The sequence below is a fragment of the Micromonospora sp. WMMD735 genome, from assembly GCF_049178995.1.
In the GTDB taxonomy this organism is placed as follows: Bacteria; Actinomycetota; Actinomycetes; order Mycobacteriales; family Micromonosporaceae; genus Micromonospora; species Micromonospora wenchangensis.
The window spans coordinates 4,569,605-4,800,290 of the sequence record NZ_JBMHMJ010000002.1 but is presented as its reverse complement, the minus strand read 5'-3'; the positions used below and the strand labels follow the sequence as shown (position 1 = coordinate 4,800,290).

Below are 230,686 nucleotides of genomic sequence, written 5' to 3'. Positions count from 1 at the left end.
AGGCCGCGTACCGGCGACGGTGCCGGGGGCGCCGGCGGGGCGGGACCGTCGGGCGCGGCCAGCAGCACCACCCCGGTGGTGCCGGCGCAGAACTGGGCGGGGGAGAGCCGTCGGCGGCCCACCGCCGGGTCCACCACGTCGACGCCACGGCGGCCGATCCGCTCCACCACCAGGTAGTGGTCGCCGTTCCAGTGGGCCAGCAGCGGCATCGGCAGCTCCCGCAGCCGGGTGGCGTCCCGGCCCAGCGCCGGCAGGGCGATCGCCCGGCAGCGCAGCCCGTACTCCTGCGCCTCGTCGCGCAGGTCGCGCAGGCTCAGGCCGTCCCGGCCGGCGTCGAGCCGGGCCCGCAGGTGCGACACCGGGACCGCCCGGCCGTGGGCGGCGAGCAGCATGGCGAGCGCGCTGGGCCCGCAGTCGGTGGCGGCGACCTGCAGCACCACCGGCACCCGCCGCCGGCCGGTCACCGGACCCGGGTCGTCCGGTCCCGGGACAGCCAGAACCACTCGACGTCGGTGCCGGCCCGCCGCTGCGCCAGCCACTCGTCGAACATGGCCCGCTCGACCAGCGCCCGGGTGTCGTCGTCGAGGACGGCCGGCTCGCGGTCGACCACCACGGCCGTCACCGCCGTACCGGCGATCGTGGTCGGCACCGGTCCGGCGGCGTCGCGCAGCTCCGGCGGGGCCGCGACCGCCACCGTCCGCAGGGTGCCGGCGGCCCGGCCGGCGCGGACGGCGGCGGCCACCGTCGCGAGCGCCGTCGCGCGGTCGGTGGGGAGCGTCCCCTCGGCGGCCCAGACGATCAGGAGCCGGTCGAACGTGGACCGGTGCGCGGCGAACCACTCCGGCAGCCGGTCACCCACCACCCGGGCGCGGAGCCGGGCGACCGCCACGGTGTGCGCGATCAGGTCGGCGAAATCCTCGGCGGAGAGCCCCCGCCCGGCGAGCCACCGCGCGGTCGACTCGGCGTCGAGCAGGCCCTTGGCCCGGCGGTACGCGTCGGCCGCCGCCTGGAGTTCGTCGTCGTCGACCTCGACCGGGTGCCGCTCCAACTCCTCGGCGACTAGGCCGGTGTCGACCAGCCTGGCGAGCACGTCGTGGTCGTACCAGAGGAAGTCGAGGGCGGTGAGCGCCTCGCCCACCCGCAGCGTCCGGGTGCCCACCCGGGCGAGGTGGTGGTCGGAGTGCCGGACCGCCCCGCGCAGCGGCCACGGCAGGGCCGGCGTCGGACTGTACGCCACGGAGACCGTGCCGGCCGGTTCGCGCAGCAGCACGTCGAAGGCGACGGACCCGTCGGCCACCTCCTCGTCCCGCACGACCGCCGGATCGGCCCCGGGCCAGCGTTCCCGCAGCGGGGTGAGGCGTCGACGGGCCTCGGGCAGGCCGGCGCGGTCGGCGGTCAGTTCCCGTACCAGGGTGACGGCGGCGTCGAGCAGCGCCGGGTCCAGAGTGGTCATGTGGTGGCTCCGGGGGTGGGGGCGGGCGTGGTGAGCAGGTCGACCACGGCAGCGGTGATGGGCAGCCCGGTCTCCTCCTCCACCCACAGGTACTGGCCGCTGGGGTTGATCTCGATGTAGACGTACCGGCCGTCGGGCGTGACGATCAGGTCGAGGGCGCTGTAGCGCAGGCCGAGCGCGCGGGTCAGCGCCACGCACCGGGCGGCGACGTCGGCGGGCAGGTCGTAGCGGCTCAGCGGGGTGTTGCGGTCGTCCTGGCGACGCCAGTCGTGCCGGGCGTGGTTGGACCGCTGGGAGTCGATGGCGGCGGTGAACACCCGGTCGCCGACGACGGTGACCCGCAGCTCGACCCGCTTGGGCACCCGTTCCTGCGCGATGAGGGGACAGTGGCGTACCCCGTCGACGTGGCCGACGTCGCGGTGGGTGACCGGTTCGGTGTACCGCATCAGCTCGTCACGCAGGCTGGTCAGCCCGACCTGCTTGGTGATCATCCGGCCGCCGGTGTGGTCGAACAGGTCGAGCACGTCGCGGGGGTCGTTGCCGACGGCGGTGGCCGGCACGTCGAACCCGAGGCGCAGGGCGAGCTGGAGTTGGCGGACCTTCTGCTGGGCCCGCAGCACCACCGGTCGGGGGGCGGGCAGCGCCGGCACGTCGAGGGTCTCCCAGACGTCGCCGACGAACTGCCGGCTCTCCTCGACGACGAAACCGGCGTGGGGTTCGTCCAGGTGGGACGGGGCGACCGGCACACCGGGCCGGCGGAACCAGACGGCGGTCACCGCGTCGAGGTCGACGGTCCCGTCCGGGTCCGCGTGCCGGACCAGGGTACGGGTCAGCCGGCCGTCCCGGACGGTCACCGACAGTGACGCACGGGACGGTACGTCGGCGGGGTCGAAGCGGACCCAGCTGACGCCGCGCCGGCCCAGCTCCACCTCTGCCGCGTCGGCGTGCACGTCGTCGGGGGCGGTCAGGATGAGGATCATGGGTACTCCGGACGGGGACCGCCGACGGCCCGGCCACCGGGGTGGGCCGGATCGCCGACGGTGACGGATCAGAAGTCGGTGTCGGTGTCCGGTCGACCCCCGCCGGGGATGTCGTCGATGGTCTTCGACGAGCCCGCCCCGTTGCGGGGCAGCCCACCGAGCATCCCGGCGAGCTGCTCGTCGGCCAACTCCACCCCGTCGGCGGGAATGGTGTCGATCTGTACGGTCCTGCGCTTCATGGTGCTACCTCTATCCGTTCGCGAACGCCCCACCGGCCGGCTGGACCGGCAGGTGCATGCAGTGTCGGTGCACCGGGGTGGCCCCGGCACCGGGGAAATCCCCAGGGTTGGCCCCGGGTTCTACGCTCAGCCGGTGTCCACCGAGATCACGGCCGAGCGCCTGCTGTCGGCGGCCGACCGTGCCGACCCGGACGAGGCCGCGCGCCTGCTGTTCCGGGCCTTCCTCACGCTGTCCCGGACCACCGACAGCGACCGGTTGCTCCCCCTGCTGACCCGGGTCCGGCAGGCCCACGAGGCGAGCGGCTCGGCGCGTACCGCACTGATCTACCGCACCCTGGCGGGGACGGCGGCCACCCGGGCCGGCCTCGCCGAGGGCCCGGAGCACCTCGACGCCGCCGTACGGATCTTCGACGAGCACGCCTTCGGCGACGACCCGGTGCTGGTGGAGTGCGCGTTGACCGCCGTGATGACGCTGATGCGTCCGCACGAGGCGCGCCGGTTCGCCCCGCTGCTCGCCGACCTGGACCTGCCGCCGGCCGACCGGGCCCGGCTGCTCGCCCTGGTCGGGGTCGGTGACTGCTGGGCGGGGAACCTGGTCCGGGGGCAGGCCGAGTTGCGGGAGGCGGCCCGGCTGGCCGCGCAGTGCGGCACCCCCGACGTGCAGGCCGAGGCGACCTCCTGGCTGGCCAAGTGCGACGCGCTGCGCGGTGACCTGGACGATGCCGCCGTCCACCTGGACCAGGCCCGCGAGTTGGCGGCCCAGGTCGGTTCGGCCTGGGTGGCCCGCCACCTGCCCGAGTGCACGGCCGCGCTGGCGTTCGCCCGGGGCGACCGGGAGACCTGGGCCGGGCTGCTGGAACTCGTGGTGGCCCGGGACGTCGGGGTGACCGCCGGCCTCCAGTACGAGCACCGCTGGGAGTTGGCCACCCACCACGCCCTCGCCGGCCGGTCCCGGCTGGCCGGCGACCTGCTCGCCGGGATCGACGACCCGCCCGCCTCCTGGCCGGGCGGACCGGTGCTGCCGGCGTGGCGGGACTGGATCCTCCAGCCGGGCCCGGCCACCACGGCGGCCCTCACGGCGGCGGTGGACCTGCTGACCCGCCCGGTCGAGCAGCTGCTCGCCGCCCGGGTGGCCTGGCTGCTGGGCGTGCACCACGGGCGGGCCGGCCGGCGGGGCGAGGCGGCCCGGCTGCTGGAGCAGGCGTGCGCGGGGTACGCCCGGACCGGTGCCGCCGGGATGCTCACGCTGGTGATGCGGGACCTGCGCTCCCTCGGCACGTCCGCGGCGGGTGCCGGTGTCCCGCTGGTCGCCGACCCGCCGTTCCCGGTGCCGGCAGGGGAGGCGACGCTGACCGAGGCCGAGGCCCGGGTCGCCACCGCGATCGCCAACGGGCTCAGCAACCGGGAGGCGGCGCAGCGGCTCTTCGTCTCGGTGAAGACGATCGAGTTCCATCTGGGCAACATCTTCCGCAAGCTCGGCGTCCGTAACCGTACGGAGTTGGCGGCCCGGCGGGCGCGTACCCGCTGAGCGTGCCACCGGTCCGTGGTCGGGCCGTCGCGCAGGGTCGACACCCGCCGGACCGGGTCGGACACCTGTCGCAGATCGAATCCATTCGATATAGCATCACGGCAGGGCAGCGTCACCCCGCACGGGCGTAGGACGCGGAGTGTTCGCCATCCACCGGGCGGACCGGGCAGCCGACCGGTGGTCACCGACGAGGGCGCGGCCGGGTCGACACCGGCTCGACGCCCCACTGTGACGTGCTGGTCCCGCCGCAGGCGCGGTGTCCCGGTCGTCGATCCCACGAGCGGTCGACCGGTCGCGTGCCCGTCCGGCGGTGACCGGACGGAACACCGAGGAGGAAACGCACAGATGAACGACGTACCCGCTCGACCGCAACGCCGTACCAGGAGGGCCAGCCGGCTGCTGCTGGGCGGCGCCTGCGCCCTGGCGATCACCGTGTCGTCGATGGCCGTGGCGACCCTGGCCCACGCCGACCTCAGCGGACCGCCCGGGACCACGCTGAAGGCCGCCGCCGAACGCAGCGGCCGGTACTTCGGGGCCGCGATGGGGGCGGACCGGCTCAGCGACTCCGGCTTCCTGAACATCGCCAGCCGCGAGTTCGACATGATGACGGCCGTCAACGAGATGAAGCCGGACGCGACCGAGCCCAACCCCGGGCAGTTCGACTTCAGCAGGGGTGACGCGATCTACAACTGGGCCACCCAGCGCGGCATGCGGTTCCGGGGCCACACCCTGGCCTGGCACGCCCAGCAGCCGAGGTTCTGGGGCAGCCTGAGCGGCAGCGCGCTGCGGCAGGCGATGATCAGCCACATCAACGGCGTGATGGCCCACTACAAGGGCAAGCTCTACGCCTGGGACGTGGTGAACGAGGCGTACGCCGAGAACGGCACCCGCCGCTCCTCCAACCTCCAGTCCACCGGCAACGACTGGATCGAGGTGGCGTTCCGCACCGCGCGGGCCGCCGACCCGTCGGTCCAGCTCTGCTACAACGACTACAACATCGAGAACTGGACGTACGCCAAGACGCAGGGCGTCTACAACATGATCAAGGACTTCAAGGCGCGCGGCGTGCCGATCGACTGCGTCGGTCTGCAGACCCACTTCACCGGGGGCAGTTCGCTGCCGGGCAACTTCCAGCAGACGCTGTCCAGCTTCGCCGCCCTCGGGGTGGACGTGGCGCTGACCGAGGCCGACGTCACCAACGCCTCGACCAGCCAGTACCAGGGCCTGACCCAGGCGTGCATGAACGTCCCGCGTTGCGTCGGCATCACCACCTGGGGCATCCGGGACAGCGACTCCTGGCGGGGCAACGAGAACCCGCTGCTGTTCGACCGCAACAGCAACCCGAAGCCGGCGTACACCGCCGTCCTCAACGCGCTCAACTCGGCCTCCACCACGGTCCCGGGCACCTCGACCCCACCGCCCACCACCCCGCCGACGACGCCACCGACCACCCCGCCCACCACGCCGCCGACCACCCCACCGACCAGCGCTCCGCCGACCACGCCGCCGCCGACCGGGCAGCCGGGCGGCTGCACCGCGACGTACCGCACGGTCAGCAGCTGGACCGGCGGCTTCCAGGGTGAGGTGGTCGTGGCCAACACCGGCTCCACCGCCATCACCGGCTGGACGGTGCAGCTGACGCTGGCCAGCGGGCAGACCATCGCCAACGTCTGGAACGGCAGCAACACCGGCACCAGCGGCACGGTCAGCATCCGCAACGCCTCCTACAACGGCACCATCAACCCGAACGCCTCGACCACCATCGGTTTCCTGGTCAACGGCAACAGCAGCACCGCACCCGGCAACCTCTCCTGCACCGGCTCCTGACAGCGGGCCGTCCGGACGCCGGCCGTGGCCCGGGGCATCCGCTCCGGGCCACGGCCGGCGTCACGCCGCCTGTCGATTCTTGCCGATGCTTCTGCCTGTTCCCGGAGCGGCGGAGTCACTTGACTCAGGGTCATGACGCAAACCTGGAACGCGACCCGCCGCTCGGTGGTCGCCGGCGTGCTGCTCGGCGCCACGGTGGTGGTCGGTCCGCTGACGGCACCCTCGAGTGCCGCCCCCAGCCAGCCGTTCGGCGCGCCGGCGACCGCGCCGACGGCCGAGAACGACCGCTCCATCCTCGACCTGATCCCGGCGCAGACCCGGGACCGGATGCTCGCCCAGGCCCCGCTGGTCGACGCGGCCAACGTCGTGCGCACCGCCGTCGAGGCCGGCACGCCGCGTGGCTACGCCGGTATCGGCCTGGTGGACGACCACGTCACCCTCTGGTGGAAGGGCACCCTGCCCGGTGACGTCGCGGCGGCGGTGGCGACCGCACGCCGTACCGCCCCGGTGGAGGTCGTCGGGGCCACCTACTCGCGTGCCGAGCTGAAGAAGGCGGCGGCGAAGCTGACCCCCGTCGTCGACGCCGACCCGAAGGACGCCGCGCACGCCGTCCGGCTGCGGACCGACGGCTCCGGGATCGAGGTCGCCGTCGACCCGAAGGCCGGCGCCAAGCAGCCGAAGCTGCCGTCGACCGGGGTCAGCACCCGCACCGTCGTGCGGGAGCGGATGGTCGAGCGGTCCCGGTACAACGACTCCGCGCCGTACGACGGCGGCATCGGCATCGGGCTGACCACGTACGCCTGCACCGCCGGCTTCGGCGTCCGCAACCACACCACCAACGTGGGCTACCTGCTCACCGCGGAACACTGCGGCCCCATCGGTCAGCCCTGGCACGTCGGGTGGAACACGAACACCAACAGCGGCACGCTGATCGGCTACTCGGTGGCCAGCAACGACGACCACGACACCATGCTGGTCTCCACCTCCTCGCCGGGCGGCCACATCTACGTCGGCGGGCAGAACGACGAGGTACGTGCCCAGGTGACCGGCTGGACCGAGGTCTTCCCCGGGCAGCTGCTCTGCCAGTCGGGGTACACCTCGGCCGGTGAGATCGGCGGGCCGGTCTGCAACCTGCGGGTCGACTTCCACTACGACGACATCGAGGACCTGGTCGAGGCCACCCAGCTCGACGGCGACGAGTCGGCCCGGGGCGGCGACAGCGGCGGGCCGGTCTACTCGGTCAACGCCAACGGCACCGTCCTCGCGGCGGGCACCACCACCCGGTCGGCCGGTCCCGGCTTCGGCTTCCAGGACTTCGCCACCGCCCGGGACGACTACGGCGACATCCGGCCGGCCACCACCCTGGCGAGCAGCTGCCGGGTGTCGTACGTGGTGACCAACTCCTGGAACACCGGCTTCAACGTCAGCGTCACCGTCTACAACGACGGCCCGGCCGTCAACGGCTGGTCGCTCGGTTGGACCTTCCCCGGCAGCCAGCTGGTCCAGGGCCACTGGAACGGGGTCTTCCAGCAGACCGGCGCGGCGGTCACGGTGGGCAACGAGAGCCACAACGCCAGCATCCCCACCAACGGGGCGGTCAGCTTCGGCTTCACCGCCAGCGGGTCCCCCACCGTCCCGGCACCGTTCACGCTCAACGGCACCACCTGCAACTGACCGGCCCGGCTGCGGTGCAACGCCGCAGCGGATGAGCACCCGAGGGCCCCGCCGGGCTGACCGGCGGGGCCCTCACCCGGGTCGCCGGTCAGCCCGGCCGGTCGCCTCGCCGGGGTGAGCTGTGCTGATGGTTGTCGATATTGCTAGGGCGGGACGGGCGTGCTGGAATGGCTCACAGCACCGCAGCACGGGGGCAACCGCGCTGGGGAACCGGTGTACGCGGGAGCAGCGCGGTGCCGGCCGCACGTTGCCTCGACCGGCGCGTGCCGTACGCCGGCCACCGCCACGACGACTGGCGGTCGACCCGCCGGCCGGCAGTTCCACCGGCCCGCCCATCCGGCAGCGATCACCCCCTTCCTGGAGGACGACCATGCGCAGTTCCCTCGCGGTACTCACCGCGGCCCTGATCCTCGGCGTCACCGCCGGCAGCGTCCCGGCCGGTGTCTCGGACGCCGCCCCGCGCACGTGCCACCGCGACCTGTTGTTCTGCGAGGACTTCGAGCGCCTGCCTCCCGGGGGGCCGGGCACGTTGAAGTGGGGCGTCGACACCCGCCACGGCACGCTCACGGTGGAGCGCGCCAAGCACGGCAACCAGGTGCTGCACGTCCGGACCGTCGACAACGGCCGGGCCTTCCTGCGCGTCGACGACTTCGCCGCGCCGGGCAACCGCTTCTACGGGCGGATGCGGCTGCGCGTCGACGCGTTCCCCACCGCCCCGGACTGGGCGCACTTCACGCTGGTGGAGGCGACCGGCAGCGGCAGTTCGGAGGTCGTCCGCCCGATCGGCGGCCAGTACGCGCCCACCGTCCCCGGCACCTTCTGGGGGGTGGGCGCGGACGGCGGCCCGACCGGCGACTGGACCAACTGGCGGGAGTCGGCCCCGGTCGTCGAGGACACCTGGCAGTGCTTCGAGTGGAAGCTCGACCCGACGGACAACCGGGTCGCGGTGTGGATCGACGGGGTGGCGAACCCGGAGCTGACCGCCTCCACCACCGACCACGGCGGCAACGACGTCCCGTTCGTCCTGCCGACGGTGGACACCGTGAAGATCGGCTGGCAGCTCTACCAGGGCGGCACGACGCCTGGCGAGTTCAACCTCTGGATCGACGACATCGCGCTGTCCACCAAGCGGCTCGGCTGCTGACACCCGGCTGCGGCGACCGCCGACGGGCGGTGCCGGCCGGGGGCCGAGCGGTCCCCGGCCGGCACCGTCCGGTCCGGAGGGTCGGGCACCCGGTCCTGCGCCGGACACGGGTTTCCCGACCGGGTCGGTGGGGGTAGAGACGGCACCGTCCGTCAGCCCACCGTCGAGGAGAGTGTCATGTCGGTACAGGCGTTCCTCTATGTCGTCGCGGTCATCCTGATCGTGCTCGCCGCGCTGCCCATCCCCAGCCGTGGCGTCTCGCTCGCCCTGCTCGGGGCGGCGTGCGCCCTGCTGGCCTACGCCTGGCCGGTGATCACCGGTTGACCGGCGGCGGGTGGTGGTGCGGGCCCAGGTGACTGCGCTCGCCCTCGTGGTCGAGGATGCAGAGGATCTCGGCCGGGCCGTCGTGCGCGCCGAACGCGTGCGGGACCAGGGTGGAGAACTCGGCGGCCTCGTTGGTGCCGACGAGGATCGTCCGCTCGCCGAGGCGCAGCTCGACGGTGCCGGACAGCACGGTGAACCAGTCCCGCCCCGGGTGCACCCGCAGGTCGGTCGGGACGTCCCGGGTGATCCGCAGCTTGGCGACCGTCTGGTTGCTGTCCCGGGACAGCAACCAGGTGGTGACGCCCCGGTTCTCGTCGCAGTGCGGGCGGATCACGACGTCGTCGTCGGCGTCGGACCCGACCAGCCGGTCGAGCGTGATGCCGAGCACCCGGGCGATGGTGGCGACCTGGTCCAGGGCGATCCGGCGGTGCCCGGTCTCGATCCGGCTGAGCGTGGAGGGGCTGATCAGGCAGCGTCGGGCCAGTTCCTCCAGCGACCAGCCGCGCGCCAGCCGCAGGCTGCGTACGCGCTGGCGGACCAGGTCCTCCAGATCCCTGTCTTGCTTCATGCGCAAGATGCTATGCCGCACGGGCATGGCCCGGCTACCGTCGCCCCATGGCACACGACCACCTGATCGAGCTGCTCGACCTGGACGCCGAGGTCCTGCACGACTACTTCCGCGACGTGATCGGCTGGGTCGGCCGGGAGGCCGTCGGGCAGCCCCACGTGGTCGACCTGGGGGCCGGCAGCGGCACGGCCTCCCTCGCCCTCGCCCGGGAGCTGCCCGGTGCCACCGTGACCGCGGTCGACCTCTCCCCGGAGATGCTGGCCCACCTGCGTTCCCGGGCCGACGCCGCCGGGCTGGGCGACCGGATCCGGACCGTGCAGGCCGACCTCGACCGGCCCTGGCCCGACCTCGGGCCGGCCGGGGTGATCTGGGCCGCCGCGTCCCTGCACCACCTGGCCGATCCGGCGACCGCGCTCGCCTCCGCGTTCGGCGCGCTGCGGCCGGACGGGCTGCTGGTGGTCGCCGAGGTGGACGCGTTCCCCCGCTTCCTCACCGGCACGCCGGGCGAGCAGGTGGAGCGGCGGGTGCACGACGAGGCGGCGAAGCGTCGGCGCGAGGCGGGCCTGCACATGCACGAGAACTGGGGGGAGCGGATGACGCAGGCCGGCTTCCGCTCGGTGACCGAGCGGCGCTTCGACATCGACCTGCGCCCCCCGTTGCCGGCCGCCGCCGTCCGCTACGCACAGGTCTCGCTGGGCCGGATGCGGCACGGGCTGGCGGACCGGCTCTCCCCGGCCGACCTCGCCGCCCTCGACGCGGCCGTGGCGGAGCTGCCGGGCCGCGACGACCTCAGCGTCCGGACCGAGCGGACGGTCTGGCTGGCCCGCCGCTGAGCACCGGGCCCGCGCCGGTCCGACGGTGGACCGGCGCGGGCCCGCAGCCGGATCGGTGCCCGCAGCGGCCGGGCGGGTCAGGCGCAGCCGCGGTACTGCAACGCGGCGTCCTTCATGTACGCCCAGAGCGGCAGGCCGTTCCAGTAGTCGTAGGTCAGCGTCCAGCCGTTGGCGGTGTTGCCGGTCGGGCCGGTGACGACCTGCCCGTAGCGGCGGGTGCCGTACAGCGTCGCCTCGTTGGGCGCGGTGTACATGCCCGCGTAGTCCCAGACGACGGTGAAGCTGCTCGTCGTGCAGGCCGCCTGCGCCGTCCCGGCCGGTGCCAGGGCCGTCAGGGTCGTCGCCGCCACGCCGGCCGCGAGCGTACGCAGCAGATGTCGCCGAATGGTCATCGTGTCCTCCGCCGGATCGTCGGGGGTGTATCTGTCTCTCGGAGGCTAGACCATCAGTCGGCGGTCGGGGGGTCGGTCACGGGTGCCCCCCCGTGCGGGCGGTCCGCCGCGACAGCGCCGCAGTTCCGATCAATTATTCCGATGGCGGTTGACCATTCAACATCTGCCCTGGCAGAAATTGCTGAAGCGTGCCTCATGCTCGCATTCGCCATTATCGAGAATGTCGGAGCCGAGAATCCCACGGGTCCTTGCCTGGCGACAACTTCACTTGACCGTCATCAATTCCAGCGTTAACGTGTGTTAAGGCTGGAGGTCGTACGACAGGGCTGACGTGATGGCGGTCCGGCAGTGCGACAGGCCCGGTGGTGAGCGTCGGCCACCCCGCCCGGGACGGCGCAGCAAGCCGGCCGACAGCCACCGAAAATTGCTCCGAACGCCTCCCCGTGTCCCCCCTCGCGGCACGGGCCGGCGCGCTGCGGCAGCGCACCGGCACATTGTCGGTGAACCACCGCGGAAAAGATCGGGCAGCGGTCTGCGAATTGCGGTGCCGCGTGCCCCGTGAGAGGACCGAACATTATCGACCGCGACGGAAGAAGCTGGGTGGAATACCGTGAAGCTCCTGATGGTCGCCATGCCCTGGCAGGGTCTCGACACCCCGTCCAGCGCGCTGGGAATCCTGGGGCAGTGTGTCCGGAGGCACGCCGCCGACTGGGAGATCGACGAACTGTACGCCAACCTCCGGTGGGCCGAGCACCTGCTCGTCGAGAGCGGCGGCACCCTCACCCCGACCGACTACGGCAACGTGGCGGACCAGGTGTTCCACGGCGTCGGCGACTGGGTCTTCACCCCGGCGCTGTACGACGTCGACAGCTACCGGGTCCCCGAGTTCGCCGAGTTCCTCAGGCAGCGTGGCGTGGACCCGGACGCCCCCGTCGCGATGCAGCGGTACGCCCGCGGGTTCGTCCGACGGCTCGCCGAACAGATCGCCGCCGACCCTCCTGACCTGGTCGGCTTCACCAGCACCTTCATGCAGAACGTGCCCTCCCTGGCGTTGGCGCGGGAGTTGAAGCGACTCGTGCCGGGCATCCGCACCGCGATGGGCGGCAGCAACTGCGACGGGCTCCAGGGCCCGGCGCTGCACCGCAACTTCCCCCAACTCGACTTCGTGCTCAGCGGCGAGGGCGAACGCTCGCTGCCCATGCTGCTCGACCGGATCGCCTCGGGCGCCGACCTCGCGGACGTGCCGGGGCTGAGCTGGCGGCATGAGGGTCGGACGGTGGTGAATCCGCCGGCACGTGGCGCGCTGCCGTTCGCGATGGTGCCCGCGCCCAACTACGACAGCTACTTCCGGGCCCTGGCGGAGACGTCGTTCGCGCCCCAGGTCCGGCCGATGGTGGTCCTGGAGACCTCGCGGGGTTGCTGGTGGGGTGAGGTCCACCAGTGCACGTTCTGCGGGCTGAACGGATCGAACATCGACTTCCGCAGCAAGGCCCCCGACCGCATCGCCGGTGAGGTGGTGGAACTGGCGCAGCGGTACCGCGTCCTGGACCTGATCATGGTGGACAACATTCTCGACATGAAGTACCTGAACACGGCCATTCCGGCGATGGCCGCCCTCGACTGCGACCTGCGGGTGCACTACGAGATCAAGTCCAACATGACCCGGGAGCAGTTGCGCGCCCTGAAACAGGCGAACGTCACCTACGTACAGCCCGGCATCGAGAGCCTGAGCAGCCACGTGCTGCGCCTCATGGACAAGGGCGTCAGCGCCGCGCACAACGTCCGGATGCTGCGCGACGGTCACGACCTCGGCCTCAACGTCACCTGGAACATCCTCTACGGCTTCCCCGGCGAGACCGAGGACGACTACCGGCGGCTGCTGGGCAAGTTCGCCACCCTGGAACACCTCCAACCGCCGACCGGAGCCTGGCGGATAGCGCTGGAACGCTTCAGTCCCTACTTCGAGGACCCGACCCAGGGGTTCATGTACCGCCGGCCGGCCGAGATATACGACTTCATCTACCAGGTCCCACGCGACGAGCTGTACGACCTGGTCTATCTCTTCGACACCCGCGACCAGGGCATCGTCGGCCCGATCGAGGACGAGCTGAAGCAGGGCGTCGAACGCTGGGCGCAGGCGTACCGGGGCGGCGACCTGTCCTACCGGGTCGACGACCGGGGCCGGGTGACCATCGAGGACCGCCGGGCGAGCTGGCCCACCGAGACGATCGAGCTGGACGACGTCCACAGCAACGTCTACCTCGGCATGTTCCAGGTCGCCGGCCGGGCGGGCATCGCCCGACGGCTCGCCGACAGCGGGCACCGGGTCACCGCCGACGGGCTCGACCGGATGCTCCGCTGGTTCGTCGACCGTGGCCTGGCCTTCGAGGACGAGGAACGGTACGTCGCCGTCGCGCTCGACGTCGACCCGTACCGGCGGAAGCTGATCGACGGCAGGGAGGTGGTGGCGTCCCGATGAGCACGTCACTGACGATCGACGACCTACGGGCCCCCGGCACACCTGTCCCGGCGGGCGGGCGGCCGGCCATGCTCACCCTCGACCCGGCGGAGCTGCCCACCAGCGGGGAGTTCGCGGAGCTGCTGACCCGGGTCCCCGTCGGCGGGGTACGGCTGGCGGAACCCGTCGACCTGTCCACACTGCCCGACCGGACCGCCGCGCGGATCGTCGCGTTGCTGCGCGAGTGCTCCTCGATCGGCGTACCGGTCACCTGGTCGCTGGTCCTGGACGCGCAGCGGCGGCACCTCGTGCGGCACCTCGACCACCTGCCCGCCCCCGTGCGGGCCACGGTGCGCGGCAGCGGGACCACGGCGGTCGACGGGTGGCGCTCCACCCGCACGTTCGGCCTGCTCCACTTCCGTCGGGGCCCGGGGTTCCTGGCCGTCGTCGACCAGCGTCACCGGCCCGTGCGCCGGCTCGTCCTGGACGACCCCACCCGGATCGACGTCTTCCTCCGGGCGCTGCCGGGCTGCCCGTGGGCCGAGCTGACCGCCGGGCCGGCCGAGGCCGCCGCCGCCCGCCGGCTGGTGGACGACGGGCTGCTGCTGCGCCTCGGCGACCACTGCGTGACCCTGCCGGTGCACATGCGGTCGTGGCCGCTGGGCGCGGCCCTGCTGGGCGGCACCCTGGCCTCGGCCGGGAAGAAGCGCGACGACGCGTCCGACCCGGCCGACGCGGACCCCGTCCCGGGCGGGCCGGGCGACCTGCCCCGGGTGGTCCGGTTCGCTCCCGCCGCCGCGCGCCGCTTCGTCGCCGATGCCGTACGGGAGTACCGGCGGTGTCTGGACAGCCGGGACGCCGACGGCGTGCCCCACCACCCGCCCCGCGCGTCGGCGCTGCTGTTCGGGCAGGTGGACGACGCCGCGATCACCGTCACCGACATCGAGTTCGTGCCGAACGTCCGGGGGCGGGACGAGAGCGTCATCGCCGAGTTCGAGGAGCGGATCGCCCCCCGCTTCGGCGAGGTCTACCGGGACACCGAACGCGGGTTCTGGTGCGCCGACGAGGGGGTGCTGCGGGCCATCAAACAGCACTCCGTGAACGGTCGGGAACTGCTCGGCTCGGTGCACTCCCACCCGAACTGGCACGAGATCGGCCCGCCGCACGAACGCCGGCAACGACTCAGCGAGCAGCCCACCGGGATGGACGAGTACCTGTTCCGCCAGTCCGGCTGGCCGGTGAACGTGATCTGGTACGTCCGGGCCGACGGTGACCGGCTGATCCACCGGGTGGCGGGGTGGCGGCCCGGACCGCAGGGGTGCGAGCCGCTCGACGTACGCCTGCCGGCGGAGCTGCGTACCGAGATCGAGATCGAGTTTCCACCCTGACCACCGTGCCGCGACCGCGCCGGTGACGTCAGGAGACCTGTCCAGGAGGGAACCCAGTCATGTCCGAATCTGCCCACGGCACCGGCACACCGTCGCCGGTGCCCGTCGTGACCGTCAAGGTCCCGGCGGCCTTCCACACGCTGACCGGCGGTCGGCGGCTGTTCTCCGTCGAGGGCGACAGCATCCGCGAGGTGCTCGTCCGGCTCGACCGCGCCGCCCCGGGGCTGCTCGACAAGATCGTGGACGGGGACCAGCGGGTCAAGCGCTACGTCAACGTCTACCTCAACGACGACGACATCAGGGGCCTCGACGGCCTGGAGACGAAGGTCGGCCGGGACGACCTGGTCTGGATCATCCCGGCGGTGGCCGGTGGCAGCGGCGAGCCGGGAGGCCGGGGGTCACGATGACGGAGGTGCTGCCCACGACGTACTTCACCGATCCGGGGGACTCGCCCCACGCGGCGACGACGGAGCTGCGCTCCCGGTGCCCGGTGCACCGGATGGACGTCCCGCCCGGCGCCGAGGCGTACGCCGTCCTCGCGAACCGGGTCGTCGAGGAGGCGTTCGGCGACCCACGCCTGTCCAAGCAGATCGAGAACCTGCCCGCCCGGTACCGGGACAAGGCGGCGACCAACAGCCTGCTGGTCGTCGGCAACCTGGGCTTCGCCGACCCGCCGAAGCACACCCGGCTCAAGAAGCCGATCAGCCGCGCGTTCCTGCCCGCCGTGGTCGCCCGGCTCCGGCCGCGCATCCAGGCCGTCGTCGACGACCTCATCGACGCGTTCCCCGACGGCGGCGAGATCGACCTGGTGACCGCGTTCGCACTGCCGTTGCCGCTCATCGTCATCTGTGAGTACCTGGGCATCCCGGTGCAGGACCGGCCGCTGTTCCAGCGGTGGAGCTACGTGCTCAGCCAGGACCCGTTGCAGCACGCGGAGAGCGAGCTGAAGGCGGCGAGCGACGAGTTCTCCGACTACTTCACCGCCCTGGTGGCGCAGCGGCGGGCGAACCTCGGCACCGACCTGCTGAGCGAACTCGTCCGGGCCCGGGACGACGACGCGCTCACCGACCGGGAGTTGCTGTCGACGATCCTGCTGCTGATCATCGCCGGGCACAAGACGGTCGCGAACATGGTCGGCAACGGCACCCTGCTGCTGCTGCGGCATCCCGACCAGCTCGCGATGCTGCGCGCCGACCCCGACCTGATCCCCGGGGCGATCGAGGAGATCCTGCGCTACGAGGGGTCGGCGGGCTGGGCCTCGCTGCGGGTCGCCACGCAGGACATGTGCCTCGGTGGGGTGGACATCGCCCAAGGCAGCTTCGTACACCTGTCGCTCTCCGCCGCCGGCCACGATCCCGAGGTGTACGACGACCCGGAACGGTTCGACGTCACCCGTTCGCCGAACCGGCACCTGTCCTTCGGCCACGGCACGCACTTCTGCATCGGGGCCCCGCTGGCCCGGCTCCAGGGCGAGATCGCCTTCGCCACCCTGCTGCGCCGCCTGCCGGACCTCGCCCTCGCGGTGCCCGCCGACAAGGTGGTCTGGGTGGCGGACAGCTCGCTGAGCCGGGGCCTGGAGGCGCTCCCCCTGCGGGTCGGCAGGCGGTTGCCCCGATGACGGCCCGGTCGCGGGTGGACGCCGGTGCGGGTCGTACCGACGCCGGGCCGGCGGGCGGGGACGGCCCGCCGGTGGGCGCGAGCATCGCCGTGGTCGGGGCCGGCGGCGTGGGCGGGCACCTCGGTGGCCGCCTCGCCGCCGCCGGGCACGACGTCCGGTTCCTCGCCCGGGGTACGACGCTCGCCGCGTTGCGCCGCACGGGGTTGCGGGTCACCGGCGACGCGGGGGACTGGGTGGCCCCGGCGCTGCGCGCGTCGGACGACCCGCACGACCTGGGTCCCGTCGACTATGCGCTGCTCTGCGTCAAGACCCCGCACCTGCCCCCGGTCCTGGACGCGCTGGCCCCCCTGGTCGGCCCGGACACCGGGGTGGTCACCGTGCAGAACGGGGTCGAGGCGCCGGAGCAGGTGGCGGCCCGGCTCGGCCGTGCCCGGGTGCTGCCCGGCCTGGCCCGGGTGGTCGCCACCCCCGCCGCGCCGGGCGAGGTGCGCTACCACGGTCCGCCGGGGGCGCTGGGCTTCGCGGAGTGGGACGGTGGCACGTCCGACCGGGTGCTCCGCCTGCGCGGGCTGCTGCGCGGGGCGGGGGTGGACGTGCTGGAACCGGGCGACATCTGGGCCGCGCTGTGGGCGAAGTTCCTGCTGGTGGTGCCCGTCGGCAGCCTCGGCGCGGCCACCGGCGGGGCGACGGTCGGCGAACTCCGTTCCCGTCCCGGCACCCGCCGGATGCTGGTCACGGGCATGCGCGAGATATACGAGACCGGAATTGCGCTCGGAATCGCGCTGCCGCCGGACGCGGTGGATACGGCGGTGGCGCTTATGGACCGGCAACCGGCGGACAGCACCACCTCGCTGCAAAGGGACATCCTCACCGGGAGACTGTCGGAGTTCGATGCCTGGACGGGTGCCGTCGTCCGACTGGCCGGGCGGGCCGGACGGCCGGCACCGCTGCACGGGATGCTGCACGAACTGCTCGCCACGCGCATATCCCGGACCGTCGGGCAGAAGTGAGGGTGGGCCGTCCGTCGGGTCCGGGCCAACGGCCGAGGTCAGTTCGGTGGTCCGTGCCCGGGAGGCCGTGACGCCGTTTCGGACCGGGGTCCCTTTGCCGTTCCCCGATGCGCGCGCCGTGCAATCATGGCGTCGAGACCGACCCTTCAGGAGATCCTGTGAATACCGCCGTACCCCAGACCGAAGACGCCGGTGCCGCTGCCTGCGCCGGGCCGACCGACACGCTCGGGACGTCCGCCGCGCAGGCCCGCAGCGCCGTGCTGGAGGAGCTGATCCGCAAGGACCCGGGGCGGTTCCGGGTGCTCACCGGGGACCGCCCCACGGGCCGCCTGCACCTCGGTCACTTCTTCGGCACGCTGCACAACCGGGTCCGGCTCCAGGAACTCGGGGTGGAGTTGTTCGTGGTCATCGCGGACTACCAGGTCCTCACCGACCGCGACGTGGCGGACAATCTGCTCCAGCACGTCGAGGAACTGGTCCTGGACTACCTGGCCATCGGGGTGGACCCGGCCCGCAGCACGATCTTCACGCACGGGGCGGTGCCGGCACTCAACCAGTTGATGCTGCCGTTTCTCAGCCTGGTCTCGGTGTCGGAACTCAACCGCAATCCCACCGTCAAGGACGAGATCGCACACTCGCGGCAGTCCGCCGTCAGCGGGTTGATGTTCACCTATCCCGTCCACCAGGCCGCCGACATCCTGTTCTGCAAGGCGAATCTGGTTCCGGTCGGCCAGGACCAACTTCCGCACCTCGAACTCACCCGGACGATCGCCCGTCGTTTCAACGACCGGTACGGCGCCGGTTCGGTGGTGTTCCCCCAGCCCGACGCGTTGTTGTCGAGCGCCCCGCTGCTGCTCGGCACGGACGGCACCAAGATGAGCAAGAGCCGGAACAACGCCATCACGCTCGCCGCCACCGTCGACGAGACCGCCCGGCTGGTCAAGGGGGCGAAGACGGACTCGGAGCGGCACATCAGCTACGACCCGGCCACCCGCCCGGAGGTGTCGTCGCTGCTGCTGCTGGCGGCCCTGTGTCAGGGGCGCAGCCCGGAGCAGGTGGCCGCCGACATCGGGTCGGCGGGGGCGGCGGCGCTCAAGAAGGTCGTCACCGAGTCGGTCAACGAGTACCTGGCCCCGATCCGGGCCCGCCGGGCCGAGTACGGGCAGGACCGGGCCCACCTGCGGGCCGTCCTGAGCGAGGGCAACGAGCGGGCGCGGGCGGTGGCCGACGCCACCCTCGCCGAGGTGCGGGCGGCGATGAACACCTGCTACTGACGCCGACCGTGGCCGGTGGCGTGCCCGAGGGGGTGCCGCCGGCCGGGCCGGCCCCCGGGGTGGGGGCCGGTCGCGTCGCCGACGACAGCACCCGTGCTCAGACCTTGCGGGCCACCCCACCGACGATCGTGTGGTAGGTGGCGGTCTGCCTGGTGTCCTCCTCGCCGTCCGGATGCCATTCGGCCAGCGGGACCAGCCCGGGCGGGACCAGCTCCAGGCCGCCGAAGAAGCTCAGGATCTCGTCGCGGGTGCGCCACCGTCCGGTGCCCAGCGTCTCGTTGAAGACCTTCTCCACCGCCCGCGCCTTCGCCGAGACCTCCGGCTGGGCCGCACCCGGGTCGTAGAAGTGCGAGATGGCCAGGTAGCTGCCGGAGGGGAGGGCGTCGATCAGCCGGCGGGCCACCCCGGCGGGGTCGTCGTCGTCGTGCAGGTGGTGCAGGATCGCCAGGAGCAGCAGCCCGACCGGCTGGTCGAAGTCGATCAGCTTGCGGTCGCGCATCTCCGCCAGCAGCTCGTCCGGCTGCCGCACGTCGGCCCCGACCACGGTGGTGGTCCGGGCGTCGGCGAGCAGGGCGCGCCCGTGGGCGAGGGCCATCGGGTCGTTGTCCACGTAGACCACCCGGGCGTCCGGGTCGACCTGGTGGGCGATCTCGTGCACGTTGCCCCGGGTGGGCAGGCCGGAGCCGAGGTCGAGGAACTGGCGGATGCCGGCTTCGGCGGCCAGGTAGCGGACCGACCGGCGCAGGAAGGCCCGGCAGGCCCGCCCGGCCTCCGGACCGTCCGGGGTGACCTGCATCGCCATCTGGGCGGCGTGCCGGTCGACCGCGAAGTTGTCCTTGCCGCCGAGGTAGTAGTCGTACACCCGGGCGATGCTGGGTCGGGTGGTGTCGACGCCCGGCGGCGCCGCCTTGTCGCTCGTCAACGCTTCGATCCCTCCGAACAGGGCCATGGTCGGTGAATACTGGCGGGGAGACCACGACACCCATGGCTGCCGAACCGGTGCCGGCCCACGACGTGGGTCGGATCTGCCCTGAGGGTAGATGAGCGCGCTCCCAACGTCGATTCCGCCTCTGTCGGTAACGCGGCAGGTGGGCACGAATCGGAACCGTCGGTGCGTCCCGTGGCCCCGTTCGGGGTCCACAGTCGATCGGTCCACGATGGTCGGCGGCGGAACGTCGGACCGGCGGCGGCGACAGGGCGTCCCGGAACGACCGGACGGCCCCCGGGGACTCCATCGACCGGGCCCGATCAGCATGTGGACTCCGCCGACGGTCGCTGTCCGGCGACGGCGGGCAATCGGGCCACATTGACCAGCATCTTAGTGAGAAATCCGGATCCCGGCCGGGATCGGCGGATCGTCACCCATGCGGTGGGGTGGTTCCTAATTTATGCTCCCCATGATGCATCGATACCGGTAGATCAGTTCCGGTGCCACCACCCCGCGACCGCCGACGACGGCGGGTCCGTTCGCCGATCGGAGTTCCCGATGGTCCTGCAACCGGCCGCCACCGCGCTGGCCAGCCTGCTGCTCGCCCTGCCCGCCGCCGTCCCGGCGGGCCCCGACACCGCGCCCGCCCTGTCGACCGGGCAGTCCGCCGTCCTGGCCGGTCCGCCCGGCGCACCGCCCGGTGTCTGCCCGGCCGGCACCGGCTACGGCCCGCCGCTGCCGTCGACCTCGGTCACGGCCACGAAGATCCGGGGCGGCTTCGCGTTCCTGGAGGGGCCCGTCTGGATCGCCGACCGGGGCTACCTGCTCTTCTCCGACATGGCCGCGCCGACCGGGTCGGAGTGGGTCCAGCCGTCGACGATCCGGCGGTTCACCCCGCCGGCCACCTTCGACACGTTCCTCGGCAACGCCGGTAGCAACGGGCTCGCGCTCACCCCCGACGGGCAGCAGCTCGTCGCCGCCACGCACGACCAGCGCAGCGTCTCGACGTACCGGCTCGACAACCTGGCCCGGGGGGTCGTCGCCGGCAACTACCAGGGCCGGGCGTTCAACTCGCCCAACGACGTGGCGGTCCGCTCGGACGGTGTCGTCTACTTCACCGACCCCAACTTCCAGCGGGGCAACCGCCCCGACCAGATGAGCGGGCGGACCAGCGTCTTCCGCGTCTCGGGCGGCCAGGTGTCGCTGGTCGACGACGCGCTGCGCCAGCCCAACGGCATCGCGCTCTCCCCGGACGGCAGCACCCTCTACGTCGGCGCCTACGGCGAGAACAAGATCTACAAGTACGCCGTCCAGCCCGACGGCAGCACCGGCCCCCGCAGCGTGTTCGTCAACTACGTCGGCGGCCCGGACGGCGGCACGATCGACTGCGCCGGCAACGTCTACTGGACCTCCGGCGGCGACGGGCTGGTGCACGTCTACTCGCCCACGGGCAGCCAGCTCGGCACGATCCGCTCCGGCGTGAGCGGCACCACCAACGTGGCGTTCGGCGGGTCCGACCGGCGCACCCTCTTCGTCACCTCGGGCCGGACGAACGACTCCGGGCTGTACAGCGTGCGGCTCAACGTGCCCGGCTACCCGTACTGACCACTACCGGGCTTCCAGGAAGGGACCTATCGCGTGCGATCCAGTCTTCGCCATCCCCGTCGCCTCGTCGGCCTCGCGCTGCTGACCAGCGCCTGCACCGTCCTGGCCGGCGCACCCGTCACCGCCGGCCCACCGGCCACGCCGGGCGGGACGACCCTCGTCCGGGCCGCCGCCGACACCCGGCCGCCCACCGCGCCGGGCTACCTGCGCAGCACCCGGCTGACCTGTCAGTCGGTCACGCTCGCCTGGTCGGCGTCCCGGGACGACGTCGGGGTCGCCTACTACGACATCTACCACGACGGCCAACTGGTCACCTCGGTCGCCGGCAACACGCTCACCGCCACCCTCTCCGTCGCGCAGGGCGTCACCTGGGGGTGGTACGTCAACGCCCGGGACGCCGCCGGCAACGTGTCGCAGGCCAGTGCCACGCTCTCCGTGACGCCGCCGTTCTGCCAGTCGGACACCCAGCGGCCCACCACCCCGACCAACCTCGCCGCCACCGCCAACGGCACCGACGTGACCCTGACCTGGACGGCGTCCACCGACAACGTGGCGGTCACCCGGTACGACATCCTGCGCGGCGGGGTGACGGTCGGCTCGGTCACCGGCACGGCCGGCAACCCGCCGGCGACCTCGTTCACCGACACCGGGCTGGCCGCCGACACCGAGTACCGCTACACGGTCGTCGCCCGGGACGCGCAGGGCAACACCTCCACGGCGAGCAGCGCGGTGACCGTGCGTACCGGGTCGGCCTGCACCAGTGCGGTCTGCGGCACCACGGTGGTCACCACCGAGCGGGACCTGCCGTGGGGGCTGGTGCAACTGCCCGACGGCACGGTGCTCTACGGCCGGCGTGACCTGTTCGACGTCGTCGCGATGAACCCGGACGGCAGCAACAAGCGCAGCATCGGCACGGTGCCCAACGTGGCCGGCACCAACGGCGAGGGCGGGGTGCTCGGGCTGGCCGTGTCGTCGAGCTTCGCCACCGACCGGTGGTTGTACATCTACCACACCACCACGACCGACAACCGGATCGTCCGCATCCGCTACGACGGGACGTTGCAGACCGGCACGGTGCAGGTGCTGCTGACCGGCATCCCGCGCAACAAGTACCACAACGGCGGGCGGCTGCGGTTCGGCCCGGACGGGATGCTCTACGCCGCCACCGGCGACGGGCAGAGCCCGGACCGTGCCCAGGACGTCAACGACCTGGGCGGCAAGGTGCTCCGGATCCGCCCCGACGGCACCGTGCCGTCGGACAACCCGTTCGGCAACGCGGTCTGGAGCTACGGGCACCGCAACCCGCAGGGGCTGGCGTTCGACTCCCGGGGCCGGCTCTTCGAGCAGGAGTTCGGCAACAACGTCATGGATGAGACCAACATCATCGTCCGGGGCGGCAACTACGGGTGGCCGGCCTGCGAGGGCACCACGGGCAGCTGCGCCAACCCGAACTTCATCGCCCCGATCCGCACCTACCCGGTGGCCGAGGCGTCGTGCAGCGGCCTGGCCATCGTCCGGGACGTGCTCTACCTCGGCTGCCTGCGGGGCAACCGGATGTACCGGGCGGTGATCAGCGGGAACACCCTCACCGACGTGCAGCAGTACTTCGTCGGCACGTACAGCCGGCTGCGGACCGTCGAGCCGACCCTCGACGGGAACCTGTGGCTGACCACGAGCACCGGCGGTGACAAGGACAGCATCCCCAACAACAGCAACGAGCGGATCCTCAAGGTGACCCTGGGCAGGTAGCCGGGGTGACCCTGGGCAGGTGGCCGGGCGCGCTCTGCGTACCGGCCGCGACGGCACACCGGCCGGCCCACCACCTGCGGTGCGGTCGCCGACCACCCCGGTCGGCGACCGCACCGCCCCGGTACGGAACCGGCGGTCAGCCGTGTCCACAATGGTGGCACGGCTCGGCGTAGCCTGAATCGGACGTGATTTCCGTCCACCGTGACGAGATCGTCGCGTGCCGTCAATCTGTGGTGAAAGAGGCGAACCCGGCTGTGTCGACCCAGCAGACCTCGCAGGACAATCCGCTCGCGGATTTCGGTCCCAACGAGTGGATCGTCGACGAGATGTACCAGCGTTATCTGGCCGATCCGGCGAGCGTCGACCATGCCTGGCACGACTTCTTCGCCGACTACCGACCGGGGGCGGGCGCGACCGTCCCGCCGCCGGGCCCGACCACCCCGCCCTCGGGCCCTGCCGTCCCGCCCTCGGGCCCGACCACCCCGCCTCGGGAGGCGGTCGCTGCGGATACGACGCCGGCCGCGGACGCCCGTGCCGGGGCGGCGACCGGAGCGGGCGCACCGACTCCGCCGACCGCCCGGTCCGGGAAGGCTCCCGCGTCGGGTGAGCGGTCCGGGTCGTCCACTGAGCGGTCCGGGTCGGCCACTGAGCGGTCCGGGTTGGCCGGCGAGCGGTCCGGCGGAACCCGGGCGGCCGGTGGGGAGACGTCAGGCGGTGGCGCGGCGGGTGACCCGGCCACCGCCGCGAGCACGGTCCCGCTGCGCGGGGTCGCGGCCCGCATCGTGCAGAACATGAACAGCTCGCTGCACGTGCCGACCGCCACCAGTGTCCGCGCCGTGCCGGCCAAGCTGCTGGTGGACAACCGCATCGTGATCAACAATCATCTCGCCCGGGGCCGGGGCGGCAAGGTCAGCTTCACCCACCTGATCGGCTGGGCGCTGGTGCGCGCGGTCGTCGCGCATCCCGAGATGAACAACTCCTACGCCGAGGTGGACGGCAAGCCGGCGCTGGTGCGGCCGGAGCACGTCAACCTGGGTATCGCCATCGACCTGGCCCGGCCGGACGGCACCCGCACCCTGGTCGTACCGTCGATCAAGAAGTGCGAAAGCATGGACTTCCGGCAGTTCTGGCAGGCGTACGAGGACGTGGTCCGGCGGGCCCGGCGCGGCGAGCTGACCATGGAGGACCACTCGGGCACGACGATCTCGCTGACCAACCCGGGCGGCATCGGCACCGTGCACTCGGTGCCCCGGCTGATGCCCGGCCAGAGCGCGATCATCGGCGTCGGCGCGATGGAGTACCCGGCGCCGTACTCGGGGATGTCCGACGAGACCCTGGCCGACCACGGCATCAGCAAGGTCACCACGTTGACCAGCACGTACGACCACCGGGTGATCCAGGGCGCGCAGTCCGGCGAGTTCCTCAAGACGGTGCACGAACTGCTGCTCGGCGGGCACGGCCTGTACGACGACATCTTCACCTCGCTGCGTATCCCGTACGAGCCGGTGCGCTGGATGCGGGACGTGGCCCGGACCTCCGAGGGGCAGATCGACAAGGCCGCCCGGGTGATCGAGCTGATCCACGCCTACCGGGTGCGCGGGCACCTGATGGCCGACACCGACCCGCTCGAGTTCACCATCCGCCGGCATCCCGACCTGGACGTCCTGCAACACGGCCTGACCCTGTGGGACCTCGACCGGACCTTCCCGGTCGGTGGCTTCGCCGGCCGGCAGAAGATGCGGCTGCGCGACGTGCTCGGCGTCCTGCGGGACACCTACTGCCGCCGGGTCGGCATCGAGTACATGCACATCCAGGAGCCGGAGGAGCGGCGCTGGATCCAGGAACGCATCGAGATCAGGTACACCAAGCCGGACCCGGACGAACAGCAGCACCTGCTCAACCGGCTCAACGCCGCCGAGGCGTTCGAGACCTTCCTGCAGACCAAGTACGTCGGCCAGCGCCGCTTCTCGCTGGAGGGCGGCGAGTCGCTGATCCCGCTGCTCGACGAGGTGCTCCAGGCCTGCGCCGAGGGCGGCTTCCACGAGCTGGTCATCGGCATGGCCCACCGGGGCCGGCTCAACGTGCTCGCCAACATCGTCGGCAAGCCGTACGAGAAGATCTTCAACGAGTTCGAGGGCCAGATGGACCCGGACTCGGCGCACGGCTCCGGCGACGTGAAGTACCACCTCGGGCAGACCGGCAGGTACACCACGCCCGACGGCCAGCACTGCACCACCGTCAGCGTGGTGGCCAACCCGTCGCACCTGGAGGCCGTCGATCCGGTGCTGGAGGGCATCGTCCGGGCCAAGCAGGACCGGCTCGACCTGGGCCTGGAGGGCTACACCGTGCTGCCGGTGCTGGTCCACGGTGACGCCGCGTTCGCCGGCCAGGGGGTCGTCGCCGAGACGCTCAACCTGTCCCAGCTGCGTGGCTACCGCACCGGCGGCACCGTGCACGTGGTGGTCAACAACCAGGTCGGCTTCACCACCGCCCCCGAGTACAGCCGTTCGTCGCTCTACTGCACCGACGTGGCCCGGATGATCCAGGCACCGATCTTCCACGTCAACGGCGACGACCCGGAGGCGGTGGTCCGGGTCGCCCGGTTGGCCTTCGAGTACCGCCAGGCGTTCAACAAGGACGTCGTCATCGACCTGGTCTGCTACCGCCGCCGTGGGCACAACGAGGGCGACGACCCGTCGATGACCAACCCCCGGATGTACGAGATCATCGATGCCAAGCGCAGCGTCCGGAAGATCTACACCGAGGAGTTGATCGGCCGGGGCGACATCACGGTCGAGACCGCGCAGCAGCAGCTCGGCGAGTATCAGGCCGAGCTGGAGCGGGTCTTCAAGGCCAGCCGGGACGCGGCCGGCGCGCCGTCGCGGGCCCGCCCGTCCTGGTCCGCGGAGCCCGAGCCGCAGGTCGACACCGCCGTCGACCCGTCGGTCGTCCGTGCGGTCGGCGAGGCCCACCTGCACCTGCCGGAGGGGTTCACCGCGCACAAGCGGGTCCAGCAGGTGTTGCAGCGGCGGGCACGCATGGCGGTCGAGGGCGGTATCGACTGGGGCTTCGGCGAGCTGGTCGCCTTCGGCTCGCTGCTGGGCCAGGGCGTCACCGTCCGGCTGGCCGGCCAGGATTCGCGACGCGGCACGTTCACCTCGCGGCACGCCGCGGTCGTCGACGCGGCCACCGGTGAGTCGTACCTGCCGCTGTCCCGCCTGGCCAGCGGCGACGCCCGGTTCTTCGTGCACGACTCGCTGCTGAGCGAGTACGCCGCCATGGGCTTCGAGTACGGCTACTCGGTGGAGAACCCCGAGGCGCTGGTGCTCTGGGAGGCGCAGTTCGGTGACTTCGCCAACGGCGCGCAGTCCATCATCGACGAGTTCCTCTCCTCCGGTGAGCTGAAGTGGGGTCAGCGGTCGTCGCTGGTGCTGCTGCTGCCGCACGGGCAGGAGGGGCAGGGGCCGGACCACTCGTCCGGGCGGCCGGAACGCTTCCTGCAACTGTGCGGGCAGGACAACATGCGGGTCGCCATCCCCAGCACCCCGGCCAACTACTTCCACCTGCTGCGCCGGCAGGCCCTGTCGGCCAAGCGCAAGCCGCTGGTGGTCTTCTCGCCGAAGTCGTTGCTGCGGCACCGGCTCTGCGTCTCGGAGGTTGCGGACTTCACCGGCGGCGGCTTCCGACCGGTGCTGGACGACGGCGGGCCGGGTGTCGAGTCGCCGGCCGCCGAGACGGTCAGGCGGGTGCTGCTCTGCTCCGGAAAGGTCTACTACGACCTGGTGCAGGCCCGTGCCGACCGCGGCATTGGCGACACCGCCATCGTCCGGTTGGAGCAGCTCTACCCGCTACCGGTCGAGGAACTCAAGGCGGTGCTCGACCGGTACCCCCGTGCGGAGGACGTCGCCTGGGTGCAGGAGGAGCCGGCGAACCAGGGCGCCTGGTCGTTCGTGGCGCTCAACCTGGTGGAGCACCTGGACGGGGTGCGGCTGCGCCGCATCTCCCGCCCGGCCGCCGCCGCCCCGGCGGTCGGCTCCGCCAAGCAGCACGAGGTCGAGCAGGCCGCGATCATCGACGCGGCGCTGCCGCAGCCCTGAGGCACGGGTGACGAAGGGACGGGGCGGCCCGCTGGTGTGGCGGGCCGCCCCACCCCCGGTGCGGGTCGCCGGTGCGGGTACCGGTGGGACGCGGGCGACCGCCCCGGTCCCCGGGGACGCCGACTGACGGCACGGTCGCGGCACCGCCGACGCGGCGGCACCCGGAGCGGACGGGTATGAACGCGCCGGCCCGTCCGGGTGCCCGGTCGCCTTCCGCCGGGAGGCCGGCGGTGAGGCCGAACTGGACCAGGTCAGCGACAAGTATTTACAATGGTCGTTGTTAACGCTCACACCCGTCCCGGTGCCGAGGCCGCCCCGTCCTGTCGGGGCGGCGATCGGCGTGTGCCCGGCGGGACCCGGCGGTCGCTGGCCGTCCGGTCCGGCCGATCCGCGTCACCGGCGTGCCGCCCCTCACCACGGCGGCCGTCCGACCGGCCCACGCCCTCGGCCAGCTCCACCGATCCAGGGGAGAAGTCCATGCGAACGAGGGCACGATGGCTCGCGGCGCTCGCCGTACTCGGCGTCATGACCGCCGGGGTGGTGACACCGACCGGCCCCGCCCACGCCGAATCCAACGGCGGGGTACGGGTCATGCCGCTCGGCGACTCCATCACCGAGGGCACCCAGGTGCCCGGCGGCTACCGGATCGGGCTCTGGCAGCGCCTGGCCGCCGGCCGTTACACGATCGACTTCGTCGGATCGCAGTTCAACGGGCCGGCCAGCCTGGGTGACCACGACCACCAGGGGCACCCCGGCTGGCGCATCGACCAGATCGACGCGAACATCGTCGGCTGGCTGAACACCCAGCGTCCGCAGACCGTGCTGCTGCACATCGGCACCAACGACATCCTCCAGAACTACAACGTGGGCACCGCGCCGAACCGGCTCTCCACCCTGATCGACAAGATCACCACCACCGCACCCACCGCCGAGGTGTTCGTCGCTCAGATCATCACGCTCTCCAACGGCAACCAGGCGGCGGCCGCGCGCACCTTCAACGCGGCGATCCCGGGCATCGTGCAGAGCAAGGTGAACGCCGGCAAGCGGGTGCACCTGGTCGACATGCAGAGCGCCCTGACCACCGCCGACCTGATCGACGGCATCCACCCCACCTCCGGCGGCTACGACAAGATGGCCGCCCGCTGGTACAGCGCCCTGCAGTCGGTGCCCGGCAGCATCGGCAACCCGGGCAACAGCGGCGGACAGACCACCACGATCGTGGGCACCCCGTCGGGCCGGTGCGTCGACGTGCCCGGCTCCGCCACCACCAACGGGCTCCAGTTGCAGCTCTGGGACTGCCACGGCGGCACCAACCAGCAGTGGACGTACACCTCCGGTCGGGCGTTGACAGTGCTCGGCACCAAGTGTCTGGACGCCGCCGGCTACGGCACCACCCCGGGCACCCTCGTCACCACGTACGACTGCCACGGCGGCACCAACCAGCAGTGGAACGTCAACGCCAACGGCACCATCACCGGCGTGCAGTCCGGCCTCTGCCTCGACGCCAACGGCGGGGCCACCGCCAACGGCACGAAGCTCGTCCTGTGGACCTGCAACGGCCAGGCCAACCAGCAGTGGAGCCGGCGGTAGCCCGCAGCCCCGTCCAACGAAGGAGATGCCTGAAGTGACGCTACCGACAGATCGACCCCCGACCCCGCCTCCGGCCGGCCGCCGGACCTCCGTGGCCCGGTCCGTGAGCTGGCTCTCGGCCGGCCTCGCGGTGCTCCTCGGCCTCGTGGTGACCGCGACCGCGCCGCACGCCGCGGTGGCGGCGGCGGACAACCCCTACCAGCGTGGCCCGGACCCGACCCCGGCCAGTGTGGCCGCCACCCGGGGGCCGTTCGCCACCACGCAGGCGACCGTGCCGGCGGGCAACGGCTTCAACGGCGGGTTCGTCTACTACCCGACCGACACCAGCCTGGGCACCTGGGGCGCGGTGGCGATCGTGCCCGGGTACTCCGCCCTGTTCGCCAACGAGGAGGCCTGGATGGGCCCCTGGCTGGCGTCCTTCGGGTTCGTGGTGCTCGGGATCGAGACCAACAGCCGGACCGACGGCGCCGACGCCCGGGCCACCCAGCTGCTCGCGGGGCTGGACTACCTCACCCGGACCAGCCCGGTGCGCAGCCGGGTGGACCCCAACCGGCTCAGCGTGATGGGCCACTCCGCGGGTGGAGCCGGCACCCTGCTGGCCGCGCTGCGGCGGCCGTCGCTGCGGACCGCGGTCGGCCTCGCCCCCGGTACGCCCGGCAACAACCTGAACATGTCCACCACCCAGGTCCCCACCCTGCTCCTGTCGGGGCAGAACGACGGCACGGTCACCCCGTCCTACGTGCAGGGCATCTACAACACGCTGCCCGCCGGGGTGGAGCACGCCTGGGCGGAGCTGGCCGGCAACGACCACCTGTCGTTCACCAGGTCGAACCCGACCGAGATGCGGCTGCTGATCCCCTGGCTCAAGATCTTCCTGGACTACGACACCCGCTACACGCAGTTCCTCTGCCCGCTGGCGAACAGCACCGGCGTCTCCCGGTACAGCTCCACCTGCCCGCTGGTGCCGCCGGGCGGGCCGACGATCCCGGCCACCCCGCCGGCGACGACGACCCCACCCCCCACCACGCCGCCGCCGACCACGCCACCCCCCACCACGCCACCGCCGACCACGCCGCCGCCCACGACCCCGCCGCCCGGCACCGCCTGCACCGCGACGTACCGCACGATCGGCTCGTGGTCGGGTGGCTTCCAGGGCGAGGTCACGGTGACCGCCGGCAGCGCCGCCGTCGACGGCTGGACCACCCGTTGGCAGTTGGCCGGCGGACAGGCCATCAGCCAGGTCTGGAACGGCACGCTGAGCACCAGCGGCACCACCGTGACCGTGCGCAACGCGACCTACAACGGCACCCTCGCCCCCGGCACCTCGACGACCTTCGGCTTCCTCGGCACCGGCACGCCGACCAGCCCGTCGCCGACCTGCACCAGCCCCTGAGCGCCACGGCCGCCCACCCGACCTCGCGTCGGGTGGGCGGTCCCGGGCGACCGTCCGGTCGTCGGTCGCAGGGCGTTCACAGCTGATCCACAGCCGACTGCGAGGCCGTTCCCCACCATGTCCCGTACGAACAGTGCGTGAATACCCCGATGTCCAGGGTGCTCGTCGTGGACGACGATCCGAACCTGCGGATGCTGCTCTCGGCGACGTTGGGCAGACACGAGTTCGAGGTCCGGGTGGCCGCCGACGGCCGGGAGGCGCTGGTCGTGGCAGCGGACTTCGACCCGCACCTGGTGGTGCTCGACGTGATGCTCCCGGACGTGGACGGTTTCCAGGTCGCCCGCAGCCTGTGGGCCGGGCCGGGCCCCGGGGTGCCGGTGCTGTTCCTCACCGCCCGCGACGAGCTGGCCGACCGCATCGCCGGGCTGGCCGCCGGGGCCGACGACTACGTCACCAAGCCGTTCAGCCTGGAGGAGCTGGTGCTCCGGGTGCGGGCGGTCCTACGGCGGTGCGGGGCTGACCGACAGGCGCGGGACGACGGCCTGCTGTGCTTCGCCGACCTGGAACTGGACGAGGAGGCCCACGAGGTGCGCCGGGGCGGGCACCCGGTGCCGTTGTCGCCCACCGAGTTCAACCTGCTGCGGTTCCTGCTCGCCAACTCGGGCCGGGTGGTCAGCAAGGCGCAGATCCTCGACGGGGTGTGGCACTACCGCTTCGGCGGCGACGGCCGGATCGTCGAGTCGTACGTCCACTGCCTGCGCAGGAAGATCGACCGTTGGGACCCGCCCCTGATTCACACCGTCCGGGGTGTCGGTTACGCGTTGCGGCTGCCGCCGGGACCCACGGCGACCTCTCCTCCGGGGTGAGGCGTCCCCTGCCAGGCGGGCACGGGATGGAAGTGCCGGCGCAGGGTGCGTCGCCAGCGCCCGGCGGGCAGTTCGGGGTCGAGCGCGGCCAGACCGGTCGCGTACTTGGAGATGGCCACCGGGCGGTGCCCCTGCCGCCAGAGCAGCCGGTCGACGTGGGAGGCGGTGGAGCCGGTCTTGGTCTCGATGATGGCCAGCTCGGGCAGCGCCAGCCGACGGCCGCGCCGGTCCTCCCAGCGCAGCGCGACGTCGATGGTCGCCCGGCTGGCGGTCGCCGGCAGGTAGAGCGTGCTGCGCAGGTAGCTGGTGGTGAGGGTCGGCGAGAAGGCCAGGTCGGGCCCGGTGCTCAGCGCCGCGAGCACCCCGTCGACGAACGACCGGCCGGGGGCGAGGGTGCCGCTGTCGTCGGGGCGGTAGGGCAGGCGCTCCTTGACCGTGCCGCCCCGGGTGCCCTCCGTCTTCACCTCCAGCCAGCACAGGCCGGAGTCCAGGTAGGTCCGCGTCCTGATCTTGAAGCGGCGTCGGCGTCGGCGGGCGGTGAGCCGGAAGCTGACCAGGTCGGCGGTGTCGAAGTAGATCGACTCGTAGCGGAACGCGCGCCTGCCGTCGATCTCCAGCACCTGGTCGGTGTGGTCGAGCCCGGCGAGCAGGCGCGGCAGTTCGGCCAGCGGCAGGAGGTACTTGCGGTCGAACCGGGTCTGTAGCGCGGCGCGCTCGGTCAGTTCCGCGAGCCCGATCGGCGTGAGCTGGGCCAGCGCCGTGACGGACGGGTCGACGGCGGTCACCGGGCCGCGCCCGCGTCGACCGGTCGCCGCCCGCCGGTGGCGGTGACCCTGGGCCGCGAGTAGCGGACGTCCACGACCGTGGTGTCGTTGACCAGGTCGACCCGCTCGACGTTGACGTTGTGCACCCGGGCGCCCAGCAGTTGCTCCAGGTGCGCGGTGAGGGCGACCGAGTCGGTGACCGCGCTGTCCAGCACGATGACGTGCCGCCGGTACCGGCGCAGCAGCCGGGGATGGTCCCCGACGAACATCACGGCGAGGATCAGCGCCGTCAACGCGCCGACCGTCCAGACCGAGGTGCCGGCGAGCGGGCCGAGGATGCCGAGCGCGAGCGCCGAGAAGTAGTACGCCACCTCGTGCTGGTCGAGTTCCGTGGAGCGGAGCCGGATGATCGACAGCACGCCGAAGAGGCCCAGCCCGAGCCCGGCACCGACGGTGCTGCTGCTCAGTGAGCTGGCCACCGCGAAGACGCCGACGTTGACGCCGAGGTAGGCCACCACCAGGTCCCGCCGTCGGTGGCGCGGGAAGTACAGCGCGAAGACGAGCAGGACCACGGCGACCAGGTCCATTCCGGCCAGGACCAAGCGGGACATGTTTGCTCCTTGGGGTGTCCGCCGGCCGTTTCCCACGTACGGCGTCCGGCGGTGGGGCATCGGATCTGGCAGTGGTGCACCGGCGGGGCCGACGGCGGACACCGTCGGCCCCGCCGGGTTGCGGTTCGGACCCGACCGGGCCCGAACCGCGACGCCCGGGGGCTCAGTACCGCCCGTACTTGCCGGCGGTGACACCGGTCAGCACCCGGGTGGCCCCGGTGATGCTGCCGCCGGTGTAGAGACCGCCGACGTTGGTGCCGGTCACGCTGCCGCCGGTGTAGATGTCGTACCGCTGGCCGTTGGTGATCCGGTTGGACGAGAAGACGACCTCCCGCACGGTGGCCGAGGTCCGGTAGGAGCCCAGCACTGTGCTGCCGGACACGACGTGCACGATGGTGTTGGCGGCCAGGTTGGCGTTGAACCGGGGGGCCACCCAGCCCTGGCCGGTGTTCGGCACCGCCCGGAACACGGCCAGTGAGGTCAGCGCCGCGCCCACCACCGTGCCGCCGGTGAAGGAGATCGGGCCGTCGGCGTCGATCGCGCCCTCGCCGCCGCCCCGGGTGCTGGAGCCCCGGGCCACCACGGTGCCGCCGGCGAAGGTGAGCGACCCGTTGGAGTCGAAGCCGTCCGTGCCGCCGGTGGCCACCACCGTGCCGCCGGTGACCTTGATGAACGCGATCGCGGACGGTTCCATGTGGCCGAGGCCCTCCTCGGCGGCGTTGACCGCGTCGTCGCTGGCCACGACCGTGATGTTGCCGCCGCTGATGGTGGTCTGGAGCCCTTCCAGCGCCTCGTACGACCGGGTGACGTTGATGGTGCCGCCGGAGATGTTCAGGACGTTCTCACCCTTGATGGCGTCGTCGGCGACCGAGGCCGTGATGGTGCCGTTGGTGATGGTGAGCACGCCCTTGCCGGCCTCGGTGTCGTTGGACTTGAGCCCGTCGCCGCCGGACGAGGTCACGGCGATCGTGCCGCCGTTGACGGTGAGCGAGTCCTTGCCCCGGATCGCGTCGTCCACCGCGTTGACGGTGATGGTGCCGGACTGGACGACCAGGTCGTCCTTGCTGACGATGCCGTCGGCGTGGTTGGCGCGCACGGTCAGCGCGCCGGTGCCGCCGATGGTCAGGTCGGCGGCGCTGAACAGGGCGGCGTCCGGCTCGCCGGTGTTGGTGTACGTCGCCGCGTCGGTGAGGTTGTTGCTGGTGCCGGCCGCCAGCGTGAGGGTGACCGCGCTGGCGTTCGTCACGTACAGCGGCGAGGAGGTGGAGTTGGTGATCGAGGCCCCGGCGAGGACGATTTCCACGGTGCCGGTGACGGCGGTGTCGACCTTGACGTAGCCGTTGTTCAGCGTGCCCCTGATCTCGTAGGAGCCGGGCGCGGTGATGGTGACGGCGCTGCCGGCGACGGTGACGTTGCTGCCGGTGACGCTCGCGCTGGAGCCGTTGAGGGTGATCGTTGCGGTCGCGGCGGCGACGGCGGCGACGGCGAGCGGGCCGGCCAGCAGGGTGGCGGTGAGGCCGGCCAGGACGGCGGTACGGCGTGCGGTGGCTGTCATGGGGGTCCTGTTCCTCGGTGCGGGCGGAGGGGATGCGCGGGGCCCGGGCGCGGTGCGACGCCTCGACGGCCGGCCGTCGGCAAGGTGAACGGCGGATGAACGAGGCGTGGCATCGACGATGGTAAATGAGATTCACCGCTCGCCGACAGTGCTGGAGCGGGAAATCGAAGCGCTTTCACCATTGCCAGCTGATTGACAGGTGATCCTGACGAAACTCTGAGCCGGGCGCACTTGACCGGCGAATCGGGAACCCGGCCGGATCGGTCGCGGCGTCGACGCTCAGATGGTGACGACCGTCTTCGCCCGGGCGTGCCCGCCTTCGAGACGGGCGATGGCGCGGGGCACCTCGGACAACACGCAGGTCCGGTCGATGACCGGGGTGAGGCGGCCGGCCTCGGCGTACGCGCGGAGCACGTCGAGGTGCTCCCGCCCGGGGGTCGCGGTCAGGACGACGATGCGCTGCCGGACGAAGGGGGCCAGCAGCCGCCCCCGGGCGAGGAGCCGGACCGGTCCGAGCAGGCTGCCGCCCCGGTACACCCCGCCGCCGGAGAGCACCAGCGTCCCGGTCGGGGTCAGGGCCCGTCGCAGCGCGCTGAGCGAACGGTTGCCGACCAGGTCGAACACCACGTCGTGCCGGCCGCCCCGGGTGAAGTCCGCACGGGTGTGGTCGACGACGTGGTCGCAGCCGAGGGAGCGGACCAGCTCGACGTTGCGGGTGCTGCACACCCCGGTCACCGTCGCGCCGAGCGCCCGGGCGAGCTGGACGGCCAGGGTGCCGACGCCGCCGGAGGCGCCGTTGACCAGCACCCGCTGGCCGGGCGCGACCCGGGCCGCGTCGCGCAGCCCCTGCAGCGCGGTGACCCCGGCCAGCGGCAGGGCCGCCGCCTGCGGCGCGGTCAGGTTCGCCGGCCTCGACGCGACCAGGGTGGCGGGCACGCTCACGTACTCGGCGAACGCGCCGTCGGTGTCCCCGGCGTCACCGAACACGCTGTCGCCCGGGCCCAGGCCCCGCACGTCGACGCCGACGGCCTCGACCCGGCCGGCGAAGTCACGCCCCCGGATCCGGGCCCGGGGCCGCGTCGGGCCCAGGGCCAGCCGCGCCATCCGGGGATCGCCCCGCATCACGTGCCAGTCGTACGCGTTGAGCGCGGCGGCCTCGACCCGGACGAGCACCTCGTCGGCGGCGGGCACCGGCACGTCGACCTCGGCGAGGGTCAACGTCTCCGGCGGGCCGTACCGGTCCTGCACGATCGCCTTCACGGTTCCTCCTCAGGAGTGTACGGCGTACACCGCCGTGTCCCCACGGTAGGTGTACGCCGTACACCTGTCAATGCGGTTATGGTTTCCCTCGCCGACCGAGGACGGGAACCGAGATGGCCGAGCAGGCTGAGACGCTGCGCCGGACGCCGCTGAGCAGGGACCGCATCCTGCGCGCCGCCGTCACGCTCGCCGACGGGGCCGGCATCGAGTCGCTCAGCATGCGCAACCTCGCCCAGGAGTTGGGCGTCGTGCCGATGGCCCTCTACAAGCACGTGGCCAACAAGGACGAACTGCTCGACGGCATGATCGACGTGGTGGTCGGCGAGATCGAGCCGCTCACACCGGGCGTCGGCTGGCAACCCGCGATCCGTCGCCGGGTCCTCTCGGCCCGGCAGGTGCTACGCCGGCACCCCTGGGCGTCGCTGGCTATCGAGTCGCGGAGCACCGCGACGCCGGCCGTCCTCGGCTACCTCGACTCGATGATCGGGGCACTGCGGGCCGGCGGGCTCTCCGCCGACCTCACCCACCACGTCATGCACGCCCTGGGCAGCCGCATCCTGGGCTTCAGCCAGGAGTTGTTCGACGCGTCCCGGCAGGCAGGCCGGACCGGACCGACCGCCCCGACACCCCCGGCGCCCCTGCCGCCGGAGGTCGCGGCCCGGTTCCCGCACGTCGCGGAGATCGCCACCGCCGCCGCGCACGACACCGGCTCCGTCGTCGGGGCGGGCTGCGACGACCAGTTCGAGTTCGAGTTCGCGCTGGACCTGCTGCTGGACGGCATCGAACGGCTGCGCGCGCAGGGTTGGACGTCGACGCATTGATCCGCTGAGGTCGGCGCACCGGTCACCGGCGTGTCGAGCCGCAGCGCGCCCCGGTCCCGATATCGACAGGCGACCAGGTGAAAACGTTTTCGCCGGGCGCGTTCACCATTCTCTCGCGCCCACCATTTCCTGCTCTCCCAACATATAGCGCACGGGGGGACTTGCCGCAAGACCCGGGTCACCCCGCAGAATCGTCAGCCGTGGTCGCCACCTGCGGAAATGCATCACCACGATGCGCCGGCGACCCCATCACCAGCGGAAGGCGAAATGATGTCCACGTACCCGACGACATATTCGGGACCGCTGAACCACCCTGCCGCCGTCCTGCAGCCGGGGCCCACCGTCCCGGGGTCCTTACGATGAGCGGGCGGTACGTACGGGGGCTGCGTGAGGTCGACCCGACGCAGCGGGAACTGGTCGGCGGCAAGGGTGCCCACCTCGGCGGGCTGACCCGGCTCGACGGGGTCCGGGTGCCGGCGGGCTTCTGCGTGACGACGGACGCCTTCCGGCGGGTCACCGCGCTGGCACCGGGACTCGACGGGCAACTCGACCGGCTGGCCCGGCTGGCACCCACCGACCGGGCGGCGATCGGCGTCCTCAGCGCGCAGCTCCGCCGGACCATCGAGGGCGTCACCGTGCCCGACGACGTCGCGACGGAGGTCACCCGTGCCCTCGCAGCGCTCGGCGGGCACGGCGGGTACGCCGTGCGGTCCAGCGCGACGGCGGAGGACCTGCCGACCGCCTCCTTCGCGGGCCAGCAGGACAGCTACCTCAACGTGGTCGGCCCGGCCGCGGTCCTGCGGCAGATCAGCCGGTGCTGGGGCTCGCTGTTCACCGCACGGGCCGTCACCTACCGCCAGCGCAACGGCATCGACCACCGCCGGGTCGCGATGGCGGTGGTCGTCCAGCGGATGGTCCCCGCCGGGGCGGCGGGCGTCCTGTTCACCGCCGATCCCGTCACCGGCAACCGGCGGGTCTCCTTCGTGGAGGCCGGGTTCGGCCTCGGCGAGGCCCTGATCTCCGGACTGGTCGACGCGGACGTGTTCCGGGTCCGCGACGACCGCGTCGTCGCCCGGACGATCGCCGCCAAACGCCATGCCCTGCGCACCACGACGACCGGCGGGACGCGGGTGGTGGCGATCGACCCGCAGCGGCAGGACCAGCCGGCGCTGACCGACCCGCAGGTCGTCCGGCTGGCGCGGCTGGGCCGGCGGATCGAGGCGCACTTCGGCCAGCCGCAGGACGTGGAGTGGTGCCTGGTCGACGACGACTTCCAGATCGTCCAGACCCGGCCGGTCACCACGCTGTTCCCCGTCCCGGTGGCCGACGACACCGACAACCACGTCTACGTCTCCGTGGGCCACCAGCAGATGATGACCGACCCGATGAAACCCCTCGGGTACTCGATGTACCAGCTGATCGCCGCCCGGCCCATGTACGAGGCCGCCGGCCGGTTGTTCGCCGACGTGACGCCCGAGCTGGCGTCGCCGACCCGCCGGGCCGGCCTGCTGGCGGCCCTGGGCAGATCCGACCCGCTGATCGGGGACGCGTTGCGGACCGTCGTGGAGCGCGGTGACTTCGTCCGGGAGGTGCCGGACGAGAAGCCCGCCGGCCCGCCACCCGGTCCGGCGGCACCGCCCGTCGAGACCGATCCCGCGCTGGTCACCGAGCTGATCACCCGGATCGACGAGGCCAACGCCGCCCTGCGCCGCGAGATCCGGACGAAGTCCGGGCCGGCGCTGCTCGATGTCATCCGGACCGACTTCCCCCGGCTGACCCGCATGATGATCGACCCGAGGAGCATCCCGGTCATCATGGCCGGGATGGAGGCGGTCTGGTGGCTCAACGAGCACCTGCAGGAGTGGCTCGGTGAGCGCAACGCCGCCGACCCGCTCACCCAGTCCGTCCCGCACAACGTCACCTCGGAGATGGGGCTGGCCCTGCTGGACGTCGCGGACGCGATCCGGCCGTACCCGGAGGTCGTGGCCTTCCTGGGCCGGGTGGCGGACGACGGCGGGCCCGACCGGGAGCACGACGGCCCCGGCGGGCCGGACGACCTGCTGGCCGGGCTGGACCAGCTCGCCGGTGGCCGGGAGGCCCGGGTGGCCATCGCGTCCTGGCTCGACCGGTACGGCATGCGGGGGGTCGGCGAGATCGACATCACCCGGCCCCGCTGGCGGGAACGTCCCGCCATGCTGGTGCCGCTGATCCTGGGCAACATCAGGAACTTCGCGCCGGGGGCCGGCGGGCGGCACTTCGAGCAGGGCCTGCGGACGGCGCGGGACAAGGAGCGGGAGGTGCTGGAGCGGCTGCGGGCCCTGCCCGACGGCGGCGCGGACAAGGCCGACCGGACCAAACGGATGATCGACCGGGCCCGGACGTTCGTCGGCTACCGGGAGTACCCGAAGTACGGCATGGTCACCCGCACCTTCGCCTACAAGCAGGCGCTGCTGGCCGAGGCCGACCGCCTGGTGGCCGACGGTGTGCTGCGGGACCGGGAGGACATCTGGTACCTCACGTTCCCCGAACTCGACGAGGTCGTCCGCACCCGCCGGGTCGACGACGGGCTCATCCGCCGACGGATGGCGGAGCACCTGTCGTACCGGGCGCTCACCCCACCTCGGGTGCTCACCTCGGAGGGCGAGATCGTCGCCGGGACGTACCGGCGGGACGACGTGCCGGCCGGAGCGCTGGTCGGCCTGGCGGTCTCGGCCGGGACCGTCGAGGGTCGGGCGCGCGTCGTACGGGACATGGCACAGGCCGATATCGAACCGGGGGACATCCTCGTCACGCCGTACACCGATCCCAGCTGGACGCCGCTGTTCGTCACCGTGGCCGGGCTGGTGACCGAGGTCGGTGGCCTGATGACCCACGGCGCGGTGGTCGCCCGGGAGTACGGCCTGCCGGCCGTCGTCGGGGTGGTGGAGGCCACCCGGCTGATCCAGGACGGGCAGCGGATCTGCGTGCACGGCACCGACGGGTACGTCGAAATCCTCCCGTGAGCGGCCGCCGGTCGGGTGCCCGGGTCACGGGGCCGGGCACCCGACCAGCGCGGCGCTGATGGAGGTGGCGCACGCCCACCCCGTACCGTCAGCCGATCCGGATCGCCCCTGCCGGGCAGAGGTCGACGGCCCGCTGGACGCGGTCGCGCAACGCGGCCCGCGGTGCGGGGTCGCGTAGCAGCACCAGGCCGTCGGTGTCGTCCTGGTCGAAGACCTCCGGGGCGGTCAGGACGCAGTTGCCCGCCCCGCAGCACCGCTCCCGGTCGACGGCCACCCGCGGCGTCGTCTCCGCCGATGGCTGTCGTGGGGCGGGCGTCACCAGGTCACCGGGAGGGTGTCGAGGCCGAACACGATGGAGTCGTTGCGGGTGGTCAGCTCCTGCGGGTCCGCGGTGACCCGCAGGCCGGGGAAGCGGCGGGCCAGCTCCACCAGCGTGATGCGCAGTTCGGCACGGGCGAGGGGTTGCCCGATGCACTGGTGCACCCCGAACCCGAAGGCGACGTGCTGGTGGGCCTCCCGGTACGGGTCGAACTCGTCGGGGTCGTCGAAGACCTCGGTGTCCCGGTTCGCCAGGGCGATCAGGGCGATCACCCCGTCGCCGGCCCGGATCGTCCGGCCGCCGATCTCGACGTCCTCGGTGGCGACCCGGAACAGTCCGGTCCGCACGATGCTGAGGTAGCGCAGCAGCTCGTCCACCATCCCCGGCGCGAGTTCCGGCCGGTCGCGCAGGAGCGCCCACCGCCCGGGGTCGCGGGTCAGTAGCAGGACGCTCAGGCCGAGCATGTTGGCGGTGGTCTCGTGCCCGGCGACGAGCAGCAGCAGGGCCATCCCGACCAGCTCGTCGACCTCGAGTTCACCCGGCTCGACCCGGTCCCGGACCAACCGGCCCAGCAGGTCCTCCCCGCCGTCGGGACGGGCCCGCTTGGCGTCGACAAGCGAACGGAGGAACGCCCGTAGCTCCTGGGCGGCGTGCTGGAGCTGCTCCGCCGGCACCCGGCGGTCGAGCAGCAGACGGCTGCGCGACTGGAAGAAGTCGTGGTCGGCGTAGGGGACGCCGAGCAGGTGGCAGATCACCTTGGACGGCAGGGGCAGGGCGACGGTCGACACGAGGTCGGCCGGCGGGCCGGCGGCGGCCAGGTCGGTCAGGGCCTCGCCGGCGGTCCGGTGGATCAGCGGTTCGATCCGCCGGACATTCTTGATCATGAACTCGGCGGTGAGCATCCGCCGCAGGCGGGTGTGCGCCGCGCCGTCCATCTGGAGGAACGCGCCCCGGGAGTTCCGCACCGTCTCGGGGGGCAGCGGGCGCAGCAGCGGGAATCCGGGACGGTTCAGGTCGGAACTGAACGCCGGGTGGCGCAGCAGTTGGCGTACCTCGGCGTGCCGGCTGACCAGCCAGGCGGTGGCGCCGGTGGGCAGCAGCACCCGGGTCACCGGGCCGGGGTACCGCTGTCGTTCGGTGTCGTCGAGGAGGGTGAACGGGCTGTGCGGGGAGGTGGTCGGCGGCCAGGGGGGCAGTTCGGTCTCCGTGGACTGGGTCATGTGGAACATCTCCTGCCATGACGCTGAGTAGTCACATCGATTCGTGACGTTACTCACCGGCCGGGGTCGACACAACCCTCGGCCCTCCGACGGCCGGGGTGCCGCCACCGACACCACCGGCCCCGCGGTCCCGCGCCGACGGGCGGCACGGGTCGCGGAGCCGGTGGCCGGGCGGGCGACGGTCGACGGCTCAGGTCGCGCAGACGGCGTACGCGCGCACCTTCCAGTTGCCGCTGAAACCGTTCTCGTCCTCGGCGGCGCGGACGGTCGCCGTGGTCGACGAGGTGGGCCGCATCTCGGTCAGTCGCACCTGACCCTCGCCACCGACGATCTCACCGCCGACCCCGTGCAGGCGCTTGCCGGCCGGGCAGGTGGCGGTGATCGCACGGCTGGCCGTGGAGTTGTCGGCACTGTCCACGATCACCCGCTGCTCGCCGGGGAGCGGGTCGACACAGATCACCGAGGCGTCCACCGACCAGCTGCCCGCGAAGGCGTTGCCGGCCTCGACCCCCGCCACCGTCACGCTGTTCTGACCGATCCGCAGGTCCTCCAGGAGCACGTCACTCGCCCCCGAGCCGACGGCCGCGCCACCGCCGCCGATCGCCCGCTTGCCCACCGGGCAGAACAACTCCAGGAACTTCGGGTTGACCGAGTTGACCGCCGAGTGGCCGGTCACCACCTCCAGGCCCGACGGTGCCGGGGCGCAGATCGCACTCGCGGTGAGCGACCAGTTCCCGGCGACACCGTTCGGGTCCTCCCGGCCGGTCACCGAGTAGAGCCCGGCGTTGGCCAGCGGCTGCACGATGTCCATGCCCACCTGGCCGAGACCCGACCCGCTGACCGCGCCGCCACCGCCGATGACCGTGGTGCCGGTCGGGCAGACCGCGTTCTGCGACTTGGCGACGCTGTTGCTCGGCCCGACCGTCGTGCGGAACAGCAGTCCGGGCACCGCCGCCACCGGCCCGCTGAGCGCGACCTGCCCGAGCACGACCGTGCTCAGCAGGGCACCCCCCAGGGCGACCGCCCGCCGCGTCCACGTTTGTCCACGCATGATGTGCTCTCCTTGAGTGTGTACGGTCCGGGAACCGGCCGGTCCCCGGTCAGGGTCGGATCGGGGCGGGAGCCGGGTGGTGCCCGGCCCCCGCCGGAACGGGTCGGTCAGCCGACGAGGTGCCGGATGCGGACCGGCACGGAATCCGTGCCGACCAGCCCCGTCGCGTCGAAGACCTCCAACCACACCGACCAGGTGGTGGTGTCGGTCCCGCTGGTCAACTGGGCCAGCGCCGCGGTGAACGAGGCACAGTTCTTCGGCGTGCCCTTGTCATCGACCGGCTCGCCGGTGGGCACCCCGCCGCCCTGGCACAGCACCTGCTTGACGCCACCGTCGCCGTACGCGGTCCACCGGAAGCGGGTCCCCGCGACCGTGCCGTCCTCGGCGTCGGTGCCGGTCCCGGCGAGCGCGACCGACTTCGGGCCGGCCTCCACCGTGGTCAGGTCCAACGCCGTGGCCGGCTTGGTGATCGTGGCGGTCGGCCGGGACTGCCCGGCCGGGGCCGAGGTGACCGAGAAGGCGCGCTGCACGCTGGACCCGGCCGTCGCGAAGGTCACCGTGTACGCCCCCGGCGTGACCGCGTTCGCCGGCAGCACCGCCTGGTGGCCGGTCTTCTCCAGGACCACCGTGTCGCCCCGGCGCACCGTCCAGGTCACCTGTGCGTCGGGGACCGGCCCGAACTCGTCCGGGTCGTTCGAGGTGCCGAGCAGCCCGACCGACTGCCCCGCGACGAGGGTCAGCCCCGCCGGCGGCGAGATGATGGCGACCTTCGTCGGGCTGTCCACCACCGTGACGGTCACCGACGCCGAGCCGGTACGCCCCAGGCTGTCGGTGGCGCTGGCGGTGACGACGTGAGTGCCGGCCGACAGCGACGGCACGAACGTCTGCGACCCGGTCGCCAGCTCACCGTCGATGCTGCTGGTCCAGGTGAGCGGGATCTCCTTGCCCAGGAAGTCGGTCGCGGTGCCCCACAGGTCGACCGACTGGCCCACCGCGAACTTCTGCTTGGTCTTCGGGGTGCTGATGCTCACCGCCGGCTTGCCGACGGTCACGCCCAGCGCCTCGGCGACGGCGGCCAGCGCGTTGATCCGCCGCTGGCTGCCGGTCACCTTGCCGCCCAGCCCGCCGACGTGTGCGGTGTCGTTGAGGATCTCGCGGACCTGCTCGGAGGTGAGCGTCGGGTCGGCGGCCATCACCAGGGCGGCCACCCCGCCCACGAACGGCGAGGCGACACTGGTGCCGCAGGTGGTCTTCGTGGTGTTGACGGCAGGCGTCCCCGGGTCGGTCAACCCCGGCACACACATCGGACCGTAGATCTCCACCGACGTGGTGAGGTCCTTGGTGCCCCAGTTCGACCCGCCGGACACGGTCGCGTTCGGGTTCATCCCGCCCACGCACATCACGTGGGTGCTCTCGCAGGGCACCCAGAGGGTGTCGCCGTCGACGTTGGTGCCGTTGTTCCCGGCGGCGGCGACGATCAGCGCGCCGGTGTCCCGGACGTGCTTCATCCTCCGGTCGGTCCAGGTGCGGGCATGGCTGACGCCGAGGTTCACGTCCCGGGTGAAGCTGAGGTTGACCACGTCCGGGTGGGTCGACTCGGCGGCCTTCTCCAGCCGCCGCAGGACCGTCCAGTAGTCGATGCCGTTACGGACGCCGACCAGTTCCTGCACCACCGGCCCGGCCGGTCCGGCGGTGCCGTAGTCGTTGTCGACCCGGCCCATCGCGGCGAGCACCACGTCGGTGGCGTGCCACGGGCAGGGCGTACCGCCGGTGCAGTCGTTGGTGTTGGTCTCGCCCCACTGCGCCGTGTGCAGGGAGACCTTGCTCGGGAAGTCGGAGTTGAACTGGAACCCGCCGTCCTGCACCAGGTACTTCACCTGCTTGGTCAGCCTGCCCTTGCTCTCCAGCAGCTGCCAGGCCGGCGCGACCCCGACGTCCAGCGCGCCGCCGGCCCGCATGAACGACCAGTCGAAGACGTTCTTGCCGATGTCCGGGGCCTCGAAGACCTGGCCGTCGGCGATACCGGACGGCTCCACCAGCCAGTCGAGGACCACCTCGGTGCCCGTCCGCCACTCGGCGGCGGCCAGCGCGAGCAGGCGCAACGCCCGCTCGTCGCCGACCCGGAATCCGCCGGACTGGCGCGGTTCGGCGGCGAGCAGGTCGGCGACCAGCCCGGCCGGGTCGGCCTTGGCGACGTCCACCCGGACCAGGTGGTCCTGCCCCTCGGCGTCGGGTGCGAAGGAGTCGAGCACCTGGCCGCCCCAGCGGGTCAGGAAGGCGTCCAACTCGGCCTGGCCGGCGGTCCGCACCATCACCTCGTCGAGGACCAGGCCGGCGGGCTTCCCGTCCGGCCCGGCCACCACGCCGATCTCCCGGTCGGTGCCGGTCCGACCGACCGGGTCGAGCCGCAGCCGGGGCGCGGCCAGGCCCGGGTCGACCCGGAAGGCCAGCGGCTCGGCGCCGGTGGCGTCGGCCCGTCCGGTCGGGCCACCCGGTGTGGGTGCGGCGCCGGCATCCGTGGTCGCGACGAGTCCGGCGGCGAGCGTCGCCACCACTACGGTGGTCAGGTACCGGCGGACGCGGGTCCGGTGGGTCGCGGAACGTGTCGTTGTCATGGGTGTCTCCCGGTGTTCGGCGGTGCGATGACACCGGTAGGAGCGCGCCGGGGTCGGCATGCCAACAGAAACTTCCCGGGGAATTTTTTCTTCGCTGTACTGGAACCGGTCGACGAGCGGTGGGGGCACGGATGAACGTGATGGCGCAGGACGACCGGGCGCTCGTCGAGGCACTGCGGCGGGGTGACCGGATCGGCCTGGAGGGCATCTACCGGCGCTACGCCGACCGGCTCTACACGTACGCCCGGACGATGCTGCACGAGCCGGAGGCCGCCGCGGACGCCGTCCACGACGCGTTCCTCACCGCCGGCCAGCGCATCGACCAGCTCCGCGACCCGGACCGGCTGCGCTCCTGGCTGTACGCGATCGTGCGTAGCGAATGCCTGCGGCAGTTGCGGGAACGGGCCCGGTCCGCGCCGCTCTCGGAGGCGGCCGAGCCGGTGGCCGACACCGGTGACCCGGCTGCCGGGGTCAACGCCGACCAGGTACGCGCCCTCGTTCACCTGGCGGTCGACGCACTCAACCCCGGCGACCGTGAGGTGGTGCACCTGGCGATCCGCCACGACCTCTCCTCCGCCGACATCGGTACGGCGCTGGGGGTGCCCACGAACCACGCGCACGCCCGGCTGTCCCGGGCCCGCTCGCAGCTCGAACGGGCGCTCGGCACGCTGCTCGTCGCCCGCAGCGGGGCGCGGGACTGCCCGGCCCTGGCCGAGCTGCTCGGCGACTGGCAGGGCCAGCTCACCCCGGTCCTGCGCAAGCGGCTCGCCCGGCACATCGACGACTGCGCGCGGTGCGGGCTGCTGCGGCGCGAACAGTGCAACCCGGCGGCGCTGTTGACCGCGTACACCGCGCCGGGGTTCCTGGCGGTGGCCGAGACGGTGTGGTCGCGTCTCGCCGAGGCGGGCTCCACCGCCGTGCAGGCCACCGCCGAGCTGCCGGCCGGCAGCGGTCCCGCCGCCGGTCCGTCCGGGCCCCCTGTCGGGAGCGACGCCACCGCAGCCCACGGCCCCGCCGGGCCGCCCCCGCCGGCCGGTCCCGATCCCGTCGATCCGTCGTCACCGGCCGATCCGTCGTCGTCCGCTGATCCGTCGTCGTCCGCTGATCCGTCGTCGCCCGCCGGTCCGTCGTCGCCCGATGATCCGACGCCCCCGGCCGATCCGATGTCGACGTCCGATCCGATGTCGACGGTCGGGTCCTCCGGTGTCGCCGGTCGGTCGGAAGCCGCCGGGCGGAGCGGGTCGGACCCGGCCGGCGTCGCGGCGGCCCCGGCCGGCGCGGCGGCCTCCACCGCGACCCGGCCGTCGGGCGTCGCGACCCGGGACCGCGACCGGCGGCGTCGGCGGCGGATGGCCGTGACCGCCGGGTTGTTGCTGCTCCTGGTGGTGGTCGGCACCTGGGCGGTGTCGGTGGCCGGGCGGGACGCCGAGCAGGTGTCGGTGACGTCGGGCGTCCCCACCGGTGCGGCGGCGGTGACGCCGTCCGTCGTCGCCACCGCGGCTCCCTCGGCCCGGACGACCCCGGGGCCCGACGCGAGCGGTGCCGGTGACCCGTCCGCGTCCGCCGGTGCACCGACAGGTGCCACGACAGGTGCCGTCCCGGGCCCGACGCCGGTACCCTCCCGGCCGCCGGCCGCTCCCCGTCCGACGACGGGTGCGCAGCTCGCCGCGCCCTTCACGGTGTCGGCCGACGCGCACGTCCGCTGCGGCACGGACGCCTACGCCCTGGTCGTCCGGGCCACCGGCAGCGGTGCGCTGGTCAGCGCGCAGGTGCGGTACACCCCCGCCGGGGGCGTCCCGACGAGCCGGGCGATGACGGTGGACGGCTCCTCCGCCCGGGTGACAGTGGGTCAGCTCCGGGCGTCCGCCGTGACCTGGACCGTGCGGGTGACCGCCGTCGACGGCCGGACCGCGCAGAGCCCGTCGTCCACGGTGGCCGACCCCTGCGTCCGGCCGGGCTAGGCGGGCGGGGGTACCCCCTGGTCGGGTGCGCGGATGCCGGCGAGCAGCACGGCCAGGTACAGCTCGACCCGGTCGTCGGGCGCGTCGGCGATCCGGGCGGCGAACGCGGTGCCGCACACCAGGTGCTGCAGGTCGTCCAGGGTGAGTCCGGGGCGTAGCTGACCGGCCCGCGTCGCCCGCTCCAGCACGGTCGCGGCCAGAGCGGCCAACTCCGCCCGGCGGGTCGTGGTCGGTGCGGTGGCGTCCTCGTCCGGGCTGGTCGCGAGCACTTCGGCGAGGGTCGGCTCGGTGAGCTGGCCGAGCAGGATGCTGCGCAGCAGCCGTTGCAGTCCCGCCCACGGATCGTCGTCGCGGTTCGCCGCCTGCGCCTGGTCGAGCAGGGCGGCGAAGGCGTCGGCGGCGAGCGCCTCCAGCAGTGCGCGCCGGGTCGGGAAGTGCCGGTAGACGGTGCCGACCCCGACCCCGGCCCGCCGGGCGATGTCGTTGAGCTGCAACGACAGGTCACGCTCCGCCACCAGCGCACGGGCGGTGGTCAGCACCCGGTCGCGGTTGCGTGCGGCGTCCGCGCGCAGTGTCGTCGTCACCGCGCCAGCCTAACCCAGCGGATTGCCCATCCGATCGGATTGACAATCCGTTTAATCCGGGCTTGAATCGGATAGGTAATCCACTCTTCCGTCGGAAGGCACCTGCCATGCACCGCGCACCCGGTTGGACCACCGCCGATCTCACCGACCAGTCCGGCCGGACCTTCGTGGTCACCGGCGCCAGCAGCGGCCTCGGCACGGCGATCACCCGCCACCTGGCCGCCCGGGGTGGTCGGGTGGTGATGGCCGTCCGGGACACCGCCAAGGGTGCCCGGGTCCGGGCCGAGCTCCGCCACGCCCACCCCCGGGCCGATCTCGTCGTCCGCCGGTTGAACCTGCTCGACCCGGATTCCGTCCACGCCTTCGTCGACGGTCTCGACCGCGACGTCGACACGGTGGACGCCCTGGTCAACAACGCCGGCATCGGCACCGTCCCCCGACGGTTGAGCCCGCAGGGGGTGGAGAGCCAGTTCGCCACCAACCACCTCGGGCACTTCGCCCTCACCCTCCGGCTGCTGCCCATCCTGACCGTCGGCCGCAACCCGGTCGTGGTCACCGTCTCCTCCGGTCTCTACCGGCTCGGCCGACTCGACCTGACCGACCTGGCCGCCGAACGCCGCTACTCCGCCGCCGGCGCCTACGCCACGTCCAAGCTGGCCAACGTGCTGTTCGGGCTGGAACTCGACCGCCGGCTGCGGGCCGCCGGCTCACCGGTACGCAGCCTGCTCACCCACCCCGGGATGACCAGGACCGAGCTCTCCCGGGACCTGCCGCCACTCGCCCGCCGGATCGAGACCGTGCTCGCGGCTCCGCTGCGCCGCCCACTCGACGAGGCCGCCGCCCCGATGCTCTTCGCCGCGACCGTCCCGACCGCGCCCACCGGCCGGCACATCGGTCCCGGCCGGCGCTTCCGCCGCGCCGAGCCCACCCTCGCGCCGTTGCGCGGCCGCGCCACCGACCGGCAACTCGCCGCCGATCTGTGGGCCCGCTCCGAGGAGATCACCGGGGTGCGCCTGACGCCCACCCCGTTGCGCTGAGCCGTGGGGGCCGACCGGCAAAAGCGTAACCTGTAGGTTACGCTTCACCGGTGGACGAGGTGGCGGCGGCGATATCCGATCCGGTGCGTCGCCACATCCTCGAGCTGCTACGCGACGGCGACCTTCCCGCCGGGCAGATCGCCGACCGGTTCCCGATCAGCAGGCCGGCGGTCAGCCGCCACCTGCGGGTGCTGCGGGACAGCGGCCTGGTCCGCAGCGAGCTGGTGGGCCGGCAACGGCGCTACCGGCTCGACGCCGACCGGTTCACCGAGCTCGCCGACTGGCTCGCCCGGTTCCGCCGCCCATGCGGCTGGGCGCAGCACCTCGACGCGCTCGAGACCGAGGTCCACCGCACCCGCCGGGAGCGCCGCGCGCGCGACGACCAGGCGGACCGACCCAGAGGAGAAACCGCGTGACAGGCACCCCCACCGGACGGCTGTTCCGCACCGCCACCGGCACCGACCTGGTGCTGGTACGCACCTTCCGCGCCCCCGTCACGGACGTCTGGGCGAGCGTCACCGAACCCGAGCGCACCGCCCGCTGGTTCGGCCCCTGGGAGGGTGACGCCGGCCCCGGCCGGACGATCCGGTTGCAGATGGTGTTCGAGGACGACGCCCCGTGGACCGAGCTGCGGATCGAGACCTGCGAGCCGCCCCGGCACCTGGCCGTGTCGGCGGCCGACGGGTCGGGCGGCTGGCGGATCGAGCTGCTGCTCACCGAGACGGCCGGCCGCACCGAGCTGCGGTTCACCCACCACCTCGACGGCGAGGAGCACGTCGGCGAGATCGGCCCCGGCTGGGAGTACTACCTCGACCTGCTGGTGGCCGCCGGGACGGACGCCCCGAAGGCCGGTTTCGACGACTACTACCCGGCGATGAAGCCGTACTACGAAGGGCTGCGCGGTCCGGCCGCCTGAGCCGCCGGGGCCGCGTCCGGTCGACCCGGCGCGGCCCCGGCGTCGCGCTCACATCCGGACGCTCACATCCGGTCGAGCGTCCGGATGCCGAGCAGGTCCAGCCCCTGCCGCAGGGTCCGTCCCGTCAGGTCGGTCAGCAGCAGCCGGCTCGCCCGCAGCTCCCCGTCCGCCCGCAGCACCGGACACCGCTCGTAGAACGTGCTGAACCTGGTGGCCAGCCGGTGCAGGTAGCCGGCGAGGTGGTGGAACTGCGCCGTCCGGGCCACCTCGTGGACGACACCGGCGAACCCGAGCAGCTCGACGGCCAACGCCCGCTCCGCCGGGGTACCGAGCAGCACCACGCGCCCCGCCCCCGGCACCGCACCGGCGCGCCGCAGCACCGACCGGGTCCGGGTGTACGCGTACTGGAGGTAGGGGGCGGTGTTGCCGTCGAGGGCGAGCATCCGCTCCCAGTCGAGCACGTAGTCACGGGTCCGGTCGGTGGACAGGTCGGCGTACTTGACCGCGCCGATGCCGACGGCCCGACCGATCTCGGCCGCCGCCTGGTCCAGGTCCGGGTTGCGGGTGCGGGCCAGCGCGGTCGCCCGGGTGACCGCCTCCGTCAGCAGGTCGACCAGCTTCACCGAGCCGCCGGCCCGGCTGCGCAGCATCCGCCCGTCCGGACCCAGGACGGAGCCGAAGCCCAGGTGCTCGGCCCGGACCGGTGGACGCAGCCAACCCGCCTGCCCCGCCACCGCGAACAGCATCGCGAAGTGCTGCCGCTGCGGCAGGCCCACCACGTAGAGCAGCCGGGTCGCGCCCAGCTCGTCGACGCGCTGCCGTAGCGCCGCCAGGTCCGTCGCCGGATACCCGTATCCACCGTCGCCCTTGCGCACGATCAACGGCAGCCCGACGCCGTCGCGTCCGACGAACCCGGGCGGGAAGACGCAGGTCGCCCCGGCGCTGTCGGTCAGCAACCCGAGCCGGTCGAGGTCGGTCACCACCGCGCCGAGCCGGTCGTTGTACGCGCTCTCGCCCCGGAAATCCTCCCCGCTCAGGGTGACATCGAGCAGCTCGTACACGGTCAGGAAGTACCGCTGGGACTGCCCGACCAGCAACCGCCACAGCCGGCGGGTCTCCGGGTCGCCGCCCTGCAACGCGACCACCCGCTGCCGGGCGCGTTCCCGGAACGCCGGGTCGGCGTCGAACTTCGACCGGGCCGCCCGGTAGAACCCGTCCAGGTCGCCGATGGACAGCTCCTGCGCCGCCTCCGCCTCACCGAGGTCCACCAGGTGCGCGATCAGCATCCCGAACGGGGTGCCCCAGTCGCCCAGGTGGTTGACCCGCACGACGCGGTGCCCGAGCCAGCCCAGCACCCGGACGGCCGCGTCGCCGATGACGGTCGAGCGCAGGTGCCCGACGTGCATCTCCTTCGCCACGTTCGGCCCCGAGTAGTCGACCACCACGGTCTCGGGCTCGCCGGTCACCGGCACCCCGAGCCGCTCGTCGCCGGCGAGCGCGGCGACCATCCCGGCCAGCGCCCCGTCGGCCAGGGTCAGGTTGACGAAGCCGGGGCCGGAGACCTCCGCCACCGCGCAGACGTCGTCGAGAACGGCGCGGTCCAGCACCGCCTGGGCGATCTCGCGCGGGGGCCGGCCGAGCCGCCGGGCCAGTGCCAGCGCCGCGTCGGACTGGAAGTCCGCCCGCGGCGAGCGCCGCACGGTGGGCGCGACCGGTTCGCCGGCCACGGCGGCGAACGCGGGCGTCAGCCGGTCGGTGAGCAACCTTTCAAGATCCATTGGTACGCCGATCTGCTCGGATCCGTCAGCCAGGCGGATCCCCGGACGGGGGAGCCTGCGGACGGACCGAGGACAGCGGCGGTGACCGGCGGCTCGATCCGCCGGTCGCAGGGAATGGGTCAGCGCGGGCGGGCGACGGATCGCCGGCGTCGCTCCGCACCGACCACGACGTCGTACGACGTCCGGGCGTGCTGAGCGGTCGCGCTGGTCATGCCGGCAGCCTACCGGACCGCCGATGTGACTGGCCGGCCCTGCTGACCGCGTCCGGTCCCGGCGTGGCCGGTCGGTTCTCCTGGCCAGTCCGGTCCCCGCGTCGTCGGTCGGCCCTGCTGGCCACGTTCCGTACCCTCCCGTCCTGGTCGGTGGCCCTGCCGATGCGTCCCGTCCCGGCGTGGCCGGTCGGCTCTGCTGGGCGCGTCCGGTCCCGTCCCGGTCGGTCCACCGCGGGTGCCCGTCGGGCGGACCCGGCCGGCGACGTGACCGGTCTCGTGTTGCCGGGCCCGCCGGCGCCGGAACGACCACGGTGCCCGTCGACGGGTCTCGATCCCACCCGGATGCCGCCGGGGTTCCCGCCGGTCAGCCCCGGCGGTAGCTCTGCGCGTAGTAGTCGCCGACCTGGTCGCGGTAGTCCGGCCGGGCACCGTCCCCGGGACCGAAGGCCGGGGAGTCCTTCACCTGTTCCCGGCTCCGGTCGACGTGCACCACCCGGTCCCCGTGGTCCACCCGGGCCACCGTGCCGACCGGCAGCAGGACCTTCCGCCCGAAGATCCACGGCCCGGTGTCCACCACCAGCCAGCGGGCACCCGCGTCCTCGCTCGCCTCGTCGATCGCGCCGATCCGCCCGTCGGTCGCCTCCACCCGGTATCCGGTCAGGTCGAGCGGCGTGCCCGGGCCGGGCGCGTCCGGTCCGTCGTGCGACTCCCGGTCGGGCCGCTCACCCGGCTCGGTCTGGTCGTATCCACCGGCCAGTGCCGCCGGGTCACGCCACGCCCACGGGTTGAACGGCTGCATCCGGGCCACCTCCACCTCGTCGTCGATCCCTACCAGGTGCCCCGACCCCCACCAGCGGAAACCCGGCCGCCAGATCCGGCCGGCCGGCCCGACCCGGCCCCACCGCCGCCTGACCACCACCCGGCCGCCGCTTGACCGTGTTGATCAAAAGGTTAGCGTCACAGATGTCCCCGAGGGTGACGCGAACTTCTTGATCAACACGGTGTGGTCCGGGAACCGCCGTCGTGGGCGGGAGTGGGGTGGGCCGGCAGGCGGCGGGGCGCTGGGATACTCGTCGACCATGGTGTTGTCGCGGGGTTGGTCGTTGTTCCTGGTCGGCGTCGGGGTGTGGACCTGGGTGATCTGGCCGAGGTTCGGGCTCGCCATCTGGAACGACACGCGGGCCTGGTCGGGGGACGCGGTCGGCGTGGGTGCTCCGACCGGATTCCTCTGGATCCACGCGGTGCTCATCGTCGCCTCGTTGGCCATCGGCTCGACGGCCGGTGTGCTCGGTGTCCGGGGGTGGCGGGCGGCCCGTCGCCTGTCCCGCAGGCGTCAACCGGGCGGTGCGGAAGCCGACGACCAGCGGATTTGACGATCAAACCTGAGGCCGCGTAACTTTCTCTCTGCCAGCGCGGAACGGGCAAACGGGATGAAAAACCCCGGGGCCGGATCCGATGTGTGGCACCGGGTCGTCGGGGGCACTATCTCCAGGACGACGCGGTCCGGGCGGGGCCAGCCGAACGCCGTAGGGCGGATTTGGCCGGGCGGAGCCGACCGGGTAAGGTTGTCGACCGGCAGAGCACCGGGCGAGCATGCGGGAGACCGCAGCGGCCGGTTCTGCCAAATCCGATGATCAATCGCAGCGCTGGCCGCTGCGTGCGCTCAGCGGAGCAAGGCCGTACGAAGCGTGACACACCGGGACACACCGGTTGACACGGGGAAGACGGTGAGGTAACGTAGTAAAAGTGCCAGGCGCGAGAGCGCAGGGCGCGATGAACGAAATACCCCGGTCGGGTTGCCGTTGGTGCGGTGGTTTGGCTGGTGTGTGGTTGTTCTTTGAGAACTCAACAGGGTGCTTGTAAAGCCAGTGCCAATTGTTTTATACCCCGGACTGGCCGAATCCGAGTCTTCGGGTTTGGTTGGTTGGGATTCCTTTGGCAACATTTGTTTGTTGTCGGGATTGCTGTTCAACAGGTTTTTGTTGGAGAGTTTGATCCTGGCTCAGGACGAACGCTGGCGGCGTGCTTAACACATGCAAGTCGAGCGGAAAGGCCCTTCGGGGTACTCGAGCGGCGAACGGGTGAGTAACACGTGAGTAACCTGCCCTAGGCTTTGGGATAACCCTCGGAAACGGGGGCTAATACCGGATATGACCTTTCCCCGCATGGGGTTTGGTGGAAAGTTTTTCGGCCTGGGATGGGCTCGCGGCCTATCAGCTTGTTGGTGGGGTGATGGCCTACCAAGGCGACGACGGGTAGCCGGCCTGAGAGGGCGACCGGCCACACTGGGACTGAGACACGGCCCAGACTCCTACGGGAGGCAGCAGTGGGGAATATTGCACAATGGGCGGAAGCCTGATGCAGCGACGCCGCGTGAGGGATGACGGCCTTCGGGTTGTAAACCTCTTTCAGCAGGGACGAAGCGTAAGTGACGGTACCTGCAGAAGAAGCACCGGCCAACTACGTGCCAGCAGCCGCGGTAAGACGTAGGGTGCGAGCGTTGTCCGGATTTATTGGGCGTAAAGAGCTCGTAGGCGGCTTGTCGCGTCGACCGTGAAAACTTGGGGCTCAACCCCAAGCCTGCGGTCGATACGGGCAGGCTAGAGTTCGGTAGGGGAGACTGGAATTCCTGGTGTAGCGGTGAAATGCGCAGATATCAGGAGGAACACCGGTGGCGAAGGCGGGTCTCTGGGCCGATACTGACGCTGAGGAGCGAAAGCGTGGGGAGCGAACAGGATTAGATACCCTGGTAGTCCACGCTGTAAACGTTGGGCGCTAGGTGTGGGGGGCCTCTCCGGTTCCCTGTGCCGCAGCTAACGCATTAAGCGCCCCGCCTGGGGAGTACGGCCGCAAGGCTAAAACTCAAAGGAATTGACGGGGGCCCGCACAAGCGGCGGAGCATGCGGATTAATTCGATGCAACGCGAAGAACCTTACCTGGGTTTGACATGGCCGCAAAACTTCCAGAGATGGGAGGTCCTTCGGGGGCGGTCACAGGTGGTGCATGGCTGTCGTCAGCTCGTGTCGTGAGATGTTGGGTTAAGTCCCGCAACGAGCGCAACCCTCGTTCGATGTTGCCAGCGCGTTATGGCGGGGACTCATCGAAGACTGCCGGGGTCAACTCGGAGGAAGGTGGGGATGACGTCAAGTCATCATGCCCCTTATGTCCAGGGCTTCACGCATGCTACAATGGCCGGTACAATGGGTTGCGATACCGTGAGGTGGAGCGAATCCCAAAAAGCCGGTCTCAGTTCGGATCGGGGTCTGCAACTCGACCCCGTGAAGTCGGAGTCGCTAGTAATCGCAGATCAGCAACGCTGCGGTGAATACGTTCCCGGGCCTTGTACACACCGCCCGTCACGTCACGAAAGTCGGCAACACCCGAAGCCGGTGGCCCAACCCTTGTGGAGGGAGCCGTCGAAGGTGGGGCTGGCGATTGGGACGAAGTCGTAACAAGGTAGCCGTACCGGAAGGTGCGGCTGGATCACCTCCTTTCTAAGGAGCACCATCCACCGAAAGGTGGCATGGAGCCCGCACTGCCCGAATGTGGTGGTGGGGTGCTCAGATGGCGGAGACACTGGCAAGTTTTTCCCTGGCAACGGTCGGGATTCCTAGTACAGCTGCTTCGGTGGTGGGAACGGGGTTCTGGTGCGGCTGGTGGAGAGATGTGAGCACCCTGTTGGGTCCTGAAGGAACAACCTCAGGTTGTTGTTTCAGTGCCTTGTGGTGGGCGGGAGCCTGCTGGAGGTTGCCAGGCATGGCCTGGTCTCGCATACCGGATTCTGTCTCTGCTTGTGGGCGGGGTGGGGTTGCTGGTGTGGGGCTTTGGGGTTGTGGGTTGGTTGTTTGTTGAGAATTGCACAGTGGACGCGAGCATCTTTGTGGTCAAGTTGTCAAGGGCGAACGGTGGATGCCTTGGCACCAGGAGCCGATGAAGGACGTGGGAGGCCGCGATAGGCCTGGGGGAGCTGTCAACCAAGCTGTGATCCCAGGGTGTCCGAATGGGGAAACCTGGCACCAGTCATGTGGTGTCACCCGCACCTGAACACATAGGGTGTGTGGGGGGAACGCGGGGAAGTGAAACATCTCAGTACCCGTAGGAAGAGAAAACAATTTAGTGATTCCGTGAGTAGTGGCGAGCGAAAGCGGATTGAGGCTAAACCGGTTGCGTGTGATACCTGTCAGGGGTTGCGTGGTCGGGGTTGTGGGACCCTGCTGAACAAGCTGACACTTGTTCGAGGAGTTATAAAGTCAGTGGCTAGCCGAATGGTGTGGAAAAGCCAACCGTAGTCGGTGAGAGTCCGGTAGGTGAAAGTTGCTGATCTTCTGTGGGTGTTCCCGAGTAGCGGCGGACTCCTGAAATCTGCCGTGAATCTGCCAGGACCACCTGGTAAGCCTAAATACTTCCTGGTGACCGATAGCGGACGAGTACCGTGAGGGAATGGTGAAAAGTACCCCGGGAGGGGAGTGAAATAGTACCTGAAACCGTTCGCCTACAATCCGTCGGAGCCTTGCGGGGTGACGGCGTGCCTTTTGAAGAATGAGCCTGCGAGTTAGTGGCATGTGGCGAGGTTAACCCGTGTGGGGGAGCCGTAGCGAAAGCGAGTCTGAAGAGGGCGTTTGAGTCGCATGTTCTAGACCCGAAGCGGAGTGATCTAGCCATGGGCAGGCTGAAGCGCGGGTAAGACCGCGTGGAGGGCCGAACCCACCAACGTTGAAAAGTTGGGGGATGACCTGTGGTTAGGGGTGAAAGGCCAATCAAACTCCGTGATAGCTGGTTCTCCCCGAAATGCATTTAGGTGCAGCGTCGTGTGTTTCTTGCCGGAGGTAGAGCACTGGATGGTCTAGGGGGCCTACAAGCTTACCGAAATCAGCCAAACTCCGAATGCCGGTAAGTGAGAGCGCGGCAGTGAGACTGCGGGGGATAAGCTTCGTAGTCGAGAGGGAAACAGCCCAGATCACCAGCTAAGGCCCCTAAGCGTGTGCTAAGTGGAAAAGGATGTGGGGTCGCATAGACAACCAGGAGGTTGGCTTAGAAGCAGCCACCCTTTAAAGAGTGCGTAATAGCTCACTGGTCAAGTGGTTCCGCGCCGACAATGTAGCGGGGCTCAAGCACACCGCCGAAGCTGTGGCATTCACATTTTAACCACGCGTACCCTTGATGGTGCGTGCAGGTGTGTGGATGGGTAGGGGAGCGTCGTGCCGGGGGTGAAGCAGCGGGGTGACCCAGTTGTGGACGCGGCACGAGTGAGAATGCAGGCATGAGTAGCGAAAGAAGGGTGAGAAACCCTTCCGCCGGATGACCAAGGGTTCCAGGGCCAGGCTAATCCGCCCTGGGTGAGTCGGGACCTAAGGCGAGGCCGAGAGGCGTAGTCGATGGACAACGGGTTGATATTCCCGTACCCGCGAAGGAGCGTCCCTGATGAACCTCGTTGTGCTAACCACCCGAACCAGCCGAGACCTTCGGGTTGAGGTTGGGGAGCGTGGGAACCTGGCGGGTAGTAGTCAAGCGATGGGGTGACGCAGGAAGGTAGCTGAGCCCGGCCGGTGGTTGTGCCGGGGTAAGCGTGTAGGCCGTGGTGTAGGTAAATCCGCACCGCATGGAGGCTGAGACGTGATGCCGAGCCGATTCAGGTGAAGTCAGTGATCCTATGCTGCCGAGAAAAGCCTCTAGCGAGTTTCGAGCGGCCCGTACCCCAAACCGACACAGGTGGTCAGGTAGAGAATACCGAGGCGATCGGGCGAACTGTGGTTAAGGAACTCGGCAAATTGCCCCCGTAACTTAGGGAGAAGGGGGGCCGGAGACGTGAAGCCCCGTGCGGGTGGAGCGTTGTATGGCCGCAGAGAGCAGGGGGAAGCGACTGTTTACTAAAAACACAGGTCCATGCGAAGAAGTAATTCGATGTATATGGACTGACGCCTGCCCGGTGCTGGAACGTTAAGGGGACCTGTTAGCTCTTTCGGGGGCGAAGCGGAGAACTTAAGCGCCAGTAAACGGCGGTGGTAACTATAACCATCCTAAGGTAGCGAAATTCCTTGTCGGGTAAGTTCCGACCTGCACGAATGGCGTAACGACTTCCCCACTGTCTCAACCACAGGCCCGGCGAAATTGCAGTACGAGTAAAGATGCTCGTTACGCGCGGCAGGACGGAAAGACCCCGGGACCTTTACTATAGCTTGACATTGGTATCTGAATGGACTTGTGTAGGATAGGTGGGAGCCGGTGAAACCTGTACGCCAGTATGGGTGGAGGCAATCTTGAAATACCACTCTGGTTGATTTGGGTATCTAACTTCGGACCGTTATCCGGTTCAGGGACAGTGTCTGGTGGGTAGTTTAACTGGGGCGGTTGCCTCCTAAAGGGTAACGGAGGCGCCCAAAGGTTCCCTCAGCCTGGTTGGCAATCAGGTGTTGAGTGCAAGTGCACAAGGGAGCTTGACTGTGAGACTGACAGGTCGAGCAGGGACGAAAGTCGGGACTAGTGATCCGGCACTTGCGTGTGGAAGCGGTGTCGCTCAACGGATAAAAGGTACCCCGGGGATAACAGGCTGATCTTCCCCAAGAGTCCATATCGACGGGATGGTTTGGCACCTCGATGTCGGCTCGTCGCATCCTGGGGCTGTAGCAGGTCCCAAGGGTTGGGCTGTTCGCCCATTAAAGCGGTACGCGAGCTGGGTTTAGAACGTCGTGAGACAGTTCGGTCCCTATCCGCCGTGCGCGTAGGATACTTGAGAAGGGCTGTCCCTAGTACGAGAGGACCGGGACGGACGAACCTCTGGTGTGCCAGTTGTCCCGCCAGGGGCACGGCTGGTTAGCTACGTTCGGAAGGGATAACCGCTGAAAGCATCTAAGCGGGAAGCCTGCTTCAAGATGAGGTATCCCACCCCACTTTGTGGGGGTAAGGCCCCCAGCTAGACGACTGGGTTGATAGGCCGGAAATGTAAGCTCGGTAACGGGTTGAGTTGACCGGTACTAATAGGCCGAGGACTTGATAACAAGGCTGCTACGCGTCCACTGTGCAACTCTGAACAAACACCGAACAACCCCCCACAGGGTGGTAGTGGTTTTTTGTGGGTGTGTGTGTTGTTTGATATGTTCATAGTGTTACGGCGGTCATGGCGGAGGGGAAACGCCCGGTCACATTCCGAACCCGGAAGCTAAGCCCTCCAGCGCCGATGGTACTGCACTCGGGAGGGTGTGGGAGAGTAGGACACCGCCGGACAATCTTTCAGTTGAGGCCAACCCCACCCGGGGTTGGCCTCAACTGCATTCCACACCACTTCCCCCCCCCCGGAACTGGCCCGCGCCACCGGTAGGAAAGGCCCACCACCGGAAGCGGAAAGGTCATACCCTCCGGGACGTCTCGCCCCAGAACTCCTCGTCCCACGCCAAGGGCCCAAGGATTAGGGGCCCGAGGGTCAAGGGCCCGAGGGTTAACGGCTGGTGGGCGGAAGAAGCGGCTATCCCGACACGGGATACCCCTACACCCCCGATGTCGGCGATAGGCAGCCCGACACGGAAAGCCCCGCCCTGGGCCCTCGCCCCTCCGAGACTCCTCGCGCCAGGCCGAGGACCCCGGGGTCAGGGCTGATGGGGCGAAGAAGCGGCCATCCCGACACGGAATACCCCTACATCCCCGATGTCGGCGATAGGCAGCCGGACGGAGATCGGCCCCGGTCCCTTCGCGCCGACGCCCCGGCGACGTCAAGGTGCCCCCGGGCCGCCCCGCCCCGCGCCGGAGACAGGCGGGCAACGTTCGGTGAATCCGGCCCGGACGACGTCCGTGACCTCGTACCGTCGATGCGGGACCTGACTCCCGGGGCCCCGCGCCCGGGTCCGTGACGACGTGACGTGCTGCACGCCCCGTCCACGATCGGAGCGGACCTGTCGGGGTACCTGCTGACCGTACGACCGGAACTGACCGTCGGGACCGGCGGAGGCAGGAGTGGCCATGAAGATCGGAATCATTGGTTCGGGGCACATCGGGGGCACCCTCACGCGGCGGCTGAGCGCCCTCGGGCACGACGTGACAGTCGCCAACTCGCGAGGGCCGGAGAGCCTCACCGAGCTGGCGCAGGAGAGCGGCGCGACCGCCGGCACCGTGGAGCAGGCCGTCCAGGACGCCGAGCTGGTCGTGGTGGCGATCCCGCTGTTCGCCGTGCCCGCCCTGCCGGTGCAGCCGTTCGACGGCAAGATCGTGGTCGACGCCAACAACTACTACCCGCAGCGCGACGGCGACATCGCCGAGCTGCTCGACCGTAGCCTCAGCTCCAGCCGGTGGACCGCCGACCACCTCAAGGGCGCCCGGGTGGTGAAGACGTTCAACAACATCCAGGCGGCGCACCTGATGGACCACGGCAAGCCGGCCGGCTCCGGTGACCGGATCGCGCTGCCGGTGGCCGGGGACGACGCCGACGCCAAGCAGCTCGTGATGCAGCTCGTCGACGCGCTCGGCTTCGACCCGGTCGACGCGGGCACCCTCGACGAGAGCTGGCGGCAGCAGCCCGACACCCCCGTGTACGGCACCGACCGGGACGCCGACGGCGTCCGGCAGGGCCTCGCCGAAGCCCGCCCCTGACCTCGTGCCACGTCGGCGGGTCGCGGCCGGGTGGCACCACCGCCACCCGCCACCCACCACCGCAGCGACTCCACGAGCCGGGAGCACCACGTGCCGAGCCGGCCCGGATGTCCGGCAGCACCGGGTACCGGGAGACAGCGAGCCCCGCCGGCTGATCAGCCGGCGGGGCTCGGTCGTGTCCGGGGTCGGTGTCCTCGACCCGCTCGGGTAGGAGCCTGGGTCAGGGCTTAGGACCGCAGACGAAGTTGGGCTCGGGGTCGTACGTCCAGCTGAACTTCTCCCGCTTGACGACCTTGCCGTCCTTCTTGATCACGCGGAAGGCGTCCTGGGTGAAGCCGGTGCTGCCGGCGGCGGCGATGCAACTCGGGCCGGGCTCCAGGTAGACCGTCCTCGGCGAGGTGATGTTGCGGCGCGGGCCGTACTCCGTCTTCACGCTGTCGTAGATCTTGGTGCTCCACATCGACACGGTGATCGTGTTCGAGGTGTACGCGGTGTCGATCAGGACCCCGTACGGCGTGTTGTTGCGGAACTTGAAGTCCAGGTCCGGCCAGAAGATCGTCGACTCGATCACCGCCGGGTAGCGGCTGAAGTAGAACGAGTGCGGCTTGTGCTCGACGTCCTGGAGGCCGGCGTAGTAACTGGCGTTGAAGAGCGTGGTGGTGAACTGGGAGACGCCGCCACCCACCCCGGGCACCAGTTTGCCGCCGAGGATCACCGGAGCGTCCTTGTAGCCCTGGGCGTAGCCGCGCTCGCCGGTGTGCCCGTTGAGCGAGAACGTCTCCCCGGGCTTGACGATGGTGCCGTCCACGTCCTTCGCCGCCTGGATGATGTTCTGGCTACGCGGCGAGGAGAGCCCACCGGGGAACTTCGTGGAGAAGGTGGAGACCCGCTCCTTGATGCCCAACTCGGCGAGCTTCGCCTCGGTCAGCTCCGGCTCGGCCTCCGTGAGCTGCCCGGTGACCGTCCGGCCGTCCGGCTTCGGCAGCACCGCCAGCAGGTCCCGGCTCAGCGCCGCCGAGTCGAGCTGCTGGCCGGCCCGGCCCGGCACCACCTTCGGCTTACCGCCCGAGATGGTCAGCCCGGCGTCCCTGGGCGTCGACTCGATCGCGGCCAGCTTGCTGCCCAGCGCCGACCGGAGCCGCTTCACGTCGACCTTCGGCGTCAGCTTCCCCTCGTCGTCGGCCGAGAAGCGCAACGCGCGGGCGATCGCGGTGGGCGGGACGCTCACCGAGCCCTTGCTGGAGGTGATCGTCACCGGTGCGGCGACGGCCGGCTTCGCCAGTTCGGCGATCATCCGGTCCACCTCCTCCCGGGTGGTCACCGGGTTCTTCTCCACCACCGGCACCGTCACCGGCTGGCCGGCCAGCCAGCCCGCGCGGACCACCCGGGCGGACTGCTCCGGGTCCAGGGTCAGGCTCGGCTTCGGGTAGACCGGCTTCGGCGTGGTGCCGGTGAAGATGATCGCCGGCATGGTCATGTCCCGCCCCTGCGTGCCGAGGATCTGCCGCAGCGCCGCGTCCAGCTTGGCGGCGTCGACAGTCACCACCGGGTCGACCGACCGGGAACCGAACAGCCGGTCCACCGGGTGCGCCTGCGCGTCGGTGGCGGCGGCGACGGTGGCGTCCACGTCCACCGCCAGACCGACGTCGGCGGGCTTGATCTCCGCCCGGTTCTCGCCCACCACCACGGTCAGCGGCGCGTCGAGCGTCGCGGCCCGCTTCTCCAACTCGGCCCGCAGCTCCCTGGCCGCGTCGGACCGGCTGCGGCCACCCAGCTCGGTGCCGAGCACGTTGGTGCCGCGCGGCACGTCCCCGGCGTACGCCCAGGCGCCCGCGCCGACCACCCCGGCCAGCACCGCGGCGGTCACCCCGCCGGTGAGCAGCACCCGGCCGCGCCGCCACCACGGCCCCGGCCCGGCGCCGGGACCTGCGGCCCCACCGGCCGGTGGGGGTTCGTCCTCGGACGGCCAGCTCACCGCGGTTACCTGCACCGTGGGGCGGTCGTCGGAGACCGGTTTGTCGCCGTACAGGGTCACAGCCACCTCGATCGGACGTACCACGTGGGGGGTTGCGGGCCCCCAGGGACACCTACGGTAGCCAACCGGGCGGCCAGCCGACAGCGTGCGTCCGGCCATCCTCACCGCCGCGTGTCGCGGCCGGTCACACGGTGTATGGGCGTTCGTGGCACGGTGTCCGGATGGACGTCCGGCGGCTGTGGTCGGCGGCACAGGGACCGTGGTCGACCGCCGGTGGTCAGCGGATGCGGACGCCGACCGCCGGGGTCGGTGGGCCGTCGTCGCGTCCGTCGGTCACGGCGACCCGGAACTGGTAGTCGTGCCCACGGGTCAGCAGCACCGCCGTGTGCCGGGTGTCCCGCACCGGGTACGGGTCGGCGCGCCACCGCTCCCCGGCGGTGGCGTCGCGCCACTGCACCCGGTAGGCGAACCCCGGCCCGGCCGGTCGCCAGGTCAGTCGGGCCTCACCGGTGCCGACGGCGGTCACGACGAGCCCGGTGGGGGTGGGCAACTGCGGGGTGGCCCGTACCGGCGTGCTGCGCGGTCCCGCACCGGCCTGGTTCACCGCGGCCACCGTGAACTCGTACTCGTGTCCGTTGCGTAGTCCCGGCACGACGGCCCGGGTGCCCCGGGTGGGGATCTCCTCGGCGGTGAAGTCGCGTTCCCCGGCGGTGACGTTGCGCCGGTGGACCCGGTGCCAGCCGTCCGGCACCGACGAGACCCAGGTCAGCTCGACGCTGCCGACACCGGCCTCGGCGCGTAGCGCCCGTGGGGCGTCGCCGGGTGCGGTGAACCGGGCGCGGGCCCGCACCGGCGTGGACCGGGCCCCCTCGCCGCCGCCGTTCACCGCGCTGACCGTGAACTCGTACTCGTGGCCGTGTTCCAGGTGCCGGGCGAGGTGCCCGGCGGTGGCCTCCACGGCGGGTGGGCCGTACTCCCGGGTGCCGGTGGTCAGGTCGCGCCGGTACACCCGGTAGGAGACGCCCGGACCGAGGGTGTGCCAGGCCAGCCGGACGGTGCCGTCGGGCTGCCCGGCGGCGACCAGACCCGACGGCGGCGCGGGCGGGGTGACCAGCGCGGTGACCCGGACCGGGGCCGACGGCGGGCTGTCCCCGCCGCCGCCTACCGCGACCACGGTGAACTCGTAACGGTGCGCGTGCCGTAGGAACGCGACGGTGGCGGTGGTGCCGGTGAAGGTGCCGACCGTGCCGCGTTCCCCGGTGTCCAGGTCGTGCCGGTACACCCGGTAGAGCTGGACGAAGGGCACCGGTTGCCAGCTCAACGCGACGTCACCGACCCGGCCCGGCACCGCCCGCAGGCCGCCCGGCGGCGGTGGGGGCGGCACCGTGGCGGTGACCCTGCCGGCCGGTGAGGGCGGGCCCTCGCCGCGCCGGCCCACGGCGCTCACCCGGAACTCGTAGTCGTGCCCGTTGACCAGGAAGTCGGCAGTGAAGCGGGGCGCGTCGACCGGCTCGCCGATCCGCACGAAGTGGGTCTGGCCGGCGGTGACGTCCCGCCGGTGTACCTGGTAGCGCAGCTCGTCGTCGGCGCGTACCGGCGGCCAGTCCAGCTCGGCGGTGCCGGCGCCGCCCGGACGGGCGGTCACCGCCGCCGGTGGCGGGGGCAGCTCGGCCGGGTCGGGGCGGCGGCGGGGCCACGGCACCTCGACGAAACGCGGCCGGTAGAGGCCCGCGTCGGCGTAGGTGACCGCGTCGTCGACGTCGTTGACGTTGTAGGAGAACAGCAGCCGGCCGGGACGGGCCAGCTCCGGGTGCAGGTCGACGTCGTAGACCAGGTGGCCGGCGGCCGTCTCCGGGGCCCGGTGCAGGTAGTCGGGGCCGGTGAACGGGCCGGTCGGGGCATCGGCCGAATAGGCCACCAGGTCGCCGCTGAACACCAGGTTGTTCTCCTGGGTGACCAGCACGTACCGGCCGTCGACCCGCTGCACGCCGTAGGCGGTGCCGACGCCGCTGAGCAGCCGGGCCGAGGTGCGGTCGTCGGGGGACCAGCCGTCGCCGGTCCAGAACTCCCACCTGCCGGTCAGATCGTCGCCGGCCACCCGGGCCAGGTGGGCGAACTTCGCCTCACCGGCGGCCTCGGTGCCGTACACGTAGGTGTGGTCGCCGTCGCGGAGCAGCTCGGAGCCCCAGGAGACCCGGGGGTCCAGGGGCAGCGGACGGACCCCGGTGGGGGTGAGCGCGGGCAGCGCGAAGGTGGCCAGGGCGGTGCCGAGCAGGGCGTGGTCCAGCGGGCTGGCACCGGTACGCCGGTAGCGGTGGACCAGCACCTGGAGGGTGTCGCCGGCGACGGTGGCGTCGCCGATCCAGGAGAACTCGCCGGGCGTCGTCGCGGGGATCAGGTCGCGTGGGTCGTCGGCGGTGCCGCCGTGCAGCGTCGCGGTGAGCTGGTCGCCCTGCTGCACCACTGCCGAGTTGTGCACGAACGGCGCGCTGCGGGGGCGGGAGCCGTCGGGGTGCACCGGGCCGAGGAAGGTGTCGGAGAACAGCCAGAGCAGCCGGCCGTCGGGCAGCCGTACCGAGGCCGTCCGGTCGGCGCCGTTCCACCGGCCGGAGGTGTCGCCGTAGTCGTCGAAGGCGGCGGTCAGCCGGGCGGCGGTCGTCCCGCCGTCGGGTAGGGGCGGCTGCGGCGTCGCGGTGGGTACGGCGGCGAGCAGCCCGACCAGCCAGACGACGAGCAGCCAGCGGGCCGGCCGGCGGACGCCGACCGGCTCCCGGCCCGGGTCGACCTCCGCCACCAGAACCCCCGTCTACTGGTCACCGACCCGTAGGGTGTCACGATCAACGGCGGGGGCGGTAGCCGTCGACCGGGTGGGCGTGGCCGGTGCGTCCGGCCCGCGACGGACCGTCAGCGCGCCGGTGACGAGGGCGGTGACCGCCGCCGTGGCCAGGGCGGCACCGGCGATACCGGCGACGGTGTGCGGCACCACCGTGGCGGTCGCGGCCAGGAAACCCGCCGTGGAGATCCACAGTGGTGCCGAGGGCCACCGGGCCGCCGCCGCGACCCGCGCGTTGATCAGCACGAAGACCAGCGCGTACAGCGCCCCGGTGGCGGCGAACAGCGGGGCGAGACCGCCGTGGCGGGTGTACTCCGGGCCGCCGGCCAACCCGAAGGCCAGGCCACCGGCCAGGGTCGCGGCGAGCACCAGCGCCGCGCCGGCCGCCCCGACCAGCAACAGCGCGGCCCGCAGGGTGCCCCGGTCGCCCCGGGCCAGCCGGGGCAGCGCGATGACCGTCACCACCTGGGGGGCCCACAACGCGCCCTTGGTGAGCACCGTGCCGACCGCGTACGTGCCGGAGGCGTCCGGGGGCAGGAACCGGCGGGCCAGCAGCAGGTCGGCGTACGACACGACGAGCATCGCCAGGGTCGCCCCGCTGGCGGTGAGCACCGTCCGGGTGGCCAGGGTCGGGGCGACCGGGTCGAGGCCGGCCCCCCGGTTGAGCCGGACCAGCAGCGCCAGCACCAGCACGGAGGTGACCGCCCCGGCCAGCAGCGCGCCGGTCAACCCGCCACCGAGCGCCAGCCCGGCGATCATGCCGCCGTACCGGCCGGCGGCGAGCAACGCCATCCCGCCGGCCAGCCGCAGGAAACGCTGGTCGCCCTGGAGTTCACCGAGCCACCGGCCGGCGGCCACCACCGCCACGGTCAGCACCCCGAGCAGCAGCACCGCCGGGCCGGTCAACCGCAGCCCGACGGCGGCTACCGGCAACGTCACGGCCAGCAGCGCGGCGGTCACCGCCACGGTCAGCAGGGTGGGGCGGGCGGTGCCGGCCCGACCGTGCCGGGCCCGGTGTACGGCCACCGCGATCTGCAGGCCGGTGCCGGCCACGCCGCCGATCGCGCCGAGCGCCAGCAGGGTGGCCAGCGCGCTCAGCTCGGCCGGCGCGAGGTGCCGGGCACCGAGGACCGGCACCACGTACGCGAGCCCGTTGACGAAGACCCCGGCCAGGGTGACGGCCACCCCGGCGACGCCGATGCCCGTCGCCCGACCCGGCCCGCCGCCCGGACCCCCACTCGGCCCGTTCCCCGAACCCCGGCCCGGGACGTCGCCGGATCGCCGGCGGTGCCCGTCGGGAGCCTCGGGTCCTTCGTCGACGACCCCGGGTCGCCGGCCGTGCGCGCCGTCCGATGCTGTGCCCATCACCGCTCCGTGTCGCCGGCCCCGCCGGTGCTCCGCTGCCCCGCCCGCGATCGTCCCGGGTCGTCGGCTCCGCCCGTCGCCAGCAGCGCAAGTACAGTGTCGCCACGCCGGCGCTGATCGCCGGGTCAGCCTAGTGAGGAGGTCAAGCCCTGCGGGAGAGGCCGATCCTCGTCGCCACCGGGCTGGCCGTCACCGCGCTGGTGCTGGCCCCGCTGGCCGCGCCCGGCTACGTGCTCAGTTACGACATGGTCTTCGTGCCCCGGCAGCCGTGGCGGGCCGAACTGGTCGCCCCGGTCGACTCGCTGCCCCGGGCGGTGCCGCTGGACGCGCTGGTGTCGCTGGCCAGCCAGGCGGTGCCGGGGTGGCTGCTGCAACGGCTGGTGCTGGCCGGGGTGCTGCTGCTCGCCGCGATCGGGGCCGGTCGGCTGGTGCCCGCCGGTCGGCCGGTGGTCCGGGTGGTCGCCGCGGTCGGGTACGCCTGGACGCCGTACCTGGCGGAGCGGCTGCTGATCGGGCACTGGGGGCTGCTGCTGGCGTACGGGGCGCTGCCCTGGCTGGTCGACGCCGCGATCCGGGTGCACCGGCCGGGTGGGCTGCGCCGGTTGGTGCTGGTCGCACTGCCGGCCGTGGTCACCCCGACGGGTGGCCTGGTCGCCCTGGTCACGGTCGCCGTGCTGGTCGCCCGACGGGGTGCCGCCCGGACGACCGCGCTGGCCGTCGGCGCGTTGCTGCTGCTGAACCTGCCGTGGCTGGTGGTCGCCGGGTTCAGCGCGGCCGACGCCCGGACCGACCCGGCCGGGGTGGCAGCGTTCGCGGCGCGGGCGGAGAACTGGAGCGGGGTGGTCGGCGCGTTGGCCGGCACCGGTGGGATCTGGAACGGGCAGACCGTGCCGGCGAGCCGTGCGTCGCCGTTGACGCCGGTGGCGACGGTGGCCCTGCTGGTGCTGGCGGGGTACGGCCTGCGGGAGTTGCGTGGCCGGTGGCCGGCCGGGGCGGCGGACCGGCTCGTCGGGTTGGCCGGGGCCGGTTTCCTGGCCGCCCTGGCCGGGGCGCTGCCGGGCGGGTCGGCCGCGCTGGGCTGGTTGGTGGCGACGGTGCCCGGGGCCGGGGTGCTGCGCGACGGGCAGAAGTTCCTGGTCCCGTACGCGCTGCTGCTGGCGCTGGCCGCCGCGCTGGGGGCGGAGCGGCTGGCCGACCGGGTCGCCGCCCGGGGTGCGCCGGGTGGGGCCGGTGCGGTGCTCGCCGCCGTGCTGCTGCTGCCCGTGGTGGTGTTGCCCGACCTGGCGTTCGGTGCGGCGGGCCGGCTGCGTCCGGTGGCGTACCCGGCGGACTGGGACGCGGTGGCCCGGCGGTTGGACGGCCGGTCGGGGGAGGTGCTGTCGCTGCCGTTCGGGGCCTACCGGGCGTACCCGTGGAACGACGGTCGGACGGTGCTGGACCCGCTGCCCCGCTACGTCGACGCCGACGTGCTGGTGGACGACACGCTGTGGGTGGGGACGACGGAGGTGCGGGGGGAGAACCCGCGGGCCGCCGAGGTGGGCCGGGTGCTCGCCGCGGGTGGCCCGGTCGCCGCGACCGGGGTGCGGTGGGTGGTGGTGCAGCGGACCGTCGGCGGCCGGCGGGTGGACCCGGCGACGCTGGCCGGGTTGCGCGAGGTGTACGCCGGGACCGACCTGACCCTGTACGAGAATCCTGCCGGCCGGTGACCGGGCGGTCGCCGGCTGTTCCTGCTGCCTGCGGGGTCGGTGGTTGATCGTCTGCGCGGCCCTCCCGGCGTTGGCTACTTGGTGGTAACGTGCCGCGCACGCAGCTCACGAGGAGGAATACAGCACCATGCGCAGTGCTCTCTCGTTGGTTCTGGTCGCGGTGGCCGCGATCGCTCTGGGTGCCTTCGGCACGGTGGCGTTGGCCACCAGCCTGACCGGCACGTCGGCGGCCGAGGCGGCGAAGGCCGAGCAGGCCGCCCGCACCGAGTCCGGCGGCGGCAACGGTGGTGCCAACCAGCCGCTGGTCTACGGCACCAGGTAGGACCGTTCCACCTGCCCGGCCGGTGGCCCCGCCGGCACCGTCGACCCTGACCGTCCTGTCTGCTCCGACCGCTGCGCCGGTGTGTCCGCCGGCCCCGACCGCTCGACCGGCGTCCCCGCCGGACCGTTCGCGGCCCTCGTCACGAGGGCCGCGAATTTTTCGCCCGAGACCGGCCAGGTGAACCGGGCGGCGTGGGCGCGGGCCGCCGCGCCCATGGTGGCCCGGTGGTCGTGGTCGGTCAGCAGCCGCCGCACCTTGGCCACGAAGTCGTCGACGTCCTCGGCGAGCAGGCCGGTCTCGCCGTCGACCAGGGATTCCTCGACCCCGCCCGCGCCCCGGAAGGCGACCGTCGGGGTGCCGACCGCGCCGGCCTCGACGATGGTGAGCCCCCAGCCCTCCTTGAGCGACGGGGTGAGCGCCACCCAGGCCGAGGCGAGCAGGTGCCGCTTGTCGGCGTCGGAGACGAAGCCGGTGAACCGGACCCGGTCGGTGAGGCCCAGTTCGGCGGTGGTGTGCCGCAGTTGCGCCTCCCACCAGCCCTGTCCGGCCACGGTCAGGGTGAGGCCGGGAAGTTCGTCGGCGAGCGCGGCGAGGGTGGCCAGCGCCACCTCGACCTGCTTGTGCGGCACCAGCCGGCCGAGGACCACCAGCGACGGTTCCGCCGAGCGGGGCACCGGGCCGACGGTCATGTCCGGGGTGCCGTTGTGCACGATGTCGACCCGGGCCGGGTCGATGCCGAGGGTGGCCAGCTCGTCGCGGGTGGCGGCGGAGACGGTGACGTACCGGCAGCGGCGGTAGACCCGGGGGGCGAGCCAGGACTCCACCCACCAGCCGAACCGGGCCAGGCCCGGGCCGAGCACCACCGGCCACTGCTCCCGGTGCACGTGGTGCACCAGCGCGATGACCGGCCGGCGGGCGTAGAGGGCGGAGAGGAAGGGCAGCCCGTTGCCGACGTCGACGATCAGGTCGGGTCGACCGCCCCGGCGGCGGCTCAGCGGGCCGAAGCCGAGTGCTCCGGCCAGGTACGCCAGCGCCGCCCGGAGGTAGACGGTGTGCCGACCGCCGCGCCGCAGCACGCGTACGCCGTCGGGGGTGGTCTCCTCGGCGGTGCCGGCGGGATGGGTGGCGCAGAACAGGGTGGCCCGGTGGCCGCGGCGGACCAGTTCGCCGGCGATCCGCTCGACGTAGACCTCCGAGCCACCGCCTTCCGGATTGCGGGTGTCCCGCCAGTTGAGGAACAGAACGTGCCTGGTGGTGGCGGCAGCGGGTGCGTCCAACACTCAACTCCTACTGCCGAGTAGTCTTCGCGTTCGCGTCACACTATGGGCTGCGTCACGCACGTCGCAATGCCCGATCGGAGGCGAGATGCAGCAGTCGCCGGGCCGTCCGGGGGCGGCCGAGGGGCCGGACGACACATCGAGCACGGTGTGGCGTGCGCGCTTGGTGGCGGTGTGTCTGGCTTTGTCGGCACTGGCGTTCCTCCAGGACCCCGGGCTGATCGCCATCGACACCAAGGTCGACCTGGCGATCGATCCGGCCGGATGGCTGACCCGGGCCCTGCACGTCTGGGACCCGGACGGCACCTTCGGGCAGTTGCAGAATCAGGCGTACGGCTACCTCTGGCCGATGGGGCCGTTCTTCCTGCTCGGCAAGCTGCTCGCCGTACCGGCTTGGGTGGTGCAGCGGCTGTGGTGGGCGCTGCTGCTGACCGTGGCCTGCGTCGGCGTGGTCCGGCTCGCCGAGCGGCTGCACGTCGGCACCCCGTGGGCGCGGCTGCTCGCCGGGGCCGCCTTCGCGCTCTCCCCCCGGCTGCTCACCGAACTCGGCCCGATCTCGGTGGAGGCGTGGCCCAGCGCGCTCGCCCCGTGGGTGCTCGTCCCGCTGGTCGGGCTGGCCGACGGTGCGCCGGTGCGCCGGGCGGTCACCCGGTCGGCCCTCGTGGTGGCCTGCGCCGGTGGGGTCAACGCGACAGCCGTGCTGGCCGTGGTGCCGCTGGCCGCGCTCTGGCTGCTCGGCCTGCACCCGTTCCGGCTCCGGGTGAAGGCGCTGGTCGCCTGGGGGCTGGCGGTGGGCGCGGCGACCGCCTGGTGGCTGGTGCCGCTGCTGCTGCTCGGCCGGTACAGCCCGCCCTTCCTCGACTACATCGAGACCGCGCCGGTGACCACCACCCCCACCGACACCACCACCGTGCTGCGCGGCGCCTCGCACTGGCACGCCTACCTCACCGGCGCGTACGGGCCGCCGTGGACGGCGGGCTGGCGGCTCGCCACCGAACGTCCCCTGGTGGTCGCCACCCTGGTGGTGGCCGGGCTGGGTATCGCCGGGCTGGCCCGCCGGGGCATGCCGCACCGGCGGTTCCTGGTCACCGGCCTGCTGGTCGGGCTGGCCCTGGTCGGGCTGGGCCACCTCGGTCAGCTCGACGGCTTCGGCGCGCAGACCCAGCGGACCTTCCTCGACGCGGCCGGTGCGCCGCTGCGCAACGTGCACAAGTTCGACGTGGTGCTCCGGCTGCCGCTCATCCTCGGCCTGGCCCACCTGGTCGGGCTGGTGCTGCGGGCCGCCCGCACCGGCGACCGGCCGGAGCTGGCCGCCGTGCTGCCCCGGGCGCTGCAACCGGTCCGGCTGCGCGCCGGCCTGGTCACCGGCACCGCTCTGGTCGCGGTCGCCGCGGTGGCCACGCCCGCGCTGGGCGGTGGGCTCGCCGCCCAGGGCAGCTTGACCGGGGTGCCCGGCTACTGGCGGGAGGCGTCGGACTGGCTGGACCGGGCCGTCGGCGACGACCGGGTGCTGGTGGTGCCCGCCGCCCGGTTCCCCCGCTACCTGTGGGGCAGCCCCAGCGACGAGATCACCCAGCCGTTGTCCGACCGGCCGTGGGCGGTGCGCAGCTCGGTGCCGCTCACCCCGCCCGGCACCATCCGGATGCTGGACACCGTCGAGTCGGCGCTGGCCGACGGGCAGGGTTCCGCCGGCCTCGCCGACCTGCTCGCCCGCTCCGGGGTGAAGTACCTGCTGCTGCGCTCCGACCTCGACTACGGCCACAGCGGGGCCGTCCGGCCGGTGGTGGTCCGGCAGGCGCTGCTGCGTTCCCCAGGCATCGAGCCGGTGCGCGGGTTCGGCCCCGAGGTCGGCGGGGGTCGGCTGCCCGGCAACGTCGTCGACCGGGGACTGGACGTCGGGGTCCGGGCCCTGGAGGTGTACGAGGTCCGCCGCGACGTGGACCGGGTCGTCGCGTACGACGCCGCCGACCTGACCACTGTCGTCGGCGGCCCCGAGTCGCTGCTGCCGCTGGCCGCCGCCGGCCGGCTCTCCGCCGCGCCGACCGTGCTCGCCGGGGACCGCCCGGCCGGACTGGACGCGTCGTCGGTGACGCTCACCGACGGGTTGCGCCGCCGGGAGGTGGCCTTCGGGCAGCAGCACGACAACGCCTCGGCCACCATGACCGCCCGGGACCGCCCCCAGCTCGACGCCCCGGCCCGGGACTACCTGCCGGACTGGGCCGACGGGCAGTCCACGGTGGTGCGTTACCTCGGCATCGGCGGGGTGACCGCGTCCAGTTCCTGGTCGCAGGCGCAGCCGCTGGGCGGTGGACGTCCCGAACACCAGCCGTACGCGGCGGTCGACGGCGACCTGAGCACGTCCTGGCGGTCCGCCCCGGGGACCCGCGCGCCGGGGCAGTGGTTCGAGGTGGAGCTGGACCGGCCGCAGGTCGTCCGGCAACTGCGGATCACCTTCGACACCGGGGCCGACTCGCTGCCGACCAGGATCACCGTGACCGCCGGCCGGCAGCAGACCACCGTGCAGACCGCCGGGCAGACCGTCGAGGTGACCCTGCCCGACGGCTACCCCACCCGGTTCGTCCGGGTCACCGTCGAGGAGGTCTTCGACGTCCGGGCCGGCTTCGGCGGGGTGGGCATCGCCGAACTCGTCATCCCCGGGGTCGAGGCCGCCCGGACCCTGGTGGTGCCGGACCCACCGGCCACCGACCGGCCGGCCGCGATGGTGTTCGCCGCCGCCCCGGCCACCCCGGCGTGCGTCTTCGACGAGAGCCGGCCGCTCTGCGCCGGGGCGATGGCCCGCGCCTCCGAGGACAGCGACCGGATCGACCGCACCGTGCGGTTGCCGGCCGGCGCGGACCACCGGGTCGCGCTGTGGGCCCGACCCCGACCCGGTGGGGCGCTCAACGCGCTGCTCGACCCCGGTGGGGCGGCGGCGGTCACCACCGGGGTCACCCCGACCGTGGCCGCCTCGACCGTCGGCGTGTCCCACCCGAGCGCCCGTCCCGGCGCGGTGGTCGACGGGAACCCCGCGACCGTCTGGTACGCCGCCGACGCCGACCGGCAACCGTGGCTGCGGTTGACCTGGCCGAAGGCGCGCACCGTCACCGGGCTGCGGATCACCCTGCCGCCCGGTGCGGCGGCGGCCCGCCCCTGGCGGGTCACCGTGCTCGGCGACGAGGGGATGCGCGGCGGGGTGCTCGACGAGGGCGGCACGCTGCTGTTCGACAGGCCGATGCGCAGCGACGACCTGACCGTGCTGATCGCCGACGTGGTGCCGGTGGCGTCATACGACCCGTACCGGCGGGTGACGCAGGACCTGCCGGTGGGGGTGGGCGAGCTGACCGTGCTGCCGGACGGCCCGGCCACCCCGGTGGACGCAGCGGAGCGGGTCACCCTGCCCTGCGGCACCGGCCCCACCGTGACCGTGGCCGGTGGTGGGCAGCGCCGGACCGCGCTGGTCGCCAGCCGGCGGGACCTGGTGGAACTGCGCGAGGTGCCGGCGGTGCTCTGCGGTCCGGCCGCGAGGACGCCGCTGCGGCTGGCCGCCGGGGAGAACCGGGTGGTGGCGGCGGGGACCCGGCTGACCGTACCGACCCGGCTCGCGCTCACCCCGACCGGCGGGGCGTTGGCACCGGCGGCCCCGGCCGGCGGCACCGGTACGAGCGGCACGGCCGGCACCGGAGCCGGGGACGTGACCGCCGGACCCCGGCAACCCGGGGCGACCCGGACGGTGCTGCGCGTCGACGAGTGGTCGGCCACCCTCCGGGTGCTGCGCCTGGAGAGCTATCCCGGCCAGCGGGTGCTGGCGTTGCGGGAGAACGCCAACGCCGGCTGGGTCGCCACCGCCGGCGGCCGGACCCTCACCCCGTTCGTGGTGGACGGCTGGCAGCAGGGCTGGCTCGTCCCGGCCGACGTCGCCGGTGCGGTGACGCTCCGGTTCGCCCCCGACCGGGGGTACGTGCTGGCGCTCGGGGCCGGGGCGATGCTGCTGGCCGGGGTGGCCCTGCTGGCGGTGCTGCCGTCGCGGCGTACCCCGGGGGCGGTGGTGCCGCGGCGGCGGCGCGGGCGGGTGCTCGCCGCGCTCGTCGGCGGTGCGGCGTTGCTGCTGTTCGGCGGGCCGGCGGCGGTCGGGGTGGCGCTGGCGGTGGTGGCCGTGGTGCTGGCCGGGCGGGCGTTGGAACCGCACCTGCACCCGCCGGACCGGCGGGGCATGCACCGGCTGCGCCGGGCGACCGTGCGCTGGCTGCCGGTGGCGTGTTTCGCGGTGGCCGGCTGGTGGGCGGCGACCCGGGGCGGGCACACCGCCTGGCCGCCTCAGTTGGCCGCGGTCGCCACCGCCACCCTGCTCTGGCTCTCGCTGGTGCTGCGCCGACGCGGCCACCGCCCACCCCAACGTTGGAAGGGGCGCTCCACCGCGTAGTAGCTGACCGCCGCGAGGACCAGCCCACCGGCGACGGTGAGGAGGAACGTGCCGAGCGGGTCACCGGTGAACTCCGGCCGGCCGTCGAGCAGGTAGATCCCCTCCAGTACGAACGGGTGCCAGAGGAACAGCCCGTACGACACCCGGCCCAGCCACCGGCCGACGATGCTGTCGAAGGCGCCCTTGGTGCGGGTCTGCGGCCCGAACGCCACCGGCACGATCAGCAGCACCGCGACGACCAGGTAGAGCACCAGCTTGGTGGCGAACTGGCCGGCGGTCGGCTCGGCCAGGTCCCGGGGGCCGGTGACCGGGGTGGTGGCGACGGCCAGCGCGCCCAGGGCGATCGTCCAGCAGGCCAGCGGGGCCCGGCCCAGGTCGTCCAGGAAGCGCCAGCGCCCGCCCCGGCCGGTGCGCAGCGCGACCTGCGCGCCGGCCAGGGCCATCCCGGCCCCGAACCAGCCGGCGTACGAGGGCAGCCACATGGTGTGCAGGCCGAGGCTGAGCACGCCTGCCCCCATCAACGCCACCCAGCCCCCGGTCACCGCCGTCGCGGCCAGCGCGATCCGCAGCACCCCGTCCGGGTGGACCGACGTCGGTGGGCCCGGTGTCCGTCGCCGGCCGAGCAGGAGGACCGCCAGCACCGGCAGCAGCAGGTAGAACGTGACCTCGGTGGCCAGGCTCCAGGTCTGGCTGAGCCCGTGCCGGAGCTGCCCGTGCTGGTAGATCTGGGTCAGCGTGAGGTGCCGCAGCCAGTCGCCCGTCGAGGCCGGCCGGTTCTGCGGCAGCACCAGCAGGCAGACCACCACCGCCACCCAGTAGGCGGGCAGGATGCGGGTGGCCCGCCGCCACAGGTAGCGGCCGGTGCCCGGGGGCCGCTGGCCCGTCGCCTGCGCGTGCGCGTACGGCCGGAACAGCAGGAACCCGGAGAGGACGAAGAAGACCGCGACGCCCACGTCCAGTCGGGACAGCCAGGCCCCGACGGCGGCGTCGCCGGTGTTACGCCCGGTGGCGAAGCCGACATGGTGTCCCACCACGGCAAGTGCCCCGATCACCCGGACGGCGTCGAGGGCGGGCAGCCGCCGCAGGACCTGATCGGGAATCGGGGCAGACATCAACCGTCCAGAGGGTCGCGGGGCTATGTGACTCGGGAGTAACGTGCGGCCAAGTTTTACATCCTCGATCTTCCGCCGGTAACCGGCTGACCGTCTTTGTTAGGGGAGGACCAGTGAAGACTCGCCTGGGTGCCGCGTTGTTCGGCATCGGCGTGCTGTCGCTCGCGGTCGCCGCGGGAACGGCGTACTACGTGGCGCCGTCGGTGACGAAGCTGCCGTACGACCTGACGTTCTGCAACGCGGACGGCAAGCCGGACGGGTGCCTGCGGGCGAGCGTCGCGATCGCCGACAACGCCACCTTCATGCAGGTGCTCGACGGGAAACCGACGATCCAGACCGGTCAGCTCAAGGCCACCACCGAGGTGGTGCCGCAGGCGTCGACGACCGAGAAGGAGATGACCGGTGACCTCAGGGGCGACGCGGTCGTCTGGGACGTCTACGGCACCGTCGTGCGGACCGACAACGGCTCCGACGTCAGCAAGTACGCGGCCGAGTTCGCCCTGGACCGGGTCACCGCCGCCGCCCGGGACTGGGACAAGCAGTACCTGGACACCGACGGCCCCGGCGGCGCCGACGACTCGGTGACCTTCGCCGGGCAGACCTACAAGTTCCCGTTCCGTGCCGAGCGGCGGGACCACACCTTCTTCGACCGGGACCTGCGCCGGGCGCTGCCGATCGCGTTCGACGGCACCGAGCAGATCAACGGCACCGAGGCGTACCGGTACGTGCAGCAGATCCCGGAGACCGACCTGGTCACCCCGGAAGGTTCGCTGACCGCGTTGGCCGGTGCGCTGGCACCGGGGGCGACCACCGGCAAGGTCACCTACAGCAACACCCGGACGATCTGGATCGAGCCGGTCAGCGGCAACTTCGTCAAGGTGCGTGAGCAGCAGCGGAAGAACTTCGTGCCGAACCAGGGCAGCCCGGTGACCCTGCTGGACGCGGATTTCGTCTACGACGAGGCGACCATCGCCAACAGCGTGAAGTCGGCCGGGGTGACCCGGGACAAGCTCCAGTTGATCGGCCGTACCCTGCCGATCGGGCTGGCCGTCCTCGGTGGCCTGCTGTTGCTGGTGGGCCTCTGGCTGGTCGTCGCCGGGCGGCGGCGCGCGACGCCGGCCGCCGGGCCGGAGGGGGCCGGTGTCGCCCCGGCGGCCGACACCCCGACCCGCGACGGAAAGGCCGAGCCGGCCACCGTGGGGCGGTCGGGCGGCCCGCTCACCGACGAGATCCCACCCGCGTCGACGAACTGGCGGGGTGAGTCCGGCTCGCGCTGACCACGCACGTCGGCACACCGGGGCGGGTCGGGGTTTCCCGGCCCGCCCTCCGCGTCTCCGTGGTGACCGTACGCGTCCGTTACGAAATCGTAACGTGTCGATGGTTTGTCACCTCATGGTGATGGGTGCCGTCGGATTTGGCGGCATCTATCCGGTCGATGCCGGGGATCGGCTGCACTCAGCGTGAGTGCGGCGACCGGCTCGGATGATCGACGGTTACCGGTCGGTAGGTGGGGTCTTGTGAGCCACGCCTCAGCGGGTGCACCATCAGGCACGCATTCGTTACCCGTCGGTAACAGATCTTGCGGCCCGGTTGCGGCCCGACCGGCTCCCACGACCGGCACCAGCCTGAGGAGGAATCCGTGCAGAATCGGACCGACGAGCCGGGGCGTACCCGGTGGCGGCGTTTCGCCGCGATGATGGTGCCCGCGACGGCCGCCGTGGGCGCCATCCTGTTCGGCATGCAGAGCGGGGCCATCGCCTCCGACATCACCGTCTCCGGGCAGACCTTCAAGATCGGGGCCGAACGCCTGGAGGGCGACGGCTTCACCCAGTACGGCGGCATCGTCAAGGAGAAGAACGGCAAGGTCCACCCGGTCGCCCTCTCCGAGATCAGCAGCGCCCAGCTCTACAAGCTCTGCCAGTCCGTCCGCGCCGACCTGCCCGGCCTGCCGGTGGTGCTGACCATCAACGCCGGTGACGACAAGCCGGCCACCGCCAAGAACATGATGATCGCGATGGACAGCCTGGGCGGCAACGCCACCTTCACCAACATCCGCATCGGCCGGGACGCCACCGACCTCAACGCGTCGGCGCAGGCCGGCTCGTTCGGCCAGGACGCCCAGCACGTCACCATCACCGACCTGCGGCAGGTGTCCCGCTACACCACCGCGGCCACCTTCAACCTGACCGGCCTGCGACTCAAGGTGAACGTCGGGGAGGCCGCGAAGGGCAAGGAGTGCTTCGCGGACGACTGAGCCGCACCGGGCCGGACCCCTCCCGTCACCCCCCGCCGGACGGCAGGGGCCCGGCCCGCCCGACCCCGTACCCATCCGCCCAGGAGGAGCAGGTGACAAGCGCGCAACCGCCGTACGCCCCGACCGGTCCCGGTCCCGGTCGCGGGTGGCGGAGCTTCCGCCGGTGGCGACGCAGCCGGCCGTTCTGGGGCGGCCTGCTCACCGTGCTCGCCGGGGTGGAGATGTTCGCCTCCACCAGGATGACCCTCAACGGGCTGAGCTTCTCCTCCGGCGCGACCGGGCTCTACTCGCTGCTCATCCCGATCATCCTGGTGACCTGTGGGCTGCTGCTCTGGTTCAGCCCTGGTCAGCGGCTGTTCTACTCGATCGTCGCGGCGGTCACCACGGTCTACTCGCTGATGGGCCTCAACCTCGGCGGCTTCTTCCTCGGCCTGCTGCTCGGCCTGGTCGGCAGCGCCCTCGGCTTCGCCTGGACCCCGATCCGCTCCGCCCCACCATCCGCCGCCGACACCGCCACGTCGCCCACCGCCGGCACCTCCGCACCGTCCGCCGCCGGACCGTCCGCCGCCGGAGCCCACCCGGACGCCGACCCCGACGCCGACGACGGGTTCGACGCCGACGGCCGGCTCGGCTTCTTCGGCGGCCCCGGGGCGGACGCCGCCGCGCGGCGAGACCCGGCGCAGGACCCTGCCGGCGGGCGGGACCCACGCCACCTCGGGGTCGCGCTGCTGGTCCTCGGCCTCGCCGCCGGTGCACTGGTGGCCGCCGCGCCGAAGCCGGTACGGGCCGCCGCGCCGGGACCGGTCCGGGCCGCCGCGCCGAAGCCGGCACCGACCGCGTGCCCGCGACCGGCACCCACCGGGACCGCCGCCCCGCGCCCCACGGCGGGCCGGACCGCGACCCCGTCGGCCACCCCCGGCACGGCCAGCCCGTCGCCATCACCCTCGCCGGACGGCAACCTGCTCAGCGACCTGCTGCACGACCTCGGTGACCTGTTCACCGGCGGTGGGAAGACCGATCCGGCCGCCACCCCGTCGCCGGACCGCACCCCGTCGCCGGGCGGCGGGGCGACCCCGGAGGCCGCCCTCACCCCCCGGCCGAAGCCCACCTTCACCGGAACCCACTGCACCCCAGGCAGACCCGCCCGCCCCGGCACCGTACGGCCGGGACGGCCGCTGCCGCGGATCGCCCCCGAGCCGGGGCAGCCGAGGGTGGCCCGGCAGCCGTCCAAGCTGACCGGCACCCGGGTCACCATGACCGGGCTGCGGTTCGAGGGCATCGTCGACCTGCCCACCGCCGACGGCACGCTGAAGGTGTTGAAGTTCAGCATGAGCCGGGCGGTCACCGCCGATTTCAGCCTGGTCGCGGACGGTCCGGCGGGCCGCCACCAGCGGTACGTCACCGACGAGCTGACGGTGCGGGGCGACGTCGCGTTCTACGCCACCCGGTTCGTCGGCAAGCTGCTCGGCATCACCATCACGCTGACCCCCGACCTGCCGTTCCCCGACGGTATCCCGGTCACCTCGCCGATCCCGATCACCTTCACCGACCCGGCCATCGACCTGGCGTTCGTCGACTCCGACACGCTGACCGCCCGACCGGCACTGGCGTTGAGCCTCTCCTGACCCTGCTCCCACCCCCACGGTGTGTCGGGGGCGGGCATCCGCCCGCCCCCGACCACCCGTCACGACCGCCGACCGACGGTGCGGATCAGAGCCGGGCCAGGGCCCGGCGCAGCGGGTCGAGCCCGAGCGCACCCAGGTCGAGCGCCTGCCGGTGGAACTCCTTCAGGTCGAAGTCGGCGCCCTTGCGGGCCATCGCCTCCTCCCGGGCCTGCAACCAGATCCGCTCGCCCACCTTGTACGACGGTGCCTGCCCCGGCCAGCCCAGGTAGCGGTTCAGTTCGAAGCGCAGGTTCTCGTCCGGCACCCGGCAGTGCGCCCGCATGAACTCCCAGCCCAGCTCCGGCGTCCACCGCTCACCCGGGTGGAAGCCGAACGGGTTGTCCCGGGGGATCTCCAGCTCCAGGTGCATGCCGATGTCGACGATCACCCGGGCCGCCCGGAACGCCTGCCCGTCGAGCATGCCGAGCTTGTCGCCCGGGTCCTCCAGGTAGCCCAGCTCGTCCATCAGCCGCTCGGAGTAGAGGGCCCAGCCCTCGCCGTGGCCGGAGACCCAGCACAGCAGCCGCTGCCAGCGGTTGAGCAGCTCCGCCCGGACGGCGGTCTGCGCGACCTGGAGGTGGTGGCCGGGGACGCCCTCGTGGTAGACGGTGGTCACCTCGCGCCAGGTGGAGAAGTCGGTGACGCCCTGGGGCACCGCCCACCACATCCGCCCCGGGCGGGAGAAGTCCTCGCTCGGCCCGGTGTAGTAGATCGCCCCGTCGCTGGTCGGGGCGAGGCAGCACTCGATCCGCCGGACCTGCTCGGGGATGTCGAAGTGGGTGCCGTGCAGCTCGCTGATCGCCTTGTCGGCAAGCGCCTGCATCCAGTCCCGGAACGCCTCCTTGCCCTGGATGGTGCGCGCCGGGTCGGCGTCCAGCACGGTCACCGCCTCGTCGATGGTGGCACCCGGGCCGGCGATCCGGCCCGACACCATCCGCATCTCGGCCTCCAGGCGGGCCAGCTCCGCGAACCCCCAGGCGTACGTCTCGTCGAGGTCGACCTTCGCGCCGAGGAAGTACTGCGAGGCCAGCTCGTACCGTTCCCGGCCGGCGGCCTGCTTGTCCCGCCCCAGCGGAACCAGCTCGGTACGCAGGAACTGGCCGAACTCGGCGGTCGCCGCGGTCGCCGCCGCCGCGCCCCGGCGCAGCTCGGCACCGAGCGTGCCGTCGGCGTCCAGCCGCTGCACCAGCCCGTGGAAGAAGTTGTCGCCGTGCGGGTCCGTCCAGGTGTCGCACTGCTTGGCCACCTCGGTCAGCTGCACCTTGGAGCTGACCCGGCCGGCGGCGGCGGCCTCACGCAGTGTGGTCTTGTAGCCCTCCAGGGTGGCGGCGAACCGGTTGAGCCGGGCGGCGACGGCGGCCCGGCCCTGCTCACCCTCGGTGGGCATCAGGTCGAAGACCATCCGGATCTCGTGCAGGCCGCTGGCGATGACGTTCACCTCGCTGGTGATCTCGCCCGCGTCGTGCCGGGCCAGCTCCAGCCCCAGGCGTTCCTGCATCGCCTCCTTGGCGGTCCGCTCCGCCTCGGACTCCGGCTCGGTCACGTCCAGGTCGGTGAGGGTGCGCCGGGTCAGTTCGGCCCGTGCCTCGTAACCGGCGGGCGAGAGGTCGTCGAGCTGGTCGTCGTAGCCGGCGATGCCGACGTAGGTGGCGCCGGTCGGGCTCAGCTGCGCCCAGTCGGCCACGTACCGGTTCGCGAGGTCATCGATTCGTCCCACGCTGCGACCCTACGTGACCGTCGGGGCCGGTTGTCGAGTGTGTTTGCCGAGCCCGGGGTGATCGGCACGCTGGAGCCGTCGTTGCGGTATCCGTGCCCCGGGGATACCGCAACATCGCCCCAGAAAAGTGGATCATCCCGAGGCGCGGGCGCGGGTCCAGTCGAGCAGGCGGTCCGCCGGCCAGGTGTTGACCACCCGGTCGGCGGGGACACCGCACAACGCGGCCCGCACGCAGCCGAACCGCTGCCAGTCGAGCTGCCCGGGGGCGTGCGCGTCGGTGTCGATGGCGAACCGGCAGCCGGCCTCCAGGGCCCGGCGGATCAGCCGCTTCGGCGGGTCCTGCCGCTCCGGCCGGGAGTTGATCTCCACGGCCACGTCGTGTTCGGCGCAGGCGGCGAAGACCGCGTCCGCGTCGAAGTCGCTCTCGGCGCGCGTCCGCGCCCGGTGCCCCTTGTCACCCGGGCCGGTCACCCCGGCGGGTCGGGACGACACCATCCGCCCGGTGCAGTGGCCGAGGATGTCCAGGTGCGGGTTGGCGATCGCGGTGAGCATCCGGCGGGTCATCCGGGCCCGCTCGTCGCGCAGCCCGCTGTGCACCGAACCGACCACCACGTCGAGCCGGGCCAGCAGCTCCTCGTCCTGGTCGAGGGTGCCGTCGGCGAGGATGTCCACCTCGATCCCGGTGAGGATGCGGAACCCCTCGGGCAGCGCCGCGTTCACCGCCGCCACGTGGTCGAGCTGCCGGCGCAGCCGGTCGGCGGTGAGGCCCCGGGCCACGGTCAGCCGGGGCGAGTGGTCGGTCAGCACCACGTACTCGTGGCCGAGTTCGACCGCCGCGAGCGCCATCTCCTCGATCGGTGACCCGCCGTCGGACCAGTCCGAGTGGGTGTGGCAGTCGCCGCGCAGCGCGGCCCGCAGCGCGGCGGCCGCCTCGTCGAGGTCGACGCCCTCGGTGGCGACCAGCCGGCGCAGGTAGACCGGTTCCTCGCCGGCCAGCGACTCGGTGACGCAGCGGGCGGTCACGTCGCCGAACCCGGGCAGGTCGGTGAGGGTGCCGGCCCGGGTCCGCTCGGCCAGCTCCGCCGCCGGCAGCGCGGCCAGGGCGGTCGCCGCCGAGCGGAACGCGCGTACCCGGTAGGTGGCCTCGTTGGCCCGCTCCAGCAGGAAAGCGATCCGGCGCAGGTCGGCGACGGGGTCTCTGGCGCTCATGGATGGCAACCTACGCGCCCGCGCCGCCGGTCGGGGGACGACCGGCGGCGCGGAGGTGTACGCGGGGGAGGCGGATCAGGAGTACGGCAGCTTCACCACCGACTGGTTGCCGGTGCCGAGAGTGGACGGGTTGACGCCGATCGCCGACCAGACCTCCACCCTGACCGTGCCGCCGGAGAGGTTGCCCAGCGTGCCGGTGGCCGAGTGCAGGCCGGCGTTCTGCGTGTAGTGCTCGTAGCCGGGCACCGGGTCGGTGGCGAAGTACCGGTAGGTCTCCACCCGGTCGAAGGTGCCGTCCCCGGTCAGGTCGTAGGAGACCCGGGCCTGCACCCCGTTGCCGACCGACTGGCCGGCGTCGAGGAACAGGTCGAACCCGGTCTGTCCCCCGGTGTAGGCGAGGTTGAGCCGGGTCGCGGTGAACACCACCGGGTTGCTGGGGGTGCCGTCGTGGTTCGCGCCCCCGGAGCCGGGGACGGTGGTCGTCGCCGCGCTGCCGGCGGAACCGAGCCCGCCACCGGGCAGCAGGAACCGGGTCGGCGAACCGGCCGGCGGGGTGGTCGGCGGCGGGGTCGGGCTGGTCGGGGTCGGCGACGGCCCGGTCGGCGTCGGGGTGGGGGTGGGCGACGTCGTCGGGGAGGTGGTCGGCGTCGGGCTCGGGTTGGTGCCGCCGGCCGCGTTGCCGCCGCTCCAGGTGTACGCCCCGGTCGTGGCGGTCTTCCCGGCGGCCACGGTGAGACTGGTCCCGTCGGAGAACCGTACGGTCAGCGGCGCGGCGGTGATGTTGCTGGCCACGTAGGTGCGCGCGCCGTTGCGGCTGAACACGGCGGCCAGCGGGTGGCTGGCGGTGACCGTGGTGTCGACCTGGCCGAGCGCGGCGAGGTTGCGGACCCAGTGGAAGGTGTGCGCCCGGCTCTCGCCCTCCTCCGGGGTGTATCCGGGGTTGGCGCGCAGCTTGGCCAGCGCCGCCTCCGGGTCACCGAGGGCGAGGAACTGCCAGTGGATGTCCTGCCACACGGTGGGTTCGCCGCCGTTGTTGCGGACGAGTTCGGCGTAGTTGGCCCGGTTGTAGGCCGGCCGGTAGCCGAGGTAGAGGTGGCCGCCGGTGACGGGGAGCATGTTGATGCCCTGGATCATCTCCGGCTCGGCGCTGAACCAGGTCGCGTACGCCCCGCCGTCGCCCCAGACCATGCCGACGGTGGAGTGCCCGAACGCCTGCGGGTAGTTCTCGTCGTCGACGTCGAACCAGTACTCACCGATGGCGGCGGCCTGGGTGGTGTAGATGAACACGCCCGCGTCCCGGACGGCGGTGTTGCCGGTGGCCTGACCCCACTGGATCAGGGCGTTGGCGAAGTTCATCCCCTCCGACGAGGACTCCTGGTTGTTGCCGGCGTTGAACGAGCCGTGCCCGGAGGCCCAGTCGTGCCCGGCGTAGATGTCGAAGTCCCGCAGGTAGGGGAAGCGGGTGTCGGAGCGCTGGTAGTTGTTGGCGTCCCGGATGAGCAGGTCGACCATGCCGCCGTACTGGCCCTGCGCGGCCCACGCCGGGTCGAACTTGGCGAGCGTCGCCGCCGCCGCGATGAAGTACCCGTAGTGGAAGTGGTGGTCGTTGAGTTCCTGGTCGGAGCCGTACGACGCCGGGTAGCCGATCAGGGTGCCCCAGTTGCGGTCGTAGTAGAAGACCTTCGCGGCCTTGCCGGGGGTGGCGGTGAACCAGTCGGTCAGGGTGCCGCGGATGGCGGCCAGCGCCGCGTTGCGGGTCTCGGTGTCACCGACCTGGTCGGCGATCTCGGCGATCCGGGCGGCCCGGCCGAGGCCCTTGCCGGTCCAGTAGGTGTCCCCGCCGCGCTGGTCCATCGGGTTGCCCCGGACGGCGGCGAGCTGCTCCTTGAGCTGGGCCAGGTCGGTGCCGGGGCCGGTGGCCACGGCGGGGACCTCGGGCAGCACCCCGTGGAACTTCATCGCGGTGCGGAAGGAGGCCACCCCGGTCAGCACCTTCATCCGGCCGCGCGCCGACGGGTAGGTCTGGGTGAGCGGGGTGCTGCCGGCGAGCGACTTCCACTGGTGCGGGTAGAGGCTCACCACGGTCTGCGTGGCGGTGCCCTCCCGGGCGGTGGTGGTGAACGAGTACGTGGTGGTCACCGTGCTGGTCGCCGGGTCGTAGGTGTAGCCGACCCGGGTGCCGGTGACGTGTGCGTGGGCGTACCGGCCGTAGCTCGTGGCGAGCGAGGCGCGGGCGGTGGCGTCGGTGGTGGGCGGCAGCAGGGCGATCGAGAAGTAGCCCTTGCCGGCCAGGCCGGAGGTGATCCGTCCGTTGGCGACGGTCCAGGTCGCGCCGGTCGGGGCGTACCCGACGTAGTCGTGGCCCCGGACGGTGAAGCCGATGGTGCCGCCGCTGTTGGACCAGACGGTGGCCGCGCCGCCGGTCGGGTTGATCTGGGCGTCGCCGCCGCTGGCCTGGAAGTAGGCGAACGGCAGCCCGTGGCCGATGGTGGCGCGCAGGGTCCGCGCCCCGTCACTCCAGTACGGGCTGACCGTCCAGTCCGTCCAGTCGTCGACCTTCACCACCGGTGCGCCGAGCGCGGCCACGCCGACCCGGATGTCCTCGGTGTAGGTGTACTTGAACTCGCCCACCCCGGTCGCGGTGCCGCTGACGGTGGCGGTCGACGGTGCCGAGAAGCCGAGCCCGTCGCCGAACGGCTGGTAGGACAGCGGGTGGGCGTGCAGCGGCTCGCTGTAGGAGCAGTTCGTCTTCTTCCACAGCAGCGACGACCACCAGTCGTTGGTGGGCACCGGCCCGGCGGGGGCGTTCGCGGTGGCGTACTGGCGGGGGTTGGTGGACAGCGCGCCGCAGCCGGCGGGCAGCGGGCCGACCGGGTCGGTGGTGTAGCTGCCGGCGCCGACGGTGGCCGCCTCGGCGGGGGCGTCGGCGGTGGTGAGGGTGAGGCCGCCGACGAGGACGGTCAGGGCGGTGGTGGCGGCGAGCACCCAGGGGGCGCGGCGGCGGGGGACGGGAGGTGTCATCGTGCCTCCTCCGCGCGGGGCGGGTGGGCCAACTGCGCGCGGTTCGTCGGAATTCGAGGGTTTGATGGTATGAGAGAGCGCTCTCTCTGCACCGGACGTTAACCGACGAGTAATACCTACGTCAATGCGTACGGCCGCTGACGACGCCGCCGACCCCCGGTCAGCCTGCGCCGGAGGAGCCGCGCGGCGCGCGCGGGCAGCCGTGCTCCCGCTCCCAGGCGGTCACCGCCGCCACCGGCGACCGGTTGCCCTTCTTGCGCCACGAGTCCAGGTACTTCGCCGGCCACACCACGCCCCGCCGGATCCACCAGTCGTCGTGCCCGGTGCACTTCGGCGACAACCCGAAGTGCAGGTGACAGACGTTGTTCGCGTTCCCCGTGCGGCCCACCTCACCGAGCCGCTGCCCGGAGCGCACCCGGACCCCGGCCTCGATCCCCGGGGCGACCACGCTCAGGTGCGAGCCGTAGTACCGCACCCCGTCGTCGCCCAGCAACGACACCGACAGGCCGCCGTTGTACGGCCCCAACGGCCCCTTCTTGTCGAACCGGTCCACCCGGCTCACCTCCAGGACCGTCCCGTCGGTGACCGCCACCACCGGCTCACCACAATCGGCGAAGATGTCGGTGCCCGGGTACCCCGAGTGCGTCGGGTGGTAGTCGACGTTGTCCGCCCGTACCGGGAAGACCCGGCGCAGGGCCGCCGCGTCCGGCGTGGCCGACGGCGTCACGGTCGGAGCCGGACTGCCCGACGGGCTGCCGGCCGGGGCCGTCGGGGTCGCCGGCTGGTCGCCCGTCGCCACCGTCGACGGGCCGTCCCAGACCGGGCCCGCGACCGGCTCGTCCGTGCCGCACCCCGCCAGCACCGCCGCCACGAGCAGCAGCACGGGGTACGCCGCACGGGTGCGCCGTGGGTCGGGACGCAGCAGGGACATTCGGACATCCTGACAGACCGCTACCGTGGAGGTCGCACCGCCAGCGGCATCCGGCCGACGACGGCCCCCGGAACGGCCCGCCGACCGGTCCCGGCCGACGACGGTGCGACGGGTTCCGGCCGGCCGGAGGGGGAGCAGTGACCATGACCGACCACCAGCCCGGACGCGTCCCGTACGCCGCCTCGGGGCTCTTCCCCGCCGGTCCGCCCCGCCGGCCGACGTGGCGGGAACCACACCCCGTCACCGGCGCGGCGGTGGCCGCAGGCGGTGCCCTCGCCGCCGCCTGGCTGGTGCTCTTCGGGTTGCTCGGTCACGACGTCGGCAGCTACGCCTGGTGGACGGTGATCGCCGGCGCGCTCGCCTGGCTCGTCGCGTTCGCCCTGGTTCGCTACGGCGACCGGGGGGCCGGCACGGGTGTGGCCATCGTCACCGCCGGTGGCTGGAGCATCGCGTTCGCGGTGGTCGTGGTGCGGTGGGCGGTCAGCGCGGACTGGCCGATGTGGTGACGCTGCGTCGTCGCGCGGCTTCGTTTGCCGCACCATCTTGACGTACCCGCTGTGACTGAGGACGCTCTTCGGTATGGCCTGGAACACCCCGCGGCTCGACTCCGAGCGGAGCCGTCGCCGCCTCCAGATTCTCGCCGAGTTGGCGGGCGCCCGCTCGGTACGCCAGCGGGAACGGCCGCAGCGGGAACGCACCGAGCGGCTGCGTCAGCTCATCGCGACCCGTCGCCGCGTCGCCGGCTGACGAACTTTCCCCGGATTGCCGGCCCTTCGGGGCGTTGAGCGGTCGGCTGCCGACCCGACCGGTTAACGTGCACGCGTAACGAGTCGGCTGTGCCGAGGTCTTTTTTGGGGGAACCATGTCGTACTTCGCTGCGGCCGTGGTGCGCGACGAGGGCGGCTGGAACGCCGCCGAGGTGAACCTACGCGGGGCCACCGACATCGACGAGGTCGCCGACCGGCTGCGTGACGTCGAACCCGATGCCGACGTGTCGCTGCTCTTCGTCGAGGCCGACGACGCGTACCTGGTGGTGCTGCGCCTCGACGAGGGGGAGGACCTGCGGGTCTTCGGCTCCGACTCGGCGTACGCCGAGGAGTCCCGGCTGGGCGCGCTGCTCGTCGGCGACCTCAAGACGTCGGTCACCGGCCTCGACGACGTCGACGAGCCGCCGTCGGCCACCACCGGTGGGGGCGACGAGGACAGCGAGCAGCCGGCCGTCGACCCGGAGGCCGACCCGGTCGGCGACGCCGACCTCCTCGCCGACCTGGGCATCTCGGCCCAGCGCCTGCTCAAGCTCTGCGCCCACGAGGGCATGCTCCCCGCCGACGTGACCGCCGAGGTGTGCCAGGTGCTCGGCTGCGCCGACGAGGTCGAAGAGCTGCGTGAGGTCTGACCCTCCGCACGTCGGCGACGCCACGGCGGGGTCGCCCGGTGCTGGCGGTGGCCCGGCGTTGCCTGGTGCTGGCGGTGGCCCGGCGTTGCCTGGTGCCGCCGGGCCGGTCGACGCCACCGATCCCGCCCTGGGCACCGTACGGCCGGGGCAGCCGACGCCCGGCGCGGCCGGCCGGGCCGGTCCGGGGGCGACCGAGGGACTGGCCGCGCCGGATCCCGCCGGTCGCCGGCAGCGGCACGAACGGTGGATGCGCCGCGCCCTGGAGATCGCCGTGACCGGCCCGGACCTGCCCGCCGGTCGCGACGATGCCGGGGCGACGGTCGACGACGTGCCGGTGGGGGCGGTGGTCTACGGCCCGGACGGCACCGAACTGGCCGTCGGCCGCAACGAACGGGAACTGACCGGGGACCCGACCGCCCACGCCGAGGTGCTGGCGTTACGCCGGGCCGCCGCACGGTCGGGCCGGTGGCGGCTGGACGACTGCACCCTGGTGGTCACCCTGGAGCCGTGCACGATGTGCGCGGGCGCGCTGGTGCTGGCCCGGATCTCGACTGTCGTCTTCGGCGCGTGGGAGCCCAAGACCGGTGCCGCCGGCTCGCTCTGGGACGTCCTGCGCGACCGCCGGCTCAACCACCGCCCCGAGGTGTACGCCGGGGTCCTGGAGACGGAGAACGCCGCCGTCCTGCGCGCCTTCTTCCGCTGACCCCGGGCCGGGCCGACGGGGCCGGCGGGTCGGGTTGGGGTTGGGGCGACGGAGCCGATGTTGCGGTATCGCCGGGGCGGGACACCGCAACATCGGCCCCGTCGAGCCGTCGAGCCGTCGAGCCGTCGGGGCGGCGGGGCGGCGGTCAGGAGGCGGCGACGGTGTCCAGGGCGATCTCGACCATCTGGCCGAAGGTCTGCTCACGCTCCTGCGCGGTGGTCTTCGCGCCGGTCTTGATGTGGTCGCTGACCGTCAGCAGGGTCAGGGCGCGGGCCTTGAACCGGGCGGCGATCGTGTAGAGCGCGGCCGACTCCATCTCCACCGCCAGCACCCCGTAGTCGGCGAGGGTGTCGTACAGGTCGGGCCGGTCGGTGTAGAAGGCGTCGGCGGCGAGGATCGGGCCGACGTGCATGGTGATGCCCCGCCGCTCGGCCACCTCGACCGAGGTACGCAGCAACCCGAAGTCGGCCACCGGGGCGTAGTCGATCAGCCCGTCGAAGCGCATCCGGTTCATGTTCGAGTCGGTCGACGACCCGATCGCCGCGATCACGTCCCGCAGTTGCAGGTCCTCGGTGAGCGCGCCGCAGGAGCCGACCCGGACCAGCGTCTTCACGCCGTACTCGTTGATCAGCTCGTGCGCGTAGATGGACGCGGACGGCATGCCCATGCCGGAGCCCTGGACGGAGACGTCCACGCCGTTCCACCGCCCGGTGAAGCCCAGCATGCCCCGCACCGTCGAGTAGCAGGTGGCGTCCTCGAGGTAGGTCTCCGCGATCCACTTGGCCCGCAGCGGGTCGCCCGGCATCAGGACCCGCTCGGCGATCTCGCCCGGCTTCGCGCCGATGTGCGTACTCATGGCAAAGATCCTGCCAGGCCGGCCCGGGGGATACCGGTGCGGCATCCGAACCGGTGTTCCTGTACCCTCGTCGGCGGTGGCGTGTCCGAGTGGCCTAAGGAGCACGCCTCGAAAGCGTGTGAGGGTTTACGCCCTCCGCGGGTTCAAATCCCGCCGCCACCGCTCGTGAACAGCGAGAACGCCCGGTCGATCCGTGAGGATCGACCGGGCGTTCCGCTTGTGGTCCCAGTTCCGGTCTCGGTTGCCGAGGGCTCCCCGGCCGATGCCTGGGACCGGTGCGCCGGGCGGTGGTGGGCCGGCCGGAGCACGCCGGCCCACCAGGCACGTCATCCCGCAGGGGTGTGGCTGACCCGGTAGGTGGCGGTGAGGGCGTCCGACTCCAGCAGCACGGTGACCGGGCCGTCCGGCAGCGCGCAGGTGATCGTCCGCCCCACCGAGTAGCCGCTCGGGCCGCAGTACCGGATGCCCCGGCTGTCGAAGACCGACAGGCGTGCGTCACCGGCACCGGCGGTCCGGGTCCAGGTGAAACTCTCCCGGGCGGTGTGCCGGCCGGCCGGCACCGAGAGGCAGACCGCGAACCGGTCCGCACCGGTGGTCACCGTGGACCCCGCCGCGTCGTCGGCCAGCACCGGGCAGGCCGGCGGGCCGTCCACCCGGGCGATCCCGAGGGTGTACGAGGTGGTCGGGTAGCCGTCGTCGGCGTTCAGCAGCACCGAGTGCGGTCCCGGACCGGTCAGTTCGCAGGCGTACTGGCGCAGTGAGTAGGAGTCGCACACCTCGTCGCCGGCCGCGTCGACCACCGTCATCTCCGGCGTGGTCGCCTCCGTCGCGTCCCCCGGCAGCAGCCCGACGACCCGGGCCCCGGCGGGGCTGGGCAGACGCAGGCAGTGGTACTCCGCGGGGGCCCGGAAGGTGCCCCGGTGCGGCGCGTCCCGCCAACCCGTGTCGGAAGCGGTCGGGCAGCCGGTGACCTGCCAGGGCAGCAGCGCGAAGGCGTGCTCGACGTCGTTGTCGAGCACCGTGCGGGTCATGCTGCCGTCCAGGACCAGGGTGTACCTCCCCGCCGCCGGCACCTCGCAGGAGATGCCGGTGCAGAGCTTGTGCCCGGTGCTGTCGTAGACGTTGCCGTACCGCCGGTAGTTGTCGGAGGTCATCGCCTTGACCCGGTAGGTGCCGGCGGCGGGCAGGTCGAGGATGCGGCAGCGGATGCCGCCCAGCGCCCCGGCGGGCGCGGCCTGGTAGCTGCCGGGCGTGATCGTCGGGCAGCCGGCCGGATCGGAGAGCCGGCGCACCTGCAACCGGTACGTCAGGTCGGTGCTGTCGGCCTCCCACCAGGTCAGATGCGTGATCACCCGGTACGTGCCGGTGGCCGGCAGCACGCAGCCGTCCTCGTCGGACGGCTCCGTGCAGATCGCCGTGCCGGTGGCGTCGACGAGCCAGGAGCGGGCGTCGTTGTACCGGTCCGGCGCGACGTAGGTGACCACGCGTTGGCCGGCCGTACCGGTGAACGGCTGGCAGTTGGTCTGCACCTGCGAGGTCTGGTGCAGCCGGAGGGCGGACTGGTCCCAGGAGGTGCCGGTGACCGGGTCACAGCCGTCGGTGCTGTCGAGGCGGGTCACCGCCACCTGATAGGTGATCTCGGTGCCGAAGTCGTTCCGGTTGAGCATCAGCAGCGTGTACGACCCGGCGGCCGGGACCACGCAGCCCCGGCCGGGGTCGTACTCGGAGCAGACCTGGTCGCCGGCCGCGTCGTACAACGTCCAGGAGAGGTACTGGTCGTGGTACTGGTTGAGCCGGACCAGCAGCCGGCCGGCGGCAGGGGCGGTCACCGCGTGGCAGGCCACCTCCTCCTGCTCGTTCACCGTTCCGCTGCCCACGGCCGTACCGGGATCACCGAACGGGGCCAGCGGCACGGCCGGGCAGCCGACCGGGTGCGACAGCCGGGGCATCCGCAGGGTGTACGCGCTCGCGGTCCCGTACTGCTCCCGCAGGAAGATCCGGTAGGGGCCGGGCCGGTCCAGGCTGCACCGGTCGACGTACCGCACCTCGCACAACGGCTGGTAGTCGGCGTCGAGGACCTGTCCCAGCACGTCGGCCGCCCCGGCCGGGTCGTACGTGCGCAGCACCGAGTGCACCGGCTGGTCGAAGCGGAAGCAGTGGGCCGCCGTGCCGGCGGCCAGCGTGCCGGTGATCCCGGGGGAGGTGAAGGAGAAGAACGACTCGGGCAGTTCCCGGCAGGTCGACGGCGTCCGGGTGGACTCGACGGCGAGGGTGTAGTTGCCGCTGCCAGTAGGGTGCGGCAGCTTCACGGTGATCGTGTAGGTGCCGGCCGGGCCGAGCTGGCACCTGTCCGAGTCGATGCCGAACCAGCACACGTGCGCGCCGCCGGCATCGGTGACCCAGCCCTGGGTGTGGTCGCCGCTGCCCCGGGTGAGCTGGGTGACCAGGATGTCCTGGTCGGCGGAGGCGGTGACCGTCCAGCGGTGCTGCTGTGCGTCGACGATCGACGCGCACGTCACGACCGTGCCCAGCGGCAGGACCCCGCCGCAGGTACCACGCCCGGGGCGGGGCACCCTCGGTGGCGCGGTGCGGGAGTAGGTGCGTACCGGCGGCTCGGTCGCCTTCGTCGCCAGCTTTCCGGCCGCTGCCGGGGTCCCCACCGTCGGCGCGGTCGGTGCCGCCCCGGGCCGCTGCGGTGCCGCCTGCGGTCCGGACGACGCGGCCTGCGGCGCGACCCGGACCGACGCGGCGGGCCCGGATGCCGACGCGGCGGGCGCGGGGGCCGGCGTCGGTGCCGCCGACCGTGAACCGGTCGCGACGTCGCCGCCCGCCGGGCCGGCCGCCAGGGACGCCGCCGGTCCGATCAGGACGGTCGCGGCGATGGTGGCGGTGATCGCCACCCACCGCGCGCGGGTGCCCCGTCGGCGGTACGGGCGTGTGGACAGGAACGTTCTCACCATGACTCCCCCGTGAGTGGCCCGCCGCTGCGCGGGCGAGCCGATGATTCCACGGTGGTCGATCATGGGCCATCGGATGGTCGGTTGGTCCGCCACGCCGGCTCAGCAGGGGCCGTGCCCCTCCTCGAACAGGCGGCGGGCCCAGTCGGCGTACCCGGCGATGATCTGGCGGACGGCGGTGCCGTCGTGCAGGAAGAGGTAACCCCGGTCGCCGTCGCGGGTGAGCAGCCCGTCGAACCGGTACGTCCGCTGTGGAGCGTGCAGCCGGACCGCCGACGGGTAGCGGGTCAGCACCTCCCGGACGGGGGTGCCGACGGTGATCCCCTCCGGGGTGCTCATCGGGTCGTCGAGCCAGAGCAGCACCAGCCGGCCGTCGACGAAGATCGGGCTGGCCGTGCCGTGCCCGACCAGCGTCGTACCGCAGGTGTCGGCGTCGGTGTGCAGCACCCCGCGCCGGGTCAGCTCGGCCTCGGTGTCGCCGAACGCGGCCCCGGCCACGCCGTGCAACCCGACCACCTGGCTGACCCCGATCGGTCGTGCCGGAACCCCTGGCCCGGACGGATGGCTGCCGCTGCCCGCAGCCGTGGCAGCCAGGATCAACGCCGCAAGAACGGCAAATTGTCGTAATTTCATGGAATCCCCCAGTCCCCAACGGGACCGGGGCGCGCAGGTTGCTGGTCGGCCGCGAATTCCTGCTCTTCCCACTCCTCGGCCAGCTCGTCCCAGTAATCGGCGGTCAGGCCGCGCCGGCCGTGGGTCAGCCAGCCGTCCGTGTTCCGTTCCAGGTGCAGGCCCAGCTCGGCGAACGGGTCCAGCCACCGGCCGGGCTCCACGCCGAGCCGGGCCAGCGCCGCGTTGATCGGCCACTCCCCACGCGGCAGCGTGAAGGCCGAGTCGAAGCGGGGGCCCCAGCTCAACCGGCCGCCGAGCCAGACCGCCGACGCCTGGTGGCCGATCCCGCCGGCGAACTCCGCCTCCAGGTACGCCACCGGACCCCGCCGCGACCAGCGGTCCAGCAACCCGCCCAGGGCCGGTGAGAAGACCAGCTCGAACGGCTGCTCGGCGGTCGGCTCCTCGGGATGGTAGTCAGGCAGTGCGCCGGTCAGCTCCTCGACCAGTTGCGGGGTCACCGGCAGCAGCGCGAAATCCTGCCGCAGCGCGGCCAGCACCGCGTGATCAAGGTCGGCGGTCTGCTCACGGAGCAGCTCGACATCCGCGACCACCGCGCTGAGCTGGTAACTCATCCGATCCCCCCGGCCGTCCACACCCTGTGGATAGCACATGTGTACGACGGGCTCGGGGCCGCCGCGAGTGCCCGCACCGTACCGGGGTTCGCGGTGGGAGGCATGCCGGTGTTGGTGCTGCCCTGCCCGACGGGCCGGGCGGCTACTCGTCGTCTTCCGCAGGTGGCCGGGGCGGGCGGTGGTGGCGTGCCCACTCGTCCACCTCGTCCGCGTCCCAGACCGTGGTGCCGATCAGGCGGGCGAGTGGTTCGGGGAAGCCGGGCCGGCGGGTGATCTGTAGGACCCGTTGCCGCGACACGTTGAACAGGGCGGCCAGTTCGCCCGGTCCGTACAAGCGCGGTCGCTTCACCGTTCGACCGTAAGCACGGCATTGGCTTGACTATCGCTCCTTGCTGATTGACAAGTGCATGTCAGGTGCGGTGAGGTAGAGATGGCCTCCGGCCCGGTGGAGGAGCTTCCCGGCGGGTCGGGGTGCCGTGAAGTTCGGAACCACCTCGGAGGTGACATGCAGAGACACGCGCCGCTCAGACCTCTCTGGATCTGCACCGCCGATGCGCTGCCCTGGCCCTGCGGGAGGGCTCGGCTCGACCTGGTCGCCGAGTACGCGGGGGAGCGGGTCAACCTCGCGGTCGACCTTGCCGAGTTGTTCCGCGAGGCAATGGCCGACCTCACCCGGATCTGCCCCGAGCCGCCCGACCCGATCGGCACGTACCAGCGTTTCCTGGGCTGGGTGAAGACGACCCCCAGGGCCTGACCCCTCCTGGCCGCCCTGTCCTGGCACAGCTTCGGGAGGCGACGAAAGGTCGGCTCGGGATCAGGGCCGGCCCTCGCGTTGGTGCTGCTCAGACGAGCGGAGGATGAACGGTATGCGTCCCGCGCATACGTAGTCAGTCGTGTTCGGCGGCGATCTCTTGCAGCAGCCCGGCGAGCAGCTCCGGATGGGAGAGCATCGGATGGTGCCCGGTCGGCATCTCTACCGTCCGCCCCGCCCTGGCCGCCTGGGCGCGCTGCACCTCCGGCGGGGTGGCCCGGTCCCCGGTGCAGACCACCGCCGTCGACGGGGTCGACCGCCAGCCCGCGTACCGGGCAGGGGTGGTGAGCACGGCGGCGTCCTGCCGGACCAGCCGGGTCATGGCGCCCTCAACCGCCGCCGGGTCACAGTCGTGCAGGAACAGCGACGGGACCAGTTCGGGCCGGGCCGCGAACGTGCCGTCGGGAAAGAACTCCAGGTGGGGCGCGGGTCCGGCGGGCCCGAGATCGGCCAGCGATTCACCCACGTCGGGCAGGAACGAGCTGACGTAGACGAGGTGCCGGACGTCCCCGGCGTCTGCCGCCGCAGTGGCTACCATCCCGCCGTAGGAATGGGCGACGAGGATCGTCGGCCCGCCGTCGCGCAGGACCCGACGGGTCTCCTCGACGTCGTCGTCCACCCCCGCCGGCCGGCGCGCGTCCGGCAGTTCGCCGCAGCTCGGTAGCCGTACCGCGACGCTCGCCGTTCCGCCGGCCGCGAGCAGCGCGTCGACCCGGGACCACCACCACGCCCCGTCGCGTACGCACGCCCCGTGCACGAAGACGATCCGCATCGCTGCCTCCCCACCCGACGGCACCCCACCACCCCACCTGCGCCGACCCTGGAGACCGGGGCGGGGTGCGGTACGCCCCTTCTGCCACGGGCATAGCGCAGCGGGACCGGGCGCTACCGGCGGACGCGGACGCTCGGCCGTGCATCGCAGGAAACGACGAAGGGTCGGCTCCCGATCGGGGCCGACCCTCGCGTTGGTACTGCTCAGGCGAGCGGAGGATACGAGATTCGAACTCGTGAGGGTTTTATCCCAACACGCTTTCCAAGTCTGTCGTTTCGCGTCCGTTCAAGGTCTTTGTGGTCTGTAGCCAGGGCGGTCAGTATCGGACGACCGCTCCGGACCTGCGCCGAACTCATGCGAACGAGACGGGAACTGAGACGAGAACTGGGATGAGGGCTCGGGCGCTAGTACCAGGCGATGCTTCCACTGTAGGTATTTTTGATGTGCTTGCAAATTCCCTGATCGGTGACCTTGACAAGGTGGGTGAATAGGGCAATGGCCATGCTGACGGCAGGCGCGGTTAGGTTCGGTATTCCTTTCGCGTCGCAGTTCCAGGAGTATCTTCGCATAGGGTACCCATGGGCAAAACTATGCCTAACCTGTAAAATCTCATCTAAGCGATCCCGGGTGGCTGGACCGCCCAGTTTGCGGGCTGGCCAGTTCCAGTCGTTGATCGGGTCAAATCCAGTCCAGTTGTATAGCAATTCGCGCGAGTTCTTTGCGTTGGGGGTATTAAACCGCTTTAAGTCAACTTCAGCGCGACTGGCTGTAATTTGGTGAAGTGCAATAAACCTGGGTTGAAGGGGGTCTGAGATCTCGTCAAAAAAACCGCGAACCACTGACTCGATGTACGCCTCCCACGCGGCAACGGATGCCGCAAGGGAGGCGTGGTACTGAACCTGCCTCTGTTTGCGCGAGAACAGGGTGGCCCGACCTTTTAAGCAGAGCAGCTCTGCTGATGAGATGGCGTCAATGAACTTCGTGCGCGCAGGCGAGGGCATGTTTTGGCCTACAGTGCGTCGACGAATTTCTCCAGCGCTGCCCTGTATCGATCCAGGGGTTCCTGATTTACTTGGACATAGTTGACGCCTGCCAATTTCCTTGGACCTGCAACAAGCTTGTGTAGTGGCGTCCCTGTCATTGCTGAGACAATGCAAGCGCTGTGATAATCGGGGACGGTAATGAATGACTTGTCGGGCTTCACGCCCGAATTAGCAAAGATGGAACGGTGCTTGGAATGGATGTTTTCCAACGTCTTTTCGATGGTCTTGGCGACTGCCTGGAAAGCGCGAGACGGCTGCCCGTCGTATAAGGTTACTCGATTGCTTACGAACGTGTGCAACAGGGGAACCTCAACCTGCTCAGCCTTCGCCCGTTTCGAGAAGTTGATTCGGGAATATGCGGATACATGCTCGTCGCCGATGCCGTACGTCAAGGCAACTACGTTTTCGATTGCCCGCCGCGAACTGTCGTCGGCTGTGAAGGGTACGACAATGTTTCGAGTGGCCGCAAGGCCGAGTTGGGTATAGATCGCAAAGCTTGGGTTGCAATCCACCATGAAAACGGAGTCGCGGTTTCCGCTTCGGAGGCTTAGTGCAAAAGTGAGATCCTTTACCCATTCGATAACCTGCTTCCAGGCGTCGACTGGAATTGCGAGTTGTGAAGTCTGCCGGATTGCTTCAGACAGGATCTCTAGCAGGTTATCTCCGCAAACTAAGTACAAATTCTCTGGCACATTTTTGTTGTACTTGATTGGGTGGGTGATGTACGGACTGACGTCGTCTAGTTGGCGGAAAGGTGAACTCAGTCGCGACTCCAGGTAGCCGGCAATGGTTCTGCGCGGCTTGCTGGTAATCAGCTTCTTTAGCGTTTGAGGACTGGATTCGTATCCTCCGAGGAGGGTTTCACTCACGTTCCCTTGTGGGCACAAGTCGATGACGTAGACGTCAGTATCAGGGTAGCGGCGAGCGTATTCGCACGATGCAATAAAGCAGAGGTAGCTCTTGCCAACCCCGCCCTTATTGTTCCAGAAAGCATACGAGTTCAACTTTACCCATCCTGGGTTGATGTGTTGGTTATTCTAGCATTCGTTGCGGCTTGAGTTGGTGGAGCGGCTCGGAACCGAGGGTGTTGGGGTCAACTCCACCTTAAGTTGAGCTGCCAATGAGTATGTGCGGGATTTCTGCTCGCGTTATTATCTGCTTGGGTCCGATGAAACGCCGCGCGACCAGTAGTCCGGCTTCATGAGCCTCAGTGCCCGCGTGGCTCGCCGACGCGTCCGCGATTAGCCATGGAGTGAAGTCGTGTTCGAATGCGTCTACGGCACCCTTCAAAACGCAGCTTTCGGTAGCGATACCGCAGAAGTAAAACTCTTTCCATCCATGCTTCTTGAATAGCGCCACCCCCTCCGGGGTGAACGGGCTGTAGATCCTTTTGTCAAGTGTTTCGCCCTGATCTACGTAGGGGCGCAACTCGGGCACCAAATCAATGTCGGGTGAAGATTGGAGCCGTTGCCAGCCAAAGAAGCGCTCGAAGGGACTGCCGGGATAGTTGAGGTACCGAGTGAAGAGTGTGTCGCTGCCGGCTGCCTGCCAGCGGTGTACCAGATCGACAACAACAGGAACGATGTGCGCCGACTGCTCTCGCACGAAGCCGTTTTGCATGTCGGTTACGACCAGTACGGGGCGACCCTCTGTCATTGGTTTAACCTCTATCCGTATCGCGGAGGGTTTCGATGGCTTGGTCTAGGGCCGGCATCAGGTCACACGTTCGCAGGATTGCTCTGCGCATTGCCTGATGCTGTCCCGCCTCTCGAAGGCGGGAGACAGTAAGCCGGGAGCGCACTCCCCGAAGGTAGCGCCATCCATGTTCCGGCGGCACCTGCGGATCTCGCCCTTGTTCGACTTGTCGGGCGATCGCGTCGCTGTATGCCCACATGGACTGCACTGCAAGTTCGCAGGCGATCAACTCGGCCTCTGTCAAGGATCGCTCGGCTGAGATCGGGTGGTACACGACTCCGGACCAGGACGCGTAGCCCGCTGAGATTCCGCGTACGCCGAATGATTCGATGCCTCCATGGTCATACGCTTCGGACAACAGCGATTGTTCGACCAGTTCGGCATGTGCCAGGTGTTCGTCATCCATGGCACGGTTCCGATGCAGCAGCACCTTTGGCGTCGACATGATTTTTAGCGCGGTATCCAACAACTCAGCCGACCACGCTGGCTCAACAACCCAATGTGCGCCTAAGACGTACACCGCAGATTCGTCCTCGACTGGCGCGACGGCTGCAAGGTAGTCGACGGCCCATTTGATGTTGTCGCCATACGACACCATTCGCCATGCGGCGAGTGCCGCGATCGTAGACAACTGGACATGCTCGACTAGGTGAAAGATTGCCGACCCGCACGGCCAGACGTACAGGGTGCAGTCGCCTTCCGGGTGTTCGACGGGAGCCGAGTAGCAGGTGTGCCACTGTCCCACGGCCAGGGCGCAGCCGGCGCTCTCCTTCAACCGGGCCGCCCCGTCAGCGCCGACGAACGCCGTCACGAACTTGTGGGATCGCGCCGAGAAGTGCGGCCGATCCTCAGCGCCACTGGTCAGTTCGCCGAACAGGTCGTGAGGCTTTGCGTCGTACGCCAGGCAGTAGAGCTGGCGGTAGACGGGGTCGGTGACCGCCACGCGTCCGGTCTCGTGGCGGTATATCGCTTTTTCGATGGCCTCGACGGTGGGCGTCTCCCGGATGCCGCTCTGCTGGCCGACGCGGTGCAGCTCGCGCGCGGCGCGCTTGCGCGACTCCCAGCCGGCCGCCTTGCGGCGATTGACCAGCACGAGATTGGGCTTGAACTGCCGTGGGACCTCAGTGGACATGGGCCGTGTCCTTCGTGTCCGTGCGTAGGACCTGCCCGGATCGCCACTCAGCGGGCAGTCTCATTGGCAGGCGAGCAAGGTGCCGCCGCAGACGGGAGCCGAAGACAGGAGGCACCAGATGATCCGATCTAGCCGGTGCCTCTGCGTGGCCTCTCGGCCTGCCACTTTCGGATGGTCTCGGGCTGCCATGCCGGAGACCGGCCGAAGATCCGGTCAGGCGCGGGAGCCTGACCGCGTGAGACGTAAGAAGCCCAGGTTGCGCGACTGATTGGGGCACCTACCGAAGCGAGGTAGGTGCGTACATGGTCCGTCGTCCACCAGTCGGCGGGTAGGTCAGCGTCAGTCATCAGTACAAGCCTACGCGGTACGGGTGCTTGCGCGAATACAACGTGGCGTTGTAGCGTCACGAATACAACGCCACGTTGTACCGGCCGGATGGCTCGGGGAACGACGGCACACCGTTGCCGCACGCCCATGAGTCGCCGGATCAGGTCGTTCATTGACAACTCCACAGCAGAAGTGCCGCGTTTTGATCCGTCTGCGGTATGCCCGCCTTGATCCACATGGTGGCCGACCTCGGTAGATCCCGAGCGAGCGGGCCGAGTGGGCTGATCTTGGCGCGCGGCTGCTTCTGCCTCGAACTCCGTTCGCACTAAATGTGCGGACGAGTGCACCTCGCCCCCCGTTTCATGTGTTCCTTCACCTACTCCCCGGAGGGTTCCCGTGTGGAAGCACCTTGCCCCTGTCACCGCCGAGCCGACCGCTGCCGACCTGGCCGCGATCGAGGCGGAATGGCCGCTGATCGCGGCTGAGTTGGACGTTCTCGACGCCGAGATCGCGATGCTCTACGCCGTCGACCACGGCGGGCCGACCGCCCTGGACTGGCGTCGGTTGCGTCGGGCCGAGGCTCGTGTCACCCGCGCCGCCGCCGACCTGACCACCCGTACCGACCCGCACCGCGCGGCCTGATGTCCCGCATCCGGGCCACCTTCCACGACCCGGACGGAAACCGGTACGGCATCCCCACCTACTGGTGGCGGGGTGCCCCGGCCGGCTACGCCACCCGCCGTCAACTGCGTGCCGCCGGGCTGTGCCCCGGTGGTCAGGACATCGCCGCTCAGATCCTCTGGCGCGGTGTCGGCGGCACCCGGACCGCCTACCTGTACCGGGTCGACCTGGCCCGGCCGAAGCGCACCGCCACCCCCGCCCAGCTCCGCGCCGTCCGCGCCGCGCTGACCGCCCGCCGTACCTGCCGCGTCTGCGGCCAGGTGCGCCCCTACTACATCCCGCGCTCGCTGGGCGAATGCCTCGCGTGCGCCTACCCGGACCTGGAGGAAGCCGCATGACCGCCCCCACGATCAACGGCACCAAGTACCCGCAGCCCGTCGAGTCCCTGTTGCCCGCCGCCCGTGCCCTGGACCTGCCCGACGGTGCGGTGTTCCCGTCGCGGAACCGGCTCATGCGGGAGTTCCACATTGGTTCCCCGAAGGCCGCCGAACTGCTCGCCCTGCTCAAGGCCGAGCCCACCGCGCCCCCGGTCGACACCCCCGATCCGACCACCCCGGACCCGGACCCGGCACCCGTCGTGTCCGAGCCCGCACCGCCGGCCCTGCCGGAGCCGACGCCCGCGCCGGAGATCACCCCCGCCGACCTGGTTGCCGAGGTCACGCCGCCCGGTCGCCCGGACACGCCCACCCCGCCCGCCGAGCCCACGCCGGTCCGGTCGGCGGTGGTGTGGCCGGTGGTGCTGCTCGCCCTGCCCGCGTTCGTCGCCATCTGGTCCGGCTGGGTCGGACTCGGCGGACTCACCGGATTCGGGGTGGTGCACCCACTGCCCGGCATCGCCGACAGCTTTTCCATCAATTCCGCGATCACGCTGCCGATCGGGGTGGAAACCTACGGCGCTTACGCCCTCTACGTGTGGCTGTCCGGGCGGGTGCCCGCCCCCGCGCTGCGGTTCGCCAAGTGGTCGGCGCTCGGGTCGCTGGTGGTCGGCGCGCTCGGCCAGGTCGCCTACCACCTCCTAGAGGCGGCCGGAGTGACGTCGGCCCCGTGGTGGATCACCACCGCCGTTGCCTGCCTCCCCGTCGCCGTCCTCGGTATGGGTGCCGCCCTGGCCCACCTCGTGCGGGAGGGGCGCTGATGTTCGGCAACAAGCTGACCGTCCCAACCACGATCACCGACAAGCAGGTCGATGACCTGAACCGCCGGGCGCAGAAAGCCAACCCGCGCATGTTCACCCCCGAGGCCATCGCAGCGCGTGAGGCGACGACCGCGCAGCAGCGCAAGGCCGACCAGTCCTAACCCTGCCCGGCGGCGCGGCCCATCGGCCTAGGAACCGCGCCGCGCCGCCGGCCCTCACCCCTCAGCCAACGACCTCAGGAGAGAACCCCCATGTTCGCAGACCCCACCGGTACCCGCGCGGCCGTGTTCGCGGCCGTGTTCGTCGCCCTCTACGTCGCCCATCAGGTCGCCGACCACTGGGTGCAGACCCAACGGCAGGCCGACTGCAAGGGCCAGCCCGGTTGGCCGGGCCGTATCGCGTGCGCCGCGCACGTCACCACCTATACCCTCACCGCCTGCCTGGCCCTGGTGTTCCTCATCGCCGGTACCGGGCTGCGGCTGGACCCGTGGGGCGTCGCGGTCGGGCTGACCATCTCGGCCGTGTCGCACTACGTCGCCGACCGGCGGGTGCCGCTGCGCCGATGCGCCGACGCGCTCGGGAAGAACCCGGCATGGCTGGAACACGGTGGCGGCCTTTACGCCCTGGATCAGTCCTGGCACATCGGGTTCCTGTTCATCGCCGCCCTGTTCTGCGCGGTCTGACCACCCCCGTCCCCACCGACCCCGGCCCGCTGGTGGCCGGTGGGGAGCGGAGGTTGCCGGACCCGCTGGCGACCCGACCAGGGAGGCACCACCTGTGGCGATCTCGTCTTGCACCCAGTGCGGCAAGGGCTTCAAGAGTGTGTCGGTCGACAACAGCGGCACCCTCGCCATCTGCACCCAGGGCCACTACAACTTCGACCCCGCGACCAGCGACACCGGCGGCACGGTCACGACTGGCCGCATCAAGGTCACCGGCCAGTCCGCGATCGGCAACGGCGCTACCGCCATCGGCAGCACCGACGGCAAGAACCTCAAGAAGCGCCGCTGACCCACTGACCACCGTTCCCGATGACCCGGCGGCGCGGCCCATGGCCTGGAAACCGTGCCGCGCCGCCGGCCCCTCACCGATCTCCCGACCGTTGGAGGAACCCCCATCATGACGTCCCCCCAAGACGACCCCCGTTTCGACTGGCAGGCCGCCGAAGCCGACCTGACCGACCCCACCACCGGCCAGGCCGCCGAGGTCGTCGACCTGGACGCCGCCCGGTCCCGCCGGCAGGCGTCCACCACCGACCCCGACGACGGAACCGACCTGGCCGACAACCCCGACGACGACATCGACGCCGAGAGCGTCGACGACGGCCCCGGCCGGGACGGCGGCCCGGTCGACATGGCCGACCCGATCCCCGCCGACGTGTTGGCCCGGCAGCGGGAGCGGCGGCCGATCCTGGCCGAGTGGGCGCGTTCCGGCCGTGCCCTGCGGGCTGCGGTGAAGCATCAGAGCAAGGACGCCGGGTACGTGGCCGCGTACCACGGTGTCAGGTTGCCGAAGTACGCGGTGAAGGCCCTGGCGTGGGCACCGATCGGTGCGGTGCGGGGGATCGGGCAGGCGTTGCGGTGGGCCAGCGCGGAGGAAGGGAACTGGCACCTGCGGCAGGCCGCCGCGACCCGGGGAGACGCCGACACCTGGTTGAAGCTCGACGCCCGCCGGCAGCGACAGAGCGTGTGGCGGTGGTGGGTGCTCGCCGCCGGGACGGCCGGCACCGGTGCCGGGTTGATCGTGTTGTCGGTGGGGCCGGAGTGGTGGCGGTGGGCGGCGGCGGCCGTGGTGGTGCCGTGGTTGGCGACCCGGGGTCGTCCGGCGGACCGGCCGTTGACCGACCGGGTGTCGGAAGGCACCCGCTACCGCAAGCTGACCGCCGACCTGGTCCGCCGGGCACTGACCTCCCTGCAACTGGCCGCGATCAACAGCGCGGTTGCCAAGGACCCGAAGGCGATCAGCTTCCCGGTGGACATCCACCGGGACGGCCCCGGCCACCTGGCCGTGGTCGACCTTCCCTACGGGGTGGAGGCTGCCGAGGTGGTCGCCCGCCGGGGCAAGCTCGCCTCGGCGATGCGCCTGCCCCTGGATCAGGTGTGGCCCGAGCCCGCGCCGGGACACACGGGACGGCTGGCCCTGTGGGTCGGGTACGAACCGGCGTCGCAGATGAAGCAACCCCCGTGGCCCCTGCTGGCCGGGACGGCGCGGGTGGACGTGTTCAGGCCGTTCGCGTTCGCCACCACGCCCCGCCTGGACACGGTGGCGGTGGATCTGATGTTCCGCAACTTCCTGTTCGGCGGCCAGCCCGGATCAGGGAAGACGTTCGCGTTGCGGGATCTGATCCTCGCCGCCGCCCTGGACCCCCGCGCCGAGATCCGGGGATACGAGTTGAAGGGGGTCGGGGACTTCGCCGTCCTGGAACCGGTCATGGCCGAGTACGGCAACGGCTTCGATGACGACACCCTCGCCCGCTGCTTCGCCTTCATCGAGTGGCTGTACGAGGAATGCCGCCGCCGCTCCAAGCGCATCGAGCACTACGCCCGCCTCGGCAAGGCACCAGAGAACAAGGTGACGCCCGAGTTGGCCAGCCTGAAGGGGTCGGGGCTGCATCCCCTGGTGGCGTGGTTCGATGAGCTGCAAGAGCTGATGACCAGCAAGTACGGCAAGGACGCCGGGGAACTCCTGGAGAAGGTCATCAAGCTCGGCCGGGCGTTGGGCGTGATCATCATGATCGGTACCCAGATTCCCGACAAGGACAGCCTCCCGACCGGGATCACCCGCAACGTCAACTCCCGGTTCTGCCTGTCCGTGGCCGACCAGACCGCCAACGACATGATCCTCGGGACGTCGGCGTACAAGAACGGCCACCGGGCCACGGTGTTCCAGCCGGTCATTGAGGCCGGGTGGGGCATCCTGCGCGGGTTCGGGCCGAAGGCGGCGGCGGTGCGGTCGTTCTACGTCGACACCACCGCCGCCGCCCGCATCGTCGCCCGCGCCGTCGCCCTGCGGCAGGCGGCCGGGACGCTGCCCGCGCCTGATGAGCAGACCCGTGCCGTGGCCCCGGTCGCCGACGTGCTCGGCGACCTGGCGCGGGTGTGGCCGGGCGACGAGAAGGCCGTATGGAACGAGACGCTGTGCGGTCTGCTGGCCGAGTTGCGGCCCGAGGTCTACGGCGGGTGGGAGGCCGCGCAGCTCTCCACCGCCCTCAAGCCCCACCCCCTGATCAAGGTCGGCGATGTGGGGCGGCGCATCGACGGCAAGCCGACCACCCGGCGCGGCATCAAGCACACCGATCTCCTCAAGGCCATTGCGGAGCGTGACCGGAAGCGGTCCGCCGGCTGACCCATCACGGGGTGCTAGCGCTAGCGGCCCGACCTGCTAGCGCTAGCACCACCGCTAGCACCCCACCCGAATCATGAGCTGCCCTCTAGCGGATAGCAGCTCACGGCCCTTCACACCCGAAAACCGGCCCGGGAGACACTGTGAACCCCCTACTCACCCTCGCTAGCGCCGTCATCCTTCCCGCCCTGCTGATCACGCTCGGTTACGCCGGACTGTGCTGGATCAGCCCCTTCAAGACCTGCCGACGGTGCGGCGGCACCGGCCACACCACCACCCGATTCCTCCACCGCCCGCGCGCCTGCCGACGCTGCGACCGGGGCATGAGGCTGCGCACCGGACGACGCGTCTTCAACGTCTTCCACCGAATCCGCTCCGAGGCGACCCGATGAACCACCGGGCCAGCCGCGCCGGTCACACCGCATGGTGCGGCCGGGACCACCGCTGCAACCTCGGGGAGCACCGCTCCGAAGAGATCGTGGTCGACGTCGCCGGCCGCGCCCGTGCCGTGCTGGTGCGGGTCCGGACCGCCGCCGGCCGGGAGCACGCCGAGGTGCGCGTCAGGGTCGCCCTCGCCCCAGGGGAGGTGGCCGCCCGGCGTCAGTTGGTCGGGCTGCTCGGCGACCTGCGGCACACCGTGACCCGCGCCGCCATCGCCGCCCGGCCCCGACCGGGCCGGGCGCGGTGACCGGGGGGCGGTGCGGCCATTGGATCGGCACCGCCGGCCGCTACTGCCACCACCCCGACCGCGTCCGCCCCTACCTGCAAGGGCCGCGCTGCCCCGCCCACACGCCCTCCGCGCTGGCCGGGCGGCGCGAGCCCTCATCGACGCCACTGCACGAACCGACCCCGCCGAAGGGGGATCACCTCATGCCTACCGCCGACCTGCTCGCCGCCGCCCTCGCCCACGCGGCCCGGGGCTGGCACGTCTTCCCGCTACGCCCCGACGACAAGCGACCCGCCTTCCCCGACCACCCCGCCGACGGCTGCACCGGCCGCGACCCGCGCTGCCGCAACGCCGGACACCACCTCGGATGGGAACCCCGCGCCACCACCGACCCCGACCGCATCCGCCGCGCCTGGACCACCCGCCCCTACGGCATCGGCCTGGCGTGCGGACCATCCGGGCTGGTCGTGGTCGACCTCGACGTGGCCAAGCCGGGACAGACCCCGCCGCCCGGGTGGGACCGCTACGGGGCCACCACCGGGGCCGAGATCCTAGCCCACCTCACCACCGGCCACGGGCAGCGCCTCACCCCGACCTACACCGTGACCACCGGCCGGGGCGGCACCCACCTCTATTACCGCCACCCCACCAACGGGCCGACCCTGCGCAACACCGCCGGCACGGTCGGATGGCTGATCGACACCCGCGCGCACGGCGGATACGTCGTCGCCCCCGGCTCCACCGTCGCCGGCCGGCCCTACACCGTCGACCTCGACACCGACCCGGCCCCACTGCCCGACTGGATCGCCGCACTTCTGGAACCCGCTCCGCTGCCGCCGCAGCGGCCGGTGGTGGTCGACCTGCCCGGCGGCCGGGAACGCGCCTACGTCCGTACCGCCCTGGAACGGGAATGCGCGCGGGTCACCGACGCTCCCGACCACCACAACGACGCCCTGTACCGGGCCGCCGTCGCAGTCGGGCAACTCGTCGCCGGTGGCGCACTGTCCGCCGATGAGGCGACAACCGCACTGGAACACGCGGGGATATCCGCCGGGCTACGGCACCGGGCGACACTCGCCACCATCGCGTCAGGGTTCAAAGCCGGCGCACGCCGACCCCGGCAGGTAGCCGCATGAACGGCGACCCCCTCAACGTGTTGGAGCTGTTCGCCGGCATCGGTGGCCTGTCCCTCGGCCTGCAACGTGCCGGTATGCGGATCGTGGGGCACGTCGAGATCAACCCGTTCTGTCGTGCCGTTCTGCACAAGCACTGGCCGGAGGTTCCCTGCCATGACGACGTTCGCACTGCCGCCGCCTGGTGGCGTTCCACCGACCGGCCCCGGGTCGATGTCGTCGCCGGCGGCTACCCGTGCCAACCCGAGTCGACCGCCGGCAAGCGCCGGGGCACCGATGACGACCGGTGGCTGTGGCCGGACATGGCCCGGGTCATCCACGCGATCCGACCGAGGTACGTCGTCGGGGAGAACGTCATGGGACACCGCACCCGGGGACTTCGTTTCGTCCTCCGAGACCTCGAACGGCTCGGATACGCCGCCAGTGCCGGCGTTGTCTCAGCTAGCGAGGTGGGGGCACCTTACCGGCGTCAACGCATCTTCGTCCTCGCCGCACTGGCCGACCCCCAAAGCCGCGGACTCGACATCGGGGGCGAGCTACGGCCGGACGGCAGCCGGCGGCGGCGGCCCGAACCTGCTCGCCGCCGTCCGGCTCTGGCCGACACCCACCGCCAGGGACGCGGGCCGGGGAGCGGGGTGGGACCGGCCGGGACGGCCACTGAGCGAGCGCGCTGGTGGGCCACTGAACCCGACGTGGGTCGAGTGGCTCATGGGGTTCCCCACCGGGTGGACCGACTGCGCGCACTCGGCAACGCCGTCGTCCCCCACGTCGCCGAACACATCGGCCGCATCATCGTCGACCATCACGAAAGCAGGTGAACCCGTGACGCCAGCCCGCCTACACCTGGTTTCCGGCGACCCGCAGGCCACCGACGCGCCACCCGGCGGCGGGCCGCTGTGGGATGTTCCAGTGCCCTTGACCGGGCCGACGGCCGCGCCGCCGCCGTTCCCGGTCGACGTGTTCCCCCGGTGGCTCGGCGACATGGTGACCGGCGTCGCCCGCTTTACCCAGACCGATCCGGCCATGGCCGGAACCCTCGCCGTCGCCGTGCTGTCGGCGTGCGCGGGTGGCCGGTTGGAGGTGGAGCCGGTGGGCGGGTGGCGCGAGCCGGTCAACGTGTTCGCCGCCGTCATCGCCGGCCCCGGCGAACGCAAGAGCCCCGTACATCGGGCGATGACGGCACCGCTGTTCGCGGCACAGTCCACGCTCGCCGACGCGATGCGGCCCCGCATCGCCGAGGCCGCCGCGCTGCGGGACATCGCCGACCGGCAGGCTGAGCAAGCCAAGACGGCCGCCGCGAAGGCCACCGACCCCGGCAAGCAGGACGCCGCGTCCGCCGATGCGGTGGCCGCCGCGATCGCCGCCGAAGCCATCACCGTTCCGACGCTGCCGAAGCTGATCGTGGACGACGCCACGCCCGAAATCCTCATCAACCTGATGGCAGCCAACGGCGGACGCATGGCGATCATCAGCGATGAGGGCGGGATCTTCGACACCCTCGCCGGCCGGTACTCCGGGGCGCCCAACCTCGACCCCTACCTGAAAGGCCATGCGGGGCAGCCGATGAGCAATGAGCGGATCACCCGCGAGGGTGCCGCCGTCGACAAGCCCGCGCTGACCGTGTGCGTGATGGCGCAACCGACCGTGCTGCGCAAGTTCGGCGGAAACGCCGACCTCGCCGGCCGTGGCCTACCCGCCCGGTTCCTGTTCGCCCTGCCCCGATCCCTGGCCGGATACCGGGCGGTGGACACGCCCCCGGTGCCCGACCAGGTCGTCACCGGCTACGCCCACCGCGTGCACGACCTGGCCGCCACCCTCGCCGAATGGACCGACCCCGCCGTCGTCGTCCTCACCGAGGAAGCCGGCACGGTCCGGCGGGCCGCCGCCGAGCAGGTCGAGGTCGAGCTACGGCCCGGCGGAAGCCTCTACGACATGCGGGAATGGGGCAACAAGCTCTCCGGCGCGACGCTGCGCCTGGCCGGGCTGCTGCACGTCGCCCACCACCCCGCCGACGCCTGGCGACGCCCCATCGACGCCGACCGCATGGCAGACGCCGTACGCCTCGCCGAATTCTTCGCCGCCCACTACCGCGCCGCGCTCACCACCATCGGCACCGACACCGCGATCGAGAACGCCCGCTACGTGCTGGGTGTGCTCACCACCAAGGGCATGGCCACGTTCACCCGCCGGGAGCTGCACCGCAAGGTGTCCCGCCGGCTACCGAAGTCCGACGAGGTGTCGGCGGTGCTCGGCGAGTTGGCCGCCCTCGGATGGGTCCGCTCCGGCACGGACGGCCGCTACGAGCTGCACCCCCGCGCCGTCGCGGAGGACCCCGGAAGCGTTGACACGCTGACACCCACCCCAACCGGCGACGTTTCCGCAGCTCACAGCATGTCCGAAGCTGTCAACGCCCCCCGTTGACAGCCGTTGACAGGCGTTGACACCCCGACCCGCTGTCAACGGGTGTCAACGCCTGTCAACGCCCCCCGTTGACACCCACCCACCGGCCCTCACCTGCGGAAACGCTCGCATGATCGCCGATTGTCAGCGTGTCAACGCTTCCCGACCCCCTCCCGGCAGAACACCCACCCCCAAAACGGCAGCAGAAACGGCCCGCTGAGAGCCACAGAGACAGCCCGACCTATAGCCGTACACCGATGCGGCCGTGATCTCGCGTCTCCGGCGCTCTCAGCGGGTCGCCCTACGCCGTTCTGCCGCACCGCCCAACCCGCCCTCCACCACCCGACCCGCACCGACCGAAAGGCGCTCACCGTGCGAATCAGGCTGCACGGCACACCCGCTGAAACAACCGCAGCACTCGACGCCATCGCCCGAGTGCTGCACATCCGCTACGTCTCCCGGCCCTACCCCGACCGCCGATCCCCGATGTTCCAGCGCATCTACCTCGACGCCACCCCGAAGGAGAACACCCGCTGATGACCTCCCCCGACAACCGCGTGGTTTTGACCATCGAGCAAGCGGCCGAACGGCTCGGCATCGGCCGCACCACCATGTACGCCCTGATCAAGGCGGGCCAGATCCGCACCGTCACCATCGGCCGCCTACGCCGAGTTCCCACCTTCTGCCTCGACGAGTATGTGCGGAACCTGCTCGCCGAACCGACCCACCTCGACAACGCCGCCTGACGAAAGGAGACCGACGAGTGGGACGAAAGCCGAACGGCGCATCCAGCATCTACAAGGGCGGTGACGGCTTCTGGCACGGCCGCGTCACGGTCGGTGTGCAGGACAACGGCAAGCCGGACCGCCGCCACGTTCAGGCCAAGACCGAAGCCGAGGTGATCCGCAAGGTTCGTGCCCTGGAACGGGAGCGCGACAACGGCACGGTTCGGAAGCCGGGTAGCCGCTGGACGGTAGAAAAGTGGCTGACGCATTGGGTCGAGAACATCGCCGGCCCGGTGGTCCGTACGAACACGCTCGACGGCTACCGGGTCGCCGTTCGGCGGCACCTGATTCCCGGCGTCGGTGCCCACCGCCTTGACCGCCTGGAGCCGGAGCACCTGGAGCGGCTATACGTGCGGATGATGGCCAACGGCAGCGCGGCCGGCACCGCCCACCAGGCGCACCGGACCATCCGCACGGCACTCGGCGAGGCGGTGCGCCGGGGACACCTCGCCCGGAATCCCGCCGCGCTGGCCAAGCCGCCCCGCCTGCCGGATTCCGAGGTGCAGCCGTACTCCGTTCCGGAGGTGCAGGCGATCCTGCGTGCGGCAGCGTCCCGGCGGAACAGCGCCCGATGGGCGGTGGCTCTGGCGCTCGGTCTGCGCCAGGGGGAAGCGCTCGGCCTGAAATGGCCGGACGTGGATCTGGACAACGGATCGTTGACCGTCCGTCGGGCACTGCTTCGACCGAAGTGGCGGCACGGTTGTGGGGGAGAGTGCGAACAGAAGTTGCCCGGCCAGTGCCCCGACCGGGTGAATGAACGGCCGGTGGCAGCGGACACGAAATCCCGTGCTGGTCGTCGCTCGATCGGCCTGCCGGACGCCCTGGTCGACCTGCTACGGCAGCACCGGAAAGAGCAGGACGCCGAGCGCGAAACCGCCGCCCAGCTCTGGCGCGATGAGGGATGGGTGTTCGCCTCGCCAACCGGCCAGGCGATCCACCAGGCGACGGACTACGACGAGTGGAAACGGCTGCTCAAGCTCGCCGGAGTGCGGGACGGCCGGCTACACGACGCCCGGCACACCGCCGCCACCGCGCTCTTGGTGCTCGGCGTCTCCGGCCGCGCCGTGATGGGCATCATGGGCTGGTCGAACTCGGCCATGGCCGTCCGCTACCAGCACATGACCGACCAGGTACGCCGGGACATCGCGCAGCAGCTCGGCGGACTGCTCTGGGGCGACCCGCCGGCCGGGCCGGGGGAGAGGGTCACCAAGCCGCCGCCCGACCAGCCGGAACAGGGCAACCGAGACGACAACTGAGACGAGAGCGACGGTAGAGACGATTCAGGGCCGGTCCCCCTGGGGGCCGGCCCTGTCGTTTTTCCTGCTCAGGCGAGCGGAGGATACGAGATTCGAACTCGTGAGGGTTTTATCCCAACACGCTTTCCAAGCGTGCGCCCTAGGCCTCTAGGCGAATCCTCCGCGAGCCAGGATACAGGTCCCCGGCGGCCGGGCCACCCCACCACCCCCCGAAGATCCACCCGGGGTCGGGTAGGGTGGGCGGTACCTCCCGTGCGGCGGTATCTCGTGAACCTCCCCAGGGCCGGAAGGCAGCAAGGATAAGCGAGCTCTGCCGGGTGCACGGGAGGCCTTTTTGTCTCCGCCCACCGGTACCGTACCTGCGGGTCGGGTCCCGGGGTGGTGGGTGGTCACCCGCGCCCGACCGGCGCAGAATGGCTCGGTCGAGAGGAGGCGGGACGAGTGACGCTGGCGCTCTACCGCAAGTACCGGCCGCGTACCTTCGCCGAGGTCATCGGCCAGGAGCACGTCACCGAGCCGTTGTCGCAGGCGCTGCGCAGCGGTCGGCTCAACCACGCCTACCTGTTCTCCGGCCCCCGGGGCTGCGGCAAGACCTCCAGCGCCCGCATCCTGGCCCGTTCGCTCAACTGTGAGCAGGGCCCCACCCCGGAGCCGTGCGGGCAGTGCGACTCCTGCCGGTCGCTGGCCGTCGACGGCTCCGGCTCGATCGACGTCATCGAGATCGACGCGGCCAGCCACGGTGGCGTCGACGACGCCCGTGAACTGCGGGAGAAGGCGTTCTTCGCGCCGGCCCAGAGCCGCTTCAAGATCTACGTCATCGACGAGGCGCACATGGTCTCGTCGGCCGGCTTCAACGCCCTGCTCAAGCTGGTCGAGGAGCCCCCGGAGTACGTCAAGTTCATCTTCGCCACCACCGAGCCGGAGAAGGTCCTCGGCACGATCAGGTCGCGGACCCACCACTACCCGTTCCGGCTGATCCCGCCGAAGGTGCTCCGGCCGTACCTGGAGCAGCTCACCCAGGCCGAGGGGGTGACCGTCGACCCGGCGGTCTTCCCGCTGGTGGTGCGCGCCGGTGGCGGTAGCGCCCGGGACAGCCTCTCCGTGCTCGACCAGCTCATCGCGGGCGCCGGCCCGGAGGGGGTCAGCTATCCCCGGGCCGCCGCGCTGCTCGGTGTCACCGACTCCGCGCTGATCGACGAGATGTGCGACGCGCTGGCCGCCGGGGACGGCGCGGCGGCGTACGCGACTGTCGACCGGGTGGCCGAGGCCGGTCACGATCCGCGCCGGTTCGCCTCCGACCTGTTGGAACGGCTGCGCGACCTGATCGTGCTCCAGCAGGTGCCGGACGCCGCCGGCAAGGGCCTGATCGACGGCCCGGCCGACCAGATCGAGCGGATGGCCGCCCAGGCGCAGCGGCTCGGCCCGGCGACCCTGTCCCGCTGCGCCGACATCGTGCACAACGGCCTGGTCGACATGCGCGGCACCACCGCTCCCCGGCTGCTGCTGGAGCTGATCTGCGCCCGGATGCTGCTGCCCGGCGTCGACGACTCCACCGGTGGCCTGCTCCAGCGTCTGGAACGGATGGAGCGCCGGCTCACCCTGGGTGCCGTCGACCTGCCGCCGGCCGCCGCCGGCTCCGCGTCTCCGCCCGCCCCCACCGAGGTACGCCCCCAGCCCGCCCAGGCCGTCGCCGACACCCCGCCGGAGTCCGGAGCCCCCACCGGGGTGGCCGCCGCGCGGGCTGCCGCTGCCGGTGCCCGCCCCGGATCGCCTTCAGCGGCCCCTGCCGCGCCGCCGTCGGGTGGCGCACCGGTCGCCGACGCCGCTCCCGTACGCCGTCCGGTGCCGCCGTCGGCGGTGCTGCCCGATCCGGCGACGCCCGAGCCGCCCCGACCGGGCAGCGACCCGGTGGGTGCGCTCGACGCGGTGGCGGTCCGGCGGGCGTGGCCAGAGGTGGTCGGCAAGGTCAACCGGACGAACAAGCGGATCGCCGCCCTGATGCGGGACGCCGTGGTCCGGGACCTCGACGGGGACACGCTGGTGGTGACCGTGAAGTCGGTGGTGCTGGCCAAGATGATGGCCGACCACGCCCGGGTGCTCACCGACGCGCTCTACGAGGAGTTGGGCGGTCGCTGGCAGATCCGCTGCGAGGTGGCCGGTGAGCGGGGCGGGGTGACCCCCGGTGGTCCGTCCCGGCCGGCCCGCCCGTCCGCGCCTCCCGCCGACTCCCCGCCCGGCCCGTCCGACGGTAGTGTCACCCCCCAGCCGGCCCGTCCGTCCGCCGGCCCGGACGCCGGTCCCGGTCCATCCGGCGCGGCCGGCGGCCCGGCGGCCCGGCCCGACGCTTCCCCGCCCACCGGCGGGACCAGCGCACACGGCGGGACCAGCGCACACGGCGGGACCAACGTGGCCGGGGTGCCGGATGCTGCCGGTACCGGCCGCGCGAACGGCGCCGGTGCGGTGGACAGTTCCGGTGCGCGCGGTGCGACCGCCGTGGCGGTGCGGGACGGCGACCCGCAGGCGCCGGGCGGCGGGACCAGCCCGGCCGACGACGACTGGCCCGAGCCGGCCCGTCCCGGTGGCGAGGACGGCTGGCCGGAGGCTGCCCGCCCCGGCGGGGCCGGTAGCGCGGGCGATGCCGGCGACTGGCCCGAGGCGGCCCGTCCGGGCGGCGCGGTGGCCACGGCGACGATGGCCGGCGGTTCGGCGCAGGCAACGGGCGCGCAGGCCGGGCCCGGCACGGCGGGGGCATCCGGAGCGCGGGCGGTGGCACCGGCGGCTGCGCGTGCCGGCGGGACGGCGACTGCCGTACCCAGGCCGGCGGGGCAGACGACGGCCCCGGCGCAGACCGGTGCGACCGCCCCCGGCGCGGCCCCGGTGAGCAGCGCGATCGCGGCGGCGCGGGCGGCTGCGGCGGCGGCAGCGGCCGGCACTGCCAAGGGGCCACGGTCCGCCCAGCCGGCGCGCCGGACGGCGGACGCCGACTGGGCCGGTGAGCCGCCGTACGACCCGGACTACGACGGGCCGGGGCGTGCCGGTGGACGCTCGCAGCCGGCGGCGGCCCCGGCCTACGAGGGCTTCGACCCGGGTGACGAACCGCTGGACGAGGTGATCGACGAGCGGACCGCCCGGCAGTCCAGCGAGGAGCAGGCGGTGCAGTTGCTCCGGGAGGCGTTCGGGGCCGAGAAGATCGACGAGGTGGACGCGCGCTGACCCGCCGTCGCCCGGACCGGAGACCACCGGCCGTGCCCGACTAGGCTGGGCGCGGCCGAGCAGACGAGTGCGAGAAGGAGCCATCCGTGCGCCCAGGTGGACAGCCGAACATGCAGCAGATGCTGAAGCAGGCGCAGAAGATGCAGCAGCAGATCGCCAAGGCGCAGGCCGAGCTGGCCGAGGCCGAGCTGACCGGCACCGCCGGCGGAGGTCTGGTCACCGCGACCGTGTCCGGCTCCGGCGAGATCAAGAGCATCAGGATCGACCCGAAGGCGGTCGACCCGGAGGACGTCGAGACCCTGGAGGACCTGGTCGTCGCGGCCCTGCACAACGCCGCCGAGGCGGCCAAGGAGCTGACCGACCAGAAGATGGGCCCGGTCGCCGGCGGCATGGGCGGCCTCGGCCTGCCCGGATTCTGACCCGCAGATGTACGAGGGTGCCATCCAGGACCTGATCGACGAGTTGGGACGGCTGCCGGGCGTCGGCCCGAAGAGCGCCCAGCGGATCGCCTTCCACGTCCTGTCGGCGGACCCGGCCGACGTCACCCGGCTCGCCGGTGCGCTGCGCAAGGTCAAGGACCTGGTCCGGTTCTGCACCACCTGCTTCAACGTCGCCGAGTCGGAGCAGTGCCGGATCTGCCGCGACCCGCGCCGCACCGACGAGGTGATCTGCGTGGTCGAGGAACCCAAGGATGTGGTGGCGATCGAGCGGACCGGTGAGTTCCGGGGCCGCTACCACGTGCTCGGCGGGGCGATCAATCCGCTGGAGGGGATCGGCCCGGACAACCTGCGCATCCGCGAGCTGATGAGCCGGCTCAGCGCGGGGACGATCCGTGAGCTGATCCTCGCCACCGACCCGAACACCGAGGGCGAGGCGACCGCGACGTACCTGGCGTTGATGGTCAAGCCGATGGGCATCGCGGTCACCCGCCTGGCCAGCGGCCTGCCGGTCGGCGGCGACCTGGAGTACGCCGACGAGATCACCCTGGGTCGGGCCTTCGAGGGCCGCCGCGCGGTCTGACCCTCGCCGATCACCGGCCCCGCCGGTGGAGACACGCCGATGGCCGGCACCCCGGGTGGGGTGCCGGCCGTCGTGTCGTAGGGGGGTCAGCTGTTCCAGTGCTGGGCGACGAGGTCGGCGGCCTGCTGTTCCCACTGGGCGTAGTGGTCGGGGTAGGCGGAGACCTGGACGGTCTGGGCGGCCTTGGTCAGGGGCATGTCCTGCCAGCCGTCGACCTGCTTGAGGCCCTTGAGGAACGCCAGGGTGGCGTACTCGGGGTCGGTGATCTGCTCGACGGTGCCCCAGCCGCTGGAGGGGCGCTGCTGGAACAGGCCCTGCGAGTCGTGGTCGTTGCGGTCACCGAGGTGGCCGAGGTTCTCCAGCTTCGACTCCTGCAGGCTGGTCGCGATGGACACGACGGCGGCGCGCTCGTCCATGCCGGCCTTCTTGGTGGCGGCGATGATCGCCTTGGCGTTGCCGGTCTGCTCGTCGTTGAGGTCGATGCGGGACTGCTCGCCCTGCACGCCGTGCGGGATCAGCTTGGTGGTGTCCACGGTGGGCTTGTCGGCCTGGACGGTGGCGACGGGGCGGGTGTCGATGGTGGGGGTGTCGTGGTTGAGCGGGCCGGCGGCGATGCCTCCGGCGACGGCGAGACCGGCGATGCCGAGGACGCTCTTACGCAGGATGGTGGTGTTCATGATGGTGGTCTTCATGGGGTTGCTCCTTCGGGGGTAGACGCCCCGACCCGGCCGGTGGAGGGCTGGGTGTGCCCGTGGGGGACGGGCAGCGGAAGGGGGCGTGGGCACCACGTCGGGGGCGCTCATACGGGGGGAAAGTCTGAGGGGGTTCCGGTGGGGCCTGCCGGCCGGGGTGGTGGCCGCTCGTGCCGGGGTCAGGTGTAACGACCGGGGGTCCGGGGCCATTCCCGTCCGGGGGTGCGGGGTCGGCCGGGGTACTGCCTGCTGCGGTCGTACCGGGGGTGTAACGAGCGTCGGTGCCGGGTCATTCCGCCGGCGGCCGGGACGCCGGGTGGTCCGGGTGCTGCTGCGGTCGTACGCAGGGTGTAACGCCGGGGGCGGGGTGGGGATTCCGGCCCGGGGGTGCCGCCGGTCACGGGACGTTGGCCCCGGGACACGCACGGAGCGCCGGACCGGCGCGGAGCGTACCCCCGCAACCGGACGCGGGTGCGGACGGCGACCGTCGGGAGCCGCCTCGCGGGAGCCGGCGGGACGGGGCGTGACGGTGGGTGACCGGTGGTGGTGGCGCATTCGGATACCCGGGCGATTTCCGGACAAATCTGCGACCTGCCGCTGTGACAGTCCCGTTTGTCGGGAGATCCGGCGGTGTCAGACGGAGTGCTTGGTGTCGGCTTGGTAGCGATTGCCTAACGGCCGTTCCGCTTCGGTGTGTCGTGTCATAGCCTCCCGCTCACGGACCGAGCCATGGACCGGCGTTGTTCAGGCGGATGACAGAGGTGAGAGATGCAGGCGAGAAGGCTAAGGACGGCCGTGAGCCTCGTGGCCGTTGCAGCCCTGGCGGTCGGCGCGGCCGGCTGTGCGGAGAGTGACCGCGGCGATGACAACAGTGGCGAGGCCAAGACGGGCGGCACCTTCATCTTCGCCGGTGCCGGTGACCCGAAGAACTTCGACCCGATCTTCAACGACGACGGTGAGTCGTTCCGGCCGGTCCGGCAGATGTACGACACGCTGGTCCAGCACAAGCCGGGCACTGCCGACCTGGTGGGTGGCCTCGCCGAGAGCTGGGAGCACGACCCCGAGGGCAAGGTCTGGACCTTCAAGCTGCGCCAGGGCGTGAAGTTCCACGACGGCACCCCCTTCAACGCCGCCGCGGTCTGCTTCAACTTCGACCGCTGGTACAACATGAAGGGCGCCGCCGCCCAGTCGCAGATGATCTACTACCAGGACGTCTTCGGCGGGTTCGCCAAGAACGAGGCCGAGGGTGCCGGCGAGGCGCTCTACAACAAGTGTGAGGCCAAGGACGACGGCACCGCCGTGGTCACCCTCAACAAGTACAAGGGTGCGTTCCCGGGCGCGTTCGCGCTGACCGCGCTCTCGATCGCCAGCCCGGAGGCCCTCAAGAAGGGTGACGCCGACACGGTCAAGCAGAACGGCGACTCCTTCGAGTACAGCTCGTTCGCGACCACCACCCCGGTCGGCACCGGTCCGTTCACCTTCGGTGGCTGGGACAAGGCCAAGAACGAGATCACCCTGAACCGCAACCCCGACTACTGGGGCGAGAAGGCCAAGGTCGACAAGGTCATCATCAAGGTGATCAAGGACGAGAACACCCGTAAGCAGGAGCTGCGGGCCGGCACTGTCCAGGGCATCGACTTCCCGGCTCCGGCCGACCGCAAGGCGCTGTCCGGCGAGGGCTTCCAGGTCCTCGACCGCCCGGCGTTCAACATCCTCTACCTGGGCATCAACCAGAAGAACCCGAAGCTGAAGGACCTGCGGGTACGCCAGGCGATCGCCTACGCCCTCAACCGTCAGCAGCTCGTCCAGACCAAGGGCCCGGGTGGCACCAAGGTCGCCGACGAGTTCATGCCGGACACCGTGCTCGGTTACGCCCCGGACGTGCAGAAGTACGAGTACAACCCGGACAAGGCCAAGCAGCTGCTCAAGGAGGCCGGCGCCGAGGGGCTGACCCTCAACTTCTACTACCCGCCGGACGTCTCCCGGCCGTACATGCCGAACCCGCAGGAGATCTTCACCGTCCTGGCCAACGACCTGCAGGCCGTCGGCATCAAGGTCAACGGCGTGCCGCGTCCGTGGAACGGTGGCTTCAAGGACGACGTGCAGCAGTTCGGCAAGCAGGACCTGCACATCCTCGGCTGGACCGGTGACTACAACGACCCGGGCAACTTCGTCGGCACCTTCTTCGGCCGGGGCAAGGTCGAGTTCGGTGACCAGGCCATGACCGAGATGTTCGACGCGATCGCCAAGGCCGACGCCACCGTCGACGAGGCGGGCAAGAAGGCGGCCTGGGAGCAGGTCAACCGCGACATCGCCGCCAAGTGGCTGCCGGCCGTGCCGGTCTGGCACGCCCCGCCGGCCATCGTCGTCACCAAGGACGTGCAGGGGCTGGTCGCCAGCCCGCTGACCGACGAGCGCTTCAACACGGTCAGCGTCAGCAGCAAGTGACGTCCGTCGGCTGACGCCGTAGGCGTGCATCGGCCCGGGTCGGGAGCAAGTGCCGGCCCGGGCCGATGCCGCGAACATCGAGAGTCTGGTGTGTGAGAGATGTTGCGAGTCATAGTCCGCCGCCTGCTCCAACTGGTGGTGACGCTGATAGCGCTGTCCGCGCTGATCTTCGTCTGGTTGCGGAACCTGCCCGGCGGCCCGGTCGAGGCGCTGCTCGGCGAGCGGGCCACCCCGGAACGACGGGCGCTGCTGATCAAGGCGCTCGGCTACGACCAGCCGATCCTCGTGCAGTACGGCAAGTTCATGCAGCGGGTCCTCACGGGGGACCTGGGCAACTCGATCCGTTCCGGTGACCCGGTCACCGACGTCATCGCCCGCGCCTTCCCGGCCACGATCGAACTGGCCATCGCCGCCATGATCATCGCGGTGGGGCTGGGGGTGCCGCTGGGCTATCTCGCCGCCCGCTACCGGGGCCGACTCCTCGACAACCTGACGATCGCCGGCACCCTGCTCGGCATCTCGATCCCCATCTTCTTCCTGGGCTACCTGCTCAAGGACGTGCTCACCCAGGACATCCACTGGTTCCCGCCGTCCGGGCGGATCAGCACCGGGATGGACAACACCTCGGTGACCGGGTTCTACGTCCTGGACGGCCTGCTCACCCGGGAGTTCGACGCCAGCGCCGACGCGCTCTGGCACCTGATCCTGCCGGCGGTCACGCTGGCCACGATCCCGCTGGCGGTGATCGTCCGGATCACCCGGGCCAGCGTGCTCGACGTGCTCAACGAGGACTACGTACGGACCGCCGAGGCGAAGGGCCTGCGGCACCGCACCATCCGGGGCCGGCACATCCTGCGCAACGCCCTGCTGCCGGTGGTGACCACCATCGGCCTGCAGACGGGCGCGCTGCTCTCCGGCGCGGTGCTCACCGAGAAGGTCTACAACTGGGGCGGGCTCGGCACCCTGATCACCGACTCGATCAGCGGCGGCCGGGACTACCCGGTGCTCCAGGCGATCATCCTGCTCGCCGCGCTGGTCTTCGTGCTGGTCAACCTGCTGGTCGACCTCTCCTACGCCTTCATCGACCCGAGGGTGCGTGTGCGATGACCGACCCGACCACCCGCCCCGGCGTGGGCAAGCCCCGCACCGGCGACACCCCCACCGGCCAGCCCGCCGAGGGTCCGGCCGCCGCCGGGCAGGCCGGCCAGTCCGGCGACACCCCCACCGGCCAGTCCGGCGACAGCCCGGCGCAGCGGCGGGAGCGCAGCCTCGGCCGGCTCGGCGACCGCAAGCGGGCCCGGCTCGACGAGTTGGCGCGGGCCACCGCCGACCCGGGCGGGGTCAGCCTCTACCGGGACGCGCTGCGCCGGCTGCGTCGTAACCCGGTGGCCATCGTCGGCGCCGTCATCGTCGGGTTGTTCGTACTGGTGGCGCTCTTCGCCCCGTTGATCGCCCCGCACGACCCGGTGCAGCGCTTCGACGAGCTGACCCGGGACCTGACCGTGGACAGCATCCCCGGGGCCACCGCCGGGCACCCGTTCGGCTCGGACCCGCTCGGCCGGGACTTCCTCTCCCGGATGATCCACGGCAGCCGGCAGACCCTCTTCGTCGGCGTGCTCGCCACCCTGATCGGGCTCACCCTGGGCGTGCTGCTCGGCGCGATCGCCGGGGCCTTCGGCGGCTGGGTCGACGTGGTGCTGATGCGCCTCACCGACGTGATGCTGGCGCTGCCCAGCCTGCTGCTGGCGATCACCCTGGTCGCGATGGCCAGCCGGTCGAGCCAGTGGACGGTGATCTTCGCGGTGGCGATCGTCAGCGTGCCGATCTTCGCCCGGCTGCTGCGCGGCTCGATGCTCGCCCAGCGGGAGAGCGACCACGTCCTCGCCGCGCGGGCGCTGGGCGTGAAGGAACGCAACATCGTCCTGCGGCACATGCTGCCCAACTCGCTGACCGCGGTGATCGTGCAGGCCACGCTGACCTTCGCAGTGTCGATCCTCGACGCGGCGGCGCTGTCCTTCCTCGGCCTCGGCGACCCGGACATCAACCGGGCCGAGTGGGGGCTGATGCTCGGCGTCGACGGCCAGCGCTACTTCGAGGTCCGCCCCGAGCTGGCCTACTATCCGGCGCTCGCGATCATCGTGGTCGCGCTCGGCTTCACCCTGCTCGGTGAGGCGATGCGCGAGGCGATCGACCCGAAGAACCGGCGGTGACGGCGGTGCGGCGGGCCGGTGCGACCGGCCCCGGGCCGGGCGGGAGCCGGGTGGACCGGCGACCGCAGCCGGGAGCGAACGACCAGCACAGTGAGGATGTGACCCGATGAGCCTGCTCGACGTACGCGATCTGAGCGTGGTGTTCCAGCGCCGGGGCGAGCGGCCGTTCACGGCGGTCGACCAGGTCAGCTTCACGGTGGAGCCGGGGCAGACGGTCGGCCTGGTCGGCGAGTCCGGCTGCGGCAAGAGCGTGACCAGCCTGGCCGTCATGGGCCTGCTGCCGAAGCGGGGCAACCGGGTCACCGGCGAGGTGCTGTTCGAAGGCACCGACCTGCTCAAGCTGCGCCCGGACGACCTGCGGGACCGCCGCGGCCGGGACATCGGCATGATCTTCCAGGACCCGCTGTCGTCGCTGAACCCGGTCATCCCGATCGGGGTGCAGGTCGCCGAGGTGCTGGAGCGGCACCGGGGGATGGACCGCCGCAAGGCCCTGCGGGAGGCCCGCGAGCTGCTGGACGCGGTCGGCATCCCCGACCCGGACCGCCGGCTGACGGAGTTCCCGCACCAGATCTCCGGCGGCATGCGCCAGCGTGCCCTGATCGCCATCGCGCTGGCCTGCAAGCCCCGGTTGCTGATCGCGGACGAGCCGACCACCGCGCTGGACGTCACCATCCAGGCGCAGATCCTCACCCTGCTCAAGCAACTGGTCGACGAGACCGGTACCGCGCTCATCATGATCACTCACGATCTCGGGGTGGTGGCGGGGCTCTGCGACACGGTCAACGTGCTCTACGGCGGCAAGGTGGTGGAGCGGGCCGCCCGGCACGAGCTGTTCGCCAGGCCCCGGCACCCGTACACGCACGGGTTGCTCAACTCGGTGCCCCGGCTCGACTCGGTGCGGGGCGAGCGGCTGCACGCGATCCGTGGCTCGGTGGCCGACAACATCCCCTGGGTCGAGGGCTGCGCCTTCGCGCCCCGGTGCGACAACGTGGTGGACGCCTGCCTGGACGGCCCGCCACCGTTGGAGCCCACCGCCTCCGGCGGCGACCTGCGGTGCAACAACCCCGTTTCGGAGGAGGTGGCGGTGCCGTGACCGAACGGACCGGAACCACGGATGGTGCCGCGACCGGACAGGCCGGGGCGGGGGACACGGCGGAGCAGGGACGTCCCCTGATCGAGCTGCGCGACGTCAAGGTGCACTTCCCGATCAAGAGCGGGCTGCTGTTCGACCGTACCGTCGGCTACGTCTACGCGGTCGACGGCGTCTCCCTGTCGATCAACGCGGGTGAGACGTACGGGCTGGTGGGCGAGTCGGGGTGCGGCAAGTCGACGCTCGGCCGGGGCCTGCTGCGGCTGGTCGAGCCGACCGACGGTGAGATCGTCTTCGACGGCACCGACGTGCGCGCGCTCAAGGGCGAGTCGATGCGCAAGGCCCGTCGTCGGATGCAGATGATCTTCCAGGACCCGCTCTCCAGCCTGGACCCCCGGCAGTCGGTCGAGTCGCTGCTGGTGGAGGGGCTCAAGGCGCACGGCCTGGCCGACGACAAGGAGGCGACGAGCCGGCGGCTGCGGGACACCCTGCAGGCGGTGGGTCTGCCCGCCTCGGCGTTGAGCAGGTATCCGCACGAGTTCTCCGGCGGGCAGCGCCAGCGGATCGGCATCGCCCGCGCGCTGGTGCTCGACCCGGACCTGATCGTCGCCGACGAGCCGGTCTCCGCCCTGGACGTGTCGATCCAGGCCCAGGTGCTCAACCTGCTGGAGGACCTCCAGAACGAGCGCGGGCTGACGTACCTGATCATCGCGCACGACCTGGCGGTGGTCCGGCACATCGCCGACACCGTCGGGGTGATGTACCTGGGCGGGCTGGTGGAGGAGGCGTCCAGCGACGACCTCTACCGGGAGCCGATGCACCCGTACACGAAGGCGTTGATGTCGGCGGTGCCGGTGCCGGACCCGCTGGTCGAGGACCGGCGGGAGCGGATCCTGCTCGCCGGTGACCTGCCGTCGCCCACCAACCCGCCGGCCGGCTGCCGGTTCCACACCCGGTGCCCGTGGGCGCAGCCGACCCGCTGCGCCGACGAGCGGCCGGCGCTGCGCGAGGTCGTCGGCGGCCACCGGGTCGCCTGCCACTTCGCCGAGGAGATCGCCGCCGGGCGGCTGCGCCCGCACGAGGTCGAACCCGAGCTGGTCCGGCCGGACGAGGGCGGGGCGCCGGGCGACCCCGGTGAGCTGATCCCCACCCCGTGAGCAGGTGACAGGGCCCCCTTCCCGGCGACGGGAAGGGGGCCCTGTCCGGGTGTGCGGCGGCGGGTCAGCCCTCGGGGCGGTGCAGCAGGGCGAGCGCGACGGTGTGCACGGCGTCGAGGTCGGCCGGGTCGGCGAGCCGGGCCGTCCCGCCGGTCACCGCGTACCACTCGTCGGCGTCCTTGTACTGCACGGTGAGCGTGGCCTGGCCGTCGGCGTACCGGGACTTCAGGGTCAGCTCGCCGGTCACCACGCCCACCTCGTCGGTCATCACCCCGCCGGGGCCGGCGACCAGGTCGGCGGTCAGCTCGCGGGGCCCGCCGGAGCCGCCCGCGTCGGCGGTCATCCCCGCGCCCGGCACCGCGGCCGGGGCGGCGGGTCGCCCGTCGGCGGTCATCCCGGCGGTGGCCGCCGCCGTTCCCGGCTGTGCGCCGTCCGCTGCCGTCGCCGGTGTGGCGGCCGGGTCGGTCCCGGTGTCGGCACCGGCCGGTGTCAGCGCTTGCTCGCCCATGTGCAGCCCCCCAACATGTCGGTGATGGCGGCCTTCTCGGCGCTGGTCACCGTCAACTTCCAGTGGTGCTTGACCTCTACCCAGTGTTCCGCGTACGTGCACCAGTAGGCGCGGTTCGGCGGTTTCCACTGCGACGGGTCCTGGTCACCCTTGGACCGGTTGGAGCTGGCGGAGACCGCGAAGAGCTGCGGTCGGGTCAGGTCGTTGGCGAAGTCGCCGCGCTTGGCGTCGTCCCACTCGTCGGCCCCGGAACGCCACGCGTTGGCCAGCGGCACCATGTGGTCGATGTCCACGTCGGAGGGGTCGGTGAAGGTCCGCCCGTCGTAGACGCTCTCCCACCGCCCGCCGACCACGTTGCAGCCGGAGAGCCGGATGTCCTTGCCGTCGCGCTGGAGCACGCTGTCCCGCACGTCGCAGTTCTTGCCGGTGTCCCGCCAGTGCGGGAACCGGTTGCGGCTGTAACCCTTCATCGAACCGGCCTCGGCGACGGTCAGCTCCGAGAGCTGCTCACCCACGTTGCCGGAGCTGCCGGGTGGCGCCTCCGGCTCCTCCACCGAGACGTCACACCCACCCGCGCCGAGGGCGAGCAGCGCGGCAAGGGCCGCCGCCACCGCCGCGCGGCCTCCTGATCTGGTACGCACAGACGACACCTTTCCAGCTTGCGGGCTTCCGGCGATCCCGCACAGTACCCAAGGCACGGTTTCCGCGTTTCGTGGCGTCTCCGGTCGAGGGCGTGCAGATTGGTACCCATGACCGCACCCGCTCACGCGCTCCGCATCCGTACCACCGCCGGGCGGGGGACGCTGCTCGCCGCGATCCTCGCCTCGGGCATGGTGTTCCTGGACAGCACCGTGGTCAACGTGGCGCTTCCCCGACTGGGTGCCGACCTCGACGCGACCGTCGCCGGTCTGCAGTGGACGGTCAACGGGTACGCGCTGATGCTGGCCGCGTTCGTCCTGCTCGGTGGGTCGCTGGGGGACCGGTTCGGCAGGCGGCGGATCTTCCTGATCGGGGTGGTCTGGTTCGCGGTCGCCTCCGTCCTGTGCGGGCTCGCCCAGGACACCAACCAGCTGATCGCCGCCCGGTTCCTCCAGGGCGCGGGCGGGGCGCTGCTCACCCCCGGGTCGCTGTCGGTGCTCCAGGCGAGCTTCCACCCGGACGACCGGGGCCGGGCGATCGGTACCTGGTCGGGGCTGTCCGGGGTGTCCACCGCGCTCGGCCCGTTCGTCGGGGGATGGCTGATCGACGCGCTCTCCTGGCGGTGGATCTTCTTCATCAACCTGCCGCTCGCGGCCGGGGTGCTCCTGGCGGCGGTGCGCTGGGTGCCCGAGAGCCGGGACGAGAACACCTCCCGCACCGCCGGCCGGCGCTTCGACATCGCCGGGGCGCTGCTCGGCGCGTTGGCCCTGGGTGGGCTCACCTACGCCCTGATCGACGCTCCGGTACGCGGCCCGGGCTCCTGGCCGGTGCTGCTCGCCGCCGTGGTGGGCATTCTCGCCGCGGTGTGCTTCGTGCTGCTGGAACGGCACCGGGGCGAGGGGGCGATGCTGCCCACCACGCTGTTCGGCAGCCGGCTCTTCTCGGTGCTGAACGTGTTCACCGTGCTGGTCTACGCCGCGTTGAGCGGGTTCACCTTCTTCCTCTCCGTCTACCTCCAGAACGTCGTCGGCTGGTCGGCGCTGCGGACCGGGCTGGCCACCGTGCCGATGACCGTGCTGTTGCTGCTCGGTTCGGCGCGGGCCGGGGCGCTGTCGGCGCGGATCGGCCCCCGGCCGCTGCTGACCGTCGGCCCGGTCGTCGCCGCCGTCGGCCTGCTGCTGTTGCGCCGGGTCGGGCCGGGTGCGTCGTACTGGTGGGACGTGCTGCCCGGGGTGCTGCTGTTCGGGATCGGGCTGACCCTGGTGGTGGCCCCGCTGACCGCGTCGGTGCTGGCTGCCGTGGCGGACCGGTTCGCCGGGGTGGCCAGCGGCTTCAACAACGCCGCGTCGCGCACCGGCGGCCTGCTCGCGGTGGCCGCGCTGCCGCTGCTGGTGGGCCTCTCCGGCACCGGCTACGAGCAGGCCGGCGCGCTCACCGACGCGTTCCGGGGTGCGATGACCTGGTGCGCGGGCCTGTTGCTCGGCGGCGCGCTGCTGGCCGGCCTGCTGGTGCACCGCCCGGCGTCCGCCGACGGTGCGCCGGACCGGGCCGCGCGCCCGGCCACGAGCAGGTAGCGGCTCTGCCGAACGGCGAGGAGGGGCCCTGACGGAACACGTCAGGGCCCCTCCTCGCCGGGGATCAGTGCCGGGTGCGGTTGGTGGCGCTGGTGACGGCCTTGATGGAGGCGGTGACGATGTTGGGGTCGGTGCCGACGCCCCACACGGTCTGGCCGTTGATGTCGCACTCCACGTAGGCGGCGGCCTGGGCGTCGCCACCGGAGGAGAGGGCGTGCTCGTGGTAGTCCAGCACGCGTACGGCCACGCCCACCGACTGGAGCGCGTTGACGTACGCGTCGATGGGGCCGTTGCCGACGGCGGTGAGGGTGCGTGCCGCGCCGTCGACGACCACCTGGGCCTCGATCTCGACCTTGCCGTCGACGGTGCCGATCGTGTAGCCGGTCAGGTTGACGGCCGGGTCGACCTGGTGGTCGAGCAGGTAGTTGCGGGCGAAGATCTGCCACATGGTGCCCGGCTCGACCTCGCCACCGTCGTGGTCGGTGACCTGCTGCACGACGCCCGAGAACTCGATCTGGAGCCGGCGCGGCAGGTCCAGCTGATGCTCGGTCTTCATGATGTACGCGACGCCGCCCTTGCCGGACTGCGAGTTGACCCGGATGACCGCCTCGTAGGTGCGGCCCAGGTCCTTCGGGTCGATCGGCAGGTAGGGCACCGCCCAGGTGAAGTCGTCGATCGGCACCCCGGCCGCCTCGGCGTCGCGGGTCAGCGCGTCGAAGCCCTTCTTGATGGCGTCCTGGTGGGAGCCGGAGAAGGCGGTGTAGACCAGGTCGCCGGCGTACGGGTGGCGCTCGTGCACGGGGAGCTGGTTGCAGTATTCGACGGCCCGCTTGACCTCGTCGATGTTCGAGAAGTCGATCATCGGGTCGATGCCCTGGGAGAACAGGTTCAGCCCCAGCGTCACCAGATCGACGTTGCCGGTGCGCTCGCCGTTGCCGAACAGGCAGCCCTCGATCCGGTCCGCGCCGGCCAGCAGGCCCAGCTCGGCGGCGGCGACCCCGGTGCCCCGGTCGTTGTGCGGGTGCAGGCTGAGTACCAGGCTGTCCCGGCGGGGCAGGTGCCGGTGCATCCACTCGATCGAGTCGGCGTACACGTTGGGGGTGGCCATCTCGACGGTGGCCGGCAGGTTGATGATCAGCTTGCGGTCCGGGGTGGGGTCGATCACCTCGATGACCTTGCCGCACACCTCCACCGCGTACTCCAGCTCCGTGCCGGTGTACGACTCGGGCGAGTACTCGTAGTAGATGTCGGTGTCCGGGGTGTGGATCTCGGCGTACTTGCGGCAGAGCCGCGCGCCCTGGGTGGCGATGTCGGTGATGCCGTCGCGGTCCAGGCCGAAGACCACCCGACGCTGGAGCGTGGAGGTGGAGTTGTAGAAGTGCACGATGGCCCGGTGCGCGCCGCGCAGCGACTCGAAGGTCCGCTCGATCAGGTGCTCCCGGCACTGGGTGAGCACCTGGATGGTGACGTCTTCGGGGATCAGGTCCTGCTCGATGAGCTGCCTGACGAAGTCGAAGTCGGTCTGGCTGGCCGAGGGGAAGCCGACCTCGATCTCCTTGTAGCCCATCTGCACCAGCAGTTGGAACATCCGTCGCTTGCGTTCCGGCGACATCGGGTCGATCAGGGCCTGGTTGCCGTCGCGCAGGTCGACCGCGCACCAGCGGGGGGCGGCCTCGACGTGCCGGGTCGGCCAGGTGCGGTCCGGCAGGTCGATCCGGAACTGCTGGTGGTACGGCTGGTAGCGCTGGTACGGCATCCGGCTGGGACGTTGCCGGGCGATCTGATCGGCGTCGGCGTCGGTGGTGACAGGTTGAGCCATGACGGAGTGCTCCCGTGGGTCAGGTGGCGTCAGCATTGCGAAGGTGTCGGCGGGTGTCGGGCGGCGATGCCCGGACGGTTGCCGAGATGGAGTTCGGATCTGCTGGACGGCGCGGTTCGACTCCGCGACGGGGTGCCGGCCGGTCAGGCCCCGTCGCGGCGACCAAGGAGAAGGTACGCCCGCCACATGACAGAGTGACCCTACGTGATGAGCCGGGGGGTGCAAAGGTGGGTCCGGACTCTGAGATCCGAATCGCACCCGTCCCGGGCCGCCGGCCGAGGTGCCGCCACCACCGTTTCGGGCGGGGCGTCAGCCGAGCAGCAGGGCGTGGACCGGGTGCCGGCGGCGCAGCGCGGTCTCCCGGCGCAGCAGGTCCCCGGGCAGGGCCGACGGGTCGCCGAGCGGGCCCACGGCGGTCACCACCAGCGGGCGTACCCCGGTGGGCAGGTCCAGGTCGGCGGCGAGCGCGGCCCGGTCGAAGTCGCGGATCTGGCGCACGTGCAGACCGAGGGCGGTGGCCTGGACGCTGAGGTGGGCGATCGACTGGCCCAGGTCGTACGCGCACCGCTCCGGGTCGCCCGCGACGTGCGCGCCCAGCAGCAGCGCGGCGGCGTGCCGGGCCCAGCGCTGGTCGGCCCCGGTGAGGCTGACCAGGATGCGTTTCCAGGTCTCGTCGTCGCGGCGGCCGAGGGCGAACCGCCACGGCTGCGTGTTGCCGGCCGACGGGGCCCAGCGGGCCGCCTCCAGCAGGGACGCCGCCTCGTCGCCGGTCAGTTCGGCGGTCGGGTGGAACGCCCGGGGGCTCCAGCGGAAGGCGAGCAGCGGGGTGAGGTGAGCCATGCGAAGAGAATCCCGTATGGGGTATTTGGCGGATTAGCCCACTATGGCAAATGTGGTCAAGGCCACCCGTAACCCCCCGAACAGGGTCAGGACGTTTCCGGGCTCGGCTCCGCCCACGAACCCGACTCCCGGCCGAGCGGCTCACCGGGCACCACCGGCCCGGCCAGCGGCACCGTGTCGGGTGCCGGGCCGGGCGGTCCGGCCAGGGTCAACGTGCCCAGCGCCGCCCGGACGAAGGTGGGAGTCCCGTCCGGCTGGTAGCAGTAGATGCCCACGTCCAGCGGCGGGTGCAGCGAGGCGGCGGTGCTCTCCACCGCGTAGCAGGTCCCCGGCACCCCGGGTGGCGTGGTCGCGGTGGAGACCGACAGCGCGGTACGCCGGTCGGTGAGCACCTCCAGCCAGTCGGTGAACGGGTGCTGCACCCGGGGGTCCAGCCGGTGCGGCACCGCGTCGTCCCGGTCGCCCAGCCGTACGCAGCTCGCCGGCTCGGGGCGGCCGGCCGACGGTAGGCCGCACTGGAACAGTCCGTCCCGGGTGGCGGTGAGCGCGACGTCGGCCGTCCCGCCGAGGGCGCCCCCCGGCACGTCCACCCGCCAGCTGCCGTCGTTCGCGCTGGTCACGGTGATCTCGCGGGTCGGGCCGCCGGTGCCGGCCAGGGTGTACCGGGCGGTCAGGTGGCGGTCCCGGGCGGCGGCGGCCAACGCCGCCAGCTCGTCGCGGGCGCTGTCGACCTCGACGGGCGCCGGAGCGGACGGCGACCCGGTCGGCGGGGTGTCCGGCCCGGCGGAGGCGCAACCGGTCGGCAGCACCAGCACCGGCAACACCGCCAGCACCGACCGGAGCGGCCACCCCCGGCGGCCTGGCGGTTGCGGGGGCGGTGGGATCGGGTGGGGATGGGCGTGCACCGGGTCATTCTGCGCCCGGCGACCGCCCCGGACGACCCCGCCCGGGCCGGGCGGGTCAGGTCGTGTCGCCGGCCCGGACCCCGCTGCGCGGCGGTGGCCTGCGCCGGATGGTGGGATCACCCGACCCGCACTCGCGTACCGCCCGATACCCTGGGGTGGTCTGACACGCGCCGCCGGACTTCAGCCGGCGGCGTCGGCACGCTCAGGGTCGTCGCTGGGAGGGAGTGCGCCGTCGTGGCACTCGTGGTGCAGAAGTACGGCGGGTCCTCCGTCGCCAACGCCGAGCGGATCAAGCGGGTGGCCGAGCGCATCGTCGCCGCCCGCAAGGCCGGCGACGACGTGGTGGTGGTGGTCTCCGCGATGGGGGACACCACCGACGAGCTGCTCGACCTGGCCAACCAGGTCAGCCCCCTGCCGCCGGGCCGTGAGCTGGACATGCTGCTCACCGCCGGGGAGCGGATCTCCATGGCGCTGCTGGCCATGGCCATCCACAACCTGGGGTACGAGGCACGCTCGTTCACCGGCTCGCAGGCCGGCGTGATCACCACCTCGGCACACGGCCGGGCGCGGATCATCGACGTCACCCCCGGGCGGCTCAAGGGCGCGCTCGACGAGGGCGCGGTGGTGATCGTGGCCGGCTTCCAGGGCGTCTCGCAGGACACCAAGGACGTCACCACGCTGGGCCGGGGCGGCTCGGACACCACCGCCGTGGCGCTCGCCGCCGCGTTGCACGCCGACGTCTGCGAGATCTACACCGACGTCGACGGCATCTTCACCGCCGACCCCCGGATCGTGCCCAACGCCCGGCACATCCAGCACATCACCTACGAGGAGATGCTGGAGTTGGCCGCCTGCGGCGCCAAGGTGCTGCACCTGCGCAGCGTGGAGTACGCGCGCCGGGCGGGCTTGCCGATCCACGTCCGTTCGTCATACTCGACCAACACCGGCACCATGGTCACCGGATCGATGGAGGACCTTCCCGTGGAACAGGCACTGATCACCGGGGTTGCCCACGACCGCAGCGAGGCGAAGATCACGATCGTGGGGGTGCCCGACGAGCCGGGTGCCGCCGCCAGCATCTTCGACACCGTGGCCGGTGCCGAGATCAACATCGACATGATCGTGCAGAACGTCTCCACCGAGGGCACCGGGCGCACCGACATCTCGTTCACCCTGCCCAAGGCCGACGGGCCGACCGCGATGGCCGCGCTCAGCAAGATCCAGGAGCCGGTCAAGTTCAAGGGCCTGCTCTACGACGACCATGTGGGCAAGGTGTCGCTGATCGGTGCCGGCATGCGGTCGCACCCCGGCGTCGCGGCCGGTTTCTTCGCCGCCCTCGGCGCGGCCGGCGTCAACATCGAGATGATCTCCACCTCCGAGATCCGGGTCTCCGTGGTCTGCCGGGACACCGACCTCGACCGGGCGGTACGCGCCATCCACGACCAGTTCGAGTTGGGCGGCGACTCCGAAGCCGTGGTGTACGCGGGAACCGGGCGGTAGCCCCGATGGGACCGCAGCCCACCCTGGCCGTGGTCGGGGCGACGGGGGCTGTCGGCACCACGCTGTGCGACCTGCTCTCCTCCCGACGCAACGTCTGGGGTGAGATCAGGCTGATCGCCTCGGCCCGCTCGGTCGGGCGGCAGGTGCGCTGCCGGGGCGAGGAGTTGACCGTCGGCGCGCTCACCCCCGAGGCGTTCGACGGGGTCGACGTGGCGGTCTTCGACGTGCCCGACGAGGTGTCGGCGCACTGGGCGCCCGTCGCCGTCGAGCGGGGCGCGGTGGTCGTCGACAACTCGTCCGCGTTCCGGGCGGACCGCGACGTCCCGCTGGTGGTGCCCGAGATCAACCCCGAGCAGGTGCACCACCGGCCCCGGGGGATCATCGCCAACGCCAGCTGCACCACCCTGACCATGATCGTGGCGATCGCCCCGCTACACCACGAGTACGGCCTGCGGGAGCTGGTGCTCGCGTCGTACCAGGCGGTGTCGGGGGCGGGGCAGGCCGGAGTGGACGCCCTGCACCTGCAACTCGGCAAGATCGCCGGGGACCGGGTGCTCGGCTCCCGACCCGGCGACGTCCGGCAGGCGGTCGGCGACGAGCTGGGTCCGTTCCCCGCGCCGCTGGCGTTGAACGTGGTGCCGTGGGCGGGGTCGCCGGCCGAGCAGGGCTGGTCGTCGGAGGAGATGACGGTCCGCAACGAGTCCCGCAAGATCCTCGGCCTGCCCGACCTGAAGGTCTCCGCCACCTGCGTACGGGTGCCGGTGGTGACCGGCCACTCGGTCGCGGTGCACGCCGTTTTCGCCACCGAGGTCGACGCCGAGGGGGCCCGGGAGGCGCTGCGCAACGCCCCCGGCGTGATCCTGGTCGACGACCCGGAGGCCGGGGAGTTTCCGATGCCCATCGACGCGGTCGGCACCGACCCGGCCTGGGTCGGCCGGATCCGTCGGGCCGTCGACGACCCGCGCGCCCTCGACCTCTTCGTCACCGGCGACAACCTGCGCAAGGGCGCCGCCCTCAACACCGCCCAGATCGCGGAACTCGTAGTCAACCCCCGCCCCCGCCCCTAACCCCCACCCCACACCCACCCACCCCCCACTCACCCGCGCCCACCCCCACCCCGTGTCGATCAAGGAGTTGTGGGGCCCGCCAAAGGCGTGAGTCGGGGCAAAAAGCCCACCACGAGTCCATGATCGACGGGGTGGGGGCGGGCGGGGGCGGGTGGGGTCAGGGGGTGGAGAGGTGGACGCGGTTTCGGCCTTGGTGTTTGGCCGCGTAGAGGGCCTGGTCGGCGCGGTGCAGGGTGCGGTCGGCCGGTTCGCCGGGGAGCGGTAGCGCCACACCGACGCTGATCGTGCGGCCGGTGCGGCGGGCGGCCTCGGTGAGCCGCTCGGCGATGCGGACCGCCTCGTCGGCGTGGGCCACCTCGATCACCGCGACGAACTCGTCGCCGCCGGTGCGGTACAGCTCGTCACCGTGCCGCAGCGCCGCCTCCAGGGCGCGGGCCAGCCCCACCAGCAGCCGGTCCCCGGCCTGGTGGCCGTACGTGTCGTTGACGCTCTTGAAGCCGTCCACGTCGATGGCGAGCAGCGCGGTACGCCCGGGGGTGGCCGCCGCGATCCGCCGCCCGAACGTGCCGGTGTGCCGCAGCCCGGTGAGCGGGTCGAGGCTGGCCTGCTCCCGCAGTTGCGCCAGGGTACGCAGCCGCTCCAGGGCGGCCCACGCCTGCCCGGCGAGCAGTTCCATCAGGTTGACCGTGGTCGGGTCGGGGTGCAGCAGCCGTTCGTCGGCGACCAGCAGCACCCCGCCGTCGTCGGGTGGGCCGACCGGCACCGACACCAGGGTGCGTACCCCGGCACGGGCCAGCGCCTGGTGTTCCTCGGTGGGCGGGCAGCCCGCCTCCCCCAGGGTGTACGCCGCGCCGTACCGGTGGGCCCGCGCGACGAGCCGGTCGAGCTGCGTGGTCGGGACGTCGGCCAGGGCGGACCGGACCCGCGCCTCCCACTCGGTGGGGACGGTGGTGGGCGCGGCGACGCGGGGACCGTGCCGGCCGGCGAGCACCAGCACGGCGGTGGAGAGGGTGGAGACCTCCCGGGCGGCGGTGAGCGCGGCGGTCAGCAGGTCCCAGTCGGTGGGGGCGGCGGTCATCGCGGTGGCGTGCCGGAGCAGTTTCTCGCTGCGGCTCTCGGCGGGCGGCCCGCCCAGCGCCGCGATCCGGGCACCGAGCCGCTCGGCGAGCCGGTCGGCGGTCTCCCGCCACGGTGTGAGGTCCACCGGCCCGCTCCACTGGAGGTCGAGCACGCCGATCGGCCGGCCCTGCGGGTCCGGCACCGGTACGCAGATCTCGGCCGTGACGTCGGGGCGCAGCGGCAGGTAGTCGGGGTCGGCGGTGACGTCACCGACGGTGGCCCCGACGCCGGAGGCGTACACCCGGCCGACGATGCCCGACTTCGGCGGTACGGCGGAGAAGACCTGCCAGGCCCCGGTGGCGGCGATGCAGCGCAGCCGGTCGTGCACCTGGAGCAGGACGGAGATCGTGGCGGGGGCGTGCCGGGCGAGCGCGGTCACCGTCCACCGGCAGGCCTCGGCGGCGGTCGACGCCATCGACAGGCGGACCGTGACGTCCCGGACGACTCGCTCGTGATCCACGTTCTTCCAGGTGAGGAGGGCCCGGCGGGTGCCGGGGGCTGCAATCAAGCGTACTCAGCGGTGAGTGGTCGGTCGGATCAAGATCAGTTTGTTCGTACACATGTTTCATCCACAGGGTGTGGACAGGGCCTGTGGGCGATAGCGTGGGGAGCCCGGCGCGCGGGAGGGGGCGGCGTGGAACTGCTCTGGTACGTCGCCTACGGGTCGAACCTGCACGCCGCCCGGCTCGGCTGGTACCTCTCCGGTGGTCGGCCGCCCGGCGGGCTGCGGACGTACCCCGGCTGCCGGGACTGCCGACCGCCGCGCCGGACGCTGCCGGTGCTGATCCCCGGTGGCATCTACTTCGCCGGCGAGTCCCGGGCCTGGACGGGCGGGATGGCCTTCTACGACCCGACGCTGCCCGGCGTCGCGGCGGCCCGCGGCTACCTGCTCACCCGGGCGCAGTTCGCCGACCTGGCCGCCCAGGAGATGTACCGGCCGCCCGGCGACGACCTGCCCGCGCTCGACGTGGCGGTGGCCGACAGCCGGGCCATCCTCGGCCCGGGGCGCTACGAGACGCTGCTGCGGGTCGGCACCCGCGACGGGCTGCCGATGCTCACCTTCACCGCACCGTGGCGGGCCGCCGACGTGGCGTGGACCCCGCCCGCCCCGGTCTACCTGCGGATGATCGCCGAGGGGCTGCGGGAGGCGCACGGTTGGACGCCGGCCGAGACGGTCGACTACCTGGCCGACCGGCCCGGGGTGGCCGGGCACTGGAGCCGGCACCGACTGGTCGGCCTGATCCGCCCGCCGGACGAGTGCGGATCGGTGGAAGGGACGCCGTCGCCTGACGATCGCGCCATCCATGATCACCATTAGGGTCCCGCTGCCGGGACTGGCGGACCGGATTGGCGACGCGGCGCATTTCCGGTCCACGGTCGCCGGCCCGCGTCGATAACCTCGGCTCACTTTCCGTGACCGCATTCCGTGGATGCCGGTCCGTGAACCTGTGGGGGTACGCGTGAAGCACACCAGGCTCGTCGGATTCGCCGTGGCGCTCGCCGTCGCCGTCGGCGGCCCGCTCACCGTCGCGGGGCCGGCCCAGGCCGCCACCCCGGCCGTCGAGATCACGAAGGTCTACTACAACTCCCCGGGCAGCGACACCCGCTCCAACACCAGCCTCAACGCCGAGTACGTCAAGCTGACCAACCGGCGCAGCTCGACGATCAACCTGAAGTCCTGGACGCTGCGCGACAAGTCCAAGCACGTCTACACCTTCTCCGGCGACGTCCGCCTCGCCAAGGGCGCCAGCGTCTACATCCACACCGGCAAGGGCAAGAACACCTCCACCCACCGGTACTGGGGTTCCGGGAACTACATCTGGAACAACACCGGGGACACCGCCTACCTGCGCAACTCCGCCGGCACCGGGATCGACTCCTGCTCGTGGGGAAGCAAGGGCAGCTACACGTACTGCTGAGCACCGCTCGGACCCGCGGTGACCGGAGCGTTGAGGGGCGTTCTCCGGCCATCGTTCGACCGTCCCGGGAAGGGCGGCCGGCGACTTCTCGCACCGGGAGTCGCGGCCGGTCCCGGGGCGGTCGACCCGTTTGCGCCCGCGCCGGTCCGACCCCGGTATCCGGCCGGGTCGGTGTCGGTCGGCTCTGCCATGCTGGGCCGGTGACGGTGACCTGGCGACACCTGCCCGCCCCGGCCCGCGAGATCGCGGTGGCCGCCACCGCGGCGGTCGAGGCCGCCCAGGCGCACGACGACGTGGCGTACGACGACGCGGTGCCCCGGCTCGCCGGTGCCGACCGCGCCGGGCTGGTCCTCGGCGGGGTGGTCCGGCTCCTGCTGGAGCAGGCGCACCCCGACGGGCTCGACAGCGACGACGTGCGGCAGGTGCTGGAACGCTGCGTCCGCTCCGCCGCCACCTGGCGACCCGACGTCGACCCGCACGTGGTGCTGGTGCTGCTGGCCGGGGCGCTCGGCGTCTACGACCCGGGCGACGACGACACCCCGCCCGACCCGGCCGCCGTCGCCGCCCACGCGCCACTGCTGGTGGCCGACCTGCTCGCGGTGACCGGGGTGCCGTTCGCCGGGTGCCTGGAGGCGGCGTTCGCCGAGGTCGCCCGCACCGAACGCCACGACGACTGACGACGCCCCGCCGGTGCGGCGGGTCAGGGGCTGGCGGCGAGGAAGACGAACGCGGCGAGCAGCACCAGGTGCACCCCGCCCTGCAGGACGGTGGCCCGGCCCGGCACCACGGTCAGCACCCCGGTGACGACGGTCAACGCCAGCAGGGTCAACTGGGTGCCGCCGAGGCCGAGCAGCAGCGGCCCGTCCAGCCAGATCGAGGCCAGCGCGATCGCCGGGATGGTCAGGCCGATGCTCGCCATCGCCGAGCCGAGCGCCAGGTTGAGACTGATCTGCACCCGGTCCCGGCGGGCCGCGCGGGCGGCGGCCAGGGTCTCCGGCAGCAGCACGAGCAGCGCGATGACCACCCCGACGAAGGACTGCGGCAGGTTCGCCGCCGCGACCCCGGCCTCGATGGTCGGCGAGACGGTCTTCGCGTCACCGACCACGGCGACCAGGGCGACGAGGAGCAGCACCAGGCTCGTCACCGCGGTCCGCGTCGACGGCGGGTCGGCGTGCCCGTCGCCGTCGGCGTCGGCCACGCCGCCGTCGCTGGTCACCGACAGGAAGTAGTCCCGGTGCCGGCCCGTCTGCACCATCACGAACAGCCCGTACAGGGCCAGTGAGGCCACGGCCGCGAAGGCGAGCTGGGCGGGGGAGAACTCGGGGCCGGTCTTGCTGGTGGTGAACGTCGGCACCACCAGGCTCAGGGTGGCGAGGGTCGCCACGGTGGCCAGCGCCCCACCGGTGCCCTCCGGATTGAACACGGCCACCCGTCGCCGGAGCGCGCCGAGCAGCAGCGAGAGCCCGAGGATGCCGTTACAGGTGATCATCACGGCGGCGAAGACGGTGTCCCGGGCCAACGCCTGGGTCTTGTCCCCACCACTGATCATCAGGGTGACGATCAGGGCGACCTCGATGACGGTAACCGCCACCGCGAGCACCAGCGAACCGTACGGCTCACCGACCTTGTGGGCGACCACCTCGGCGTGGTGCACTGCCGCCAGCACCGCGCCGGCCAGCAGGAGGGCCACCACCGCCACCAGCAGGCCCGGCAGTTTCCGGTTCCAGGTGACGAGCAGCAGCAGCACCGCGAGGACGGGTACCACGATCGTCCAGTCGGACATCCGGGGGCGGGGCAGCGCGGGCATGCCGTACACCCTGCCAGGAAAACCGGGTCGTCGCGCCGCGCCGGGCGGCGGACGCCACCGGGCGGGTGGTGGTCACCGCGCCGACTCGACCACCGCAGCCTCGCCCGGGATGCCCCGGTCGACCTCGACCGGCGGGTCGCCCGCCCGCCGCCACGACCGGTAGTGCCGGAAGGCCATCGGCAAACCCCGGGCGGCGTACGGGTCGGCGGCGTCCATCACCTGCAGGTGCAGGTGCGGCTGGGTGGAGTTCCCCGAGTTGCCGCAGTCGCCCAGCTCCTGCCCGACGCCGACCTCGTCGCCCACCGCCACCCGGAGCGACCCGGCGCGCAGGTGGGCGAGCAGGACGTACCCCCGACGCCCGGCCAGCTCGACGATCACGTGGTTGCCGGCGACGGCGCCCGCGCCCCGGCGGACCCGGGCCGCCTGGGTCAGCGCGTAGGACAGCAGCGTCGTCGGCGACCGGCGGGCCTCGTGGTCGGCCTCCCCGTCGTGCACCGCCACCACCCGGCCGGCGGCGGGGGCGAGGACCGGCCTTCCGAAGGCGAGGAACCGTTGCGGCGGCTCGGTCGCCAGCAGCGTCCGCCAGTCCCGGACGGTCGCCGTCCGTCGCCCCCGCACCGCCACGAAATCCATCGCGTACGTGGTGGCGAAGAGGTCGGTGCCGTGGCTGGGCACCCGCCGGGCGGGGCTGTTGCGGACCAGCCAGGTGCCCCGGAACGGCAGGGCGAGCACGACCGGATCGGGGATCGACATCGGGCTCCTCTACGGTCTCCCGGCCACCGACTCTACGACCACCGTGCTCCCCTGCGGCCCCGGCTCCTTCTCCCCGCCCACGCTGGCGCATGGTGGTCGACCGGCAGGGACGGTCTTCGGGCGAAGGCTCCATGCCCCTCAGGCATATTTATGCCTGACAGTCATATTCACTCGTGGATGATCGGTGCTGCCCCTGCTGGTGCGCTTACCTGACCCGGCCTTGCCCGGCCCTCGGACGCTTCCGGCACCTCCCGGCGTCGGCGGTCGGGGCTCGACCTCTCGTAAGACTGGGATACCGGTTGGCCGCAGTCGACGGCCAACCAGCATGCCGTCAGAGGGTCTTGTAGTAATGGACCAGGGGCAGGGCGGTCATGCCGAGACTGTCGTAAAGCGCCCTGGCGGCGCCGTGGAACTGGTCGCCTCCCGTGCCGATCGATACGACCTCGATCCCGGCCTGCTTCATCGCTTCGAAGGCATGTACGCACAGTGCCGTTCCGACGTGGTGCCGTCGTTGATCCGCCGCCACGGCGATGATGTCGATCGCACCACTGCGCTTGTCGGGGTTCGTCTGCCAGGCGGCAAATCCGAGGAGTGTGTTGCCATCCTCGGCGACGACAACGTGCTTGTTGCTCTGCGGGTCGTGCAGCCCGAGCCACATTTCGCGGTAGTCCTCACGCCAGGTGCCATGCTGGTTGACCATGATGGCGTCGCCCACGATCGACCGGAACGAGTCCTCGTAGAACGGGCCGAAGGTGGCGATGGTCAGTTCGAGCAGTGGCTCCATATCGGATGACCGAAACGGACGTAGATCCATGACTTTCAGTGCCTTTCGTCTGAGGGTATGTCGAACAGCCCGACCTGATCGACACGTCGGGCAACTCGTGGCTCAGATCGAGCCGTCCCTCAGAAGCGGGTGCGCCCAGCGGCGAAACACTGCATGATCCGGACAGTATCCGACCCCGCGCAACGCCGCCGCCCTGGTCAATCTTCCACCGGTTCGTCGCCGCCGGGGTCGGGCGTGGACCAGTGACGAGGCGCGTCGGTCGCGAAGTCCGCGCGAACCGACCGCATTCCGTTGCCGCGTACGTACTGATCCTGATGTTCGGGCTGCGCACGGGTGAGGTGCCCGGCCTCACCGGAGACGCCGTGGACCTGGCGGCGGGGGAGTTGTCGATCGGCTGGCAGTTGCAGCGGGTCGGCGGTCAACCGCTGCACCGGGAAATCAAGACGCAGACCCCGGATGCCACCCGCGACGCCCACAAGCGCTTGGGCGAGAGTCTGCGGTGACCGCTGCTGTGTACCTTACTGCTGCACGGAAGCACCAGAGGGCACATCCATGGATCGGATGTGCCCTCTGACCTCTGTCGGGGTGGCCGGATTCGAACCGACGACCTCTTCGTCCCGAACTGGCGGCACGCTGGTCGGGTCGGGTGTCATCCGAGGTCATCCGGCCTGCTGGGGTTGCGCTGGGTCGGGCTCGGCGGGCTGGGTTGCTGTACTTCGCTGCTGTACTGCTTGTCGACGAGGAACTGTCGGAAGTGGGTGCGCATCTCCAGCCAGTGGCGGTGTTCGTCGCAGGGGTGGAGTCGGCCGCACCGGCACAGACTGAGGGTCGACTCGGCGTGCTTGGTCAGCAGGATGTCCGCGTAGGCCACCTGCGCTCGGGCGTACTCGCGGAAGGCTGCCGAGGTGTAGAGGGCTCCCACCGGTCACCGCCCCGACCTGTGGGTGTGGCGGCGGTGCCAGAGAGCTTCGGCGACGGCGTCCATGGGGTCGATCTCGCCGGTGGTCAGGCGCTCGCGGGTGACGGCGATCCAGGGCGGCGAGGCGCTGACGGCTTCTCCGCACGCCGTGCGCATCCCCTCCTGGGCGAGGCGGGCCAGCCGGCAGGGATCACGTTGGTTCGTGTGCCAGCAGCCGGTGGCCACGCAGAAGCCTGTGCTGTCGGGTCGGTGGGCTTCCCAGAGGGCGCGGGCCAGCCGCCACAACAGGCGGTGCTGACAGTCAGTCGGTGGATCTTCGGGCGGGTTGTCGACATCGAAGGACATGCGCCGACCATCCCGGCCGGCGATGGGCCGTTCCATGGCCAGCGGTCATGTCACGGTGACATGGGGTGGCTCGACCAGCGTGAATGGTCGCCCTAGGCTGTCGCTCTGCATACCTTGAGTAGTCGGAACGCGACGCTGGGAGCTGCCGTGCTGCTCGATCCGCTGCGAATACCGGAGGATGCGTGGTCGCACGGGGAGGTATTGGCCGTCCTGGCCGCCCGCGACATCGGCGGGTTGTTCCGGTGGATCACGAGTATCACCGGGGCGAGTCAGAGCCGGATCGGGGCCGCTGTCGGGCTGGAACAGGGCTACGTCAGCCGGATCATGGCCGGACGCAAGGTCACCTCGATCGACGTGCTGGAACGGATCGCCGACGGCTGCCGGATGCCCGACCAGGCGTGTACCACGATGGGCCTGGCACCCCGCCAGGCCGCACCACCGGCCGCCGCCCCCAGTCGGCGCGTTCCCGACGCGCCGCCTATGCAGCGGACCTGGCGCGACGACGTAAGCAGTGCCGCAGAGCTTTGGCGAGGTGACGTGAACCGTCGAGACGTACTCCGGCAGGTGGCCTTCAGCTCCGCCGGCTACACCCTGCCGGCGCTGCGCTGGTTCACCGCCCCCGACCCGGCCCCGGTCACCCAACCCGGACGCAGCGCGGTCGGTCAACCCGAGATTGACACCATCCGGGCGATGACGGCGACCTACCGCCGGTTGGACAACCAGTACGGCGGCGGGCACGCCCGCGACACCGTCGCCCGCTACCTCCACCAGGAGGTGACCCCGCTGCTCACCGACGGCCGCTACGACCACGCGACCGGTCAACGGCTGCTCAGTGCCGCCGCCGAGCTGGCTCAACTCGCCGGCTGGCAGGCGTACGACACGGCGGAGCACGGCATCGCCCAGCGGTACCTGACCCTTGCCCTGGACTTTGCCCATGCCGCCGGAGACGACGGCCTCGGCGCGGAGATCCTCGCGGCGATGAGCCACCAGGCCACCTACCTCGGCCACACCGCCACCGGCCTCGACCTCGCCCGCGCCGCCGGCCGGACCGCGCGCCGCGCCGGGGTTCCCGTGCTGACCGCCGAAGCCCACGTCATGGAAGCTCACGCCCTGGCCAAGGCCAACGACGAACGGGCCTGCGCTGCCGCCCTGCACCAGGCGGAACAGGCCCTCGACCGGGCCGACCGCAGCGGTGATCCGCAATGGCTCAGCTACTTCGACGAGGCGTACCTGTCGGCCAAGTTCGGCCACTGTTTCCACGCCCTCGGCCGCAACACCCACGCCGAACGCTTCGCCGCCCGATCCCTACGCATGGACAACCGGTACGTACGCGGCAGAGCCTTCAACCTCGCCCTGCTCGCCAGCGTCCATGCTCAGCAGGGCGAACCCGACCGGGCCTGCGCCATCGGCGCGGAAGCCCTGACTTTGACTAACCAGCTCCGCTCGGCCAGGGCCGTTCGCTATGTCCGCGACCTGCAAGCGCAACTCGCCCCACACCGGCGGCTACCGGCCGTCCGGCACTTCACCGGCCGTGTTGACGCCACCCTCGGCCGGCGGCGCTGACCGTCACAGCTCTCCCCGGGCTTTGCGCGCCACCAGCTCCAGCACCGCGATCACCGTGCCGGCACCGACGATCTCACCTCGGGACACCAGCGCGTACGCCTCTTCGAGCGGAATCCAGGCGACCTGCTCCGCCTCGTTCACGTCCGTGGGTGTGCCGATGTGTTCGGCGTGCCGGGCCAGGAAGAGAAGGTTCTCGGCGTCGGCAGTGCCGACCCAGGGTTGGAAGGACAGCAGCGGCTCTACCGCCTGGGGTCGCCAGCCGGTCTCTTCCTCGACCTCCCGCACGGCGCACTGCGCCGGCTGCTCCTGGTCGTCGACGTAGCCACCGGGCAACTCCCACACCCACCGGTCGAACACGAACCGGTGCCGCCGCATCAACAACAGGCGCTCCCGATCGTCCAGCACGGCGACCATGGCCGACCGGGGAGCCCGGATCACGTACTGCTCGAAGCGCACCCCGTCGGGTAGCTCCACCTCGGCGATGCTCAGCCGCGCCCGGCGGGTGTCGTCCACGACCCGCTCGCCATGGACGGTCCACCGGGTCAACTCCGTCGCCTGCTTCTCCACCACCCCGCCAGTATCCGCACCGTACCCCTAACCTGCGCGTCAGGCGGCACCTACTGCTACTGGACGCGCCACCCCGGTTCTACCAAGCCGCCCGTCGCTCTACCAGGACATATACCGGGCCGATCAACCCCGATGCGCTTGAAAGCCCTGGCGTATTAATCGGCAGATTCCCTCCACATCCTCTACCTCACGACAACGGATGGGCTACGCGGGAGGTTGCTAGCGCAGAGTGGGAAACGTATTGTTTGACCCGTGTCAGGCAACGAGACAGTCGCCATCATTTGCCCCAATTGCGCAAAGCCTAGCGCTGCGGTCGTGGTTGGCCGGCGGAAGCACGACGTGGCTGACGGTGTCGCGTCCTTCTTGTGGTGCGATGAATGCGACAACGGCCTCGTCGTCTGGCAGGAACTCGACCTCTACTTCGACGCACGCAAAGGCGACTATGATCTGAGACTAGGCACGCCGCATGTTTGGTGGCCAGAAGTCGATCGCCCGCTGAGTGCAGCCATACCACAGGATTTGCGCGATACGCATCTAGAAGCAAGAAAGTGCTTCCATGCTACCGCATATTCGGCGACAGCGGCGATGGTCCGGAAGACCATCGAAATGATGTGCGGAGATCAGGGCTTGTCACGTGGCCGACTGGTTGACAGACTGCAAAAGCTCTCAGAGAGAGGCATTGTGGATGCCCGCATGGTCGAGTGGATGCAGAGCCTACGCTCTCTGGGAAATAACGCTGTTCACGCTGGCGGATCCGTCGCAAAAGCGGACGCCCGCGACGCGCTCGATCTGGCTGAAGCAATTCTCGACTACGTCTACGTATTTGCGAAAAAGTTTAAGGATTTTGAGGCTAGACAGGCCGTGCAATCAGGGCATGGGCCGGGGGCGCCAATCGAGGTGTCCGAGTTAAGACCAAGTAGAGACGAAGCGGAAGCTACCCAGTAGGGACGTCCCGGACGCCAGCGGCGGGACTTCCGATTCAAGTTCCTTGGCTGCCGTCGCCAGAGGAACTAGAACTCTTCGTCTTGAAGTGTGCGGCACGCCCGTTGGGTCGGGTGTTGTCCGAGGTCATGGAGCCTGCTGGGGCTCGTCCGGGTCGGGAGCGGTGGGCTCGGTTGCTGTACTTCGCTGCTGTACTTCTTCCGCCGAGCGCAGGACGTTGCGGGCGGCGGTCGCCACCGGGCAGCCTGCGGTCCGGCAGATCGGACAGCGGCCGTCGGGTCCGGGCTGGTGATCGCGGAGGACGGCACGGGCGGTGAGGATCAGCCGGTTGCGGATCTGCGCCAGGGACAGGTGAGGACCGGTCACCGTTCAACCCGTTCCGAGCAGGTCGACGAGTTGGGTGATCGTTGCCGGTGCGTCGGGGTCGCGGGCGACCTGGGCGAGGGTTTCCCTGCCGGTTGGTCGATGATAGATCTCGGCCGGTGCGGTCCGGTGGGCCTCCATCAGGACCCGGCCGGCATTGACCGGGTCGTTGGCCTGGAGGTAGGCGCGGGCAACGTCGATCAGGTACGCGGCGCGGTGTTCGGCGGGCAGCCACCGCCAGCCATCCCGCATGGTCACCTTCTCGTGCCAGGCCACGGCCGCCTCCGCGTCGCCCAACTCCACCGCCACGGTGATCCGGGCCAGCTCCACCGCCGTTGGCCCGAACCCGGTCCGGTGATGGTCGTGACCGTCTCCCACCTGCGCTGCCATCTCCGCAGCCTCGTCGAACAGCTCGGCGGCGGTGCGGTCGTCCCCGGCGCAGGCGGCGGCCAGGGCGGCCTGTACCAGCAGGGTCCCGCACAGAGACAGCTCGGCTGGTGGGCCGCTCTCGATCATGGGCGGGGCGATCCGGTACGCGGCGGTCAGCATCACCGACTTCGCCACCCGCGCCCGTCCCGAGCCGCGTAGCACCTGACCGAGTTGCACCGCAGTGGCCGCCACCAACACCCGGTTACCGGTGGCGACGGTCATCGCCCGGTCGACCGCCAACCACGCCACATCGAAGGCACCGAGCTTCACCAGCAGCGACGCCGTCACCCGGTACGCCTCCACCAGCGGCACCCGCCCCGCACGGGGATCCTGGGCGTGGGTGCGCTGCGCATCGGCCACCAACTCCGGTACCAGGTCGACCACCTGCGGGTAGCGGGCAAGCTGAAAGGCCGTCCAAGCGTGCGCGGTTTCCCGCGTCAGCCTCTCGGCTGTCAGTACAGGTCGGCGGGTGTTCGGGCGCGCCAAGGCGATCTCGTACGTCGTCAGGGCCGTGCGGATCCGTTCCACACCCTCGGCACGCTCGGTCACTCCGGCCGGCTCTGCGTGCCGGCCGAGCAACACGCCCGGCTCGATCCGCAGGACGGCGGCGATGTCCTGAAGCGTCGACACCTTGTCCAGCGCCCGGACACCCCGCTCGACCTTGTCCACCCAACTCTTCGACTTACCCAGCCGATCGGCCAACACCTGCTGGGAGAGCTTCCGCCGTCCCCGCCAGTACGCCACCCGACGACCGACCGGCAGCAGGTCAACGCTGTCCACGACGCCACCGTCGGTCCGGCACCGCCCGATCCGTCTCCTCGGCCGGTATCCGGTCAGCCTCGGCCTGCGCGAGGATCCGCTGCCGAGCCGCTTCCCGTTCCGCCTGCTGGATCTGCTCGCCCCTGGACTGGTCCGGAACGTCGCCGCTCATTCCCGCCTCCACCGTTAGAGAGGGCGCGGCGACACTGCTCTCGGGGGGACCGACGCCGCCGCGCCCGGCTAGCGACGTGACCAAGCCCGGTCGTCGCACCGGCCGCGCTGACCACGTCTGGTGTCTACTCTTGTGATCCCACGACTACGCTCGGAAGTGGCTCGATGCTTTCAGGACCTTTCACGGGGGCTCCGATGGATGACCTCGGCGCACAACTGAGGCAGGCTCGTACTGAGGCAGGCGTGACGCTGGCCTCCATCGCGGCCCGCACCTGCTATTCGGCTTCGCACCTGAGCAACGTCGAGTCAGGACGCCGGACCGCGACGCCGGACATCGTGCTCGCCTACGCGCGAGCGTTGGGAGACCCGGACGTGAGACGCAGGCACCTTCTCCAAGCCGCCACCATCGGCCCGATCGCCGCCAACGAGCTGATCCGATCCGGCTTCACCGCAGCCCTCGCCGGCCGACGGGACAGCGAAGACCGCTGGCGCGACCAGGTCGAGCAGTACGGCCGCGACTACATGGAGATCGGCGCGGACAGCCTTCAGAACAGGCTTGCCAGTGACCTCGTCGTCCTGCAACAGCAGCTCGACTCCCCGACGATGTGGGCGACCGCCGCCCGCGCACTCACCACCTACGGCAAGACCACCAAGGACCCGACCGAGGCGATCGGCTGGTACGACACCGCCCGGATCGCCGCCGACCGCTCCGGCGACCTGGCTGTCCGGGTCTGGGTACGTGGCCGGGCCGCCATCGCCCTGGCCTACGAAGGCGCGGCTCTACCCGTCGCCAAGCGGTATGCCGACGAGGCCATCGCCCTGTCCGACCGTCCGTCGCTGGGACGCCTCCAGGCGCTGATGGCCCGCGCACACGTCGCCGCCGGACGAGGCGACATCGGCGGAGCCATCACGGCCGACGAGGATGCACGACGGGTCTTCGACCAGACCGCCTCACCAGACGGGGAGATCTCCGACGCCGCCGTACCCGCCTGGCGCATGGCCACCTTCCGGTCGATGCTCTACGCCCGACTCGGCGTGGTCGGTCCCGGCGAGCAGGCCCAGACCGACGCCGACCGGCTCAGACCGCAAGCGCTGACCCGGTTCGCCACCCACATCGAGCTGCACCGGGCCCTCATGATGGCCAAGTCCGGGGATCGGTCCGGGGGACTTGCGTATGCCCGACGAGCATGGGCGACGCTGCCAGCAGACCGCCGCTCACAAACCCTCGGACTGGTGCTGCAAGAAGTGGAGAGAGCAGCACGCAAGCCAGCCTGACTCCCGCTGGGGGGCCGGTCTGAACCTGTCGGCTGCTGCCAGGGAGTGGTAGCACATGTCGATGAGCAGGTGCCGGGCATCGTCCGCTCGCCTGTGAGGCCGGTCCTCACCAACGCTCGCGCTGCCTTCTTGCTGCCTCGTCGCTGCCTGGGTACACCTTGCGGTAGCAGCTCTGGCGTCCTCCGCCGATCTCACGGGCACTGGTAGCCTCGGACCACGTCTCGTCCTGTGTGGTCTGGTCCGGCGGCTAGTAGCCAGAGGCTAGGTGCTCGTAGTGCCGGTCTTGGGAACTTCACCGCTTGCCTGCTGAAGCACCCGGGCGCGGGCGAAGAGGAGTACGACCATGGTCGAAGCAGCATGCAGGAAACCATCGAACATCCTGGCGCTGTCTGTGGCATCGGCTGCGCAAAGACAGGAATCGACCTTTCTGGCATGGGCCAGACAAGATGATCACCGCGGTCAAGCTGCACAGGGGCAGATGCGGCAGGTTGTGCCTAATCCGCAGAAAATTCGCCCACACACCTTTCATTCCGTACACATGTTCGACAGAATCGGGTCATCCGGCAAGGGGGTGTGCTGATGGCAGATAAGAGTTCCATCGAGTGGACTGAGGCGACTTGGAACCCAACGACCGGCTGCGACCGCATCTCGCGTGGCTGTGACCACTGCTACGCCCTTAGGCTGGCGAAGCGATTGAAGGCCATGGGCTCCCCCAAGTACCAGACCGACGGCGACGCTCGGACGTCCGGGCCCGGCTTTGGGGTTGCCGTACACCCGGCGGAGCTGGCTCTCCCCCTGCGCTGGCGAGAGCCTCGGGTCGTGTTCGTCAACTCGATGAGCGACCTGTTCCACGCCAAGGTGCCCTTTGACTTCGTCGAGCAAGTCTTTGGAGTCATTGCCGCAACTCCCCAGCACACCTACCAGGTCCTCACGAAACGGGCTTCTCGGCTAGCCAAGCTTGCTCCTCGTCTAACCTGGCCGAACAACCTCTGGATGGGTGTCAGCGTTGAAGATACCTCTGAGGTTGATCGAATTGATCATCTCAGGGCTGTACCGGCGGCAGTACGGTTTATCTCGGCTGAGCCCCTTCTTGGCCCTCTTGCTCCCCTCGACCTCACGGGCATCCACTGGCTCATCGCAGGTGGCGAGTCAGGGATAGGAGCCCGCCCCGTCAACCCCGCATGGGTCCGCAACCTCCGCGACCAGTGCCAATCGGACGCTGTTGCCTTCTTTTTCAAGCAATGGGGCGGCAGGACGCCAAAGGCAGGCGGCCGAGAGCTTGATGGCGAGACCTGGGACGAGATGCCTCGGCTGTCAGCAGTCGCGCCTGCCACCGGATAGCGGGGTAGCCGAGAAAGCCCTCATGCCTTACGGTAGCGGGATAACTGCGCGCCGTAGACAGGGGGAGTGTTGCCGACGTCTGACGAAGTGCTATGGGACAGAGACCCACACACAGCCGCGAAGCACCTCGTGTACAGCAGTTACTTTGACGCTTGGTTCCCTATCCTGCTTCAGTCAGCTTATGGCTCGAAGGGCGTCACCTACGCCGAAGGTTTCTCTGGCCCTGGAGAATATAAGGATGGCTCGCTGGGATCTCCGATCCTCGCGCTAAGATCGGCCCTCGGATGCGCCGCGCCGCCGATTCCAGGCAGAGAAGGTCGTTTCTTGCTTCTGGAAGATAACCAGGCAAGGCTCGACCACCTGAGAAGCAGGCTTCTGCACGAACTTGGCACCCTCGACAAGGCTGAGCTTGCCGCTCGCGGCCTAGTGGTTGACCCACAAAAGGGTAATTGCAGGGACGATCTTATCCCTCTGCTTGACAAGCATCGGGTCTGGAACAAGCCATTGCTGCTGATCCTCGACACTTGGGGCTCTGCCGTCGACTTTGAAATCTTAAAGAAGACTGCGGACAGCAGGGCAGGGGAAGCCATTGTAACCATACAGCCCAGCCAGTTCTGGAGGTTTGCATCCAACCCTCGCCACTACGGCGACCGAGTATTCGGTCCGGTGGTCTGGCGTGACGTTCAAGAGCAACCCAAGAACCAGAAAGCTCAGTACATCAAGTCACAATACCGGCGAGTCTTAAACGAAGCCGGCTTTCAGTTCGTACTAGATTTTGAGCTAGCAGACGAACGCAAGAACCTTCTTTACCTTGTCTTCGGCACGAATTCTGACCGAGGATTCGAGAAGATGAAGGACGCCATTTGGCGCGTTGACCCCTACCAGGGCGTCGGATATCGAGACCCGCGAGACCCGAACCAGGAGACCCTACCCATTCGGCCAGAGCCACAACTCGGGCCGCTTCGGCGACTGATCTTGGGACACCTGACCACCCTTCCAGGGCAGAAGGCCTCGCTAGACGATCTACGTCGCTTCACGCTCCACAAGACCATGTTCCGCCCGGGACAAACGCTGAGCGCTGTACGCCTGCTGATTGACGAGGGAAGTGTCGCTGCCGAACCTCCCGGAAAGCGGCTAACTGGAAGCTCCCAAATTTCTCACACGGGATCCATGACGCTATTCTAGCCCCAGTAGGTTATCAACTAGGACCACCATGTGGACCACTCGCCCCCTTCAAGGAAGGCTCTATAGTCATCCTCATCCATCTCGGCAGCCCAACGAGCGGAGACCACTTCCGAGTCGCGCGGGTCGCCGGGTGCCCAACGGTCCATGGTTAGCGGCGTCTCAAGGGTAACCGCAAGCACGGCAGGGTTCCTCGCGCCAATTGCTCTCGTCACCGCCGAGCCACTGAATCCTGAGTATGAGTAGATGATGCCACGGTCGGCACCAATATCGAGCAGCTTCCCAATGAATCCGTCTATTGTTCCGACATCAATCACGCGTCCATGCTTCTTGCACTCAACACCAACAGATATATCCAGACCGGCGACTTTACCTTGAACCCATACGTCCAACTGACGCAATGCGCAGCTATAGCGACCTTGCACTCGCTGATTGTGCTTCACCGTCGATTGGGGATCGAGGCTGGCGACTAGATCGCGAACCGTTAGCTCGAACCGTTCCCAAAGTCTGTCTTGCCCTGAATTACCCTGAGGCCTACTCACCAAAGAATTCTAGATGCCAGGGGCTGCACCTGTTCCTTCATCCCAGCCATCCCGTTCGCCGTCGACCCGCCCTCCTGGGGAGCGGGCCCCCGCCCGACCCGCCACGTCAAGACGGCCTTGACGGCTCGTACGGACGCTGGCGGGTCGGGCGGTGGTCTGCTCGGCTCGCCCGGGTCGACGGTGGGCGGGATGGCTCCCACCGCCACCATCCACGGACCGCAAGCCGCCGACGGACCCCCGGCCATCCTGGAGCCGGAGCGCCCCCGCCGGAGGCGCAGTAACCGCAGCCCCGCCATCGACCCGGCAGCCGCCGACGGACCCGGCGTGCGCTCCCCTACGCCGCGCGGTGCTCGCCGCGCGGCCCGGCCAGCTGCCGGCCCACCACCCCCACCCAAACGGCCTGTCGTCATGCGGCGGCCCACCGGGCTACCCGCCTTCCGCGCCAGCCGCCGGGCGTGTTGCGTGGCCGGAGTCGGAGCGCCAGCGGAGCGACGGACGCGCGCCCAGGCGGCGGCGCGTGCGGCCCGTTCAGGGCCGCCTTGATAGACGTACAGAAAGTCCTCCCACACCGGTCGGCAGTCGGCTACCCAGCGGGTTCACGGCGGGTTGACGTGTCAGTACCCGGTGCTACTCTGGCCCTCGTCGAGCACGTCAGCGCGGCCTTCTCGCCAAATCGCTGAACTCGACTTCGGAGTTGCCGAGCGGTCTTCCTTCCGCTGATGCGGGTCACGTCCCGCCGGCTCTCGATCGCACCGGCCACTGCGCCGGCCCGGAATCCCACTGAGCGGCCCAGTACGGCCTTCCCGCCGTCCACGATGGCCCTCGGAATCGCGCACCTCGACGGGTGGGGATCGCCTGCGGCAACCACCGGAAGCCGACGACCAGGCACCCCACCCGTCCCGGCATCACCCAAGATCCAAGAACCCAGCTCAACGGCGGCACGCGGCCCGACGGCCAGCCCCGCCCTCCGGCGTGAGCCGCCCTCTCCGGCGGTGCCAGGAGACACCACGAACACCACCGACGGACACCGCTCCGGCGTCCGGTGGCAGTTCGTCGCCCGTCCCCTGCCACCCCTTTGAGGAGAGAACCGTGTCCACCCTCACCGCCGGCCGTGACGCCCAAGCCCTGCACCGCGCCGCCGCCCCGGACTACTTCGGCTGGCTGGAGCACACCCGCGCCGCCGGAGGCTGCACCCGCCCGATCCGCCTGACCGGCACCCTCACCGCCGTCGAGCCCGGCACCGGCCGGGTCCTGGCCGAGCAGCACACCGACGAGCTGCCCGACCGGACGCTCTACAAGGCGTGCGGCAACCGCCGTGCCGCCTAGTGCCCCGACTGCGCCTGGGTCTACGCCGGTGACGCCTTCCAGGTCGTCCGCTGCGGCCTGACCGGCGGCAAGACCATCCCCACCACCGTCAGCGCGCACCCGGTCGTCTTCGCCACCTTCACCGCGCCGTCCTTCGGCCCGGTGCACCACCGGCACATCCCCCGACACACCTGCGCCAGCCGGCGGCGCTGCGACTGCCGTCCCGCACCCTGCCGCGCCCGGAGCACCGCCGGCACCTGCCCGCACGGGCAGTCTGCGGCCTGCTTCACCCGCCACGACGCCGACGATCCGCAGCTCGGTCGACCGCTCTGCCTGGACTGCTACGACCACAACCACCAGGCCGTCTGGAACCACTTCTCGGGCGAGCTGTGGCGGCGCACGAAACAGGCCATCGAACGCCACCTCACCGCAGTGTGCCGCCAACGCGGCATCCCCCACGTCCAGGTCACCACCGAGTCCGGCCGAATCCGGCGGGTGCCTCCGGTGCGGGTGTCCCACGGCAAGGTCGCCGAGATGCAGCGCCGGGGCGCGGTGCACTTCCATGTCCTGCTGCGCCTCGACGGCGTCGACCCCCACGACCGGCACGCCCTGGTCCCGCCGCCGGCCAGCATCACCGTCGACGACCTCGACGCGGCCGTCCACGCCGCCACCCGACAGATCACCGTCACCACCCCGCCGCACCCCGACCGTCCGCAGGGCTGGCCGATCGCCTGGGGCGAGCAGATCGACGTACGCCGCATCGGCGTCAGCGACGGCGACGTGACCGATGCCAGGGTGGCCGCCTACCTCGCCAAGTACGCCACGAAGTCCACCGAGGTCACCGGTCACTGCTCCACCCGACTCACCCCGGACACGGTCGACGCCTACGCCGACCCGGAAGGCGACCACCTCGCCCGCCTCATCGACGCCTGCTGGCGACTCGGCCGCCCCATCCACCAGCACACCACCCGCACAGCCGGGAAGACGAAAGACCGTCAAGGCGACCTTGACCCCACACCGAACCCCTACGCCGGGCTGCGCCGCTGGGCGCACATGCTCGGCTACGGCGGCCACTTCCTCACCAAAGCCCGCCGCTACTCGGTCACCTTCGGCCTGCTCCGCGACACCCGCGCCGCCTACCGCCGCACCGAGCACACCGGCACCGCCGACAGCGACGACACCGCCGGCACGGTCACCCTCGGCACGCTGGCCTTCGTCGGCTCCGGCTGGCTGACCGACGGCGACGCCCTGCTCGCCAACACCGCCGCCGCCCAACGCCGGGAACGCCACCGCATCGGCCGCGAAGAACTCGCCCACCAGGCGTGGTCGGAGGTGGCGGCATGACCCGACCCCTCACCCCGCGCTGGTACTCGCCCGCCGAGGTCGCCGTGCTGCTCGGCTTCGGCCTGTCCAAGGTCAAGATGAAGATCGCCACCGGCGAGCTGCGCTCCATCAAGGACGGCAAGTACCGCCGCGTCCTGCCCGAGTGGGTCGACGAGTACGTCCGCGAGCAGGTCCAGCGGCAGGAGGCCGCCTGATGCCCGCCCGCACCCGCGCCAACGGCGAAGGCTCGATCTTCCCGTACCGCAACGGCTTTGCCGCGTACGTCTGGGTCACCAAGCCCGACGGCAAGCGGACCCGCAAGTACGTCTACGGCCCGACCCGGGAGGTCGTCCACGACAAGTGGATCAAGCTGCACCAGCAGGCCAAGGCCGGGCCGGTCGCCACCCGGGTTCCCACCCTCGGCGACTACCTGACCTACTGGCACCGGGAGGTCGTGCGCCCCAACCTCGCGCCGCTGACCTGCGCCACCTACGAGACGATCCTCCGGCTGTACGTGATCCCCGGCCTCGGCGGGAAGCGGCTCGACCGGCTCCAGGTGCGCGACGTGCAGACCTGGATCAACGAGGTGGCCCGCGCCTGCCAGTGCTGCGCCCAGGGCAAGGACGCCCGCCGCCCGGAACTCAGGCGGCGCTGCTGCGCGCTCGGTCGGTGCTGCGGTGACGTGCCGTCCGCCCGCACCGTCAAGGACGTCCGGGGCGTGCTGCGCTCCGCACTCAACCACGCGGCCACCGAGGAACTGGTCACCCGCAACGCCGCCGCCCTGGTCAAGCTCCCACCGGTCCGCCGCCGCCGGGGCCGGGCGTGGACCAGCGACGAGGCCCGTCGGTTCCTGGAGTCCGCGCGGGCCGACCGCGACCCGCTCTACGCCGCGTACGTGCTGATCCTGGTCCTCGGGCTGCGCAAGGGTGAGGTGCTCGGCCTCACCGGTGACGCCGTGAACCTGGCGGCGGGGGAGCTGTCGATCGGCTGGCAGTTGCAGCGGGTCGGCGGCCAACTGCTGCACCGGGAGACCAAGACGCAGACCTCGGACGCCACCCTCCCGCTGCCGGACATCTGCGCGGCGGCACTCGACCTCCGCCAGAGCGCGAGGAAGGCCGACCGCGACCAGGCGGGGATCGCCTGGCAGGGCTCGCCGCTGCTGTTCACCACCCGGTACGGGACCCCCATCGAGCCGCGCAACTTCAACCGCTCCTGGGACGCCCGCTGCACCCGGGCCGGAGTTCGGAAGATCACCGTGCACGACGCCCGGCGTACCTGTGCGACCCTGCTCGTCGACCTGGACGTGCACCCGCGCGTCATCATGCAGGTGCTCCGGCACGCCGAGGTGTCCGTGACGATGGAGATCTATTCGCAGGCGTCCTCGGACGCCACCCGCGACGCCCTCAAGCGCCTCGGCGAGAGTTTGCGCTGACCGCTGCTGTACTTCACTGCTGTACAGAAGCACTAGAGGGCACATCCATGGATCGGATGTGCCCTCTGACCTCTGTCGGGGTGGCCGGATTCGAACCGACGACCTCTTCGTCCCGAACGAAGCGCGCTACCAAGCTGCGCCACACCCCGAGGCGTGCGGTGAAATAGTAGCCCACCCGCTCCGCCGATCAAACTCGGTACCCCCCGCTCCGGCGACGGCCAGGCCGGTACCCGGCCCCGGCCTGCCCAACCCCATGATCAGATTGCCGAAACGATGACGACACGCCGTCACGACTGCGCGAAACGGCAATCCGATCATGGGGGTGGAGCGGTGGAGGCAGCAGAGCAGGGGGGGGCAGCAGAGCGGGGGTCAGCGGGGGGTGAGGGTGAGGATGCTGGCCTCGGGTGGGCAGGCGAAGCGGACCGGGGCGGTGGGGTGGGTGCCGAGGCCCGCCGAGACGTGCAGCCAGGAGTCGGAGCCGGGCCAGCGGTGCAGGCCCTTCGCCATCGCCCTGGGCAGTCCGCAGTTGGTCACCAGCGCGCCGTAGCCGGGTACGCAGACCTGACCGCCGTGGGTGTGCCCGGCCAGCAGCAGGCCGAAGCCGTCGGCGGCCATCTGGTCGAGCAGCGCCGGTTCCGGGGCGTGGGCGAGCGCGATGGACAGGTCGGCGGCGGGGGTGACCGGGCCGGCTACGGCCGGGTAGTCGTCCTGCTCGATGTGCGGGTCGTCCACGCCGACCAGCTCGACCAGGCGGCCACCGGCCTTGATCGAGGTGCGCGCGTTGTTGAGGTCCGCCCAGCCGGCCCCGGTGAGCACGTCCCGCAGTTCCTCGTACGGCAGGGCGGCGCCCTCGGTGTACTCCCGGCCGGGCAGGAAGTAGGTGAACGGGTTCTTCCAGACCGGCCCGGTGTAGTCGTTGGAGCCGAAGACGAACGCGCCGGGGTAGTCGAGCAGGGGTTGCAGGGCGCGCAGCACTCCGGGCACCGCGTCGGGGTGGGCCATGTTGTCCCCGGTGACCACCACCAGGTCCGGGTCGAGGGCGGCCAGCGACGCCACCCACTGCTGCTTGCGCCGCTGGTCGGGCATCATGTGCAGGTCCGACAGGTGCAGCACGCGCAGCGGCTCGGCGTCGGCCGGCAGCACCGGCACGTCGTACCGGCGCAGGGTGAACATGTTGCGTTCGACGAGGGACGCGTACGCCAGTGTGGCCGCCCCGGCGGCGACGGTCCCGGCGGCGAGGCCGAATAGTGTGCGCTTTCGCATGCCGACCAGGGTAGTTTGACCGTCCATGAGCACGCTGAAGGACCGCCTGACCGCAGACATGCGCGCCGCCCTCAAGGCGCGCGACGAGCTGACCACCTCCACGTTGCGGATGGCGCTGGCCGCCGTCGGCAACGCCGAGGTCGCCGGCAAGGCCAAGCGCGAGCTCTCCGACGACGAGGTGCTCGCGGTGCTGACCAAGGAGGCGAAGAAGCGCCGGGAGGCGGCTGCCGCGTTCGCCGACGCCGGTCGTGCCGAGCAGGCCGACAAGGAGACCGCCGAGGGTGCGGTGCTGGACCGCTACCTGCCGAAGCAGCTCGCCGAGCAGGAGCTGACGGAGCTGGTCGCGGGGGCGCTGGCCGCAGGCGGCTTCACCGAGAAGTCCCAGATGGGCCCGGCGATGAAGGCGGCCCAGGCCGCGGTGGCCGGCCGGGCCGAGGGTGGTCGCGTCGCCGCCGAGGTACGCCGACAGCTCGGCCTCTGACCCACCGTCACGCCGGTCGGTTCGCTCACCGGTACGTCGGACACGCGACGGGCGGGCACCCCGTGTGGGGTGCCCGCCCGTCGGCGTCGGTACGGGTCAGTTGCCGTTCGGTGGTCGGCCCCCTGGCCCGCCGGGCCCGCCCGGCGTGTTGCCGCCCTGGTTCGGGGTGCTGCCGCCGCCGCTGCTCACCTCGATGGTGACCACGCCGCCCTTGATGGTGCGGCCGTCGGGGCTGGTGCCGGCGACGGTGCCGGCCGGGCACTCCGAGGCGATCTTGTTGTCGGAGACGACGACGGAGAAGCCGGCCTCCTTGAGCTTGCCCCGGGCACCGTCCACCGACTGGCACTTCACGTTCGGGATGGAACGCTGGTCACCATTGATGATCTTGCCGTTGGGTGGGGTGAACTCGATGCCGGGCTTGCCCTTCATGGCGTCCCGCAGCGTCTCGTAGACCGCCGGGTTGATGCCGGTCGCCGTGTCGTGGCCCATCTGCTGGTTGGTCTGCGGCCAGTCCGGGTCGGCCATGATGCCGGCCACCGCGAACTGCTTGGTCATCGCCACCAGCGAGGAGGTCTTCTCGCCGTCGGTGGTGCCGGACTTGCCGGCCACCGGCTTGCCGACGATGCCCCGGACGTTGCGGGCGGTCGCACCGGAGCACTTGGAGACCGACGACCGGTCACCGACCGGGCAGCGGGCGGCGTCCACGGCGGCCCGGGCCACCTCGGTGGCGATCCGCTGCTCGCAGCGCGGGTTGGCGACGTCGAGCTTGTTGCCTTCCGGGTCCTTGATCTGCTGCACCGGGATCGGCTCGCAGTACTTCCCGTCGGCCGCCAGGGTGGCGTAGGCGTTCGCCAGCTCCAGCGGGGTGGTCGCGGAGACGCCCAGGGTGAACGAGCCCCACTGGTTGGCGCCGCCCTCCTTGGTGGCCCGGCGGGCGTCGTCGCTGCTGCGGAAGGTGATGCCGAGCTTCTGCGCCGCCTTGATCACGTTCTCCGCGCCGACCTGCTGCTCCAGCGGGACGAAGTAGGTGTTGACCGAGTTGCCGAAGGCGGTCCACATGTTGTGCACGCCGGCCATGCTCGCCGAGGCGTTCTTGGGGCAGTAGAAGTGCGTCCCCGGGCAGGCGGCCGGCGAGTTCTGCTCGACGATGTACTCCGACTTGAACACCGGTGGCGAGTTGATCGGGTAGGCGAGCGGGATGCCCTTCTCCAGCGCCGCCACCATGGTGAACATCTTGAACGTCGAGCCGGCCTGGTAGCCGGCGATGCCCTGGCCGCCGCTGAGCAGCGGGTTCACCGTGTTGGGGTAGTTGCCCCGGATCTTCTTCTTGGCCTTCTTGGGGTCGCTGGAGAGCTTGTTCGCCGGCTTCTTCGGGTCATCGATCTTGAAGTTCCGGTTGACCGACAGCGCGCGTACCCGACCGGTGCCCGGCTCGATCGCGGCGACCATCCGGGCGGCCTTGCTGTTCACCCCGAGGTTCTTGCGGACGGCCCGGTCGGCGCCGTTCTGCGCCCGCACGTCGAGCGTGGTGGTGATGGTGTAGCCACCGCTCTTGAGCCGCCGCTCCCGGTCGTACGTGGTGGAGCCGAAGGTCTCCTGCGAGAGCCACCAGCGGTAGAAGTAGTCGCAGAAGAAGCCCCAGTCCTTCTGGTTGGTGGCGACGCAGCCGTTCGGGGTGCGCTTGTCCTTCACCACCAGCTTGGTCGCCTTGGCGGCGTCCCCCTCCTGCTGGGTGATGGCCTTCGTCTTGATCATGTTGTCGATGACGTAGTTACGCCGGTCGAGCGCGAGCGGGTAGCCGCTGCGGGTGGTCGGATCGTTGGTGGTGGGCGCCTTGACCATGCCGGCCAGCAGCGCCGCCTCCTCGATCTTGAGATTCTTGGGTGACTTGCCGAAGTACACCTGGCTGGCGGCGAAGACGCCGTACGCGCCGTTGCCGAAGGAGGCGAGGTTCAGGTAGCGGGTGAGGATCTCGTCCTTCGAGAACTCCTTGTCGACCTGGAGGGCCAGCCGCATCTCGCGGATCTTGCGGGAGCTGGTGTCCTCGGTCGCGGCCACCACGTCGGCCGGGTGGGTGGCCGAGTAGGCGATGGCCAGCCGGACGTACTGCATGGTCAGGGTGGACGCACCCTGCTGCGAGTTGGTGCCGGACTGGTTGTTGACGAAGGCCCGCGCCACGCCGTTGATGTCCACGCCGTTGTGCTTGTAGAAGTCGTGGTCCTCGGCGGCGATGATCGCCTTCTGCATGTTCGGGGAGATGTCCGCGAGCTTCACGTCGCGCCGGTTCTCGTCGTACATGGTCGCCAGCGGGGTCTTGCCGTCGTTGGCGAGCAGGTAGGTGATCTGTGGCGCGCGGGCCACCGTCAGCTCCTTGGGCAGTGCTCCGAAGGTCTCCGCGCCGGCCTTGGCCGCCAGGCCGGACATCGCCACCGCGGGGAAGGCCGCCGCCGCCACCACCACACCGGCCAGCAGGCCGCAGATCAGTAGCGATGCGGCGTTGGTGAAGACATTGTGGTCACGTTTCCGCATCCAGGTCACCTCGACAGGGTACGCGAGTAGGGAACGAGGGGCGCCGGGGCGTTCTTTCCCCATTTCCTGCGCGCGCCGACCTCGTTGTGCTAAACGCACGACCCCCGCCGCGAGGTTGCGGGTGACCGCGTCGAGTCTCCACCGATCGGTGGAGCCCGCGCAGCGTTTTCACGTACTCCGACGGGGTAAGCGGCGGTCGAAGGCCCGGGAAGCCGGGACTGTCCGGAATGTTGGATTTCGCCGACAACGTTGCGTAATCATGCGACTACAGAGCATGATGGTGGCGGCGACACGAGCCACACGTCGTCCGTGCCTCCTTGGGGAAGGAACGGGCCGGACGACCGGGGGGAACGACGGCTGGTCGCACGAGTCGGTTGGTACTGCAAGGGGGGACGTGTACAGATGGGGATGATCACTGACTGGCCGTCGCTGGCGGCGTGTCAGAACGGGGACCCGGACGCGTTGTTCGTACAGGGCGCCGAGCAGAACGTCGCGAAGCGGATCTGCCGAAGCTGCCCGGTGCGGTACGAGTGCCTGGCCGACGCGCTCGACAACCGCATCGAGTTCGGCGTGTGGGGTGGCATGACCGAACGGGAACGCCGTGCCCTGCTGCGCCGGCACCCGCAGGTGGCGAGCTGGCGCAAGATGTTCGAGGCGGCGATGAAGAAGAACGCCAAGGACCGCAGCGGCAAGGACAAGATCCTGGTCACCGCCGCCGGTTGAGGCCCGACCGGACCACGGTCCGCCAGGCGCGGGCCCGGCCAGCTCGACCGGCCCGCAGATCAGGGGTGGCTGATCGCCGCGCCGATCGTCCGCAGCCCGTCGACGTCGTGCACGTCGGCGGGCTGCGCCGTCACCGACACCGTCGGCACCGCCGGGAACGCCTCGGTGAACCGTCGGGCCACCTGCTGCTCGCGGGCCGCCTGCTGCGCCAGCGCGGCGTGCGCCCGCAGCACGTCGACCGTGGCGTCGTGCCCACCCAGCTCGACCAGCCGGTCGGCCGCCGCCCGGCTCGTCGCCGGGTCCAGACCCGCCGCCGGCCGGTGCACCCGGTTGAGCACCAGCCCGGCCAGCGGCATCCGCTCCGCGCCCAACCGCCCGGCGAAGTAGGCCGCCTCCCGGACCGCGTCCGGCTCCGGCGTCGCCACCAGCAGGAACGCCGTCTCGCTGGCCTGGAGGATCCGGTAGGTCTGCTCGGCCCGCTGCCGGAACCCGCCGAACATCGAGTCGAGGGCCGCGACGAAGCCGGAAAGGTCGGTCAGCAGCTGCGCCCCGAGCACCTTCTGCACCACCTTGGAGAACATCCCGAAGCTGGCGGTGACGAAACTGAACATGCTCCGCCCCCCGCTGCGGGCCGGGGCGAGCAGCAGCCGCAGCATCCGGCCGTCGAGGAAGCGGGAGAGCCGGGCCGGGGCGTCGAGGAAGTCCAGCGCCGAACGGGACGGCGGGGTGTCCACCACGATCAGGTCCCACTCGCCCCGGGCGTGCAACTGGCCGAGCTTCTCCATCGCCATGTATTCCTGGGTGCCGGCGAAGGTGGAACTCATGGCCTGGTAGAACGGGTTGGCGAAGATCTCCGCCGCCTTCGCCGGGTCGGTGTGCTGGAGCACCACGTCGTCGAAGGTGCGCTTCATGTCCAGCATCATGGCGTGCAGCTCACCGCCGCCGGCCTCGACGTCGATCCCCTTGACCCGGCGGGGGGTGTTGTCCAGCTCGGTCAGGCCGAGCGACTGGGCCAGCCGGCGGGCCGGGTCGATGGTGAGCACCACCGTTCGCCGGCCGTGCCGCTCGGCCGCCCGCAGCGCCAGCGCCGCCGCGGTGGTCGTCTTGCCCACCCCGCCGGCGCCACAGCAGACCACGATGCGCACGCCGGGGTCGGCGAGGATCTGGTCGACGTCCAGCACGGGCGCCGCGTCTTCGGAAGGCACCAATCGAGCGTATCGGGCCGGTGGGGTCCGTGCGTCCGGGCCGACGTGAGGTGTGCGTCAATCCGCCCGACGGAGGATCTCGGCGAACGCCGCCAGCCCGGCCGAATCCACCCCGTCGGGCAGCAACGGCAGCTCGGTCACCGGCCGCCCCAGCTCCACCAGGTCGGTCCGTAGCGAATCCTCCAGCTCACGGCGTACCTGCTGGTCCCGCGCCTCGCCGGCCAGCCCGGCCACGGTCGCCTGGTCGGTCGGCAGGCCGGCGGCGGCCAGCCCGCGTCGCAGCTCCGCCCGGGTCACCTCCCGGCCGGTGGTCGACGGCGGGCGGGCCGCGTTGACGATCACCCGGCCCACCGGGAAGCCGAGCTGGGTCAGCTCGGCGATCGCGTCCACCGTCTCCTGGACCGGCATCTCCTCCAGCAGCGTCACCACGTGCACCGCGGTCATCGGGGAGCGCAGCAGCGCCGACACCCCGTCGCTCTGGGTCTTGATCGGGCCGACCTTCGCCAGCCGGGCGGTCTCGGCGGTGACGTTGAGGAAACGACCGATCCGGCCGGTCGGCGGGGCGTCCAGCACCACCGCGTCGTACACCCGGCGCTGGCCGGCGGTGCGGGTGGTGGCCTCCTTGACCTTACCGGTGAGCAGCACGTCCCGCAGGCCAGGGGCGATGGTGGTGGCGAAGTCGATCGCGCCGAGCTTGCGCAGCGCCCGACCGGCCGCGCCGAGCTTGTAGAACATGTCGAGGTACTCCAGCAACGCCTCCTCGGCGTCCACCGCGAGGGCGCGCACCTCGCCGCCGCCGGGGGCGTCGACGAGGTGCCGCTCGGCGTACGGGAAGGGTTCGACCCCGAAGAGCTGGGCGATGCCCTGCCGGCCCTCCACCTCGACCAGCAGGGTGCGGTGGCCGCCGGTGGCCAGGGCGAGTGCCAGCGCCACCGCCACGCTCGTCTTGCCCGTGCCGCCCTTGCCGGTCACCACGTGCAGGCGGGACGGCCATCCGGTACCGGCCGGGTCGGCCGGCCGCTCAGCTGCTCGCACCGGTCGAGCCTATCCACCCCGCGCGGTCAGCCGACCTCGCAGACCCACCAACCCGTCTTCCGTACGACGGTGAACCGCAGCGGCTGCTCGGCGATCTTCTCGTCGGCGGTGGTCATGGTGAGGGTGGTGGAGACGGTGGCCCGGTCACCGTTCTGGCTGTCGACGGTCGGGCTGGACCAGCGGAACCGCGGGTTGATGTAGGTGGTCGCGTACCGCTGCACCTCGGCCACCTTGGCGTTGATCTTCTGCGGGTCGCGCGATTCCGCGCAGACGAAGTTGGCCGCCCTGCCGGCGTCGCGTTCCTGGTAGACGGCGGTGAGGAAGCCGTCCACCGCCACCGTCGGCTCCTTGGCCCCCTCACCGCCCTCGGTGTCGCGCAGGGTCAGGAAGGCGAGCGTCCCACCGCCGCCGCAGAGCACCACCGCCGCCGCCAGGGCGAGCCAGGCGACCAGCGGGCCGCGCCGCCGGGCCGGGGTCGCCGCCCGGTACCCGGGATGACCCGCCGACGGCGGCGCGCCGACACCGGACGGGGGGAGGCCGGGAGCGGTCGTACCGCCCGGGTCTGGTGGGTCCTGCCGTGGCGGTGGCCCGCCTGGCGATCCGCTCGCGCCACCGAACGGTGGATGGGTCATGTGGTCCCCCGGGGGATGGGGCGCCGTCGCCGCCCCTGGCGACGACGCGGGTACGGGCGCGGCGGGCGACCCCTGATCGCCCGTCCGAGGCGCAAGGGTAACGGTCGATGGGCGGCGCGTGGCGGACCGCTCACGACCTGCGGTGGGTCGCGATCGCTTTCCGGACCAAGCGAGTGTCACATATGTGACTTTGAGTGATCGAACGTGCGCGTCCCGTTGTCCCTTCCCGGGGTGGGGTCCTACGTTCGTCCGGGTGTGGGGGAGCGGATCGGGTCGGCGCCCGGTCCGGACGGCGGTCATTCACGGTACGAGGCCGGAGGAAGGTACATGCGCGACGCGGAGAACATCGCCCGAGCCCACTTCTCAGCACCAGGAGACCGGGGGAGGCGGGGCGGTTCGGCCGGCGACGCGGACGCCCCGGGCGTGGGGCTGCCGATGAACGAGCGCTCCTACCGGCGCTGCGCCGAACCCACCGAGGTGCTGCGGATGCTCGGCCGCCCCGGTGACCGCGGCCGGGACGACGAGGAGCCCGGCTACGTCATCCACCTGCCGATCCGGGTGGCCGACCTGGCGGCGGCGACCGCGCTGGCCGGGACCGTGGCCACCTCCCTGGGCTTCCTCGTCGAACTCGACGCCGGCGAGACCACCGTCTCCACCGCCGACGACCAGAACAACAGGCACCGGGTCTTCTGCGACCTGCTGCTGCCCGACCGGTCCCGCTGCCCCCAGCCGTACGACCACACCGGGCAGTGCGGTGAGCTGCCCACCGCCCCCGAGCAGCGTCCCGCGCCCCGGCCGTCACCCGGACCGTAGGCTGTCGACGACACAGTCCACGCCAGGCAAGGGAGCCTTCCACCGATGCAGAAGTGGGAATACGCCACGGTCCCGCTGCTGGTCCACGCGACCAAGCAGATCCTCGACAACTGGGGCGAGGACGGTTGGGAACTCGTCGCCGTGATCCCCGGCCCGAACCCGGACCAGTTGGTCGCGTACCTCAAGCGTCCCAAGGGCTGAAGGGGTCCGACGATGAGCAACGGACCCCACGCCAAGCTGGCCGAACTCGGCCTGGCCCTGCCCGACGTGGTGCCGCCGGTGGCCAGCTACGTGCCGGCCGTGCAGTCCGGTCAGCACGTCTACGTCTCCGGTCAGCTGCCGGTGGCCGAGGGGAAGCTGCTCGCCACCGGCCAGGTCGGCGCGGGTGTCTCGCCCGAGCAGGCCAAGGACCTCGCCGAGCGGTGCGCGCTGAACGCCCTCGCCGCCGTCGACTCGCTGGTCGGCCTGGAGAACATCGTCAAGATCGTGAAGCTGACCGGCTTCGTGGCCTCGGCGCCGGGCTTCCACGGCCAGCCGGCCGTGATCAACGGGGCCTCGGACCTGCTCGGCGCGGTCTTCGGGGAGGCCGGCCGGCACGCCCGTTCCGCCGTCGGGGTGGCCGAGCTGCCGCTGGACGCCCCGGTCGAGATCGAGTTGATCGTCGAGGTGGCCTGACCGCGTCGCCACTCCCCGCGAGCTGACCCGAGCGGTCGGTCGAAAGCCGTGAAGGACCACAAACCAGTGGGCCGGTTCGGCAAGATCGCGGGGAGTGGCGCACAGGGTCGTACGATCGCAGCCATGACCGGGCATGTGACGGCACCGCCGGCCGCGCCGGCCGACCGGCTGCCGCAGTGGGTGACGTTGCTGCGCGCCCCCAACCCGGGGCCGATGACCCTGGAGGGCACCAACACCTGGCTGCTGCGCGCCCCCGACGCGGCCCGGGCGGTCGTCGTCGACCCCGGCCCGGCCGACGAGGGGCACCTCGCCGCCGTGGCCGCGTCCGGGCCGGTCGGGCTCGTGCTGATCACCCACGGACACCCCGACCACACCGAGGGCGCCCCCCGGCTGAGCGACCTGCTCGGCGGGGTCCCCGTGCTCGCCGTCGACCCGGCACACACCCTCGGCGGGGACCCGCTGACCGGGACGGCCGGGCAGCTCGACGGGTACGGGCTGGGCATCGACCTGATCGCCACCCCCGGGCACACCGCCGACTCCGTCTGCCTGCAGGTGTCGTACGGCACCGAACGGGTGGTGCTGACCGGGGACACCATCCTCGGCCGGGGCACCACCGTCGTCGCCCACCCCGACGGCCACCTCGGCGACTACCTGGCCAGCCTGGAGCGGCTGTCCGCGTACCAGGGGATCCCGGCGCTGCCCGGCCACGGCCCGGCGCTCGCCGACTGCGGCGCGGCGGCCGACTTCTACCTCGCCCACCGCCGGGCCCGGCTCGACCAGGTCCGGGCCGCCGTCGACGCGGGCGCGCGCACCGCACCCGAGGTGGTGGCGACCGTCTACGCGGACGTGGACCGGTCGCTGTGGTGGGCCGCCGAGTGGTCCGTCCGCGCCCAACTGGAGTACCTGGGAGTGGAGCAGCCGTGACCTGCCCGGTGTGCGGCACGCTCGCCGTCCCGGGCGCGCGGTTCTGCCACAACTGCGGGGCGGCGCTGCCGGCCGCCGCCGGCCTGCCGACCGCCGAACGCCGGGTCGTCACCGTGCTCTTCGGCGACCTGTCCGAGTTCACCTCCTGGTCGGAGGACCTCGACCCGGAACGCGTCGGCGCGGTCACCGACCGGGTGCTCGCCGCGCTCGCCGGTGCGGTGAAGACGTTCGGCGGGCACGTCGACAAGCTCACCGGCGACGGCATCATGGCGGTCTTCGGCGCGCCCGTGGCCCACGAGGACGACGCCGAGCGGGCCGTGCGGGCCGCCCTGTCGATGCAGCGGGCCGTGCGCCGGGTGCTCGACGACGAACGCGGCGGCGGCGCACCGCTCGGCCTGCGGGTCGGGCTGAACACCGGCGACGTGATCGCCGGCATCCAGGCCGCCATCGAGTACACGGTCATCGGGGACACGGTGAACACCGCCGCCCGGCTGGCCGACGCCGCCGCCGTCGGCGCGATCTACGCCGGTGCCCGTACCTCGTCGGCCACCCGGCACGTCGCCTCCTGGCGGGTGCTGCGCCCGCTGCGGCTCAAGGGCAAGCGCGAACCGGTCGAGGCGTACGAGCTGCTGGGCCTGCTCGACGCCCCGGGCACCCGGTCGGGGCTCGGCGACGAGGCGCCCTTCGTGGGGCGGGAGACCGAGATCGGCCGGGTCGCCGGCCGGCTCGCCGAGGTGATCGACCGGGGCGAACCCCGGGTGCTGCTGATGACCGCCGAGGCGGGGATCGGCAAGTCCCGGTTCGCCGCCGAGGTGGAACGCCTCGCCGCCGGCTACGACGTCGGCGCGGGCCGGTACGCCGCCCACAGCGGGGCCCGGGTGCTCTCGGTACGCTGCGCCGCCTTCGGCGAGCGGCGTCGGCTGGCCCCGCTGGCCGACCTGGTCCGGGCCGCCGTCGGCCTGCCCAGCGACACCTCCACCGCGCTGACCCGGCCGGCCGTGGAGGAACGGCTGCGCCGGCTCGCCCAGCGGCTCGGCCGGCTGCGCGCCGACGCGCCACCGCTCGCCGGTGACCAGCTCCTGGCCCTGCTCGGGTACGCCGAACTGCCCGCCGGCAGCCCCGGTGAACAGGGCGGCTGGGGGGCCACCCCGCCGGCCGCCGACGCCGAGGCGGTGCCGGTCGCGGTGGCCGGGCTGCTCAGCGCCCTGGCCGCCGAGGCACCGCTGGTGATCGTGGTCGACGACCTGCACGACGCCACCGGCGAGACGATCGCCGCTCTCGGCGCGACGCTGTCCCGGCTCACCGGCCCGGTGCTGGTGATGCTGCTGGGCCGCCCGGAGCTGGTCCGTACCGCCGGGGCGTTGACCTGGATCGCCGACGCCGAGGTGCAACCGTTGCCGCCGCTGCGCGGCGCGGACGCCTCCCGCCTGCTCACCAGCTATCTCAACGGCGGCAGGCTGCCCCAGGCCGACGCCGACCGGCTGCTCGCCACCGCCCAGGGCAACGCCTTCTACCTGGCCGAACTGGTCACCCTGCTGCGGGAACGGGGGGCGTTGACCGCCGGTCCCGACGGCGGCTGGCGGCTGGTGCCCGGGTCGCTGGGCAGCCGGCTGCTCTCCCGGGACCTCGCCGCCGTGCTCGCCGCCCGCATCGACGCGCTCCCGCCGGAGGCCCGGTCGGTGCTGCGGGACGCCGCCGTGGTCGGCGACGTGGTGCCCACCGGCGCGTTGGAGGCGCTGCGTGAGCAGCGGTCCGGGCCCGCCGGCCGGCCCGGCGCGGTGGCCGCCGTCGAGCTGGAACGGGCCGTGGAGGAGCTGCTGCAGCGCCGGATGCTGCACCGCACCCGCAGCGGTTTCGCGTTCGCCACCCCGCTGATGCGGGAGGCCGCCTACGCCGGGGTGAGCAAGGCCGAACTCGCCGAACGGCACGCCGCGCTGGCCCGCTGGGCGACCGGGGTCCCCGGCGGGTCGGTCGCCGCGCCGGGCGGGTTCACCGACGCGGCCCGCGACGACTTCGTGGCCGAGCAGGTCGAGCGGGCCGCCGTCCTCGCCGACGCGGTGAAGCTCCGCCCGGACTCGCCGGCCCGGACGGTCGCCGGCCTCGGGGTCGCCGCGCTGGGCCGGGCCGCCCGCCGGGCGTTGCAGGCCGGCGAGCCGGCACTGGCCGTCGAGTACGCCGAACGCGCCGCCGACCTGGCCCGCGACGGGCTGCCCCCGGCCGACCGGGTGGTGCACGCGCGGGCGTTGCTCCAGGTGGGCCGGGTCGGTGACGCGCTCGCCTTCGCCGAGAAGATCGCCGCCAACGCCGGTGACGACGCCGGCACCCGGGCCAGCGCCCTGCTGCTCGCCGGTCAGGCCCAGCAGACCCAGGGCGACCAGGCCCGCGCGGTGGCCTGCTGGCAGGAGGCGTTGCAGGTGGCCACCGCCGGGGAGGTGACCAACCTGCGGGCCTCGGCGATGCGCCGGCTCGGGATGGCCGACTTCGTCGCCGGCCGGCTCGGGCAGGCGAGCAGCCGCCTCGCCGCCTCCTACCAGATCAGCCTCGCCGCGAAGGACCTGCGCGGGCAGGCGTGGGCGTTGCAGAACCTCGCCTGGGTCACCACCACCCGGGGGGACTTCGCCGGCACCGACGCGGTGCTCGGCCGGGCCGCCCGGCTCTTCGCCGAGCTGAAGGACCCGTACGGACGGGCCTGGCTGCGTGGCACCACCGCCTTCGCCCGGCTGCTGGCCGGCCGGCTGGGGGAGGCCTGCCGGCTGGCCGGGATCTTCCTGCCGTTCGGGGAACGGGTCGGCGAGGCGTGGGCGGTGGGCACGCTGCGCGCGGTCGAGGCGTTCGCCGGGGCGGAAATGGGCGAGGTGGCCGAGGCGGACCGGTCGGCCCGCCGGGCGTACCGGGACTTCGCCGCCGTCTCCGACGACTGGGGGCGCGGGTTCGCCCTGGTCGTCCGGGGGGTGGTGGCGCGGGGGCTGGGCGAGCCGGAGCACGCCGCCGACCTGTTCACCGACGCCCTCGCGTACGCCGGGCGGACCTCGCACCCGCTGCTGACCGGGATGGCCGGCACGCTGCGTGGCTTCGTGGCGCTGGACATGGGCGACTGCGAGACCGCCGAGCGGGACGCCCGTGCCGTGCTGACCGCCGTCGAACCGCACAACCCGCAGGCCCCGGCGCAGGCCGCCCCCCGGGTGCTGCTCGCCACCGCCCGGCTCGCCGCCGGTGACCCGGCCACCGCGGTCGGGTTGCTCGCCCCGGTGGCGACGACCGCCGCGAAGACGCCGACCCTGCTGTTCTCCCGCCGGCAGACCCTCGCCCGGTACGCTTCCGCGCTGCTCGCCCACGGCCAGTCGGAGCAGGCGCTGGACTGGGCCCGGCGGGCGGTCGCCGCCCCGGCGGAGGACGTCCGCAGCCAGGTGATCGGTGCTGGGGTGCTGGCCGAGGCGTTGGCGGCGTGCGGTCGTCCGGCCGAGGCGTCGGCCAGCGCGCAGGAGGCGGTGCGGTTGGCGTACGCCACCGAGCAGCGCAGCGAACGGGCCAGCGCCGACGCCCTGGCGGCCCGGCTGGCCGACGGGGTCTGAGCGGGACGTCGGCGGGTGCCGGCGGTGGTCCGCCGGACTGCGGCCGTCGGCGGACGACAGGTCTGTCGGTTCCGGGGATGTGCGCCTGTCGGCCGGGACGGTTAGCGTGTCACTTCACGCGACCGCCCCTCGGTGCCGGTCGCGCCGTCGGGTGGGGGGCAGGATGAGGTTGCCGCGTTCGGGCGCCGGTTGGACGATCGCGGTCTTCGGGGTGCTGGCGGTGCTGCTCGGCGCGCTCGGACTGGTGTGGCCGGAGGCGCAGCTGCGGATGCTCGGCTTCGAGGTGCCGGCGACCCGGGCACCCGGCGACTACACCGGCACGTTCCTCACCGCGTCCTCGATGGCCTCGTTCAACATGGGCGTCTACTACCTGTTGGCGGTGGCGACCGAGTGGCGGGCGTTCTACCGGTTCACAGTGGTCTTCCGGCTGGTCACCTTCACCGTCTTCACGCTGACCGTGCTGGCCGACGTGGCACCGGACCGGTTCATCGGGGTGGCCCTGTGGGAGGGTGCGGGCGCGGTGGCGACGGCGCTCGGCCTACGCTGGGACGCCCGTCGATCCGCAGGTGGGGGCGGTAGCGCTCCCAATCCGACACCGTCCCAGGTCAGCGGCGTGTCCGGGGGCACGACGAGCCGGTCGGCTGCCGCCGGCCCGGCCGCCGCCGCCGGTACGGACCGCTGAGCGCCCCGGCGGAACGGGTATTTTCGAGCCGTGACCGAGACCCCGCCCGGCGCCCTCCGGCTGCCCAATGTGCCCGGTCTGACCGACTTGCAGGTCTTTGCCCGGGGTGGCTACGCCACCGTCTACCGGGCCACCCAGATCTCCGTCGGTCGGGAGGTCGCCGTCAAGGTGGAGAACCGCACCCTGGACAACGAACGCGACCAGGCCCGGTTCCTGCGGGAGGCGCGGGCGGCCGGACGGATGTCCTCGCACCCGCACGTGGTCGACCTCTTCGACGTCGGGGTGACGGTCGACCAGCACCCCTACCTGATCATGGAGTTGTGCGACGGGTCGTACGCCGAACGGATGCGGACCTCGCCGCTCGACGCGTCCGAGACCCGTGACCTCGGCATCAAGATCGCCGACGCGCTGGCCCACTCGCACGCGGCCGGGGTGCTGCACCGCGACGTCAAGCCGGCCAACATCCTGCACTCGCACTTCAACTCGGCGGTGCTCGCCGACTTCGGGCTGGCCGTGCTGGCCGAGGCGCGGGACGCCTCGGTCACCCTGGAGGTGCTCACCCCGGCCTACGCCCCGCCGGAGATGTTCAACCACAGCCCGCCGTCGCCGGCCGTCGACGTGTACGCCCTCTGCGCCACCCTCTACGCGGTGATGACCGGCCGCCCCCCGCGCTGGCAGTCCGAGCGCAACCCGAGCCTGGTCACCGTGCTGGAGCTGTTCCACCACCCGATCCCCGACCTGCCCGGGGTGCCCACCGAACTGGTCGACGTGCTGCGCGCCGGGATGTCCAACGACCCCGACGCCCGCCCCTCCGCCCTCGAACTGCGCGACCTGCTCACCGCGCTGCCCGTCGACCCGGCCCCCGCCCCGGTCAGCGGTGCCCCGGTCTCCGGCGGGCCGTCCGGGGGCACCGGCGGGCCGTACACCCTCGGGTGGACCACCAGCCAACCCGGACGGACCACCGGGCAGCCCGCCCCCCGCCCCCCGGCCCAGGACGACCACCCGACCGTGCCGCACGGCGCACGGCGGCGGCGGCGCTGGTTCTTCGGCGGCGCCGGGGTGCTCGCCCTGGCCGCCTCGGCGAGCGCCGGGGCGTGGGTCGCCGGTGGCGCGCCGCCGCTGGCCGGGCCGACCGCCGCCCCGTCGACCGTCGGCTCGTCCAGCCCGGCCGCCCGCTGGGGTGCCCTGCCCGGCTGCGCCGCCGACGGCACCGCCGCGGTCCTGCCGCCCGGCGCCCGGTGCGCCCCCGTGCTGGAGTGCTTCGGCCCCGTCCGGCTACGCGGCGACCGGGCCGAGGCCCCCCAGGTCTCCTGCGAGGGGCGGCACACCTGGGAGACGTACGTGGAGGGGCAGTTGCCGGCCGCGCTGGCCGCCGCCGGGCACGCCACGATCAGCGCCGACCCGACCGTCCGGTCGGTGTGCAACGCCCGGACGTTCCGGCTGACCAGCGGGATCGACTACGCCAACGGCTGGCGGCTCGAAGTGCTGCCACCCGGCGAGAAGGACTTCGACCGCACCTACCGCTGCCTCGCCGGGCGGGGCGTGAACGCCCTGGTCGCCCCCACCCTCACTGGTCGCTGACCTCGCGCATCCGCTGCAGCCGGTTCAACACCGCCGCGCTGTCCAGCGCGTCGAGGGTGTCGGCGTCGAGGAACGAGCCCGGCTCCAACTGCCGCGGCGGGGGCGTCACGGCCGGTGTCTCCCGGTCGTCGCGTTCGCGCAGCGCGGCCAGCGCGGTGCCGGTCACCGTGGCGAAGAGGACACCGAGCAGCGCCAACCCCACCGTCACGATGCCGGCGGGATGCCGGAAGACCAGCACCACCACCACCGCGGCGGTCGCCAACGCCGCGACCACCGCCACGGTCCGCGCGTCCGGCCTCAGGAATCGGCTCACCCGACAAGCATGGCCTTTTCGGGCGTGCTGTCAAACCATCCGGCCCAGTGTGGTTGACCGTTCTGCCTAGAGTGACGAACGTCGAGGTGTCGTCTCGACTCGTCCCGTATCCCACCGGAAGGCATCTACATGCCACAAACCACCCGGTCACTGGCTGCTGCGGTCGTCGCCGGCCTGCTCCTCACCACGATGGCGGTCGTGCCGGCAGCCGCCGCGCCCGGCAGCCCGCACACCCGCCCCGCCGTGCCCGATCGGACCAGCCGCACCGAGGCCCGGCGCGTCGACAGCGTGCCCACCCCGAAGCTCGACTGGTACGCCTGCTACGGCTACGCCGAGTGCGCCACCGTCGCGCTGCCGCTGGACTACGACAAGCCGAAGGGCGCCACCACCGAGGTCGCCCTGCTCCGGGTGAAGGCCCGCGACCAGCAGGCCCGGATCGGCAGCCTCTTCCTCAACCCGGGCGGCCCGGGTGGCTCGGGCACCGACATCGCGCTGGCCGCGCCGTCCTTCCTCGGCGACGACCTGCTCGACCGGTTCGACATCGTCGGTGTCGACCCGCGCGGCGTCGCCGCCAGCACCAACGTCCGGTGCTTCCCGTCGGTGAAGGAGCAGACCCGGGCGTACGCCGGTCTGAACGTCGCCTTCCCGTGGACGAAGGCCGAGGAGAAGGCGTACCTGAAGTCGGCGAAGGCGGTCGGCCAGGCGTGTTCGACCACCGGTCGGCCGTTGACCTCGGCGATGTCCACCGCCGAGGTGGCCCGGGACATGGACGTGCTACGCCGGGCGGTGGGCGACCAGAAGCTCAGTTACCTCGGTTTCAGCTACGGCACCGCGCTGGGCCAGTACTACGCGAACATGTTCCCGGACCGGGTCCGCGCGGTCGCCGTCGACGGGGTGCTCAACCCGGCCGCCTGGGTCGGCCAGGGTAAGGCGCGTGACCAGCTCCAGGAGTCCCGGCTGCGCAGCTCCGATGCCGCCTACCGGGCGTTGCGGGAGATCCTGGCCCGCTGCGCCGGGGCCGGCCCGCAGGCGTGCCCCCTCGCCGCCGCCGGTGACCCGGTCGCCTCCTACGACCTGGTGACCAAGCGGCTGCGGCAGAAGCCCGTGGTGATCGACGACCCAGAGGCCGGCCCGTTCACCGTCAGCTACGCCGACTTCGTGGCTGCCAGCCTCAGCGCGCTCTACAGCCCCAACGGCTGGGAGCCGATCGTGGACAGCACCGCACTTCTGCTCACCCTCACCGACCCGCAGTCGGCGTCGCCGGCCCGACTCGCCGGGGCGCGCGCGGCGCTCGGCCGGATCGCCGCACAGGCCCGTGAGCAGCGACGGTTCGACTTCCCGTACGACAACGGGCTGGAGACCATGGGCGTCGACTGCACCGACGCCTACCACCCCGGGAAGCTCGCCGACTGGCCCGCGCTCAGTGCCCAGGAGGACAAGCGGGCACCCTACTTCGGGCGGCCCTGGTCCTGGATCACCGCGCTGTGTGCCCGGGACGCCTGGACGGTCCGCGACGCCGACGCCTGGACCGGGCCGTTCGACCGCCGGACCGCCGCACCGGTGCTGGTGGTGGGCAACTACTGGGACCCGGCCACCAGCTACCAGGGGGCGGTGACCTCGGCGCAGCTGCTGCCGAACAGCAGGCTGCTCAGCAGCGACAGCTGGGGCCACACCGCATACGGGACGTCGGCCTGTGTGACCGGGGCGATCGACGCGTACCTGCTGCGCGGGGCGCTGCCGGCCGAGGGCACCGTCTGCGTCGGTGACGTGCAGCCGTTCGTCGGGGTGTCGGAGCCGGCCGGGCGGGCCGCCTCCGACAAGAACGCGCTGGCCGCCGCCGGGTTGCCGGCCCGGGGTGCGCCCAAGCGACTGCCGCCGGTGGTCGCGCCGCTGCCCCTGGCGGGTTCGCTGACCGTGCGGTGATCCGACTCCGGGGTACGACGGGCGCTCGGGTCGTCCGTCGTACCCCGGGCTTCTCTCTCCGTCTGGTCGGGTGGACGTCGCGGCGGTCGACCCGGCACCGCGATGCGGCGCGACGGAGATGGACGGGAGCCGCTACCCTCGGTGTCCCCCAGGCTGTCCGTCAGCGAGGTGCGCCGATGAACCACATCTCCGCCCGCCACCGGGTCCGATCGGTCACCACCACCCTGGCGGTGGCCCTGACCCTCACCCTGGCCGCCGCCGCCGGCTGCGAGAACCGCCGGGAACCGTCGCTGCCCTCGGTGCGCGACAAGCTGCGCGAGTCGCACATCGACGGTCAGCCGAAGATCAAGATCGGGGTGGCCACCACCGAGCCGCTGATGGGCGAGCTGCGCAACGGCGTGCACTCCGGCTTCGACGTGGAGATCGCCCGCTACGTCGCCTCCTACCTCGGCTACGAGGGTGACCAGCGCATCGAGTGGGTCTCGGTGACCACCGAGGACCGCATCCCCGCCCTCCAGGGTGGCGTGGTCGACCTGGTGGTCTCCAGCTTCTCCATCACCGAGGAGCGGGAGAAGCTGGTCAGCTTCGCCGGGCCGTACTTCGTCACCACCCAGGAGGTGATGGTGCCGACCCGGCTCAGGGACAAGATCCGCACCATCGAGGACCTCCGCGAACCGACCTACAAGGTGTGCACCAGCGGCGGCTCCACCACCGAGGCCGAGCTGGCCAAACACGACGTCAAGGCGCTGGTGGTCAAGGAGGTCGGCGACTGCGTCAAGGGCATCCGGGAGGGCCGCTACGACGCGGTCAGCTCCGACGAGACGATCCTCGCCGGGTTCCTCTCCCTCTACCCGACCGAGTTCGAGATCGTCGACATGCCCTTCGGCACCAGCGAACTGCTCGGCATCGGGGTGCCGATCGGCGACCCCGCCCTGCGCGACCTGGTCGCCTTCGCCCTGCAGAAGAGCTACCTGCAGGGCCGCAACGGGATCAGCAGCCCGTGGATCACCGCCTACACCAGGTCCCTCGCACCGTATCTGAAAGCCGAGAAGGCTCAGCCCCAGCCGCTGAACGTGCCGGAACTGGTCGACTTCGACGACAAGGCGCCGACCCGGTGACCGCCCCGGCCGTACCGCAGGATCTGGGCGCCACCACCGTCGCCGTACGCGACGGCTGGGACCCGGCGGTGGAGCGGCGGGCGCGGGCCAGCCAGTCGTTCTGGACGGCCGTGGTCGGCGTGCCCGCCATCTTCTCCGTGCTGCGCCTCGGCGTCGAGGCGGGCGGCGAACTCCAGACCACGCTGCTGCTGGTGGCGAACGTCGGGCCGGTGAACCTGCTCGCCGGCTTCCTCACCACCGCCGCCCGGCTGCTCTCCACCGGCCTGGTCGCGGTCTTCGCCCTCGGCGCGGTGCTGCGGGTCAGCGTCGAACGGATGCCGCCGGCCGTGCGTCGCCCGCTCTTCGTCCGCTGGGCGGACCTCACCCCGGCCTGGTTCGTGCTGGCCAGCTTCCTCACCGCCCTGGTCACCTGGCAACTGCTCTACCTGCCGTTGCTGCTGCCGGCGTTCGTCGCCGCCTTCCAGCTCACCCCGGCCCGCCTGCACGAGCACGTGGTGCCCCGGACGCTGCTCGTGGTGGCGCTGCTCGGCGGCTACGGGTGGCTGCTCGCCCCCACCCTGGTCGACGCGTGGCAGCAACGGGAACTGCTCGTCCTGGCGCTGCTCGTCGCCCCGCCGCTGCTCGCCCTCGCGGTGACCGGCCCGCTGCCCGGGGCGGTCATCCGGCCGCTCGCGTCGGTCACCGAGGCGGCCGTGCTGGCCATGCTGGTCTGGGCGGCGCTGCCGGTGATCACCACCCCGGTGCTGCCGCTCACCGTGACCACGGTGGAGTCGAGCCCCGGCGTCACCGAGGACGTCCGGGGGCACGTGGTCACCGTGGACGACGTCAACATGGTGCTGCTGCAGGAACGCGGCGGCGTCCGGTACGTGCCGGTGGACGACGTCCGCGCCCAGGTGCTCTGCCCCAGCGAGGAGGAGCTGCCCCGGCACCGGCTGCGCATCCGCGACTACCACGTCGAGGACTCGCTGCTGGAGGGGCTGGGCCGGCGGGTGCGCCCGGTGCACCGTACCGACGCGGCCTGCCGCGCCGTGCACTGACCGGGCGCTGCGGCGGGTGACCGTCCCGGGGGGTCAGTAGGACTTCTCCTGGCCCAGCACGTGCTGGGCGACGAAGTTGAGGATCATCTCCCGGCTGACCGGGGCGATCCGACCGGCCCGCACCGCGCCGAGCAGCGTCGCCACGCCGTACTCGGTGGTCATGCCGGCCCCGCCGAGGGCCTGCACGGCGGTGTCCACGGCCAGCGCGGCGGCCTCCCCGGCCGCGTACTTGGCCATGTTGCCGCAGACGCCGGCCTCCAGGTCGCGGCCCGCGTCGTACAGGGTGGCCGCCTTGTGGATCATCAGTCGGGCGAGTTCCACCTGCACCGCCGCGTGCGCCAACGGATGCGCCACACCCTGGTGCGCGCCGATGCTCCGCCCACCCCAGACCTTGCGGGTGGCGGTGTAGTCGGTGGCCCGCTCGATGGCGTACCGGCCGGTGCCGACGCCCATCGCGGCGACCGTGATCCGCTCCGGGTTCAGCCCGGCGAACAACGCCGGCAGGCCGGCGTCCAGCGACCCGCCGACCAGCGCGTCGGCGGGCAGCCGGACGTCGTCCAGGTAGAGCAGGAACTGGTTCTCCGGGGAGACGATCTCCATGTCCAGCCTGGACCGGGTCAACCCGGCCGCGTCGGTCGGCACCAGGAACAGCGCAGGCTTGAGCTTCCCGGTCGCCGCGTCCTCGGTACGGGCCACCACCAGCACGTACCGCGCCTCGTCCACGCCGGAGATGTAGCACTTGCGGCCGGAGAGCAGCCAGTCGTCGCCGTCGCGGCGGGCCACGGTGCCGAGCCGGTGGAAGTTCGACCCGGCCTCCGGCTCGGTGATCGCGAAGACCACCTTCAGCGAGCCGTCGGCGAACCCGGGCAGGAAACGCTTGCGCTGCTCCTCGGTGCCGTGCCGGTTGATCACCGTGGCGGCGATGGCCGGCGACACCACCAGCAGCAGCAGCGGGCAACCGGCGGCGGCCAGCTCCTCGCAGACGATGGCCAGCTCGGTGAGGCCGCCACCGCCACCGCCGTACTCGGTGGGGACGTTCACGCCCAGGTAGCCGAGCCGACCGGCCTCGTCCCACAGTTCGGTGGTGTGCCCACCGGATTTCGCCTTCTCGACGAAGTAGGAGTGGCCGTACCGGCGGCCCAACGCGCGGACGGCGTCGCGGAGCTGATCCTGCTCGGGGGTGAGGTCGAAGTTCATCGGGGGGCCTCCTCGGGGTTGACCACGGCCAGCACCGCACCCGTCTCGACCTGCCCACCGGCGGGCACCGGCAGGTCGGCGACCACGCCGTCGGTCGGGGCGAGCACGGGATGTTCCAGCTTCATCGCCTCCAGGGTCAGCAGCAGGTCACCGGCGGCGACCCGCTGACCGGCCCCGACGTGCACCCGGGTCACCGTGCCGGGCAGCGGCGCGAGCAGCGACCCGACCGCGAGCGCCGCGCGGGGCAGCGGGAACCGGGGCAGCTCGGTCAGCTCCGTCGCCCCGTCCGGGCCGTCCACGAAGACCGCCGACCCCGCCCGGTGTACGCGGAACACCCGCCGCACCCCGGCCACGTCGAGCAGTACCCGGTCGGGTGCCGCCGTCACCAGCTCCACCACCGGCGGGGCGTCCGGTGCGGCGGTGGCCGTCGGGTCGGCGACGGTCGGGTCGGTGGACCAGTCGGCGAGCGCGCCGGACCGGTCCAGCCGGTAGCGCACCTCGATCTCGTCCCCGGTCGTCGTGGCGTACCGGACGACCTGGGGGACGGCCGGCACGTTGCGCCAGCCCGAGGGGAGACCGGCGAGCACCGGGGCGGCGGCCCGACGTGCGGCGGCCCCGGCGAGCGCGGCGGCCAGCGCGGCCACCGGCAGCCGGTCGGCCGGCAGCAGCGGCGCGAAGACCCCGGGGTGCGCGTCCAGGAACCCGGTGTCCACCTGCGCCGCGCCGAACTCCGCGCTGCGCAGCACCCGGACCAGCAGGTCCCGGTTGGTGGCCACCCCGTGCAGCTCGGCGCGGGCCAACGCCCCGGCGAGCGACCGGGCCGCCTCGGCCCGGGTCGGCGCCCAGGCGACCAGCTTGGCGAGCATCGAGTCGTAGTGCACGCTCACCGTCGACCCGGTGTCCACCCCCGAGTCGAGCCGCAGGCCCCGGGTCGGGGTGAACTCGCCCGCCACCCCGGGCACCGCGAACCGGTGCAGCGTGCCGGTCGCCGGCCGGAACCCCTGCGTCGGGTCCTCCGCGCACAGCCGCACCTCGATCGCGTGGCCGTCGGCCGGTGGGGTCGCCGGCACCGGCAACGCGCCACCCTCGGCGACCAGCAGTTGCAGCCGGACCAGGTCCAGCCCGGTGACCGCCTCGGTGACCGGGTGCTCCACCTGGAGCCGGGTGTTCATCTCCAGGAAGAAGAACTCGCCGGTCGGGGCGAGCAGGAACTCCACGGTCCCCGCCCCGACGTAGTCGACCGCCCGCCCGGCGGCGACCGCCGCCGCGTGCAGCCGCTCCCGCACCCCGTCGGGCAGCACCGCCGGGGCCTCCTCGACGATCTTCTGGTGCCGCCGCTGGACCGAGCAGTCCCGCTCGCCGAGGGCCACGACCGTACCGTGGGTGTCGCCGAAGATCTGCACCTCGACGTGCCGGCCACGTTCGACGTACCGTTCGACGAAGACCGTGCCGTCGCCGAACGCGGCGGCGGCCTCGCGGCGCGCCGAGTCGACGGCCGCCGGCAGGTCGGCCGGGTCGCGGACGATCCGCATTCCCCGGCCGCCGCCCCCGGCGGACGCCTTGACCAGCACCGGGAAGTCGGTGACCGCGTCGCCGTCGGTCCAGGTGGGCAGCATCGGCACGCCTGCGCCGGCCAGCAGCTCCTTCGCGGCGATCTTGTCGCCCATCGCGGCGATCGCCCCGGCCGGCGGACCGACCCAGGTCAGGCCCGCGTCGGTCACCGCCGCCGCGAACCCGGCATGCTCGGCGAGGAAGCCGTAACCCGGGTGGACGGCGTCCGCGCCGGTGCGCCGGGCCGCGTCCAGGATCGACCCGATCCGCAGGTACGTCTCGACTGGCGAGTTCCCCGGCAGCCGGACCGCCTCGTCGGCCTCGGCCACGTACGGCGCGTCGGCGTCCGCGTCGGAGTGCACGGCGACCGTCGCGACGCCCAGCGCCCGGCAGGTGGCGAAGACCCGCCGGGCGATCTCCCCCCGGTTGGCCACCAAGAGCTTCTGAATCACGAGCGCCGATCCCACCTTTCGTTCGCGACTGCGGGACTCCGCTGCGCTGCGTTCCTCGCGCTCACGGTGCCTGCCTTTCGTTCGCGACTGCGGGACTCCGCTGCGCTGCGTTCCTCGCGCTCACGCGACCCCCTACATCCGGAAGACGCCGAAGCCGTCGGCGCCCTTCACCGGCGCGTTGTGGATCGCCGACAGGCAGAGCCCGAGGACGGTACGGGTGTCCCGGGGGTCGATCACCCCGTCGTCGTAGAGCCGGCCGGACAGGAACAGCGCCCCCGACTGCGACTCGATCTGCTGCTCGACCATCATCCGCATCGCCGCGTCGGAGTCCTCGTCGTAGTCCCGCCCCCGGGCGGCGGCGGCCTGCCGGGCGACGATCGACAGCACCCCGGCCAACTGCGCCGGCCCCATCACCGCCGACTTCGCGTTCGGCCAGGTGAACAGGAACCTCGGCTCGTACGCCCGGCCGCACATGCCGTAGTTGCCGGCCCCGTACGAGGCCCCCAGGTTGACCGTCAGGTGCGGCACCGTCGAGTTCGCCACCGCGTTGATCATCAGCGCGCCGTGCTTGATGATGCCGCGCTGCTCGTACTCGGTGCCGACCATGTAGCCGGTGGTGTTCTGGAGGAAGACCAGCGGGGTGTCGGCGGCGTTGGCGAGCTGGATGAACTGGGCCGCCTTCTGCGCCTCCGCGCTGAACAGCACCCCCCGCGCGTTCGCCAACACCCCCACCGGGTAGCCGTGCAGCTCGCCCCAGCCGGTGACCAGCGCGGTGCCGTACGCCGGCTTGAACTCGTCGAACTCGCTGCCGTCGAGCACCCGGGCCAGCACCTCACGCGGGTCGAACGGCACCTTCAGGTCGGCGCTGACGATGCCCAGCAGCTCCTCCGGGTCGTGCAGGGGTGGTCGCGGGGCCGGGTCGCGCGGCGGTGGACCCTGCTTGCGCCAGTTGAACCGGCGTACGCACCGCCGGGCCAGCCGGATGCCGTCCCGCTCGTCCTCGGCGAGCTGGTCGGCGAGGCCGGACGTGTCGGCGTGCATCGCCGCGCCGCCGAGCGACTCGTCGTCGGTGACCTCGCCGGTGGCCATCCTCACCAGCGGCGGCCCGGCCAGGTAGACCTGCGACCGGTCCCGGATCATGATCACGTGGTCGGACATCCCCGGCACGTACGCGCCACCGGCGGTGGCGTTGCCGAAGACGACGCTGACCGTGGGGATGCCGGCGGCGGAGAGCCGGGTCAGGTCACGGAACACCCGGCCGCCCGGAATGAAGATCTCCGCCTGGGTGGGCAGGTCCGCCCCGGCGCTCTCCACCAGGTTGACCATCGGCAGCCGGTTCGCCAGGGCGATCTCGCCGGCCCGCCGGGTCTTCGCCAGTGACCACGGGTTCACCGCGCCGCCGCGTACCGTCGGATCGTTGGCGACCACCAGGCACTCGACGCCCTCGACCACCCCGATGCCGGTGACCACGCTCGCCCCGACCGGGAAGTCGGTGCCGTACGCGGCGACCGGTGACAACTCCAGGAACGGGCTGTCCCGGTCCAGTAGCAGCTCGATCCGCTCCCGGGGCAGCAGCTTGCCGCGCCCGTGGTGTCGGGCCACGTACTTCTCGCCACCGCCGGCCCGCGCCAGGTCGAGCGCGGCGTCCAGCTCGGCCAGCCGCTCCCGCAGCGCCTCCCGGTTGGCCACGAAGGCCGGCGCGGCCGGGTCGACCGCACTCTCCAGCGTCGTCATAGGCCCAGGCCCTTCGCGATGATCTCGTTCATGATCTCGGTGGTGCCGCCGCCGATGCCGAGGATGCGGGCGTCCCGGTAGTGCCGCTCCACCTCGGCGTCGCGCAGGTAGCCGAAGCCGCCGTGCAGTTGCAGCGCGGCGTCGACCACCTGGTCGCAGGCGGCCACCGCGACGTTCTTCGCCATCGCCACCTCGGTCACCACCGGCTCGCCCGCCGCCACCCGGGCGGCCACCTGGTGCACGTACGCGCGGGCCGCCTCGGCGCGGGTGTGCATCTCGGCCAGCCGGTGCCGGACCAGTTGCCGGCTGGCCAGCGGACGGCCGAACGTGGACCGGTCCCGGCACCAGCGGGTCGACAGCTCCACGCAGCGCTGCGCGATCGCGTACGCCTGGGCGGCCAGGGAGAGCCGTTCGGCGGCGAAGCCCTGCATGATCGCCAGGAAGCCGGTGTCCTCCTCGCCGATCCGGTTGCCCACCGGCACCCGCACGTCCACGAAGGACAGCTCGGCGGTGTCCGAGCAGTGCCAGCCGAGCTTGTCCAGCTTCCGGCCGACGGTGAACCCGGGGGTGCCCTTGTCGATCACCAGCAGGTGCAGCGACCCGCTGCCGGGGAAGTCGCCGCAGACCGCCGTGGTGACGAAGTCGGCGCGTACCCCGCTGGTCACGTACGTCTTCGACCCGTTGACGAGGTAGTGGTCGCCGTCGCGGCGGGCGGTGGTGCGGATCGCGGCGACGTCGGAGCCGGCGTCCGGTTCGGTGATCGCCAGCGCGCCGATCAGCTCGCCTGCCAGCGTCGGCCGGACGTACCTGGTGACCAGCGGGTCGTCGGCGGCGGACGGGCGGGCGGCGAGCCGGCCACCGAGCGTGCCGCCGGTGCGCCCGCCGGCCGCCGCGACGATGTGCGGCAGCGCGATTCCGTGCGTGAACAGCGCCGCGACCAGCCCGGACGAGCCGCCGGAGCGGATGATCTCCTCGGTGACCACGATCGAGTCGAGGAGGTCGCCGCCGCTGCCGCCGACCGACTCGGGGAAGCCGACGCCGAGCAGGCCGAGCTTCGCGGCGGTGACGTGCAGCGCGCGGGGGACCTCGCCGGCCCGTTCCCAGTCGGCCAGGTGCGGCAGCACCTCCCGGGTCACGAAGGCCCGGGTCAACTCCCGCAACTGCCGCCGCTCCGGGGTGTCCACGATGGTCACCGGTCCGCCTCCCCGGCTGCGGGCGGTCCGGCGGGCAGGTCGACGATGCGGGAGCGGAGCAGTTCGCCGAGCGCCTTGGCCTGCGGGTCGAATCGGGTGGAGGCGGCCACCCCCGGCCCGAGCAGGCCCCGGATCACGAAGTTGATCGCCCGCAGGTTCGGCAGCTCGTACCGCTCGACGGTCGACGCGGCCGTCTCCGGCAGCAGCCCGGCCAGCCGGTCGACGGTCAGCCATCCGCGCAGCCACTCCCAGGTCGCGTCCGTGCGCGCCCAGACGCCGAGGTTGGCGTCGCCGCCCTTGTCGCCCGACCGCGCCCCGACCAGCTCACCCAGCGGCCCCCGCCGGGTCGGCCCGGCCAGCTCACCCAGCGGCCCCCGCCGGGTCGGCCCGGCCACCGGGGTCGGGCCCGCCGTGCCGGGCGTCGGCCCGGCCACGGCCGGTGCCACGGTCTCTGGCGGGGGGACCGGCAGCCGGGTGCCGTCCGGCAGGACGGCCACGTGCGGCACGTCGGCCTGCGGCACCGCGTCGGCGGTGAAGACCCCGTACGGGGTGGCGTCGCCAGGCAGGGTGGTCAGTGTGCACCCGGGATAGGAGGCGAGGGCCAGTTCCACCGCCACCGCCGAGAACGCCCGCCCGGCCCGCGCCCGGTCACCGTCACGCAGGTGTACGTGCAGCAGCGCGCTCGCCGTCTCGGTGTCGACCGCGTCGACGTGGTCGGTACGGGCCAGCGTGAACTCCAGCCCTTCCGTGCCGACCGCCGCCTCGATCTGCCCCCGGACCAGGGCGGCCTTGGCCGGGACGTCCAACCCGCAGAGTACGAACGTCATCGCGTTGCGGAAACCGCCCAGGTTGTTGACGCCCACCTTGAGGGTGGCCGGCGGTGGGGTGCCCCGGACCCCGTCCACCCGGACCCGGTCCGGCCCGTCGGCGCGCAGCCGTACCGTGTCCAGCCGGGTCACCACGTCCGGGCCGAGGTAGTCGGGGCCGCCCACCTCGTACACCAGTTGGGCGGTGACCGTCTCGACGGTGACCGCGCCGCCGGTGCCGGGGTGCTTGGTGATCACCGACGAGCCGTCCGGGTGGATCTCGGCGATCGGGAAGCCGGGCCGGTGCCCGCCGTCGGGCAGCTCGGTGAAAAAGCTGAAGTTGCCCCCGGTGACCTGTGCCCCGCACTCGATCAGGTGCCCGGCGACGGTCGCCCCGGCCAGCGCGTCCAGGTCGTCGCGCCCCCAGCCGAACCGGGCGACAGCCGGCCCGACCGCCAGCGAGGCGTCGGTGACCCGGCCGGTCACCACGATGTCCGCCCCGGCGTCGAGGCAGGCGGCGATGCCGAACGCGCCGAGGTAGGCGTTGGCGGTGAGCGCGTCCGGCCGGGCCAGGGCGTCACCCTCGACGTGGGCGACCCGGACGGCGAGGCCGAGCCGGTCGGCGAGCGCGCCGATCGCGGCGGCCAGCCCGGCCGGGTTCAGCCCGCCCGCGTTGGTGACGATCCGTACCCCCCGGTCGAGGGCGGTGCCGAGACACCCTTCGAGCTGGCGCAGGAACGTCTTCGCATAGCCGAGGTCGGGGTCGCGCAGCCGGTCCCGGCCGAGGATCAGCATGGTCAGCTCGGCCAGGTAGTCGCCGGTCAGCACGTCCAGCTCACCGCCGTCGAGCATCTCCCGCCAGGCGGTGGACCGGTCGCCGTAGAAGCCGGAGGCGTTGCCGACCCGCAGCACCCCGGTCACCGGGTGGCCGTCCCGGCCGTGTTCGCGCGGATCGTCCGGCCGGCGGCCGGACGCGCCCACGCCCCGGCGGGCGGCGCGTCGGGCTGGTCGGACCCGTCGGTCGGGTCGGCGGGCGGGGCGGTCGGGTCGACCATGGTGCCTCCGGGCGGGTGGGCCGGTGAGTACGGGTCAGGTCGGGTCGGCGTCGTGGGGCTGATCCGGTGCCGTCCCGGGGGCGAGCAGGGTGGCGAGCTGGTGCTTCCAGGTGCGCAGCAGCGCGGTGCGCCGGGCCGAGTCGTCGTTGAGCAGGTTGGCCACGCCGAGCCCGCGCAGCAGGTCGAGGGTGGCCTGCACGGCCTCGCGGACGCCGGGGCGGCGCTCGTCCACGTCGAGCAGCGCCACGGTGAGCCGGTGCATCTCCCGACCGACCCGCGCCTCCAGCGGCACCAGCGCGTCGCGCAGCTCCGGGTCGGTGCGGGCGGCCACCCACAGCTCCAGCGCGGCGACGAAGAGCGGCCCGGTGAAGGCGACGCCGAGCAGGTCGACCACCCGGTCGAGGCGTTGCGGCCCGACCGGCAGCGCCTCGGCCTCGACGCGTAGCTCCTCGGCGCGTCGCTCGGCGAGGTGGGCGACGGCGGCGGTGACCAGGGCCGCCTTGGTGGGGTAGTGGTGCAGTTGGGCGCCCCGGGAGACACCGGCGTGGGCGGCGACCACGGTCGTGGTGGTGCCCGACCAGCCGTACCGCACCAGGCAGTCGACAGTCGCCTCCAGCAGCCGGGCCTGGGTGGCGCGGCTGCGTTCCTGCTGCGGGACGCGGGTCGACGGGGTGGACACGGGAACAGCGTGCCGTTGCCGAAACAAACAGTCAAGCCTGACTTTTTTCGGCTGTGAGGTGACCCCGGCCGGTGCCGCTGGTCCGGTGCCGGCGGCCCCGGTCCGGTCCGGACACCGGTCAGCGGCCGTCGCGCGGGGCGAAGGCGGTGAGCGCGTCGAGGTCACTGTGCCGGGAGCGCAGGTACTCGTCCGCCCAGGCGGCGGCGTCCGGATAGGCCGATTCGGCGGCGACCCGCGCACAGGCCGCGTCGACGTCGAACCCCGTACGGTGCAGCTGCACCCCCGGACCGAGCAGCGCCCAGTACGCCCCCGGCCCGCCGTACGGCATGCCCACACTGCCCGGATTGACCACCAGCCGGCGGTCGACCAGCCGGGTGAACGGCATGTGGGTGTGCCCGCAGACCACGGTGCGCACCTGCGCGGGCAGCCCGGCGAACACCTCGGCCCAGCGGGCCGGCCGGGAGTCGACGAGCACCACCTCCTCGTCGTCGCGGGGCGTGGCGTGGCAGAAGAGCACCGGGCCGAGGCCGGCGACCGGAAGGGTGAGCGTCAGCGGCAGCGCGGCCAGCAGGGCCACCTGGTCGACCCGGAGCTGGTCGGCCGCCCAGTTCGAGACGTCGTGCTCCGACGGCCGGCCGGCGCGGGCCTGCACCAGCTCCCGGTCGGCGTTGCCGCGCACCCAACGGACCCGGTCACCCAGCCCGGTCAGCAGGTCCAGCACCTCGACCGGCTGCGGGCCGGCCGCCACGTCACCGGTGACCACGACCAGGTCGGCGGCGACCACCTCCGGCTCGGCCAGCACCGCCTCCAGCGGGGGCAACGCGCCGTGGACGTCGGAGACAACCGCTACCCGTTCCAGCACCGGTCCAGGGTCGCGCCCGGCGGAGCGGGTTGTCGAGCGATTCTGCGCCGGGCAGAGCGGGCCATCGCCGACCGGGGCAGGTGGAACCGGGCCGGAATGCCGACGAGCCAGGGCCGCCGGTGGAGGCGGCCCTGGCTCGGGGTGTGTACGCGGTGCCGGTCAGACCCGGGCGCGGCGGGCGAGACGCTCCGGGTCGAGGATGATGATGCTCTTGCCGTCCAGCCGCAGCCAGCCCCGCGAGGCGAAGTCGGCGAGCGCCTTGTTAACCGTCTCCCGGGAGGCGCCCACGAGCTGGGCGATCTCCTCCTGGGTCAGGTCGTGGGTCACCCGCAGCACGCCGCCGTCGCGGGTGCCGAACCGGCCGGCCATCTGGAGCAGGTTCTTGGCGACCCGGCCCGGCACGTCGGTGAAGATCAGGTCGGCCAGCGAGTCGTTCGTCCGGCGCAGCCTACGGGCGAGCACCCGCAGCAGCTGCTCGGCGATCTCGGGCCGGTTGTTCAGCCAGGGCCGCAGCGCCTGCTTGCGCAGCCGGACCAGCCGGGTGTCGGTGACCGCGGTGGCGGTGGCCGTACGCGGGCCGGGGTCGAAGAGCGACAGCTCACCGACCATGTCCGACGGGCCCATCACCGCGATCAGGTTCTGCCGGCCGTCGGCTGCCCGACGCCCGACCTTGATCTTGCCTGACAGGAGGATGTAGAGACTGTCGCCGGGCTCGCCCTCGTTGAACACGATCTCGCCCTTACGGACGTCGATCGTCTCCATCTCCTTGGCGAGCGCCTCGGCAGCCTCCGGGTCGACACCCTGGAAGATCCCGCTGCGGGCCAGTACCTCGTCCATCGCGCACCTCCGGTTGCGCGTTGCCGTCCCTCGGCCGGGTCCGCCGTCCGCTGATCCCTCGCGCGCCGCCAAGTCTAGGCGCATGTGAGGACGAATCAGAGCTGCACCCCTGGAATCTTGATCGTTGGGCGTAACCTCGCCGACGCGGTCGGGCACTATGATCGCCCGCCCGAACCACCTGGTCACCGGGGTCAGCCACCGCCGGTCGTAGGGTGTCCGGGTGCTGAGCGACCCGGTGCTGACCCACCGCCCCGAGGACGGGTGGGACATTCCGGTGCTCGTGTGGCGGGCCGGTGCCCCGCTGCGGGCGGTCAGCTCCGGCCCGCTCGGTGGCGGCGTCGGCCAGCGCAACTGGGTGGTCAACGCGACCGTGCCGATGTCGTACCACCGGGACGACCCGGCGGCCCACCTGGCCGCGCTCGCCCGCCGCTTCGACCTCGACGGGCCCGGGGTCGGCCTGCTCACCGGCGTCGACGTCGCCGAGGTGGTGACCCGGACCGACACCGGGGTCCGGGCCTGGGCCACCGTCGGCCTCGGCACCCCCCTGTGGGCCGCCGCACCCGACCCCGCCCACGCCCCGGCGCAACGGGTGGGCACGGTCAACATCGTGGTGTACGTGCCGACGGCGCTCGGCGACGCGGCACTGGTGAACGCCGTCGCCACCGCCACCGAGGCGAAGTGCCAGGCGATCGGGGAACTCGGCCTGCCGGGCACCGGCACACCCACCGACGCGGTCACCGTGCTCTGCCCGACGGGCGACCCGGCCGAGCCTTACGGCGGACCCCGGTCGACCTGGGGCGCGCCGCTCGCCCGCGCCGTCCACGCGGCCGTGCGGGACGGCGGCGCGGTGCCCTGCGTCCCGTGGTCGCAGCGGCGGACGGGCTGAACTTCCGTCCGATCGGCCCGTCGTCGGTCGATTGGTCACCCGGTAGCGTCGCGGGCGATGTACTCTGCCGCCTTCCTCCAGCCCCGTCCCCGCCGCCGTGTCGCGCTCGCCTGCGGCGCGCTGCTCACCGTGCTCCTCGCCGGCTGCGGCCAGTCGTCCGACAGCCCGGACCCGGTCTGGCGGCCGGGCGGCGGCGGTGGCACCACCGGTTCCCCGGTGCCGACCACCGGGGCCACCGGCAGGACCGAGGCGATCACCCTGTCGGCGACCGGGGACATCGTCATGGGGATGGCCCCGTCCCGGCTGCCCGCCAACGGCGGCAAGGGCTTCTTCGACGAGGTCAAGGGCGCGCTCAAGGCCGACCTGGTGATGGGCAACCTGGAGGAACCGCTCACCACCGACACCGGCACCGGCAAGTGCGGCGCGAACTCCAGCAACTGCTACCAGTTCCGGGTGCCGCCGGAGTACGCCGGCCACCTCGCCGACGCCGGGTTCCAACTGCTCAACCAGGCCAACAACCACGGCTACGACTTCGGCCCGCAGGGCTACGAGAACACCCAGCAGGCGCTGGAGAAGCACGGCCTCAAGCACACCGGCGCGCCCGACCAGATCACCGTGGTGGAGGTCGAGGGGGTGAAGGTCGCGGTGGCCGGCTTCTCGTCGTACCCGTGGTCCAACAGCCTGGTCGACATCGACGCCGCCAAGGGGGTCGTCGAGAAGGCCACCACGATGGCCGACCTGGTCGTGGTGCAGGTGCACATGGGCGGCGAGGGGTCGGACAAGACCCGGGTCCGCCCCGGCACCGAGATGTTCCTCGGCGAGAACCGGGGCGACCCGGTGAAGTTCTCCCACGCCATGATCGACGCAGGGGCCGACCTGATCGTCGGGCACGGCCCGCACGTGCTGCGCGGGATGGAGTTCTACCAGGGCCGGCTGATCGCGTACAGCCTGGGCAACTTCGCCGGGGGTGCCCGGTCGCTCAACCCGACCGGCCGGCTCGGCTGGGGCGGGGTGCTGAAGGTGTCGCTCAAGCCCGACGGCAGTTTCGCCGGTGGTTCGTTCACCTCCACCCGGATGAGTTCGGTGGGCAAGCCGGGGATGGACCCTGCCGGTCAGGGGCTCGGCCTGGTCAAGCAGCTCAGCACCAACGACTTCCCGCGTACCGCCGCCCGGTTCGACGGCAAGGGGAAGATCAGCCCGCCCGACGCCGGCTGACCGGGGGCGTGGTCCGGCGGCCCGTCGGGGCGGCGACGTAGGCTGGCCGGCGTGACCATCAGCTCTCCCGGCCGGGTCGAGACGGAACTCGGCCGTACCCGGCGCGCCCGGCGGATCGGCCGGGCGCTGACCGAGGCGCACCCGGACGCCCACTGCGAACTCGACCACACCACCGCGTTGGAGCTGGCCGTCGCCACGATCCTCTCCGCGCAGTGCACCGACAAGAAGGTCAACGAGGTCACCCCGAAGCTGTTCGCCCGCTACCCGACGGCGGCCGACTACGCCGGGGCCGACCGGGGCGAGCTGGAGGAGTTGATCCGGCCGACCGGGTTCTACCGCAACAAGACCGACTCGCTGATCAAGCTCGGGCAGGCCCTGACCGAGCGGTACGACGGCCGGGTCCCCGGCCGGCTGGCCGACCTGGTGACGCTGCCCGGGATCGGCCGCAAGACGGCCAACGTCATCCTGGGCAACGCCTTCGACGTCCCGGGGATCACCGTCGACACCCACTTCCAGCGGCTGGTGCAGCGGTGGGGGCTGACCATCCAGACCGATCCGGTCAAGATCGAACATGAGATCGGGGCGATGTTCCCGAAGCGGGAGTGGACCATGCTCTCCCACCGGATCATCTTCCACGGCCGGCGGGTCTGCCACGCCCGCAAGCCCGCCTGCGGGGCGTGCACCCTGACCCGGCTCTGCCCGTCGTACGGGCTCGGGCCGACCGAGCCGGCCGCCGCCGCCAAACTGCTCAAGGGCCCCCGCGCCCGGGACCTCGCGGTCGCCGCCGGGGTCGACCCGGAGCTGGTGCCGGCGCAGGCCGCCGCCGCGGAGGCACCGTGAAACCCCGGCTCGCCGCGCTGCTCGTCCCGGTGCTGCTGGCACTCGCCGGCTGCACCGCCACCACCGGCGGGGAGGGCCCCGCCGCCGGCCCCACCCGCGCCGCCCGCCCGTCGCCGTTCGCCGACTGCGCCACCCTCACCACCGCGCCCGGCTCCACCCCCGCGCCGACCGGCTCCGCCGCCGCCGGCAGCCCGCTGCCCGAACTGGTGCTCTCCTGCTTCACCGGCGGAGCCCCGGTGAAGCTGCGCGACATCCACGGCCCGGCCGTCATCAACGTGTGGGCCTCCTGGTGCCCGCCCTGCCGCAAGGAACTGCCGGCCTTCCAGCGGCTCAGCGTCCGCGCCGCCGGCCAGCTCCAGGTGATCGGGGTGAACAGCCGGGACAGCCGGGACGGCGCACAGGCCATCGGCGAGGACTTCGGCATCCGCTTCCCGGTCCTGTTCGACCAGGGCGAGGCCCTGCAACGGGAACTGCGCCGCACGGCGGTGCCGCTGACCCTGCTGGTGGACGCGCAGGGGCGGATCAGGCACACCGACACCTCCGGCGCGCTCGACGACGCCCGCCTCGCCGACCTCGTCCGCCGGCACCTCGGCCTGGTGGTGCCCGCGTGAGGCCGACCGCCGGTGCCGGGTCGACCCGATGAACCGCCGTCCACCGTCCTGGTTCGATCCGCTGCTGGGCCGGCTCGGCACCGCCCGGGCCGAGGACTTCACCCGGCTGACCACCCCCGAGCAGGGCGGCCGGGAGAGCGCGGTGCTGGTGCTGCTCGGCGAGGAACCCGGCGTCGGCCCCGACGTGCTGGTCCTGCAGCGGGCCGCCACCCTGCGCAACCACGCCGGCCAGCCGGCCTTCCCCGGCGGCGCGGCCGACCCGGGGGACGCCGACGCGCGGGCCACCGCGCTGCGCGAGGCCAACGAGGAGGTCGACCTCGACCCGGCCAGCGTGACCGTCCTCGCCGAACTGCCGAGGCTCTGGATCCCGGTCAGCGAGTTCGTGGTCACCCCGGTGCTCGCCTGGTGGCACAGCCCGCACCCGGTGCACCCCCGGGAACCGGCCGAGGTGGCGCACGTCGCCCGGCTGCCCGTCGCCGAACTGGTCGACCCGGCCAACCGGATGCTGGTCCGCCACCCCAGCGGCTGGACCGGCCCGGCGTTCTCCGTCCGGGGGATGCTGGTCTGGGGGTTCACCGCCGGGGTGCTCGCCGCGCTGCTGGAGATGGCCGGGTGGGCCCGCCCGTGGCCCCGGTCGCGGGTGGTCGAACTACCGCCGACCGGCGCCACCCCGGCACCCTCCGCCGGCACCGACCGGGCCGACGAACTGGCCGGCCCGCTGACCTGACCATTACGTTCCGCAGCCGCGACGCCGCACCGGTGTCCGGTGCACGTACCCTTGACCGGTGTCGGCCGTGGATCTCGTTCTGCTCCTGCTCATGCTCGTGTTCGCGATCAGCGGATACCGTCAGGGCTTCGTCATCGGGGCGCTGTCGTTCTCCGGGTTCTTCCTGGGCGCGCTCATCGGCCTCCAGCTCGGGCCGATGCTGGCCCGCCAGTTCATCGACAGCGGGACGCGGGTGCTGGTCAGCCTGGTCGCCGTCTTCGGGCTCGCCGTCCTCGGTCAGGCGCTGGCCGGCTGGCTCGGCTCCCACCTGCGCCGCACGATCACCAACGACGTCGCCAAGCGGGCCGACGACATCGGCGGCGCGTTCGTCTCGATCCTCGCGGTGATGCTGGTGGCCTGGCTGGTCGCCGTGCCGCTGGGTTCCTCGTCGCTGCCCTGGCTGGCCGCCTCGGTCAAGAACAGCGCGTTGCTGACCGTGGTGGACCGGGTCCTGCCCGACCAGGCCCAGGAGCTGTCCACGGCGCTGCGCGACACCGTCGACACCAACGGCTTCCCCGACGTCTTCAACGGGCTGGGGCGTACCTCGGCCCGGCAGGTCGCCCCGCCGGACCCGGCGCTGGCCGGCTCGCAGGTGGTGGCGAACAGCCAGCGGGCGGTGGTGAAGGTGCTCGGGTCCGCGCCGAGCTGCTCGCGCCGGATCGAGGGGTCCGGCTTCGTCTACGCCGACGACCGGGTGATGACCAACGCGCACGTCGTCGCCGGCACCCGCTCCGTCGCCGTCGAGCTGCGCGGCGAACGGTACGACGGCGTGGTCGTCGTCTACGACCCGGACCGCGACCTCGCCGTGCTGCACGTGCCAGGGCTGCCCGGTCCGTCCCTGCGCTTCGCCGCCGGGCAGGCCGGCAGCGGCGCGGACGCGATCGTGCTGGGCTTCCCGCTCGACGGCCCGTACGACGCCCGTCCGGCCCGCATCCGCGACGTCGACCGGATCGAGGGCCCGGACATCTACAACGCCAGCAAGGTCAACCGGGAGATCTACACCATCCGGGCGCTGGTCCGCAGCGGGAACTCCGGCGGGCCGCTGGTCTCCTCCAACGGGCTGGTGCTCGGGGTGATCTTCGCGGCGGCGGCGGACGACCCGAACACCGGCTTCGCGGTGACCGCCGAGGAGGCCCGGCCGGTGGCGCTCGCGGGCGCGGAGCGTACCCGGGGCGTGGGCACCGGCGACTGCACCTGAGCCCCCGGACGTGCCCCGACCGGCCGGGGCCGGGGCGCCGTCTCCCCGGCGCGGCGGGGTCAGCCGCCGGCCGGCGCGGTGGCCGGGGCGTCACCGCCGGCCGGGGTGAGGCCGGGCAGCTTGGCCCGACCCCAGGTCAACGACCTGTCGAGCACCGCCCGCGCCATGATCGCCACGCAGGTGCCGCCGTTGACGAAGGACGCCACCACGTCGCTCGGGTGGTGCATCCCCCGGTACATCCGGGTCAGCGCCACCCCGACCGGGACCAGCACCAGCAGCGTCCACCAGGTGACCTTGCCGGCGGTGCTGCGGGCCCGCAGCGCCAACAGCAGCGCGACACCGACATAGAGGGCGACCGCCGCCGAGGTGTGACCGGACGGGAAACTCGACGTCGGCGGGGACACGTCCATGTGCTCCACCGCCGGCCGACGCCTGTCGATCGCCATCGTGGTGAGCAGGAAGACCAGCGCCTGGGCGGACACCGCCGCACACAGGAACAGCGGCTCCCGCCAGCGGTGCAGCACCAGCCGCAGCACCAGCGCCACCAGCACGGTGACCACCACGATCAACTGGGTGCTGGCCAGCGTGCTGAACACCAGCGAGACGTCGTTCCACCCGGCCGTCCGGTCGGCCGCCAGTTCGCGGTTGACCGCGTCCTCCACGGTGAACGGCCAGACGTCGTCGAGGACCCGGGTCACCAGCAGCCCGAGCAGGACCATGAACGAGAGCAGCAGGGTCACCGGAAGGAGCACCCGCTTGGCGACCTGCGCAGCGATGGCGGACATGGCCGCCCAGTACCCGCAGCGCAGGACCGCTACGCGTGCGGGTCGGTCTGCTCCGGCGCCACCCCGTCGACCATGGCCCGGCCACCCGGCAACCCGACCCGCTCCCGCCAGGTGCGGAACGCCGCCGCGGTGGCCGCCACCACCGCCACCCCCAGCAGGCAGCCGGCGAGCACGTCGCTGGCCCAGTGCACGCCCAGCGCCACCCGGCTCAGGCAGGTCACCCCGACCAGCAGCACGGCCACCGTCCACAGCGCCACCCGCGTCGCCGGACGGCCCCGGGCGAACGGCAGGAACACCAGCAGCAGCACCCCCGCCGCGAGGGTCGCGTTCAGCGCGTGCCCGGACGGGAAGGAGTACCCGGCGGCCCGCGCCACCGGATCGAGCAGCTCCGGGCGGTCCCGGCCGACGAGCAGCTTCAGCACCGCCCCCAGCGCCCCGCCGACGACCATCGTGGTGACCACCCAGAGCGCCAGCCGGCGGGCCCCGCGACGCCACAGCCACACCACCACGACCAGCGCGGCCACCCGCAGCGGCCCCGGCGAGGCCAGGTGCGTCCACACCTTCATCACCCGCACCCACAGCGGATGGTCGGCGGCGAACCGGTGCAGGGCGTCGGTGACCGCGGTGTCCAGGTCGTGCAGCGGCGGCCAGGCACCGACCACCAGCACCGCCAGCAGCGAGAACGGCACCAGCACCAGGAACGCCGCCACCGACGCCAGGGTCAACCGCAACCCGAGCGAACGGTCCCGGTCCAGACGACGGTCCCGCCAGGACCGGCCCGACGGGGATACGGAGGTACGCCGACCGGAGGCACTCATGCGACCTGCTCTACCCACCCGGACCCTCGATCAGGCCCGGTTCAGCGGCCCCGCAGCCGGAACCGGCGGACCATCATCGCGAACCCGGTGACCAGGGCCGCCACGACGGCGACACCCGTCCACAGCCGACGGGGGGCGTCCTCGTCGGCGCCACCGGCCGGCTGTGCCGTCCACCGGGTCTGCTGGCGGGGCGCGGTGAACCCGAGCGGGTCGCTGCCGGTGCCACCATCGCGGGCGTCCTCGGCGGAGCCGGGGGCCGGCCCGAACCCGACCACCCCGGGGGAGTCGTTGTCGTCCAGCGGGTTGTAGCCGATCAGCGGCACGTCGGCGGTGAGCGCGGCCACCGGGTCGACCAGACCGTACCCGAAACGGTCGTCCCGGCCGACGGGCCCGATGTCCTTCGCGGTGCTCAGCAGCCGGTTCACCACGTCCCCGGCGGACATGTCCGGGTAGCGGGCGCGGACCAGGGCGGCGGTCGCCGTCACCAGCGGCGCGGCGAAGCTGGTGCCCTGCACGCCCCAGTAGTTGCTCGGCGGGCGGGCCCCGACCAGGCCGGTCGCCGGTGCGGTCAACGTGGTGGCGTGACCGGTGATCGAACCGGACCAGAGGTTCTCGCTGTCGCGTTCCAGACCGGCCACCGCGATCACGCCCGGCTCCCGGGCCGGGTACCAGACCTTCGAGGTGGTGGACGTGGCGACGTTGCCGGTGCAGGCCACCACCACCACGTCCCGGGCGAACGCGTAGTCCAGCGCGGCGGCCAGGGCCGGGCTGTCGCCGCTGCCGCCCAGGGACAGGTTGATCACCCGGGCGCCGTTGTCGACCGCCCAGCGCACCCCCTTGGCGACGATCATCGCGTCGTCGTACCGGTTCTCGTCGTCGAGCACCCGCACGGGCAGGATGCGCGCGTCCGGTGCGAGCCCGACCACGCCCCGCCGGTCGTCGCCCCGCCCGGCGATCAGGCTGGCCACCGTCGTGCCGTGCCCCACCGGGTCCGGCTCCGCACCGCCGCCGGGGGAGACCAGGTCCATGCCGGGCAGCACCTGGCCGACCAGGTCGGGATGGTTGCCGTCCACCCCGGAGTCGATCACCGCCACCGTGACGCCACGCCCGGTCGAGGTACGCCAGGCGGTGGCCGCGTTCAACTCGTCGAGCTGGAACTGGTCGTCGCGGACCCGGTCGGCACGCGCCTGGGCCGGGGCGAAGTCGGGCTCGGCCAGCGGACTGCCGGCCCGCGTCCCGACCAGGGTGGACGACGACGGGGGCGCGGCGGGGGCGGGAGACGGGGCCGTGCCGAGCACGGTGACGGTGGTCGCCGCGACACCGAGCAGCGCCCGCCCGGCGAACCGGTGCAGCGCCGTCGGAGAGCCCTGCCGAACCCTGGTCACATCGTCAGCCATTCGTCACGTGGGACACATGCTGCTCGGAGATTACCGGTTCCGGCCGCCGACACGGCACGTTCCGGCACACCCGGATCACGGTGGCGGGAGATGAGCCAGTTGAACGAGGCGGACCCCCTCGCGTCGGGTGACCAGTCGACCACGCCCCGCCGGCAGCGGGCCGGGACGGACCGCCCCGACGAGCGGCCCCTCGTCGGGGCTGCCGCTCATCACCAGCCCGGCGGTGGACAACTCCCGCAGCCGCTGCACGACCGGCTCGTACTGGGACCGGCCCGCGCCACCGCAACGGCGGGCCAGCACCAGGTGCAGGCCGACGTCGCGGGCCTGGGGCAGGTGCTCCTCCAGCCCGCGCAACGGGTTCGCCGGACCGCTGGCCACCAGGTCGTAGTCGTCGACCAGGATGAACAACTCGGGACCGGACCACCAGGAACGGTCCCGCAACTGGGCCGGGGTGACCTCCGGCCCGGGCAGCCGGCCGCGCATGTAGCCGGCGACCGACTCGATCAGCTCGGTGGTGTGCGCCGCCGCCGTGCCGTACCCGATCAGATGGTCGGTCTCGACCGTGCCGAGCAGGCTGCGCCGGTAGTCGACCAGGATCACCCGGGCCTGCTCCGGGGTGAACCGCTCGACGATCGAGGTGGCCAGCGCCCGCAGGAACGACGACTTGCCGCACTCGGCGTCGCCGAAGACCACGAAGTGCGGCTCGGTGGCGAAGTCGAGCAGCACCGGACGCAGGTCCGCCTCGGCGATCCCCACCGGGAACGCCAGCCCGGCACCGGCGGTGGTGTCCAGGTCGGCGTAGGGCAGCACCGGGGGGAGCAGCCGCACCCGGGGGGCGGGCGGCCCCGACCAGGCCCCCGCGACCGCCTTGACCAGATCCGCCGTGTCCCCGCCGGTGAACTGCGGCAGGGCGGTGAGGAGGTGCAGGCTCTGCGCGGTGATCCCCCGCCCCGGCTGCTCCGGCACACCGGCCGCCGCCACCCGCTTCACCACCGAGTCGGACGGGTCACCCAGACGCAGCTCCAACCGGGACCCGAACAGGTCCCGGATGCCGGGCCGGAAATCCAGCCAGCGCACCGCACTCGCCACCACGTGCACCCCGTACGACAGGCCCCGGGTCGCCAGGTCGGTGATCAGGGGTTCCAGGTCGTCGTACTCGCCGCGCAGGGTGGCCCAGCCGTCGACGACGAGGAACACGTCACCGAACGGGTCGACGGGGGGCTGACCGGCGACGGCCAGCTCCCGCCGCCGCCTGCGCCACGCCGCCATCGACTCCACGCCCAGCTCGGTGAAGCGGCGTTCCCGCTCGGCGAGCAGGGTGGCGATCTCCCCGACCGTACGCCGGACCACCGTCGGGTCGGCCCGGCCGGCGACCCCGCCCACGTGCGGCAGTTCGCGCAGCGCGGTCAACCCGCCGCCGCCGAAGTCCAGGCAGTAGACCTGCGCCTCGGCCGGCGTGTGGGTGAGCGCCAGCGCGCAGACCAGCGTCCGCAACGCGTGCGACTTGCCGCTCTGCGGCGCGCCGACCACGGCCACGTGCCCGGCCGCCCCGCCCAGCGCCAACCACAGCACGTCGCGGCGCTGCTCGTACGGCTTGTCGACCACCGCCACCGGCACCTGGAGGCCGCCGTGCAGCTCCGGGTTGGCGAAGCCCAGACCCCGGTCGGGGTCGACGCCGGGCGGGCCGAGCAGCTCGTCGAGGGTGGGCGCCCGGTCCAGCGGCGGCAGCCACACCTGGTGCGCCGGCGGCCCCTGCCCGGCCAACCGGCCGACAAGCGTGTCGAGCAGGCTCCCCGCCTCGTCCTCGACGACCGGCGGGGTGACCGGGGCGGCCGGCTCGGGCACCGGCACCAGATGGGTGGAGAAGGTGAGCAGCCGGGCCGCTCCACCGGCCCCGCCCCCGGCCGGGCCGCCGTGGCGCCGCAGTGGACCGGAGACGTACGCGGCCCGGAACCGGACCAGCGGGTCGGTGCCGGCGCGCAGGTAGCCGTGCCCGGGGGAGCGGGGCAGCTCGTGCGCGTCCGGCACGCCGAGCACCGTGCGGGACTCCAGCGCCGAGAAGGTCCGCAACCCGATCCGGTACGACAGGTGGGTGTCGAGCCCGCGCAGCCGCCCCTCCTCCAGCCGCTGGCTGGCCAGCAGCAGGTGCACGCCGAGTGACCGGCCCAGCCGGCCGATCTGCACGAACAGGTCGATGAAGTCGGGCTTGGCGGACAGCAGCTCGGAGAACTCGTCGCAGACCAGCAGCAGCGACGGCAGCGGGGCCAGTGGCGCGCCGGCCGTCCGGGCCCGCTCGTAGTCGCGCAGGCTGGCGAAGTTGCCGGCCCGGCGCAGCAGCTCCTGGCGGCGCATCAGCTCACCGTTGATGGCGTCCACCATCCGGTCGACAAGCGGCAGCGCGTCGACCAGGTTGGTGATCACGGCGGCGGTGTGCGGCAGCCGGTCGAACGAGGCGAAGGTGGCCCCGCCCTTGAAGTCGACCAGGACGAAGTTGAGCTGCTCCGAGCTGTGCGTGGCGGCCAACGCCAGGACCAGGGTGCGCAGCAGCTCCGACTTGCCGGAACCGGTCGCGCCGATCAGCAGCCCGTGCGGGCCCATCCCGTCCTGCGCCGACTCCTTGAGGTCCAGCTCGACCGCGCCGCCGTCCGGGCCGACCCCGATCGGCACCCGCAGCCGGTCCCGGGGCGAGCGGGGCAGCCAGCCCTGGTCGGCGGTGAACCCCTCCGGGTCGCCCAGCCCGAGCAGCTCGGGCAGGCCGGGTTCGGCCCCGGGGACGGCCTCGGTGCCCCGGGCGACGGCGGCGAGCCGCAGCGGGGCGAGCCGCCGGGCGACCGCCTCCGCGTCGACCACGTCCAGCCGGTCGGCGGTGCCCACCTCGGCGTGCCCCTCGGCCGACCAGGAGTGCAGCCGTCCGGCGCGGACCTCCAGCAGCAGGGCGAACCGGTCCAGCAGGCGCGGCGCCGGGGTGTCCAGGTCGAGCACGGTCACCGCGTCGATGCCGCCGTCGCCGGTCAGTTCGGTGGCGTCGGTCAGGTCACCGCCGTCGAGGAGCACCACCACGTGTGGGCCGTCGGTGGCCGGTCCGGCCGGGCTGAACCGGGACCGGCTGGCCAGCACGTCGCCGAGGAGCCGTTCCAGGTCGACGGCGGAGCTGGTGACCAGCCGGACGGGGCCCAGCGCGTCGACCCTGCTCGGGTGGTGGGCGTGCGGCAGCCACTTCACCCACTCCCAGTGCCGACGCCGTTCCGGGCCGGCGCAGACGGCGACGAGCAGCTCGTCGGGGGCGTGGAAGACGGCGAGCTGGACGAGCATCGCGCGGGCCAGCGCCTGCGCGTCGGGCGATCCGGTGCCGCTCTCCGCCGTACCCCCGCCCGGCCCGGTCGCGCCACCCGACTGCTGCCCGCCCCGGACGAAGACCCGGGCGAAGCTGCGCAGCGACAGCGCCACCGGCAGGTCCGGCACCACCGAGTACGCGTCGAGGAAGCGCCGCAGCGCCCCCGCCGTCATCGGCTCCAGCTCCTCCAGCGGTCGGGTGACCGGCGGCACCAGCGGGGTGGCCAGCGTCTGCGGACCGACGGCGACCCGCACCACGCCGAAGTCCGGGTCGCCGGGACGGCGTTCCCAGACCCGGTGACTGTCCACCGTCGACCAGAGCCGCTCCGGGTCGGGATGCCGGTAGTACAGCCCGGCCCGCTGCTGCCGGGCGGTCTGCCGGACCCGTCGCCGCAGGGTGGTCAGGTGCCGCAGGTACTCCCGGCGGGCGGCCATCATCTCCGACTTGCGCGGGCTGCCCGAGGCGCTGCCCCAGGAGGTCATCAGCATCGCCACCGAGGAGAGCCCGAACATCCCGCCCACCACGTACGAGTAGGCGCCGCCACCGCGACCGAACATCATCGCCATCGCCACCGTGCCGCCCAGCATCGGCAGCACCATCAGCGCCTGCTGCCAGCGCCCGCCGGTGACCACCGGGATCTCCGGCGGACCCGCCACGGGCAGCTCGCCGACCGGGATCTCCGGGGCGGGCCGACGCGGTGGCCGCCTGATGACGACAGTGGACAAATCCACCTCCCTGTGGCGCTCGGTAACCCGAACCTGGCTCATCGTAGGTAAAGTGCGCGTCGTCCGTCAGCCGCCACCGCCTATCGATATGGAGTCCAGTCGATGACCATCGGGCTGGCCAGGGTCACCATCAGCGCGCCGGGGCGACGCGTCGACGTGGCCCTGCCGGAGCAGGTCCCCCTGGCCGAGCTGCTGCCCGAGGTGCTCCGGCACGCCGGGGAGGGGCTGGCCGACGACGGCGAGCGGCACGGCGGCTGGGTGCTGCGGCGTACCGACGGGGCGGTGCTGGTGACCGCGCAGCCGCTGCTGCCGCAGGGGGTACGCGACGGCGAGGTGCTGCACCTGGTGCCCGCCCACGACCAGTGGCCCGAACTGGAGTACGACGACGTGGTCGAGGCCATCGCCGACGGCGCGCGTCGCCGGGGGGCGGCCTGGTCACCGGCGACGACCCGGGCGGCCGTGCTGGCCGGTGCGGGCGTCCCGCTCGCCGTGGGGCTGCTCGCCGTGCTGGCCGCCGGGCCGGGACAGCCCGCCGCCTGGCCCGCCGCGGGCGCGGTGGCGCTGCTGCTCACCCTCGCCGGCACCACCGCCTCCCGGGCGTGGGGTGACGGCCCCACCGGAGCCACCCTCGGTGGCTACGCCCTGCCGTACGCCGCCGCGTCGGGCGCGCTCGCGGTCAGCTCGGGCGACCCGGTGGGAGTGTTGCGGCCACTGCCCTGGCTCGGCGCGCCCGAGCTGCTCGCCGGTGCGGTGGCGCTGCTCCTGGCCGCCGTGCTGGGCCTGCTCGGCGTCGCCACCCGGCTGCGGGTCTTCGTGGCCGGCGCGACGGCCGGCGCGGTGGGCGCGCTCGCCGGTCTGGGCGGGCTGCTGCTCGACCCGGCCGGCACCGCCGCCGTGCTGCTCTGCGTGCTGGTCTTCGTCCTCGGGGCGCTGCCGCTGCTGGCGATCCGGCTGGGCAAGGTGCCGCTGCCACCGATCACCCTGCCCGACGGCCCGACGGGTGGCCCGGACGGCGTACGGGACCTGCCGGACCGGGCCCGGGTGCACGCGGCGGTGGCCCGCAGCGAGGAGATGCTGACCGGGATGCTGCTCGGGCACGCGGTCGCGGTGGTGGCCGCCGCGCTGGTGCTCGCCGCCGACGGTGGGCTCGCCGGGCGGGTGCTGGTGGCCGTCGGCGCGGGCGTGCTGCTGCTGCGGTCCCGGCTGTTCGTGGCCGTCCGGCACCGGGTGCCCCCGGTCACGGCCGGGCTGGCCGGGTTCGCGGTGCTCGGGGCGGTGCTCGCCGGCCGGCCCGGTGTCCCCGGGCTGCTGGCGTTGGCCGGGGGCGGGCTGGTCGTCGCCCTGCTCGCGGTCGCCGCCGGTACGACGTACGCCCGGCGGCCGGTCTCGCCGTACCTCGGTCGGACGGCCGACCTGACCGACACCGCGCTGGTGGTGGCGGTGGTCCCGGTGGCCTGCGCGGTGCTGGACCTCTACGACGCGGCCCGGGGCCTGCTGGGTTGACCGCCGCCGACCGGGACCTGCGGCCGGTCGGGCGACGACGAAGGCCCGGACCGTCAGGTCCGGGCCGCTCGCGGGAAGCCGGTCAGTGCGCGGTGCCGCCCTGCGCCTCGGCGTCCCGGGCTCGCTGGTAGGACGCCAGCACCTCGGCCTCGGCCTCGACCCGGCCGACCCAGGTCGCACCCTCGACCGACTTGCCCGGTTCGAGATCCTTGTAGACCTCGAAGAAGTGCTGGATCTCCAGCCTGTCGAACTCGCCCAGGTGGTGGATGTCGCGCAGGTGCTCCTGACGCGGGTCCTCGTAGGGGACGCAGAGGACCTTGTCGTCGCCGCCCTTCTCGTCGGTCATCCGGAACATGCCGATGGTGCGGCAGCGGATCAGGCAACCAGGGAAGGTCGGCTCGGGGACCAGCACCAACGCGTCCAGCGGGTCGCCGTCCTCGCCGAGGGTGCCCTCGATGAAGCCGTAGTCGGCCGGGTACTGGGTCGACGTGAACAGGGTGCGGTCCAGCCGGATCCGGCCCGTCGCGTGGTCCACCTCGTACTTGTTTCGGTGACCCTTCGGGATCTCAACCGTGACGTCGAAATCCATCTCCCACGCTCCCTCGTCTGCCCACGCTGGCTGAACGGAACCACTGACGTCCCGGTACGGATGAATGGCCACCCGTCGGCTCCGGACGCCGCATAGTCTTCGGACCGAAGTAGTGTCACCCAGGCGAGTTCGGCGGCGGGAGGAGGGGGTCGTGGGGAGGGAAGATTCACACTACCGCCCGGAGGGGGTTGACGGGCGGGGATCGGGCCGGTCCGTGACCGGCGGTGCCACCGGTCGGGTCTCGGTGCCCGACGCGAACGTCCCCCGTCGCCCCGAGTCGACGCCCGAACCGCCGGTCACCGGTGGGTCCGACGGGCACCCGCCACCGCCGACCTGGCGTCCACCGTCGGCGACCGAGGGCCGGCCGGCCGTCGGGTCCGCCCCGGTGTCGCCCCCGTTCCCCCCGTCCGGCGCCGCGCCGGCCGCTCCGGCGTCTGCCGCTCCGGCGCCTGCGGCGTCTACCGCTCCGGCGGCCGGCTCCGCCTCGGTCCCCCCGCACCGGGGCTCGGCCCCGGTCGCCACCCACCCGGTCGTGGCGTCGCCGCCGGCCCGTCCGGAGCCGTCGGCCCGTCCCGGCTCCGCGCCGCCGGACGGTGGCCCGCCGCCGCCCGCCGGTCCACCGCGTCGGCGTCGGCGGTGGGTGCCGGCGCTGCTGGTCGTCGTGCTGCTGGTGGGTCTCGCCGGAGCGGCGGCGGTGCTCCGGCCGGGTCCGGTCGCCGGCTGGCTGGGCGGGGCGGACAGCACCCCGTCGCCCGCCGCGCGGCCGCCCGAGCCCGACCCGTCCCCGGTGCTCGCCGGCCCCGACAGCACCGCACCGGAGCCGACCGCCGCCGGGGTACGCGCCGCGGTGGAGCCGCTGACCACCGCCGCCGCCCTGGGCAGCCGGGTCAACGTGTCGGTGGCCGACGTGGTCACCGGCGAGTCCCTGTACGCCAAGGGCGGCGACGACGCCACCGTGCCGGCCTCGGTCACCAAGCTCGCCACCGGGGTGACCGTGCTGAAGGCGCGGGGCCCCGGGCACCGGATCGCCACCCGGGCGGTGGCCGGAGCGAGCCCGGGCGAGGTGGTGCTGGTCGGCGGCGGCGACCCGACGCTGGCCGTGGACAAGAACGGCTTCTACCCCGGCGCGGCCCGCCTCGACGCGCTCGCCGCCCAGGTCAAGCAGGCCCTCGGCGGCACCGCCCCGACCCGGGTGGTGGTCGACTCCACGCTCTTCCCCGGCCCGGTCCACGGTCCCGGCTGGGACGCGGACATCCCGACCGGCGGATTCGGCGCGTCGATCACCGCACTGATGACCGACGGCGCGCGCCGGGACCCGGTGGGGGCGCGGAAGAACTTCGCCGACAGCCACGGTGCGGCCACCCGGTACGCCGAGCCCGACCTGGCCGCCGGCCGCTCCTTCGCCCGGCTGCTCGGCCTACCCCAGGGCGGGGTGGTCCGGGGAACCGCCCCGGCGGCCGGTGGCGCGACGGCGGACGGCACGCCCGCGCCCGGCACCGAACTGGGCAAGGTCGAGTCGTTGCCGATGGTCCGGCTGGTCGACATCATGATCACCGACAGCGACAACGTGATCGCCGAGGCCCTGGCCCGCCAGGTCGCCCTGGCCCGCAACCAGCAGGCGTCCTTCGCCGGTGGCGCGGCGGCGATGGACGAGGTGATCGGCGAGCTGGGACTGCCGGCCGACGAGATCAGCCTCGCCGACGGCAGCGGGCTGTCCCGCAGCAACCGGATCAGCCCGTCGCTGCTCACCGACCTGATCGCGGTGGCCGGCAACGGCACCCACCCGGAGTTGACCGCGATCTTCGGCGGTCTCCCGGTGGCCGCCTGGTCGGGCACCCTCGGCACCCGCTACGAGTCGACGGAGACCGCCGCCGGAGCCGGCGTGGTCCGGGCCAAGACCGGCACCCTGACCGGGGTGCACGCCATCGCCGGCCTGGTCACCACCCGCGACGGCCGGCTGCTCACCTTCGCGGTGCTCACCGACCGGGCCCCGGCCGGCGACCCGGAGGTCACCCGGGCGGCACTGGACCGGATCGCCGGCGCGCTGGCCGGCTGCGGCTGCCGTTGAGCGGCGGCACCCGACCTGCCCCGGCGGGCGCGGACCGCCCGGGCCGGTGGGACGCGTCGGCCCGGCCGCCGGTGGCCCGGACGCGGGCAACCGGCCGGGGTGTCGCGGCGCGGGTACGGTGGGTGGCATGGCGCAGTTCGTGGACTGGGATCTGGCCGCCGCCACCGCTGGGGCGCTGAGCAAGTCGGGCCCCCGCGTGTCGTACGCGGAGGCGACCGGGGTGGTCGGCGATCTGCGCCGGCTCACCGACGAGGCGGCCGGGCACGTCGCCGACTACACGGGGCTGCGTCCGCAGGTCAGCCATCCGCCGGTGCGGGTGGTGGACCGGCGCGACTGGGCGGCCACCAACATCGCCGGCCTGCGGGAGGTGATCACGCCCCTGGTCAGCCGGCTCTCCGGCGACAAGCCGCCCGGCGCGCTCACCGAGGCGGTCGGCTCCCGGCTCACCGGGGTGCAGGCCGGCACCGTGCTGGCCTACCTCTCCGGCCGGGTGCTCGGCCAGTACGAGGTCTTCTCGGCCGATCCGGGGCAGCTGCTGCTGGTCGCGCCGAACATCGTCGAGGTGGAACGCAAGCTCGGGGCCGACCCGCGCGACTTCCGGCTCTGGGTGTGCCTGCACGAGGTCACCCACCGCACCCAGTTCACCGCCGTGCCGTGGATGCGGGCGTACTTCCTCGGTGAGGTGCAGGCGTTCGTGGACGCCTCGCAGGGCACCGAGCACCTGGTCGAGCGGCTGCGCCGGGGGGTGTCCACCCTCTCCGACGCGGTCCGCGACCCGGACAGCCGCACCAGCGTGCTGGACATCGTGCAGACCCCGGCGCAGCGGGCCGTGCTGGACCGGCTCACCGCGCTGATGACGCTGCTCGAGGGGCACGCCGAGTTCGTGATGGACGGCGTCGGCCCGCAGGTCATCCCCAGCGTGGAGCGGATCCGGGCGGGCTTCAACCGCCGCCGTGAGACGGGCAACCCGCTGGAGAAGGCGATCCGCCGGCTGCTCGGCGTGGACGTCAAGATGCGCCAGTACGCCGAGGGCCGCAAGTTCGTGCACGGCGTGGTCGAGCAGGTCGGCATGCCCGGCTTCAACAAGATCTTCGGTTCGCCGCTGACCCTGCCTCGGCTCGACGAGCTGGGCGACCCGGCCGCCTGGGTGGCCCGGGTGCACGGACCGGCCGGCGCCACCCCGACCGCCGGCTGACCCGGTGGCCGGCCGGCCCAGCCCCGCCGACCCGGTGACCGGGCCGCCCCCTGCCGCCCCGTCGACCGGTCCCGCCGTGGAGAAACCGGCCGGGCCCGCACCCCGTTCCGCCCACCCGACCGGGGCCGGACCGCAGATCGCCGACCCGGCCGAGGCCGGACCCCGGATCGCCGACCTGCCGGTCGGGCGCCGCACCGCCGAGCCGGCCGCAGTCGGGCGGCGCGGTGCCGGTGTCTCTCCCGGGCCGTCGCCCGCCCCGGCGGTGGCCGCCGTCCGGGTCGCGGTCCGTCGGGCGCTGGCCGGGCTGCCTCCCGCCGGGCCGGTGCTGGTGGCCTGCTCGGGCGGGGCGGACTCGCTGGCTCTCGCCGCCGCCACCGCCTTCGTGGCGTCCCGGCTCGGCCGACCGGCCGGTCTGGTGACGGTCGACCACGGGTTGCAGGACGGGTCGGCCGAGCGGGCCGCCGCCGTCGCCGAGTGGGCCGGGCGGGTCGGTTTCGATCCGGTCGAGGCGGTGCCGGTGACGGTGGCCGGCCGGCCGGGTGGCCCCGAGGCGGCAGCCCGGCAGGCCCGCTACCAGGCGTTGACGGCGGCGGCCCGGCGGCACCGTGCGGTCGCCGTCCTGCTCGGGCACACCCGCGACGACCAGGCCGAGACGGTGCTGTTGGCGCTCGCCCGGGGGGCCGGCCCGCGCGGACTGGCCGGGATGCCCGCCCGACGGGAACTCGCCGGGGTGCCGCTGCTGCGTCCAATGCTCGACGTCACCCGGGCGCAGACCCGCGACGCGTGTGCGGCGCTGGGCCTGACCCCGTGGGAGGACCCGCACAACACCGACCCGTCGTACGCCCGGGCCCGGGTCCGGGCCGACGTGCTGCCGGCACTGGTCGCCGCGCTCGGCGAGGGGGTCCTGGACAACCTGGCCCGGACGGCCCGACTGCTCGCCGCCGACACCGCCGCGCTGGACGACCTGGCCGCCGCCGCCCTCGCCGCCCCGCACCGACCCGACAGTCCCCGGTCCGACGTGCCCCGGTCCGACGTGCCCCGGTCCGACGTGCCCCGGTCCGACGTGCCCCGGTCCGAAGGGCGCCTCCCTGACGGGTCGCGTACCGGCAAGGGCTCGTCCGACGAGTTGTCACCCGACGGGTGCTGGTCGGGCGGACCGCTGTTCGGCGGGCTCCGGGTGCGCGACGGTGGGGGGTTGTCCGTCGTGGCGCTGGCCGGGTTGCCGGGCGCGGTACGCAGCCGGGTGCTGCACGCCTGGGCGCGGGAGTTGGGGGCCCCGCCCGGTGCGCTCTCCCACCGTCACGTCGACGCGTTGGACGCGCTGATCACCGCGTGGCGTGGGCAGGGCGCGACGGCGTTGCCGGGCGGGGTACGCGTTTGTCGCCGGGGTGGTCGGCTGCTGCCCGTCGACTGAGTACGTATCGGCCGGGGCGGTCGGGGGCCGGGGCGGGGTGGGGTAGGTACGGGCAAGCGAAGATCAGATTGCGGTTTCGCGTATCCGGATCGGCGTGTCGTGTCTGTTTCCGCAATCCGATCATGAGGGACCTCGCTCGCTCGCAGAACGACAGCCCGGTGGGGTGGATCGGGCACCACCGGAGCGACGGTGCCGCGCCGGGCGCGGTGGGGGAGAGGCCCCGCAGGTCCAGGGGTGGGCGGGTTCATGGTGGTGCGGTAGACAGGGCTGATGGCGTACCCCCGCAGTGCCCTGTTCGCCCCGCACGGTGCCGTCTCGACCAGCCATCCGCTCGCGGCGGCGGCGGGCCTGGCCGTGCTGCGGCGCGGCGGCAACGCCGTCGACGCGGCGCTGGCGACCGCGATCACGTTGACCGTGGTGCAGCCGCCGTCCAACGACATCGGTGGTGACCTGTTCGCCATCGTCTGGGACGGGGACCGGCTGCACGGTCTCGCCGCCGCCGGGCGGTCACCGGCGGGGCTGACCCGGGAGGTGGTGCTGGCCGCCACCGGTGGGGCGGCGGCGGAACCGGTGGCGGCGCTGGGTGGCGCGCAGGCATCCGGCCCGGCGATGCCCGCCCGGGGCTGGCTGCCGGTGACGGTGCCCGGCGCGCCGGCCGGCTGGCGGGACCTGCACGACCGGTTCGGCGTGCTGCCCTTCGCCGACCTCTTCACCGACGCGGTCGGGTACGCCGAACACGGCCACCCGGTCTCCACCGGCACCGCCGCCACCTGGGCCCGGGCGCTGGCGCAGCCGGTGCCGACGGGTGCCGAGTTCACCGAGTTCGACCGGGTCTTCACGGTGGCCGGCCGGGCGCCCCGACCCGGCGAACGCTGGCGCAACCCGGCGGCGGCCCGGACGCTGCGGCTGATCGCCGCCACCGGCGCGGAGGACTTCTACCGGGGCGCGATCGCGGCGGCGCTGGACCGGCACGCCGCCCGTACCGGTGGCTTCCTCACCGCCGCCGACCTGGCCGCCCACACCTCGACCTGGGTCGACCCGGTCAGCGTCCGCTACCGGGGGCACGAGGTGTGGGAGCTGCCGCCGCCGGGGCAGGGGCTGGCGGCGCTGCAGGCGCTGGGCGTCCTGGACGGCCTCGACCCGGCCGCCGACCCGGTGGACCGGGTACACCGGCAGGTGGAGGCGGTCAAGCTCGGCTTCGCCGACGCGCACGCCCACGTGGCCGACCCGGAACGCGTCGACGTGCCGACCGCCGGCCTGCTCGACCCGGGCTACCTGGCGGCGCGGCGGGCGCTGCTCACCGACCGGGCCGCCGACCCGGTGGCCGGCACGCCCGAGCGGGGCGGCACCGTCTATCTCTGCACGGCCGACGCGGGCGGCCTGATGGTCAGCCTGATCCAGTCCACCTACCTGGGGTTCGGTTCCCGGGTGGTGCTGCCCGGACACGGCTTCGCCCTGCAGAACCGGGGCACCGGCTTCCGGCTCGACCCGGGTCACCCCAACCTGGTGGGGCCGGCCAAGCGGCCCTTCCACACGATCATCCCGGGTTTCCTGACCCGCGACGGCGCACCGGTCGGCCCGTTCGGGGTGATGGGCGGGCACATGCAGCCGCAGGGGCACCTCCAGCTGGTCGCCGCGACCGTCGACGACGGCCGTGATCCGCAGGCCGCCCTCGACGCCCCCCGCTGGTACTGGCACGCCGGCCGGACCCTGCTGGTCGAGCCGGCGCTGGCAGCGGAGCCCGGCCTGGTCGCGGGGCTGCGCGCCCGGGGCCACGAGGTCACCGTCGCCGACGAGCCGTCCGTCTTCGGGTACGGCCAGGCGCTGTGGCGGGACCCGGCCGGCGGCTGGGTGGTCGGCGCGGAGCCCCGGGTCGACGGCGCGGCGCTGGGCTACTGATCCTCGGCGCGTCGGCTGGCGACGGGCGGCCGTGGCGGGCTCAGGCGGTGGGGACCCGGTCGCGGAAGGTGGTGCGGTAGCCCTGCGGGGTGGTGCCGACCCGGCGGGCGAAGTGGTGACGCAGGGCGGCGGCGTCGGGGAAACCCGAGCGGCCGGCGACGCTCTCCACGCTCAGCCGGGTCTCCTCCAGCAGCCGGCGCGCCAGCAGCACCCGCTGGTTGGTCAGCCAGTCGTGCGGGGTGGTGCCGGTCTCGGCCCGGAACCGGCGGGCGAAGGTCCGTGGCGACATGCCGGCGCGGGCCGCCAGCTCGTCCACGGTGGTCGGCCGGTCCAGGTGCCCCACCAGCCAGCTCAGCACCGGTTCGAGGGTGGGCGCGTCGGGGGTGGCCGGGATCGGCGCCTCGACGTACTGGGACTGGCCGCCGTCGCGGTGCGGGGGGACCACCATCCGCCGGGCCAGCCGGGTGGCGGTGACCGAGCCGTGTTCCTGGCGCACCAGGTGCAGGCAGGCGTCGATGCCGGCTGCGGTGCCGGCGCTGGTCAGCACCGGCCCGTCGGCCACGTAGAGGCTGTTGCACCGGACCCGGGCCGAGGGGTGCCGGCGTTGCAGCTCGTCGGCGTACTTCCAGTGGGTGGTGCACTCGCGGCCGTCCAGCAGGCCGGCCGCGCCGAGCACGAACGCCGCCGAGCAGACGCTGAACACGTACGCCCCCCGGTCGGCGGCGCGGCGCAGCGCGGCCAGCACCGCCTCGGGCACCTCACCCCCCTGGGTGTACGCGGGCACGGCGACCAGGTCGGCGTCGTCGACCGGAGCGAGGTCGGCGTGCGGGGTGAGCCCGAACCCGGAGGCGGTACGGACCGGGTCGCCGTCGGCGGTGCAGACGGTGAACCGGTAGCCGGGAAAGTCGTCGTCGGTGCGGTCGGTGCCGAAGACCTCGGTGAGCACGCCCAGCTCGAAGACGGCCACCTGGTCCAACGCGATGACGGCCACCGATCGAATCATGTGACGAGGGTAACCGGAAACGTGGCAGGAAATCGAGGGTACCTGGCATGACTGCCACTGTCCCGGCCCGGACCGGGGGCGGAAACTGGGATGAGTCCGGTGCGCACCGGCGGCGAAAACCACCCAGATCGCGAGAAAGCGAGCGCCGCCATGCAGTTCCTGTTGTTCCTGCTCTTCCTCGCCGCGCTGACCGCCGCCTCGGCGTTCGGCCTCACCGCCGACACCCGCGACTCGGCCGACTGGAAGCCCACCGAGGAGGGCCGCCGCTGGCGGTCCCGTGCCTGCTGAGGTGATTGATTCCGTTGTGCCGGAAAACTCGGGGCGGGACCGCGCCAAAAGGGGCGGCCCCGCCGACGCGGGCCCTCCGGCGTACGGCAGGCTAGGAGCATGGCTGACGGCTCCTGGTACGACGCCGACATCGATCACGTGATCATCTCCGAGGCGCAGATCCGCGAGAAGACGGCGGAGCTGGCCAAGCAGGTCTCGGCGGACTACGCCGGGGTCACCGACGGACTGCTGCTCGTCTGCGTCCTCAAGGGCGCGGTCATGTTCATGGCCGACTTCGCCCGCGCACTGGGCCGGCAGGGCCCGCCCGTCGAGCTGGACTTCATGGCCATCTCCTCCTACGGCCAGGGCACCACCTCCTCCGGCGTGGTGCGCATCCTCAAGGACCTCGACCGGGACATCGCCGGCCGGCACGTCGTGGTGGTCGAGGACATCGTCGACTCCGGTCTGACCCTGTCCTGGCTGCTGCGCTACCTGGAGTCCCGGTCGGCCGCCAGCGTCGAGGTGGTGGCCCTGTTCCGCAAGCCCGACGCGGTGAAGGTCACGGTGCCGGTCAAGTACGTCGGCTTCGACATCCCCACCGAGTTCGTGGTCGGCTACGGCCTCGACTTCGGCGAGCGCTACCGCGAACTGCCCTACGTCGGGGTGCTCAAGCCCGAGGTCTACGCCCGCGCCTGAACTCCGCTCGTATCGGTAGTCATCGAGCAGACGTTCAGCGGGCTCCCAGGCAGTCCGACTACCGTGGGTACCGGTGGCGTGGGACATCTCCGCGCCCGGCACCCCGACCCGCGTGACCGGGCGGTCGACGGAGCCGGTGCGCACGTTCCCCGTCACGCCGGCTGAAACCCCGGTTCGCCGTACGCGTAACCGCAGGGCCCGCGAGCTGGCTCCCCGCGTGCGACGGGGCGGTGAGTGTGCCCGACTGCGGGGCTCGCGAGCTTGCTCCTCGCGTGCGGGAGGGCTACGAGTGTGCCCGACTGCGGGGCTCGCGAGCTTGCTCCTCGCGTGCGGGAGGGCTACGAGTGTGCCCGACTGCGGGGCTCGCGAGCTTGCTCCTCGCGTGCAGGAGGGCTACGAATGTGCCCGACTGCGGGGCTCGCAAGCTCGCTCCTCGCGTGCACGGTGTACCGTCGAATGACCGCGGTGCGGCAGTTCGCGCGCCTCGGGGTCGAGGCCGGCCCGCACGGCGGCTCGACGCCGCCCCCGGCGGCGACACCATTCAGACGGTCAGGACGTCGATCAGGAGGATGCGGGCGCCCCGGCGCTCGACAACAGTATGGAACGTACGCGTTTCTTCCGCCGACCGGTGGTCTGGATCATCCTGGTCATCCTCGGCGCCGTTGTGCTCAGTCAGCTGTTCACCGCTGGTCCCAGCTACCACCGGGTGGACACTTCCGTTGCGCTCGACCAACTGCACACCGCCAAGATCAACAAGGTCGTCTTCCAGGACAAGGAGCAGACGCTCCAGCTCAACCTGGCCGAGAAGACCAAGTTCGGTGACACCACGACCGACCGGATCGAGGCCCAGTTCCCCTACCAGGCCGGCGAGCAGGTCTGGAACGAGGTGCTGGAGGCCAAGGCGGCCAACCGGGTCACCGGCCCGGCCGACGCCAAGGTGTCGTCCGACAGCATCTGGGTGAGCCTGCTGGTCAACCTGCTGCCGATCGCGCTGCTCGTGCTCCTGCTGCTGTTCTTCATGTCGCAGATGCAGGGCGGCGGCTCCCGGGTGCTCAACTTCGGCAAGTCCAAGGCGAAGATGATCACCAAGGACACCCCGAAGACGACCTTCGCTGACGTCGCCGGGGCCGAGGAGGCGGTCGAGGAACTCCACGAGATCAAGGACTTCCTCCAGAACCCGGCGAAGTACCAGGCCCTGGGTGCCAAGATCCCGAAGGGCGTGCTGCTCTTCGGTCCACCCGGTACCGGTAAGACGCTGCTGGCCCGCGCCGTAGCCGGCGAGGCCGGGGTGCCGTTCTACTCGATCTCCGGCTCCGACTTCGTCGAGATGTTCGTCGGTGTCGGCGCGAGCCGGGTCCGGGACCTCTTCGAGCAGGCCAAGGCGAACGCCCCGGCGATCGTCTTCGTCGACGAGATCGACGCCGTCGGCCGGCACCGTGGCGCCGGCATGGGCGGCGGCCACGACGAGCGGGAGCAGACCCTCAACCAGCTGCTCGTCGAGATGGACGGCTTCGACACCAAGGGCGGGGTCATCCTGATCGCCGCCACCAACCGGCCGGACATCCTCGACCCGGCGCTGCTGCGGCCGGGCCGGTTCGACAGGCAGATCCCGGTCGACGCCCCCGACATGGAGGGCCGCAAGGCGATCCTGCGGGTGCACGCCAAGGGCAAGCCGTTCACGCCCGACGTCGACCTCGACGCGGTCGCCCGGCGTACCCCCGGTTTCTCCGGTGCCGACCTGGCCAACGTGATCAACGAGTCGGCGCTGCTGACCGCCCGCAAGGAACAGCGGGCGATCACCAACGACTCGCTGGAGGAGTCGATCGACCGGGTGATCGCCGGGCCGCAGCGCCGGACCCGGGTGATGAGCGACCAGGAGAAGAAGATCACCGCGTACCACGAGGGTGGGCACGCGCTGGTCGCCTGGGCGCTGCCGCACGCCGCGCCGGTGCACAAGGTGACCATCCTGTCCCGGGGACGCTCGCTGGGGCACACCCTGGTCCTGCCGACCGAGGACAAGTACACCCAGACGCGGGCCGAGATGATCGACACCCTGGCGTACGCCCTGGGCGGCCGGGCCGCCGAGGAACTCGTCTTCCACGAGCCCACCACCGGGGCCGGCAACGACATCGAGAAGGCCACCCAGTTGGCCCGCGCGATGATCACGCAGTACGGCATGAGCTCGAAGCTCGGCGCGATCAAGTACGGCACCAGCGGGGACGAGCCGTTCCTCGGCCGCAACATGGGCCACGAGCGGGACTACTCCGACTCGGTCGCCGCCGAGATCGACGGCGAGATGCGGGCCCTGATCGAACTGGCCCACGACGAGGCCTGGGAGATCCTGGTGGAATACCGGGACGTCCTGGACAACATGGTCCTGGAGCTGATGGAGAAGGAGACGCTCTCCACCGCCGACATGGCCCGGATCTGCTCCCGGGTGGTCAAGCGCCCGCCGATGGCCCCGTACAACGGCTTCGGCAAGCGCCTGCCCTCCACCGAGCCGCCGGTGCTCACCCCGGCCGAGAAGGAGAAGCTCAAGGCGCAGGCCACGGCCGACGGCATCTCCGTCGGCGGGGCCACGAACAACTCGGACGGTCTGCACTGAACACCGACGCCGCGGCCAGCCCTGACAACCCGGGGCTGGCCGCCTCGTCCACCGAGCCCGGCGACGAGACGTTGGACTACGTCGCCGCCCGGCTGATCAGCGGCAAGCTCAACGGTCGCCCGATCGAGGACACCATGGACCTCGGTCGGATCGAGAAGGCGGTCCGCGAGATCCTCATCGCGGTCGGCGAGGACCCCGACCGGGACGGCCTCCAGCAGACCCCGGCCCGGGTCGCCCGCGCGTACGCCGAACTCTTCGCCGGCCTGCGGGTCGACCCCTCCCAGGTGCTCAGCACCACCTTCGAGGCCAACCACGAGGAGTTGGTGCTCGTCCGGGACATCGACGTGATGAGCCTCTGCGAGCACCACCTGCTGCCGTTCCGGGGCAGCGCGCACATCGGCTACATCCCCGGCCCCGACGGCCGGATCACCGGCCTGTCCAAGCTGGCCCGGCTGGTCGAGGTCTTCGCCCGCCGCCCGCAGGTTCAGGAGCGGCTGACCTCGCAGATCGCCGACCTGCTGATGAGCAAGCTGCAACCGCGTGGCGTCATCGTGATACTGGACTGCGAGCACATGTGCATGGCGATGCGCGGCATCCAGAAGTCCGGTGCCAAGACCATCACCTCGGCCGTGCGGGGCGTGCTCCAGCACGACGCGAAGTCCCGCGCCGAGGCGATGTCGCTGATCATTCCCCGCTGAGCCGCTGAGCCGCTGAGCCGCTGAGCCGCTGACCCGCTGACCCGCTGACCCGCTGACCCGCTGACCCGCGACGCGTGGGGCGGCACCGGTCAACCGGCCAGCAGCGCCAGCGTGATTCCGGCGGCGGTCACCACCGCCGGGATCAGGCAGGTCAGCAAGCCCAGCCGGGGCGTACGGTCCCACCGGCCGTCCGGCCCCGGCGGGAACAGCCGGCCCACCCCCACCCAGCCCGCCGCGAACGCCGCCGCCGGCATCGGCAGACCCACCAGCAGCGCCGCCACGACCACCGGCCCGGTGCCGAGGGTCACCAGGAGCAGCAGCTGCACCAGGGGCACGACCAGCGCCAGCGGACCGTACACCAGCAGGTTGCGCAACCGGGGCGGCCAGCCCGCAGGGCGCAGCGAACCGCGCGCCGCCAGCGCCGCGTCGGCACCCTCCGCCCAGCCCTGCGCCTTGCGCAAGCCTGCCAGCACCGCCGCCGGGCCACCCACCATCGCCCGGGTCGCCTCGGCCAGTTCCGGTGGCGTCGGGGTCAGCGAGATCGCCGGTACGCCCAGCTCGCGCAGCCGGGCCTGCTGCGGCGTCAGGCGGGCGCGCACCTCGGTCAACTCGGCGCGCGCCGCCTCCACCGCCCGGGCCTGTGCCGCTGCGGCCGTCGCCGCGCCCCGGCGTACCCCGTCGAGCTGACGGGCGGCGGCCAGGTAGTCGGTCCAGGCGGCGGCCACCGACGGGGTCGGCTCGCCCCCGGCCCGCTGCCGGACCGGGGCCACCGTCACGGCGTCGTCGATGCTCACGGCCGAGGCTCCTCGCAGCTCGTCACGCCCGGTCCTCCTCGCGGTCGGTCACCTGCGGTCCTCCCGAGGGTCGGTCCCGCAAGCCGCACGTCGCGGCCGGAGCCGCGTGGCCGTCCTGCCCGGCCGGCTCCGCGCGGGCCGCCCTCGGGGCCGCTCGTGCCGGCCCCGTCGTGGACGGTCTGCGCGCGGACCCCGTCGTGGATGGTCTCCGCGCATGTCCCGTTGTGGGCGGTCTCCGCGCGGGCCCCGCCATGGCCGATCATGCCGGGTCCGCCTCGTCGGCGAACGGCACCAGGACCGTGCCCCGGTCGTCGGTGCTGTCCCAGAGGACCACCCGGGCCGGCCGGGGACGCCACTGCACCGGATGCCCGAAGAGCGAGGCGAGCTGCGCACCCGGCACGTCGACCGTCGCGACCGCGGCCAGCTTCCCGACCTCGCCGTCGGGCTCCACCAACCCGGCCAGCGGCGGTACCGTCCGCCACCAGCCCAGCAGGTGGCGACCCGCCGGCGGGCCCTCCCGCAGCAGCGCACGCAGCCGGTCCGGCGGCAGCTCCTCCGTCGAGGGTACGTCCACCCCGAACACCACCAGGTAGGTCGGACCGGAACCCGGGACTCCGGCCAGCAACCCCGGCCCGTCCACCGTCGACACCCGGTGGCGCTCACCCAACTCGGCGGCGAGCGCGGCGGCCAGCGGCGCGGACCCCTCGGCCAGCGGCGCGAGCACGAACTCCGCGCCGCCCGGCGGATGGTGCGCGGCGGTGCTGCGCGCGGCCGTCGCCAGCAGCGTCGCCGCCGCCGGACCCGGCCCGAGGACAGCCAGGTTGCGGCCGGCCACCGGGCCCAGCGGCACCGCCACGGTCGTCCGGGCCACGTCGACCGCCCGGCCCAGCAGCGCCGCCGGCGCCCCGCACCGGCCGGCAACGGCGGCGCGCATCCGGGGGTCGTTGCCCAGCAACGGCCGGGCCCAACCCGCGAACACCACAGGCGGTACGGCATCCTCCGGCCGTGCCGCGAACAGCCGGTGCCGCAGCTCCTCGACCACCTCCGGAGCGTCGTGCGGGTCGGGGAACCGGACCAGCCGCTCGTGCCCACGCGTCGCGCCACGTGGGCCGCCCAGACCACCGGCGGTGTTGACCACGGCACTGCCCACCGCCAGACCGGCGGCGGCGTCGTTGGTCGGCATCAGCACCGCACTGCCGCCGGCAAGCGCCACCCGCACCGGGAACTGCCCCAGCACCGAGTCCCGGGGTGCCGCTCCCGCGCCGACGCCGAGGTCACCCGCGCCGGCCAGCACCAGGTGCACGCCGTACCCGCGACCCGACCTGGCCAGCCCGTCCAGGCGGGCCAGCACCTCGGCGGCCACCGGTTCCCGGTCCGACAGCAGCAGCGGAAAGTTGTCGATGACACAGACGACGCGCGGCAGCACCTGATGGTCACGCAGCTCGGCGAAACGATGGCCGCCGATCCGCGCCGCCACCTCCTCCCGGCGGTGGATCTCCGCCGCCAACTGGTCGAAGAGGTCCCGAACGTACTCCGGGTCGGCGGCCATCCCCGCCGCGCGGACCTGAGGCACCCACGACCTGTCCCGCCGGGTCTGGAGGAACTCCACGAACGACTCCCCGGCACCCAGGTCCACCAGGTACAGGGCCAGCTCGTCCGGGCCGTAACGGGCGGCCAAGCCGAGCAGCGTGTTGGTCAGGAAGGCCGCCCGGTCCGCATCCGACCGACCGCTGACCAACCAGTGCGGGGTCAACTCGGTGAAACCCACGGTGACCGGCCGGCCGCCGGCGTCGCCCACCGTGGTGGACAGGCCGTCGACCGAGGAGGACGCCCAGAGTGACGCGTCCCCGGGCGGCAGCAGTTCGGCGAGGCCCAACCGGGAGCCCGCCTCGATCTGGTCGGCCAGCCGACGACAGACGGCGTCGATCAGCTCCGCGCCGGGGTCCTCGTCGACGAGGACGGGACAGTTCAGACCACCCGGCGCATCGGTGCCCGGCCCGCTGTACGGGCTGCCCGGCGGATCACCCAGCAGCGCGTACGAGGTGCGCAGCCGTACCGGGGTGGCCTGTGGCAACGGCGGCCGGGCCGCCGGCCAGCCGGCGACCACCAGGTGCAGCCCGGCACCCCGGCCCCGTTCGGCGAGCGCCACGATCCGGTCCAGGTCACTCGACGCCGTCGACCCGGGCAGCCCGGCGATCACCAGCAGCAGCGTCCGGTCGTGTCGGCGGGGTCGGCCGGCCCCCGGGGAGACCCACTGCTCGGCCTCGGCGAGCACCGCCCTCAGCCCGGCCACGTCCGTCGCCGCAGGCGGGAACAGTCCGGCGTCGGCCAGCGCGGTGAACGGGGCGAAGACGGCCCCGTTCCGGGGGTTCGTCGTCCCACTGTGCTGCGGTGCGGTGCTCGCGTCGGCGGCGACGTTCTGGGGGGCGGCCCCTGTGGTGCGGGCTCTGCTGATGTCGGATCGCCCGGCACGGGCTTGTTCCGCGCCAGCCTTGCTGGTGCTGGTGCTGGTGCTGGTGCCGACGGTGGCCGGGCTGGCGGTGGCGTCGGCGGTGCCGGGTCGGGTGCCGGTGCTTGCGGTGCCCGCTGTGGAGCTGCCGTCGACGCCACGGACCAGGAGGCACCCCGCCGGAGTGGCCGCCAGCAGACGCAGCAACACGGCCCGGACGAGACCCGCCACCCGGGTGTCACGCACGTCCACGTCGAGGGTCAGGTGCGCCGAGCCGAGCAGCGGCACCAGCGCCGGGAAGCGCGCATCCTCCAGCGGGGCCCCCGTCCCGATCCGGACGAAGGGCGGATGCCCCTCACCACACGGCGTGTGCACCGACAGGTCCGTCAAGGCGTCCCCGGCCCAGCCCGGGGCGAGGAGGGTGGCGGCGTGCCGCAGCCGGTCCGCCAGCTCGTACTGGCGGCGTTGGTCGGCGGGGGCGGGACGGATCTCGTCGAGGACCGTAGCGGCAGCGGCGACGGTCGCGGCGGCCCGGCGGTGCAGGGCTGCGGCGCGGTTCGTGCGAGCCTTCGGACCGGCCACCGCGTCCACCCCTCTTTCCGAGGTGCTCCACCCCGCTGTTCGCGACGGGAAGCCTCCCCGACTGCAGACCGTATCCCAGCCCCGGCCACTCCTCCGGGAAGCGCGGCGGCGATGCGCCGGGCTTGTCGCACATCGCGGTGAACTCTCACCTCCCGGGGTCGTCCTGTCACGATCCGCAGCCTTCGGGGCATTGGGTACGGAGCGTCCAGCCGATAGCCTCAGGGGGTGGAATCAGTGCAGCCCCCCGCCGGTTCCCAGGTGTCCCGAGTACCGGCGCAGCGGACCCCACCGGAGCACTCGGCTCCCCCTGCGCCGCTGCCGGCACCGCAGCGTCCACCCCGTCGGCTCCGGACCGTCCTCACGGTCGTCGCCGGGGTGCTGGCGTTGCTCTGCGTCGGCGGCGGGATCACCGGCTACGTGCTGTACGAGCGGGCCGCCACCCCGGATCGCAGCGCCCCGGACGTCGTAGTCGACAACTATCTCCGTGAGTTCTTGGTCAACGAGAACGACACGCGCGCCAGTCTTCTCGTCTGCAACGAAAGCTCGGATGGGTTAGCGGCGCTTCGTGCGCTTCGCGATGACCTACGTGATCGAGAGCGCCGTTTCTCAGCTACCCTCACCGTAAGTTGGGGTGCACTCTCAGTACAACAAGATGGCGAAACCGCTCAGGTGGAAACCGATCTGATTCTCTCGGCTGCCGTGGATGGTATTTCGCAGAGTGATCGCCAGCGTTGGCATTTTCAGACTCGCCTGGGCGAACATTGGACAGTCTGCACGGCGAACAAGGTCGGTTGAGACTATTCGATCCACAGCAGGTGGACGGGGATTTCCATAGTGGTGGGCGGCTGTCCGCGCCAGGCCCAGCGGTACCACTCCAGTTCCGGCGTGACCCGGACACAGATGTCGCCATCGGCACCGGAGTAGGACTCGGTCACCGCGCGTAGATCGCGGTGTTCGACGGCGTCCTCGACGTGGACCACCCGTCGTCCGCTCACCGCGTCGGTCTCGAAGACCGGGGTGGGGGCGCGGTGTGTCGGCCCGTCCAGCGAGACGAGCTGGATCCCCTGTTCCCGCACGGGCCCGGTAGGCGCAGGCCGGTCACCCAGGGTCTCCACCCAGACCCGCTCCACGGGGACGAGCGGGGCGAAGACCTCCACCTGGTCGGCCTCCGCCCGGTACCACTCGTGCTCGGGGATGACCGGCACATAGGTACGGCTGCCCTGTACCACCCGCTCGTCGGCGCGCAGGTCCCCGCGCCAACCGAGGCCGGGGAGCCCGACGAGGACCCGCCGGCCGCGCAGCTCCACCCGACCGGTGGCGGGAACGATCTCGACCGGTCGTGGTGGAAGTGGCGCCCAGTCGGGCTGGCCGGCGAACGGGTCCGGCAGTGGTCCGCTCATCGGGGCGACAGCCTCATGCCGAACCGTTCAACGGCGCACCACGCTGTCGCATGAACGGCACCGGGTTGATGCCGCCGGAGAAGCTGCGGTTGCTGTCGACGTGCACCTCGAAGTGCAGGTGCGGGCCGGAGGAGTTGCCACTGCTCCCGACCAGACCGATCACCTCCCCGGCCTTGACGAGCTGCCCGGGGACCACCCGGGGCTTTTCGATCATGTGGCAGTACCGGGTGATGAAGCCGCCGGCGTGCAGGATGTCGACGAACCACCCGCACCCTCCCTTGCCCGGGAAACCGTCGACGTCACAGTTGCGATTTCCACGGTGGTCGGGATCGCAGCGGGCCACCAGCACCCGCCCGGTGGCGGCGGCGTGGATCTCGGTTCGCTTGCGGGCACCGATGTCCACGCCGTTGTGTCGCGGTCGGCTCGCCGTCCGAAAGCCGGAGCCGACCCCGCCGTCGATCGGCGCGGTCCAGCCGGAGGCGGCGATGGCGCGGGCGGAGGCGCGGTCGCACACCGCCCGCTCCGCGATCTGGACCGTGCGGGCAGCCCCACCGGCGAGTGCGTTGACGATCTGACTGGCGACGTCCTCGTGTTTCGCGTACGCGTCGGGGTAGGCGCTGATCTGCACCTTCTGCGCGGCCCGGGTCAGGGGCATCCGCTCCCAACCGTCGATCTTCACCAGCTTCTCGTAGAACTTGCGGGCCGCATAGTCGGGGCTCATCCGTTGGGTGACGCTGCCCCAGCCGGCCCGCTGCTGGAACAGACCGAGAGAGTCGTGGTCAGAGCCGACACCCTCGTTCGGAATGCCGCGGGAACCGGCGACGGTGCTGTTGGACAGGTTGCGCAGCGCTGACTCCTGCATCGCCGTCGCCACCGCTATCACCCAGCCCCGCGGTGGCACCTTCATGTCCTGACCGACCTTGATGATGACTGCGGCATTACGCATCTGACTGGCCCCGTACGCGGACATCCGGGGCATCTTGCCGGTGACGTTGACGCGGTGCTCGTCATCGCACTGCTGCTCGTCCGACACCAGGGTCTCCTGGTCGCCGCCGAGGTTGGTCAGGAAGAACGCGGCACTGCCGCCCCCGCAGCAGAGCAACGCGAGAGCGCCGGTCAGTGCAGCGGCGACGGCACCCACCCGAATCCGGCGGCGTGGGCCACCACTCGGTGGCAGTTCGGCAGTCATTCCCGCTCCCAGTCCACGGCATCCACCAACCAGCGGCCGTCGGGGGCGACCAGTTCCAGCCGCAGCTGTCCACCCTCCAACGGAACCAGAACTTCCGTGAAGACCGCCGTCCGAGGTCGCAGCGTCGGAGTACCGGCGATCTTGACAGCAGGCACCCCGGCCGGGTCGGCACCGGTCAACTTCTCGGTGAGTTCCGGCGTCGACAACGGCCGCAGGGCCGCCTGCCACTGCTCCGCAGTGATGGTGGACCCGCCCAACCAGGCGGTGGTGAACCGGGTCGCCGTCTGCTCGGGGGTCAACTCCCCGGGCCGGGTACGCGGTGACTCCGGGACCGGGGTGGCGATGACCCCGTCGTCGCCCTCCTCTGGATCGACGGTCGTGATCGGTTCCCGTGGGCGGCTGCTGAGGCCCGCTGTGAGGTCGTCGGGACCAGACACCAGGCGAGCCGTACCGATCACCCCGAGGACCAGCACGGCGATCACGAGCGCAATGCCGAGCCGCGACCGGATGAGTCGCGTGAAGAGGAGTTCGACCGCTCGCCGCATCGCGTCACCTCGCCTCGGAGCGTATACGAGGGCTGGGCTTCACGGGTGTCGGTGCCGGCGCGGAGTCGGGTCGGTAGACCACGAAGGACGGAGTTTCCTCCGGCACGTCCGGCTCGGTCCAGCTCGCCGGGCGGCGTCGGGGGCGGGGTGCGGTCGTGGGCCGGTTGCCCTCCCGCGTCGGCGGCTTCGCCTCGGTCTCGTCGGCACGTTCGCGCCCATCCGGGCGTTCCCGCTGTGCCGGCGTGCTGACGGTCGAGTGGCTCGGGTCCTCCCGCCTGGCCTCGGGCCGCAGGGTGGCCGGTTCCAACGCGGCACCGCGCCCCCGGGTGAGCTTCGGCTCGGCCGTACCCCCCGGCTCGGCCACGTCGAGTCGGGCGGCAACGCGCATGTCCCGGAAGAACCGGCGGTGCCACGACCCGGCCGAGCCGACCGCCTCACTGCTGTCCTTGCCGCCGAGCTGGGTGATCCTCCGGTAGGGCCGGAGCAGTAACCAACCGACCACACCGCAGAGCCAGACCAGCACCACCTGGAGCCAGCCCGGCAGGGTCGAAGTGCTCATGATCAGGTCCACGGCGAACAGGTAGATCGCCGCTCCGGTACCGAAGATGGCGATGTTGAACACGGCAGCGACCACGGCGTTCGCGAGCCGTCGCAGCCCGGCGCTGGCCGGGCGGAGCAGGCCGATCGTGCCCAGGATCGGTGCGGCGATCACCGCCCACCGGAAGATCATGAAGCCGAGCAGCACCAGCAGCGAGGCGGTCAGGTCGAACATGGCGAAGAGCAACGCGGCGAGGACCGCGATGAACCCGGAACCGATCCGGTCCATGTCCCTGCTGCCCTGGAGGTACTCGTATGCCTCAGGATCCTCGGTCTTGATCTGCTCGGCGACCGTCATCCACTGCTGCTGTTTGGCCTTGATGGTGGCGTCGCGGGTGGCGGGATTCTCCCGGAGCTTCTCGGCCTCCTCCCAGGAGAGCGACTTCGCATCGTAGAGGGCCGCCCCGTACTTCTTGGCCGTCTCGCTGTCCGCCGAGCCCAGGACCCCGCGCAGCCAGTTGCGGTACAGCATTGACTCGGTGGCGGTGTCACTGGCGCGCACGGCCGGGGGGCGCTTGTCGACACATGCATCGGGATTCGGCAGCACGCACTTGTCTGGTGGAATGTCTCGTGTCGCTGGCCCGACGGCGTCATGGACGACGCCCAGTGACGTGATGAGAGTGCCGTCGGCGATGTTGGCGGACTTCACCGGCCAGGCGGCCAGTGCGGTCACCGCGACCATCACCAGCAGGGCCCAGCCTGCGGTGGTCATCGCGTTGCTCATGTCCGACTGGCGGGAGCGCCAGAGCAGGTAGAGACCCACCACACAGAGCGTCACGATGCCGAAGACGCTGAACACCTTCTGGTAGACGGCCTTGGTCGCCTTCTCGACCAGCGGGTCGGCCCAGTTCCACATCGACCGGGGGTCCCAGGCGCGTTCCCGGAGCGCGTTCGAGGCACCCACCACGGCGGTGGCCATCATCAGTTCGCCGTTGGCGACGGTGGTGGTGAACTTGTAGTCCGGATGCAGGACGGTGGAGGCACAGCCTCCCTCCACGTCGTACGTGTTGAAGCTGTAGCCGCCGTAGCCGTAGTCGCTGTAGAAGCCTTTCGGTCCGGGGAGCTTCGACGAGTCGGGGCGGGAGGCGAACCAACCCGCCAGACCGGAGTCCGGGGCCGACGGTACCGGCGGCTTACGGCAGTCCACCTCCGTCTCGCTGACCTGCTTGAGCTTGGCGACGCAGGCGCGGAAGTCGGCCTGCCACTCCTTGGTGGTGCAGAGATCGGCAGCCGCCTGTGCCGTCAGGGTGGCCTGCGCTGTGACGGGGGTACGGGCGTACGCCGGTGTGGCCCCGACCACCGGCCAGGCGATCGTGGCACCGGCGAGTACGCCGAGTGCGAGGAGGAGCGCCGTGATCCGTGCCCGGGCCCTCGCCATTGTCACGCCTCCAGATCAGCCAGGACGGTCGGCAGTATCCCGGCGGCCTGGGCGACCGCGGCGGGGGTGGTGTCGAGGTGATCCAGCAGCCCCTCGACGTACGACACGTCGACCCGGACCTTCTGCACCCGGCCGTCCACGTCCCGCATGACGAACTCGCGGAAGCCGAGCCGGGTGGCGGAGGTCGTGTCGACGGCGGACAGGGAGGCCAGGGTGGCCTCGTAGCCGTCGTCGACCGGCACCCGGAGCAGCCGGAGCGCCTCGGAGGCGATCTCGGTGTCCTCGGCGATGCGGCCGACGAAGACGGTGGAGACGAGGTTCTGGACGTCGAGGCCGAGGATGTCCTTCGGGTTCTGCGAGGCGACCAGTGCGGCGAGGTTCCACTTGCGGGAGTCGCGGGCGAGGCGGACCAGGAAGGACCGGCCGGAGCGCCAGCCCTCCATGAAGTGCGCCTCGTCCAGGCCGACGAGTTTGCGCGAGGACATCGACCCGCCGTAGCAGCGGCGGACGGCGAGGCGGTGCGCGGTGTGCAGCATCGGCAGCGCCAACGCCTCCTCGGCCGACCAGTACTCGCGTTCGATCTTGAGGTCGGGCAGGCGCAGGCCGGCCATGGTGATCACGGTGAGCGCCGCCCCCGCGCCGAGCAGTCCCTCCGGCGGGCGGCCGAAGAAGAGCATGGCCAGGGGCATCTCGGCGGTGTCGAGCAGCAGATGGGCCAGTTCCCGGCCGGCGTCGTCGTCGAGCCCCTGCAGGCAGGTGACCACGTCGTCCAGGGTGGACGTCTCCTCGGCCGGCACCTGGCGTACCGCGTGCCGGAACAGGGTGGCGGTGGACGCCTCCCGGGCCACCTGCGGCGGCACCAGCATCATGCAGATGTCCTGCACCAGCATGCGTCGTTCGGCCCGGGCGTTGGAGACGGCGATCTCGAACTCCCGGTCGCCCGCCGCCCCCGAGGTGAACTCGCTGCGCAGCGGGGTGGGGATGAGCGCGTACGGGGCCAGCGTCCCCGGCTCCGAACCGGTCAGGTTGAGCACCCGGGCGTACGGCTTGAGCTCCGGCATGGCGCAGAGCCGGGCCAGCGGCCCGGACGGGTCGAGCAGGGTGACCTGCACGCCCCGCCGGGCGGCGAGGTAGCCGAGCGCGCCGAGCAGGGTCGACTTGCCACCACCGGGTTCGGCGACGAAGACGGCGAGCCCGGAGCGCTCGCGTACCTCCATCGGGAAGTGCAGGTCGAGGAAGACCGGCCGGCGGCAGGTCCCGGCGGTACGTCCGATCAGGTCGCCCCGACGGTCGCCGACGGTCGACGCGGCCTGGGGGAGCGCGGCGGCCAGCAGTGGCACCGGCATCCGGCGGACGTACCCGGTGTTGGCGATCGGCTCGCCGGGGATGAACTCCCGGGCCAGCCAGTCCTGGTTCTTCGGGTGTTGCAGGGAGATGCGTAGTTCCCGGGAGTAGAGCTGGATGAGCCGGCGGGCCCGTTCCATGCACTCCTCGCGGGTCCGGCCGCCCACGGCGATCCGGTGCCAGCCGTGTGCCCGGGCGGAGTCCACCGGCAGGCCGGTGGTCATCTCGTCGCCGATCACCAGTGCCCGCTTGGCGAGCCGTTCCAGCTCGGGCGGGGCGTCGATGCCGTGCTCGGCGTAGTCGAGCTGCTGCGACCGGATCATCCGCAGCCGGTGTTCGAGGTTACGGAAGGAGTCGCCGGAGCCGAGGATGTCGACCCGGGTGGAGATCTCCATGGGCCAGGGCAGCCGCTCGTGGAAGTGCAGCCATGGCTCGTGCCGTTCGGGGATCTCCAGCGGCTCCATCCGGCCGACCGCGAGCACGGCCACGTGCCGTTCCTCGCCGGTCATCCGGTTGACCAGCTTGACGGTGGTGCCGTACGGGGTGCGGTAACGCTCGACCTGTTCGGTGAGGGCGAGCAGGTCACCGCGTTCCCACCGGCCGTTGGTCACCGGGGAGAGGGCACCGGGCGGGGCCATGCACAGCGCCACCGAGCGGTAGAGCAGCCATTCCAGCTCCTGCGCGGTGACCCGCCGGCCCCGCATGCCGAAGCTGCCCAGCACCTCGTCGAACTGCTCGACGGTACGCCCCAGCTTGCGGCGTTCACCGTCGGCGGTGCCCTTGCCGAAGGCGCGCAGCAGACGTTCGGTGAGGGAGTCGCCCAGGGAACGACGGGCGAAGGTGACCCCCAGGTAGGTCTGCCCCTCGGCGTGGTTGACCGACATCAGGTGCTGCTGCGCGGCGACCAGGTGGTCGGCCCAGCCCGGCGTGCCGGGGACGTCGGGCAGTGGCGACGCGGTGTGCGCGTCGATGGTGCGGGCCCACTCGTCGGCGGGGAACGGCCGGGTGGTGCGGCGCAGGTGCAGCCGGAACCCGGCCAGACCGGCGTACTGCTCGGAGATCGCGGAGAGCAGCGCCTCGCGTTCGGCGTCCGGGCGGAACGCCCAGCGCACCTCGGGGAGCCAGTACCAGGCGGTGACCGTGTTGGGGGTGAACGTCAGGTGCCCGGCGATCTCGGTGATGGCCAGCTCGATCGACGGGTCCCGGTCCCCGAATTTGATCTTCGGTGGGCGTACCCGGACCGGCTTGGTCGCGGCGGTGCGGCGGCTCGCCGCACGTTCCCGGGGCGTGGCCAACTCCCGGGAGCCGGGGTCCGCCGGCGCGGGCCGGTCGGAGTCGACGGTCGCGGGCCGGGCCGGTTCGGCGGCCAGCGCGCCGGCCGGGGCCACCACGGCCTCCGCCCGGATCGGCTCGACGTCCTCCGGCCAGGCCGGCTCGACGGGTTCGGGCCAGGCCGGGGTCGGGGTCGCCGCCGGGGTGGGTCGGGGCCGGGGGGTCAGGGTCGCATCCCGCCGGGACTGGCCGGCGTTCTCCCGCCGCGCCTGCTCGGCGGGAGAACGCCGGCCCCGCTCCGCCGTCTCGCGCCGGGCCGCCTCGGCCGCGTCCCGTCGGGCCTGCTCCGCGGCTTCCCGGCGGGTCTGCTCGGCGGCCTCGCGTTCGGCCCGAGCGACCGCCTCGCGGTGTGCCGCCTCCGCCGCCTCGCGTTCGGCCCGTACCACCGCCTCGCGGTGTGCCGCCTCCGCCGCCTCGCGGCGGGCCGCGTCCGCCGCCGCCTGCTCGGCGGCTTCCCGGCGGGCCCGCTCGGCGGCCTCGCGTCGGGCACGGTCGGACGCCTCCCGGGCCCGTTCGGTGGCCTCCCGGCGGGCGCGTTCGGCCGCCTCCCGCGCGGTGAGCGGTTCGCCGGTGTCCCGGGGGAACGGGTCGGTGGGGACCCGGCGCGGTGCCCGCTGCGGCGCCTCGGCCGGACGGTCGCCGGTCGGGGCCGACGTCGACCGGTCACCCTGCTGGTGCGGGACCCGGGTGCGCGTGGTCGGCGGGGCCGCCTCGATGGCCGCCGCCGGTGCCTGCGCCTCGATGGCCGGCGGCGGGGTGGGGGCCGGTTGGTGCGGCACGGGCCGGTGCTCCCGGCCGGGCCCCCGGCGTGCGGGGGTGCCGGGTGACGGGGCGGTGCCGGGGCGGGGACCGCCACCGAAGAGGTCGAGGAAGGGGGAGTCGATGTCGGTGCCGTCACCCACCAGCATCGGCGCGGCGGGTGCCGGATCGGCCGGCGGGGTACCCCGGCCGGGGGTGGGCCGGGGAGCCTGGAACACCCCCACGCCGCCCTGTCCCGGGCCGGTGAGCAGGGACGGGTCGTACGGCTCGTCGTCCCGCAACTCCTCCTGGGGGTAGTCGAACGACCGCGCACGGTTACCGTGTGGGGCGCTGTGTCGTCCGGCCGGGAAACCCGGCGTGGAAGAGCGACTCATTCGACCGCCTCACCCGTGTGGTCCGACTGCCCGATAGGGGTACGCCCCGTCATGCCAGTTCCTCCCGGATCCTGATCCGGCTGCCGACCAGGCGGGGGTCCCGCAGCTCGGCGGCCGGTTCCCGGGTGCGTCGCCAGTCGGTGAGCGCGGTGCGGATGACCATCCGCGCCGGCCGGTCCGGGTCGACGTACCGGAAGATGAACGAGGTGCTCACGATGGCGAGCGCGATCTCCCAGGCGGGGAAGAGCTCGACCTGCAGCGTGAACAACCAGTGGATGAACATGTAGAGGGGTACGAGCAGCATGAACAGTCCGTACTGGGCGTACGGGAGGTGGACCGGAAGGGTGTAGCCGGGCGGCCCGAGGTAGACCAGGCGGGCCCGGTAGATGTCGTCGTCGGTGCGCAGCCGCATGTCTCGCCCGCGCCTATTCGAAGATCAGATCGATCAGGTAGTCACCGATGAAGAAGAGTGTTGCCGCGCCGGCGATGAAGGCCAGCCCGACGATCGCGATGGCCGAGCTGGTCAGCACCTTGGAGATCTCGCCCCGGCTGGCTCGGCCGATGAAGATGACCCCGAGCACGGCGAGCAGGATGGGTGCGATCTTGCTGGCGAAGAAGGTGACGACACCGTTGGTGTCGATGCCCTTGGGGGCCGGTTCGGCGAGTGGCGTCGTCGCCAGGGTGTGCAGCACCTGTGCGACGCCGGAAGACGTCGTCTCCATCAGCTCGAAGGCGATCACTGGAACCTCCCCATAACGCGGCCGGCGGTGCCGCGGTGGTGCAGTAGGCAAGCCTGGCGGGAATGTGCTCACTGTGCACAGCGTCGATGACGCGGCGCGGGTCTCCCACCACGGAGAGTGGCGAGATTTGGGGGGATTTTCCCGCTTCGGCCCTCCCTCCAGGCTTCGCCATCTCTTGATGCTGGGCAATTCCACAGCGTACGGGCCGCCCCCCTTTGCGACAAGCCGCGAAGAGTCGACCCGATTCGACCCGGACGACCGATCGTACACCTGTTCCAACGGGCACGTCAGGGTGCTCGTGGCGGGGCTGGTGGGGGTCCCCGGAGCGCCCCCGCGCGACCGGTACCGTCTAGTCGTGACCGATCTGGTACGGGCGCAGGCCCCGGTGGTGATGGGCGTCCTCAACGTCACCCCCGACTCCTTCTCCGACGGCGGCCGGTACGCCGACCTCGACGCGGCCGTCGCACACGGTGTGCGGCTGCACGACGAGGGGGCGCACCTGGTCGACGTCGGCGGCGAATCGACCCGGCCGGGCGCCGACCGGGTCGACCCCCGCACCGAGGCGTCCCGGGTGCTGCCGGTGATCCGCGAACTCGCCGCCGCCGGGGTGCCGGTCAGCATCGACACCACCCGCGCCCCGGTCGCCGAGGCGGCCGTCGTCGCCGGGGCCGCCGTGGTCAACGACGTCTCGGGCGGGCTGGCCGACCCCGACATGGCCCGGGTGGTCCGCGACGCCGGCTGCCCCTGGGTGCTCATGCACTGGCGGGGGCACTCCCGGGGGATGCGCGAGCTGGCCAGCTACACCGACGTGGTCACCGACGTCCGGGCCGAACTGGCGAAGCGGGTCGACGACGCGCTGGCCGCCGGGGTGGCCGCCGACCGGCTGGTGATCGACCCCGGGCTCGGTTTCGCCAAGACCGCCGCACACAACTGGGAACTCAGTGCCCGCCTGCCCGAACTGCTCGACCTCGGCCTGCCGCTGCTCTTCGGCGCCAGCCGCAAGTCCTACCTGGGCCACCTGCTCGCCACCCCGGACGGCACCCCCCGGGACACCGACGGCCGGGCCGCCGCCACCATCGCCACCAGCGTGCTCGCCGTCGCCGCGGGCGCCTGGGGGGTACGCGTGCACGACGTCCGGGGCACCACCGACGCGCTCGCCGTCTGGGCGGCCACCGGCCGCCCCCGGCTCGCCGCCCCCGGCAACGACCCGGCCCCCACCGGCCGGACGGAGGGAGGAACGTGACCGACCGGATCGTCCTGACCGGACTGCGGGCCCGGGGCCGGCACGGCGTCTACGACTTCGAGCGTGCCCAGGGCCAGGAGTTCGTGGTCGACGCCGAACTCGAACTCGACCTCGCCCCGGCGGCCCGCTCCGACGAGGTGACCGACACCGTGCACTACGGCGAGCTGGCGCAGCGGCTGGTCGCGGTGGTCACCGGCGAGCCGGTCAACCTGATCGAGACGCTTGCCGACCGGCTGCTCGCGGTCTGCCTGGCCGACCCGCTGGTCGCCGCCGCCACCGTCACCGTCCACAAGCCCGAGGCCCCGATCCCGCACACCTTCGCCGACGTGGCCGTCACGATGCGGCGTACCCGGTGACCCGGGCGGTGCTGTCGATCGGCAGCAACCTGGGCGACCGGCTCGACCACCTGCGGGCCGCCGTCGCCGGTCTCGGTGACGCGGTGCTGGTGGTCTCAGGCGTCTACGAGACACCCCCGTGGGGGGACGCCGAGCAGCCGGCGTACCTGAACGCGGCGGTCATGGTCGCCGACCCGGCGGCGACCCCGGACGACTGGCTGGCGCGGGCGCACGCCGCCGAGACCGCCGCCGGCCGGGTCCGCGACCCGGCGCGCCGGTACGGGCCGCGCACCCTCGACGTGGACGTCGTCGCCGTCTGGGACGACGACGGCCGGCCGGTGCTCAGCGACGACCCCGCGCTGACCCTGCCGCACCCCCGCGCCCACCAGCGCGCCTTCGTGCTCCGCCCGTGGATCGACATCGACCCGCACGGGCAGCTGGCCGGGCACGGCTGGCTGACCGACCTGCTCAACGCCGAACCGGTCGCCGGGGACGCCCTCGAACTGACCCCCCGCCCCGATCTTTCGTTAGAGTCGGACACATGAACCAGTGGAGCCGGCCGGTATGACGCCGTCCCGACCGCCCCGTGACCGGGAGCCCGACGGGTCGAGGATGGGTCCCACCCGGTTCTCGACGCTGCTGGTCGCCGCGCTCGCCGCCGCCGCCGTGGCCTGGTTGCTGATCAGCAGCTTCTACTACAGCGGCATTCCCCGGCTGCCCTGGCTGCCGGTGGTCACCCTGGCCGCGCTGGCCGTGCTGGAGGCGTACGCGGCGGTCAACACCCGTGGCCGGATCGAGCGGCGGCCCGGCCGGGAGCCGGTCAACCCGCTGCTGGTCGCCCGGTTCGTGGTGCTGGCCAAGGCGTCCGCGCTGGCCGGGGCGATCTTCCTCGGCTTCTACGCCGGGTTGACCGGCTGGCTCTTCGTCGAGCCGACCAACGCGGCCATCGAGGACCGGCCGGCCGCCGGGGCGGGCACCCTCGCCTCGCTGGCCCTGGTCGCCGCCGCGCTCTGGCTCGAACGCTCCTGCCGGGTCCCCGAGTCCGACGACGACGCCGACGACCGGGCCGACCGACCCGGGCAGCGCTGACAGGGGTTACGCCCGCCCCCGGCGCGCGGGTACGGTGCCTGGCGACCGGAACACAGTCAGCCGTCACCGGTGACGGCCGGTCACCTGGGAGGCGCACCGCATGGTGTACGACGAACCGGGCCGGACCGCGTCGGCAGAGGTGCCCGCGACCGTACCCGAGAACGTCCTCGACGACCCGGAGCAGGGGGAACCCGGCCGGGACCGGCTCGGCGTGCACGTGGTCTGGGAACTGGCGCTGCTGCTCGCCCTCGCCGCGTTGGCCTACCTGCTGTGGCGGGACGACCCGGACGCGCTGCGCGGTGCCGGCCTGCGGCGGCTGCTCGTCGACGCGGTCGCGCTCGGCCTGCTCGTCCTCGCGGCCGGGCTGAGCCTGCGGACCGCCGCGGTGAACCTGGCGATCGGCCCGGTGGCGCTGGCCGCCGCGCTGCACTTCGCCGAGCAGGGCGACCGGGGCGTGTCCCCGGCGGTCGTCCCGGCACTGGTCGCCGCCGCGCTGGGCGGGCTGGCCCTGGCCTGGGCGGTGGTGGTGCTGCACGTGCCCGGCTGGGCGGCCAGTCTCGCCGCCGCCGCCGGGGTGGTCGTCTGGATCGAACGGCGGGACCTGCCGGTGGCGGTGCAGGCCGACTACGACCCCCGGCGCAACGCCTACTACCTGTTCGCCGGGTTCGCCGCGGTGGTCGTCCTGCTCGGCGCGTTCGGTGCGATCCGGACCGTACGCCGGCTGGTCGGCCGGTTCCGGCCGGTGGCCGACCCGGCCCGCCGCCGCGGCATGGCCGCCGCCCTGGTGACGTCGGCCGCGCTGATCGCCTCCACCGTGCTGGCGATGCTCGCCGGGGTGCTCGTCGCCGCCAACGCGCAGGGCCCGGTGACGCCGACGTCGGGGCTGGACTGGACGGTGCTCGCGGTCGGGGTGTCCATGTTCGGCGGCACCAGCGCGTACGGCCGGCGGGGTGGGATCTTCGGCGCCCTCCTCGCGGTCGGCCTGGTGGTGACCTACCTGGCCTGGGCGGAGGATGTCGGCGCGCCGACCGACAGGTGGACCGTCGGTGGGACGGCCCTGGCCGGTGGTCTGCTGGTGACCCGGCTGGTCGAGACGTACGGCCGGCCCCGCACCCTCGCGGGTGAACCGGTGGAGCTGCCGCCGGTGCGGGACGGGGCGATCAGCTCCGGTTGGTCGATGCCCCCGGGCGGGGAGGCGCGCAACTGGACCCCGGCCCTGCCGGAGCGGACGACCGACGACACCCCGCCCGACCCCTGGGAGGCCCCCCGCTGGCCTAGTGCCCCGCCCCGCTGGGACGCCGACGAGCGGTGAGCGGCCCGGCCCGGACCGGTGCGGCCGGCGACCGGGCGTGGACGACGGGCCGGCGACGATCTCTCCGGTTAGGCTCGCGGGCATGACCGAGACTCCTTCCGCCGGCACCGGCCACACCTTCGACCAGCTCGACGCCCTCTCCACCGAGGAGCTGCGGGAGCGGGCCTTCGCGCGGGCCCGGGAGCGGCGGGACGTGAGGTTCTTCTGGTCGGTGCTGCGGCACCTGCCGAACGCCGACGAGGCCGCCGCGCTCGACGGGGCACCCAACTCGGTGGGGCCGACCATCGACGAGGCGGCGGCGCTGTGGCGGGAGCTGACCGGGCACGGCTACGAGGAGTCCGCGCCGCTGCTGCGGGCGGCGTTCATCGACTACCTAATGAAGCACTGAGCGGCCGGCCCGCCGGCTGGCGGGAGAGGTTTGCCGGCCGTGGCGGGTCGGGAACTTCCCGCCGCATGGCCCTCACCCAACGCCCCCGCAGCGTGCAGGGGTACGGCACCGCCGCCGGCACCGGCACCCTCGCCGCGCTGATCCTCGTCGCCGTCTGCGGCAGTCCCTGGTACGTCCGCTGGGCGGAGGCCCACACCGATCCGGACTCCGCCGGGGGCTGGTACCTGCGGCTGCTCGCCTGGCCCGCCTGGCGGGTGGAGGCGACCCCGGAGCACGGGGTGCTCGCCACCGACCTGCGGGCCATCCTGCTGCTGCTGTTCGCCGGGGTGCTGCTCTACCTGCTGCCGGCCGGTCAGGTGGCCCGGGTGCCCGGGTCGGCCAGCCAGTTCTTCTCCGGCTGGGCCGCGTACACCCTGGCCGCGGCGGCGGCGACCCTGTTGGCGGCGCTACTCACCGCGGACGGTCCGCTGCTGGCGGCCTTCGAGACCACCGGCACCGGGGCCGGCTACGGCTTCTTCGCCGGCTGGATCATCGGGCTGGCCAGCCTGGGTGGGCGGGCCTGACCCTCAGCTCAGCCGGCCCGCACCCTCACCGCTGGGCCGGTCCGGGTGGCGCCCGCGCCGGCTAGCCGCCGGGCTGCCCGAGGTCGAGCACCCGGGCGCGGCTGAGCGTGCCGGCCGGCCGGCCGTCGGCGGTGACCACGACCGCGTCGGTGCCGGCGGTCAGCATCGCGGCCAGCGCGTCGTACGCCGAGCGGCCCAGCGGCAGCTCCGGCAGGGTGCCGTCGGTGGCCTCGCCGTCGAGCACCTCCCGGGTGACCGGGGTGACCGCCAGCCGGCGGATGCCCCGGTCCGCGCCGACGAACTCGCGCACGAACGGCGAGGCGGGCGTGCCGAGCAGGGCCGCCGGGGTGTCGTACTGCTCCAGCCGGCCGCCCTCGGAGAGCACCGCGATCCGGTCGCCGAGCCGGACGGCCTCGTCGAGGTCGTGGGTGACCAGCACGATGGTCTTACGGACCTCGGCCTGGAGCCGGAGGAACTCCTCCTGCAACCGGGTCCGCACGATCGGGTCGACGGCGGAGAACGGCTCGTCCATCAGCAGCACCACCGGGTCGGCGGCCAACGCGCGGGCCACCCCGACCCGCTGCCGCTGCCCGCCGGACAGCTCGTGCGGGTAGCGGCGTCCGAACTGGGCCGGGTCCAACCCGACCAGCTCCAGCAGCTCGCCGCTGCGCTGCCGGATCCGCTCCTTCGGCCAGCCGAGCAGCCGGGGTACGGTGCCGACGTTGGTGGCGACCGTCTGGTGCGGGAACAGGCCGACGTTCTGGATCACGTAGCCGATCCGTCGGCGCAGTTTCACCGGGTCGACCCGGGTGATGTCCTCGTCGCCGAGCATGATCCGGCCGCCGGTCGGCTCGATCAGCCGGTTGACCATCCGCAGCACCGTCGACTTGCCGCAGCCGGACGGGCCGATCAGCACCACCAGCTCGCCGGCCGGCACCTCCAGGCTCAGCTCACGGACCGCGTCGGTGCCGTCGGGGTACCGCTTGCGGATGCCGTCGAGCGTGATCGACGCGGCACTGTGTCCTGCGTCGCCGGTGCCCCCGGGGGTAACGTCCACGTGTGTCCTTCCACCTGAGTTACCGGGCCGAGCCGGGTAATCCGTGGTTCTCCTGGCAGTACGTGCGGGACAACTCTGACACCATTCTCGCCGCGCTGCGCGAGCACGCCTCGCTGACCGGCCGGGCCGTGCTGCTCGCCGCGCTGGTGGCCCTGCCGCTGGCGGTGCTCGCCTACTGGTACCGGCGTCTCGCCGGGCCGATTCTCGCATTGACCGGGGTGCTGTACACGATCCCCTCCCTGGCCCTGTTCGCGTTCATCGCCCCCTACCTGGGTATCGGCGCGGTGACCGTGCTCACCGTGGTGGTGCTGTACGCGCTGCTGGTGATCGTCCGCAATGCGGTGGCCGGGCTGAACCAGGTGCCCCCCGAGGTGCGTGACGCCGCCGAGGGCATGGGGTACGGGAGGTGGGCCCGGCTGTTCCGCATCGACCTGCCGCTGGCCCTGCCCGGCATCCTCACCGGGGTACGCCTCGCCACGGTCTCCACCGTCGCGCTGGTCACCGTCGGGGTGGTGATCGGCCGGGGCGGCCTGGGGCAGTTGATCTTCGCGGGGTTTCAGAACAACTTCTACAAGGCCCAGATCATGACCGGCACGCTGCTCTGCGTCCTGCTCGCCCTGGTGCTGGACCTGATCCTGGCCGGCGTGGGCCGCCTGCTCACCCCCTGGCTGCGGAGCCGCCCCCGATGAGCAGGGCGCAGCGGAGGCCCGCAGTCACGAACGAAAGGTCTATCCGGTGAACCCGGTGCAGCAGGCGGTGGTCTGGCTCAACGACCCGCTCAACTGGACCAACCCCGGTGGGGTGCTGGACCGGGTCGGTGAGCACCTGAGCATGTCGGCCGCGGCGGTGCTGCTGGGCTGCCTGGTGGCCTGGCCGATCGGCCTCTGGCTGGGGCACTCGGGGCGCGGCGGCGGTGCCGTGGTGCTGATCTCCAACCTGACCCTGTCCATCCCCACCCTGGCGCTGCTCACCATCCTGCCGCTGACCTTCCTCGGCTTCGGGCGACCGGCGGTGGTGGTGGCGCTGGCCGTGTTCGCGGTGCCGCCGCTGCTGGCCAACGCGTACACCGGGGTGCGGCAGGCCGACCCGGAGGCCCGGGACGCGGCACGCGGGATGGGGTTGTCGGGCTGGCAGGTGCTACGTCGGGTGGAGTTGCCGCTGGCGGTGCCGTACCTGGCCGCCGGGTTCCGTACGGCCGCCGTCCAGGTGGTGGCGACGGCCGCACTGGCCTCGTTCGTCAACGGCGGAGGGCTGGGCCAGATCATCCGGGCCGGCTTCGGGCTGGACATCGCGGCCGGTGGTGGGCAGATCATCGCCGGTGGAGTGCTGGTGGCGGGGCTGGCGTTGGCGGCGGAGGGGGTGCTGGCACTGGTCGAGCGGGCGGTGACCCCACGACCGTTGCGGCGTACCCGGCGGGCGGCCAACCGGCGGGCGGCGGACGCCACGGCGGGGAACTGATCCCTTACCGTGACGATCACGTTACGAAAGTGGTTCAGAGTTTGTCGGTCGGTCCGGAAGGATATTGGCTGAACCCGCGGGCGGCGGCCGTCGCCCGTCGGACACGCGGCCGACCCTGCCCGGGGTCGCGCCGGGACACGGAAGGCGGGCACGATGCGCGTACGGACACGGCTGGCGGCGGGTGCGGTGGGCGCCCTGACCCTGGCGGGTCTGTTGACCGGGTGTGGGGACGCCGGCTCGTCCGGCACCGACGCTCCGCAGCAGGGCGCCAGCGGTGCGGGCTGCGCCCCGGTCGCCGGTGACCAGCTCGTCGTCCTCGACGACGACAAGAAGCTCCAGAACACCGACAACATCATCCCGGCGGTCAACGCCAAGGTGGCGAACCCGCAGCTGCTCGCCGCGCTGGACAAGGTCTCGGCCGCGCTGGACACGCCGAAGCTGATCGCCCTCAACAAGGCGGTCGACGTGGACCGCAAGACGCCGAAGGCGGCGGCCGAGGAGTTCGCCTCGGCCAACGGGCTGACCACCGGCATCGCCAAGGGCCCGGGTGGGCAGATCGTCGTCGGGGCCGGCAACTTCTCCGAGAGCCAGACCCTGGCCGAGCTGTACAACATCGCCCTCACCGCCGCCGGCTACCAGGTCAAGGTGCAGCAGATCGGCAACCGTGAGCTGTACGAGCCCAGCCTGGAGAAGGGCGAGATCCAGGTCGTCCCCGAGTACGCGGCGACCATGGCCGAGTTCCTCAACACCAAGGCCAACGGCAAGGACGCCACCCCGGTCTCCTCGCCGGAGCTGGACAAGACGGTCAGCGCGTTGAAGTCCGAGGGTGACAAGGCGGGCATCACGTTCGGCACCCCGTCCGCGGCGCAGGACCAGAACGCCTTCGCGGTGACCAAGGCGTTCGCCGACAAGTACTCCCTGAAGACCCTCTCCGACCTGGCGGCCAAGTGCTCCGGCAAGGACACCGTGCTGGCCGGCCCGCCGGAGTGCCCGCAGCGGCCGAAGTGCCAGGCCGGTCTGGTGGAGGTCTACGACTTCAAGGCCGGTTCGTTCAGCTCGCTGGACGCCGGTGGCCCGCAGACCAAGAACGCCCTGAAGACCGGCACCGCCAGCGTCGGCCTGGTCTTCTCGTCCGACGGCGCGCTCGCCACCAGCTGAGCGTGATCCCGGTCGCGGTCGGCTCCCCCCGACCGCGACCGGGCCCGCCCCGTAACGGGCTGATCGTGCCCCGTTGACCAGGGCGGATGGCGGCCGGCGACGATCCGGTGGCGCCGAGGCGTACCGGCCGAGATCGGGGCAATTCTGCCCTGGGACCGTTCCCAGCCCGCGTACATCTCGGTAGGCTGCACAGCCATGCCCTCCCCGGTCGTCTCCGAGAAGCGCAGACCGCAACTGCTGACCGTCCTGTTCTGGATCGGGGTGGCGTTCGCGCCGATCGCCGCGTTGATCCTGCTGTTCGCCGACGGCAACGGTCCGCTGCGGTTCGCCGC

The 230,686-nt window shown here is 72.2% G+C and carries 193 protein-coding genes, 3 tRNA genes, 3 rRNA genes, 1 other RNA gene and 5 pseudogenes (2 of these 205 cut by a window edge); 120 read left to right on the top strand and 85 right to left on the bottom strand.

Annotated elements, in window-relative coordinates:
• The 4 genes from ACN268_RS20680 to ACN268_RS20665 all read right to left on the bottom strand — a co-directional run.
• On the bottom strand, positions 1 to 464 hold the beginning of the coding sequence (locus ACN268_RS20680) for a peptidase domain-containing ABC transporter (RefSeq protein WP_421484610.1). Its footprint begins 1,690 nt before the window's first position; only the first 464 of its 2,154 coding nucleotides appear in the window; the start codon lies at positions 462 to 464; its stop codon lies beyond the left edge, outside the window.
• Complete coding sequence (locus ACN268_RS20675) at positions 461 to 1,453, bottom strand: TIGR04500 family putative peptide maturation system protein (RefSeq protein ID WP_421484609.1); 993 nt, start codon at positions 1,451 to 1,453, stop codon at positions 461 to 463. Before ACN268_RS20675 ends, ACN268_RS20680 begins: the two co-directional genes overlap by 4 nt.
• Positions 1,450 to 2,433: an MvdC/MvdD family ATP grasp protein gene (locus ACN268_RS20670; RefSeq protein ID WP_421484608.1), complete on the bottom strand. Its 984-nt coding sequence runs from the start codon at positions 2,431 to 2,433 to the stop codon at positions 1,450 to 1,452. The genes ACN268_RS20675 and ACN268_RS20670 overlap by 4 nt, the downstream gene beginning before the upstream one ends.
• 68 nt (positions 2,434 to 2,501) lie before the next feature.
• Positions 2,502 to 2,672 carry a putative ATP-grasp target RiPP gene (locus tag ACN268_RS20665; protein WP_208564974.1) on the bottom strand — a complete coding sequence of 57 codons (171 nt, stop codon included), beginning with the start codon at positions 2,670 to 2,672 and terminating at the stop codon, positions 2,502 to 2,504.
• Positions 2,673 to 2,805: 133 nt separating this feature from the next.
• On the opposite strand from ACN268_RS20665, the gene ACN268_RS20660 reads away from it, so the two are divergent.
• From ACN268_RS20660 to ACN268_RS20640, 5 genes are all read left to right on the top strand, one after another.
• Positions 2,806 to 4,200 carry a helix-turn-helix transcriptional regulator gene (locus ACN268_RS20660; protein ID WP_421484607.1) on the top strand — a complete coding sequence of 465 codons (1,395 nt, stop codon included), beginning with the start codon at positions 2,806 to 2,808 and terminating at the stop codon, positions 4,198 to 4,200.
• A 345-nt stretch (positions 4,201 to 4,545) separates the two neighbouring features.
• The gene (locus tag ACN268_RS20655) at positions 4,546 to 6,027 is read left to right on the top strand and encodes an endo-1,4-beta-xylanase (RefSeq protein ID WP_421484606.1); all 1,482 of its coding nucleotides are present in this window, start codon (positions 4,546 to 4,548) and stop codon (positions 6,025 to 6,027) included.
• Positions 6,028 to 6,159: 132 nt separating this feature from the next.
• The gene (locus tag ACN268_RS20650; protein WP_421484605.1) at positions 6,160 to 7,701 is read left to right on the top strand and encodes a cellulose binding domain-containing protein; all 1,542 of its coding nucleotides are present in this window, start codon (positions 6,160 to 6,162) and stop codon (positions 7,699 to 7,701) included.
• Positions 7,702 to 8,071: 370 nt separating this feature from the next.
• Positions 8,072 to 8,845, top strand: coding sequence for a hypothetical protein (locus tag ACN268_RS20645; RefSeq protein ID WP_421484604.1), 774 nt, complete (start codon positions 8,072 to 8,074; stop codon positions 8,843 to 8,845).
• Positions 8,846 to 9,022: 177 nt separating this feature from the next.
• Positions 9,023 to 9,169, top strand: coding sequence for a hypothetical protein (locus ACN268_RS20640; protein WP_204925343.1), 147 nt, complete (start codon positions 9,023 to 9,025; stop codon positions 9,167 to 9,169).
• Here the strand turns inward: ACN268_RS20640 and ACN268_RS20635 are convergent.
• Positions 9,159 to 9,737 (bottom strand): helix-turn-helix domain-containing protein, encoded by a 579-nt coding sequence (locus tag ACN268_RS20635; protein WP_421484603.1) that lies wholly within the window; start codon positions 9,735 to 9,737, stop codon positions 9,159 to 9,161. The two genes, ACN268_RS20640 and ACN268_RS20635, sit on opposite strands and share 11 nt — an antisense overlap.
• 47 nt (positions 9,738 to 9,784) lie before the next feature.
• On the opposite strand from ACN268_RS20635, the gene ACN268_RS20630 reads away from it, so the two are divergent.
• The gene (locus tag ACN268_RS20630) at positions 9,785 to 10,570 is read left to right on the top strand and encodes a class I SAM-dependent methyltransferase (protein ID WP_421484602.1); all 786 of its coding nucleotides are present in this window, start codon (positions 9,785 to 9,787) and stop codon (positions 10,568 to 10,570) included.
• A 77-nt stretch (positions 10,571 to 10,647) separates the two neighbouring features.
• Here ACN268_RS20630 and ACN268_RS20625 read toward each other — a convergent pair whose 3' ends face one another.
• Positions 10,648 to 10,962 (bottom strand): hypothetical protein, encoded by a 315-nt coding sequence (locus tag ACN268_RS20625; RefSeq protein ID WP_421484601.1) that lies wholly within the window; start codon positions 10,960 to 10,962, stop codon positions 10,648 to 10,650.
• Positions 10,963 to 11,572: 610 nt separating this feature from the next.
• Between ACN268_RS20625 and ACN268_RS20620 the strand changes: the two genes are divergently transcribed.
• The 6 genes from ACN268_RS20620 to trpS all read left to right on the top strand — a co-directional run bounded on the left by ACN268_RS20620 (position 11,573) and on the right by trpS (position 18,710).
• Positions 11,573 to 13,441, top strand: a complete 1,869-nt coding sequence (locus tag ACN268_RS20620) for a RiPP maturation radical SAM C-methyltransferase (protein WP_421484600.1) — start codon at positions 11,573 to 11,575, stop codon at positions 13,439 to 13,441.
• Positions 13,438 to 14,808 (top strand): DUF5825 family protein, encoded by a 1,371-nt coding sequence (locus ACN268_RS20615; RefSeq protein WP_421484599.1) that lies wholly within the window; start codon positions 13,438 to 13,440, stop codon positions 14,806 to 14,808. The genes ACN268_RS20620 and ACN268_RS20615 overlap by 4 nt, the downstream gene beginning before the upstream one ends.
• Positions 14,809 to 14,867: 59 nt before the next feature.
• The gene (locus ACN268_RS20610; protein ID WP_421484598.1) at positions 14,868 to 15,215 is read left to right on the top strand and encodes a MoaD/ThiS family protein; all 348 of its coding nucleotides are present in this window, start codon (positions 14,868 to 14,870) and stop codon (positions 15,213 to 15,215) included.
• Positions 15,212 to 16,426 carry a cytochrome P450 family protein gene (locus ACN268_RS20605; RefSeq protein WP_421484597.1) on the top strand — a complete coding sequence of 405 codons (1,215 nt, stop codon included), beginning with the start codon at positions 15,212 to 15,214 and terminating at the stop codon, positions 16,424 to 16,426. Before ACN268_RS20610 ends, ACN268_RS20605 begins: the two co-directional genes overlap by 4 nt.
• Positions 16,423 to 17,436: a 2-dehydropantoate 2-reductase gene (locus ACN268_RS20600; protein WP_421484596.1), complete on the top strand. Its 1,014-nt coding sequence runs from the start codon at positions 16,423 to 16,425 to the stop codon at positions 17,434 to 17,436. Before ACN268_RS20605 ends, ACN268_RS20600 begins: the two co-directional genes overlap by 4 nt.
• Before the next feature lie 257 nt (positions 17,437 to 17,693).
• On the top strand, positions 17,694 to 18,710 hold the full coding sequence (gene trpS, locus ACN268_RS20595; RefSeq protein WP_421486947.1) for a tryptophan--tRNA ligase: 1,017 nt from the start codon (positions 17,694 to 17,696) through the stop codon (positions 18,708 to 18,710).
• A 97-nt stretch (positions 18,711 to 18,807) separates the two neighbouring features.
• On the opposite strand, the gene ACN268_RS20590 is transcribed toward trpS, so the two are convergent.
• Entirely contained in the window at positions 18,808 to 19,659 is an 852-nt protein-coding gene (locus ACN268_RS20590) for an SAM-dependent methyltransferase (protein ID WP_421484595.1), read from the bottom strand.
• Between the two features lie 537 nt (positions 19,660 to 20,196).
• Between ACN268_RS20590 and ACN268_RS20585 the strand changes: the two genes are divergently transcribed.
• From ACN268_RS20585 to ACN268_RS20560, 6 genes are all read left to right on the top strand, one after another.
• The gene (locus tag ACN268_RS20585) at positions 20,197 to 21,243 is read left to right on the top strand and encodes an SMP-30/gluconolactonase/LRE family protein (protein ID WP_421484594.1); all 1,047 of its coding nucleotides are present in this window, start codon (positions 20,197 to 20,199) and stop codon (positions 21,241 to 21,243) included.
• Positions 21,244 to 21,276: 33 nt separating this feature from the next.
• The gene (locus tag ACN268_RS20580; RefSeq protein ID WP_421484593.1) at positions 21,277 to 22,992 is read left to right on the top strand and encodes a PQQ-dependent sugar dehydrogenase; all 1,716 of its coding nucleotides are present in this window, start codon (positions 21,277 to 21,279) and stop codon (positions 22,990 to 22,992) included.
• Positions 22,993 to 23,177: 185 nt separating this feature from the next.
• Positions 23,178 to 27,089 carry a multifunctional oxoglutarate decarboxylase/oxoglutarate dehydrogenase thiamine pyrophosphate-binding subunit/dihydrolipoyllysine-residue succinyltransferase subunit gene (locus ACN268_RS20575; protein WP_421484592.1) on the top strand — a complete coding sequence of 1,304 codons (3,912 nt, stop codon included), beginning with the start codon at positions 23,178 to 23,180 and terminating at the stop codon, positions 27,087 to 27,089.
• A 477-nt stretch (positions 27,090 to 27,566) separates the two neighbouring features.
• Positions 27,567 to 28,679, top strand: coding sequence for a ricin-type beta-trefoil lectin domain protein (locus ACN268_RS20570; RefSeq protein WP_421484591.1), 1,113 nt, complete (start codon positions 27,567 to 27,569; stop codon positions 28,677 to 28,679).
• A gap of 103 nt (positions 28,680 to 28,782) precedes the next feature.
• Complete coding sequence (locus ACN268_RS20565; RefSeq protein WP_421484590.1) at positions 28,783 to 30,072, top strand: cellulose binding domain-containing protein; 1,290 nt, start codon at positions 28,783 to 28,785, stop codon at positions 30,070 to 30,072.
• Between the two features lie 149 nt (positions 30,073 to 30,221).
• Complete coding sequence (locus tag ACN268_RS20560) at positions 30,222 to 30,938, top strand: response regulator transcription factor (RefSeq protein WP_421484589.1); 717 nt, start codon at positions 30,222 to 30,224, stop codon at positions 30,936 to 30,938.
• On the opposite strand, the gene ACN268_RS20555 is transcribed toward ACN268_RS20560, so the two are convergent.
• From ACN268_RS20555 to ACN268_RS20540, 4 genes are all read right to left on the bottom strand, one after another.
• Entirely contained in the window at positions 30,887 to 31,723 is an 837-nt protein-coding gene (locus tag ACN268_RS20555; RefSeq protein WP_421484588.1) for a polyphosphate polymerase domain-containing protein, read from the bottom strand. The two genes, ACN268_RS20560 and ACN268_RS20555, sit on opposite strands and share 52 nt — an antisense overlap.
• Positions 31,720 to 32,313 carry a DUF4956 domain-containing protein gene (locus ACN268_RS20550; RefSeq protein ID WP_421484587.1) on the bottom strand — a complete coding sequence of 198 codons (594 nt, stop codon included), beginning with the start codon at positions 32,311 to 32,313 and terminating at the stop codon, positions 31,720 to 31,722. The genes ACN268_RS20555 and ACN268_RS20550 overlap by 4 nt, the downstream gene beginning before the upstream one ends.
• Positions 32,314 to 32,476: 163 nt before the next feature.
• Positions 32,477 to 33,868 carry a carbohydrate-binding domain-containing protein gene (locus ACN268_RS20545; RefSeq protein WP_421484586.1) on the bottom strand — a complete coding sequence of 464 codons (1,392 nt, stop codon included), beginning with the start codon at positions 33,866 to 33,868 and terminating at the stop codon, positions 32,477 to 32,479.
• 279 nt (positions 33,869 to 34,147) lie between these two features.
• A complete protein-coding gene (locus ACN268_RS20540; RefSeq protein WP_421484585.1) occupies positions 34,148 to 35,128 on the bottom strand; it encodes an NAD(P)-dependent alcohol dehydrogenase in 981 nt (326 codons plus the stop codon).
• A 113-nt stretch (positions 35,129 to 35,241) separates the two neighbouring features.
• Here ACN268_RS20540 and ACN268_RS20535 point away from each other — a divergent pair, with 113 nt between their 5' ends.
• Together ACN268_RS20535 and rph are read left to right on the top strand one after the other, a co-directional pair.
• The gene (locus ACN268_RS20535; protein ID WP_421411264.1) at positions 35,242 to 35,949 is read left to right on the top strand and encodes a TetR/AcrR family transcriptional regulator; all 708 of its coding nucleotides are present in this window, start codon (positions 35,242 to 35,244) and stop codon (positions 35,947 to 35,949) included.
• A gap of 359 nt (positions 35,950 to 36,308) precedes the next feature.
• Positions 36,309 to 38,951 (top strand): rifamycin-inactivating phosphotransferase, encoded by a 2,643-nt coding sequence (gene rph / locus ACN268_RS20530; RefSeq protein WP_421484584.1) that lies wholly within the window; start codon positions 36,309 to 36,311, stop codon positions 38,949 to 38,951.
• An 88-nt stretch (positions 38,952 to 39,039) separates the two neighbouring features.
• Here the strand turns inward: rph and ACN268_RS20525 are convergent, their stop codons facing one another.
• From ACN268_RS20525 to ACN268_RS20510, 4 genes are all read right to left on the bottom strand, one after another.
• Positions 39,040 to 39,225 (bottom strand): ferredoxin, encoded by a 186-nt coding sequence (locus ACN268_RS20525; RefSeq protein WP_204925621.1) that lies wholly within the window; start codon positions 39,223 to 39,225, stop codon positions 39,040 to 39,042.
• Positions 39,226 to 39,266: 41 nt separating this feature from the next.
• The gene (locus ACN268_RS20520; RefSeq protein ID WP_421484583.1) at positions 39,267 to 40,490 is read right to left on the bottom strand and encodes a cytochrome P450; all 1,224 of its coding nucleotides are present in this window, start codon (positions 40,488 to 40,490) and stop codon (positions 39,267 to 39,269) included.
• Positions 40,491 to 40,680: 190 nt separating this feature from the next.
• Positions 40,681 to 41,541, bottom strand: a complete 861-nt coding sequence (locus ACN268_RS20515) for a hypothetical protein (RefSeq protein ID WP_421484582.1) — start codon at positions 41,539 to 41,541, stop codon at positions 40,681 to 40,683.
• Between the two features lie 107 nt (positions 41,542 to 41,648).
• Positions 41,649 to 44,156, bottom strand: a complete 2,508-nt coding sequence (locus ACN268_RS20510) for a S8 family serine peptidase (RefSeq protein ID WP_421484581.1) — start codon at positions 44,154 to 44,156, stop codon at positions 41,649 to 41,651.
• Positions 44,157 to 44,296: 140 nt separating this feature from the next.
• Between ACN268_RS20510 and ACN268_RS20505 the strand changes: the two genes are divergently transcribed.
• Positions 44,297 to 46,117 carry a sigma-70 family RNA polymerase sigma factor gene (locus ACN268_RS20505; RefSeq protein WP_421484580.1) on the top strand — a complete coding sequence of 607 codons (1,821 nt, stop codon included), beginning with the start codon at positions 44,297 to 44,299 and terminating at the stop codon, positions 46,115 to 46,117.
• Here ACN268_RS20505 and ACN268_RS20500 read toward each other — a convergent pair.
• Positions 46,114 to 46,701, bottom strand: coding sequence for a TetR/AcrR family transcriptional regulator (locus tag ACN268_RS20500; protein WP_421484579.1), 588 nt, complete (start codon positions 46,699 to 46,701; stop codon positions 46,114 to 46,116). The two genes, ACN268_RS20505 and ACN268_RS20500, sit on opposite strands and share 4 nt — an antisense overlap.
• 107 nt (positions 46,702 to 46,808) lie before the next feature.
• Here ACN268_RS20500 and ACN268_RS20495 point away from each other — a divergent pair, with 107 nt between their 5' ends.
• Genes ACN268_RS20495 through ACN268_RS20485 form a run of 3 tightly spaced genes read left to right on the top strand, consistent with a single transcriptional unit; the run spans position 46,809 to position 48,654 of the window.
• Positions 46,809 to 47,738 (top strand): SDR family NAD(P)-dependent oxidoreductase, encoded by a 930-nt coding sequence (locus ACN268_RS20495; protein WP_421484578.1) that lies wholly within the window; start codon positions 46,809 to 46,811, stop codon positions 47,736 to 47,738.
• Positions 47,739 to 47,788: 50 nt separating this feature from the next.
• The gene (locus ACN268_RS20490) at positions 47,789 to 48,154 is read left to right on the top strand and encodes a metalloregulator ArsR/SmtB family transcription factor (protein ID WP_421484577.1); all 366 of its coding nucleotides are present in this window, start codon (positions 47,789 to 47,791) and stop codon (positions 48,152 to 48,154) included.
• Positions 48,151 to 48,654 carry an SRPBCC family protein gene (locus ACN268_RS20485; RefSeq protein ID WP_421484576.1) on the top strand — a complete coding sequence of 168 codons (504 nt, stop codon included), beginning with the start codon at positions 48,151 to 48,153 and terminating at the stop codon, positions 48,652 to 48,654. Before ACN268_RS20490 ends, ACN268_RS20485 begins: the two co-directional genes overlap by 4 nt.
• A 62-nt stretch (positions 48,655 to 48,716) precedes the next feature.
• Here the strand turns inward: ACN268_RS20485 and argS are convergent, their stop codons facing one another.
• Both argS and ACN268_RS20475 read right to left on the bottom strand, forming a co-directional pair.
• Positions 48,717 to 50,432: an arginine--tRNA ligase gene (gene argS / locus ACN268_RS20480; protein ID WP_421484575.1), complete on the bottom strand. Its 1,716-nt coding sequence runs from the start codon at positions 50,430 to 50,432 to the stop codon at positions 48,717 to 48,719.
• Positions 50,433 to 51,008: 576 nt separating this feature from the next.
• Positions 51,009 to 51,563, bottom strand: coding sequence for a PRC-barrel domain-containing protein (locus ACN268_RS20475; protein WP_421484574.1), 555 nt, complete (start codon positions 51,561 to 51,563; stop codon positions 51,009 to 51,011).
• Positions 51,564 to 51,723: 160 nt separating this feature from the next.
• Here ACN268_RS20475 and ACN268_RS20470 point away from each other — a divergent pair, with 160 nt between their 5' ends.
• From ACN268_RS20470 to ACN268_RS20450, 5 genes are all read left to right on the top strand, one after another.
• Entirely contained in the window at positions 51,724 to 52,017 is a 294-nt protein-coding gene (locus ACN268_RS20470) for an SCO4848 family membrane protein (protein ID WP_421484573.1), read from the top strand.
• Positions 52,018 to 52,623: 606 nt separating this feature from the next.
• Positions 52,624 to 54,138, top strand: a 16S ribosomal RNA gene (locus ACN268_RS20465).
• 388 nt (positions 54,139 to 54,526) lie between these two features.
• Positions 54,527 to 57,639, top strand: a 23S ribosomal RNA gene (locus ACN268_RS20460).
• Between the two features lie 109 nt (positions 57,640 to 57,748).
• Positions 57,749 to 57,865: ribosomal RNA gene (gene rrf / locus ACN268_RS20455) — 5S ribosomal RNA — on the top strand.
• Together the 16S, 23S and 5S rRNA genes form the textbook arrangement of a ribosomal RNA operon.
• Before the next feature lie 729 nt (positions 57,866 to 58,594).
• Positions 58,595 to 59,221 (top strand): NADPH-dependent F420 reductase, encoded by a 627-nt coding sequence (locus ACN268_RS20450; RefSeq protein ID WP_421484572.1) that lies wholly within the window; start codon positions 58,595 to 58,597, stop codon positions 59,219 to 59,221.
• A 220-nt stretch (positions 59,222 to 59,441) separates the two neighbouring features.
• On the opposite strand, the gene ACN268_RS20445 is transcribed toward ACN268_RS20450, so the two are convergent.
• The 3 genes from ACN268_RS20445 to ACN268_RS20435 all read right to left on the bottom strand — a co-directional run bounded on the left by ACN268_RS20445 (position 59,442) and on the right by ACN268_RS20435 (position 65,394).
• Complete coding sequence (locus tag ACN268_RS20445; protein WP_421484571.1) at positions 59,442 to 61,262, bottom strand: VanW family protein; 1,821 nt, start codon at positions 61,260 to 61,262, stop codon at positions 59,442 to 59,444.
• 211 nt (positions 61,263 to 61,473) lie between these two features.
• Positions 61,474 to 63,990: a DUF5005 domain-containing protein gene (locus ACN268_RS20440; RefSeq protein ID WP_421484570.1), complete on the bottom strand. Its 2,517-nt coding sequence runs from the start codon at positions 63,988 to 63,990 to the stop codon at positions 61,474 to 61,476.
• A 12-nt stretch (positions 63,991 to 64,002) separates the two neighbouring features.
• Positions 64,003 to 65,394, bottom strand: a complete 1,392-nt coding sequence (locus ACN268_RS20435) for a polysaccharide biosynthesis protein (protein ID WP_421484569.1) — start codon at positions 65,392 to 65,394, stop codon at positions 64,003 to 64,005.
• Positions 65,395 to 65,594: 200 nt separating this feature from the next.
• Between ACN268_RS20435 and ACN268_RS20430 the strand changes: the two are divergent.
• Positions 65,595 to 67,091 (top strand): annotated as a pseudogene (locus tag ACN268_RS20430) (hypothetical protein); the annotation flags it as partial.
• Positions 67,092 to 67,227: 136 nt separating this feature from the next.
• Positions 67,228 to 67,422, top strand: coding sequence for a hypothetical protein (locus ACN268_RS20425; RefSeq protein WP_145922205.1), 195 nt, complete (start codon positions 67,228 to 67,230; stop codon positions 67,420 to 67,422).
• A 131-nt stretch (positions 67,423 to 67,553) separates the two neighbouring features.
• On the opposite strand, the pseudogene ACN268_RS20420 reads toward ACN268_RS20425, so the two are convergent.
• Positions 67,554 to 68,699 (bottom strand): annotated as a pseudogene (locus ACN268_RS20420) (glycosyltransferase family 4 protein); the annotation flags it as partial.
• 184 nt (positions 68,700 to 68,883) lie between these two features.
• Here ACN268_RS20420 and ACN268_RS20415 point away from each other — a divergent pair.
• Positions 68,884 to 73,119, top strand: a complete 4,236-nt coding sequence (locus tag ACN268_RS20415) for an alpha-(1->3)-arabinofuranosyltransferase domain-containing protein (protein ID WP_421484568.1) — start codon at positions 68,884 to 68,886, stop codon at positions 73,117 to 73,119.
• Here ACN268_RS20415 and ACN268_RS20410 read toward each other — a convergent pair.
• The gene (locus tag ACN268_RS20410; protein WP_421484567.1) at positions 73,014 to 74,231 is read right to left on the bottom strand and encodes an acyltransferase family protein; all 1,218 of its coding nucleotides are present in this window, start codon (positions 74,229 to 74,231) and stop codon (positions 73,014 to 73,016) included. The genes ACN268_RS20415 and ACN268_RS20410 overlap by 106 nt on opposite strands.
• 113 nt (positions 74,232 to 74,344) lie before the next feature.
• On the opposite strand from ACN268_RS20410, the gene ACN268_RS20405 reads away from it, so the two are divergent.
• The 3 genes from ACN268_RS20405 (at position 74,345) to ACN268_RS20395 (ending at position 78,110) form a co-directional block, all read left to right on the top strand.
• Positions 74,345 to 75,508 carry a DUF3068 domain-containing protein gene (locus tag ACN268_RS20405; RefSeq protein ID WP_421484566.1) on the top strand — a complete coding sequence of 388 codons (1,164 nt, stop codon included), beginning with the start codon at positions 74,345 to 74,347 and terminating at the stop codon, positions 75,506 to 75,508.
• Between the two features lie 362 nt (positions 75,509 to 75,870).
• On the top strand, positions 75,871 to 76,485 hold the full coding sequence (locus ACN268_RS20400; protein ID WP_204926973.1) for a DUF6230 family protein: 615 nt from the start codon (positions 75,871 to 75,873) through the stop codon (positions 76,483 to 76,485).
• Positions 76,486 to 76,577: 92 nt separating this feature from the next.
• Positions 76,578 to 78,110, top strand: a complete 1,533-nt coding sequence (locus ACN268_RS20395; RefSeq protein WP_421484565.1) for a DUF6114 domain-containing protein — start codon at positions 76,578 to 76,580, stop codon at positions 78,108 to 78,110.
• An 85-nt stretch (positions 78,111 to 78,195) separates the two neighbouring features.
• Here ACN268_RS20395 and ACN268_RS20390 read toward each other — a convergent pair whose 3' ends face one another.
• The 4 genes from ACN268_RS20390 to ACN268_RS20375 form a co-directional block, all read right to left on the bottom strand.
• A complete protein-coding gene (locus ACN268_RS20390) occupies positions 78,196 to 79,866 on the bottom strand; it encodes a DUF885 domain-containing protein (RefSeq protein WP_421484564.1) in 1,671 nt (556 codons plus the stop codon).
• Positions 79,867 to 79,998: 132 nt separating this feature from the next.
• Positions 79,999 to 81,075, bottom strand: a complete 1,077-nt coding sequence (locus tag ACN268_RS20385; protein WP_421484563.1) for a PHP domain-containing protein — start codon at positions 81,073 to 81,075, stop codon at positions 79,999 to 80,001.
• A 75-nt stretch (positions 81,076 to 81,150) separates the two neighbouring features.
• The gene (locus ACN268_RS20380) at positions 81,151 to 84,096 is read right to left on the bottom strand and encodes a glycosyl hydrolase (RefSeq protein ID WP_421484562.1); all 2,946 of its coding nucleotides are present in this window, start codon (positions 84,094 to 84,096) and stop codon (positions 81,151 to 81,153) included.
• 160 nt (positions 84,097 to 84,256) lie between these two features.
• On the bottom strand, positions 84,257 to 85,027 hold the full coding sequence (locus ACN268_RS20375) for a M23 family metallopeptidase (RefSeq protein WP_421484561.1): 771 nt from the start codon (positions 85,025 to 85,027) through the stop codon (positions 84,257 to 84,259).
• Between the two features lie 143 nt (positions 85,028 to 85,170).
• On the opposite strand from ACN268_RS20375, the gene ACN268_RS20370 reads away from it, so the two are divergent.
• The 4 genes from ACN268_RS20370 (at position 85,171) to ACN268_RS20355 (ending at position 87,126) form a co-directional block, all read left to right on the top strand.
• Complete coding sequence (locus tag ACN268_RS20370) at positions 85,171 to 85,533, top strand: hypothetical protein (protein WP_421484560.1); 363 nt, start codon at positions 85,171 to 85,173, stop codon at positions 85,531 to 85,533.
• 73 nt (positions 85,534 to 85,606) lie between these two features.
• Positions 85,607 to 85,774, top strand: coding sequence for a hypothetical protein (locus ACN268_RS20365; protein WP_204926980.1), 168 nt, complete (start codon positions 85,607 to 85,609; stop codon positions 85,772 to 85,774).
• Positions 85,775 to 85,889: 115 nt separating this feature from the next.
• Positions 85,890 to 86,423 carry a tRNA adenosine deaminase-associated protein gene (locus ACN268_RS20360; protein ID WP_421484559.1) on the top strand — a complete coding sequence of 178 codons (534 nt, stop codon included), beginning with the start codon at positions 85,890 to 85,892 and terminating at the stop codon, positions 86,421 to 86,423.
• 247 nt (positions 86,424 to 86,670) lie between these two features.
• Positions 86,671 to 87,126, top strand: a complete 456-nt coding sequence (locus ACN268_RS20355; protein ID WP_421486946.1) for a nucleoside deaminase — start codon at positions 86,671 to 86,673, stop codon at positions 87,124 to 87,126.
• A gap of 145 nt (positions 87,127 to 87,271) precedes the next feature.
• On the opposite strand, the gene deoD is transcribed toward ACN268_RS20355, so the two are convergent.
• Complete coding sequence (gene deoD, locus ACN268_RS20350; RefSeq protein WP_421484558.1) at positions 87,272 to 87,982, bottom strand: purine-nucleoside phosphorylase; 711 nt, start codon at positions 87,980 to 87,982, stop codon at positions 87,272 to 87,274.
• Between the two features lie 75 nt (positions 87,983 to 88,057).
• Between deoD and ACN268_RS20345 the strand changes: the two genes are divergently transcribed.
• Positions 88,058 to 88,144: transfer RNA gene (locus ACN268_RS20345), tRNA-Ser, on the top strand.
• A gap of 164 nt (positions 88,145 to 88,308) precedes the next feature.
• Here the strand turns inward: ACN268_RS20345 and ACN268_RS20340 are convergent.
• The 4 genes from ACN268_RS20340 to ACN268_RS20325 all read right to left on the bottom strand — a co-directional run bounded on the left by ACN268_RS20340 (position 88,309) and on the right by ACN268_RS20325 (position 92,532).
• Complete coding sequence (locus tag ACN268_RS20340) at positions 88,309 to 90,939, bottom strand: hypothetical protein (protein ID WP_421484557.1); 2,631 nt, start codon at positions 90,937 to 90,939, stop codon at positions 88,309 to 88,311.
• 102 nt (positions 90,940 to 91,041) lie between these two features.
• On the bottom strand, positions 91,042 to 91,536 hold the full coding sequence (locus ACN268_RS20335) for a hypothetical protein (RefSeq protein WP_421486945.1): 495 nt from the start codon (positions 91,534 to 91,536) through the stop codon (positions 91,042 to 91,044).
• A 32-nt stretch (positions 91,537 to 91,568) separates the two neighbouring features.
• Entirely contained in the window at positions 91,569 to 92,183 is a 615-nt protein-coding gene (locus tag ACN268_RS20330) for a hypothetical protein (RefSeq protein ID WP_421484556.1), read from the bottom strand.
• A gap of 142 nt (positions 92,184 to 92,325) precedes the next feature.
• Complete coding sequence (locus ACN268_RS20325) at positions 92,326 to 92,532, bottom strand: helix-turn-helix transcriptional regulator (RefSeq protein ID WP_088646531.1); 207 nt, start codon at positions 92,530 to 92,532, stop codon at positions 92,326 to 92,328.
• Positions 92,533 to 92,688: 156 nt separating this feature from the next.
• On the opposite strand from ACN268_RS20325, the gene ACN268_RS20320 reads away from it, so the two are divergent.
• Positions 92,689 to 92,937, top strand: a complete 249-nt coding sequence (locus ACN268_RS20320; protein ID WP_357767541.1) for a flavin reductase — start codon at positions 92,689 to 92,691, stop codon at positions 92,935 to 92,937.
• A gap of 133 nt (positions 92,938 to 93,070) precedes the next feature.
• On the opposite strand, the gene ACN268_RS20315 is transcribed toward ACN268_RS20320, so the two are convergent.
• From ACN268_RS20315 to ACN268_RS20295, 5 genes are all read right to left on the bottom strand, one after another.
• Positions 93,071 to 93,766 (bottom strand): alpha/beta hydrolase, encoded by a 696-nt coding sequence (locus ACN268_RS20315; RefSeq protein WP_421484555.1) that lies wholly within the window; start codon positions 93,764 to 93,766, stop codon positions 93,071 to 93,073.
• 404 nt (positions 93,767 to 94,170) lie between these two features.
• Positions 94,171 to 94,767 carry a HEPN domain-containing protein gene (locus ACN268_RS20310; RefSeq protein WP_421484554.1) on the bottom strand — a complete coding sequence of 199 codons (597 nt, stop codon included), beginning with the start codon at positions 94,765 to 94,767 and terminating at the stop codon, positions 94,171 to 94,173.
• An 8-nt stretch (positions 94,768 to 94,775) separates the two neighbouring features.
• Positions 94,776 to 95,813: a ParA family protein gene (locus ACN268_RS20305; RefSeq protein ID WP_421484553.1), complete on the bottom strand. Its 1,038-nt coding sequence runs from the start codon at positions 95,811 to 95,813 to the stop codon at positions 94,776 to 94,778.
• Positions 95,814 to 95,913: 100 nt separating this feature from the next.
• The gene (locus tag ACN268_RS20300) at positions 95,914 to 96,465 is read right to left on the bottom strand and encodes a cysteine hydrolase (RefSeq protein ID WP_421484552.1); all 552 of its coding nucleotides are present in this window, start codon (positions 96,463 to 96,465) and stop codon (positions 95,914 to 95,916) included.
• Between the two features lie 4 nt (positions 96,466 to 96,469).
• The gene (locus tag ACN268_RS20295; RefSeq protein WP_421484551.1) at positions 96,470 to 97,636 is read right to left on the bottom strand and encodes a hypothetical protein; all 1,167 of its coding nucleotides are present in this window, start codon (positions 97,634 to 97,636) and stop codon (positions 96,470 to 96,472) included.
• Between the two features lie 723 nt (positions 97,637 to 98,359).
• Between ACN268_RS20295 and ACN268_RS20290 the strand changes: the two genes are divergently transcribed.
• The 15 genes from ACN268_RS20290 (at position 98,360) to ACN268_RS20220 (ending at position 109,362) form a co-directional block, all read left to right on the top strand.
• Positions 98,360 to 98,605 carry a DUF6284 family protein gene (locus ACN268_RS20290; protein WP_421484550.1) on the top strand — a complete coding sequence of 82 codons (246 nt, stop codon included), beginning with the start codon at positions 98,360 to 98,362 and terminating at the stop codon, positions 98,603 to 98,605.
• Entirely contained in the window at positions 98,605 to 98,982 is a 378-nt protein-coding gene (locus ACN268_RS20285) for an RRQRL motif-containing zinc-binding protein (RefSeq protein WP_421484549.1), read from the top strand. The genes ACN268_RS20290 and ACN268_RS20285 overlap by 1 nt, the downstream gene beginning before the upstream one ends.
• A complete protein-coding gene (locus ACN268_RS20280) occupies positions 98,979 to 99,779 on the top strand; it encodes an ABC transporter permease (protein WP_421484548.1) in 801 nt (266 codons plus the stop codon). Before ACN268_RS20285 ends, ACN268_RS20280 begins: the two co-directional genes overlap by 4 nt.
• Entirely contained in the window at positions 99,779 to 99,940 is a 162-nt protein-coding gene (locus tag ACN268_RS20275) for a hypothetical protein (protein ID WP_357767513.1), read from the top strand. Before ACN268_RS20280 ends, ACN268_RS20275 begins: the two co-directional genes overlap by 1 nt.
• Before the next feature lie 90 nt (positions 99,941 to 100,030).
• Positions 100,031 to 100,462 carry a DUF3307 domain-containing protein gene (locus ACN268_RS20270; protein WP_421484547.1) on the top strand — a complete coding sequence of 144 codons (432 nt, stop codon included), beginning with the start codon at positions 100,031 to 100,033 and terminating at the stop codon, positions 100,460 to 100,462.
• A 94-nt stretch (positions 100,463 to 100,556) separates the two neighbouring features.
• A complete protein-coding gene (locus tag ACN268_RS20265) occupies positions 100,557 to 100,790 on the top strand; it encodes a hypothetical protein (protein ID WP_421484546.1) in 234 nt (77 codons plus the stop codon).
• Between the two features lie 108 nt (positions 100,791 to 100,898).
• Positions 100,899 to 103,124, top strand: coding sequence for a cell division protein FtsK (locus ACN268_RS20260; protein ID WP_421484545.1), 2,226 nt, complete (start codon positions 100,899 to 100,901; stop codon positions 103,122 to 103,124).
• 140 nt (positions 103,125 to 103,264) lie between these two features.
• Positions 103,265 to 103,513, top strand: a complete 249-nt coding sequence (locus ACN268_RS20255; protein WP_421484544.1) for a hypothetical protein — start codon at positions 103,265 to 103,267, stop codon at positions 103,511 to 103,513.
• Positions 103,510 to 103,809, top strand: coding sequence for a hypothetical protein (locus ACN268_RS20250; protein WP_421484543.1), 300 nt, complete (start codon positions 103,510 to 103,512; stop codon positions 103,807 to 103,809). The genes ACN268_RS20255 and ACN268_RS20250 overlap by 4 nt, the downstream gene beginning before the upstream one ends.
• 182 nt (positions 103,810 to 103,991) lie before the next feature.
• Complete coding sequence (locus ACN268_RS20245; protein ID WP_421484542.1) at positions 103,992 to 104,924, top strand: bifunctional DNA primase/polymerase; 933 nt, start codon at positions 103,992 to 103,994, stop codon at positions 104,922 to 104,924.
• Positions 104,921 to 105,739, top strand: a complete 819-nt coding sequence (locus tag ACN268_RS20240; protein WP_421484541.1) for a DNA cytosine methyltransferase — start codon at positions 104,921 to 104,923, stop codon at positions 105,737 to 105,739. The genes ACN268_RS20245 and ACN268_RS20240 overlap by 4 nt, the downstream gene beginning before the upstream one ends.
• A gap of 4 nt (positions 105,740 to 105,743) precedes the next feature.
• Entirely contained in the window at positions 105,744 to 107,342 is a 1,599-nt protein-coding gene (locus ACN268_RS20235; protein WP_421484540.1) for a YfjI family protein, read from the top strand.
• A 351-nt stretch (positions 107,343 to 107,693) separates the two neighbouring features.
• Complete coding sequence (locus ACN268_RS20230; RefSeq protein ID WP_421484539.1) at positions 107,694 to 107,858, top strand: hypothetical protein; 165 nt, start codon at positions 107,694 to 107,696, stop codon at positions 107,856 to 107,858.
• Positions 107,858 to 108,067 carry a helix-turn-helix domain-containing protein gene (locus tag ACN268_RS20225; protein WP_357767489.1) on the top strand — a complete coding sequence of 70 codons (210 nt, stop codon included), beginning with the start codon at positions 107,858 to 107,860 and terminating at the stop codon, positions 108,065 to 108,067. Before ACN268_RS20230 ends, ACN268_RS20225 begins: the two co-directional genes overlap by 1 nt.
• A gap of 17 nt (positions 108,068 to 108,084) precedes the next feature.
• On the top strand, positions 108,085 to 109,362 hold the full coding sequence (locus ACN268_RS20220) for a tyrosine-type recombinase/integrase (protein WP_421484538.1): 1,278 nt from the start codon (positions 108,085 to 108,087) through the stop codon (positions 109,360 to 109,362).
• Between the two features lie 77 nt (positions 109,363 to 109,439).
• On the opposite strand, the gene ACN268_RS20215 is transcribed toward ACN268_RS20220, so the two are convergent.
• Positions 109,440 to 109,524 (bottom strand) — tRNA-Ser (locus ACN268_RS20215).
• An 82-nt stretch (positions 109,525 to 109,606) separates the two neighbouring features.
• Between ACN268_RS20215 and ffs the strand changes: the two genes are divergently transcribed.
• The 4 genes from ffs (at position 109,607) to recR (ending at position 113,595) form a co-directional block, all read left to right on the top strand.
• Positions 109,607 to 109,696, top strand: an RNA gene (ffs, locus tag ACN268_RS20210) — signal recognition particle sRNA small type.
• A 107-nt stretch (positions 109,697 to 109,803) separates the two neighbouring features.
• Positions 109,804 to 112,575, top strand: coding sequence for a DNA polymerase III subunit gamma and tau (locus ACN268_RS20205; protein WP_421484537.1), 2,772 nt, complete (start codon positions 109,804 to 109,806; stop codon positions 112,573 to 112,575).
• 110 nt (positions 112,576 to 112,685) lie between these two features.
• On the top strand, positions 112,686 to 112,994 hold the full coding sequence (locus ACN268_RS20200) for a YbaB/EbfC family nucleoid-associated protein (RefSeq protein WP_067309858.1): 309 nt from the start codon (positions 112,686 to 112,688) through the stop codon (positions 112,992 to 112,994).
• A 7-nt stretch (positions 112,995 to 113,001) separates the two neighbouring features.
• On the top strand, positions 113,002 to 113,595 hold the full coding sequence (recR, locus tag ACN268_RS20195; RefSeq protein ID WP_088647762.1) for a recombination mediator RecR: 594 nt from the start codon (positions 113,002 to 113,004) through the stop codon (positions 113,593 to 113,595).
• An 86-nt stretch (positions 113,596 to 113,681) separates the two neighbouring features.
• Here recR and ACN268_RS20190 read toward each other — a convergent pair whose 3' ends face one another.
• Positions 113,682 to 114,272 carry a hypothetical protein gene (locus ACN268_RS20190; protein WP_421486944.1) on the bottom strand — a complete coding sequence of 197 codons (591 nt, stop codon included), beginning with the start codon at positions 114,270 to 114,272 and terminating at the stop codon, positions 113,682 to 113,684.
• Positions 114,273 to 115,055: 783 nt separating this feature from the next.
• On the opposite strand from ACN268_RS20190, the gene ACN268_RS20185 reads away from it, so the two are divergent.
• The 5 genes from ACN268_RS20185 (at position 115,056) to ACN268_RS20165 (ending at position 121,192) form a co-directional block, all read left to right on the top strand.
• The gene (locus ACN268_RS20185) at positions 115,056 to 116,735 is read left to right on the top strand and encodes an ABC transporter substrate-binding protein (RefSeq protein WP_421484536.1); all 1,680 of its coding nucleotides are present in this window, start codon (positions 115,056 to 115,058) and stop codon (positions 116,733 to 116,735) included.
• A 99-nt stretch (positions 116,736 to 116,834) separates the two neighbouring features.
• A complete protein-coding gene (locus tag ACN268_RS20180) occupies positions 116,835 to 117,842 on the top strand; it encodes an ABC transporter permease (RefSeq protein ID WP_421484535.1) in 1,008 nt (335 codons plus the stop codon).
• A complete protein-coding gene (locus ACN268_RS20175) occupies positions 117,839 to 118,945 on the top strand; it encodes an ABC transporter permease (RefSeq protein WP_421484534.1) in 1,107 nt (368 codons plus the stop codon). The genes ACN268_RS20180 and ACN268_RS20175 overlap by 4 nt, the downstream gene beginning before the upstream one ends.
• A gap of 106 nt (positions 118,946 to 119,051) precedes the next feature.
• A complete protein-coding gene (locus ACN268_RS20170) occupies positions 119,052 to 120,038 on the top strand; it encodes an ABC transporter ATP-binding protein (protein ID WP_088643795.1) in 987 nt (328 codons plus the stop codon).
• Between the two features lie 77 nt (positions 120,039 to 120,115).
• Positions 120,116 to 121,192, top strand: coding sequence for an ABC transporter ATP-binding protein (locus tag ACN268_RS20165; protein ID WP_421486943.1), 1,077 nt, complete (start codon positions 120,116 to 120,118; stop codon positions 121,190 to 121,192).
• A 64-nt stretch (positions 121,193 to 121,256) separates the two neighbouring features.
• Here ACN268_RS20165 and ACN268_RS20160 read toward each other — a convergent pair whose 3' ends face one another.
• Both ACN268_RS20160 and ACN268_RS20155 read right to left on the bottom strand, forming a co-directional pair.
• On the bottom strand, positions 121,257 to 121,700 hold the full coding sequence (locus ACN268_RS20160) for a hypothetical protein (RefSeq protein ID WP_421484533.1): 444 nt from the start codon (positions 121,698 to 121,700) through the stop codon (positions 121,257 to 121,259).
• Positions 121,682 to 122,341 (bottom strand): HNH endonuclease family protein, encoded by a 660-nt coding sequence (locus ACN268_RS20155; protein WP_088643797.1) that lies wholly within the window; start codon positions 122,339 to 122,341, stop codon positions 121,682 to 121,684. The genes ACN268_RS20160 and ACN268_RS20155 overlap by 19 nt, the downstream gene beginning before the upstream one ends.
• A gap of 108 nt (positions 122,342 to 122,449) precedes the next feature.
• Here ACN268_RS20155 and ACN268_RS20150 point away from each other — a divergent pair, with 108 nt between their 5' ends.
• Positions 122,450 to 123,913: an MFS transporter gene (locus ACN268_RS20150; protein WP_421484532.1), complete on the top strand. Its 1,464-nt coding sequence runs from the start codon at positions 122,450 to 122,452 to the stop codon at positions 123,911 to 123,913.
• Between the two features lie 64 nt (positions 123,914 to 123,977).
• Here ACN268_RS20150 and leuA read toward each other — a convergent pair whose 3' ends face one another.
• From leuA to ACN268_RS20135, 3 genes are all read right to left on the bottom strand, one after another.
• Entirely contained in the window at positions 123,978 to 125,732 is a 1,755-nt protein-coding gene (leuA, locus tag ACN268_RS20145) for a 2-isopropylmalate synthase (protein WP_421484531.1), read from the bottom strand.
• A gap of 309 nt (positions 125,733 to 126,041) precedes the next feature.
• The gene (locus tag ACN268_RS20140) at positions 126,042 to 126,572 is read right to left on the bottom strand and encodes a nitroreductase family protein (RefSeq protein ID WP_421484530.1); all 531 of its coding nucleotides are present in this window, start codon (positions 126,570 to 126,572) and stop codon (positions 126,042 to 126,044) included.
• A gap of 86 nt (positions 126,573 to 126,658) precedes the next feature.
• Entirely contained in the window at positions 126,659 to 127,405 is a 747-nt protein-coding gene (locus ACN268_RS20135; RefSeq protein WP_421484529.1) for a hypothetical protein, read from the bottom strand.
• A gap of 306 nt (positions 127,406 to 127,711) precedes the next feature.
• On the opposite strand from ACN268_RS20135, the gene ACN268_RS20130 reads away from it, so the two are divergent.
• Positions 127,712 to 128,977: an aspartate kinase gene (locus ACN268_RS20130; RefSeq protein WP_088643814.1), complete on the top strand. Its 1,266-nt coding sequence runs from the start codon at positions 127,712 to 127,714 to the stop codon at positions 128,975 to 128,977.
• Positions 128,978 to 128,982: 5 nt separating this feature from the next.
• Positions 128,983 to 130,044 (top strand): aspartate-semialdehyde dehydrogenase, encoded by a 1,062-nt coding sequence (locus ACN268_RS20125; protein ID WP_421484528.1) that lies wholly within the window; start codon positions 128,983 to 128,985, stop codon positions 130,042 to 130,044.
• Between the two features lie 157 nt (positions 130,045 to 130,201).
• On the opposite strand, the gene ACN268_RS20120 is transcribed toward ACN268_RS20125, so the two are convergent.
• Entirely contained in the window at positions 130,202 to 131,623 is a 1,422-nt protein-coding gene (locus tag ACN268_RS20120; protein ID WP_421484527.1) for a diguanylate cyclase, read from the bottom strand.
• 174 nt (positions 131,624 to 131,797) lie between these two features.
• On the opposite strand from ACN268_RS20120, the gene ACN268_RS20115 reads away from it, so the two are divergent.
• From ACN268_RS20115 to ACN268_RS20105, 3 genes are all read left to right on the top strand, one after another.
• Complete coding sequence (locus tag ACN268_RS20115; protein WP_421484526.1) at positions 131,798 to 132,481, top strand: histone deacetylase; 684 nt, start codon at positions 131,798 to 131,800, stop codon at positions 132,479 to 132,481.
• Between the two features lie 142 nt (positions 132,482 to 132,623).
• The gene (locus ACN268_RS20110) at positions 132,624 to 133,082 is read left to right on the top strand and encodes a lamin tail domain-containing protein (protein WP_363650421.1); all 459 of its coding nucleotides are present in this window, start codon (positions 132,624 to 132,626) and stop codon (positions 133,080 to 133,082) included.
• Between the two features lie 200 nt (positions 133,083 to 133,282).
• Positions 133,283 to 133,759 carry a hypothetical protein gene (locus tag ACN268_RS20105; protein ID WP_421484525.1) on the top strand — a complete coding sequence of 159 codons (477 nt, stop codon included), beginning with the start codon at positions 133,283 to 133,285 and terminating at the stop codon, positions 133,757 to 133,759.
• A gap of 23 nt (positions 133,760 to 133,782) precedes the next feature.
• Here ACN268_RS20105 and ACN268_RS20100 read toward each other — a convergent pair whose 3' ends face one another.
• The 3 genes from ACN268_RS20100 to ACN268_RS20090 form a co-directional block, all read right to left on the bottom strand.
• Positions 133,783 to 134,889 (bottom strand): calcium:proton antiporter, encoded by a 1,107-nt coding sequence (locus tag ACN268_RS20100; RefSeq protein WP_421484524.1) that lies wholly within the window; start codon positions 134,887 to 134,889, stop codon positions 133,783 to 133,785.
• 72 nt (positions 134,890 to 134,961) lie between these two features.
• A complete protein-coding gene (locus ACN268_RS20095; RefSeq protein WP_421484523.1) occupies positions 134,962 to 135,642 on the bottom strand; it encodes a M23 family metallopeptidase in 681 nt (226 codons plus the stop codon).
• 331 nt (positions 135,643 to 135,973) lie between these two features.
• Entirely contained in the window at positions 135,974 to 136,426 is a 453-nt protein-coding gene (locus tag ACN268_RS20090; protein WP_421484522.1) for a GNAT family N-acetyltransferase, read from the bottom strand.
• A gap of 242 nt (positions 136,427 to 136,668) precedes the next feature.
• On the opposite strand from ACN268_RS20090, the gene ACN268_RS20085 reads away from it, so the two are divergent.
• The gene (locus ACN268_RS20085) at positions 136,669 to 136,929 is read left to right on the top strand and encodes a hypothetical protein (protein ID WP_421484521.1); all 261 of its coding nucleotides are present in this window, start codon (positions 136,669 to 136,671) and stop codon (positions 136,927 to 136,929) included.
• Positions 136,930 to 137,075: 146 nt separating this feature from the next.
• Here the strand turns inward: ACN268_RS20085 and ACN268_RS20080 are convergent, their stop codons facing one another.
• The gene (locus ACN268_RS20080; protein WP_421484520.1) at positions 137,076 to 137,348 is read right to left on the bottom strand and encodes a hypothetical protein; all 273 of its coding nucleotides are present in this window, start codon (positions 137,346 to 137,348) and stop codon (positions 137,076 to 137,078) included.
• A 3-nt stretch (positions 137,349 to 137,351) separates the two neighbouring features.
• On the bottom strand, positions 137,352 to 137,690 hold the full coding sequence (locus ACN268_RS20075) for a hypothetical protein (protein WP_421484519.1): 339 nt from the start codon (positions 137,688 to 137,690) through the stop codon (positions 137,352 to 137,354).
• A 147-nt stretch (positions 137,691 to 137,837) separates the two neighbouring features.
• Here ACN268_RS20075 and ACN268_RS20070 point away from each other — a divergent pair, with 147 nt between their 5' ends.
• Positions 137,838 to 139,253, top strand: coding sequence for a helix-turn-helix domain-containing protein (locus tag ACN268_RS20070; protein WP_421484518.1), 1,416 nt, complete (start codon positions 137,838 to 137,840; stop codon positions 139,251 to 139,253).
• 3 nt (positions 139,254 to 139,256) lie between these two features.
• On the opposite strand, the gene ACN268_RS20065 is transcribed toward ACN268_RS20070, so the two are convergent.
• The gene (locus ACN268_RS20065; protein ID WP_421484517.1) at positions 139,257 to 139,823 is read right to left on the bottom strand and encodes an NUDIX hydrolase; all 567 of its coding nucleotides are present in this window, start codon (positions 139,821 to 139,823) and stop codon (positions 139,257 to 139,259) included.
• Positions 139,824 to 140,072: 249 nt separating this feature from the next.
• On the opposite strand from ACN268_RS20065, the gene ACN268_RS20060 reads away from it, so the two are divergent.
• Complete coding sequence (locus ACN268_RS20060) at positions 140,073 to 140,765, top strand: DUF4145 domain-containing protein (protein WP_421484516.1); 693 nt, start codon at positions 140,073 to 140,075, stop codon at positions 140,763 to 140,765.
• Positions 140,766 to 141,131: 366 nt separating this feature from the next.
• Here the strand turns inward: ACN268_RS20060 and ACN268_RS20055 are convergent, their stop codons facing one another.
• Entirely contained in the window at positions 141,132 to 142,334 is a 1,203-nt protein-coding gene (locus tag ACN268_RS20055; RefSeq protein WP_421484515.1) for a helix-turn-helix domain-containing protein, read from the bottom strand.
• Between the two features lie 345 nt (positions 142,335 to 142,679).
• On the opposite strand from ACN268_RS20055, the gene ACN268_RS20050 reads away from it, so the two are divergent.
• The 3 genes from ACN268_RS20050 (at position 142,680) to tcmP (ending at position 146,285) form a co-directional block, all read left to right on the top strand.
• Positions 142,680 to 143,759: a helix-turn-helix domain-containing protein gene (locus tag ACN268_RS20050; RefSeq protein WP_421484514.1), complete on the top strand. Its 1,080-nt coding sequence runs from the start codon at positions 142,680 to 142,682 to the stop codon at positions 143,757 to 143,759.
• A 579-nt stretch (positions 143,760 to 144,338) separates the two neighbouring features.
• On the top strand, positions 144,339 to 145,100 hold the full coding sequence (locus tag ACN268_RS20045; RefSeq protein WP_421484513.1) for a DUF5131 family protein: 762 nt from the start codon (positions 144,339 to 144,341) through the stop codon (positions 145,098 to 145,100).
• A gap of 66 nt (positions 145,101 to 145,166) precedes the next feature.
• Positions 145,167 to 146,285 carry a three-Cys-motif partner protein TcmP gene (gene tcmP / locus ACN268_RS20040; RefSeq protein WP_421484512.1) on the top strand — a complete coding sequence of 373 codons (1,119 nt, stop codon included), beginning with the start codon at positions 145,167 to 145,169 and terminating at the stop codon, positions 146,283 to 146,285.
• 17 nt (positions 146,286 to 146,302) lie between these two features.
• Here tcmP and ACN268_RS20035 read toward each other — a convergent pair whose 3' ends face one another.
• On the bottom strand, positions 146,303 to 146,824 hold the full coding sequence (locus ACN268_RS20035; protein ID WP_421484511.1) for a restriction endonuclease: 522 nt from the start codon (positions 146,822 to 146,824) through the stop codon (positions 146,303 to 146,305).
• A 1,089-nt stretch (positions 146,825 to 147,913) separates the two neighbouring features.
• Here ACN268_RS20035 and ACN268_RS20030 point away from each other — a divergent pair.
• The 3 genes and pseudogenes from ACN268_RS20030 (at position 147,914) to ACN268_RS20020 (ending at position 150,884) form a co-directional block, all read left to right on the top strand.
• A pseudogene (locus ACN268_RS20030) lies at positions 147,914 to 149,473 on the top strand (replication initiator).
• Positions 149,470 to 149,667, top strand: a complete 198-nt coding sequence (locus tag ACN268_RS20025) for an excisionase family DNA-binding protein (RefSeq protein ID WP_204927039.1) — start codon at positions 149,470 to 149,472, stop codon at positions 149,665 to 149,667. Before ACN268_RS20030 ends, ACN268_RS20025 begins: the two are co-directional and overlap by 4 nt.
• Entirely contained in the window at positions 149,667 to 150,884 is a 1,218-nt protein-coding gene (locus tag ACN268_RS20020) for a tyrosine-type recombinase/integrase (protein ID WP_421484510.1), read from the top strand. The genes ACN268_RS20025 and ACN268_RS20020 overlap by 1 nt, the downstream gene beginning before the upstream one ends.
• Positions 150,885 to 150,959: 75 nt before the next feature.
• On the opposite strand, the gene ACN268_RS20015 is transcribed toward ACN268_RS20020, so the two are convergent.
• Positions 150,960 to 151,033: transfer RNA gene (locus ACN268_RS20015), tRNA-Pro, on the bottom strand.
• 220 nt (positions 151,034 to 151,253) lie between these two features.
• Entirely contained in the window at positions 151,254 to 152,147 is an 894-nt protein-coding gene (locus ACN268_RS20010) for a metallophosphoesterase (RefSeq protein WP_421484509.1), read from the bottom strand.
• Between the two features lie 25 nt (positions 152,148 to 152,172).
• Between ACN268_RS20010 and ACN268_RS20005 the strand changes: the two genes are divergently transcribed.
• A complete protein-coding gene (locus tag ACN268_RS20005) occupies positions 152,173 to 152,628 on the top strand; it encodes a GatB/YqeY domain-containing protein (protein ID WP_421484508.1) in 456 nt (151 codons plus the stop codon).
• A gap of 96 nt (positions 152,629 to 152,724) precedes the next feature.
• On the opposite strand, the gene ACN268_RS20000 is transcribed toward ACN268_RS20005, so the two are convergent.
• Positions 152,725 to 155,157, bottom strand: a complete 2,433-nt coding sequence (locus ACN268_RS20000; protein WP_421484507.1) for a penicillin-binding protein — start codon at positions 155,155 to 155,157, stop codon at positions 152,725 to 152,727.
• A gap of 402 nt (positions 155,158 to 155,559) precedes the next feature.
• On the opposite strand from ACN268_RS20000, the gene ACN268_RS19995 reads away from it, so the two are divergent.
• Positions 155,560 to 155,880, top strand: a complete 321-nt coding sequence (locus ACN268_RS19995; protein WP_088643826.1) for a WhiB family transcriptional regulator — start codon at positions 155,560 to 155,562, stop codon at positions 155,878 to 155,880.
• 59 nt (positions 155,881 to 155,939) lie between these two features.
• Here the strand turns inward: ACN268_RS19995 and ACN268_RS19990 are convergent, their stop codons facing one another.
• The 3 genes from ACN268_RS19990 to ACN268_RS19980 are packed head-to-tail and all read right to left on the bottom strand — an operon-like array spanning position 155,940 to position 158,752.
• Complete coding sequence (locus tag ACN268_RS19990) at positions 155,940 to 157,088, bottom strand: ArsA family ATPase (protein WP_421484506.1); 1,149 nt, start codon at positions 157,086 to 157,088, stop codon at positions 155,940 to 155,942.
• Between the two features lie 54 nt (positions 157,089 to 157,142).
• Positions 157,143 to 158,120 carry an ArsA-related P-loop ATPase gene (locus tag ACN268_RS19985; protein WP_421484505.1) on the bottom strand — a complete coding sequence of 326 codons (978 nt, stop codon included), beginning with the start codon at positions 158,118 to 158,120 and terminating at the stop codon, positions 157,143 to 157,145.
• Between the two features lie 26 nt (positions 158,121 to 158,146).
• Positions 158,147 to 158,752: a hypothetical protein gene (locus ACN268_RS19980; protein ID WP_421484504.1), complete on the bottom strand. Its 606-nt coding sequence runs from the start codon at positions 158,750 to 158,752 to the stop codon at positions 158,147 to 158,149.
• 327 nt (positions 158,753 to 159,079) lie between these two features.
• Between ACN268_RS19980 and ACN268_RS19975 the strand changes: the two genes are divergently transcribed.
• From ACN268_RS19975 to ACN268_RS19945, 7 genes are all read left to right on the top strand, one after another.
• Complete coding sequence (locus ACN268_RS19975) at positions 159,080 to 159,565, top strand: hypothetical protein (RefSeq protein ID WP_421484503.1); 486 nt, start codon at positions 159,080 to 159,082, stop codon at positions 159,563 to 159,565.
• Between the two features lie 45 nt (positions 159,566 to 159,610).
• Positions 159,611 to 159,766, top strand: a complete 156-nt coding sequence (locus ACN268_RS19970; protein ID WP_088643831.1) for a DUF4177 domain-containing protein — start codon at positions 159,611 to 159,613, stop codon at positions 159,764 to 159,766.
• 12 nt (positions 159,767 to 159,778) lie between these two features.
• On the top strand, positions 159,779 to 160,240 hold the full coding sequence (locus ACN268_RS19965) for a RidA family protein (RefSeq protein ID WP_088643832.1): 462 nt from the start codon (positions 159,779 to 159,781) through the stop codon (positions 160,238 to 160,240).
• Between the two features lie 123 nt (positions 160,241 to 160,363).
• Positions 160,364 to 161,164, top strand: coding sequence for an MBL fold metallo-hydrolase (locus tag ACN268_RS19960; protein WP_421484502.1), 801 nt, complete (start codon positions 160,364 to 160,366; stop codon positions 161,162 to 161,164).
• The gene (locus ACN268_RS19955; RefSeq protein ID WP_421484501.1) at positions 161,161 to 164,736 is read left to right on the top strand and encodes an adenylate/guanylate cyclase domain-containing protein; all 3,576 of its coding nucleotides are present in this window, start codon (positions 161,161 to 161,163) and stop codon (positions 164,734 to 164,736) included. The genes ACN268_RS19960 and ACN268_RS19955 overlap by 4 nt, the downstream gene beginning before the upstream one ends.
• 163 nt (positions 164,737 to 164,899) lie before the next feature.
• Entirely contained in the window at positions 164,900 to 165,418 is a 519-nt protein-coding gene (locus ACN268_RS19950) for a hypothetical protein (protein ID WP_421484500.1), read from the top strand.
• A 30-nt stretch (positions 165,419 to 165,448) separates the two neighbouring features.
• The gene (locus ACN268_RS19945) at positions 165,449 to 166,999 is read left to right on the top strand and encodes a serine/threonine-protein kinase (RefSeq protein WP_421484499.1); all 1,551 of its coding nucleotides are present in this window, start codon (positions 165,449 to 165,451) and stop codon (positions 166,997 to 166,999) included.
• Here ACN268_RS19945 and ACN268_RS19940 read toward each other — a convergent pair.
• Entirely contained in the window at positions 166,986 to 167,312 is a 327-nt protein-coding gene (locus ACN268_RS19940; RefSeq protein WP_421484498.1) for a hypothetical protein, read from the bottom strand. The genes ACN268_RS19945 and ACN268_RS19940 overlap by 14 nt on opposite strands.
• Positions 167,313 to 167,441: 129 nt before the next feature.
• Between ACN268_RS19940 and ACN268_RS19935 the strand changes: the two genes are divergently transcribed.
• The 3 genes from ACN268_RS19935 to ACN268_RS19925 all read left to right on the top strand — a co-directional run bounded on the left by ACN268_RS19935 (position 167,442) and on the right by ACN268_RS19925 (position 171,390).
• Positions 167,442 to 169,235, top strand: a complete 1,794-nt coding sequence (locus ACN268_RS19935) for an alpha/beta hydrolase (protein WP_421484497.1) — start codon at positions 167,442 to 167,444, stop codon at positions 169,233 to 169,235.
• Positions 169,236 to 169,411: 176 nt separating this feature from the next.
• On the top strand, positions 169,412 to 170,353 hold the full coding sequence (locus ACN268_RS19930; protein WP_204927054.1) for a transporter substrate-binding domain-containing protein: 942 nt from the start codon (positions 169,412 to 169,414) through the stop codon (positions 170,351 to 170,353).
• Positions 170,350 to 171,390 carry a hypothetical protein gene (locus tag ACN268_RS19925; protein ID WP_204927055.1) on the top strand — a complete coding sequence of 347 codons (1,041 nt, stop codon included), beginning with the start codon at positions 170,350 to 170,352 and terminating at the stop codon, positions 171,388 to 171,390. Before ACN268_RS19930 ends, ACN268_RS19925 begins: the two co-directional genes overlap by 4 nt.
• A gap of 33 nt (positions 171,391 to 171,423) precedes the next feature.
• Here the strand turns inward: ACN268_RS19925 and ACN268_RS19920 are convergent, their stop codons facing one another.
• The 9 genes from ACN268_RS19920 to ACN268_RS19880 form a co-directional block, all read right to left on the bottom strand.
• Entirely contained in the window at positions 171,424 to 172,587 is a 1,164-nt protein-coding gene (locus ACN268_RS19920) for an acyl-CoA dehydrogenase family protein (protein ID WP_421484496.1), read from the bottom strand.
• Positions 172,584 to 174,590 (bottom strand): biotin carboxylase N-terminal domain-containing protein, encoded by a 2,007-nt coding sequence (locus ACN268_RS19915; RefSeq protein ID WP_421484495.1) that lies wholly within the window; start codon positions 174,588 to 174,590, stop codon positions 172,584 to 172,586. Before ACN268_RS19915 ends, ACN268_RS19920 begins: the two co-directional genes overlap by 4 nt.
• A 132-nt stretch (positions 174,591 to 174,722) precedes the next feature.
• On the bottom strand, positions 174,723 to 176,324 hold the full coding sequence (locus ACN268_RS19910; RefSeq protein WP_421484494.1) for an acyl-CoA carboxylase subunit beta: 1,602 nt from the start codon (positions 176,322 to 176,324) through the stop codon (positions 174,723 to 174,725).
• Complete coding sequence (locus ACN268_RS19905; RefSeq protein ID WP_421484493.1) at positions 176,321 to 177,517, bottom strand: acyl-CoA dehydrogenase family protein; 1,197 nt, start codon at positions 177,515 to 177,517, stop codon at positions 176,321 to 176,323. The genes ACN268_RS19910 and ACN268_RS19905 overlap by 4 nt, the downstream gene beginning before the upstream one ends.
• Positions 177,514 to 179,244, bottom strand: a complete 1,731-nt coding sequence (locus ACN268_RS19900; RefSeq protein WP_421484492.1) for an acyclic terpene utilization AtuA family protein — start codon at positions 179,242 to 179,244, stop codon at positions 177,514 to 177,516. Before ACN268_RS19900 ends, ACN268_RS19905 begins: the two co-directional genes overlap by 4 nt.
• Positions 179,241 to 179,378: a hypothetical protein gene (locus ACN268_RS19895; RefSeq protein WP_421484491.1), complete on the bottom strand. Its 138-nt coding sequence runs from the start codon at positions 179,376 to 179,378 to the stop codon at positions 179,241 to 179,243. Before ACN268_RS19895 ends, ACN268_RS19900 begins: the two co-directional genes overlap by 4 nt.
• 34 nt (positions 179,379 to 179,412) lie before the next feature.
• Complete coding sequence (locus ACN268_RS19890) at positions 179,413 to 180,057, bottom strand: TetR/AcrR family transcriptional regulator (protein WP_421484490.1); 645 nt, start codon at positions 180,055 to 180,057, stop codon at positions 179,413 to 179,415.
• A 118-nt stretch (positions 180,058 to 180,175) separates the two neighbouring features.
• On the bottom strand, positions 180,176 to 180,919 hold the full coding sequence (locus tag ACN268_RS19885) for a metallophosphoesterase family protein (RefSeq protein WP_421484489.1): 744 nt from the start codon (positions 180,917 to 180,919) through the stop codon (positions 180,176 to 180,178).
• Between the two features lie 159 nt (positions 180,920 to 181,078).
• Positions 181,079 to 181,756 (bottom strand): Crp/Fnr family transcriptional regulator, encoded by a 678-nt coding sequence (locus tag ACN268_RS19880; RefSeq protein WP_067306583.1) that lies wholly within the window; start codon positions 181,754 to 181,756, stop codon positions 181,079 to 181,081.
• A 220-nt stretch (positions 181,757 to 181,976) separates the two neighbouring features.
• Here ACN268_RS19880 and ACN268_RS19875 point away from each other — a divergent pair, with 220 nt between their 5' ends.
• The 6 genes from ACN268_RS19875 to ACN268_RS19850 are packed head-to-tail and all read left to right on the top strand — an operon-like array spanning position 181,977 to position 187,272.
• Entirely contained in the window at positions 181,977 to 182,642 is a 666-nt protein-coding gene (locus ACN268_RS19875; protein WP_421484488.1) for an adenosylcobinamide amidohydrolase, read from the top strand.
• A 57-nt stretch (positions 182,643 to 182,699) separates the two neighbouring features.
• Positions 182,700 to 183,857 (top strand): CapA family protein, encoded by a 1,158-nt coding sequence (locus ACN268_RS19870; RefSeq protein ID WP_421484487.1) that lies wholly within the window; start codon positions 182,700 to 182,702, stop codon positions 183,855 to 183,857.
• Positions 183,858 to 183,908: 51 nt separating this feature from the next.
• Positions 183,909 to 184,697 carry an endonuclease III gene (gene nth, locus ACN268_RS19865; RefSeq protein WP_421484486.1) on the top strand — a complete coding sequence of 263 codons (789 nt, stop codon included), beginning with the start codon at positions 183,909 to 183,911 and terminating at the stop codon, positions 184,695 to 184,697.
• A complete protein-coding gene (locus ACN268_RS19860; RefSeq protein WP_363790833.1) occupies positions 184,694 to 185,308 on the top strand; it encodes a TlpA family protein disulfide reductase in 615 nt (204 codons plus the stop codon). Before nth ends, ACN268_RS19860 begins: the two co-directional genes overlap by 4 nt.
• Positions 185,309 to 185,336: 28 nt before the next feature.
• Positions 185,337 to 186,035, top strand: coding sequence for an NUDIX hydrolase (locus tag ACN268_RS19855; protein WP_421484485.1), 699 nt, complete (start codon positions 185,337 to 185,339; stop codon positions 186,033 to 186,035).
• A 58-nt stretch (positions 186,036 to 186,093) separates the two neighbouring features.
• Positions 186,094 to 187,272 (top strand): MarP family serine protease, encoded by a 1,179-nt coding sequence (locus ACN268_RS19850; protein WP_088643850.1) that lies wholly within the window; start codon positions 186,094 to 186,096, stop codon positions 187,270 to 187,272.
• Between the two features lie 59 nt (positions 187,273 to 187,331).
• Here the strand turns inward: ACN268_RS19850 and ACN268_RS19845 are convergent, their stop codons facing one another.
• The 4 genes from ACN268_RS19845 to eccCa all read right to left on the bottom strand — a co-directional run bounded on the left by ACN268_RS19845 (position 187,332) and on the right by eccCa (position 194,331).
• The gene (locus ACN268_RS19845; RefSeq protein WP_421484484.1) at positions 187,332 to 188,057 is read right to left on the bottom strand and encodes a phosphatase PAP2 family protein; all 726 of its coding nucleotides are present in this window, start codon (positions 188,055 to 188,057) and stop codon (positions 187,332 to 187,334) included.
• A gap of 29 nt (positions 188,058 to 188,086) precedes the next feature.
• The gene (locus ACN268_RS19840) at positions 188,087 to 188,875 is read right to left on the bottom strand and encodes a phosphatase PAP2 family protein (protein ID WP_421484483.1); all 789 of its coding nucleotides are present in this window, start codon (positions 188,873 to 188,875) and stop codon (positions 188,087 to 188,089) included.
• 41 nt (positions 188,876 to 188,916) lie between these two features.
• Positions 188,917 to 190,272 (bottom strand): type VII secretion-associated serine protease mycosin, encoded by a 1,356-nt coding sequence (gene mycP, locus ACN268_RS19835; protein ID WP_421484482.1) that lies wholly within the window; start codon positions 190,270 to 190,272, stop codon positions 188,917 to 188,919.
• A gap of 75 nt (positions 190,273 to 190,347) precedes the next feature.
• Positions 190,348 to 194,331: a type VII secretion protein EccCa gene (gene eccCa, locus ACN268_RS19830; protein WP_421484481.1), complete on the bottom strand. Its 3,984-nt coding sequence runs from the start codon at positions 194,329 to 194,331 to the stop codon at positions 190,348 to 190,350.
• 102 nt (positions 194,332 to 194,433) lie between these two features.
• Here eccCa and eccD point away from each other — a divergent pair, with 102 nt between their 5' ends.
• Complete coding sequence (gene eccD, locus ACN268_RS19825) at positions 194,434 to 195,834, top strand: type VII secretion integral membrane protein EccD (RefSeq protein ID WP_421484480.1); 1,401 nt, start codon at positions 194,434 to 194,436, stop codon at positions 195,832 to 195,834.
• An 82-nt stretch (positions 195,835 to 195,916) separates the two neighbouring features.
• Here eccD and ACN268_RS19820 read toward each other — a convergent pair whose 3' ends face one another.
• Positions 195,917 to 196,423: an inorganic diphosphatase gene (locus ACN268_RS19820; protein ID WP_204927072.1), complete on the bottom strand. Its 507-nt coding sequence runs from the start codon at positions 196,421 to 196,423 to the stop codon at positions 195,917 to 195,919.
• Between the two features lie 640 nt (positions 196,424 to 197,063).
• On the opposite strand from ACN268_RS19820, the gene dacB reads away from it, so the two are divergent.
• The 5 genes and pseudogenes from dacB to ACN268_RS19795 all read left to right on the top strand — a co-directional run bounded on the left by dacB (position 197,064) and on the right by ACN268_RS19795 (position 202,999).
• The gene (gene dacB, locus ACN268_RS19815; protein WP_421486942.1) at positions 197,064 to 198,491 is read left to right on the top strand and encodes a D-alanyl-D-alanine carboxypeptidase/D-alanyl-D-alanine endopeptidase; all 1,428 of its coding nucleotides are present in this window, start codon (positions 197,064 to 197,066) and stop codon (positions 198,489 to 198,491) included.
• A gap of 127 nt (positions 198,492 to 198,618) precedes the next feature.
• A complete protein-coding gene (locus ACN268_RS19810; protein WP_204927074.1) occupies positions 198,619 to 199,686 on the top strand; it encodes a zinc-dependent metalloprotease in 1,068 nt (355 codons plus the stop codon).
• A 262-nt stretch (positions 199,687 to 199,948) separates the two neighbouring features.
• Positions 199,949 to 200,689: pseudogene (tilS, locus tag ACN268_RS19805) on the top strand (tRNA lysidine(34) synthetase TilS); the annotation flags it as partial.
• 186 nt (positions 200,690 to 200,875) lie between these two features.
• Positions 200,876 to 201,100: pseudogene (locus ACN268_RS19800) on the top strand (TilS substrate-binding domain-containing protein); the annotation flags it as partial.
• Positions 201,101 to 201,370: 270 nt separating this feature from the next.
• A complete protein-coding gene (locus ACN268_RS19795) occupies positions 201,371 to 202,999 on the top strand; it encodes a gamma-glutamyltransferase family protein (protein ID WP_421484479.1) in 1,629 nt (542 codons plus the stop codon).
• Between the two features lie 40 nt (positions 203,000 to 203,039).
• On the opposite strand, the gene ACN268_RS19790 is transcribed toward ACN268_RS19795, so the two are convergent.
• Positions 203,040 to 204,002, bottom strand: coding sequence for a GlxA family transcriptional regulator (locus ACN268_RS19790; protein WP_204927076.1), 963 nt, complete (start codon positions 204,000 to 204,002; stop codon positions 203,040 to 203,042).
• A gap of 150 nt (positions 204,003 to 204,152) precedes the next feature.
• Between ACN268_RS19790 and ACN268_RS19785 the strand changes: the two genes are divergently transcribed.
• The 4 genes from ACN268_RS19785 (at position 204,153) to folE (ending at position 208,268) form a co-directional block, all read left to right on the top strand.
• Positions 204,153 to 204,290 (top strand): hypothetical protein, encoded by a 138-nt coding sequence (locus tag ACN268_RS19785; RefSeq protein ID WP_204927077.1) that lies wholly within the window; start codon positions 204,153 to 204,155, stop codon positions 204,288 to 204,290.
• A 99-nt stretch (positions 204,291 to 204,389) separates the two neighbouring features.
• A complete protein-coding gene (gene hpt, locus ACN268_RS19780; RefSeq protein WP_067302270.1) occupies positions 204,390 to 204,965 on the top strand; it encodes a hypoxanthine phosphoribosyltransferase in 576 nt (191 codons plus the stop codon).
• A gap of 598 nt (positions 204,966 to 205,563) precedes the next feature.
• The gene (ftsH, locus tag ACN268_RS19775; RefSeq protein ID WP_145922108.1) at positions 205,564 to 207,570 is read left to right on the top strand and encodes an ATP-dependent zinc metalloprotease FtsH; all 2,007 of its coding nucleotides are present in this window, start codon (positions 205,564 to 205,566) and stop codon (positions 207,568 to 207,570) included.
• 35 nt (positions 207,571 to 207,605) lie between these two features.
• The gene (gene folE / locus ACN268_RS19770) at positions 207,606 to 208,268 is read left to right on the top strand and encodes a GTP cyclohydrolase I FolE (protein ID WP_204927152.1); all 663 of its coding nucleotides are present in this window, start codon (positions 207,606 to 207,608) and stop codon (positions 208,266 to 208,268) included.
• A gap of 89 nt (positions 208,269 to 208,357) precedes the next feature.
• On the opposite strand, the gene ACN268_RS19765 is transcribed toward folE, so the two are convergent.
• Together ACN268_RS19765 and ACN268_RS19760 are read right to left on the bottom strand one after the other, a co-directional pair.
• Positions 208,358 to 209,062 carry a hypothetical protein gene (locus ACN268_RS19765; protein WP_421484478.1) on the bottom strand — a complete coding sequence of 235 codons (705 nt, stop codon included), beginning with the start codon at positions 209,060 to 209,062 and terminating at the stop codon, positions 208,358 to 208,360.
• 259 nt (positions 209,063 to 209,321) lie between these two features.
• Positions 209,322 to 212,102, bottom strand: a complete 2,781-nt coding sequence (locus ACN268_RS19760) for an FtsK/SpoIIIE domain-containing protein (protein ID WP_421484477.1) — start codon at positions 212,100 to 212,102, stop codon at positions 209,322 to 209,324.
• A gap of 225 nt (positions 212,103 to 212,327) precedes the next feature.
• Here ACN268_RS19760 and ACN268_RS19755 point away from each other — a divergent pair, with 225 nt between their 5' ends.
• Positions 212,328 to 212,888, top strand: coding sequence for a hypothetical protein (locus ACN268_RS19755; protein ID WP_421486941.1), 561 nt, complete (start codon positions 212,328 to 212,330; stop codon positions 212,886 to 212,888).
• Between the two features lie 2 nt (positions 212,889 to 212,890).
• On the opposite strand, the gene ACN268_RS19750 is transcribed toward ACN268_RS19755, so the two are convergent.
• From ACN268_RS19750 to ACN268_RS19720, 7 genes are read right to left on the bottom strand one after another with little or no spacing between them, the layout of a single operon-like run.
• Positions 212,891 to 213,493 carry a hypothetical protein gene (locus tag ACN268_RS19750; RefSeq protein WP_204927081.1) on the bottom strand — a complete coding sequence of 201 codons (603 nt, stop codon included), beginning with the start codon at positions 213,491 to 213,493 and terminating at the stop codon, positions 212,891 to 212,893.
• Positions 213,494 to 213,506: 13 nt separating this feature from the next.
• A complete protein-coding gene (locus tag ACN268_RS19745; protein WP_421484476.1) occupies positions 213,507 to 214,682 on the bottom strand; it encodes a M23 family metallopeptidase in 1,176 nt (391 codons plus the stop codon).
• A complete protein-coding gene (locus tag ACN268_RS19740) occupies positions 214,679 to 215,227 on the bottom strand; it encodes a hypothetical protein (RefSeq protein ID WP_421484475.1) in 549 nt (182 codons plus the stop codon). The genes ACN268_RS19745 and ACN268_RS19740 overlap by 4 nt, the downstream gene beginning before the upstream one ends.
• A gap of 4 nt (positions 215,228 to 215,231) precedes the next feature.
• Positions 215,232 to 217,202, bottom strand: coding sequence for an MFS transporter (locus tag ACN268_RS19735; protein ID WP_421486940.1), 1,971 nt, complete (start codon positions 217,200 to 217,202; stop codon positions 215,232 to 215,234).
• Between the two features lie 2 nt (positions 217,203 to 217,204).
• Positions 217,205 to 221,011 carry an ATP-binding protein gene (locus ACN268_RS19730; protein WP_421484474.1) on the bottom strand — a complete coding sequence of 1,269 codons (3,807 nt, stop codon included), beginning with the start codon at positions 221,009 to 221,011 and terminating at the stop codon, positions 217,205 to 217,207.
• A 49-nt stretch (positions 221,012 to 221,060) separates the two neighbouring features.
• Positions 221,061 to 221,423: a hypothetical protein gene (locus tag ACN268_RS19725; RefSeq protein WP_067302246.1), complete on the bottom strand. Its 363-nt coding sequence runs from the start codon at positions 221,421 to 221,423 to the stop codon at positions 221,061 to 221,063.
• Between the two features lie 13 nt (positions 221,424 to 221,436).
• The gene (locus ACN268_RS19720) at positions 221,437 to 221,751 is read right to left on the bottom strand and encodes a hypothetical protein (protein WP_088643869.1); all 315 of its coding nucleotides are present in this window, start codon (positions 221,749 to 221,751) and stop codon (positions 221,437 to 221,439) included.
• 355 nt (positions 221,752 to 222,106) lie between these two features.
• On the opposite strand from ACN268_RS19720, the gene folP reads away from it, so the two are divergent.
• From folP to ACN268_RS19685, 7 genes are all read left to right on the top strand, one after another.
• Positions 222,107 to 222,994 carry a dihydropteroate synthase gene (gene folP, locus ACN268_RS19715; protein ID WP_421484473.1) on the top strand — a complete coding sequence of 296 codons (888 nt, stop codon included), beginning with the start codon at positions 222,107 to 222,109 and terminating at the stop codon, positions 222,992 to 222,994.
• Complete coding sequence (gene folB / locus ACN268_RS19710; RefSeq protein ID WP_421484472.1) at positions 222,991 to 223,350, top strand: dihydroneopterin aldolase; 360 nt, start codon at positions 222,991 to 222,993, stop codon at positions 223,348 to 223,350. Before folP ends, folB begins: the two co-directional genes overlap by 4 nt.
• Positions 223,347 to 223,874, top strand: coding sequence for a 2-amino-4-hydroxy-6-hydroxymethyldihydropteridine diphosphokinase (folK, locus tag ACN268_RS19705; protein ID WP_421484471.1), 528 nt, complete (start codon positions 223,347 to 223,349; stop codon positions 223,872 to 223,874). The genes folB and folK overlap by 4 nt, the downstream gene beginning before the upstream one ends.
• 67 nt (positions 223,875 to 223,941) lie before the next feature.
• Positions 223,942 to 224,418 carry a DUF3180 domain-containing protein gene (locus ACN268_RS19700; protein WP_421484470.1) on the top strand — a complete coding sequence of 159 codons (477 nt, stop codon included), beginning with the start codon at positions 223,942 to 223,944 and terminating at the stop codon, positions 224,416 to 224,418.
• 100 nt (positions 224,419 to 224,518) lie between these two features.
• Positions 224,519 to 225,730 (top strand): ABC transporter permease, encoded by a 1,212-nt coding sequence (locus ACN268_RS19695; protein ID WP_421484469.1) that lies wholly within the window; start codon positions 224,519 to 224,521, stop codon positions 225,728 to 225,730.
• An 82-nt stretch (positions 225,731 to 225,812) separates the two neighbouring features.
• The gene (locus ACN268_RS19690) at positions 225,813 to 226,118 is read left to right on the top strand and encodes a hypothetical protein (protein ID WP_421484468.1); all 306 of its coding nucleotides are present in this window, start codon (positions 225,813 to 225,815) and stop codon (positions 226,116 to 226,118) included.
• A gap of 65 nt (positions 226,119 to 226,183) precedes the next feature.
• Positions 226,184 to 226,681: a hypothetical protein gene (locus tag ACN268_RS19685; RefSeq protein WP_421484467.1), complete on the top strand. Its 498-nt coding sequence runs from the start codon at positions 226,184 to 226,186 to the stop codon at positions 226,679 to 226,681.
• A gap of 61 nt (positions 226,682 to 226,742) precedes the next feature.
• Here ACN268_RS19685 and ACN268_RS19680 read toward each other — a convergent pair whose 3' ends face one another.
• On the bottom strand, positions 226,743 to 227,738 hold the full coding sequence (locus tag ACN268_RS19680; RefSeq protein ID WP_421484466.1) for an ABC transporter ATP-binding protein: 996 nt from the start codon (positions 227,736 to 227,738) through the stop codon (positions 226,743 to 226,745).
• A 2-nt stretch (positions 227,739 to 227,740) separates the two neighbouring features.
• Here ACN268_RS19680 and ACN268_RS19675 point away from each other — a divergent pair, with 2 nt between their 5' ends.
• The 4 genes from ACN268_RS19675 to ACN268_RS19660 form a co-directional block, all read left to right on the top strand.
• On the top strand, positions 227,741 to 228,427 hold the full coding sequence (locus ACN268_RS19675) for an ABC transporter permease (RefSeq protein WP_088643878.1): 687 nt from the start codon (positions 227,741 to 227,743) through the stop codon (positions 228,425 to 228,427).
• A gap of 46 nt (positions 228,428 to 228,473) precedes the next feature.
• A complete protein-coding gene (locus ACN268_RS19670; RefSeq protein WP_088643879.1) occupies positions 228,474 to 229,196 on the top strand; it encodes an ABC transporter permease in 723 nt (240 codons plus the stop codon).
• A 153-nt stretch (positions 229,197 to 229,349) separates the two neighbouring features.
• Positions 229,350 to 230,354, top strand: coding sequence for a glycine betaine ABC transporter substrate-binding protein (locus tag ACN268_RS19665; RefSeq protein ID WP_088643880.1), 1,005 nt, complete (start codon positions 229,350 to 229,352; stop codon positions 230,352 to 230,354).
• Between the two features lie 195 nt (positions 230,355 to 230,549).
• A protein-coding gene (locus tag ACN268_RS19660) for a hypothetical protein (protein ID WP_421484465.1) crosses the window boundary here: on the top strand, positions 230,550 to 230,686 show its start. 1,582 nt of this gene lie beyond the right edge of the window; only the first 137 of its 1,719 coding nucleotides appear in the window; it begins with the start codon at positions 230,550 to 230,552; the stop codon falls past the right edge of the window.

Coding starts and splice junctions, on each gene's coding strand:
- ACN268_RS20375 (WP_421484561.1), bottom strand. CDS start 85,027: ATGTCCCTGCTGCGTCCCGACCCACGGCGCACCCGTGCGGCGTACCCC.
- ACN268_RS20435 (WP_421484569.1), bottom strand. CDS start 65,394: ATGGGCACAGCATCGGACGGCGCGCACGGCCGGCGACCCGGGGTCGTC.
- ACN268_RS20020 (WP_421484510.1), top strand. CDS start 149,667: ATGCCCGCCCGCACCCGCGCCAACGGCGAAGGCTCGATCTTCCCGTAC.
- ACN268_RS20515 (WP_421484582.1), bottom strand. CDS start 41,541: ATGCGTGGACAAACGTGGACGCGGCGGGCGGTCGCCCTGGGGGGTGCC.
- ACN268_RS20125 (WP_421484528.1), top strand. CDS start 128,983: ATGGGACCGCAGCCCACCCTGGCCGTGGTCGGGGCGACGGGGGCTGTC.
- ACN268_RS19975 (WP_421484503.1), top strand. CDS start 159,080: ATGCGCGACGCGGAGAACATCGCCCGAGCCCACTTCTCAGCACCAGGA.
- ACN268_RS20510 (WP_421484581.1), bottom strand. CDS start 44,156: ATGACAACGACACGTTCCGCGACCCACCGGACCCGCGTCCGCCGGTAC.
- ACN268_RS19855 (WP_421484485.1), top strand. CDS start 185,337: ATGAACCGCCGTCCACCGTCCTGGTTCGATCCGCTGCTGGGCCGGCTC.
- ACN268_RS19700 (WP_421484470.1), top strand. CDS start 223,942: ATGGGTCCCACCCGGTTCTCGACGCTGCTGGTCGCCGCGCTCGCCGCC.
- ACN268_RS19735 (WP_421486940.1), bottom strand. CDS start 217,202: ATGGCGAGGGCCCGGGCACGGATCACGGCGCTCCTCCTCGCACTCGGC.
- ACN268_RS20670 (WP_421484608.1), bottom strand. CDS start 2,433: ATGATCCTCATCCTGACCGCCCCCGACGACGTGCACGCCGACGCGGCA.
- ACN268_RS20280 (WP_421484548.1), top strand. CDS start 98,979: ATGACCGCCCCCACGATCAACGGCACCAAGTACCCGCAGCCCGTCGAG.
- ACN268_RS19790 (WP_204927076.1), bottom strand. CDS start 204,002: ATGATTCGATCGGTGGCCGTCATCGCGTTGGACCAGGTGGCCGTCTTC.
- ACN268_RS19810 (WP_204927074.1), top strand. CDS start 198,619: ATGGCGCAGTTCGTGGACTGGGATCTGGCCGCCGCCACCGCTGGGGCG.
- ACN268_RS20005 (WP_421484508.1), top strand. CDS start 152,173: ATGAGCACGCTGAAGGACCGCCTGACCGCAGACATGCGCGCCGCCCTC.
- ACN268_RS20560 (WP_421484589.1), top strand. CDS start 30,222: ATGTCCAGGGTGCTCGTCGTGGACGACGATCCGAACCTGCGGATGCTG.
- ACN268_RS20045 (WP_421484513.1), top strand. CDS start 144,339: ATGGCAGATAAGAGTTCCATCGAGTGGACTGAGGCGACTTGGAACCCA.
- ACN268_RS20185 (WP_421484536.1), top strand. CDS start 115,056: ATGCAGGCGAGAAGGCTAAGGACGGCCGTGAGCCTCGTGGCCGTTGCA.
- ACN268_RS20250 (WP_421484543.1), top strand. CDS start 103,510: ATGAACCACCGGGCCAGCCGCGCCGGTCACACCGCATGGTGCGGCCGG.
- ACN268_RS19785 (WP_204927077.1), top strand. CDS start 204,153: ATGCAGTTCCTGTTGTTCCTGCTCTTCCTCGCCGCGCTGACCGCCGCC.
- ACN268_RS19960 (WP_421484502.1), top strand. CDS start 160,364: ATGACCGGGCATGTGACGGCACCGCCGGCCGCGCCGGCCGACCGGCTG.
- ACN268_RS20140 (WP_421484530.1), bottom strand. CDS start 126,572: ATGGCTCACCTCACCCCGCTGCTCGCCTTCCGCTGGAGCCCCCGGGCG.
- ACN268_RS19745 (WP_421484476.1), bottom strand. CDS start 214,682: ATGACTGCCGAACTGCCACCGAGTGGTGGCCCACGCCGCCGGATTCGG.
- ACN268_RS20075 (WP_421484519.1), bottom strand. CDS start 137,690: ATGTCCTTCGATGTCGACAACCCGCCCGAAGATCCACCGACTGACTGT.
- ACN268_RS20410 (WP_421484567.1), bottom strand. CDS start 74,231: ATGTCTGCCCCGATTCCCGATCAGGTCCTGCGGCGGCTGCCCGCCCTC.
- ACN268_RS20615 (WP_421484599.1), top strand. CDS start 13,438: ATGAGCACGTCACTGACGATCGACGACCTACGGGCCCCCGGCACACCT.
- ACN268_RS20665 (WP_208564974.1), bottom strand. CDS start 2,672: ATGAAGCGCAGGACCGTACAGATCGACACCATTCCCGCCGACGGGGTG.
- ACN268_RS20355 (WP_421486946.1), top strand. CDS start 86,671: ATGCGCCGCGCCCTGGAGATCGCCGTGACCGGCCCGGACCTGCCCGCC.
- ACN268_RS20245 (WP_421484542.1), top strand. CDS start 103,992: ATGCCTACCGCCGACCTGCTCGCCGCCGCCCTCGCCCACGCGGCCCGG.
- ACN268_RS20645 (WP_421484604.1), top strand. CDS start 8,072: ATGCGCAGTTCCCTCGCGGTACTCACCGCGGCCCTGATCCTCGGCGTC.
- ACN268_RS20450 (WP_421484572.1), top strand. CDS start 58,595: ATGAAGATCGGAATCATTGGTTCGGGGCACATCGGGGGCACCCTCACG.
- ACN268_RS20275 (WP_357767513.1), top strand. CDS start 99,779: ATGTTCGGCAACAAGCTGACCGTCCCAACCACGATCACCGACAAGCAG.
- ACN268_RS20200 (WP_067309858.1), top strand. CDS start 112,686: ATGCAGCAGATGCTGAAGCAGGCGCAGAAGATGCAGCAGCAGATCGCC.
- ACN268_RS19730 (WP_421484474.1), bottom strand. CDS start 221,011: ATGAGTCGCTCTTCCACGCCGGGTTTCCCGGCCGGACGACACAGCGCC.
- ACN268_RS20095 (WP_421484523.1), bottom strand. CDS start 135,642: ATGTCGATCCCCGATCCGGTCGTGCTCGCCCTGCCGTTCCGGGGCACC.
- ACN268_RS19910 (WP_421484494.1), bottom strand. CDS start 176,324: ATGACGACGCTGGAGAGTGCGGTCGACCCGGCCGCGCCGGCCTTCGTG.
- ACN268_RS20295 (WP_421484551.1), bottom strand. CDS start 97,636: ATGTCCACTGAGGTCCCACGGCAGTTCAAGCCCAATCTCGTGCTGGTC.
- deoD (WP_421484558.1), bottom strand. CDS start 87,982: ATGAGTACGCACATCGGCGCGAAGCCGGGCGAGATCGCCGAGCGGGTC.
- ACN268_RS20570 (WP_421484591.1), top strand. CDS start 27,567: ATGCGAACGAGGGCACGATGGCTCGCGGCGCTCGCCGTACTCGGCGTC.
- mycP (WP_421484482.1), bottom strand. CDS start 190,272: ATGGCTGACGATGTGACCAGGGTTCGGCAGGGCTCTCCGACGGCGCTG.
- ACN268_RS20650 (WP_421484605.1), top strand. CDS start 6,160: ATGACGCAAACCTGGAACGCGACCCGCCGCTCGGTGGTCGCCGGCGTG.
- ACN268_RS20600 (WP_421484596.1), top strand. CDS start 16,423: ATGACGGCCCGGTCGCGGGTGGACGCCGGTGCGGGTCGTACCGACGCC.
- ACN268_RS20520 (WP_421484583.1), bottom strand. CDS start 40,490: ATGACCCAGTCCACGGAGACCGAACTGCCCCCCTGGCCGCCGACCACC.
- ACN268_RS19820 (WP_204927072.1), bottom strand. CDS start 196,423: ATGGATTTCGACGTCACGGTTGAGATCCCGAAGGGTCACCGAAACAAG.
- ACN268_RS20285 (WP_421484549.1), top strand. CDS start 98,605: ATGTCCCGCATCCGGGCCACCTTCCACGACCCGGACGGAAACCGGTAC.
- ACN268_RS20240 (WP_421484541.1), top strand. CDS start 104,921: ATGAACGGCGACCCCCTCAACGTGTTGGAGCTGTTCGCCGGCATCGGT.
- ftsH (WP_145922108.1), top strand. CDS start 205,564: ATGGAACGTACGCGTTTCTTCCGCCGACCGGTGGTCTGGATCATCCTG.
- ACN268_RS19740 (WP_421484475.1), bottom strand. CDS start 215,227: ATGCGGCGAGCGGTCGAACTCCTCTTCACGCGACTCATCCGGTCGCGG.
- ACN268_RS20190 (WP_421486944.1), bottom strand. CDS start 114,272: ATGAACACCACCATCCTGCGTAAGAGCGTCCTCGGCATCGCCGGTCTC.
- ACN268_RS20225 (WP_357767489.1), top strand. CDS start 107,858: ATGACCTCCCCCGACAACCGCGTGGTTTTGACCATCGAGCAAGCGGCC.
- ACN268_RS20470 (WP_421484573.1), top strand. CDS start 51,724: ATGGTGTTGTCGCGGGGTTGGTCGTTGTTCCTGGTCGGCGTCGGGGTG.
- ACN268_RS20675 (WP_421484609.1), bottom strand. CDS start 1,453: ATGACCACTCTGGACCCGGCGCTGCTCGACGCCGCCGTCACCCTGGTA.
- ACN268_RS19970 (WP_088643831.1), top strand. CDS start 159,611: ATGCAGAAGTGGGAATACGCCACGGTCCCGCTGCTGGTCCACGCGACC.
- ACN268_RS20310 (WP_421484554.1), bottom strand. CDS start 94,767: ATGCCCTCGCCTGCGCGCACGAAGTTCATTGACGCCATCTCATCAGCA.
- ACN268_RS20625 (WP_421484601.1), bottom strand. CDS start 10,962: ATGACCATTCGGCGACATCTGCTGCGTACGCTCGCGGCCGGCGTGGCG.
- ACN268_RS19920 (WP_421484496.1), bottom strand. CDS start 172,587: ATGAACTTCGACCTCACCCCCGAGCAGGATCAGCTCCGCGACGCCGTC.
- ACN268_RS19995 (WP_088643826.1), top strand. CDS start 155,560: ATGGGGATGATCACTGACTGGCCGTCGCTGGCGGCGTGTCAGAACGGG.
- ACN268_RS20180 (WP_421484535.1), top strand. CDS start 116,835: ATGTTGCGAGTCATAGTCCGCCGCCTGCTCCAACTGGTGGTGACGCTG.
- ACN268_RS20640 (WP_204925343.1), top strand. CDS start 9,023: ATGTCGGTACAGGCGTTCCTCTATGTCGTCGCGGTCATCCTGATCGTG.
- recR (WP_088647762.1), top strand. CDS start 113,002: ATGTACGAGGGTGCCATCCAGGACCTGATCGACGAGTTGGGACGGCTG.
- ACN268_RS20270 (WP_421484547.1), top strand. CDS start 100,031: ATGTTCGCAGACCCCACCGGTACCCGCGCGGCCGTGTTCGCGGCCGTG.
- ACN268_RS20320 (WP_357767541.1), top strand. CDS start 92,689: ATGCAGAGACACGCGCCGCTCAGACCTCTCTGGATCTGCACCGCCGAT.
- argS (WP_421484575.1), bottom strand. CDS start 50,432: ATGGATCTTGAAAGGTTGCTCACCGACCGGCTGACGCCCGCGTTCGCC.
- ACN268_RS19685 (WP_421484467.1), top strand. CDS start 226,184: ATGGCCCTCACCCAACGCCCCCGCAGCGTGCAGGGGTACGGCACCGCC.
- ACN268_RS20585 (WP_421484594.1), top strand. CDS start 20,197: ATGGTCCTGCAACCGGCCGCCACCGCGCTGGCCAGCCTGCTGCTCGCC.
- ACN268_RS19880 (WP_067306583.1), bottom strand. CDS start 181,756: ATGGACGAGGTACTGGCCCGCAGCGGGATCTTCCAGGGTGTCGACCCG.
- ACN268_RS20505 (WP_421484580.1), top strand. CDS start 44,297: ATGGCGCAGGACGACCGGGCGCTCGTCGAGGCACTGCGGCGGGGTGAC.
- rph (WP_421484584.1), top strand. CDS start 36,309: ATGAGCGGGCGGTACGTACGGGGGCTGCGTGAGGTCGACCCGACGCAG.
- ACN268_RS20360 (WP_421484559.1), top strand. CDS start 85,890: ATGTCGTACTTCGCTGCGGCCGTGGTGCGCGACGAGGGCGGCTGGAAC.
- ACN268_RS20380 (WP_421484562.1), bottom strand. CDS start 84,096: ATGACACCTCCCGTCCCCCGCCGCCGCGCCCCCTGGGTGCTCGCCGCC.
- ACN268_RS20025 (WP_204927039.1), top strand. CDS start 149,470: ATGACCCGACCCCTCACCCCGCGCTGGTACTCGCCCGCCGAGGTCGCC.
- ACN268_RS20425 (WP_145922205.1), top strand. CDS start 67,228: ATGCGCAGTGCTCTCTCGTTGGTTCTGGTCGCGGTGGCCGCGATCGCT.
- ACN268_RS20260 (WP_421484545.1), top strand. CDS start 100,899: ATGACGTCCCCCCAAGACGACCCCCGTTTCGACTGGCAGGCCGCCGAA.
- ACN268_RS19950 (WP_421484500.1), top strand. CDS start 164,900: ATGAGGTTGCCGCGTTCGGGCGCCGGTTGGACGATCGCGGTCTTCGGG.
- ACN268_RS19935 (WP_421484497.1), top strand. CDS start 167,442: ATGCCACAAACCACCCGGTCACTGGCTGCTGCGGTCGTCGCCGGCCTG.
- ACN268_RS19895 (WP_421484491.1), bottom strand. CDS start 179,378: ATGGTCGACCCGACCGCCCCGCCCGCCGACCCGACCGACGGGTCCGAC.
- ACN268_RS20610 (WP_421484598.1), top strand. CDS start 14,868: ATGTCCGAATCTGCCCACGGCACCGGCACACCGTCGCCGGTGCCCGTC.
- ACN268_RS20315 (WP_421484555.1), bottom strand. CDS start 93,766: ATGCGGATCGTCTTCGTGCACGGGGCGTGCGTACGCGACGGGGCGTGG.
- ACN268_RS20000 (WP_421484507.1), bottom strand. CDS start 155,157: ATGCGGAAACGTGACCACAATGTCTTCACCAACGCCGCATCGCTACTG.
- ACN268_RS20160 (WP_421484533.1), bottom strand. CDS start 121,700: ATGGGCGAGCAAGCGCTGACACCGGCCGGTGCCGACACCGGGACCGAC.
- ACN268_RS20100 (WP_421484524.1), bottom strand. CDS start 134,889: ATGCCCGCGCTGCCCCGCCCCCGGATGTCCGACTGGACGATCGTGGTA.
- ACN268_RS20535 (WP_421411264.1), top strand. CDS start 35,242: ATGGCCGAGCAGGCTGAGACGCTGCGCCGGACGCCGCTGAGCAGGGAC.
- ACN268_RS19750 (WP_204927081.1), bottom strand. CDS start 213,493: ATGAGCGGACCACTGCCGGACCCGTTCGCCGGCCAGCCCGACTGGGCG.
- ACN268_RS20495 (WP_421484578.1), top strand. CDS start 46,809: ATGCACCGCGCACCCGGTTGGACCACCGCCGATCTCACCGACCAGTCC.
- ACN268_RS20655 (WP_421484606.1), top strand. CDS start 4,546: ATGAACGACGTACCCGCTCGACCGCAACGCCGTACCAGGAGGGCCAGC.
- ACN268_RS20370 (WP_421484560.1), top strand. CDS start 85,171: ATGACCGACCACCAGCCCGGACGCGTCCCGTACGCCGCCTCGGGGCTC.
- ACN268_RS20175 (WP_421484534.1), top strand. CDS start 117,839: ATGACCGACCCGACCACCCGCCCCGGCGTGGGCAAGCCCCGCACCGGC.
- ACN268_RS19695 (WP_421484469.1), top strand. CDS start 224,519: ATGGTGTACGACGAACCGGGCCGGACCGCGTCGGCAGAGGTGCCCGCG.
- ACN268_RS20090 (WP_421484522.1), bottom strand. CDS start 136,426: ATGGAGCCACTGCTCGAACTGACCATCGCCACCTTCGGCCCGTTCTAC.
- ACN268_RS20050 (WP_421484514.1), top strand. CDS start 142,680: ATGGATGACCTCGGCGCACAACTGAGGCAGGCTCGTACTGAGGCAGGC.
- ACN268_RS20550 (WP_421484587.1), bottom strand. CDS start 32,313: ATGTCCCGCTTGGTCCTGGCCGGAATGGACCTGGTCGCCGTGGTCCTG.
- ACN268_RS19840 (WP_421484483.1), bottom strand. CDS start 188,875: ATGAGTGCCTCCGGTCGGCGTACCTCCGTATCCCCGTCGGGCCGGTCC.
- ACN268_RS19795 (WP_421484479.1), top strand. CDS start 201,371: ATGGCGTACCCCCGCAGTGCCCTGTTCGCCCCGCACGGTGCCGTCTCG.
- ACN268_RS20385 (WP_421484563.1), bottom strand. CDS start 81,075: ATGAGCGCCAGAGACCCCGTCGCCGACCTGCGCCGGATCGCTTTCCTG.
- ACN268_RS19965 (WP_088643832.1), top strand. CDS start 159,779: ATGAGCAACGGACCCCACGCCAAGCTGGCCGAACTCGGCCTGGCCCTG.
- leuA (WP_421484531.1), bottom strand. CDS start 125,732: ATGGCTCAACCTGTCACCACCGACGCCGACGCCGATCAGATCGCCCGG.
- ACN268_RS19930 (WP_204927054.1), top strand. CDS start 169,412: ATGAACCACATCTCCGCCCGCCACCGGGTCCGATCGGTCACCACCACC.
- ACN268_RS19845 (WP_421484484.1), bottom strand. CDS start 188,057: ATGTCCGCCATCGCTGCGCAGGTCGCCAAGCGGGTGCTCCTTCCGGTG.
- hpt (WP_067302270.1), top strand. CDS start 204,390: ATGGCTGACGGCTCCTGGTACGACGCCGACATCGATCACGTGATCATC.
- ACN268_RS20605 (WP_421484597.1), top strand. CDS start 15,212: ATGACGGAGGTGCTGCCCACGACGTACTTCACCGATCCGGGGGACTCG.
- ACN268_RS20630 (WP_421484602.1), top strand. CDS start 9,785: ATGGCACACGACCACCTGATCGAGCTGCTCGACCTGGACGCCGAGGTC.
- ACN268_RS19870 (WP_421484487.1), top strand. CDS start 182,700: ATGTACTCTGCCGCCTTCCTCCAGCCCCGTCCCCGCCGCCGTGTCGCG.
- ACN268_RS20300 (WP_421484552.1), bottom strand. CDS start 96,465: ATGACAGAGGGTCGCCCCGTACTGGTCGTAACCGACATGCAAAACGGC.
- ACN268_RS20330 (WP_421484556.1), bottom strand. CDS start 92,183: ATGAGTTACCAGCTCAGCGCGGTGGTCGCGGATGTCGAGCTGCTCCGT.
- ACN268_RS20010 (WP_421484509.1), bottom strand. CDS start 152,147: ATGCGAAAGCGCACACTATTCGGCCTCGCCGCCGGGACCGTCGCCGCC.
- eccD (WP_421484480.1), top strand. CDS start 194,434: ATGACCATCGGGCTGGCCAGGGTCACCATCAGCGCGCCGGGGCGACGC.
- ACN268_RS19725 (WP_067302246.1), bottom strand. CDS start 221,423: ATGCGGCTGCGCACCGACGACGACATCTACCGGGCCCGCCTGGTCTAC.
- ACN268_RS19665 (WP_088643880.1), top strand. CDS start 229,350: ATGCGCGTACGGACACGGCTGGCGGCGGGTGCGGTGGGCGCCCTGACC.
- ACN268_RS19690 (WP_421484468.1), top strand. CDS start 225,813: ATGACCGAGACTCCTTCCGCCGGCACCGGCCACACCTTCGACCAGCTC.
- ACN268_RS20635 (WP_421484603.1), bottom strand. CDS start 9,737: ATGAAGCAAGACAGGGATCTGGAGGACCTGGTCCGCCAGCGCGTACGC.
- ACN268_RS20590 (WP_421484595.1), bottom strand. CDS start 19,659: ATGGCCCTGTTCGGAGGGATCGAAGCGTTGACGAGCGACAAGGCGGCG.
- ACN268_RS20545 (WP_421484586.1), bottom strand. CDS start 33,868: ATGACAGCCACCGCACGCCGTACCGCCGTCCTGGCCGGCCTCACCGCC.
- ACN268_RS20365 (WP_204926980.1), top strand. CDS start 85,607: ATGGCCTGGAACACCCCGCGGCTCGACTCCGAGCGGAGCCGTCGCCGC.
- ACN268_RS20150 (WP_421484532.1), top strand. CDS start 122,450: ATGACCGCACCCGCTCACGCGCTCCGCATCCGTACCACCGCCGGGCGG.
- ACN268_RS19980 (WP_421484504.1), bottom strand. CDS start 158,752: ATGACCCATCCACCGTTCGGTGGCGCGAGCGGATCGCCAGGCGGGCCA.
- ACN268_RS20170 (WP_088643795.1), top strand. CDS start 119,052: ATGAGCCTGCTCGACGTACGCGATCTGAGCGTGGTGTTCCAGCGCCGG.